This is a genomic window from Bdellovibrio sp. HM001 (assembly GCF_055397275.1).
This window is the reverse complement of sequence record NZ_AP029174.1, coordinates 740713-970832: the sequence shown is the minus strand read 5'-3', so window position 1 is coordinate 970832 and position 230120 is coordinate 740713. Positions and strand designations below refer to the sequence as shown.

225 protein-coding genes, 3 tRNA genes, 3 rRNA genes and 1 riboswitch (2 of these 232 only partly in view) are annotated in these 230120 nt (G+C 49.4%); of the genes, 74 read left to right on the top strand and 157 right to left on the bottom strand.

Annotation, left to right across the window (positions count from 1 at the left end):
• On the top strand, positions 1-474 hold the 3' end of the coding sequence (locus ACZ5ZZ_RS04780) for a CUB domain-containing protein (protein WP_464141506.1). 4347 nt of this gene lie to the left of the window's left edge; 474 of the gene's 4821 nt are visible here — the last part of the coding sequence; its start codon lies beyond the left edge, outside the window; its stop codon occupies positions 472-474.
• A gap of 5 nt (positions 475-479) precedes the next feature.
• Here ACZ5ZZ_RS04780 and ACZ5ZZ_RS04775 read toward each other — a convergent pair whose 3' ends face one another.
• On the bottom strand, positions 480-881 hold the full coding sequence (locus ACZ5ZZ_RS04775) for a hypothetical protein (RefSeq protein ID WP_464133857.1): 402 nt from the start codon (positions 879-881) through the stop codon (positions 480-482).
• 68 nt (positions 882-949) lie between these two features.
• On the opposite strand from ACZ5ZZ_RS04775, the gene ACZ5ZZ_RS04770 reads away from it, so the two are divergent.
• Complete coding sequence (locus tag ACZ5ZZ_RS04770) at positions 950-1750, top strand: Mrp/NBP35 family ATP-binding protein (protein ID WP_464117871.1); 801 nt, start codon at positions 950-952, stop codon at positions 1748-1750.
• A 431-nt stretch (positions 1751-2181) separates the two neighbouring features.
• Positions 2182-2265, top strand: a riboswitch (cyclic di-GMP riboswitch).
• A gap of 172 nt (positions 2266-2437) precedes the next feature.
• On the opposite strand, the gene ACZ5ZZ_RS04765 is transcribed toward ACZ5ZZ_RS04770, so the two are convergent.
• Complete coding sequence (locus ACZ5ZZ_RS04765; RefSeq protein WP_464117872.1) at positions 2438-3505, bottom strand: branched-chain amino acid aminotransferase; 1068 nt, start codon at positions 3503-3505, stop codon at positions 2438-2440.
• Positions 3506-3585: 80 nt separating this feature from the next.
• Positions 3586-4350, bottom strand: a complete 765-nt coding sequence (locus ACZ5ZZ_RS04760; RefSeq protein ID WP_464141504.1) for a M48 family metalloprotease — start codon at positions 4348-4350, stop codon at positions 3586-3588.
• Between the two features lie 214 nt (positions 4351-4564).
• On the opposite strand from ACZ5ZZ_RS04760, the gene ACZ5ZZ_RS04755 reads away from it, so the two are divergent.
• Positions 4565-6385 carry a hypothetical protein gene (locus ACZ5ZZ_RS04755; RefSeq protein ID WP_464141503.1) on the top strand — a complete coding sequence of 607 codons (1821 nt, stop codon included), beginning with the start codon at positions 4565-4567 and terminating at the stop codon, positions 6383-6385.
• Here ACZ5ZZ_RS04755 and ACZ5ZZ_RS04750 read toward each other — a convergent pair.
• Positions 6382-6720 carry a hypothetical protein gene (locus ACZ5ZZ_RS04750; protein WP_464141501.1) on the bottom strand — a complete coding sequence of 113 codons (339 nt, stop codon included), beginning with the start codon at positions 6718-6720 and terminating at the stop codon, positions 6382-6384. The genes ACZ5ZZ_RS04755 and ACZ5ZZ_RS04750 overlap by 4 nt on opposite strands.
• Positions 6721-6808: 88 nt before the next feature.
• On the opposite strand from ACZ5ZZ_RS04750, the gene ACZ5ZZ_RS04745 reads away from it, so the two are divergent.
• Positions 6809-7672, top strand: coding sequence for a LysR family transcriptional regulator (locus tag ACZ5ZZ_RS04745; protein WP_464141500.1), 864 nt, complete (start codon positions 6809-6811; stop codon positions 7670-7672).
• A gap of 52 nt (positions 7673-7724) precedes the next feature.
• On the opposite strand, the gene ACZ5ZZ_RS04740 is transcribed toward ACZ5ZZ_RS04745, so the two are convergent.
• The 3 genes from ACZ5ZZ_RS04740 to ACZ5ZZ_RS04730 form a co-directional block, all read right to left on the bottom strand.
• Positions 7725-9311: a LysM peptidoglycan-binding domain-containing protein gene (locus ACZ5ZZ_RS04740; RefSeq protein WP_464141499.1), complete on the bottom strand. Its 1587-nt coding sequence runs from the start codon at positions 9309-9311 to the stop codon at positions 7725-7727.
• 63 nt (positions 9312-9374) lie between these two features.
• Positions 9375-11600: a lytic transglycosylase domain-containing protein gene (locus tag ACZ5ZZ_RS04735; protein ID WP_464133845.1), complete on the bottom strand. Its 2226-nt coding sequence runs from the start codon at positions 11598-11600 to the stop codon at positions 9375-9377.
• The gene (locus ACZ5ZZ_RS04730) at positions 11597-13117 is read right to left on the bottom strand and encodes a flippase activity-associated protein Agl23 (RefSeq protein ID WP_464133844.1); all 1521 of its coding nucleotides are present in this window, start codon (positions 13115-13117) and stop codon (positions 11597-11599) included. The genes ACZ5ZZ_RS04735 and ACZ5ZZ_RS04730 overlap by 4 nt, the downstream gene beginning before the upstream one ends.
• Before the next feature lie 17 nt (positions 13118-13134).
• Here ACZ5ZZ_RS04730 and ACZ5ZZ_RS04725 point away from each other — a divergent pair, with 17 nt between their 5' ends.
• Entirely contained in the window at positions 13135-13833 is a 699-nt protein-coding gene (locus ACZ5ZZ_RS04725) for a hypothetical protein (protein WP_464141497.1), read from the top strand.
• Here the strand turns inward: ACZ5ZZ_RS04725 and ACZ5ZZ_RS04720 are convergent.
• The 4 genes from ACZ5ZZ_RS04720 to greB all read right to left on the bottom strand — a co-directional run bounded on the left by ACZ5ZZ_RS04720 (position 13789) and on the right by greB (position 16808).
• Entirely contained in the window at positions 13789-14790 is a 1002-nt protein-coding gene (locus ACZ5ZZ_RS04720; protein ID WP_464117887.1) for a YheT family hydrolase, read from the bottom strand. The two genes, ACZ5ZZ_RS04725 and ACZ5ZZ_RS04720, sit on opposite strands and share 45 nt — an antisense overlap.
• Before the next feature lie 2 nt (positions 14791-14792).
• Positions 14793-15251, bottom strand: coding sequence for a DUF3465 domain-containing protein (locus tag ACZ5ZZ_RS04715; protein WP_464117889.1), 459 nt, complete (start codon positions 15249-15251; stop codon positions 14793-14795).
• A 141-nt stretch (positions 15252-15392) separates the two neighbouring features.
• Positions 15393-16271, bottom strand: coding sequence for a substrate-binding periplasmic protein (locus ACZ5ZZ_RS04710; RefSeq protein WP_464141495.1), 879 nt, complete (start codon positions 16269-16271; stop codon positions 15393-15395).
• Between the two features lie 60 nt (positions 16272-16331).
• Positions 16332-16808 carry a transcription elongation factor GreB gene (gene greB, locus ACZ5ZZ_RS04705; RefSeq protein ID WP_464133836.1) on the bottom strand — a complete coding sequence of 159 codons (477 nt, stop codon included), beginning with the start codon at positions 16806-16808 and terminating at the stop codon, positions 16332-16334.
• Positions 16809-16953: 145 nt separating this feature from the next.
• On the opposite strand from greB, the gene ACZ5ZZ_RS04700 reads away from it, so the two are divergent.
• From ACZ5ZZ_RS04700 to ACZ5ZZ_RS04690, 3 genes are read left to right on the top strand one after another with little or no spacing between them, the layout of a single operon-like run.
• A complete protein-coding gene (locus tag ACZ5ZZ_RS04700; RefSeq protein ID WP_464117894.1) occupies positions 16954-18756 on the top strand; it encodes a FecR family protein in 1803 nt (600 codons plus the stop codon).
• Positions 18756-20369: a fibronectin type III domain-containing protein gene (locus tag ACZ5ZZ_RS04695; RefSeq protein WP_464133834.1), complete on the top strand. Its 1614-nt coding sequence runs from the start codon at positions 18756-18758 to the stop codon at positions 20367-20369. The genes ACZ5ZZ_RS04700 and ACZ5ZZ_RS04695 overlap by 1 nt, the downstream gene beginning before the upstream one ends.
• A gap of 16 nt (positions 20370-20385) precedes the next feature.
• Positions 20386-22215, top strand: a complete 1830-nt coding sequence (locus ACZ5ZZ_RS04690; protein WP_464141493.1) for an adenylate/guanylate cyclase domain-containing protein — start codon at positions 20386-20388, stop codon at positions 22213-22215.
• Here ACZ5ZZ_RS04690 and ACZ5ZZ_RS04685 read toward each other — a convergent pair.
• A complete protein-coding gene (locus ACZ5ZZ_RS04685) occupies positions 22212-22436 on the bottom strand; it encodes a hypothetical protein (protein WP_464141491.1) in 225 nt (74 codons plus the stop codon). The two genes, ACZ5ZZ_RS04690 and ACZ5ZZ_RS04685, sit on opposite strands and share 4 nt — an antisense overlap.
• 316 nt (positions 22437-22752) lie before the next feature.
• On the opposite strand from ACZ5ZZ_RS04685, the gene ACZ5ZZ_RS04680 reads away from it, so the two are divergent.
• Both ACZ5ZZ_RS04680 and ACZ5ZZ_RS04675 read left to right on the top strand, forming a co-directional pair.
• Positions 22753-23040: a hypothetical protein gene (locus ACZ5ZZ_RS04680; protein ID WP_464133828.1), complete on the top strand. Its 288-nt coding sequence runs from the start codon at positions 22753-22755 to the stop codon at positions 23038-23040.
• A 23-nt stretch (positions 23041-23063) separates the two neighbouring features.
• Positions 23064-25076 carry an iron-regulated protein frpA gene (locus ACZ5ZZ_RS04675; protein ID WP_464133826.1) on the top strand — a complete coding sequence of 671 codons (2013 nt, stop codon included), beginning with the start codon at positions 23064-23066 and terminating at the stop codon, positions 25074-25076.
• Positions 25077-25140: 64 nt separating this feature from the next.
• On the opposite strand, the gene ACZ5ZZ_RS04670 is transcribed toward ACZ5ZZ_RS04675, so the two are convergent.
• From ACZ5ZZ_RS04670 to ACZ5ZZ_RS04655, 4 genes are read right to left on the bottom strand one after another with little or no spacing between them, the layout of a single operon-like run.
• Positions 25141-26406, bottom strand: a complete 1266-nt coding sequence (locus tag ACZ5ZZ_RS04670; RefSeq protein ID WP_464121424.1) for an ABC transporter permease — start codon at positions 26404-26406, stop codon at positions 25141-25143.
• The gene (locus tag ACZ5ZZ_RS04665) at positions 26406-27098 is read right to left on the bottom strand and encodes an ABC transporter ATP-binding protein (RefSeq protein ID WP_464141489.1); all 693 of its coding nucleotides are present in this window, start codon (positions 27096-27098) and stop codon (positions 26406-26408) included. Before ACZ5ZZ_RS04665 ends, ACZ5ZZ_RS04670 begins: the two co-directional genes overlap by 1 nt.
• Positions 27085-27564, bottom strand: coding sequence for a ZrgA family zinc uptake protein (locus ACZ5ZZ_RS04660; RefSeq protein ID WP_464141487.1), 480 nt, complete (start codon positions 27562-27564; stop codon positions 27085-27087). The genes ACZ5ZZ_RS04665 and ACZ5ZZ_RS04660 overlap by 14 nt, the downstream gene beginning before the upstream one ends.
• 20 nt (positions 27565-27584) lie before the next feature.
• Entirely contained in the window at positions 27585-28034 is a 450-nt protein-coding gene (locus ACZ5ZZ_RS04655) for a DUF3299 domain-containing protein (RefSeq protein WP_464117908.1), read from the bottom strand.
• A gap of 101 nt (positions 28035-28135) precedes the next feature.
• Here ACZ5ZZ_RS04655 and hisS point away from each other — a divergent pair, with 101 nt between their 5' ends.
• The gene (gene hisS / locus ACZ5ZZ_RS04650) at positions 28136-29386 is read left to right on the top strand and encodes a histidine--tRNA ligase (protein WP_464133819.1); all 1251 of its coding nucleotides are present in this window, start codon (positions 28136-28138) and stop codon (positions 29384-29386) included.
• Positions 29387-29438: 52 nt separating this feature from the next.
• Here hisS and ACZ5ZZ_RS04645 read toward each other — a convergent pair whose 3' ends face one another.
• From ACZ5ZZ_RS04645 to lgt, 3 genes are all read right to left on the bottom strand, one after another.
• A complete protein-coding gene (locus ACZ5ZZ_RS04645; RefSeq protein ID WP_464141485.1) occupies positions 29439-30056 on the bottom strand; it encodes a hypothetical protein in 618 nt (205 codons plus the stop codon).
• 62 nt (positions 30057-30118) lie between these two features.
• Positions 30119-30601 carry a GyrI-like domain-containing protein gene (locus ACZ5ZZ_RS04640; RefSeq protein WP_464117913.1) on the bottom strand — a complete coding sequence of 161 codons (483 nt, stop codon included), beginning with the start codon at positions 30599-30601 and terminating at the stop codon, positions 30119-30121.
• A gap of 58 nt (positions 30602-30659) precedes the next feature.
• On the bottom strand, positions 30660-31718 hold the full coding sequence (lgt, locus tag ACZ5ZZ_RS04635; protein ID WP_464141483.1) for a prolipoprotein diacylglyceryl transferase: 1059 nt from the start codon (positions 31716-31718) through the stop codon (positions 30660-30662).
• Between the two features lie 128 nt (positions 31719-31846).
• Here lgt and ACZ5ZZ_RS04630 point away from each other — a divergent pair, with 128 nt between their 5' ends.
• On the top strand, positions 31847-32602 hold the full coding sequence (locus ACZ5ZZ_RS04630; protein ID WP_464133813.1) for a hypothetical protein: 756 nt from the start codon (positions 31847-31849) through the stop codon (positions 32600-32602).
• 147 nt (positions 32603-32749) lie between these two features.
• Here the strand turns inward: ACZ5ZZ_RS04630 and ACZ5ZZ_RS04625 are convergent, their stop codons facing one another.
• The 4 genes from ACZ5ZZ_RS04625 to ACZ5ZZ_RS04610 form a co-directional block, all read right to left on the bottom strand.
• Positions 32750-33490 carry a hypothetical protein gene (locus ACZ5ZZ_RS04625; protein ID WP_464117918.1) on the bottom strand — a complete coding sequence of 247 codons (741 nt, stop codon included), beginning with the start codon at positions 33488-33490 and terminating at the stop codon, positions 32750-32752.
• A 99-nt stretch (positions 33491-33589) separates the two neighbouring features.
• Positions 33590-34138, bottom strand: a complete 549-nt coding sequence (locus tag ACZ5ZZ_RS04620; protein ID WP_464141482.1) for a hypothetical protein — start codon at positions 34136-34138, stop codon at positions 33590-33592.
• Positions 34139-34200: 62 nt separating this feature from the next.
• On the bottom strand, positions 34201-35391 hold the full coding sequence (locus tag ACZ5ZZ_RS04615) for an RsmB/NOP family class I SAM-dependent RNA methyltransferase (RefSeq protein WP_464117920.1): 1191 nt from the start codon (positions 35389-35391) through the stop codon (positions 34201-34203).
• Complete coding sequence (locus ACZ5ZZ_RS04610) at positions 35388-36017, bottom strand: acyloxyacyl hydrolase (protein ID WP_464133807.1); 630 nt, start codon at positions 36015-36017, stop codon at positions 35388-35390. Before ACZ5ZZ_RS04610 ends, ACZ5ZZ_RS04615 begins: the two co-directional genes overlap by 4 nt.
• Positions 36018-36165: 148 nt before the next feature.
• On the opposite strand from ACZ5ZZ_RS04610, the gene nrdR reads away from it, so the two are divergent.
• The 6 genes from nrdR to ACZ5ZZ_RS04580 all read left to right on the top strand — a co-directional run bounded on the left by nrdR (position 36166) and on the right by ACZ5ZZ_RS04580 (position 39874).
• Positions 36166-36750, top strand: coding sequence for a transcriptional regulator NrdR (nrdR, locus tag ACZ5ZZ_RS04605; protein ID WP_011163623.1), 585 nt, complete (start codon positions 36166-36168; stop codon positions 36748-36750).
• Positions 36689-37096, top strand: a complete 408-nt coding sequence (gene nusB / locus ACZ5ZZ_RS04600) for a transcription antitermination factor NusB (RefSeq protein WP_464141480.1) — start codon at positions 36689-36691, stop codon at positions 37094-37096. Before nrdR ends, nusB begins: the two co-directional genes overlap by 62 nt.
• Positions 37096-37548 (top strand): hypothetical protein, encoded by a 453-nt coding sequence (locus ACZ5ZZ_RS04595; protein ID WP_464141478.1) that lies wholly within the window; start codon positions 37096-37098, stop codon positions 37546-37548. Before nusB ends, ACZ5ZZ_RS04595 begins: the two co-directional genes overlap by 1 nt.
• A gap of 46 nt (positions 37549-37594) precedes the next feature.
• Entirely contained in the window at positions 37595-38149 is a 555-nt protein-coding gene (locus ACZ5ZZ_RS04590) for a GTP cyclohydrolase (protein ID WP_464141476.1), read from the top strand.
• The gene (locus tag ACZ5ZZ_RS04585) at positions 38149-38991 is read left to right on the top strand and encodes a pyruvate, water dikinase regulatory protein (protein ID WP_347357236.1); all 843 of its coding nucleotides are present in this window, start codon (positions 38149-38151) and stop codon (positions 38989-38991) included. Before ACZ5ZZ_RS04590 ends, ACZ5ZZ_RS04585 begins: the two co-directional genes overlap by 1 nt.
• Before the next feature lie 70 nt (positions 38992-39061).
• Positions 39062-39874 (top strand): hypothetical protein, encoded by an 813-nt coding sequence (locus ACZ5ZZ_RS04580; protein WP_464141474.1) that lies wholly within the window; start codon positions 39062-39064, stop codon positions 39872-39874.
• A 12-nt stretch (positions 39875-39886) separates the two neighbouring features.
• Here the strand turns inward: ACZ5ZZ_RS04580 and ACZ5ZZ_RS04575 are convergent, their stop codons facing one another.
• From ACZ5ZZ_RS04575 to ACZ5ZZ_RS04565, 3 genes are all read right to left on the bottom strand, one after another.
• Positions 39887-40279, bottom strand: a complete 393-nt coding sequence (locus ACZ5ZZ_RS04575) for a hypothetical protein (protein WP_464141472.1) — start codon at positions 40277-40279, stop codon at positions 39887-39889.
• The gene (locus tag ACZ5ZZ_RS04570) at positions 40276-41265 is read right to left on the bottom strand and encodes a hypothetical protein (RefSeq protein WP_464141470.1); all 990 of its coding nucleotides are present in this window, start codon (positions 41263-41265) and stop codon (positions 40276-40278) included. Before ACZ5ZZ_RS04570 ends, ACZ5ZZ_RS04575 begins: the two co-directional genes overlap by 4 nt.
• Before the next feature lie 83 nt (positions 41266-41348).
• Positions 41349-41780: a hypothetical protein gene (locus tag ACZ5ZZ_RS04565; RefSeq protein ID WP_464141468.1), complete on the bottom strand. Its 432-nt coding sequence runs from the start codon at positions 41778-41780 to the stop codon at positions 41349-41351.
• Positions 41781-41952: 172 nt separating this feature from the next.
• On the opposite strand from ACZ5ZZ_RS04565, the gene ACZ5ZZ_RS04560 reads away from it, so the two are divergent.
• Together ACZ5ZZ_RS04560 and ACZ5ZZ_RS04555 are read left to right on the top strand one after the other, a co-directional pair.
• On the top strand, positions 41953-42219 hold the full coding sequence (locus ACZ5ZZ_RS04560; RefSeq protein WP_464117930.1) for a hypothetical protein: 267 nt from the start codon (positions 41953-41955) through the stop codon (positions 42217-42219).
• A 79-nt stretch (positions 42220-42298) separates the two neighbouring features.
• The gene (locus tag ACZ5ZZ_RS04555) at positions 42299-42760 is read left to right on the top strand and encodes a hypothetical protein (RefSeq protein ID WP_464141467.1); all 462 of its coding nucleotides are present in this window, start codon (positions 42299-42301) and stop codon (positions 42758-42760) included.
• A gap of 5 nt (positions 42761-42765) precedes the next feature.
• On the opposite strand, the gene ACZ5ZZ_RS04550 is transcribed toward ACZ5ZZ_RS04555, so the two are convergent.
• The 5 genes from ACZ5ZZ_RS04550 to ACZ5ZZ_RS04530 all read right to left on the bottom strand — a co-directional run bounded on the left by ACZ5ZZ_RS04550 (position 42766) and on the right by ACZ5ZZ_RS04530 (position 47976).
• Positions 42766-43134 carry a hypothetical protein gene (locus ACZ5ZZ_RS04550; protein ID WP_464141465.1) on the bottom strand — a complete coding sequence of 123 codons (369 nt, stop codon included), beginning with the start codon at positions 43132-43134 and terminating at the stop codon, positions 42766-42768.
• On the bottom strand, positions 43131-44486 hold the full coding sequence (locus tag ACZ5ZZ_RS04545) for a gluzincin family metallopeptidase (protein ID WP_464141464.1): 1356 nt from the start codon (positions 44484-44486) through the stop codon (positions 43131-43133). Before ACZ5ZZ_RS04545 ends, ACZ5ZZ_RS04550 begins: the two co-directional genes overlap by 4 nt.
• A gap of 59 nt (positions 44487-44545) precedes the next feature.
• Complete coding sequence (locus ACZ5ZZ_RS04540) at positions 44546-44938, bottom strand: hypothetical protein (protein WP_464117934.1); 393 nt, start codon at positions 44936-44938, stop codon at positions 44546-44548.
• 150 nt (positions 44939-45088) lie between these two features.
• On the bottom strand, positions 45089-46996 hold the full coding sequence (locus tag ACZ5ZZ_RS04535; RefSeq protein WP_464141462.1) for a methyl-accepting chemotaxis protein: 1908 nt from the start codon (positions 46994-46996) through the stop codon (positions 45089-45091).
• Positions 46997-47070: 74 nt separating this feature from the next.
• A complete protein-coding gene (locus ACZ5ZZ_RS04530; protein ID WP_464141460.1) occupies positions 47071-47976 on the bottom strand; it encodes a LysR family transcriptional regulator in 906 nt (301 codons plus the stop codon).
• 68 nt (positions 47977-48044) lie between these two features.
• Between ACZ5ZZ_RS04530 and ACZ5ZZ_RS04525 the strand changes: the two genes are divergently transcribed.
• Positions 48045-48833: a hypothetical protein gene (locus tag ACZ5ZZ_RS04525; protein WP_464141458.1), complete on the top strand. Its 789-nt coding sequence runs from the start codon at positions 48045-48047 to the stop codon at positions 48831-48833.
• Between the two features lie 79 nt (positions 48834-48912).
• On the opposite strand, the gene ACZ5ZZ_RS04520 is transcribed toward ACZ5ZZ_RS04525, so the two are convergent.
• From ACZ5ZZ_RS04520 to ACZ5ZZ_RS04510, 3 genes are all read right to left on the bottom strand, one after another.
• A complete protein-coding gene (locus ACZ5ZZ_RS04520; RefSeq protein ID WP_464141456.1) occupies positions 48913-50328 on the bottom strand; it encodes a M16 family metallopeptidase in 1416 nt (471 codons plus the stop codon).
• A gap of 2 nt (positions 50329-50330) precedes the next feature.
• Positions 50331-51737 carry a M16 family metallopeptidase gene (locus ACZ5ZZ_RS04515; RefSeq protein WP_464141454.1) on the bottom strand — a complete coding sequence of 469 codons (1407 nt, stop codon included), beginning with the start codon at positions 51735-51737 and terminating at the stop codon, positions 50331-50333.
• A 107-nt stretch (positions 51738-51844) separates the two neighbouring features.
• On the bottom strand, positions 51845-52354 hold the full coding sequence (locus tag ACZ5ZZ_RS04510) for a flagellar basal body-associated FliL family protein (protein ID WP_464117942.1): 510 nt from the start codon (positions 52352-52354) through the stop codon (positions 51845-51847).
• Between the two features lie 161 nt (positions 52355-52515).
• Here ACZ5ZZ_RS04510 and ACZ5ZZ_RS04505 point away from each other — a divergent pair, with 161 nt between their 5' ends.
• Entirely contained in the window at positions 52516-53514 is a 999-nt protein-coding gene (locus ACZ5ZZ_RS04505) for a L,D-transpeptidase family protein (protein ID WP_464133779.1), read from the top strand.
• A 127-nt stretch (positions 53515-53641) separates the two neighbouring features.
• Here ACZ5ZZ_RS04505 and ACZ5ZZ_RS04500 read toward each other — a convergent pair whose 3' ends face one another.
• From ACZ5ZZ_RS04500 to ACZ5ZZ_RS04470, 7 genes are all read right to left on the bottom strand, one after another.
• Complete coding sequence (locus ACZ5ZZ_RS04500) at positions 53642-53827, bottom strand: hypothetical protein (protein ID WP_464117944.1); 186 nt, start codon at positions 53825-53827, stop codon at positions 53642-53644.
• 113 nt (positions 53828-53940) lie between these two features.
• Complete coding sequence (locus ACZ5ZZ_RS04495; protein ID WP_464133778.1) at positions 53941-54696, bottom strand: rhomboid family intramembrane serine protease; 756 nt, start codon at positions 54694-54696, stop codon at positions 53941-53943.
• Positions 54689-55291: an HIT family protein gene (locus ACZ5ZZ_RS04490; RefSeq protein ID WP_464117946.1), complete on the bottom strand. Its 603-nt coding sequence runs from the start codon at positions 55289-55291 to the stop codon at positions 54689-54691. Before ACZ5ZZ_RS04490 ends, ACZ5ZZ_RS04495 begins: the two co-directional genes overlap by 8 nt.
• Positions 55292-55293: 2 nt before the next feature.
• On the bottom strand, positions 55294-55701 hold the full coding sequence (locus ACZ5ZZ_RS04485) for a hypothetical protein (RefSeq protein WP_464117947.1): 408 nt from the start codon (positions 55699-55701) through the stop codon (positions 55294-55296).
• A 3-nt stretch (positions 55702-55704) separates the two neighbouring features.
• On the bottom strand, positions 55705-56673 hold the full coding sequence (sppA, locus tag ACZ5ZZ_RS04480) for a signal peptide peptidase SppA (protein ID WP_464133776.1): 969 nt from the start codon (positions 56671-56673) through the stop codon (positions 55705-55707).
• A 141-nt stretch (positions 56674-56814) separates the two neighbouring features.
• Positions 56815-58611, bottom strand: coding sequence for a 30S ribosomal protein S1 (locus tag ACZ5ZZ_RS04475; RefSeq protein ID WP_262554135.1), 1797 nt, complete (start codon positions 58609-58611; stop codon positions 56815-56817).
• A gap of 227 nt (positions 58612-58838) precedes the next feature.
• On the bottom strand, positions 58839-59705 hold the full coding sequence (locus ACZ5ZZ_RS04470; RefSeq protein WP_464141453.1) for a TIGR02285 family protein: 867 nt from the start codon (positions 59703-59705) through the stop codon (positions 58839-58841).
• A 185-nt stretch (positions 59706-59890) separates the two neighbouring features.
• Here ACZ5ZZ_RS04470 and ACZ5ZZ_RS04465 point away from each other — a divergent pair, with 185 nt between their 5' ends.
• Complete coding sequence (locus ACZ5ZZ_RS04465) at positions 59891-61303, top strand: FlxA-like family protein (protein WP_464141451.1); 1413 nt, start codon at positions 59891-59893, stop codon at positions 61301-61303.
• 16 nt (positions 61304-61319) lie between these two features.
• Here the strand turns inward: ACZ5ZZ_RS04465 and cmk are convergent, their stop codons facing one another.
• Positions 61320-61973: a (d)CMP kinase gene (gene cmk / locus ACZ5ZZ_RS04460; RefSeq protein WP_464141449.1), complete on the bottom strand. Its 654-nt coding sequence runs from the start codon at positions 61971-61973 to the stop codon at positions 61320-61322.
• A 12-nt stretch (positions 61974-61985) separates the two neighbouring features.
• Positions 61986-63104 carry a histidinol-phosphate transaminase gene (gene hisC, locus ACZ5ZZ_RS04455; RefSeq protein ID WP_464133769.1) on the bottom strand — a complete coding sequence of 373 codons (1119 nt, stop codon included), beginning with the start codon at positions 63102-63104 and terminating at the stop codon, positions 61986-61988.
• Positions 63105-63192: 88 nt separating this feature from the next.
• Between hisC and ACZ5ZZ_RS04450 the strand changes: the two genes are divergently transcribed.
• From ACZ5ZZ_RS04450 to ACZ5ZZ_RS04435, 4 genes are all read left to right on the top strand, one after another.
• A complete protein-coding gene (locus ACZ5ZZ_RS04450) occupies positions 63193-64557 on the top strand; it encodes a hydantoinase/oxoprolinase N-terminal domain-containing protein (RefSeq protein ID WP_464117954.1) in 1365 nt (454 codons plus the stop codon).
• The gene (locus ACZ5ZZ_RS04445) at positions 64554-65954 is read left to right on the top strand and encodes a hydantoinase B/oxoprolinase family protein (protein ID WP_464141447.1); all 1401 of its coding nucleotides are present in this window, start codon (positions 64554-64556) and stop codon (positions 65952-65954) included. Before ACZ5ZZ_RS04450 ends, ACZ5ZZ_RS04445 begins: the two co-directional genes overlap by 4 nt.
• Before the next feature lie 107 nt (positions 65955-66061).
• On the top strand, positions 66062-66652 hold the full coding sequence (gene msrA, locus ACZ5ZZ_RS04440; RefSeq protein ID WP_464117956.1) for a peptide-methionine (S)-S-oxide reductase MsrA: 591 nt from the start codon (positions 66062-66064) through the stop codon (positions 66650-66652).
• A 91-nt stretch (positions 66653-66743) separates the two neighbouring features.
• Entirely contained in the window at positions 66744-67613 is an 870-nt protein-coding gene (locus tag ACZ5ZZ_RS04435; RefSeq protein ID WP_464141446.1) for a substrate-binding periplasmic protein, read from the top strand.
• A gap of 11 nt (positions 67614-67624) precedes the next feature.
• On the opposite strand, the gene ilvA is transcribed toward ACZ5ZZ_RS04435, so the two are convergent.
• A complete protein-coding gene (ilvA, locus tag ACZ5ZZ_RS04430) occupies positions 67625-68836 on the bottom strand; it encodes a threonine ammonia-lyase (RefSeq protein WP_464141444.1) in 1212 nt (403 codons plus the stop codon).
• 506 nt (positions 68837-69342) lie between these two features.
• On the opposite strand from ilvA, the gene asnS reads away from it, so the two are divergent.
• The 3 genes from asnS (at position 69343) to ACZ5ZZ_RS04415 (ending at position 72655) form a co-directional block, all read left to right on the top strand.
• Positions 69343-70734 carry an asparagine--tRNA ligase gene (gene asnS, locus ACZ5ZZ_RS04425; protein ID WP_464117960.1) on the top strand — a complete coding sequence of 464 codons (1392 nt, stop codon included), beginning with the start codon at positions 69343-69345 and terminating at the stop codon, positions 70732-70734.
• Positions 70735-71055: 321 nt separating this feature from the next.
• A complete protein-coding gene (locus ACZ5ZZ_RS04420) occupies positions 71056-72201 on the top strand; it encodes a hypothetical protein (protein WP_464141443.1) in 1146 nt (381 codons plus the stop codon).
• 13 nt (positions 72202-72214) lie between these two features.
• Positions 72215-72655, top strand: a complete 441-nt coding sequence (locus tag ACZ5ZZ_RS04415) for a phosphoenolpyruvate carboxylase (protein WP_464141441.1) — start codon at positions 72215-72217, stop codon at positions 72653-72655.
• Positions 72656-72671: 16 nt separating this feature from the next.
• Here ACZ5ZZ_RS04415 and tpiA read toward each other — a convergent pair whose 3' ends face one another.
• The 6 genes from tpiA to ACZ5ZZ_RS04385 all read right to left on the bottom strand — a co-directional run bounded on the left by tpiA (position 72672) and on the right by ACZ5ZZ_RS04385 (position 80040).
• Positions 72672-73397: a triose-phosphate isomerase gene (gene tpiA / locus ACZ5ZZ_RS04410; protein WP_464141439.1), complete on the bottom strand. Its 726-nt coding sequence runs from the start codon at positions 73395-73397 to the stop codon at positions 72672-72674.
• Between the two features lie 188 nt (positions 73398-73585).
• Positions 73586-74791 carry a phosphoglycerate kinase gene (locus ACZ5ZZ_RS04405; RefSeq protein WP_464141438.1) on the bottom strand — a complete coding sequence of 402 codons (1206 nt, stop codon included), beginning with the start codon at positions 74789-74791 and terminating at the stop codon, positions 73586-73588.
• A 3-nt stretch (positions 74792-74794) separates the two neighbouring features.
• On the bottom strand, positions 74795-75802 hold the full coding sequence (gene gap / locus ACZ5ZZ_RS04400; protein ID WP_464141436.1) for a type I glyceraldehyde-3-phosphate dehydrogenase: 1008 nt from the start codon (positions 75800-75802) through the stop codon (positions 74795-74797).
• A 146-nt stretch (positions 75803-75948) separates the two neighbouring features.
• Positions 75949-76923 carry a beta-sandwich domain-containing protein gene (locus ACZ5ZZ_RS04395; protein WP_464133744.1) on the bottom strand — a complete coding sequence of 325 codons (975 nt, stop codon included), beginning with the start codon at positions 76921-76923 and terminating at the stop codon, positions 75949-75951.
• Positions 76924-77026: 103 nt separating this feature from the next.
• The gene (locus ACZ5ZZ_RS04390; protein ID WP_464141434.1) at positions 77027-78406 is read right to left on the bottom strand and encodes a beta-sandwich domain-containing protein; all 1380 of its coding nucleotides are present in this window, start codon (positions 78404-78406) and stop codon (positions 77027-77029) included.
• A gap of 44 nt (positions 78407-78450) precedes the next feature.
• A complete protein-coding gene (locus ACZ5ZZ_RS04385; RefSeq protein WP_464141433.1) occupies positions 78451-80040 on the bottom strand; it encodes a beta-sandwich domain-containing protein in 1590 nt (529 codons plus the stop codon).
• A 218-nt stretch (positions 80041-80258) separates the two neighbouring features.
• Here ACZ5ZZ_RS04385 and ACZ5ZZ_RS04380 point away from each other — a divergent pair, with 218 nt between their 5' ends.
• The gene (locus tag ACZ5ZZ_RS04380; RefSeq protein ID WP_464133738.1) at positions 80259-81137 is read left to right on the top strand and encodes a S1 family peptidase; all 879 of its coding nucleotides are present in this window, start codon (positions 80259-80261) and stop codon (positions 81135-81137) included.
• 15 nt (positions 81138-81152) lie between these two features.
• Here ACZ5ZZ_RS04380 and ACZ5ZZ_RS04375 read toward each other — a convergent pair whose 3' ends face one another.
• Complete coding sequence (locus ACZ5ZZ_RS04375; RefSeq protein WP_464141431.1) at positions 81153-81923, bottom strand: TatD family hydrolase; 771 nt, start codon at positions 81921-81923, stop codon at positions 81153-81155.
• A gap of 163 nt (positions 81924-82086) precedes the next feature.
• On the opposite strand from ACZ5ZZ_RS04375, the gene ACZ5ZZ_RS04370 reads away from it, so the two are divergent.
• Complete coding sequence (locus tag ACZ5ZZ_RS04370; RefSeq protein WP_464141430.1) at positions 82087-84612, top strand: hypothetical protein; 2526 nt, start codon at positions 82087-82089, stop codon at positions 84610-84612.
• A gap of 134 nt (positions 84613-84746) precedes the next feature.
• Here ACZ5ZZ_RS04370 and ACZ5ZZ_RS04365 read toward each other — a convergent pair whose 3' ends face one another.
• The 3 genes from ACZ5ZZ_RS04365 to ACZ5ZZ_RS04355 are packed head-to-tail and all read right to left on the bottom strand — an operon-like array spanning position 84747 to position 87539.
• Entirely contained in the window at positions 84747-85682 is a 936-nt protein-coding gene (locus ACZ5ZZ_RS04365; protein WP_464135179.1) for a DNA polymerase III subunit delta' C-terminal domain-containing protein, read from the bottom strand.
• A 24-nt stretch (positions 85683-85706) separates the two neighbouring features.
• Positions 85707-86342 carry a dTMP kinase gene (gene tmk / locus ACZ5ZZ_RS04360; RefSeq protein ID WP_464141429.1) on the bottom strand — a complete coding sequence of 212 codons (636 nt, stop codon included), beginning with the start codon at positions 86340-86342 and terminating at the stop codon, positions 85707-85709.
• A gap of 15 nt (positions 86343-86357) precedes the next feature.
• Positions 86358-87539 carry a hypothetical protein gene (locus ACZ5ZZ_RS04355; RefSeq protein ID WP_464141427.1) on the bottom strand — a complete coding sequence of 394 codons (1182 nt, stop codon included), beginning with the start codon at positions 87537-87539 and terminating at the stop codon, positions 86358-86360.
• A 167-nt stretch (positions 87540-87706) separates the two neighbouring features.
• Between ACZ5ZZ_RS04355 and ACZ5ZZ_RS04350 the strand changes: the two genes are divergently transcribed.
• Positions 87707-87955, top strand: coding sequence for a hypothetical protein (locus ACZ5ZZ_RS04350; RefSeq protein WP_464133729.1), 249 nt, complete (start codon positions 87707-87709; stop codon positions 87953-87955).
• Positions 87956-87958: 3 nt separating this feature from the next.
• Here ACZ5ZZ_RS04350 and ACZ5ZZ_RS04345 read toward each other — a convergent pair whose 3' ends face one another.
• Positions 87959-88429 (bottom strand): hypothetical protein, encoded by a 471-nt coding sequence (locus tag ACZ5ZZ_RS04345; RefSeq protein WP_464141425.1) that lies wholly within the window; start codon positions 88427-88429, stop codon positions 87959-87961.
• 141 nt (positions 88430-88570) lie between these two features.
• Between ACZ5ZZ_RS04345 and secG the strand changes: the two genes are divergently transcribed.
• Together secG and ACZ5ZZ_RS04335 are read left to right on the top strand one after the other, a co-directional pair.
• Positions 88571-88975: a preprotein translocase subunit SecG gene (gene secG / locus ACZ5ZZ_RS04340; protein WP_464117977.1), complete on the top strand. Its 405-nt coding sequence runs from the start codon at positions 88571-88573 to the stop codon at positions 88973-88975.
• A 41-nt stretch (positions 88976-89016) separates the two neighbouring features.
• A complete protein-coding gene (locus ACZ5ZZ_RS04335; protein WP_464133725.1) occupies positions 89017-89823 on the top strand; it encodes a TonB family protein in 807 nt (268 codons plus the stop codon).
• A 31-nt stretch (positions 89824-89854) separates the two neighbouring features.
• On the opposite strand, the gene ACZ5ZZ_RS04330 is transcribed toward ACZ5ZZ_RS04335, so the two are convergent.
• The 3 genes from ACZ5ZZ_RS04330 to ACZ5ZZ_RS04320 all read right to left on the bottom strand — a co-directional run bounded on the left by ACZ5ZZ_RS04330 (position 89855) and on the right by ACZ5ZZ_RS04320 (position 93380).
• Positions 89855-90931, bottom strand: coding sequence for a phosphatase domain-containing protein (locus tag ACZ5ZZ_RS04330; protein ID WP_464141423.1), 1077 nt, complete (start codon positions 90929-90931; stop codon positions 89855-89857).
• Positions 90932-91007: 76 nt separating this feature from the next.
• Positions 91008-92546 (bottom strand): penicillin-insensitive murein endopeptidase, encoded by a 1539-nt coding sequence (locus ACZ5ZZ_RS04325; protein WP_464141421.1) that lies wholly within the window; start codon positions 92544-92546, stop codon positions 91008-91010.
• A 69-nt stretch (positions 92547-92615) separates the two neighbouring features.
• Positions 92616-93380 (bottom strand): alpha/beta hydrolase, encoded by a 765-nt coding sequence (locus tag ACZ5ZZ_RS04320; protein ID WP_464141420.1) that lies wholly within the window; start codon positions 93378-93380, stop codon positions 92616-92618.
• A 99-nt stretch (positions 93381-93479) separates the two neighbouring features.
• On the opposite strand from ACZ5ZZ_RS04320, the gene ACZ5ZZ_RS04315 reads away from it, so the two are divergent.
• Positions 93480-94406 (top strand): CorA family divalent cation transporter, encoded by a 927-nt coding sequence (locus ACZ5ZZ_RS04315; RefSeq protein WP_464117983.1) that lies wholly within the window; start codon positions 93480-93482, stop codon positions 94404-94406.
• 6 nt (positions 94407-94412) lie between these two features.
• On the opposite strand, the gene ACZ5ZZ_RS04310 is transcribed toward ACZ5ZZ_RS04315, so the two are convergent.
• The 11 genes from ACZ5ZZ_RS04310 to ACZ5ZZ_RS04260 all read right to left on the bottom strand — a co-directional run bounded on the left by ACZ5ZZ_RS04310 (position 94413) and on the right by ACZ5ZZ_RS04260 (position 106551).
• Entirely contained in the window at positions 94413-95225 is an 813-nt protein-coding gene (locus ACZ5ZZ_RS04310; RefSeq protein WP_464117984.1) for a methyltransferase domain-containing protein, read from the bottom strand.
• An 8-nt stretch (positions 95226-95233) separates the two neighbouring features.
• Positions 95234-97162 carry an Lnb N-terminal periplasmic domain-containing protein gene (locus ACZ5ZZ_RS04305; RefSeq protein WP_464141418.1) on the bottom strand — a complete coding sequence of 643 codons (1929 nt, stop codon included), beginning with the start codon at positions 97160-97162 and terminating at the stop codon, positions 95234-95236.
• A gap of 31 nt (positions 97163-97193) precedes the next feature.
• Entirely contained in the window at positions 97194-98270 is a 1077-nt protein-coding gene (locus ACZ5ZZ_RS04300) for a PepSY-associated TM helix domain-containing protein (protein ID WP_464141416.1), read from the bottom strand.
• A gap of 166 nt (positions 98271-98436) precedes the next feature.
• Positions 98437-98928 carry a DUF3015 family protein gene (locus tag ACZ5ZZ_RS04295; RefSeq protein WP_464133715.1) on the bottom strand — a complete coding sequence of 164 codons (492 nt, stop codon included), beginning with the start codon at positions 98926-98928 and terminating at the stop codon, positions 98437-98439.
• 138 nt (positions 98929-99066) lie between these two features.
• Complete coding sequence (locus tag ACZ5ZZ_RS04290; protein WP_464141414.1) at positions 99067-100011, bottom strand: DUF429 domain-containing protein; 945 nt, start codon at positions 100009-100011, stop codon at positions 99067-99069.
• Positions 99957-100949 carry a GHMP family kinase ATP-binding protein gene (locus ACZ5ZZ_RS04285; protein ID WP_464141412.1) on the bottom strand — a complete coding sequence of 331 codons (993 nt, stop codon included), beginning with the start codon at positions 100947-100949 and terminating at the stop codon, positions 99957-99959. The genes ACZ5ZZ_RS04290 and ACZ5ZZ_RS04285 overlap by 55 nt, the downstream gene beginning before the upstream one ends.
• On the bottom strand, positions 100949-101932 hold the full coding sequence (locus ACZ5ZZ_RS04280) for a DUF4340 domain-containing protein (RefSeq protein ID WP_464141410.1): 984 nt from the start codon (positions 101930-101932) through the stop codon (positions 100949-100951). Before ACZ5ZZ_RS04280 ends, ACZ5ZZ_RS04285 begins: the two co-directional genes overlap by 1 nt.
• Positions 101932-103467, bottom strand: coding sequence for a GldG family protein (locus tag ACZ5ZZ_RS04275; protein WP_464133705.1), 1536 nt, complete (start codon positions 103465-103467; stop codon positions 101932-101934). Before ACZ5ZZ_RS04275 ends, ACZ5ZZ_RS04280 begins: the two co-directional genes overlap by 1 nt.
• Before the next feature lie 2 nt (positions 103468-103469).
• On the bottom strand, positions 103470-104243 hold the full coding sequence (locus tag ACZ5ZZ_RS04270) for an ABC transporter permease (protein WP_464117992.1): 774 nt from the start codon (positions 104241-104243) through the stop codon (positions 103470-103472).
• The gene (locus ACZ5ZZ_RS04265; RefSeq protein WP_464133702.1) at positions 104240-105184 is read right to left on the bottom strand and encodes an ABC transporter ATP-binding protein; all 945 of its coding nucleotides are present in this window, start codon (positions 105182-105184) and stop codon (positions 104240-104242) included. Before ACZ5ZZ_RS04265 ends, ACZ5ZZ_RS04270 begins: the two co-directional genes overlap by 4 nt.
• 104 nt (positions 105185-105288) lie before the next feature.
• Positions 105289-106551 (bottom strand): DUF814 domain-containing protein, encoded by a 1263-nt coding sequence (locus ACZ5ZZ_RS04260; protein WP_464133701.1) that lies wholly within the window; start codon positions 106549-106551, stop codon positions 105289-105291.
• An 82-nt stretch (positions 106552-106633) separates the two neighbouring features.
• Between ACZ5ZZ_RS04260 and ACZ5ZZ_RS04255 the strand changes: the two genes are divergently transcribed.
• On the top strand, positions 106634-106903 hold the full coding sequence (locus ACZ5ZZ_RS04255; RefSeq protein ID WP_464141408.1) for a DNA-dependent DNA polymerase: 270 nt from the start codon (positions 106634-106636) through the stop codon (positions 106901-106903).
• Here the strand turns inward: ACZ5ZZ_RS04255 and ACZ5ZZ_RS04250 are convergent.
• The 6 genes from ACZ5ZZ_RS04250 to ACZ5ZZ_RS04225 form a co-directional block, all read right to left on the bottom strand.
• The gene (locus ACZ5ZZ_RS04250; protein WP_464117996.1) at positions 106900-107262 is read right to left on the bottom strand and encodes a hypothetical protein; all 363 of its coding nucleotides are present in this window, start codon (positions 107260-107262) and stop codon (positions 106900-106902) included. The two genes, ACZ5ZZ_RS04255 and ACZ5ZZ_RS04250, sit on opposite strands and share 4 nt — an antisense overlap.
• Before the next feature lie 108 nt (positions 107263-107370).
• Positions 107371-108261 (bottom strand): RsmB/NOP family class I SAM-dependent RNA methyltransferase, encoded by an 891-nt coding sequence (locus tag ACZ5ZZ_RS04245; protein WP_464141406.1) that lies wholly within the window; start codon positions 108259-108261, stop codon positions 107371-107373.
• Positions 108262-108271: 10 nt separating this feature from the next.
• Positions 108272-109705 carry a sensor histidine kinase gene (locus tag ACZ5ZZ_RS04240; protein WP_464117998.1) on the bottom strand — a complete coding sequence of 478 codons (1434 nt, stop codon included), beginning with the start codon at positions 109703-109705 and terminating at the stop codon, positions 108272-108274.
• Positions 109702-110403, bottom strand: coding sequence for a response regulator transcription factor (locus ACZ5ZZ_RS04235; RefSeq protein WP_464117999.1), 702 nt, complete (start codon positions 110401-110403; stop codon positions 109702-109704). The genes ACZ5ZZ_RS04240 and ACZ5ZZ_RS04235 overlap by 4 nt, the downstream gene beginning before the upstream one ends.
• Positions 110396-111061, bottom strand: a complete 666-nt coding sequence (phoU, locus tag ACZ5ZZ_RS04230; RefSeq protein ID WP_464118000.1) for a phosphate signaling complex protein PhoU — start codon at positions 111059-111061, stop codon at positions 110396-110398. The genes ACZ5ZZ_RS04235 and phoU overlap by 8 nt, the downstream gene beginning before the upstream one ends.
• Positions 111062-111165: 104 nt before the next feature.
• Entirely contained in the window at positions 111166-112221 is a 1056-nt protein-coding gene (locus tag ACZ5ZZ_RS04225; RefSeq protein ID WP_464141404.1) for a hypothetical protein, read from the bottom strand.
• Positions 112222-112273: 52 nt separating this feature from the next.
• Between ACZ5ZZ_RS04225 and ACZ5ZZ_RS04220 the strand changes: the two genes are divergently transcribed.
• Positions 112274-113191: a Ppx/GppA phosphatase family protein gene (locus ACZ5ZZ_RS04220; protein WP_464141402.1), complete on the top strand. Its 918-nt coding sequence runs from the start codon at positions 112274-112276 to the stop codon at positions 113189-113191.
• Here the strand turns inward: ACZ5ZZ_RS04220 and sixA are convergent.
• Entirely contained in the window at positions 113188-113694 is a 507-nt protein-coding gene (gene sixA, locus ACZ5ZZ_RS04215; protein WP_464118003.1) for a phosphohistidine phosphatase SixA, read from the bottom strand. The two genes, ACZ5ZZ_RS04220 and sixA, sit on opposite strands and share 4 nt — an antisense overlap.
• A 16-nt stretch (positions 113695-113710) precedes the next feature.
• On the bottom strand, positions 113711-115879 hold the full coding sequence (ppk1, locus tag ACZ5ZZ_RS04210) for a polyphosphate kinase 1 (protein WP_464141400.1): 2169 nt from the start codon (positions 115877-115879) through the stop codon (positions 113711-113713).
• Between the two features lie 78 nt (positions 115880-115957).
• On the opposite strand from ppk1, the gene thiL reads away from it, so the two are divergent.
• Together thiL and ACZ5ZZ_RS04200 are read left to right on the top strand one after the other, a co-directional pair.
• Positions 115958-116911 carry a thiamine-phosphate kinase gene (gene thiL / locus ACZ5ZZ_RS04205; RefSeq protein WP_464141397.1) on the top strand — a complete coding sequence of 318 codons (954 nt, stop codon included), beginning with the start codon at positions 115958-115960 and terminating at the stop codon, positions 116909-116911.
• A gap of 67 nt (positions 116912-116978) precedes the next feature.
• A complete protein-coding gene (locus ACZ5ZZ_RS04200; RefSeq protein ID WP_464118006.1) occupies positions 116979-117521 on the top strand; it encodes a PilZ domain-containing protein in 543 nt (180 codons plus the stop codon).
• 10 nt (positions 117522-117531) lie between these two features.
• On the opposite strand, the gene ACZ5ZZ_RS04195 is transcribed toward ACZ5ZZ_RS04200, so the two are convergent.
• Both ACZ5ZZ_RS04195 and ACZ5ZZ_RS04190 read right to left on the bottom strand, forming a co-directional pair.
• A complete protein-coding gene (locus tag ACZ5ZZ_RS04195) occupies positions 117532-117888 on the bottom strand; it encodes a hypothetical protein (RefSeq protein ID WP_464133686.1) in 357 nt (118 codons plus the stop codon).
• Between the two features lie 157 nt (positions 117889-118045).
• Positions 118046-118945 (bottom strand): LysR family transcriptional regulator, encoded by a 900-nt coding sequence (locus ACZ5ZZ_RS04190; protein WP_464141394.1) that lies wholly within the window; start codon positions 118943-118945, stop codon positions 118046-118048.
• 95 nt (positions 118946-119040) lie between these two features.
• On the opposite strand from ACZ5ZZ_RS04190, the gene ACZ5ZZ_RS04185 reads away from it, so the two are divergent.
• Positions 119041-119643 carry a YceI family protein gene (locus tag ACZ5ZZ_RS04185; RefSeq protein ID WP_464133681.1) on the top strand — a complete coding sequence of 201 codons (603 nt, stop codon included), beginning with the start codon at positions 119041-119043 and terminating at the stop codon, positions 119641-119643.
• A gap of 3 nt (positions 119644-119646) precedes the next feature.
• Positions 119647-120420, top strand: coding sequence for a 4,5-DOPA-extradiol-dioxygenase (gene ygiD / locus ACZ5ZZ_RS04180; protein WP_464141391.1), 774 nt, complete (start codon positions 119647-119649; stop codon positions 120418-120420).
• 151 nt (positions 120421-120571) lie between these two features.
• Here ygiD and ACZ5ZZ_RS04175 read toward each other — a convergent pair whose 3' ends face one another.
• The gene (locus ACZ5ZZ_RS04175) at positions 120572-123724 is read right to left on the bottom strand and encodes an efflux RND transporter permease subunit (protein ID WP_464133677.1); all 3153 of its coding nucleotides are present in this window, start codon (positions 123722-123724) and stop codon (positions 120572-120574) included.
• 192 nt (positions 123725-123916) lie between these two features.
• Between ACZ5ZZ_RS04175 and ACZ5ZZ_RS04170 the strand changes: the two genes are divergently transcribed.
• Genes ACZ5ZZ_RS04170 through ACZ5ZZ_RS04155 form a run of 4 tightly spaced genes read left to right on the top strand, consistent with a single transcriptional unit; the run spans position 123917 to position 127350 of the window.
• Positions 123917-124651, top strand: coding sequence for a hypothetical protein (locus ACZ5ZZ_RS04170; RefSeq protein WP_464141388.1), 735 nt, complete (start codon positions 123917-123919; stop codon positions 124649-124651).
• The gene (locus tag ACZ5ZZ_RS04165) at positions 124645-126108 is read left to right on the top strand and encodes a TolC family protein (protein WP_464118013.1); all 1464 of its coding nucleotides are present in this window, start codon (positions 124645-124647) and stop codon (positions 126106-126108) included. The genes ACZ5ZZ_RS04170 and ACZ5ZZ_RS04165 overlap by 7 nt, the downstream gene beginning before the upstream one ends.
• Before the next feature lie 26 nt (positions 126109-126134).
• Positions 126135-127052, top strand: coding sequence for a hypothetical protein (locus ACZ5ZZ_RS04160; RefSeq protein ID WP_464133670.1), 918 nt, complete (start codon positions 126135-126137; stop codon positions 127050-127052).
• Between the two features lie 10 nt (positions 127053-127062).
• Complete coding sequence (locus tag ACZ5ZZ_RS04155; protein ID WP_464133668.1) at positions 127063-127350, top strand: hypothetical protein; 288 nt, start codon at positions 127063-127065, stop codon at positions 127348-127350.
• Between the two features lie 37 nt (positions 127351-127387).
• Here the strand turns inward: ACZ5ZZ_RS04155 and ACZ5ZZ_RS04150 are convergent, their stop codons facing one another.
• From ACZ5ZZ_RS04150 to ACZ5ZZ_RS04130, 5 genes are all read right to left on the bottom strand, one after another.
• Complete coding sequence (locus ACZ5ZZ_RS04150) at positions 127388-129205, bottom strand: ABC-F family ATP-binding cassette domain-containing protein (RefSeq protein WP_464141387.1); 1818 nt, start codon at positions 129203-129205, stop codon at positions 127388-127390.
• 8 nt (positions 129206-129213) lie between these two features.
• Positions 129214-130059 carry a trypsin-like serine peptidase gene (locus ACZ5ZZ_RS04145; protein WP_464141385.1) on the bottom strand — a complete coding sequence of 282 codons (846 nt, stop codon included), beginning with the start codon at positions 130057-130059 and terminating at the stop codon, positions 129214-129216.
• A gap of 2 nt (positions 130060-130061) precedes the next feature.
• Entirely contained in the window at positions 130062-131594 is a 1533-nt protein-coding gene (locus ACZ5ZZ_RS04140) for a polysaccharide deacetylase family protein (protein ID WP_464141383.1), read from the bottom strand.
• Positions 131595-131759: 165 nt separating this feature from the next.
• Entirely contained in the window at positions 131760-132986 is a 1227-nt protein-coding gene (locus ACZ5ZZ_RS04135) for a hypothetical protein (protein WP_464141382.1), read from the bottom strand.
• Positions 132983-134227 carry a hypothetical protein gene (locus ACZ5ZZ_RS04130; RefSeq protein ID WP_464141379.1) on the bottom strand — a complete coding sequence of 415 codons (1245 nt, stop codon included), beginning with the start codon at positions 134225-134227 and terminating at the stop codon, positions 132983-132985. Before ACZ5ZZ_RS04130 ends, ACZ5ZZ_RS04135 begins: the two co-directional genes overlap by 4 nt.
• A 170-nt stretch (positions 134228-134397) precedes the next feature.
• Between ACZ5ZZ_RS04130 and ACZ5ZZ_RS04125 the strand changes: the two genes are divergently transcribed.
• Together ACZ5ZZ_RS04125 and ACZ5ZZ_RS04120 are read left to right on the top strand one after the other, a co-directional pair.
• On the top strand, positions 134398-134964 hold the full coding sequence (locus ACZ5ZZ_RS04125; protein WP_464141377.1) for a cell wall hydrolase: 567 nt from the start codon (positions 134398-134400) through the stop codon (positions 134962-134964).
• A complete protein-coding gene (locus ACZ5ZZ_RS04120) occupies positions 134964-135551 on the top strand; it encodes a hypothetical protein (RefSeq protein WP_464141376.1) in 588 nt (195 codons plus the stop codon). The genes ACZ5ZZ_RS04125 and ACZ5ZZ_RS04120 overlap by 1 nt, the downstream gene beginning before the upstream one ends.
• Before the next feature lie 33 nt (positions 135552-135584).
• Here the strand turns inward: ACZ5ZZ_RS04120 and aat are convergent, their stop codons facing one another.
• Genes aat through ACZ5ZZ_RS04105 form a run of 3 tightly spaced genes read right to left on the bottom strand, consistent with a single transcriptional unit; the run spans position 135585 to position 138832 of the window.
• Entirely contained in the window at positions 135585-136250 is a 666-nt protein-coding gene (gene aat / locus ACZ5ZZ_RS04115; RefSeq protein WP_464118022.1) for a leucyl/phenylalanyl-tRNA--protein transferase, read from the bottom strand.
• Entirely contained in the window at positions 136250-137326 is a 1077-nt protein-coding gene (locus tag ACZ5ZZ_RS04110) for a PQQ-dependent sugar dehydrogenase (RefSeq protein WP_464141373.1), read from the bottom strand. The genes aat and ACZ5ZZ_RS04110 overlap by 1 nt, the downstream gene beginning before the upstream one ends.
• A gap of 51 nt (positions 137327-137377) precedes the next feature.
• Entirely contained in the window at positions 137378-138832 is a 1455-nt protein-coding gene (locus ACZ5ZZ_RS04105) for a RecQ family ATP-dependent DNA helicase (RefSeq protein ID WP_464141371.1), read from the bottom strand.
• A 188-nt stretch (positions 138833-139020) separates the two neighbouring features.
• Here ACZ5ZZ_RS04105 and fusA point away from each other — a divergent pair, with 188 nt between their 5' ends.
• The 3 genes from fusA (at position 139021) to ACZ5ZZ_RS04090 (ending at position 142071) form a co-directional block, all read left to right on the top strand.
• Positions 139021-141129 carry an elongation factor G gene (gene fusA, locus ACZ5ZZ_RS04100; RefSeq protein WP_464118025.1) on the top strand — a complete coding sequence of 703 codons (2109 nt, stop codon included), beginning with the start codon at positions 139021-139023 and terminating at the stop codon, positions 141127-141129.
• 264 nt (positions 141130-141393) lie between these two features.
• Positions 141394-141624: a hypothetical protein gene (locus ACZ5ZZ_RS04095; protein WP_464118026.1), complete on the top strand. Its 231-nt coding sequence runs from the start codon at positions 141394-141396 to the stop codon at positions 141622-141624.
• Entirely contained in the window at positions 141625-142071 is a 447-nt protein-coding gene (locus ACZ5ZZ_RS04090) for a hypothetical protein (RefSeq protein ID WP_464141369.1), read from the top strand.
• Positions 142072-142158: 87 nt separating this feature from the next.
• Here the strand turns inward: ACZ5ZZ_RS04090 and ACZ5ZZ_RS04085 are convergent, their stop codons facing one another.
• Entirely contained in the window at positions 142159-142665 is a 507-nt protein-coding gene (locus ACZ5ZZ_RS04085; RefSeq protein WP_464133646.1) for a hypothetical protein, read from the bottom strand.
• A 121-nt stretch (positions 142666-142786) separates the two neighbouring features.
• A complete protein-coding gene (locus ACZ5ZZ_RS04080) occupies positions 142787-143584 on the bottom strand; it encodes a dienelactone hydrolase family protein (protein ID WP_464141367.1) in 798 nt (265 codons plus the stop codon).
• A gap of 232 nt (positions 143585-143816) precedes the next feature.
• Here ACZ5ZZ_RS04080 and ACZ5ZZ_RS04075 point away from each other — a divergent pair, with 232 nt between their 5' ends.
• From ACZ5ZZ_RS04075 to ACZ5ZZ_RS04060, 4 genes are all read left to right on the top strand, one after another.
• The gene (locus ACZ5ZZ_RS04075) at positions 143817-144857 is read left to right on the top strand and encodes a CNNM domain-containing protein (protein ID WP_464118030.1); all 1041 of its coding nucleotides are present in this window, start codon (positions 143817-143819) and stop codon (positions 144855-144857) included.
• Between the two features lie 3 nt (positions 144858-144860).
• The gene (gene cutA, locus ACZ5ZZ_RS04070; protein WP_464118031.1) at positions 144861-145169 is read left to right on the top strand and encodes a divalent-cation tolerance protein CutA; all 309 of its coding nucleotides are present in this window, start codon (positions 144861-144863) and stop codon (positions 145167-145169) included.
• Positions 145170-145249: 80 nt separating this feature from the next.
• The gene (pyrE, locus tag ACZ5ZZ_RS04065) at positions 145250-145765 is read left to right on the top strand and encodes an orotate phosphoribosyltransferase (RefSeq protein ID WP_464133641.1); all 516 of its coding nucleotides are present in this window, start codon (positions 145250-145252) and stop codon (positions 145763-145765) included.
• A gap of 218 nt (positions 145766-145983) precedes the next feature.
• Complete coding sequence (locus tag ACZ5ZZ_RS04060; protein WP_464141366.1) at positions 145984-146757, top strand: hypothetical protein; 774 nt, start codon at positions 145984-145986, stop codon at positions 146755-146757.
• Between the two features lie 33 nt (positions 146758-146790).
• Here ACZ5ZZ_RS04060 and ACZ5ZZ_RS04055 read toward each other — a convergent pair whose 3' ends face one another.
• The 7 genes from ACZ5ZZ_RS04055 to topA all read right to left on the bottom strand — a co-directional run bounded on the left by ACZ5ZZ_RS04055 (position 146791) and on the right by topA (position 157106).
• The gene (locus ACZ5ZZ_RS04055) at positions 146791-147579 is read right to left on the bottom strand and encodes a phosphatase domain-containing protein (RefSeq protein ID WP_464133637.1); all 789 of its coding nucleotides are present in this window, start codon (positions 147577-147579) and stop codon (positions 146791-146793) included.
• 213 nt (positions 147580-147792) lie between these two features.
• The gene (locus ACZ5ZZ_RS04050) at positions 147793-148635 is read right to left on the bottom strand and encodes a class I SAM-dependent methyltransferase (RefSeq protein WP_464141364.1); all 843 of its coding nucleotides are present in this window, start codon (positions 148633-148635) and stop codon (positions 147793-147795) included.
• Positions 148635-149690 (bottom strand): alpha-ketoacid dehydrogenase subunit beta, encoded by a 1056-nt coding sequence (locus tag ACZ5ZZ_RS04045; protein WP_464118037.1) that lies wholly within the window; start codon positions 149688-149690, stop codon positions 148635-148637. Before ACZ5ZZ_RS04045 ends, ACZ5ZZ_RS04050 begins: the two co-directional genes overlap by 1 nt.
• Entirely contained in the window at positions 149690-150817 is a 1128-nt protein-coding gene (locus tag ACZ5ZZ_RS04040) for a thiamine pyrophosphate-dependent dehydrogenase E1 component subunit alpha (protein ID WP_464141361.1), read from the bottom strand. Before ACZ5ZZ_RS04040 ends, ACZ5ZZ_RS04045 begins: the two co-directional genes overlap by 1 nt.
• 441 nt (positions 150818-151258) lie before the next feature.
• Positions 151259-153277, bottom strand: a complete 2019-nt coding sequence (locus ACZ5ZZ_RS04035; RefSeq protein WP_464118039.1) for a S41 family peptidase — start codon at positions 153275-153277, stop codon at positions 151259-151261.
• A 119-nt stretch (positions 153278-153396) separates the two neighbouring features.
• A complete protein-coding gene (locus tag ACZ5ZZ_RS04030; RefSeq protein ID WP_464133630.1) occupies positions 153397-154296 on the bottom strand; it encodes a hypothetical protein in 900 nt (299 codons plus the stop codon).
• Positions 154297-154382: 86 nt separating this feature from the next.
• Complete coding sequence (topA, locus tag ACZ5ZZ_RS04025; protein ID WP_464141358.1) at positions 154383-157106, bottom strand: type I DNA topoisomerase; 2724 nt, start codon at positions 157104-157106, stop codon at positions 154383-154385.
• A gap of 162 nt (positions 157107-157268) precedes the next feature.
• Between topA and ACZ5ZZ_RS04020 the strand changes: the two genes are divergently transcribed.
• Positions 157269-158054 carry an HAD family hydrolase gene (locus ACZ5ZZ_RS04020; protein ID WP_464141356.1) on the top strand — a complete coding sequence of 262 codons (786 nt, stop codon included), beginning with the start codon at positions 157269-157271 and terminating at the stop codon, positions 158052-158054.
• Here the strand turns inward: ACZ5ZZ_RS04020 and ACZ5ZZ_RS04015 are convergent.
• The 4 genes from ACZ5ZZ_RS04015 to ACZ5ZZ_RS04000 all read right to left on the bottom strand — a co-directional run bounded on the left by ACZ5ZZ_RS04015 (position 158031) and on the right by ACZ5ZZ_RS04000 (position 162118).
• Positions 158031-158822, bottom strand: coding sequence for a hypothetical protein (locus tag ACZ5ZZ_RS04015; protein WP_464141353.1), 792 nt, complete (start codon positions 158820-158822; stop codon positions 158031-158033). The two genes, ACZ5ZZ_RS04020 and ACZ5ZZ_RS04015, sit on opposite strands and share 24 nt — an antisense overlap.
• Positions 158823-158939: 117 nt before the next feature.
• A complete protein-coding gene (locus ACZ5ZZ_RS04010; protein ID WP_464133621.1) occupies positions 158940-159386 on the bottom strand; it encodes an LEA/WHy family protein in 447 nt (148 codons plus the stop codon).
• Positions 159387-160730 carry a TldD/PmbA family protein gene (locus tag ACZ5ZZ_RS04005; RefSeq protein ID WP_464133618.1) on the bottom strand — a complete coding sequence of 448 codons (1344 nt, stop codon included), beginning with the start codon at positions 160728-160730 and terminating at the stop codon, positions 159387-159389.
• Positions 160730-162118 (bottom strand): TldD/PmbA family protein, encoded by a 1389-nt coding sequence (locus tag ACZ5ZZ_RS04000; protein ID WP_464118045.1) that lies wholly within the window; start codon positions 162116-162118, stop codon positions 160730-160732. The genes ACZ5ZZ_RS04005 and ACZ5ZZ_RS04000 overlap by 1 nt, the downstream gene beginning before the upstream one ends.
• A 268-nt stretch (positions 162119-162386) precedes the next feature.
• Here ACZ5ZZ_RS04000 and ACZ5ZZ_RS03995 point away from each other — a divergent pair, with 268 nt between their 5' ends.
• Positions 162387-163757: a hypothetical protein gene (locus tag ACZ5ZZ_RS03995; protein ID WP_464141351.1), complete on the top strand. Its 1371-nt coding sequence runs from the start codon at positions 162387-162389 to the stop codon at positions 163755-163757.
• A gap of 175 nt (positions 163758-163932) precedes the next feature.
• Here the strand turns inward: ACZ5ZZ_RS03995 and ACZ5ZZ_RS03990 are convergent, their stop codons facing one another.
• The 3 genes from ACZ5ZZ_RS03990 to ACZ5ZZ_RS03980 all read right to left on the bottom strand — a co-directional run bounded on the left by ACZ5ZZ_RS03990 (position 163933) and on the right by ACZ5ZZ_RS03980 (position 167209).
• A complete protein-coding gene (locus tag ACZ5ZZ_RS03990; RefSeq protein ID WP_464141349.1) occupies positions 163933-166275 on the bottom strand; it encodes a helix-hairpin-helix domain-containing protein in 2343 nt (780 codons plus the stop codon).
• 47 nt (positions 166276-166322) lie between these two features.
• Complete coding sequence (gene infA, locus ACZ5ZZ_RS03985) at positions 166323-166541, bottom strand: translation initiation factor IF-1 (protein ID WP_011163494.1); 219 nt, start codon at positions 166539-166541, stop codon at positions 166323-166325.
• An 83-nt stretch (positions 166542-166624) separates the two neighbouring features.
• Complete coding sequence (locus tag ACZ5ZZ_RS03980; RefSeq protein WP_464133611.1) at positions 166625-167209, bottom strand: hypothetical protein; 585 nt, start codon at positions 167207-167209, stop codon at positions 166625-166627.
• Between the two features lie 126 nt (positions 167210-167335).
• On the opposite strand from ACZ5ZZ_RS03980, the gene lpxD reads away from it, so the two are divergent.
• Both lpxD and ACZ5ZZ_RS03970 read left to right on the top strand, forming a co-directional pair.
• Complete coding sequence (lpxD, locus tag ACZ5ZZ_RS03975) at positions 167336-168382, top strand: UDP-3-O-(3-hydroxymyristoyl)glucosamine N-acyltransferase (protein WP_464133608.1); 1047 nt, start codon at positions 167336-167338, stop codon at positions 168380-168382.
• 15 nt (positions 168383-168397) lie between these two features.
• Positions 168398-168763 (top strand): hypothetical protein, encoded by a 366-nt coding sequence (locus ACZ5ZZ_RS03970; RefSeq protein ID WP_464141347.1) that lies wholly within the window; start codon positions 168398-168400, stop codon positions 168761-168763.
• Between the two features lie 53 nt (positions 168764-168816).
• Here ACZ5ZZ_RS03970 and ACZ5ZZ_RS03965 read toward each other — a convergent pair whose 3' ends face one another.
• The 9 genes from ACZ5ZZ_RS03965 to rpmB form a co-directional block, all read right to left on the bottom strand.
• A complete protein-coding gene (locus ACZ5ZZ_RS03965) occupies positions 168817-169179 on the bottom strand; it encodes a polyketide synthase (RefSeq protein WP_464118051.1) in 363 nt (120 codons plus the stop codon).
• Positions 169180-169208: 29 nt separating this feature from the next.
• Positions 169209-169604 carry a branched-chain amino acid aminotransferase gene (locus tag ACZ5ZZ_RS03960; RefSeq protein ID WP_464118052.1) on the bottom strand — a complete coding sequence of 132 codons (396 nt, stop codon included), beginning with the start codon at positions 169602-169604 and terminating at the stop codon, positions 169209-169211.
• Positions 169605-169663: 59 nt separating this feature from the next.
• The gene (locus ACZ5ZZ_RS03955; protein ID WP_464118053.1) at positions 169664-170788 is read right to left on the bottom strand and encodes a THUMP domain-containing class I SAM-dependent RNA methyltransferase; all 1125 of its coding nucleotides are present in this window, start codon (positions 170786-170788) and stop codon (positions 169664-169666) included.
• Positions 170789-170874: 86 nt separating this feature from the next.
• On the bottom strand, positions 170875-172611 hold the full coding sequence (locus tag ACZ5ZZ_RS03950) for an electron transfer flavoprotein-ubiquinone oxidoreductase (RefSeq protein ID WP_464141345.1): 1737 nt from the start codon (positions 172609-172611) through the stop codon (positions 170875-170877).
• A 40-nt stretch (positions 172612-172651) separates the two neighbouring features.
• Positions 172652-172897 (bottom strand): hypothetical protein, encoded by a 246-nt coding sequence (locus ACZ5ZZ_RS03945; protein WP_464118055.1) that lies wholly within the window; start codon positions 172895-172897, stop codon positions 172652-172654.
• Between the two features lie 148 nt (positions 172898-173045).
• A complete protein-coding gene (locus ACZ5ZZ_RS03940; protein WP_464141343.1) occupies positions 173046-173876 on the bottom strand; it encodes a carbon-nitrogen hydrolase family protein in 831 nt (276 codons plus the stop codon).
• 12 nt (positions 173877-173888) lie between these two features.
• A complete protein-coding gene (locus ACZ5ZZ_RS03935; protein ID WP_464141342.1) occupies positions 173889-174239 on the bottom strand; it encodes a hypothetical protein in 351 nt (116 codons plus the stop codon).
• A gap of 172 nt (positions 174240-174411) precedes the next feature.
• A complete protein-coding gene (locus ACZ5ZZ_RS03930; protein ID WP_464118058.1) occupies positions 174412-174672 on the bottom strand; it encodes a KOW motif-containing protein in 261 nt (86 codons plus the stop codon).
• 14 nt (positions 174673-174686) lie between these two features.
• The gene (gene rpmB, locus ACZ5ZZ_RS03925) at positions 174687-174968 is read right to left on the bottom strand and encodes a 50S ribosomal protein L28 (RefSeq protein WP_262554330.1); all 282 of its coding nucleotides are present in this window, start codon (positions 174966-174968) and stop codon (positions 174687-174689) included.
• Between the two features lie 191 nt (positions 174969-175159).
• Between rpmB and rpsR the strand changes: the two genes are divergently transcribed.
• A complete protein-coding gene (gene rpsR, locus ACZ5ZZ_RS03920; protein WP_464118059.1) occupies positions 175160-175429 on the top strand; it encodes a 30S ribosomal protein S18 in 270 nt (89 codons plus the stop codon).
• Between the two features lie 95 nt (positions 175430-175524).
• Here rpsR and ACZ5ZZ_RS03915 read toward each other — a convergent pair whose 3' ends face one another.
• Positions 175525-175917: a hypothetical protein gene (locus ACZ5ZZ_RS03915; RefSeq protein WP_464141340.1), complete on the bottom strand. Its 393-nt coding sequence runs from the start codon at positions 175915-175917 to the stop codon at positions 175525-175527.
• 141 nt (positions 175918-176058) lie between these two features.
• On the opposite strand from ACZ5ZZ_RS03915, the gene ACZ5ZZ_RS03910 reads away from it, so the two are divergent.
• On the top strand, positions 176059-176262 hold the full coding sequence (locus tag ACZ5ZZ_RS03910) for a hypothetical protein (RefSeq protein ID WP_464141338.1): 204 nt from the start codon (positions 176059-176061) through the stop codon (positions 176260-176262).
• A gap of 4 nt (positions 176263-176266) precedes the next feature.
• Here ACZ5ZZ_RS03910 and ACZ5ZZ_RS03905 read toward each other — a convergent pair whose 3' ends face one another.
• Complete coding sequence (locus tag ACZ5ZZ_RS03905; RefSeq protein WP_464118062.1) at positions 176267-176929, bottom strand: hypothetical protein; 663 nt, start codon at positions 176927-176929, stop codon at positions 176267-176269.
• An 83-nt stretch (positions 176930-177012) separates the two neighbouring features.
• On the opposite strand from ACZ5ZZ_RS03905, the gene ACZ5ZZ_RS03900 reads away from it, so the two are divergent.
• From ACZ5ZZ_RS03900 to ACZ5ZZ_RS03890, 3 genes are all read left to right on the top strand, one after another.
• A tRNA-Pro gene (locus ACZ5ZZ_RS03900) sits at positions 177013-177089 on the top strand.
• A gap of 121 nt (positions 177090-177210) precedes the next feature.
• On the top strand, positions 177211-177405 hold the full coding sequence (locus ACZ5ZZ_RS03895; RefSeq protein WP_464141336.1) for a hypothetical protein: 195 nt from the start codon (positions 177211-177213) through the stop codon (positions 177403-177405).
• A 232-nt stretch (positions 177406-177637) separates the two neighbouring features.
• The gene (locus ACZ5ZZ_RS03890; RefSeq protein ID WP_464133597.1) at positions 177638-178378 is read left to right on the top strand and encodes an endonuclease I family protein; all 741 of its coding nucleotides are present in this window, start codon (positions 177638-177640) and stop codon (positions 178376-178378) included.
• Positions 178379-178504: 126 nt separating this feature from the next.
• Here ACZ5ZZ_RS03890 and ACZ5ZZ_RS03885 read toward each other — a convergent pair whose 3' ends face one another.
• Positions 178505-179950, bottom strand: coding sequence for a trypsin-like peptidase domain-containing protein (locus ACZ5ZZ_RS03885; protein WP_464141335.1), 1446 nt, complete (start codon positions 179948-179950; stop codon positions 178505-178507).
• A gap of 190 nt (positions 179951-180140) precedes the next feature.
• On the opposite strand from ACZ5ZZ_RS03885, the gene ACZ5ZZ_RS03880 reads away from it, so the two are divergent.
• Complete coding sequence (locus ACZ5ZZ_RS03880; protein WP_464133593.1) at positions 180141-181031, top strand: CBS domain-containing protein; 891 nt, start codon at positions 180141-180143, stop codon at positions 181029-181031.
• A 20-nt stretch (positions 181032-181051) separates the two neighbouring features.
• Positions 181052-181528, top strand: coding sequence for a hypothetical protein (locus tag ACZ5ZZ_RS03875; RefSeq protein WP_464133590.1), 477 nt, complete (start codon positions 181052-181054; stop codon positions 181526-181528).
• A 10-nt stretch (positions 181529-181538) separates the two neighbouring features.
• On the opposite strand, the gene ACZ5ZZ_RS03870 is transcribed toward ACZ5ZZ_RS03875, so the two are convergent.
• The 4 genes from ACZ5ZZ_RS03870 to ACZ5ZZ_RS03855 all read right to left on the bottom strand — a co-directional run bounded on the left by ACZ5ZZ_RS03870 (position 181539) and on the right by ACZ5ZZ_RS03855 (position 185756).
• Complete coding sequence (locus ACZ5ZZ_RS03870; protein ID WP_464141334.1) at positions 181539-181874, bottom strand: rhodanese-like domain-containing protein; 336 nt, start codon at positions 181872-181874, stop codon at positions 181539-181541.
• 51 nt (positions 181875-181925) lie between these two features.
• Complete coding sequence (locus ACZ5ZZ_RS03865; RefSeq protein WP_464141332.1) at positions 181926-182387, bottom strand: Hsp20/alpha crystallin family protein; 462 nt, start codon at positions 182385-182387, stop codon at positions 181926-181928.
• Between the two features lie 132 nt (positions 182388-182519).
• On the bottom strand, positions 182520-184985 hold the full coding sequence (locus ACZ5ZZ_RS03860; RefSeq protein WP_464141329.1) for a cation-translocating P-type ATPase: 2466 nt from the start codon (positions 184983-184985) through the stop codon (positions 182520-182522).
• Positions 184986-184997: 12 nt separating this feature from the next.
• Positions 184998-185756, bottom strand: coding sequence for an ABC transporter ATP-binding protein (locus ACZ5ZZ_RS03855; RefSeq protein ID WP_464141327.1), 759 nt, complete (start codon positions 185754-185756; stop codon positions 184998-185000).
• Positions 185757-185799: 43 nt separating this feature from the next.
• On the opposite strand from ACZ5ZZ_RS03855, the gene ACZ5ZZ_RS03850 reads away from it, so the two are divergent.
• Entirely contained in the window at positions 185800-186357 is a 558-nt protein-coding gene (locus ACZ5ZZ_RS03850) for a hypothetical protein (RefSeq protein ID WP_464141325.1), read from the top strand.
• Positions 186358-186367: 10 nt separating this feature from the next.
• Here the strand turns inward: ACZ5ZZ_RS03850 and ACZ5ZZ_RS03845 are convergent, their stop codons facing one another.
• Genes ACZ5ZZ_RS03845 through ACZ5ZZ_RS03835 form a run of 3 tightly spaced genes read right to left on the bottom strand, consistent with a single transcriptional unit; the run spans position 186368 to position 189771 of the window.
• On the bottom strand, positions 186368-188143 hold the full coding sequence (locus tag ACZ5ZZ_RS03845) for a pyridoxal phosphate-dependent decarboxylase family protein (protein WP_464133576.1): 1776 nt from the start codon (positions 188141-188143) through the stop codon (positions 186368-186370).
• Positions 188144-188167: 24 nt separating this feature from the next.
• A complete protein-coding gene (locus ACZ5ZZ_RS03840; protein ID WP_464141323.1) occupies positions 188168-188770 on the bottom strand; it encodes a hypothetical protein in 603 nt (200 codons plus the stop codon).
• Between the two features lie 26 nt (positions 188771-188796).
• Entirely contained in the window at positions 188797-189771 is a 975-nt protein-coding gene (locus ACZ5ZZ_RS03835) for a DUF438 domain-containing protein (protein WP_464142363.1), read from the bottom strand.
• Positions 189772-189993: 222 nt separating this feature from the next.
• Between ACZ5ZZ_RS03835 and ACZ5ZZ_RS03830 the strand changes: the two genes are divergently transcribed.
• The gene (locus ACZ5ZZ_RS03830) at positions 189994-190854 is read left to right on the top strand and encodes a S1 family peptidase (protein WP_464141320.1); all 861 of its coding nucleotides are present in this window, start codon (positions 189994-189996) and stop codon (positions 190852-190854) included.
• Between the two features lie 101 nt (positions 190855-190955).
• Here ACZ5ZZ_RS03830 and ACZ5ZZ_RS03825 read toward each other — a convergent pair whose 3' ends face one another.
• Positions 190956-191753, bottom strand: a complete 798-nt coding sequence (locus ACZ5ZZ_RS03825; protein ID WP_464141318.1) for a hypothetical protein — start codon at positions 191751-191753, stop codon at positions 190956-190958.
• A gap of 211 nt (positions 191754-191964) precedes the next feature.
• Here ACZ5ZZ_RS03825 and ACZ5ZZ_RS03820 point away from each other — a divergent pair, with 211 nt between their 5' ends.
• Positions 191965-192768 carry a protein-glutamine glutaminase family protein gene (locus tag ACZ5ZZ_RS03820; protein ID WP_464133567.1) on the top strand — a complete coding sequence of 268 codons (804 nt, stop codon included), beginning with the start codon at positions 191965-191967 and terminating at the stop codon, positions 192766-192768.
• Between the two features lie 12 nt (positions 192769-192780).
• On the opposite strand, the gene ACZ5ZZ_RS03815 is transcribed toward ACZ5ZZ_RS03820, so the two are convergent.
• The gene (locus ACZ5ZZ_RS03815; RefSeq protein ID WP_464118119.1) at positions 192781-193332 is read right to left on the bottom strand and encodes a hypothetical protein; all 552 of its coding nucleotides are present in this window, start codon (positions 193330-193332) and stop codon (positions 192781-192783) included.
• 163 nt (positions 193333-193495) lie between these two features.
• On the opposite strand from ACZ5ZZ_RS03815, the gene ACZ5ZZ_RS03810 reads away from it, so the two are divergent.
• Positions 193496-194365, top strand: coding sequence for a DUF72 domain-containing protein (locus ACZ5ZZ_RS03810; protein ID WP_464141316.1), 870 nt, complete (start codon positions 193496-193498; stop codon positions 194363-194365).
• Here the strand turns inward: ACZ5ZZ_RS03810 and ACZ5ZZ_RS03805 are convergent.
• From ACZ5ZZ_RS03805 to ACZ5ZZ_RS03795, 3 genes are all read right to left on the bottom strand, one after another.
• Positions 194362-194724, bottom strand: coding sequence for a 4a-hydroxytetrahydrobiopterin dehydratase (locus ACZ5ZZ_RS03805; RefSeq protein WP_464141314.1), 363 nt, complete (start codon positions 194722-194724; stop codon positions 194362-194364). The genes ACZ5ZZ_RS03810 and ACZ5ZZ_RS03805 overlap by 4 nt on opposite strands.
• Positions 194725-194902: 178 nt before the next feature.
• On the bottom strand, positions 194903-196333 hold the full coding sequence (locus ACZ5ZZ_RS03800; RefSeq protein ID WP_464133561.1) for a L,D-transpeptidase family protein: 1431 nt from the start codon (positions 196331-196333) through the stop codon (positions 194903-194905).
• Between the two features lie 184 nt (positions 196334-196517).
• Positions 196518-196847 carry a DUF1904 domain-containing protein gene (locus tag ACZ5ZZ_RS03795; protein ID WP_464133558.1) on the bottom strand — a complete coding sequence of 110 codons (330 nt, stop codon included), beginning with the start codon at positions 196845-196847 and terminating at the stop codon, positions 196518-196520.
• Between the two features lie 144 nt (positions 196848-196991).
• On the opposite strand from ACZ5ZZ_RS03795, the gene ACZ5ZZ_RS03790 reads away from it, so the two are divergent.
• Positions 196992-198083: an OmpA family protein gene (locus ACZ5ZZ_RS03790; RefSeq protein ID WP_464118124.1), complete on the top strand. Its 1092-nt coding sequence runs from the start codon at positions 196992-196994 to the stop codon at positions 198081-198083.
• 54 nt (positions 198084-198137) lie between these two features.
• Here the strand turns inward: ACZ5ZZ_RS03790 and ACZ5ZZ_RS03785 are convergent, their stop codons facing one another.
• From ACZ5ZZ_RS03785 to ACZ5ZZ_RS03755, 7 genes are all read right to left on the bottom strand, one after another.
• Positions 198138-198449 (bottom strand): hypothetical protein, encoded by a 312-nt coding sequence (locus ACZ5ZZ_RS03785; protein ID WP_464133556.1) that lies wholly within the window; start codon positions 198447-198449, stop codon positions 198138-198140.
• Positions 198446-198934: an RNA polymerase sigma factor gene (locus ACZ5ZZ_RS03780; RefSeq protein ID WP_464133553.1), complete on the bottom strand. Its 489-nt coding sequence runs from the start codon at positions 198932-198934 to the stop codon at positions 198446-198448. The genes ACZ5ZZ_RS03785 and ACZ5ZZ_RS03780 overlap by 4 nt, the downstream gene beginning before the upstream one ends.
• A gap of 7 nt (positions 198935-198941) precedes the next feature.
• Entirely contained in the window at positions 198942-199379 is a 438-nt protein-coding gene (locus ACZ5ZZ_RS03775; protein ID WP_464141312.1) for a Spy/CpxP family protein refolding chaperone, read from the bottom strand.
• Between the two features lie 66 nt (positions 199380-199445).
• Entirely contained in the window at positions 199446-200078 is a 633-nt protein-coding gene (locus ACZ5ZZ_RS03770) for a pyroglutamyl-peptidase I (RefSeq protein WP_464141310.1), read from the bottom strand.
• Complete coding sequence (locus ACZ5ZZ_RS03765) at positions 200078-201808, bottom strand: hypothetical protein (RefSeq protein WP_464141308.1); 1731 nt, start codon at positions 201806-201808, stop codon at positions 200078-200080. The genes ACZ5ZZ_RS03770 and ACZ5ZZ_RS03765 overlap by 1 nt, the downstream gene beginning before the upstream one ends.
• A 252-nt stretch (positions 201809-202060) precedes the next feature.
• A complete protein-coding gene (locus ACZ5ZZ_RS03760; RefSeq protein WP_464141306.1) occupies positions 202061-202750 on the bottom strand; it encodes a FliG C-terminal domain-containing protein in 690 nt (229 codons plus the stop codon).
• Positions 202751-203024: 274 nt separating this feature from the next.
• Positions 203025-204158 carry an MIDAS family adhesin gene (locus ACZ5ZZ_RS03755; RefSeq protein WP_464141304.1) on the bottom strand — a complete coding sequence of 378 codons (1134 nt, stop codon included), beginning with the start codon at positions 204156-204158 and terminating at the stop codon, positions 203025-203027.
• Positions 204159-204500: 342 nt separating this feature from the next.
• Here ACZ5ZZ_RS03755 and ACZ5ZZ_RS03750 point away from each other — a divergent pair, with 342 nt between their 5' ends.
• Together ACZ5ZZ_RS03750 and ACZ5ZZ_RS03745 are read left to right on the top strand one after the other, a co-directional pair.
• The gene (locus tag ACZ5ZZ_RS03750) at positions 204501-205112 is read left to right on the top strand and encodes a hypothetical protein (RefSeq protein WP_464141302.1); all 612 of its coding nucleotides are present in this window, start codon (positions 204501-204503) and stop codon (positions 205110-205112) included.
• Positions 205113-205190: 78 nt separating this feature from the next.
• Positions 205191-206216, top strand: coding sequence for an alpha/beta fold hydrolase (locus ACZ5ZZ_RS03745; RefSeq protein WP_464142361.1), 1026 nt, complete (start codon positions 205191-205193; stop codon positions 206214-206216).
• 124 nt (positions 206217-206340) lie between these two features.
• Here ACZ5ZZ_RS03745 and rrf read toward each other — a convergent pair.
• The 6 genes from rrf to ACZ5ZZ_RS03715 all read right to left on the bottom strand — a co-directional run bounded on the left by rrf (position 206341) and on the right by ACZ5ZZ_RS03715 (position 212540).
• Positions 206341-206457 (bottom strand): 5S ribosomal RNA (gene rrf, locus ACZ5ZZ_RS03740).
• A 252-nt stretch (positions 206458-206709) separates the two neighbouring features.
• Positions 206710-209650 (bottom strand): 23S ribosomal RNA (locus tag ACZ5ZZ_RS03735).
• Between the two features lie 114 nt (positions 209651-209764).
• Positions 209765-209841, bottom strand: a tRNA-Ile gene (locus ACZ5ZZ_RS03730).
• Positions 209842-209983: 142 nt separating this feature from the next.
• Positions 209984-211488: ribosomal RNA gene (locus ACZ5ZZ_RS03725) — 16S ribosomal RNA — on the bottom strand.
• Together the 16S, 23S and 5S rRNA genes with 2 tRNA genes alongside form the textbook arrangement of a ribosomal RNA operon.
• 305 nt (positions 211489-211793) lie before the next feature.
• Positions 211794-211869 (bottom strand) — tRNA-Ala (locus ACZ5ZZ_RS03720).
• 155 nt (positions 211870-212024) lie between these two features.
• A complete protein-coding gene (locus ACZ5ZZ_RS03715) occupies positions 212025-212540 on the bottom strand; it encodes a hypothetical protein (RefSeq protein ID WP_464118133.1) in 516 nt (171 codons plus the stop codon).
• A 221-nt stretch (positions 212541-212761) separates the two neighbouring features.
• Here ACZ5ZZ_RS03715 and ACZ5ZZ_RS03710 point away from each other — a divergent pair, with 221 nt between their 5' ends.
• On the top strand, positions 212762-213067 hold the full coding sequence (locus ACZ5ZZ_RS03710) for a cupin domain-containing protein (RefSeq protein ID WP_262552336.1): 306 nt from the start codon (positions 212762-212764) through the stop codon (positions 213065-213067).
• Between the two features lie 166 nt (positions 213068-213233).
• On the opposite strand, the gene ACZ5ZZ_RS03705 is transcribed toward ACZ5ZZ_RS03710, so the two are convergent.
• From ACZ5ZZ_RS03705 to lepB, 16 genes are all read right to left on the bottom strand, one after another.
• Positions 213234-214544, bottom strand: a complete 1311-nt coding sequence (locus ACZ5ZZ_RS03705) for a replication-associated recombination protein A (protein WP_464133536.1) — start codon at positions 214542-214544, stop codon at positions 213234-213236.
• Positions 214545-214674: 130 nt separating this feature from the next.
• Positions 214675-215283 (bottom strand): hypothetical protein, encoded by a 609-nt coding sequence (locus ACZ5ZZ_RS03700; RefSeq protein WP_464141299.1) that lies wholly within the window; start codon positions 215281-215283, stop codon positions 214675-214677.
• A gap of 12 nt (positions 215284-215295) precedes the next feature.
• Positions 215296-217488 (bottom strand): type IV pilus secretin PilQ, encoded by a 2193-nt coding sequence (locus ACZ5ZZ_RS03695; RefSeq protein ID WP_464141296.1) that lies wholly within the window; start codon positions 217486-217488, stop codon positions 215296-215298.
• Between the two features lie 24 nt (positions 217489-217512).
• Positions 217513-218178: a pilus assembly protein PilP gene (locus ACZ5ZZ_RS03690; RefSeq protein WP_464141294.1), complete on the bottom strand. Its 666-nt coding sequence runs from the start codon at positions 218176-218178 to the stop codon at positions 217513-217515.
• Positions 218175-218768, bottom strand: coding sequence for a type IV pilus inner membrane component PilO (locus ACZ5ZZ_RS03685; RefSeq protein WP_464133527.1), 594 nt, complete (start codon positions 218766-218768; stop codon positions 218175-218177). The genes ACZ5ZZ_RS03690 and ACZ5ZZ_RS03685 overlap by 4 nt, the downstream gene beginning before the upstream one ends.
• Positions 218761-219375 (bottom strand): PilN domain-containing protein, encoded by a 615-nt coding sequence (locus tag ACZ5ZZ_RS03680; protein WP_464133525.1) that lies wholly within the window; start codon positions 219373-219375, stop codon positions 218761-218763. The genes ACZ5ZZ_RS03685 and ACZ5ZZ_RS03680 overlap by 8 nt, the downstream gene beginning before the upstream one ends.
• Positions 219372-220427, bottom strand: a complete 1056-nt coding sequence (gene pilM, locus ACZ5ZZ_RS03675) for a type IV pilus assembly protein PilM (RefSeq protein WP_464120249.1) — start codon at positions 220425-220427, stop codon at positions 219372-219374. Before pilM ends, ACZ5ZZ_RS03680 begins: the two co-directional genes overlap by 4 nt.
• A gap of 155 nt (positions 220428-220582) precedes the next feature.
• Positions 220583-221374: a prepilin peptidase gene (locus ACZ5ZZ_RS03670; protein ID WP_464141292.1), complete on the bottom strand. Its 792-nt coding sequence runs from the start codon at positions 221372-221374 to the stop codon at positions 220583-220585.
• Entirely contained in the window at positions 221367-222137 is a 771-nt protein-coding gene (locus ACZ5ZZ_RS03665) for an ABC transporter permease (RefSeq protein WP_464141289.1), read from the bottom strand. Before ACZ5ZZ_RS03665 ends, ACZ5ZZ_RS03670 begins: the two co-directional genes overlap by 8 nt.
• Positions 222130-222873 carry an ABC transporter ATP-binding protein gene (locus ACZ5ZZ_RS03660; RefSeq protein ID WP_464133521.1) on the bottom strand — a complete coding sequence of 248 codons (744 nt, stop codon included), beginning with the start codon at positions 222871-222873 and terminating at the stop codon, positions 222130-222132. Before ACZ5ZZ_RS03660 ends, ACZ5ZZ_RS03665 begins: the two co-directional genes overlap by 8 nt.
• Before the next feature lie 7 nt (positions 222874-222880).
• Complete coding sequence (locus tag ACZ5ZZ_RS03655) at positions 222881-223771, bottom strand: substrate-binding domain-containing protein (RefSeq protein WP_464120245.1); 891 nt, start codon at positions 223769-223771, stop codon at positions 222881-222883.
• Complete coding sequence (carB, locus tag ACZ5ZZ_RS03650) at positions 223768-226962, bottom strand: carbamoyl-phosphate synthase large subunit (protein WP_464141287.1); 3195 nt, start codon at positions 226960-226962, stop codon at positions 223768-223770. Before carB ends, ACZ5ZZ_RS03655 begins: the two co-directional genes overlap by 4 nt.
• 23 nt (positions 226963-226985) lie before the next feature.
• Positions 226986-227654 carry a DUF7986 domain-containing protein gene (locus ACZ5ZZ_RS03645; protein ID WP_464120243.1) on the bottom strand — a complete coding sequence of 223 codons (669 nt, stop codon included), beginning with the start codon at positions 227652-227654 and terminating at the stop codon, positions 226986-226988.
• Positions 227651-228715: a glutamine-hydrolyzing carbamoyl-phosphate synthase small subunit gene (carA, locus tag ACZ5ZZ_RS03640; RefSeq protein ID WP_464141285.1), complete on the bottom strand. Its 1065-nt coding sequence runs from the start codon at positions 228713-228715 to the stop codon at positions 227651-227653. The genes ACZ5ZZ_RS03645 and carA overlap by 4 nt, the downstream gene beginning before the upstream one ends.
• A complete protein-coding gene (locus tag ACZ5ZZ_RS03635) occupies positions 228715-229617 on the bottom strand; it encodes an aspartate carbamoyltransferase catalytic subunit (RefSeq protein WP_464141284.1) in 903 nt (300 codons plus the stop codon). Before ACZ5ZZ_RS03635 ends, carA begins: the two co-directional genes overlap by 1 nt.
• Before the next feature lie 35 nt (positions 229618-229652).
• A protein-coding gene (lepB, locus tag ACZ5ZZ_RS03630) for a signal peptidase I (RefSeq protein ID WP_464133512.1) crosses the window boundary here: on the bottom strand, positions 229653-230120 show its 3' portion. It continues 210 nt past the right edge of the window; only the last 468 of its 678 coding nucleotides appear in the window; its start codon lies beyond the right edge, outside the window; the stop codon is at positions 229653-229655.

Sequence of the window (230120 nt, the reverse complement as noted above, 5' to 3'; positions counted from 1 at the left end):
GCAAACAGCACAGGTAAAGTGGGCAATGGTACCACCACCAACACCAGCGTTCCTTACACTGTGGACTCAACTGAAACCTTCACCAAGCTAAGTGTTGGCTCCAGCCCGGTCTGCGCGATCACCAGTGGACAAGTTTTGAAATGCTGGGGCTACTGGGGGGATTACACTGGGAATTTGACGGTCACTTCGCCCACTGTGGTCAACGCTGGAACATCCTATCTGGACATCAAGGTTGGAAGCAGCTCCGCCCTGGCGATGACCACGGACGGAAAACTGCACTACTGGCCAACCGCACGCTTTGACCAGGCACCCATAGCCATTCAGCCTGCGACGACTTTCACCAGCATCAAAGGTCATGGCGCAGGGTACACTTACTGCGCCATGGACACCTCTTCAAAACTGTGGTGTTCAAAAGCAAGATGGGATGGAACTTTCGTATCCACCCCACGCTATATGCCTTACCGAAGACAGTAAAAATTCTAAGCCGATTTATTAAGGATAGCCTTGTAAGCCGTCTCCAAAAACTCCAGCGATTCGCGGTCGCTGCGATGGATGGCGGCCTGATAGGCCTCGGTCACAATTTTGATGGAGGCCCCCGCTGGAACCCCTAAAACCTCATAGGCATCCCAGGAATGCCCATTGTAGTTAAACATCACATTCAGATTCTTGGATTGGCTCCCCGCAAGATCAGGGTGAACCTGAGGGGGTGCAACATTTCGACGCAAAGGCTCGACTGCCGGCGTCTGAGATGGCGCAGGATCGATTAAAGGCGGGGCACTGTCCTTTGCCTTCAGGTTCAGTTGCGTCGGACGACGGCTGCCGCCCCGAGAAACGAGATACCAGAATATGAAAGCCCCTGCTCCCACTAGATTCAATGTCAAAAAGTCTTGGCTATTCATCCAAGTTCTATTATTGGTGGTGTGGACCAATTTAGCAAGGAGTCACCTTCATGGCAGCCCCAAATCCCTTTGAAAAACAGGCAGGCATTCCCGGAGTGAAACACATTATCGCCGTCAGTTCCGGTAAGGGTGGCGTCGGCAAAAGTACCGTGGCCACAAACCTTGCTATGGCGTTAGGCAGAAAAAACAAGGTCGGCCTTTTGGATGCTGATATTTACGGCCCGAGCATTCCTCGTATGTTAGGTACTCTGGCACAAAAGCCCCATATCAACCCGGACACCAACCAACTGGAGCCGATCGTTCGTTATGGCATTAAACTGATGAGTATCGGTTTCCTGGTCGAAGAAGGTGCCGCCGTGGTTTGGCGTGGACCCATGCTATTTAAAGCGATGGATCAGTTCCTGCGCGATGTGAACTGGGGTGAGCTGGATTATCTGGTGGTGGATTTGCCTCCGGGGACTGGCGACATCCAACTGACTTTGGCGCAAAAAGTTCCGGTGTCCGGTGCCGTGATGGTTTCCACTCCGCAGAACGTGGCATTGGTGGATGTGAAAAAAGCTGTCGACATGTATGCGCGTGTGAACGTGCCTCTCTTGGGGCTTGTGGAAAACATGGCCTACATGATCAACCCTGCCAACGGTGAAAAGATGCAACTTTTCCCGAAGGGTGAAATCGATTCCTACGCAGAATCCAAGGGCATCAACAAGCTGGGTGAAATTCCCTTCAACCCGTCTGTGGGCATGGCGTGTGAAGCGGGTATTCCGATCGTGGAAGCCAACAGCAATGGCGCTGAAGCGCAGGCGTTTATGAAGATCGCCGAAGAAATTCGCGAACTGCTTCCAACCACCTAGTTCAAATTTTTGAAATTCTATTTTTTATTCTCAAAAAAGGCCGTCGTTCTGACGGCCTTTTTGTTTCAAGCCAAAACAAAAAACGACCTTGTTTCCCACCCTGATACGTAAATCTGACGTAATTTGAGAATCGACATCCGTGCTATTGAAATTAAAACTTTGGTCGGGCTATCCTGATTGTGTTGAAACCACAAGGCTCGTGAGACTTACCTCTGAGTAAGTGAATGCTAGTAGGGCCAGCTAAAGGAGGACACGGATGAATTTTCGTTTTTACGAACATCACGATGACGAACTGAAGTGAAGACGCGTCACCAGGATTATTACAAAGAGGTGCGGTTCATGCCTCTCTAAACAAGAATGGGCTGGTTGGATCTGATGAATAACTCAAAGGAGGTTCCTAGGGTTATACTCGTTAGGATTAAGATCCTTCCTTTGCCTCAAGGCAAACCGCTCGGAAACGGCGGGACGCAAAGCTAAAGGGGTGTCGGCGCAAGCCATGCCAGCCAGCTGCCAAAGGTCATGAGTCACCTGAGGAATCAGAGGTGTGCATATGGAAGGAACAAATACATACAAGGATTGGTTTCATTCCCCTTAGCTAGCGAGTTATCACTGACGATTCCTCGCTAGCACTTTTTTTGGGCCCTGCCTTTTCAAGACAACCCGGCCCGCACACAATCAATACAAAAACTATTTCTTAAGAGGCACCAGCCAGTTTAATTTATCCGGCTCAGTTCCACGCTGAATGGCCGTGATCTCTCGGTACAGTTCATTGCTCAGTGGACCATTTTCATTGTTATTGATGATCCAGTCTTTACCCTTGTAGTGCAACACACCCACAGGGGAAATAACCGCCGCTGTGCCAGTTCCAAAGACTTCTTTAAGCTCTCCCCGCCCCAGGCGCTCGATCACCTCTGTGATGGTAATACGACGTTCTACGACTGGCAGACCTTTGGAACGCAAAAGTTCCAAAATCGCATCACGGGTCCCACCCGGAAGTATGCTGCCGTTCAAGGCCGGTGTGACGATCTCGTTATCGAAAACAAAGAACACGTTCATGGTGCCGACTTCCTCGATCCCCTGGTGTTCCACATCCAACCACAGAACCTGGGAATAGCCCTGCTTTTTAGCCTCCAGGGCCGCCTTCAGACTGGAGGCATAGTTTGCTCCGGCCTTTACGGCACCCAATCCACCTGGCGCTGCACGAAGATACTTTTCTTCCGCCCAGATTTTTACCGGCTTGGTTCCTTCAGAATAATAAGAGCCCACCGGGGATAAAATAATAAAGAAGATCGTTTCACGCGACGGACGAACCCCCAGGAAAGGCTCTGAACCAATCAAGGTCGGACGAATGTACAAAGAAGTGTTGGGCTCTTTGGGAATCCAACGCTCATCAACCGCCACCAACTCCTGCAAAGCCTCCATGAAAAGCTCCAACGGGGGCGCTTCCAGACACAGGCGAGCCGCGCCATCTGCCATACGACGATGATTGAACTCCGGACGGAAGAACACCACTTTACCGTCCTCCTGACGAAAGACTTTCATCCCTTCAAACAGCGCCTGACCATAATGAAAAACAGAAGCCCCCGGATCCAGAGACAGAGGACCATAAGGCAGGATGGCAGCCTCGCTCCATCCTTTGCCTTCCGTGAACTTTGCCACGAACATGTGATCAGAAAAATGCTGTCCGAATCCAAGTTGATTGGACGGAGGAAGCGCCTTCGGCGACGTCGTCAGAGTTTTGGTAATTGTTGTCATACCAAGGACCTACCGAACATAGGCACTTTGGTCAAACTTCGATTGCGATTTTCACCTTTTAATAGACCCGAAGCCCCGTGTTAAAAGATATCACACGAACCTTGCTCATAAACTTTATTCACTAAAGCTTGAGCCCGCACAGCCGCAGGGTCTTCCGATGTGTCTGTGGTAATGTCAAAACCCATCAAGACACTGGTGGCACTGTTTAAATCTGCGGCAGAATGTGGAAGTCCCTGACGCTTCATATGCTCCAATTGCTGAGCCGCCACACAGTCCGCCTGAAGCTCCATTGCCAGCCCACTGGTGGCCAGCAATTCCTGTATCGAAGCTAAGAGGTCCCGGCCCGCCGGCCATTTGCCTGCTTTCACGGACTCATAGATAGTTTTCAGCTGATAAGCCACCGCCCCCAAAGGCAACGGTGTTTTTTGCATATTGTGAGCTTTTTCAGAATGCGCCAACTCATGGGCAATCACGGCCGTCAGCTGAGCCGGGGTCAACATCTCAACAATACTTTTGGTCAAGAACATGTTGTTACCAAAACTAAATCCGTTGGGCTCTCCGGGAAGACCCTGAATGATAACAATCGAAAGCTTGTCGTAACGATACTTGAACGCCGGATATTGATAGATTTTCTGAAGTGCCTGATCCGCCCTGCGCTTTATTTCGGGTGCCTCAATTTCCTTGAACTGTGGATGACTGATCTCGGCCGCCGCCATCAAAATACCGCGCACCAACTGCCCCAGATAGTAATCCGGAGACACGTACTGCGCAACCGAGGCCTGCACCTGAAAAGCCACCACAAAAGACAACACGAAATTGACAGCGAAAATATTCTTCCAACGCATAAGACCTCTTTCTTAGGTCTTAGCGATATTCGTACCCAGGCCATAAGCAACCTAAAGCCGAGAGAGGATCAAATAAACGCCTAAAATGATACCTCTGCCGCGAATGGGCCCTTGCCGCTGCGGGGCCCCTGTCTAACATATAAACAGCGTGGTGAACGCCACGAGGGCCTGACTTTCCCCTCAGTGTGGCTTCGGCTTTGCTGAAAAGCCAGACATGCGCATTCAAGCTTTTAAAGTCTTTATTTCAGCTCTCCTGATCTCTGGCACCGCCTGGGCCACCGAGGTTCCGGCTTACTGCAAAGAACCCATTGTCCGTCTGAAGGATTCCGAGCAAAAAATTCTGAATCCGTCCCTGACAGGACACCTTTATCAGCGGGCCTTCCTGAAGCTGGCGCAAAGACTGAGTCTTGAAAACCTCAATACGATTGAAGCCTATGCCGCCACACTGAGCACACGCCTGAATAAAGATCAGATTGAAAGTTTCAAATCTGTTTTCGTGAACTACGGACAGGCTTCAGATTATGAAAACTTCATTCAAACTTTGAAAAAAACCGATTACTGGAAACCTGCCACCCGCATGTCGAACTCTTATGTTGCAGTGCTGGCTGCGCTGGCCCGCCATCTGGGTGAAATCAATCTAAGCGACAGTGAAATAGAAAGCCTTTGGATCAGCCACAACTGGCCTCACATCGACGGAACTTCATTGTCCAAAAAACTGGCCTCTATTTCAGGGGCCACTGAAAAGAAACGTCACTTGACGGTTGTGGAGTTTAATTCCCTGCTTCGCAGTCTGGGCCGCGACTGTGGCACAATTACCGACGCTGAAATTCAAAAGAAAATGCGTCAGGATTATTGGCTGACTTTGCGTGAAAGTCAGACGTCCGACGTGGACGGCGCACGCATTATGGTGCTGGGACAAGTCTTTGTCGCAATTCCTTCTGTCAAACTTCCCGATCAGCGCCTGAATCAGGGCACAACCCAGATTGTAAATCTGAAAAAATATCCTGCGGAAAAATATGAAACGTACATTCAAAAACGTCACGCCGTGAATCAAAAGGCGGATCTGGATGTCATTCGATATTTCCACACCCACTATGGTGATTCAGCCTATGTCGTTATCGACAAAAAACAAAAGCAACTGCTTTACTTCCGCCAGGACGGAGTTGAACTTTCCAGAACCGGACTTGAAACATTCGCCGGTGACGAAATCAACTCTGGGGGCGCCGGGATTTATTTCTATGCCTCCCAGTCTGCCGGCTTCCATTTCCTTCAAGCGGAAAGAGACAACCTGACACGCGCTGTGTTTAAATCCAATGCTTCTGTCCCGGTTGGCACCCCTGTCTATGTGCTGCCGGCAACCACCGAGCATCGTTTCCGTATCCGCAATCACCGTCTGACCTTTGGTGCCAGCAAAGTCTTCCGCAACCGCGTGGCCTACAACTACACTCCACTGAATCGTGACTTCAAAAAGGTGTCTATTACCGTGAACCTGCAAGACAGCTTCACCAAAGCTTATGTCAAAGCCCTGCAGGACGAAAAAAGCACGCTGATGGCGTTGTTGCGAATTGAAGACGATGACTACAACATGCTGGCCCAGTTCGCCTTCGGAGTCTTGGCACCAGAAACAGACTACGGTCAGAACTGGAAATACAAAATCAAGGAATTGGCGCCGGTGCTGGTCTCTTTGGCCAAGGGAAACGGCTTTGATACGGACGCCAACAGTCGCGGCCCAACACAGATAAAACGCATTCCGGAAGTTATTATCGAGCACTATAAAATGGAAAAAAGTGATCTCAAAGACCCCAAATCAGCCGCCGTGGCAACACTGGCTTTCTGCGCGGACCTGATGAAGGATCTTAGAAACGTGGCCCATTACCATCCTGAGATCACAGAGGAAACTTTGCAGAACTATCTGTATTATCTCTATCAGGGACGTCGCTGGGAAATCCGTGAAGCCACCGCGACGCCGGATAAAAATGCTTCGATCCGCAAGATCAAGAGCGCCATTTCCCTGCTGTCAATTCAAGATATTTAGTAGCGAGCCGGGCAGGTCACAGTGACTTGCTCTGAGTTCTTCTTTAAAGACAACGACAGGTCACTGTCGGTCATTGTGTGTACGGAAACATCCGCGAAAGTCAGCGTCGCCATATAATGCCCGTCAACTTCCACCACACGCACCTTGAATCCCTCAACCCATTGATCTAGCACCCAACTGGCCAGATCGGTGTTTTCTTTTACTTCCACCGTCAATTCCACCGGAATCTCATACGCTTTGGAGGGGCTGCGATAGTCCACCCTACAAACTGGATTTGCAGCCAATGCGGCGGACGTTGTCAAAAATGTCAAAACAGAAACAACAAGATTTTTCATAGGACCTCCACAACGAAGGCCCTTATAACGCTGAAATGATATAATCAAAATTGAATTAATTTTAATTTAATAATAAAATTTTATTATTATGTCTGAACCTAATATTTACCATCTGAAGTACTTTATAAAAGCCGCTGAACTGGGCAGTCTGGCCGCGGCCGCCAAAGCGCTGAACATCAGTCAGCCAGCGATCAGCCAAGCCATCAGAAAGCTTGAAGAAAACCTGCAATGTGAACTTCTTCTGCACACTAAAAACCGCTTCAAGCTGACGGAAGAAGGGCGCCTGCTGCTGGAACGCTCCCGGGGCATCCTGACCCAACTTGAAGATTTGAAAAGCGAACTCAAAGGCCGCTCTGAAGTGATTTCGGGCCCCCTGACACTTGCCACTTCGAGCGCAGTGGCGCACTATCTGCTGCCGAAATTTCTAAAAAACTTTCTGAAAACCCATTCGGCCGTTTCTCCGGAAATTCAGTTTGGGTCAGTGCCTGAGATCCTGCAGATGGTACGTGCTGGAAAAGCTGAACTGGGGATTATCATCGACGAAAACCGGCCACCGGGATTTGAAGGACGACTCTTGGGGGAAGGTGGTTTTAGCTGCATTCACAAGTCCTCAACCTCCCCCGCCCAGCCACGCTTTATCAGCACCTGGGAAAGCCCCGGCAAACACGAGTTGGAGAAGGCCTACAAGCGGGCCACAGGAAAAAATGCACTGACGGCCTTAACAGTGGAAAGCTGGGAGGTCATTGCTCAAATGAGTCTGCTGGGCATGGGTGTGGGCCTTGTCCCGGACTTTGTCGCCAGCGTCCAGACGGGTCTGAAAACCGTCGAAGAGTTTTCCGTTTGGGCCGAACGGATCCGCTATAAGATCTATCTGATTCATCTGGGAGAGCATCAGCTTTCCAAACCCGCGCGTCTTTTTGCTCACGAATTGACCCAGGGAATTTTAGAATAAAAAAAGGGACTCTTTTCAGAGCCCCTTCTTAGTATCAACCGTTTTGGCTATTTTATTGATTCACTTCGTTGGGGATCACAATACGTGTTCCAACCATCAAAGATGCCGGATTGCGGATATTGTTTCTTTGTTTAATATCCGAAACAGCCACATTGTACTTCGCAGCGATCACGGAAAGGTTCTCACCACGGCGAACAACGTGAACTTTGGCTTTAGGTTTGCTGGACTTAGCCACATCCACAGAAGCCTTCGCAATGGAAGAACTGCCTGGGACTGGCACTTTCAATTTCATGCCCACCTTCAAAGTACGGCCACGTTTGATGTTGTTCATGCGCTGCAATTCAGAAACACTGGTGGAGTATTTGCGTGCAATCGTGAACAAAGAGTCACCGGACTGAACGATGTAGTAACGACCATCAGCGCTGACGGTCACTGAGTTCCTTGGCTCTTCAGAGGTGGATTTCTTTGCCACCATGGAGCGCGTTGCTGGACGATCCTTCACTGGAGTGCGGTCCGGAACCTGAATGCGCATACCCACTTTCAAAGGTTTGCGACGAGGCAGATCATTCAAATCACGCAGGTAAGCCACTGTTGTGCGATAGCGACGAGCCACTGTGCTCAGAGTGTCACCTCGACGAATGCGATAGGTCTGTGTATCACCAGAGTCTGCAACGAAACGAACACTGGTTACAAAGCTTTCGGTTGCAGCCACTTTTGCTTCATTAGATGTGCCCGGCGGCACACGCAGAACCAGGTCGCTGCCCTTAAGAATTGCCACTTCCCCTTTGAACTTCGGATTCAAAGCTTTGAAGTCCTCATAGTTCAGATTCAGCTTTTCAGCCATCATACGCAGATTCACCGGTTGATTGACTGTGATGTGATCGAACTCAATGGGTGGAAGATAATCGATATCGTCGAAACCATATTTCGCCGGGTCTTTGCCGATCATTTTCGCGGCAATGAACTTAGGCACGTAATTGATGGTTTCAGCTGGAAGTCTTTTCTTACGAGCCAGTTCCCAGAAATCGCGCGTATAGTGGTTCATCACTTCGCGTTTCACGCGGTTTTCACCCACGTTATAGGAAGCCATCGCCAGATACCAGGAGCCGAACACGCTATAAAGGCCTTTGAAATATTCAGCGGCCGCTTGGGTTGCGAATACCGGGTCACGGCGTTCATCCACAAAGGCGTTGATATCCAAGCCATAGCGCTTTCCTGTACCACGAATGAACTGCCAGTAGCCCACGGCAGACGCATGAGACGTCGCACGGGAACTGAATCCGGATTCAATCAGGGCAATGTAGAAAAGATCTTCAGGAAGTCCGTTGTCACGCAAAACTTTTTTCATCAGTTTTTCGTAACGGGTGGATCTGGCCAGATAACGTTCCATGTGCGGGCGACCGCGACCTTGGAAGTAGGCAATCCATTTTTCTACCAGGGGGTTAACTTCAGTAGGGATGGATTCCAATTCCTGATCCACCACCTTGGGGCCTTCGGGGTCAGACAAGCGGAACGAGCCAATGTCCTTCAAATCCCCTTCACTGTTGGTAGCTGGTCTGCCAGCTTTTGTGCCCAAATCCTTATGAGCACACCCTGCCAAAAAGGCCAGGACCAAACTCAATGTTAAAAGTCTCCTCATGAGTCCTCCGACGCAGGTTTCAGGCTACAAAAGTCAGAGGACTTTTTCAATAAAACATCGTCCTTATTTTGCCTTTTTAATCAGCAAATCCTGCCATAGGACGGGATTTGGGGCATAATTTCCCTTCTCCGAGAGACGATAGAGCAGGACGTTCCTTAAGATGGCCTTCACATAAAAGCTCGTCTCTGTCCACGGCAGCTCGTCAAACCACAGCTCATCAAGGGGTTCAGAGCTGGGCTTGGAAACTAATTCGCTCACCTCAGCTCTTGCTTCCATCCACAATTTTACGCGATAGGGTCCTGCGTTATAAGCCGCCAAAGCAAATGGCACACTTCCTTGGAACTGGTCCAACATCTGGGAAATATAGAACGACCCCATCGGAATATTCACCTCTGGGCGGAACATATCATCAGGAAGCTCCACCTTCATTCCCAGCTTGCGCGCCACTTCCTGCGCGGTGGGAGGGATCATCTGCATCAAACCCAAAGCATTGGACGTGGAAACAGCTTTCAAGTTAAAAGCACTTTCCTGCCGAGTCAGACTCTTAAACAACACCGCATCCACGCCATAACGTTCTGCCTCAGCCTGATACAAGCTCGAGAAAGCCTCCGGATAGCTGATCTTCACAAATTGCTCGCGACGCAGACGAGGATCTGCTTCCATCGCCTCATTGATCCAGCGAATGGCCGTGACGTACTGCTGGCGTTCCATCATTTTTTCCGCCAGATTCACTTTCAATGTCGCGTCTTTCATGAACGGCATAAAAGACAACTCTTCCTGCGCCTCGCCGACCCAACCAGCCTCTGACAGGGACTTAAAGCGCTGCCAAGCCGTCTTTTGCGAACCCACGACATAGAATTCATTCGTCAACGCCGGAACCTTGTCTTTGTTTTCAGGCCAGGTCAGTTTGCCCGCCTGAGACTCCGCCCGCAGGCGCAGCCCGTAATAGGAAAACGGATAACGCTCCATCAAATCCGCAGCCGCTTGTTGCGCCCGATCTGACTTGCTGCCTTGAAGTGAACGCACCAACCAGTACTGCCCGTTCAGTTCATAGCGTTCGCGCCCCTGCTGAAGAAGTCGTTCCAAAAGGGCTGACGCGTTGGTGAATTCCTTCTTTCTATAGTAAATCAAACCGGAACGGAATAAAGCCTCTGCAGCTTCGTCAGATCCCAGATGATGGGTGAAGAGTTTCTTGTAAAGATCCAATGCACGATCGTACTGCCCCAGAAAGTGCGCAGAACGCCCGGCAATCCACAACGCGGAGGTCGTGCTGGGTGCGGTGGGGCTTTTATCCAAAGCCTTCATCGCCAAAGACAGAGAGCCCGCATAATCCGCACGACGATGCAGACTCTGAGCCCAGTCCATCAGCCGTTGAGTGTCGGCCTCTTCCATTTCATTCAACGCTTTGACCTTCACCAACTGCTCTGACAATGAATTGTAGATCTCCAGTGGTTTGTCCTTCATGCGACGGGCGGCACGACTTCCGGGATATTCATTCAGAATTTGTATAGCGTCTTTCAGGGCCGAGATCGGATCATTCTGCTTCAGGGTTGAGGCCACACGTTCTTCCAGTTTGCCTTCCTCACCGCTGACCTCAGTGACGGTCGCCGCAGTCTTCACGGGTGTCACCACCGTGACTTTCGTGCGACTGATAAAATCCAGTTTATCCTGAAGATATTTTGAATCCCGCTGATCCTGCGCCTGCTCATAGAAAAACTGCGCTTCGGGATAATTATTATCCACAAGCGCCAGATCGCCCAACATCTGATACGCCCGGGACTTTTGCTCTTTGTTCAAAGAGTAGCTGCCCCCCAACAAAGCATCTATCCCAGCAGCCGCCGATTTAATTTTGCGATTGACCTGATCTTCCAGCGACATCAACTTCAGATTGACATAAGACTTCGCCAGATTGGCGGACCAAGGGCCTTCCTGCATCAAATCCTTGTGCGCTTCCAGAGTGCTTAGGGCCTTGTCGACAGACGCCGCATCCTTGCGCTTGCTCTGCGCCCCTTCCAGACAGTGCAACCAGGTCGTTGCCACCCAACCCCGCAGATCCTTGCGAGCATTGAACACTTGAGGCGCAAGCTTTGCACACTCCACCCACTTCAGATGAATTTCGTAATCCTTCAGTTGAGAAAGCGGCGACAATTTGACTTTCTTCTTTTCCGGCGTCACTCGATACAGATCCACCACTTTGCCAGAAAGTTCTTTTTTTACATCGACCTTATGTACTTGTGCTGAAACATTTAAGCCCGTCAAAAGACTTGCCAAGACCAAACTTTTTTTCACGGAGCATCCTCCTCTGAAGGGCCCACAACCTGCAGGCTTCCTTGGTAACCGCTCATATCAAAAGCGGACTTCTTCAAATACACGACACTGGCTTCCTTGCCCTGACGGAAAACTGTTTCAATCTTCCAGTAAGGTTCATTCAAAAGCAGTTCCAGTGGTTCGCTGTCGATTTTTTCGCAGAAATACACCAAGGCATCCGGCAAAACTCTTTTACTGCAAAGCTCAAAAGCGGCCCCTTTGGAGTCCCGCAGAATCCACGGCCACGGCCATTGTTCCTTGATTCCGAATTGCAAAGTTTCCTGACGCAATTCCGGATGATCCCGCAAGACGCCTGTGATTCGATCGGCCAACTCTGCCAGTTCGTAACTTGAATTCACATAAACATAGGGATGTGTCAAATCCATCGGCACCTGATAAACGGAAATATAAGTGCTTCGGAAACCTAGCAAAGCCAAGAGTCCCCCCACAGCCAGCAAAGGCCAACGCCCTTGGGATCGGGCTGAGAAAATCTGTTCCGCCGTGAATGCCAGAACAAAATAGAAACCCCACACCAGCGACAGCACGCACCATACGGTCTTATAGGGAATCAACGAATACACCAACAGTTGCACCAGCGAAAAAACACTGACAACTCGCAAGGCCTTCTGGCGGGAAAACACACCCCAGCACGAACAAGCCATCCCCAGCAAGACGAGCGGCTCTGCCGCATAAAGCACCTGGATCCAGTACCAGAAGCTTTTTTCGTGTCCCTGACCGTGCACTCCCGTTTTCAACCATGGCAAAATCGCCTTAAAGAAGTCCCCCAGTCCCGACGGATTCTTAAAAAAGCCGGTGAACAACTGCACGTACAGCAAAAGTAAAACCAAAAACAGCACAGTGACCGAACGAGTCCACGCCTGCGAAATGCGCCTGACTGAAAACAGTTCACGCAATGCCCGGGGCCCCAAAGCACCCAGCCCCACAACCCAGGCAAACAATGTGACAACGAAGGTTTCCTTCAAAGTCACCATCCCCCACAAACCCAGCAAGAAAAGCCCCAGGGCTTTGCCATCTTGCTGCTGCAACCAGCGCAAAAGCCCCAATGCAAAGATGAGCTGAAAGAACACGAAAGGCATTTCGTGAATACCGGATCGACCGAAGAAGATAAACGCAGGACTGATCAGCAGCAAAATAGCCATGCTTCGGTTCACAAATCGGGACGAAAGCGCCCCGTAAAAAAAGACCATCACACTTAAAACACTGAAAAATGCCGGAACAGCCCGAAGAACTTCCAGACTGCGCCCCCAAAGGGATTCGAACAACTGAAGAACATAGAAGTAAAGAGGTCCGTGATAATTATTGGGATCATATTTGTAAAACCCCAACTTGGACATCTGCATGACGAACCAGCCATTGATACCTTCATCAAAATGAATAGGCTTGTTTGTCAGCAACAGAAAGCGACTGAGAATTGCCAGCAGTAAAAGCCCCACCCACAGCGCCATTTCAGAGAAGTTCGTGACCTTCGATGATTTCATTGCTAACTATCGTAAAGATGGAATCTGCTGTGTCAACCCCGCTCTTGTCATTGGTGATATATTTGAATCAGGAAAACAAACACCTGACGGACTGTCTGCGTGATTTGCAGACCTTCTTTGCCAAGTTTCCACTTCCCTACGAAGTCATCCTGATGACAGAAAAAGGTGTCGTGGTTTCAGATCCACCCAAAGCTGTGAAGGTGATACGGAATGAAAAACATCTGGGCCGCGCTGCCAGCCTGTGGCAAGGACTGCAGGCTGCTCAAGGTCATTTCCTGACAATTTCATCCGTGGAAATGAGCACTCCCCTGGGTGATCTCTTCCGTTTGTTGCAACATTTGATGAGTGAAGAAAAAATAGACCTGTACTGGGGCAATCGCTACGCACAGAAGAACAGTTCTTTTTTAAAGACAGAAAATACCCGCCAGACGAATGAACATCTTTTCAACGGAATTCTAAAGGAAAAGTTCGGACCCGTGCCCGCGGACCCACTCAGTGATGTCCTCATGATCAAGCAGGACGCACTTAAAAAACTGACGGTGCATATGAAAAAGCAAAAGATACAAGGCTGGTATTTGGCACCGTCTGTCTTGCGAGCCCTGCGGCAGCAGCCTTTGCAGGTGGAACAACTGTCGGTCCTTGATTCTGGTCAGACAGCACCAGGTTATTCCCTATGGGGCACTCGCTGGAGTCTTTTCAAAGAGTGTTTGCTCTAGGCCACACAGGGCTTCGTAAAGATAATAGTCCAGCCAGCGATTTCCACCGACTGGCAATGCCCCCTGATGCAGATACCCCATGTGCCCGCCACGCTTTTCAATATGAAGCTGTACATACTTGGAAAAGGGCGCTTGAAAATAGTCATGAACGGAAACAAAGGGGTCGTCCCCCGCCGTCAATGAATACGTCGGGACGTCAATATTGCTGACATAATTGATTGATGAACAACGCTGATAATAGTCTTCACGACTGGAAAAACCCGATGCCGGAGCCGTGTAGATCTGATCCATGTCCCACAACGTGGCCCAAGGCGGAATTTCATAGCGCTCCGAGATCAGCCCCATCTTGTACTTTTCATCCACCAGTTTGCGCAAACGGGACACAAAACGCAGATCATAAAGCCTGTTCAGCCCTGACTTAAGCAGCAGAGATCCACTTTTAAGATTTAACGGCGCATTGACCGTGATCGCTCCATCGGGCTTTTCTCTTCCGGCGAATCCCCCCAACAAACACAACATGATATTGCCACTTAAGGAGTAGCCCACTGAAACATGCTTATGGTTCGGGAACATCCGACGCAAATGACTTAAGACGAGCGACACATCTTCAGCACTGCCGGAGTGATAAGGACGTCGCGCATAGGGTGCCCCTTCGCCGGCCCCTCGGTGATTGACCAGGACCACGGTATGTCCCAGCTTTTGGCAAATCAAAGCTGTTCTTTGCATGTAATCAGAGGAAATATCGCCAGACAAACCGTGAAAAAGACTGACCACGAGGGGTGATGAACCCGGCAGATAGGAACAAAAAAGCCGATCCCCGTCTGGAAGATCGACTTGAAACTTTTTACCAAAATCAGAAAGTTCTATGGATTTAAGGAAGTGCGCCCACAAAGTCTGACCATGACCGCTGTCGGCCCAAAAAGGCGCAGAGCATGGAATCAGATCAAGACGTCGCAAAGTTACTCCTTACAATAGAAGGTTCCGTTCACGTAAACATATCCGTCCGGTCTTCTGCCGCGCGGATCGTGATGCAGCCAGTGCAGCAGGCCGCCTTTGTTGGTCCAGATAAACTGACCACCCATCGCAACTCGATCACCCACTTTCAGCGGGACGCGAGGGCACATATCCAAATTATACACCGCCTGCATGGTCTCGCCATTAGAAAGACGCACAGTCCATTTTTGATGTTCAAGACCACTATTGTCGTCGGGCAGAATTTTGGTCACCACCATATCGGCGCCCTCAACAAAGTCCTCGCGGCGGCGGTTGTTGACAGCCTCCACCAAATCGCGATCGTCACTGATTAAATCATTTTCCTGATATTGCTTGAATCGAGCCGCCTCAGCAGACTCCATTTGAGAAAAGACAACAACCGCAAACGCACAAACATAGATCGCAACGCGAACCCAAGACTTCATCACATCCCCCTTCATGATTGAAGCACCCCACCACGGGGACGAAGTCTGCTTCAAAGGAGGACATCTGACAATCAAAAAGAGTCTTACATTCTCTGTAAAATTTACTGCTAACAGACCCCTAACACCATAAAAGAAAAAGGCTCACTTCTCTTTCTTTGGCACTCGAAGAGGGTCTTTGTTGGTCGCTGACATGTAGCGAATGTCGTTTAGAGAGAGTTTGAATTTCTCGCCCCACTTCTTCAGCAGGCCTTCGTACTCTCCAGAACGAATCAAACTGTCCATGCCGGCGTCAAATTTACGCGCCGTCTGCTCTCCCAGAGGATGCTGCTTACTGATCATCAGATAAAGGCCGCCGGTTCCTATCGGCCCCAGGACTTTTAAGTTCTTCTTCACTGTCTCGGTCTGTGTTCCCAGCAGATAGTAATAGGTCAAAAAACTCACCACGCCATGCGAAACTCGTTTGCCGGCCACAAGCTTTAAGACATTCGAGTCTGAACTGACAAACTGCTTTTCGATTTTAGGGTGATAGTCAAACTCGGGTCCGTAGGAAAAGCCATTGGTGACAGCCACCTTTTTCCCTTCCAGATCATTGACCTCATCCACCTTGCCTTCTGTACTGTCTTTATGAGCGATGGCAATGGCACTGGTAATGAGCAAGGGATAGTCGGGGAAAATCAGAACATTCAACATGGTCGGGTCATAAGTGGTGCTGAAACATCCCAGTTCCGTTCCAGCCTGCACCTTCGCCATACAGCGCGAAAATGGTACTGCCTCAAATTTAACTTCGATATGCTGAGTGCGAAACACACTGCGAACAATATCGACCGACAACCCTTCGACTTTATTGCCTTGTCCAGAGCTGTACGGAGGAAAGCCATCCTCCGCCAGAAGCTTCAGAACTTCTGCACGCGCAAAAGAAGCCAGAAATGTGAACCCTAGAAAAAGGACCTTCCACGCACATGGCACCCGCTCACCTCGCTGCAAACAAGATTCTTCGACCAGTACATCATGTCTGCCCACGGATGTAAAAACTTTGTAGCTCTCTCTGACAGCAAGAGCTGTCAGCTCGCAAACAAAAGGCTAACGAAACTCGACCTTGTCGATGGTGACAAACTCTTCCCCAGCCGGTTTGACAATGCGGACTTCGTCGCCCTCTTTCTTGCCCAACAATGCTCGCGCCACAGGTGATTTCCAGGAAATCTTGCCTTGTTTTGGATCAAACTCATCTTCACCGACGATCTGATAAACAACTTCGTCGCCATCTTCATTTACCAAAGTCACAGTTGCACTAAAAAGAACAGTGCTACCCTTCATCTGTTTTGGATCAACAAGTTCGGCATCTTCGATTCTTTTTGTCAGAAAGTGCACACGACGATCAATTTCGCGCAAGCGACGCTTGCCGTACTGATAGTCTGCGTTTTCAGAGCGGTCGCCATTGCTGGCGGCCCAGGCCACCACTTCCACCAACTTCGGACGCTCGACGTGCATCAGTTCGTGATATTCCGCTTTCAGCTTAGCCAGACCTTCAGGGGTGATATAATTCTTCTTGGTATCCATAAGCCAAGACTAGACCATCTGCCAGAGTCCTTACAAAGGTTTTTCCCTCGTATTCCATAATTTATCACCCGAACGGGGCGGACCTGGACTTAAGCGCCATTTAATAATGAGACTTTTTCTCCGAAAGAAGATTGAGGAGGAATCGATGAAAAAACAATGGAAACGTCTGCTTATCGCCGCTTTAAGCTCGTCTTCCGTGTTTGCAGGAACGTGGTTTTGGTATCAATCCACGGACAGCAATCGCGCCTCTCAATCCAATGAAAAACCGCTGGCTTACGTCGGAAAAATTGTTGAAGACATTCAGCGTCGCCCGGCATCGCGTCTGTTGTGGCAACTCGTCAACACAGGCGAGCCATTATATAACGGCGAAGCCATTCGCACCGGTGAACGTGGCGAAGTGCGTATTCAGTTTGTCGACTCGGATCGCTATTTGGATCTGGAGCCGGAATCTCTGATCGTCATTAAAAAATCCGAAGGCGAAATCGCTCTGGATCTGATGGAAGGTAGTTTGTTCGTTAATGCCAAAGCCGGTGCGGGCGACAGCAATGCCCCGGGACTGGTATTAAATTCCGCCAATGGCAAGGTCGATCTGTCCCAGGCATCCGCCTCCCTTTCAAAAGGCCGTGGTAACGCCGTGGATGTTCAGGTCCTCGAGGGTAAAGCGTCCATCAAAGACAGCAATGGTCAGACGCAGGATTTGACCACTCGTGAAGAAGTGCAGATCCTGTCTCCATCGCCGCAAAAACCTGTGGCGATGAATGCAGAAAGCCCTGATCCAGTCTCTTTCCAATGGCGCGGCTTCCCGCCTAACACGCAAGTATCCTTGTGGGTGGGCCCAAGTCGTAAGCAACTTAAAGAGATCAAAAAGGCCAGTTTGAATGCCAGTCAGCTCCAGGCCGCTTTGCCGTTTGGCCGTCACTACTGGAAACTTGTCGCCACCACACCTCAGGGCTCCGTCGCGGGTGAAAGCCCCGTTTACAAGACCGAGGTGTTGGCGCGCTATGCTCCGACAGTGACGTTCCCGACTGCAGATGCAGAAATTCAGGCTCCCCAAGTTCCTTATGATATGAATTTCAAATGGCAAAAAGGTGATGATACACGACAGGTGACTTTAGAAGTCTGGTCCGATGAACAAATGACCCGCAAAGTGGCAACCCGGACGCTTACCAAAGAAGATAACTTCACCCTGCCCGGCCTGAAAAGTGGGACCTACTTCTGGCGCATGACTTCATATTTTGTTGATACGGAAAAACCAGTTCTGGGCAAAGTGCAAAAATTCACAGTCGGTTCGTTGGCAGAGTTCAACGCCAAAAAAGCGCCGATCCCGGTGGTGGTGGATTTCACCATCCCAGAAAAGGATCTGGTGCAGTACTATGTTGAACAGCCTCAACTGGGTCTTTCTTGGAAAGGGGACCGGCCGGATCAGGTGGCATCCTGGAGAGTTAAATACCGTGGCGAAAATGACGCCCCCGAGTCCGCCCAGAGTATGAACGTCAAAGACACTAAGTTGACTGCTCCGGTGCACAAACCCGGCCGCTATATCGCTTCCATCGAAGCTCTTTCCGAGGACGGAAAAGTTCTGGGGGCGGCAAGCTCACAGGTCTTGACCGTCAGCCCATTGCCACTTTTACAAGCCCCTGTATTCACACCTGCCGAAGGTGTGCTGCAAGCCTCGAACGATGGTCGCAGTCAGTTGATCTGGAGCCAAGTGGAAGGTGCCAAGGAATATTGGCTGACCATCAGAAAAAACGGCAAGGAACTTAAGCGCAGTAAATATGCACAGAACTCCACTTCGCTAAAAAATCTTCTGCCGGGTGAATATGAGGTCGAAGTCTCTGCCGTGGACACTTATGGCCGAAGCAGCGAAGTTCTGCCTGCCCGCAAACTTTTGGTGCCGGATACTTCTAATATCAAGGCCCCTACTTTAAAGAAGATCAAGGTTAATTGATGAAGTTAACTAGTGCGTTCCTTCTTTTGCTAATCTCTTTCTGGACCTCACTGGTCTGGGCGGCGCCCTATCGCCGACTCGTGAACTTCGAGTGGGAAGCAATTGAAAACGCCAAGTCTTATGAGATCGAACTAAAACAGGTCAAAGCCAAAGGGGAAGAGGCCAAGACCTTCACCTTTAAAGTGACCGAAGCCGCCTGGAACGGCCGCCTGACCCCTGGCAAATACATGATGAAACTGCGTTCACGTGACTATCGCGGAGTTCCTGGGAAATGGAGCGAGGAAAGCGAATTCAATGTGGGCCTGGAAACCGCCGTGCTGAAATTCCCGGGCTCCCGCCTGCAACTGCCCACGCAGGAAAACGACAAGACCACTGTGAACTTCAAGTGGGAACCTGTTGGCGGGGCGGATCAGTATCAATTCACGCTGATCTCTGAAGACGGCAAAACTCAGATCTCGGAAACTTTGAAAGAACCTTCCTTTAAGGCAACGATTCCCGTGGCTTCCCACTATACCTGGAAGGTTTCCTCTTCCAATGCTGAAGGCATCGTCAGCGATGCCACTGCCGTGGGACAATTCACGGTCATGGGGAAACCTGTTGAAAACCCTCGTATTGATAAGCCCGAAACCGATTTCGTTCGCGAACTGAAATGGTCCAAGCCCGACTACGTCACCGGCTTTGATATCTATATTTTGAAATTCAACAAAACAGCCCGCAAATGGGAAAAGATGAAGGTCCTTGAAAACTATCAACAGGACACTCTGCCCTTTGATGAAAGCTGGCCTGGCGGACAATATCAAATTGGTATTCGCGCCAAATCAGATTTGCGACCTTCATCCAAACTGGCGAAACAGTCGTTCTCTGTGCGCCATGGAGATCGCTCTCCAGCCGCAGAATACACAACACTGGTCAGAAAATCCATTGAGCGGGTTACCGGATGGTATGCCGTGGCTAGCTATCTGATCACCGAAATGCAATACCAAGGGATCAATCCGGAAAAGAATTCTTCCGTGGCATACAAAGCTCTGGGCGGCACGGGACGCCTGGGAATTGGCTGGTTCAGCCCAACAACCCCTTGGGGGTTCCTGGGAATACTGGATTTAAGCGGATTCACCTTCAACGGCAAGACTCAAACCTTTGCTTCCGCCGAAGCCAATGCCGTCTATCGCAAGGCCGTGGGCGATCGCGGGGAAGTGCGCTTCCAAGCCGGGCCTTACTATAAAGAGCTGCCTGAAACTGTCGGTGATCCATTCTCGGGTCAATCGTCGGACTTAAAAATCAGCTCGGCCGGGCCGCATTTCGGAGCGGAATACTGGTACTCTTTGACGCCCAAATTGGGAGTTCAGGTCAATGCCCATCTTTATCTGTCACTGATGAAGATCAGCACCCCCAACGGCGAACCCATGGAACCGAAGATGTCCACACAGTTTGGATTCCTGGGAAGTTACCGCTTTACTCCGCGCTTTACGGGGTTGATCGGTTACGCCCGCCGTGAAGATAAAATGTCTTACAAGGCCGCCACAGGAACTGACAGCTTCGCCAGCGATGGGGACGTGAATGAATCCACCATCGTCGGAAATTATCTGAACGTTTTTGCCGAGTGGAGCTTCTAGTGATCAGGAGAGAATTATGAGAATACCCATTTCTACAAAACTCATCACGGTCACCATCCTGATTCTGGTGGCGGCCACAGGCACGATCACCTGGATCTCCTCTTCCTATTTCGAGAAGAAAGCCGCCGAACAGGTGGATATCGCCAACCTTGAATCCGCAGCCGCCAAAGCCAAGGAAATTGAAAATATCGTGGCAAGTCTGGTCGATAAGACCCGCACGACAGCTTCTTTGCTGACAAAGGGTGCCGCTTCGCAAACGGAGGCCGGTGATGATTTTGATTTCAACTTTACTAAAGATAAAAACTTTATTGCCCTGGAAGTCCTGAAACTTGATGGCCCGGCGGTGGAAACCGTAGCCCGTAAAGTCAAAGAGGATGTGCTTAAACCGTATGGTCTGACACCGGTTTATATCACTCACCTGCGCTCCTGGCAGAAGTTTCCGATTCGCTCGGTAGCTCAGGGAAGCATTGAAATCAAAAATGCCTCTTATCCCAAGGCCCCGGCGATGATCACCATCGGCATTCCCCTGATCCGCGATGAACAGGGGAAAATCACGCACATTGCCCTGGCGGATGTGACGCTGGCTCCGTTCGAAAAGCCGTTCACCGATCCGTCCGAGCGCACTCAGTACTTGATTGATCGCAACGGAGAGCTTCTGGCTCATAAAGATGAACAAAAAGCCATGGCCCGCCTGAACATGGGGAAATACCCTATTGTGCAAAAGGCTTTGACACAAAAATCCCCGCAGTTCCAGACTAAGTTTCTGAATCCTGACAATGACAAAGACTATTTCGGAGCTTCAGTTAAGACTTCCTACGGCGCAACCGTGATTTCACAAACTTCAGAAGAAACAATTCTTGAAGTTTCCAACGAAGTGAAACGCCGGGCGATCTTTGTGGCCGGTTCCGCCATTTCCATGGCGATCTTCTTTATCTTCCTGTTTTCGATGACACTGACCTCCCCTATTGAAAAGTTGGCGGAGATGATCAACCTGGTTTCAAAAGGAAACTTCAACGTCAAAGCCCGCGCGGCCGTCAGATCCCACGACGAAGTGGGCGATCTGGCAGAGGCCTTCGATCAAATGACCGAGGGATTAAAAGAGCGCGACAAAGTGAAAAGCCTTTTCTCGAAATTCCACGGATCTTCTGTCGCTGAAGACTTGATCAACAAGGACATCGGGGTTGGTGGCCAGACCAAAGAGGTCGTGGTCTTCTTCTCGGACATCCGGGGTTTCACGGCGTTTTCAGAAAAGCGTTCGCCTGAAGAAGTCGTTGAAATGCTGAACGAATACTTTGGTGTGATGGTTAAAATCATCAACAGCCACGGCGGAGTTGTCGACAAGTTCATCGGGGATGCGATCATGGCGGTCTGGGGGGCACCGAAGAGTTCTGACCGTGATGCCCATCAGGCGGTACGCGCCTGTCTTGAAATGAGACGTGCCCTGGAAGAACTCAATGAACGCCGCATTGCCCGCAACCAACCGCCAATCAACATCGGTATGGGCTTACACGCCGGGAAAGCAATTTCTGGAACCATCGGTTCAGACGAGCGTATGGAGTATACGGTCATTGGAAACACGGTCAACACCGCCTCCCGTATTGAGGCCTCGACAAAAGCCTTCGGGGCGGATCTGTTGATTTCAGACACCGTCATTGAAAGAATCGGTGAGGATTTCAAAACGGAACTAGCCGGAGCGGCCGAAGTCAAAGGGCGTTCCGAGGCCCTGAAGATGTTCAAAGTCCGTGGCTACAGAGCTGAAGACGGAAACATGGTTGAAGTTCGCACTCCTTATTCCGACTATGAAGCCGAGGCCGCAGACAAAGTGAAAATCAAAGACGCTGCCTAGCGTTCACTGGCTGGAGCGCGTGATCCTGACGTAACCACCGCACTTGCCGCAGTGGTTTGTTTTTCAACCATGGCGATCCGGCGAAACTCGGGATAGATAAAGGCCTCTGTCACATACATATTCTTTGTGGGATCTTTTTTGGAGGACACCAAAGAAGGTGTGCTGGCGCAAGATACAACATTGATTAGAAGCAGGCACAACCACACAAGTTTCAACTTCATACATCCCCCCGGATATCGTAGATAGAACCTTTTGCATTCTTCCTGCCACCCCTATTGCAATAGGTTGCTTATAAACGGAAAGTCCTTAATCACTGTCTAAAATATATTAGACAGTCGTTTTTCATCGCATCACAACTGTACAGACTTAGCACATGTTCAAACATTTTCCGATTTCTAAAAATCACACCTGAAAACAAGCACTCGCATCAAACTTGGAAAACTTTTGGCTGAATTTCGTCGACATGCAGATTTGTAAGATTTCAGCAGCTTAGATGCTGGCCCGACCGTTGCTTTGTGATTCCTTGCAGGGGGAACGATGAAAAAGATTTTGTGGGCCATTTTATTTGTCGCAGCAGCGGTTCCGGAATATGCCTTGGCTAAAGATGTGGTGTCCACAGGCACCTTCAATCAGATGATTGATGAAGGCAATGCCGCCGCCAAAGATCTCAACGCCACAATCGCACGTAATGTCAGCTCCACCGGTGGAGCCACCTTTAAAGGCGACGTGATCACCGTCGTGGACAGCAAACGCAATCCAGTCAAATACAACCCGTTCCTGATTGAGGACGAGGTTGAGGTCAAGTCCATTCGCGATTCTGAATAGCATTTACGATCCGGGGGGATTCTGTGAATAAGCTGACTCAATTTTCAAAATTAGTACTGTGTGGAGCTCTTGTAGAGGCTGTCGTAGGTTGCAGCCAACCCGTACGTTTCGCCCCCTCAGCCCTTGAACAAAGCTCTTTGTCTGACAATGCCTTTGGCCAGACTCCAGTGATTCCGGAAGTGGAAATCCCTGAAGTTCCCAAAGTTGATCCATTTAGTCCCTATAAGCACATGACGGACGTTGCCAATGGTGACGATTCGATGACACCGAATCTGGCCAGTGCTGATTCCATCAATGGCAAACCGGTTTCCAACTGTGAGCGCATTCGTCCTGACGGTTCGGACCGCTACGAAGAGGAACGCCAGGCCGCTTTGCTTGCCGCCAAAGAAGACACCTCTTTGATTCCCGTACGCTTCTCGGTTTCCGCCGGGAGCGCCGTGGACAACATTGCACACTGGTCCCATCAACGATCCATTCTAAGAAAAGACACTGAGGGTGTGACGCCTATCTATGTAGGCGCGGCCAAGAAGGATACTGATGCCTGCAAATGGTCAACGAATTGCACCCCCAAAGCGACAATCACCAATCACTTCCATTATCTGGCGGATCACATGACAGCTCGCAGTGAATTCATCAGTGGTAAGAAGTGTTTCTTCAGCACGGTCCGCGCTATTGCCAGTGTTGAAAACACCGGTGCTGTGACTGTTTTCGGCGACACAAATCAGGTCATTCCTGATGCGGTAGCCCTGCAAAACCACTCTTTGCGCAACCTGTACTATGGTGAGTCTTACGCTGATGATGTGAACTCCGGCAGTCCCCGTCTTTTTAAAAGACTGGGTGATGGGACGCCGAATATCGTGAATCTTTATCTGGCGGACTTGCGTGAAAACATCAACGACACCAATCAAAAAGCCTTTAATATCCTGACTCCGGAGTTCGTTAAACTCAGTAAAGGTCTGACTCGTGGTGATGAAGTGACTTTGACCTTCAAACAGATCTTTGACCTGCGCACCGTATGGTCGCAACGAGACTTCATCACCGAAGTTCTTTCCACCCAAAGATCCGTAAAAACAGGGACTGGCACCACAGTCACAATGGGCTCCTGCAATACCGGAGATCTGTGTTATTCCGCCTATGAGGCGGTCCCACAACTGATTCAATGGATGGTTCATTCCGGAGTGGACGGTACCGCCATGTCAACGAAGTACACCCCACTGGTTCTGGATCTGGGTGAGAAAAACGTACAAACCTCCAGTGTGGAGGGTGGCACCTTCTTCAATCTGGCAAACCTGAAAGTGGACGGCAGCGACAACGACTTGGATGGAGGTCAAAAAGTCAGCCACATGACCGCCTGGCTGGGTGGCAAATTGGTTACCAAAGAGTCTGAAAACTCAGTGAATAAAACCTTGTTCAAAAGAGAAATCGAAGATGGTTTCCTGGTTGTTCCCAATGCCGATGGCAGCATCACCAGTGCAAAAAATCTTTTTGGCTCGGAAATGAAAGTGAAGGTCGGAGATGAGGAAAAAACTTTTGCCAATGGCTTTGAAACCCTGATCGCCTTGGCTGGCAAGGACTGTCAATCTGAAGACCCCAAGAAACACTATCTGGGACCTTGGGATGGTGAACTGTACAGTCAAAAGATTAAAGTATGGGTGGATAAGAACCGCAACGGCATCGCCGATGATTCCGAAGTGATTGCTCTGGCTGACGCGCGTGTTGCTGCGATCAATGCCTGCCACGTGGTCTATGCAAACGAAAAGGACAAATACGGTAACAGCACCGAGTTGCGCGCTCCGTTCCTGATGCTCGAACCGGGTGAGGTTCTGGCTTCCGCGGAACAAACGGAAGGTGTTTCTGAAGATGAAATTCTGACTCGTCTGGCGACAGGAAAAAACAAAGACGGCCAAACGGCGCAGTTCCGCCTGATGGTGGACATCTTCTTCAAAGCTAAAACAGATGTGATTCTTGAAAACGTGGACCCTTCCCGAGTCCAATCGACAAAGGGAGGTGTCCAGCTAGCACAGATTGGTCAATAGTTTAGATGATTCCAAAACCTAAGAGACATAAAGCCACCGCGGTCAAACAAGGTGGCTTTTTTCTTTAGGTACGAACGCTGAGGCCGTCTTTCAAAGCCAGCTTCTGAGCGCGCAGGGCCGGAATCAGGCCAATCACCGTTCCACCCACCAAAGTAATCAACAGATAGACCAACTCAGAACGTGTAAACCACGGCCCCACCAGATAAAGACCAAATTCAGTCTCGATCCAAGGCTTCAAAGCCGCCACCAGACCAACTGACAAAACCACCCCAGAGAAAACACCCACGGCGGTCAAAAGAGCGGACTCAAACACCAGCAACCCGACAATCTGAGTGGACTTCGCACCAACAGCGCGCAAGATGGCCATCTCACGACGGCGTTCATTCAGGGTCGTCGTCAACGCAATCAACATCGCCATAAATCCGACAACGACCACCATCCAGGAAATCATGCGAAGTACGCCTTCAACATAGGACAGACCATTCCAAAGCTCACTCAAAGTCGCCCCGGGGATGATCGCCAGCAAGGGCTCTTCCTTGTAGGTGTTGATTTCCCGCTGCAACTTCAAAGTTTCAATGCGGGACTTCGCCCCGACAAAAAAGGCCGTGATTGTGTGCACAGGCAGGGTCTCTTTACTTAGCTGGTTGTGAGGCACGATTTTATCCGGAGAAGGGGCTGAGCCATCCTGCCAGTCAATATGCAAAGCCTCCATCCCCTGCAGGGACATATAAACCGCGCGGTCCAGTGGCGTTCCCGTAGCTTCTAAAATTCCGGAAATCTTAAACGGACGATCATCGTGCTGAAGAATGCCTTCACCCTTGGTCACCCCGTGAGTCACCACCACACGATCACCCAGCTTGTAACCCAGCTTGCGAGCCACCTCGGCACCGACAACCACATCCCAAAGGTCGTTGAACTCCTGTCCTTCAGCCAAAGTGACTTTGCGATCCCCACGATAGTGATAGTACTTAAAGAAATCCTGGGTGGTTCCGACAACGCGGAATCCACGATGCCCGTCCCCCAAAGAATACGGAATCGTCCATTCTATCGCCGGGTTGGCGCGGACTTTTTCGTAAGTCTCGTAGGAGATATTATGGGTCGCATTTCCCATATTAAACACAGTGTACAGAATCAACTGCAATGGACCACTGCGAGCCCCGACAATCAGATCTGTTTTACTGATTGTCTGTGTGAAACCTTCCTCCGCAGCCCGCTTGGCACGCTCGACGGTCAACAGCAAGGCCACACTTAAAGCAATGGAAATCACCGTAAGCGTTGTCGCAAACGCCCGATTCTGCAAAGACTTGATTGCCAACTTCAAAAAGACCATCACACAACCTTGTTAATGGATTCTAAAGAAAGAGAACGACTGAATAGTTTTTCAATGCTGCGGTCATGGGATACAAAAATCACCGTGGTGCCATACAGCTCGGAAAGTTCGAACATCAGTTTCAGGAATTTTTCGCGATGATCCGCATCCAGAGCCGAAGTCGGTTCATCCGCCAGAATCAGATCCGGTTTTCCTAACAAGGCTCGGGCCACAGCCACACGCTGCTGCTGCCCGACACTCAGCTCAGTGACCTTCTTGTCCAGAAGGTCCGCAATCCCCAGATTGCCGCACAACGCACGGATCACCATCTCGGTATCCACAGTGCCCAGACGAGCCTTGCGGGACGCACTTAAATGCAATGGAAGTTCGATGTTTTCCTGCACGGAAAGATAAGGGATCAAATTGAAGCTTTGAAAGACATAACCCATGTGCTCGGCACGGAAGGAATCACGCTGGGCATCGGACATTTTTGCCAGATCCTGTCCCAGAATCTCGACCGAACCCGAGGTCGGGCGCAGAACCCCGGCCAGAATTTCCAGCAAGGTGGTTTTCCCTGTTCCGCTGGGACCGTACAAAAACAGCTCTTCGCCTTTGTTCACCCGGAACTCAGGAACGTGCAACGTGGGAGTTGTCTGCCCACTGTATGTGTAGGTCAGATCTCTCAGGGTGATCAATTCACTACTTGAGCTCAAGACTTTCTCCGTTCTTTTTCACTTCCAGAGATTTTTGCACCTGGTCCACAAGAACTTCGACCTGCACCTTCTTCAGGCGAGGATAAAACTTCTGAAAGTTGAAGGTCACCGTGCTACCCGCCACCGGCGCCTCACAATTCACAGCAAACTCTGCTTCGACGTCGGAATGGCTTTTTTGTTCGATGACTTCAAAGATCTCCTTTTTCACTTCGCATTTTAGCGAAGGATCAAAGACCATCATCTCGGCCATGTTGTCGAGCTTGGCCAGACCTTCCTCTTTTTTCTGTTTGTCTTTTTTGCTTTTTGCGGAATGCTCGAAGCCGTAAATCGCTTCGGCTGGAGCATGGAACTCCACTTTGCCTTTTTTACCGTCAAAGGCGATACTGACTTTTCCCGCGCCATGAACATGAGCTCCATGTTCCGTGTGCGCCAATGCCATCAACGACAAGAGAAGAACTTTTAACACAAAGACCTCCTTGAGGGTTTTTATTTATACGGTTCGATGGCCTCTCCGATCAGCTCGAAGGACGCATCCCCATACATAGATTTCTTAGTGACTAGATTCAAAGTTCCGTGAACCCAAATCGGGCCAATGGCCGCGTCGGTTCCCTTTTTCATTTTCACATAGACCATTTGATTCGGAGGAGGTGGCGGCACGTGAATACAGGCTTGAGGACTTGGCACCAGCAGAAACTCCACCACTTCTTTTTGATTGTCCTCCAAAGGAACCATGAAACCCGGAATTTTCACCGTTTTCCCATCCAGAGCCTTCAGCTCTGAAGAAGAATTCCCGGTGATATAATCCATTTCACCGAGCAACCGCCAATCCACTTCGACACCGTTTAAAACAGCTCCACCAGAGCCCGCCAGCTGATAAACAACTGCGGCTGTCACGGCCACCAAAATGAAAATTCCTGCTAAAACCCACTTCTTCATATTTCCATTAAAGACTCTGCCCCCATTAAATGCAATAGCTTTGCGCAGCGCCCGAGCCTCTGCTATAACGAGTACTTGTTAGTCAAAAAAGGGCCAATTTTATGAGCAGCAAAATTCAAAGTGTCCGCGGCACTCGAGATCTTCTTCCTGAAGACAACCTTCTTTTCCGATTTGTCGAAGAATCCGCCTATAAAAAGGCACTTCTGTACGGCTACGGCGAGATCGAAACCCCAATTTTCGAGTTTTCTGACGTTTTTCACCGCACTTTGGGCGAAACCTCCGATGTTGTGAATAAAGAGACGTATGATTTTACAGATCGTGGTGGAGAGAAATTGACCCTGCGTCCCGAGGGCACTGCTGGTGTGGCTCGCTCTTTTATCTCTGAAGGCATGATGCAGAATCTTCCTTTGAAGTTCTATTATTCCGGCCCGATGTTTCGTTATGAGCGACCACAAAAAGGACGTTATCGCCAATTTTACCAATTGGGCGCGGAGTGTTTAGGTTACGAATCCCCATTGGCCGACGTGGAGTGCATTGCCCTGGCGTGGGATCTGCTGAAACAAATCGGCATTTCTGAGGACTGCACACTGGAAATCAATACGCTGGGTGACGCCGAAAGCCGCGCGGCTTACCGCGACACCCTTGTTCAATACTTTACAACTCACAAGGATCAACTTTCCGAGGATAGCAAAATGCGTCTGGAGAAAAATCCTCTGCGCATTTTGGACTCCAAAGACGAGGGCGATAAAAAACTAAACGCCAATGCCCCGAAACTTGAACAATCCTTGAATCAGACTTCTCAGGACTTCTTCAAAAAGGTTCTGGCAGGGATTGAAAAGCTCGGCATCCCTTACAAGGTGAACAATCACCTTGTGCGCGGCCTGGACTATTACTGCCACACCGTTTTTGAGTTCACCACGTCCAAACTGGGCGCGCAGGGGACTGTTTTGGCAGGGGGTCGTTACGATGGTTTGATTGAAACCATGGGTGGGCCGAAAACTCCGGGTGTGGGATGGGCTGCGGGCATCGACCGTTTGGCCGATCTAGTTCCTAAAGAGCTGGCGGTGAAGCCCGAAGTTCTGGTGGCTGTTATCGGCGCGGATGACCAGGGTGAGGATGAAAGCGTGAAAGTCGCCCATGAAATCCGCAGCCGCGGCCTGAAAGCTGAAAACTTCCTGTCCGGCAAAATGGGTAAGAAAATGCAAAAGGCCAACAAAGCCGGTGCCCACTATGCTTTGATTTTGGGAGGCAACGAAGTCACAAATAAAACTGTGACCGTGAAGAACTTCGCCACCGGGGAACAAAAAGAAATATCCCGAGAGGAACTGAAGACCTTTCCGTTTTCTATTTAAATCCTACGAAAGAAAAAACCCGCTTTGAAAAGCGGGTTTTTTTGATTCTTTCTTACTTGATATTTCGCAGCTTGAATTCCATTTTCGGGAAGACGATTCCCCCACCAAACCCCAGCTTCACGGCGACGTGAAATAAGTCATTCACCCTATTCTGAGCTGGCAACCAAGAACCCTCAAGCCCCAGAAAAGCTTCCGCGACGACGCCGACCCCCCGGCCATAAACCGCACCGTTGAGTTCGCTGATATTCACCCCACTGGGAATGAAGCTGAACATCCACTTGTACGCAATCTCAAACTTGAGTCCGCCGTTTTTGAAGTCACACAAATACATCTCAGGGATCCGCACCACTTCGTCAGTTCCTGGCACCAAAAACGCAGCATCAAAGGTCCACACGTCGTGATCCATCAAAAGAGCCCCGTTCATGCCATGCGCATAAAGATAACCTTTGATGGGAATCTTCTGATCCGAATCAACCTTGAATTGCTGTTGCAAGGTCAAAACCAACTGATCAATCTGTTCCTGATTCAGACGAGTGTTCTTTTTCAGAGAGGCCACCAGAGTTTCCCGGGACATCCCCTCGTCCTTGTCAAAATCCAAAGCCCAAGCCTTTGACGGACTCAACGAAAGCCATCCCAACAACAACACGGACATGACAAGTCTGATGATCATGGTGATTTCTCCTTCTCAAAAAGGCTACCGCGAAAGGTCGGTCGTGAAAAGACTCTGTTGAGCTATTTTACTGAAATAAAGATCTCTATCTGCGTGTTGCCCGGATCAGCACTTCTGTGATCGTACACTTCAAAGTCCGCACGATAAGCACGCTCGCCACCCAACTGCGTGGCTGACAAGCTCCAAATATGCTGCCAAGCCTCGATCACCACGTTCGGCATCGGACCTTTCGGGGTGGTGAACACGGAATACCTGGAAGCTGGCAGAACCTTTGACACCAATCCTGCAGGAACGTCCGCGAATGAGCCGACCTGCTTCCCAAGCACAAATGAGTATTCGCCATTCACATCACTTTCATAATCCGTATAAATCGCAAAGACGTCATCTGAAACGGCGTTAACAATCTGTCCCGCTACATTTTCCTGAAAAAACCTCTGCCAATGAGCACCAATCCTACCCGCACCGTTCATTTCCGCCTGGTTGCTGGTACGCACTTCAATGCCCACAATCATAATATCGTTCTTTTCCATCATGACAGATTTCACTGCATTACCTCGTTTATTTCAGAAACAAAAAAGCCACCGGGAGGTGGCTTTTATGCTTTTACTTGCGATTCAACTTAATCGAGTGTCCTTTGCTCCAGCCGGAGATCTTCAAAGAACTTGCTCGCGTCCAGACAAACATCATGATCAAACCAACGACAAACATGGCCACGCTCAACCACTGACCGCGGGTCAACCCCAAAGCCTGGAATCCGATATGCGCATCTGGCATGCGGAAGTGTTCATCCACCACACGCACCGTTGCGTAAATCAGGATAAAGCAAGCCGCAATGAAGCCGGGCTTGCGAGGCTTTCTCCACAAGAAGAACAAGAACAGGAAGATCACCAGCCCCTCGCCCACTGCGGCGAACAATTGCGATGGATAACGGGGGGTCAGCAACGGTGCAATCGCCTCTTTGGCCGCCGTGTTGCCATCCTGAATGGACTCGATCACCTTATTCAAAATGGAATAAAGCTGATCACGCGCGCCCATGTCGAAGCGGAATTTATCGACGAGTTCCAACCACTGCTCGCGGCCCACGCCGATTTTCTCAACAACCGGAACCAGCTCGGACAACTTGCCGGCTTCCTGAGAGGGCCAGCTTGTGATGTCCTGCGGGAACTTCACTGCCAAAGGATAAGTCGGATCGCAAGGACGACCCACCAGCTCACCGTTGATGAAATTCGCGATACGACCGAAGAACACACCGACCGGACCGCTGACAGCCACTAGGTCAAAGAGATAAAGAGTGTTCACGGAATACTTGCGTGCATACAACCAACAAGCGATCACGATACCGATTATACCACCGTGGCTGGCCATCCCACCTTCATTCACCGCCAGGACACCCCAGTACGGGAAGGTTGCTTTGAATTTCAAAAACAGATCCGGGCCATAGAACAAGACATAACCCAAACGACCGCCCACCAGGGTTCCGATGGCGGCGTAGGTGATAAAATCGCCCACCATTTGCGCTGTCATACCTGCACGCTGTCTGCGCACCAACCAGGTGATAAGCAGATAGGCGCAGATAAAACCCATCATGTACGACAGACCATACCAGCGAACGCCAAAGTCTCCGGAAATTCTTAATGCAAAGGGATCGAAATCATGAACCACAGGATATCCTTCTTTTTGTAAAACTAATTCTTAGCCCACGTCGCAAAGTGATGCACTCACGACATCGTGATCTACCTGATTTGAGACGCTCTATGGACCTGGGACCATAAAAGCGAGAAAATAGGGGTATGTCTAGGTTTTCATCTGTGCTTCTACTCTGCATTATTTTGACCGTGTCTCTGGCCGAGGCACAAAGTGCCAGCCGCTGGGGCAGCGGGATTGATTTCACCAAGAGAGCCGCCGCCCGGGAAAAGGGCCGCTGGTCCCTGTCTGAGTGGATGGAGACCAAAAACCGCAACCGCATGATGGACATGTGGCTGTCGGTCAACTCGCCCTCCCCCTATGAGTTCGCTCTGGGCGGCACCTACAACTCTTTCAAAACGGAAGTGGAAGGTTCAGGCACGAGCGAATCTCACGTCTCGTACAGCGGTGAGGTTTCCGCCTATGCCCAGTTTGTCGGCCTGACCGGCGAATATGAAAACAACACGGAAGAAAACTTCAGCGACCTCGGTGGAATGCTCAACATCCGCCTGCTGGGGAACTCGATCCAAAACACCGCTTTTACTATCCATTACGGTCTGCGCACACGCGAAGGCACCGGAGACCGCCTGTCCCAGCAGTTTGGGCAGGTTTCACTGCAGGTGTATCTAACCAAGTATTTCGGAATCGACGGAAAATATCGATATTTCCTTCCCACCTCCACGGATGATTTGGGGGATGTCGAAGGAAATCGGGCCGAAGCCGGGCTTTTTATAGACTTTAAAGCCGTCCGGATCTTCGGAAGCTGGTTTAAGGAGAGCCAGAAAACAAAAATCCCTGCCGCGACGGATGACACAGTCACCGATCGCACAGGGATCAGGTCAGGAATCAAGATCTTCTTCTAAGAAGACGAAACCCTCCCCAAGCAGAAAACCGTCAAAAAGGTTCGTATGCAAGGCGGAGGGTTTTTTGCGTATCGGAGGCGTACTCAAAGTACGCCGGAGTGAAGCAAAAGGCCCGACAACGAAGTCAGACGGGCCTTTTTCACGGTTTTAATCCAACTGGATCAATTTGTTTTCGCCGCTTACGAAGTACGACTCAGTCGCTTGCTCGTAGGCCATTGGAGAAGTGGCTTTCCACTCCATGTTCATTTGCATACCAGCTACAGGATCACGTTTTGTACCTGTGTTGAATACAGAAGGGATCACGGCTGTTGCGTCGAAGTTGAAGCCCCAAGCAACAGAAAGGTTTGCAGGCATGAATGTCGCGTTTGTGATGTATTTACCAACGCCATCAGCAGAACCACCGGCAGTGTAAGTTACACGGTAAGAGAAATCGACAACAGCCATGCCGAAGCCGTTTTCATAAACTACATTGTAAACTTTGGACTGAGGAACATTCCAGCCATGAAGGTCAGACCAGCAAGTCAAACCAGCAGGAAGAGCATTGGCAGTGTCCATTTTCAAGTTAACAACAGATTTACCGGCGTTGATAACTGCGAAGATTTTTTTACCGATGTTGATGATTTGATCCACGATCAACTCAATTGCATTCAATGGATTCACTTCGTTCGCGATATCGCTTTCGCCAGTGAATTTCACGCGCAATGGACGTTGAGAGTTGCAATCCTGAGACAAACCGTTTGCACCTTTGGCAAACGTATCCATCTGCGGATACTGCTCAGTCACGTCACGAACTGTGACTTTTTTGATTTCGAAGTAAGCTTTATCAGTAGCAAAAGCGGAAGACGCCATACCCAGTGTCAACGCCGCTGCGATTAGAGAACGAATCATTTGGACCCCCTTGTTTCGTTGGCAGGGGTCATATCAAGGCAAATACGAGCTTTCAAACGAAAAAGCCCAACTGCTAACTATTTAATCTTCTGCATCGCGTTACCACTGCTTAGTGAGCGTAAGCATAGGGAAAATCCAGGATTTCGAGTTCGAATCGTTCGATTCCACTCCAGAAACAGTCTTCTTCGAGTAAGTGGCTAAATAGTAATTCAGTGATGCCCCCAAATGGAAGCCTTCGCGCACTTCTGGCATGACACCGAACTGAAACCACATGCTGGTCCCCGTCCACTCTTCTGTGGTAGTCCCATCGGAAAACTTGCCCTTGCTCAGAATATTGTAGGCCATGCTCAGGCTGTAAAGCTGATTGCGCCCGAACTGCCACTTCAGATAAGGTCCCGTGTCAGTAGAACTGTAGGTCGTGGTCGCCGTGTCCTTGTCCGTATGAGAAATGCCCGAGTAGTTCCACCCACCCCAGATATTCTTTTTCAGACTGAAAAGCGCCCCGAGATTATAAAAATACTTCGTTGAGGTTTGAGTTTCAGAGGTGGAAAGGGTGTCCCCCATATAGGTCCCCCCCACTTCCAGCAAAAAGCCGGCATGGGCGGTGCTTGATACGATCAAAAAAAGCAGCGGTAACAATAGTCTCACAGCTTTTCTATCGGAAGAATTGATTAGGACCCCAAGGCCAGTCAGGGTCCAGGAGGGTCCGGTTATTTGTTACGCTGAAGAAGGGCGGCATAGAAGCCGTCATAACCCTCTTTATCCGGGCGCACATGAATCTGCTTGAGCAAAGTCCAGTCAGACCCGTGCTCGCTCATGAACTTTTCAATCTGCTTTTCATTTTCGCTCGGGAACAGACTGCAGGTCGCGTAAACCATCTGCCCGCCTTTTTTGGTCATCTTGCAATAACCTGTCAGGATCTCGTACTGCAAACCGTGCAGGCGGTCGATCTCTTCATTGCTTAGCTTCCACTTGCTGTCAGGGTTGCGGCGCAAAACACCCATCCCTGAACAAGGCACATCCAAAAGCAGGCGATCGGCAGTATCGTACAGTCGTTTGATCACCTTGTTGGAATCAATCAAACGCGTTTCGATGATGTCCACCCCGTCACGGCGTGCGCGGACTTTGAGTTCTTGCAGCTTCCACTCATGAATATCCAGAGAGATGATCTTGCCCTTGTTCTTCATCATCGAAGCCAGATGCAGGCTTTTTCCACCCGCACCCGCACACGCATCAATCACACGGTGGCCGGGTTCAACTCCCAACAAAGGCGCCACCATCTGCGAAGCCGCATCCTGAACCTCAAACAAACCCTTCTTAAATGGCTCGGTGATGAATACGTTTTTACGTTCCACCAATCGCAAAGCATTCGGCAGATCCGGAGAAACTTTCGTGGCGTTGATACCAGCGGTCTCTAGCGTTTTGATCAGTTCATCCGGAGTCGTTTTCAAGGTGTTGGTGCGCAAATAAACTTCAGCGGGCTTATTCAGAGCGCGCATGGCGTCTTTCCACTCGTCGCCCAACTCCTGCTGTCCACGTGCGTGCATCCAGTCCGGGATCGACTGAGCCACGGCAAAAGAAGACACATTCTTTTCACGCGCAATCACTTCGGCCGGGTTCAACCCCTGCAGCTCTTCCCAGTCAGGAAGCTCATTTCCCTGACGAATCCAGTAAGCGCCCCAGACCTTCCAAAGATCATTGTCATCAGCCATGTGACTGAGCAGACGTTCCCAGCGCACGATTTCGTAGACGGATTCGGCAAAGAAACGACGGTCGCGGGAACCCCAGCGCGTGTTCGCCTTCAGGTGACGCTGAATAACTTTGTCTGCATAGAAGCCCTGTTCAAAGACTTCATCAAGGGCAGTAACGATTTCGGATACGAGGTGCTTATGAATTTTCAAAATGTAAATACCAGGCCAGTGGCCAAAAAGGTTCCGTTGAACTGCCCCGAGGACAGAATAAGAAGGTGGTTTTTTAAACCAGCTTCGATGAAGAATCCAGTATTTTCAAAGATATCAAAGAAACGAGCGCCTGCGATCAACTGATAGTCCAAAGACAGTGCAGATTTTCCAGAGGCCTGTTTAAAGAACACACCCAGCCCCAGCCCCGCACCGAAATAAAGCGGAAAACGTGAGGACGCATCAGGGAAGGTGATCAAAGGCAGGAAGGATAATTTCGTCGGATTTTCGTCGGCCAGCTCAAATTCTGAATAATCCAGGCGCAGTGCCAAATCCATGGAGTTGTACCACTCACCCACTCGGTAAGTGACGCCAAACTGATTTTTCCCCGCATCGTCCTCCTGACCATTTTTACCCCAGTCATAGGATTGCGATGCCATATAGCGGCCGAAGTGCAAAGCCAGGTAATGATCAGAAGCCGCTCGCACCGAGTCTCCATAGGACTCAGCCGGATCACGGGGCTGGAAGTACTTGGCCGCCGCCTCACGTCCAACGACAGGCTGGGAATTTTGAGCTGTGGCCACAGAAGCGACAAACAAGGGCAAAATCAACGATAGAAAAGTCTTCACACGCACCTCAATTCTGCCCTCTATTCTATCCAGCTTTTAGCCTGCCACGGAAGGTCTATAACGCACATAGGCAAAGCCACTGGACCCGTTGACTCAAGACGGTCGGCTCCCTAATCTCCGGCTAGCTTTTGAGACGGGACTAAAGACTATGAAATGCCCATTTTGCGGACATGCTGATGACAGAGTTTTGGATACCCGAGTGCAGAAAGATGGCAGCATTCGCCGCCGTCGCGAATGCCTCGAGTGCAAGGCTCGTTTTTCAACAGTAGAAACCATCATGCTGGCTTTCCCGTTCATCATCAAAAAAGATGGACGCCGTGAACCGTTCAGCAAAGAAAAGATCCTGAAAGGCCTGCAAGCCTCCTGTCAAAAGCGCCCGGTCAGTCTGGCGCAGATTGATGCCGTGGTGGAAAAGATCTCTGCCTGGGTGATCAACCGCGGTGAATCCGAGATCTCTTCCCGTCTGATCGGGAAAAAAGTCATGGCGGAACTAAAACAACTGGATGACGTTGCCTATATTCGCTTTGCAAGTGTATACAGAACTTTCAAAGACGTTCAGGAATTTGTGGAGACTCTGGAAGACGCCGAGCTTCTTGATTTTGTCGACGCAAGTAATCCACAATTAAGCCTCACCGCTATGACATTTGTTGAAAGCGAGAAAAGTACGAACCATGAAACTGACAGCAAGACGCCAAGCCCGCGAACTCGCCCTCCAGGTCCTCTTTCAAACTGAGTTTGCTCCGCAGATCAGCTACCAAACCTTCCTTGAAGTGTTTGAGCAGAGTCTTGACCCCGAAGTGATTTCCTACGCCGATCAACTCGTGACCGGTGTGCAGTCGCAGAAAGCCGCCATTGATTCCAAAATTCAAGCCTCCAGTGCCCACTGGAAAGTGGAGCGCATGGCCACGATTGATCGCAACATTCTGCGCATCGCGGTTTATGAAATGCGATTCGCCGCGGATCCGATCAAAGAAAACATCGCCATCAATGAAGCCGTTGAAATTGCCAAGAAGTACGGAACTTCGGATTCCGGCAGCTTCGTCAACGGTCTTCTGGATCAAGTCGGTAAGGCTCGCTAATGGCACTCAGCGTACTTTCCCAGGCCAGCGCACTGAACCCAGGTTCCGACCTGTGGATTGTGCCTGATCTGGAAAAGTCACCGTGGACCGCCAAGCTGGACTGGTACCTGAATTTTCAAGTCTGCAAGTCCTCGCGCCATCACAGCCCGGCCATTCCCGCGTTTGTGGAAACTGTTGTGCAGGAAGCAGAACTGGAGTCCCCGTTTCAACCTGCCACATCTTCGGCCCCTTTGATGATCGCCTCTGAAAAACTGCTGCCCAATAAGTGGGTCGTGGTTCTTCCGTGGAACGGGGATCTTGCTGCCTGGACGGCGGAAGTGTTTAGCATCTGGAAAAATCTGAAAGAGCCGACCTTGCGCATTTTCCTGCCACCTGGACAAAGTACCGGGAACCTTCAGATTGCCTGGCAGGCCCACCACCCTGCGCAGGATTTCACTGTCGTACTTGATTAAGTGCGTGTTTCTCCCCAGAATAAAATGATCAGCGTGGGAGAACGTCATGGAAAAACTGTCGCAAACAATCGTGTCAAAAATCACAAACCTGCAGAAGCGTTTGGAATCCGTTCTGGATAATGATTTTGAGGCGAAGGTTGAAGCCAGCGAGCGTACGGCCCACTTCGAACCATCGCGCGATCTGTCCTTGGTGCGCGGCCTTTCTTTGGGGCTGCCTGAAGATCATATCGACCGTGCGATTGTGGTATTTTCCCGACTGGCACTGCTGTTTGATGCCGGAGTTCTTCTGGAAAACAACGATGCTCAATGGAAGGCTCAAGCTTATTTCCATAAAGGGGCCACTCAGCTTTTGAAAAACAACTCCAAAGCCGTTCTGCGCCTGCCACCGATGAATATGCTTTCGGTTTTGACCACCAACTCCGAACAAATGCTCAGCAAACTGCAACTGCAGCACCTGGATCCGGAAAACAAAACGTCCTGCCTGCTGATCAAGGCCAGCCCTGACTTTGCGTTTTTACTGTTTTCGGGAATGGCCGATCTTTGGCTGAAAGAGCATATCGAAAATGTTCGCACGGCTTTGATCAATGGACTTGCTGACTAATGACGGACTCTCAAACCTACACGATCTATATTCTTTCAGACAGTACCGGTGAAACTGCCGCCACCATGATCCGCGCGGCCTTGGTTCAATACACCACCAAAGACGTCAATATCATCCGCTGTAAAAATGTGCGCACCGAAGCCCAGGCCGAAGCCGTGATCGAAGAATGCTTCGAGCGCCGCGGGATGCTGGCCTACACCGTGGCCAGCCAAGGTCTGCGCGCCAAAATTCGCGAAATGGCTTCCGGCAAAGGCATTCCTTACTTTGACCTTTTGGGACCTTTACTTTCCACCCTGGACACGTTCTTTGGACAACATTCCGAAGACGCCGTGGGCGCTTTACGCGCAGTGGATGAAAGATACTTCAAACGCATTGAAGCCATTGAATACACCGTGAAACACGATGACGGAAAAACGTTTGCAGAGCTGGACAAGGCCGACATCGTGCTGGTCGGAATTTCCCGCACCAGTAAAACACCGCTGTCGATCTTCCTCAGCCACAAAGGCTGGAAGGTCGCCAACGTGCCCTTGGTGCTGGATACGCCGCTGCCGGAAGAGCTTTTCAAAATTGATCAGCGCCGGATCGTGGGATTGATCATCGATATGGATTCCCTGCAAAGAATCCGCAAAAGTCGATTGGAAAAGTTCGGCCAAGATCCCGGCGGGTCTTACGCTTCAATGTCTCATATCGCCAAAGAAATCGAATACGCCGAGAAGATCTTCAAGGTGAATCGGCGCTGGCCGGTGTTTAACGTCACCGAACGCGCCTTGGAAGAAACGGCCAGCGAGATCGTGCGCATCATCGCCGCCCGTCTGGGACTTCCCGACAGCGTGATTTTCTAAAAGTGGCGTACTTCTTGCTGCCAATAAGTTGACCTGCGGAGAGATTCCTCCAGCAAGGCAGGAGGATGAAGTGAAAAAGCTGATCTCATTAGTAGTTCTGTCTCTTTTTGGGACACTTCAGGCTCCGGCACAGAGTGCAGAGCTCAATACTCGGGCCGCAATCGCCGCTCGTTGTACCCCCAGTGTCAACCCCCTTTACACCAAAGACTTCAAGTGGGGCTATGAGCTGCCGGAAATGCTGCTCAAATTTACAGAAATGTATGAGTCTCCGAAAAGACTTTCCAAGAACGCCTATTTCGATTCAGCGACACAAACAATCCGCCTGCCCTACTATAGCGACCGGGGCGGAGATGTCGTGGTGGACAAATCCTTTGTGCAAACAGTGGCTCGCCATGTAGAAAAAGGTCTTCAGCTGGATGTGGTTGATGCTGTCTTCTTCCCGGACATGGGACACTCCCATCTTTTGATTCCCGAGAAGTTAATGCAGGAAAAGTACGATCGATTCCCTGTGCAGGCGATGTCCCGGTTCTATGAAGAGGTTTTCCGCGACGGTCAGATCAAGTTCCTGTATCACACGGCAGAACAGCTCAAGATGCTCGATGAAAATAATCAGGTTCTTCCTGATCCAAGAATCCGACACCGCCATAGAACACGAAACCTGGTGGGTGAAAATCACACCCAAGCGGAAATGTCTCTTGTGCAAAATCCTGCCAGCGCCGCCAATACGGCCAGTGAGGTGAAGGGATATTTCTGGTGGGGGGCTGGCTTTAATCTGAGCGCGAATAAAAAAGGTTGTTTTGCCTATCGCGCCCACGACCGAGTCTATTACTTTGATATCAGCCTGTACGATCTGGAGCATGATCCTGCCGACGGCGGATGGTAGTCTCTGATTCCCCTAGTATTTGAATTTGATTGTTTTAATTTTCAGGCCTTCGGATTCTTTGACGAAGGCCACATAACCTTCCCCATTCTTCGTTTTTCCTTTTAGCTCCATGCAGTAAAACTCAGAGGTCCTTTGATTCGGTTGGACTTTGTTTTTATCGGTGCAGTCCTGCAATCCTGTGAACTCATAGCCGACGTCCAAAAATTGTATCATTTTGTTTTGCTCTGGCATCACCAGCGTGGAAGCCAAATATCCACGAGCGCAGGACACAAATACATCCTGCGGCGTTCGTTTGGCGCAAGCCCGGAAATCCTTCCAGACTTTGTTGGCGTCATCCAGAGAGCCTTGTGCTGAAAGCACGAAAAAACTTGCAGCGACGGCAGCACATTTTGGAAGAATCCTCATCGCACACCTTGCCCTTTCTTTTCGCCGAACAACTTAAAGAGCAGATAGTTGGCGCCTCCGCCCATCACCGCCTGAGCGGTGTCGAGCACATCCTTCGTGGTCATGGCCGAGGCCTTTTCCACTTGCGATGTCCCTGTGCCCAGACAGCGCGGATGCAACAGCAAAGAGGCGAATTCGCCGTTTTTGGATTTCATTTCCTCGCAAAGACCTTCCACCGCAGGGCACTTCTGTCCCCACTTCTTGGTGACCGTGGTTATCGCCTGATACATCTCCTGATCGGCGTAGCTGTTGCAATTGATGGTTTCATCCATCGATGGCACGAAGTAGTCCTCAATCTTAAATTCCCGGTTCTTTACAAAACGACCGTTCTGACAAAGGGCAATGGCGGGCTTGCCATCAAAAAGATCCCGCCAGAAATAAAGCCCCTGATAGTTGGCTGACAGATCCGCATAGGACTTCACACCCGGACGCTGCAATCCCCACGTGGCTTGTTCCTGCAGGACTCCGACCTCCAGGGCTTTTTTGACCTTGTCCTTGGGCAGGGCCGGATCCTGCCCGACCATGTCCCAATAAGTCGCCCCATGCGCGAAAAAGTGATCGATCTTATCCAGACCGATATAGAATGCCTGACCCTTAATGTTCACCTTATAGGATTGAGAGAAGTAAAGATCCGTGTAAGGGCGGCCGGCCCGATAAGGCACTTCGCGGGCGAAGCGAGGCCCCGCAACAGGCGCATTCACATAGACGGCCTTATACACTTGCGGTAAATTGCGATCCAGATCGTCCTGCACAAAGTCCAAAAACTTCTTTCGATCACACCCGAACTTCGCGGGGAACTCCTGCAGATTCATGTCCAGAACACCATTGATGGCTTTATTGATTTCCGCGTTAGCGACCACGGCTCTGGAATCCCGGCGCGCAGAAAAATTATCGGGCTCTCCGGCACTGACGTTCCACGATAAGAGAAGGAAAAATAAAAAGGCCATGGAATCATTATCCAATGGCCTTTTGTTTTTGCCCAGACCCATCGCCGGGCCTTCTTTATATTCAGACCTAAGCCGCGCGCGCCTTAAGGAGCTTCGCCGCGTTTCCCTGCCCAGAGCCACAGCCCTTGCGGTCCCATCTGCAGGATAAAGCGATCCTCCATGGAGCTTTCGAAGGTCATTTCAAAAGACTGGGGGAAGTCTTGAGTTGCCACAAATGCCTTCACACTGCGCCCCTGGATCGCCACACTTTCAGACGGCAGGAAGCGAATGGTGCAAGTCGCTCTGACATCTTCACGGGCACATTCAATTTTCACACTTTCATCCACCGACAACCAACGGAAACGACTGTCGGCCCCGACGGCGTCCATGAATTGCTGAATACGCCCCACTGCGGCTCGTTCATTCAACAGAACACCCACTTTTTCCGCGCGATGAAAGACTGCGACTGAATCAGCTGCTGCAAAAACTTGCGCCGAGCCCAAGAAGCTCACTAAGAATAAAAAAACCTTCTTCATAAAATCTCCTGTTTGTCAGATTGCGTTCGCGTTTGAAAAATTACCCGCTATTTCTGGAATGGTGTAATGCCCCTGCAACGCTTTGTTTGTAATCCCGCACCCAACCACAAAAGCGATGGATTGGAATCTGTAACCCCCGATACTCTTTCACAAAATCACCAAGGAGACACCCATGAAAAAAATGTTTTTACTGATTCTTACTTCGTTTGCATTTGCCGGCACGGCAGGCGCGATAGAAACCTATAGCTCAGCGCAGGATATCCCAGAGATGGCGGCTGTGGAGCCTATCTGGACAGCCGACTTCGAACGTCCCTCGTGCCCCAAGGGATACTTGGTTGCCAAGAAATACTGCTGGAGCAAATCGTCCCACTGCTTTGAGCATTGTGGCTATATCTGCAGCAAAGTGCCTAAGCCAAATGATCCAAGCGAGCGTCACTGATTTAGACACCCCTGCAAGTTTTGCCCGTGGGCAGGAAGGGGCTGGACACCGGCCCCTTCTGCTTTTAGCTTCGTTTTCTATGTCTCGTTTATTTCTCGCTTTTATTACTGTTTTGGCGTCTTTTGCAGCGACGGCCTCATCCTGCCTTCCCAGCGACCAATCCTGCGACTTCTACGCCTGTAAAGAGCGCGAACAAGCCTGCGGCAAAAGAGGTTATTGGCAAAATTTCGGATATCCCTATTGTCAAAAATTCCTGAAAGATGAGGCCCGGTTTTCACCACGGTCACAGATCTGGCTTCAGGATGTTCGATATTGCCTGCAGGAACGTATTCAGGAAGTGGCCGAAGGCACAAGCTGCAAAGACCTGCACACCATGGCCATGGACAGCCACGTCAGCTGTTACGTGGACACCGGATTCTGCGATCTAAAGTACATGGAACAAATGCGCATCTACTGGTACTTAAAGGGAGCCCTGCGAAGCGCCGACACCTGGCGCGAGGCGTATCTTTTGAAACAAGCTTGCGCCCAACGTTTTAAGTAAAGAGCTCAATCGGTCTGCTTTTCCCAGATAAATTCCAGATCCTCTTCGCCCATAAGAACTTTCAAATAAAGACGCTGGTCTTTCAGACGAAGAGTCGTCCAGCTCTCAAAGCCCAGGCGCATGTCAGGATCCTGGGAACACCAGGACGCATTGTCAGGATGAACTTCGACAACCTTTTGATAGAGTTGTTCGCCCCGCCAGCTGTAACGAGCCCGTCTTTCACAGAAGCCGTGTTCTCCGTCTCGCCAATAGCGCAGGATATTTTCGCTTTCAGAGCCAAACTGATAAACGATGTGCAGTGCCGGGTTCGGCGGTGGCAGCTCGCGATCCTGATACCACAGACCCACAAAAATCCAGATCCCCAGCAAACTCATAGCAACCCCCGCTTGGAAAGTATCGCCAAGGCCGCTCCGGCATCCTGAGCTGACAATTTTTCCAGACACACATCCTTCAAAGTTTTTCCAAAGTCGGCAAAATCGCTGCCTGGAACCAGTCGATTCAGAACGCTCATGGCGATTTCCAGGCCCTTGCTTGCACCCAACTGTTCAGACAACTCCCACAAGGTTCCGCTGACAATCCCAGAGTCATGATACAGACCTCCGGTGCGATCCCCCAAAGACAGGCTGTTCAAAACAGTTCTGCGAAAAGGTGCTTTCTTATAAGAGACTTCTCCCATCCGCGGACTGCCCAACTGCATGGCCGTGAAATAGTCGGCAAAGCCCTCATTCAAAGATCCGCCCTCTCCTTCAAAAGGAAGCTTGGCCAGCACATCAATCACCGCATGAGCACTTTCATGAATGACAATGGACGGATCCCGGGGAATATGTTGATAGTACTCATCATCCCCCTGCCCCAAACGGATTTTTCCCTGATAATAAAAAGCTGAATTGGTCTTTTCGGGATAACCGACAAACACTTCCGCCTGCACTTGAAAAGGCAAAGTGAAGCCCAGACGACTTTGGAACCAACTAAAGGATTCGTTTAAGTAGACAAATGCCTGCGTCTGATCAAAGCGATGATCCTCCATTGAAAACTTCAAAGGCCCCGCAATTTTACTAATTTTATTTTCAGCCTGGGAACTGACATAAACCCAATGATTGGCCAACGCTGGCTCCAAATAGAGCCCCTTCAAGGGAACCTCCTGAACACCACCCCACAAAGGCCCGCGAGGAAACACCCAGGCACTGGTATCGATAAACTGCGAACCTGCGGGGCGAAGAGAGCGAACCTCCAGATTCTTATTCAGCTTCAGAGTCCACATACGACCTTTTTCATCGGCATAATCAACCTGCCAGACGATCTCGTAAAAGCCCTCGCGCTGAGTGATCACCGGAGTCACACTTTGTGGAGGTCTTTTGCGGAAAACAGGAAAGGCCGATTGCAGCTTTTGACGAATCCTCTGCGCATCCTGGTTGACCGCGTTCGTATCCAGATGGGCCAAGGCAATTTCGGGTTTCACCACGCCAGCTCTTAGCTGCTTGAGCGCGCCCTTGTCAGAATGAATTTCTTTTCGATAAGAGGATTCAACCACAAAACCGCGATAGGTCTGAGGCTGAAGTCGAACCCACTCGCCCTGGGACAGATTTTTAGGGGCGGCGGCGAAGTCATAGACCGCAAGTTCTTGGGTGATGGGGCTCTCGTCTCCGGCTTTCCAGTCATACACGTGAAAAGATGATTTCGTGCAGGAAGCGAACAAGAGAAAAAACAGAGGCAGGATCTTATTCATGACAGCATCCCTTCAAAAACAAAGAGGGCTCGTTGAAGCCCTCTTTTGGGTGCAATTTCTTACTCGATCATCACAGATTTTTCGATATAAGTGCCATCCCCATTTTCAAAGTGCAAAGTGTGTTTTCCCGGTGCAAAGCGGCCCAGACGAACTTCTTTCTGGAAGGGAATAAGTACCATCAGACACATGCCGGGGCTGACGGTCGCGATGGACTTGATATTGTGATAATAAGTGTCCTTGTGCTCGATCTCAGCATTCTTCCACTTGTAACAACCATTCTGGAAGATCCCGTTCACAACAACATAAACGTCAGAGGCAGAATCAAAACCGCCCGGAACATAAACTCCACTGATACCAATTTGGACATCTTTGGCCACACCTTGTTCTTGGGATGCCAAAGCCACTGAACCTAAACTGACCAACGCTGCCATAATCAAAGAAACGATTTTCATAGTGACTCCTTGAACTCTGTCGTCCATCGACAGGGACCCTTGCTTGGGGTTGATTGCACTCTATCCCCTTCACAAAAAAATTAAGCATGACCTTGGTCATGCTTAATTCTGCGAGTCATGAAAATACAACCTCCCGGTGGAGGCGCTGACTTAGGCCGCTTTCCAGCCCTCTTCGTCCATTTCCGGATGCTCTGGTGGGGCCTTCGCCGTCAAAGTTGTCGCTGGAGCCGGCTGCTTGCCGTCCCCATAAACAACTGTGTTCAGTTCATCCACCACATTCTTCATGATCGCCGCCTGAGAGTTGATCTCTTGCGCTGTACCGGCGATTTCCTCAGAAGACGCGGCATTAGACTGAACTGACTGATCCAGCTGATTCATTGCCTTGGAGATCTGTTGAATACCCGTGGACTGCTCTTCGCTGGCCATGGAAATTTCGTTGTTGAGATCCGCCACTTTCTTAACCGAAGTCACAATGTTTTTCAGCATTTCGCCGGATTTGTCTGCCTTGTGCGTTCCACGATCAATTTTCTCAACAGATTCTTTGATCAGACCTGTGATGTCTTTGGCTGCACTGGCAGAACGCTGAGCCAATGTGCGCACGGCTTCGGCCACAACCGCAAAGCCTTTACCGTGTTCCCCGGCACGAGCCGCTTCCACGGATGCATTCAAGGCCAGAAGATTTGTCTGGAAGGCAATATCATCAATCACGTTGATGATCTCTTCGATCTGTTTGGATGAAGAGGAAATCTCATTCATGGAAGCCAACAACTCGCCCATCTCTTTTTCACCCTGAACGGCTGTTTCAGAGGACTGCGCCGACAAAGCCGCCGCCTGTTTCGCGTTGTCAGAATTCATTTTTACCATGGAAGTCATTTCTTCCAAAGCCGCCACAGTTTCTTCCAAAGAGGCCGCAGAAGAACTGGAGGATTCAGACAGGGACTGCCCCGCAATGGACAACTGGTGAATTGCAGAAGACACCAGGTCACCAGAACTTTGCAGCTTGTTGGCCAGGCCACTGACAGATTTGGAAATCATTCGGGCAATTGCCATCACCGCCACCAGCAACACAAAGATGCCGGAAAGGGCGATAATAATCTGAGTCCAAACCATCGTGTTAGCTTCAGCCAACACCGTGCTGGTTGGAGTTCTGACGATCAAAGCCCATGGCTCTTGTGTGTGACCCAAATTCATCGGAGAGACCACATACAGGTATTCCTTTTGATCCTTCGGATCCACACCCGTGATCGTCAGCTCTTCACCCTTGCTGATCGCCGCTTTGAATTTTTCAGCTTCAAACGGATATTCAGCTGGTTTGGTGATCATCTTTTCATCGGGATGTGAAACATAGTTCCCGTTTGCAGTGACCAAATAAGCTTCGGAAGTTTCAAATGGCTTTACACCGTTGGCTTTGGCTTGGATCTCTTTCAAAGGCAGATCCACACCCGAGTTTCCAACGAACTTGCCATCAATAAAGATAGGTACCACCGCCGAGGTCATCAACACCTGTACACCGTCAATCGGATAGAGATAAGGCTCGATCATGGTTTCTTTACCACGGGCTTGAGGCACCAGATAGTAGTCTCCTTCACCCGGCTTGCTGTAACCGATCAAAGGAGTCAAAGAAGACTTGCCGCCTTCCCAGTTCAAATATGGAACAAAGCGACCTGTCGCATCGTGCCCCTGAACTGAAACATAGTCAGCGTCCTTGCCATCCCAGGCATTAGGCTCCCAACCTGTCCAGGCACCAATCAGAAACTTGTTCTTTTCCAGAATTTCACGCAAAGCCTCGGCCACTTGAGAACGGCCCGTGGTGTTGCGCTTCTTAAATGATTCTAAAACATGCGCCATGCTTCGGGCGATATCCAACCCGCGCTCAACTTCCAGGCGCATTTCTGACGCGTAGGCTCTTGCCGTGGCGACGGTTTTATCGGTCGCTCCCTTTTTGGCTGTTTCGTGGCCATTGCGTGCCATCAAAAAGGTCATTGTTCCCAATACAAGCAATGCAATCAAAATAATAGGGACTGCCAACTTGACCTGAATAGAATACTGTTTCTTCATTTAAGACTTCTCCCGAAATAGAATCTGAATAATTCTTTCGGAAAAACTTGTTCATAAATGAATACTACAAAAGTCTAACCTTTTTCCTGTTGAGCCAGAGTTTGATAGAAGACCTCGACCAAGGACTTGCTTTCTGAATTCTTTTTATAATAGAACATCAGATCAATTTCGTAGTGCATGTCTTTTACGTACACCCGATTCAAACGACCTGAACGCACTTGCTTTTTAATCGAATGCGCGGGCAGGAATCCCCAACCCAACCCGGCTTCGATCACACGTTTTAAAGTCCCCACATTGGAAGACTCAAAAATTGCGCTGACCATCGCTCCTTGTGACTGAATCTTGCCGTGCAGTTCACTGTAAAAAGCCGGGAACTCTTCGGTGAAGTCCACCAAAGGGAAGGCTCCCATATCCTTCACCATAATCTGCTGAGGCATCTTTTCGTCTTTGCTGGAGCCCACCAGCCACATTTCCTCTTTCAACAAAAAGCGCTGTTCGCTGCCGTCAAGTTCAGAGTCGAACTCTGTCTTGGTGTCAGGCAGAATCAGCACATCGTAGTGACCTTTTTTATAGCCCTTGATCAACTCTTCACCGCGATCGTACTCGATCTTCAGAGTCAGTTCCGGATTATGCCGCATCAGACGCCCCACAATGGGACTCATCACGTGCAATCCCAAGGAGTTCAGTGTCCCAATTCGCAACTGCCCCTTCATCTGATTGCCAATGGATTTGATGGCTATTTCCGCCTGCTGGGTCAGATGAATAATCTTTTTGGCATACTCGTAAAGAACCTCCCCTTGAGGAGTGGCCTTAATGGAACGCACCCCCCTGACCAGCAGCTCAACCCCTAGATCTTCCTCCAGATTACGAATCTGCTGAGAGACTGCGGGCTGGGTCAGATAGAGCTTGTCCGCTGCCGCAGTCATGCTGCCCTCGCTGATGACGGTCACAAATGTGGTCAGCTGATAAAGGTTCTTCACAGGAAATCTCCCTTTTTGCTCTTTGATCCCAGAGGAAATTGTTATTATACTTACTGCAGCCTACTTCGGTGAACCCGAAGTGTAAACCCATCCGGCGCCGCCGGATTGTAAACCAGTACAGCACAGCCGAGGTCTGCATGAAGTATCGTTTGTTAGCATCACTCGCCGTTATTCTACTCAGTTTTAGCGCCCATGCAAAAGTCTTTCGTAACGCTTACATCGCATTTGAAATGCCAGAGTCCTGGAAGTGCAATCTGGAGCAAACCGAATGGGTCTGCCGAAGTGAACAAACCAAGGAAGCCAAAGAAGCCATTATCATTCTGACCGCCAAAGAAGTCGGTCCGACGGACACCTTTGCTCTTTATGAATCGCACCTGAACACACCTATTTCTGTGGCCTTGAAGGGTGGCGGCTCTGCCGAATCCAAAATCGTCTATAAATCCAAAAGTGTGCAGATCAACGACCAGACATGGGTGGATTCACTGCACCTGGGCTCTGAAGTTCCCAACTATTTCACTCGCTATTTGGCGACCATTAAAGACAAAATTGCCATCCTGATCACCTTCAGCGCCCACAAGCAGTACTACACCAAATACAGCCAGGATTTCTTCAAGGCGGTGATGAGCTTGCGCGTGATTGCCTCTAAGAACCTTTTGGCCAAACCGGAACTGGGCCCCATCCGGCCAGGCTCGGAAACATTGGGAGCCCCGATCAGTTCCGCCATGCCTGCGGATATGCTGCAAGGTGAAGAAGAAGGCGGCAAAGGCAACAATAAGACCCTGCTTCTGGCCGGAGCGATCCTGTTAGCTGCTTTGGGTGCCTTCATCTTCTTGAAGGCCCGCAAAAAACGCAGATAAGATCCAGATCAAAAGTTAAAAATAAAAACCCCACAACCTGGAAAGTTGTGGGGTTTTTATTTTGTCTTTATGTCATCTTTTACTTCAGGCGCTCAATGACCGGCTTGTACTTTTCAAACTGAGGAATGATCTTTTCATCCCCGTAAACCAGAACCTTGAACTTAGCCGGGTTTACGACTTTCCTGAAGGCCGCATTGGCCTCTTTCGGCTTGATGGCTCCGACATTCTTGTTGAAATCCGTCAGATAATTGACCGGGATACCATAAAACTCCAAAGCCAGAAGATTGTAAGCCAGGCGATCTGCAGTCTCAATAGCTCTCGGGAACTGACCAATCAACTGGTTGCGTCCCGCACTGACCTCAGCTTCGGTCGCCCCGTTATTGACAAAATCTGTCAGTACCTTCAAGGCCTCCTCCAAGGTCTTTCCAGCAGTTTCGTTCTTCGTAAAGGTCACGATGTCATAGCTTCCACGTTCTTTACGAACATCGAAGTACGAATAGATGGAATATGTCAGTCCCAGATCATCACGTACTTTCTGGTTCAGACGACTGGCAAAACTGCCACCCACGGTTTCATTTGCCAGACGCAGGCGCAAGTAATCAGGATCCGCGCGATCGATTCCCACCTGTCCGATGCGAATTTGAGTCTGCTGCAGCCCCTTTTTCACTATCAGCTTCACCTGAAGGCTCTCACTGACTGGGGGAGCCTCGACCTGAACCTCTGGAGTGGTGCGCTTTGTCCATTTTCCAAAGACCTCTTTTACACGGTTTTCATAGGCTGCATCGTAGCTTCCCACCACCGCCAGCAACGAGTTGTTCGGACGGAAGAATGTCAGATAGTGCTTGATCACATCCTGCTTGCCGATGGACTTCAACCCCTCCGGAGTGCCATTGGTGTCACGTCCATAAGGATGATTGCCAAAGATAAACTGATCCATTTTTTCGTCAGCAAAAGAGGACGGATTGTCGATCTTCTTTTGCAAACCCGCCAGCATCTGGGAACGAATGCGGGCGATTTCCGCATCTTTAAAGGCCGGGTTCATTGTCACATCCGCGAAAAGATCCAGTAACGTCTGGGCTCCGGTTGTCAAAGCATCAGCATACACCGTTGTGGCGTCTGCACTGGGGCTGATATCCACGCTGGAACCCAATTGCCCAAACTCATCCGCCAGTTTCAAAGCGTCCCGTGATTGAGTGCCCTGCTCCAGAAGATAGGACGTCAAGGCATTCAGGCCGGCCTTGGAGCCTTCCTGCATGCTGCCAGTCTTGATCATCAAAGTCAGACTGACCCGCGGAAGACTGGCATCATGAATGAAATAAACTTTCAAACCATTTTCCAAAGTGACTTCTTTATATGGCTGCAAAGTGAAGGACCCATTGCCCTTTGTGACATACCCCTCTGTCGGAGGCTTCACTGTTTTTTTGGTCGAGCTGGAACAAGCCACCAGCGCAGAACATACAAGAGGAAGTGTCAAAGCTGCTGTAAATATTCTCATGGCTATTGTTCCTTTTGCACTTTGGGTTCAAGAGTGATAATGGATCGCTGAGTCTGCTGCGTGAATTTGTCGGCCACACGTTTGATATCATCCGCTGTGACCGCCTGATACTTTTCAAGGTCGGTGAAAAGGCTTTCATAGGTGCCATTCACGATTTCATTCACTGCCAATGCGCGAGCCTTGCCATCCATCGTTTTCAGACTGTCCACCAGATCCTTCATGACCTGAGTTTTGGCTTTTTCAAGTTCCTGAGGCGTCACCTTTTGATTACGCAACTTCCAGATCTCGTTGTAAACAGTCTCCAAAGCCTCAGCAGACCCCAGCCCCGGCTTCATGTTCACTCCCACTGCGAACATCCCATGATCTTTCATGGAGTAGTTGTAGGCATAAGCGGATGTTGCTACCTGTTTTTGATACACCAGGCGCTTGTACAAACGGCTGGAGCTGCCGTTACCCAGAATATTGGCCGCCAGATCCAGAGCGTACATGTCAGGGTCGCCTTGTTTCGGGCTCTGATAAGCCACTACGAACGAGGTATTCTGAACATCTTTGCGCAAGGTCGCATTCTGCTGCGCTTTCTGCAGAGGCTCTGTCGCATACTTTCTTTCCGGCAAAGGACGGGACGGCAGTTTTCCGTAATACTTTTCAATCAGGCTTTTCACTGTTGATGTCTTGAAGTCCCCGACAACAACCAGAACGGCATTGTTCGGCACATAGAAGGTATTATAGAAATAGCGAAGCTTGTCCGAATCATAGGCTTCAATATCTTTCATATACCCAATGACAGGCCATTTGTACGGGTGAACTTTGAACAAGGTTCCCATCATCAGCTCACGCAACAATCCCATCGGATTGTTATCCACGCGCCAGCGACGCTCTTCCTTGACAACTTCTTTTTCACTTTTCAGATCCTCAGGACTGATCAGAAGTGAACTCATGCGATCCACCTCCATGTCCATGACCAGTTCCAGCTTCGAGCTGGGCAGGTTTTCATAGAAGCCTGTGTAATCATTCGTTGTGAAGGCATTATTGGTGATGCCATTTTCGTGGAAGATGCGATCGAAGGATTTGCCGTCGTATTTCTTAGCACCCTTAAACATCATATGCTCCAGCATATGAGCGGCCCCCGTCACACCCGGGGACTCATCCCGGGAACCCACGCGATACCAGGTATGATAACTGATCATCGGCACCGCATGATCTTCCAACAGAAGTACGGTCAATCCATTATCCAGAACAAATTTTGTGACAGGAAGAGACAGCTTCAAATCTGGGCGACTGTTTTCAGTCCATCCTTTGATAGCGCCAATCACCTCCTGCCCTTTCGGGGATGGTGCAGGTGACGGTTCGACGGCGTAGGCAGAGACAGCAAGCCCCAGCCCCAAGAGCAAAGTTGAAATCCGTTTCATAGGTGCTTCTTTCGTTAGTTAATACAGAACGACTCTGCACCTAGTTTGAAACCGCAGGGCTGTGATGACAATGACCTTAAGGACTTTTAAGACTTTTGGCAGATATCCTATTGAACAACGAAGTCAGAGAAGAAAACATCCTTCACAATGCCACGACGAAGGATGCCGTTCACTTCCCCGGCGATTTTGTCCTTCAAGAAAAGTTTCCCCTGAATACTGTCCAGGTCTGCAAAGGGTTTATCATTTAGCAGACGGACTATGCGATCGCGGGCTTTGGCGCGGTTTTCAGGTTCCATGACCTCTTCAAAACCTTCTTTACCCAGCATTTGCAGATTGATTTCAAGACGGATGGTGCGTTTGGGCTCACCACCCAAATTCACCGTGAATTTATCCATGGTATAGATCAGCGGCGCCGTGTCCGCTTCACTGGCTGTGGAGGCCAATTCCCGCTCGGCCTCTTCTTCTGTCACCTTGGGGCTTTCCCATCCAATAGTCGAGGCATAAACCATGTAAGCCCCGCCCCCCATGACACCCAGATTCAGCACCGCGAAGGCCACTTGAAAGATCATTGCCATATTGCGCGGTTTCGCGGTCGATTGCTCTTTTTGTTCAGCCATGTATAAACCTCTTGTCATAGATTTTATCGGTGAGACAGGCTTAGGTCTTAAGATCTTAGACCTCATTATTTACAACTAAATTACGCGAAAAATGTCCAACCTCTGGACACCTGAGGACAGCCACTTGACAAGAACAAGACCTTTTCGGGCATAATAAGAATATGAGATGTTTCCTCACGGGCTGTGCTTTACTTTTCCTGAGTCTGCCGACCATGGCGGATCCTGTTGTCGCGCCCAAATCCCAAAACGAGAAAGAGCTGCTGCCCGCTTCTTTGCTGCAGATTTCAGAAACCGAAGCCTTTTCCCGCTATGTTTTTCTGGTCGATAAAGAACAGCGCAAACTTTCTGTCTTTGAACGCAATGGGGAACTGATTCAAAAGATCACCGAATACCCAGCCGACATCGGCAAAATGGGTGGCAACAAAACCAAGCGAGATGACCATAAAACTCCGGAAGGTATTTACTTCCTGCAAGAACGCCTAAGTCAGCCCAAGATTCCTTTCAGTCTTTACGGGGCACTGGCCTTTACCACGAACTATCCTAATCTTTTCGACAAACGCGAAAACAAAACGGGTTCTGGTATCTGGCTGCATGCTATTCCGGACTCAGTTCCCTTGACTCGTGGTTCCCGCGGCTGTGTTGTGGTTCGCAATGATGTAATCAAAAAGCTGGCGGACTACATCAAGCTGGGTGAAACACCAATTTTGATCTTTGATCATGTGGACTATGTCAGCAAAGACGAACACGACAAGCGCCGCCTGGCCCTGAGCAACTTCATTGAAAGCTGGAGACAGGCTTGGGAAACCCAGGACATCGAAAAGTACATGTCCTACTACGATGCGGGCTTTAAAGCTCCGGGTTTTAATTATAACTCCTGGAAGAATCACAAGAAGAGCCTGAAATCCAAGTACGAATACATCAAGGTTCACCTGTCCCAACCTTATATCGTTCAGCACAACGATCAGCTGTTGGTAAAAACGCTTCAACGTTATGAATCCGACAAGCACATCGACTACGGCGTTAAAACCATCTATGCGCTGAAATCCGGTGACTCTTTCAAAATCATCCGTGAAGAGTGGGCCCCCTTCAATCAAAACGAAGTCGCGGCAGCCATTGCTCGCGAAAACTCCATGACCGCCTCTTCAAACAAAACACAGTAACTCTGCAGCCCGACCCACCCCTTCACGGGCGTGGTCTTTTGGCCATAAAAAAAGCACAACCACTTTTGATGGTTGTGCTTCTTAGTCCCCAAAAGTTTTCAGCTGGGGCGGATCAGATCACCGGGAATTAGTGAGAGTCTTCATCCTTCGTATTTTTACCGTCCATAGTGAACGTTTCTACGTTGTGAGAAAGATCAGGAAGTTGCTCTAGGTGCTTCTGCCATTCTTCTTTGGACAACTCACCTGCGTTGATTTTGTTTTCAGTCATACGCTTATCATATTTCAAATTCTTATTAGCCTGAGCCAAAGACATAAAAACTCCCTTTTGCGATCGAGCCCTTTTTTATAGCGCAAAATCCCCGCCCCGTCCAGCGGAGGATGCCACATAAAACACCAGAAGCCTTGATTTTCACAAGGCTTCTGAAGTTAGTTCCAATATTTGGGGGGACGGTCGTTTTTATCGTTCTTTTCGTTATTAACGACCAGACGCAGGTTGCGCCCCTTGTTTTTAGACTTCTTCCGAAGGTCATTGCGATCCAGCCAGCCCTTGGTTTTCAGGCAGATAAAGCCCGAAACAATGCCCCCCAGATGGGCCAAATAAGCCACTTCCCCGCCACTGACGCTAGAGGTCATCAAAGAGGCCAACTGCACCAACCCCATTAAAGCCACGAAGAACTTGGTCTTCATCGGGAAAAGCATAAAGAAGTAAACAATACGCTCACCAAAGATCAACCCTTGAGCTAACAACAGACCAAACACAGCCCCGGAAGCCCCCACCACCGGCACAATCAATCCGGTCTGAGAACCCGTGGTCAAGGCATAGATCCAAACCCCCAGGCAGTATAAAATCGCCGCGCCAATGCCGGATACGAAATAATAGACCAGGAAGAACTTCGAACCCCAGCGCTGCTCCAGCTCGGCCCCGAAGAACCATAACATCAGCATGTTAAACAAGATATGTGTGACCTGCATTGAGTGCAGGAACATGTAGGTGCCCAACTGCCAGATCTGGAAATCAAACAGAACCTTCCCCGGGAACAAACCGAAGATCGACGTGAAAGGAACACGCAGAAAACCTTCCATGATCACTTGGAAGACAAACCAGATAGCCACATTGATGATCAGCAACCACTTCACCGCCGGTGTCAGTGGAGCTGTTTGGAAAGTCACGCCTCTATTCATATTTTCTTAAAATACTCCAAACCTTCTCGTAGGTCTGCTCAAGACTTTCAACCAAGACCTTGGTCTCAGCAATTAAAGGGAAGAAATTAAGGTCTCCGGTCCAGCGTGGAATGACATGGTAATGCAAATGTTCCGGGATTCCCGCCCCGGCCACCGCCCCATGATTCAAACCCACGTTGATGCCACCTGGCTGATAAAGCTCGTTCAAAGCTTTCATCACCAAACGGATGGTGTTCTGCAGATCCATGTATTCTTCATCAGAAAGTTTTAAAAGATCGCCACAGTGGCGCTTTGGCAATACGAGCAGGTGTCCACTGTTGTAGGGGAACTTGTTCAGCACCACCATGGAATGTTTGCTTTTAAACGCACAAAGAGTGTCAAAGCTGACTTTTTCTTCCGAGGCCCGACAGAACACGCAGCCTTCAGGTTTGATCAGCTTGCGCACATACTTCATGCGGTCAGGACGAAAAAGAACATCGCGCTCCATCGGCCACACATCTTTGCCGATCTGAATTTTCCCGTGGGTCGCTGCCGGTCGTTTGATCGGCGCTTTCTTGGTGGAGGGTGTCTTTTTACGAGCCTTTTTGGCTGCCATGATTACTCCGTGCTGTCAGTGAAATAGCTGGAGGTGCCAACAAGACGATTTTCCACAAAGAAAACCATCACGCAGTTCTTGCGCATCTCAAAGCCAATTTCCGTTTTGTTTCCACCCGCAGGATTCAACAAAACCAATTCTGTTTCAAGCTGCGGCGTCTCGCACACCAAAGGTTTCAGCTCAAATACAGTGACAGGCACATAACCACCACCCCCGGTGATTCCGACAAATTCAAACTTCTGCCCGGTCTTAAAAATCACACCCGGCGCAGGCTCAATATCCGCCGTCAGATAGTAATATCCCTTCCAACGAATATCGAACCATGACTGGGGCTGACGAGGATCCTGAGGGTTGGCCTGGGCCCATCCTGCACAAAACAATGTCAGCAAAAAGAAACCTAGAGCTTTCATGACCTACTCCCAGTAACCCGGCATCAACATCAGCGGCTGATTCAAATACTTCGCGCGCAGGATGTACTTCATCGCACCTTCCATGTCCGCACCGAAAGATTTGCCTTTCAGAACATCGGCGAATTCCGCCAGGCTGTTGAGATCGTCTTCAGTTTCACCGCCCCCCAGGTCAAAGATGCTGACTTTCTTTTTGGGGATCTCGAAGACTTCATAGTGTTCACCCAGCTTCGCCGTTTCCGCCGCTAATTTCACCGCATCTTCGAAGTACCCTTCTTGATCGGCAAAGCCCATTTTCACGGCTGTGGCGCCCGTGAAGACACGTCCATCCGCGTACTCAGCAACAACATCTTCCTGAAGCTTGCGCTCTTTTGCCACGGTCCCTTTGAACTGGGCATAGACTTCATCAATCATGCTTTGGAACAAAGTTCTTTCATCTTCACGCATCGGACGGTACTCAGCACCCGAGTCCTTGAACTTGCCGGAAGTGATGGAATAGCGAGAGATCTTTGCCCAGTCGTAGAGCTTTTCCAGATTGGCGAACTCCATGATCACACCAATTGAACCCACCAAAGAGCCCGGAGCCACGACGATCTTGTCACAAGCCACCGCCGCATAATAAGCCCCGCTGGCCATCACGCCCGTACTGACACAGATCACAGGTTTTTTGATTTCATCACGCACGCGCTTGATCTCAGCAAAGATTTCCTGGGAAGGCCCGACAGAGCCGCCTGGTGAGTTGATGCTGATCAGGATCGCTTTCACCTTGTCATCATCACGATATTTTTTAAGATTCTTGATGAACTTTTTGCCGTTAAGAATAACGCCGTTCATTTCCAGATGCAGAATGGTGTTCTTGGCCGTGACCTTTTTGTCAGGGCTTCCGAAGAAATCACCGCCCATTTTCAGCAAAGCGCCCAAACCCACAAACACTAAAAAGATAATTACCAGTTTTTTGAAAAAGCTGCCCTTCATATCGGCCCCCGAACGGATGGATGAAAAAGGTCCCTTTTCAAATAAAAAAAGGGACCCTACTAGGGTCCCCTTTTAAGACTTGTCAGTCAATCGTCCTCGACCGGCTGAACCCTTGCGGGTCAGCCTTTGGTCTTGATCGAATTACTGCTTGTCAGTTTTTACGTTTTTCAACTGGTCAGCGAACAAGTCACCGAAAGTGGACTTGGAAGTCGCAGTTGCTTTTTTAACGTAATCGTCAACGTCCGCTTTTGCTTCGCGAAGTTTAACAAGTTTTGCAGACAAACCGATCTTACGAGCGTCTTTGTCGATAGAGATAACTTCTGCTTTTACAGATTGACCTGGCTTAATGAATTCTTCAACAGAGTTGATTTTGTCTGTTGTTAGTTCAGAAATGTGGATCAAACCTTCGATATCAGACTCAAGCTCTACGAAAGCACCGAAATCAGCTGTTTTCGTTACTTTAACATCGTGCTGAGTGCCGATAGCGTATTTGTTCTCGATGTTTGACCAAGGGTCAGACTCAAGTTGTTTGATACCCAAAGAGAATCTTTCGTTCTCGATGTCTACGCCCAATACAACCGCGCGAACTTTTTGGCCTTTAGTGTAAAGCTCATTTGGATGATTTACACGCTTAGTCCAAGAGAAGTCAGAGATGTGAACCAAACCGTCGATGCCTTCTTCGATGCCGATGAAGATACCGAAGTCAGTTACAGACTTCACTTCGCCTTCGATGATCGTACCTGGAGCATAAGATTCTTTCAATTCAACCCATGGGTTGGCTTGAAGTTGCTTCATGCCCAAGCTGATGCGGCGGTTTTCAGTGTCAACTTCCAGAACCACAACTTCAACTTCTTGATCAACAGCTACGATTTGAGAAGGGTGTTTTACACGTTTAGTCCAGGACATTTCAGAAACGTGGATCAGACCTTCAATGCCTTCACCAAGTTCAACGAATGCACCGTACTCAGCCAAGGAAACAACTTTTCCTTTAAGCTTAGTGCCTGGAGGATAAGAAGCCTTAACAGATTCCCAAGGATCTGCATGAAGCTGTTTCATACCCAAAGATACGCGTTCTTTTTCTTTGTCATACTTAAGAACTTTAACTTGGATTTCGTCACCAACGTTCAACATCTCAGAAGGATGTTTTACGCGGCCCCAAGACATATCAGTGATGTGCAACAATCCGTCCATACCACCAAGGTCGATGAACGCACCGTAGTCAGTGATGTTCTTAACAACACCAGTAACCACAGAACCTTCTGCCATAGTGTCCAAAGTTTGAGAACGCAAACTGTCGCGTTCTTCTTCAAGAAGCGCACGGCGGGAAAGAACGATGTTGCCACGCTTTTTGTTGAATTTGATAACTTTGAATTTGAACTTTTTGCCCAAGTATACGTCCATGTTGCGAACCGGACGCAAATCGATTTGAGAACCAGGCAAGAATGCTTTAACGCCGATATCAACGCTCAAGCCACCTTTAACTTTAGCAACAACAGTACCTTCGATAACTTCTTCGTTCTCTGCTGCTTTAGAGATATCAGTCCATGCACGAAGCATGTCTGCTTTATCTTTAGAAAGAACGATCATGCCGTTTTCGTTTTCGATACGGTCGATCAAAACTTCTACTTTGTCTCCAGCTTTAACTTCGCGAACACCGTCAACGATACGGAATTCATTGATCGCGATCAAGCCTTCAGACTTGTAGTTGATATCAACAAGAACGTAGTCAGACTGAACTTCAACTACAGTACCTGTTACAACGTCGCCGACTTTGAAGTCTTGCTCTTTCATGGATGCTTCGAATAGAGAGTCGAAGTCACCTTTCTCAGATTTTGCATTCAAAATGCCAGGATTTGCTGGGACTTTGGAGTCCTCTGCATCCAAGAAAGCTAGAACTTTCTGTTTTTCCAATTCGGCTTTGTTCAATTGTTTTGTCATATCGTGTTTTGTAAACCTCCCACGTAGTAAGATCTCATGGACCCTACCCGTAACCTTTCTTCGCGCTTATGGCGAATCACTGGTTTAGCGACCTAAGGGGCTGGAAGTCAAAGGTTTTACGCGGTTTGGCAGAGATTTAAGAGTTCCAGGATTATGCGAACGCACATCCTCTGGGGGAATCCTAGACCAGCACTCCTTCAGATCAAACCTATTGGACCTGAGCACCTTCAAGGCACAAGCCCCCGATAGATCTCGCGGACTTTGCCTCTCATCTCTTTCGGCAAAGATTTCTGAAAATAATCAAAAATTCGGCCCCGGACGTTCTTTTCCACCACAACTTTTGAGATCTCTTTGATCGTGACCTCACCCCAAGGGGTCTTTTCGCAAGAGGCCCTGACCGAAATATAGGGGGGAGCCTCTTTCACCGGAAGATACTTCAGCAAATTTGATCCCTGTCCTTTGCGATGATTCCATTCTTCAAGGTAATACGACAGCACCCCGTCCAGCCGGTTCTTTTCCAGCATGGTGAATAGACCACCCACCGCCTGATCGCTGACGTGGCGGTAAGAGTCTTTCGCTTTCAAAATCACTTCATCTATTTTGTTGGAATAGGAACGCCCCTGCACAACCCCCAGCCGGAACTCCCCCCTCTGTACCAGCTTGGCCAGCTCCATGCCTTCGGAGGTTTCATACTGCTGAAACCTATTGTACGAGGTGGAGGACATCACAAGACCGATAGGCAAGGCTCTGGCCACCTCCGCTCCAAAAATCAAATAGCGGGCACGTTCGGGCGTGTCCTGCAAAAGCAATGTGCAAAAATGTCGTCCTGATAAAAACAATCTTTCCGCACGCAAAAAAGAAGCCCTGACAAATGTGTGCTTGTACTGCGGCAGGGATCTTTCCAGTTCACGATAAATCTCAGCAAACGGTCCTTGAGATTTTTGAATATCGACCTTAGCGCCATCGGAAGAAAGCAAAATAAACGGCGGGAAATCCGTCATCGCCCATTGAATGGTCTCTGCGCCCGGCCTTTCGGCAGCAAAAATCGAACAGTTCACAAGAAGTATGAAAATAGCAAACCCCAGAGCTTTCATTGCTTCATGATAACAAAGCCCCAGGTCGCATCCCTATGTGATTTCCAACACTGGCCCGAAAGAGCCCTGACGTTTTTCCGCATTGATTGGCTAGTTATTTGACGAAAACACCCCTGAAAGGAGCTGGCATGGGCTTGCATGTAAATAAACACTCTTGAACTTAAAAACGCACGAGGTGGTACGTGGTGAGATGGCGTTACTTTTTATTAACCAGCATCCTGGCTTTCACCAGCTCTTCCGGAGCTGAAACCTATCATTCCTTTATCTACAGGGACTCCTCCCTCTACAATCGCGCGGACATCGTGGAGGTATTTCCAAAGCTTCCGCTGGAGGTTTCTCGTCAGCACAATGACTCCGTGTCTCTCGTGACACTGGCTGATGTGGACCTCTATTTCTTCAATGAGCTGACTGAACTGCTGAATACGGTCAACAATCCCAGCAACACCCGCTGGCGCCCTTTGCCGGCCACGAACCTCTGCGAAAGCCACAAGGGTCTTAAAACAGAACACCTGCAGAAAATTAAAAACCATTGCGTGTTCCCGCGCGTGACCTTCGCCAAAGTTTTTTCGGCGGAAAACCTGCGCGCCTCCTGTGAAGAGGCCTATCAGCCGGAACTTTACGTGAACGATCTGGGACCGGGCGAAATTCACTACTCAAAAATGGACGAGATAAGCGGACTGGCCCAGGCGATCGCCGCCCCGCTAAGATACGTGGACTTTGCTGCGAATCTGGTGACGCCGGAACTTCTGGAAAAAATGCGCCTGATGCTGAGCAAAGTTCGCATGACCGAGTTGCTGGATAAAGTGCAAAAACAGAAAAAGGACTATCAGCAGATCCTGAGTTTGCTGGATTCGAAGAACTGCCTGACTCTGTCCCCGCAAGAACGCGCTGAGCTGGCAAAGACCCTCGAAACTTTACAACAGGAGATCCAACAAGCCGAAGCACACCTGATCGACATTGATCAAAAAGGCCGTCAGCAGGCAGAAGCAGACCGGCAGGCCATCACAAAACAGGGACTGCACCGCCCGCGTCTGCCTTATCCCAATTTAAGCGACGCCGATCGTGAGTTTATCACCATGTACATCAGCTCCATCATGTGGAGATTCCGTGGTGGGGGCATCGTGGAAAAAAGCGACAGCACACAGATGAGACGCATTTTTTACACCTGGGCCCCCGTCAAAGCTTTGGGAAAGCTCAATGGCGGCAACGATGGCGATCAGTTAGGGCGTCAGATTTTCATGGGCCTGATGAAGGGCTGGGGCGAATACTTTGACATGGGCACTTGGCCGGCAGGTAAGGATAAATACTATGACTTCACGAAAATGACAGAACGAGGCATCTTCCAGGTAAAAAGAGCCGCAGCCACGTTACAAAACAAAGGCTACGACGTGACACCGCTAAAAATGGCAGGCCTGCAAATGGGACCTTGTTATTACTATTCGTATGATCAGAATTTGCCGCGCTTGAAATACGTGGGCAGAAAAGATTCAGGCTTTTTAGCCTTTGTGGAAGGTGGAACCGACTGGGGTGAAGTGTGCTTTGGCGCCGCGCTGGGGCTGGGAATTTCCAAGACACTATTGCAGGGATCTAAGAAATAGATCCCTCGGGTTCTGATTAGATTTTTCCTTTAACGTAATCGACGACTTTATCAACGACCTGTTCCAGGTTCAAAGTCGTCGTGTCCACGACCAGAGCATCCTCAGGAATCGCCATCGGCGCCACTTTACGTGTGGAGTCCTGCAAATCACGCTGTTGCTGTGCTTTCACCATATCACCATGATCCAGCCCCAGCTCCGCTGCCCGACGAGCGGCGCGGTGTTCAGAGTTGGCTGTCAGGTAAACCTTCGCTTCCGCCTTTGGGAAGACCACGGTGCCGCAATCACGGCCCTCAGCCACCAAACCATGGGGGCCTTCAGAGCAACCACGCTGGGCATCCAGAAGGGCTTTACGCACTTCTGGATAATGACTGACCTTACTGGCAAAATTACCCACATCTTCATGAGCGATCAGATCTGTCACGTCCTGATCCTGGAAGAACACGCGGGTGCGGTCTTGGTCCATTCTCACACTCCACACGGGATTGTGAGTCAACTCAGCCAGATTTTTGACGTCATCAAGATCAATTTGCAGTTGAAGAGCGGCAAACGCCAAACCACGATAGAAAGCACCTGTGGAAACCCACTGCCAGCCCAAACGGCGAGCCAGCTCACGACTTACTGAAGATTTACCAGAGGCCGCAGGGCCATCAATCGTAATAACCATTCCCATAATTCTCCAAAACTACAGCGGCGGAATTTCTTTTAGAACTTCTGCCAAGGCCTTCAAAGCGGCCTCATTTTCATGCTCCAACCCTACACTCAAACGCAAATGCGTCTTGAACCCGTAGTTCAATAGCGGTCTCATAATAATTCCACGACGTAACAAGGCTTCGTTCACCTTGGCGGCGTCGCGGAGGGTGTCAAACATGACAAAATTTCCCTGAGATGGAATGTAAGGCAGGCCTAATTCTTCTAACTTCTTGTAGAAGTAATCAAGCCCTTTCCAGCAAATCTGCTGCGATCGCTCAATAAATTCTTTATCTTGCAGAGCCGCATTTGCAGCCACTTGCGCTAAATCGTTGACATTAAATGGTTTGCGCACCCGGTTAAAGACTTCAATCGTCTCTGCCGGCGCAATCATCGCCCCGATGCGGAAACCCGCCAGGCCATAGATTTTAGAGAAAGTGCGAAGAACAATCAGGTTCTTATACTGCCCCATATAACTTTGTGCAGACGCATAGTCTTTAGCACGCACAAACTCATTGTAGGCCTCGTCAAAAATCACCATCACGTCGTCACGATTTCCGACCTTTTCCAAGAAGGCTTCGATCTCAGCCTTGGTGGCATAGGTGCCCGTCGGATTGTTGGGATTAGAAACAAAAATCAAACGGATGTTTTTTTCCGGATGAGACAGGAAATAATCCGCCACCGCCGGAAGATCAAAACGATAGCCTGCTGCCATGGGCACTTTGTGAATAACCGCTCGATTGGCCGGTGCGCTGACTTCATACGCATTAAAAGCCGCCACGGATGTCAAAACACCGTCTTTGGGTTCGCAATAAATGCGCGTTAAAAGGTCAATCAGCTCGTCGCTGCCATTGCCAATAGCAAGTTGTTTTGTCGGGAAGCCCCATTCTTTTGACAGAGTTTGCAAAAGCTCATAATGCGAAGGATCTGGATACAGATTTTGATGCTCCAGGGCCGCTTTCACCGCCACCATGGCTTTGGGGCTAGTACCCAAAGGATTCTCGTTACTTGCAAGCTTATACACTGTCGTGAGCCCGTACTCACGTTGTGTCTCGGAAATCGGTTTACCAGGTTTATACGGCACCAGATTCAAAATTTCGGGAGAAATCTTCACTTTAGAATCCTTTTCTTAGAGAGAATATTTTGCTATACCTGATCGCCTAACTTAATTCCAGTGTAAATTCAATAGAGAGCGTTCTAAAATGCATAACAGCCTTTTGCTGGGAGTGAGTGTCGGTGATTCTTTCGCCGAATTCTCTCTCCTGTCAGATTCCACTTCCCTTGCGCAGAAAAGAGTCTATCTTTCGCGTGAGAACCTTAAGACGTCGCTGACCCAGTTCGTCGCCCCCTACAAAGAGCAACAAATTGCCAAGGCATTTATCAGCCTGCGCGTGCCTAAAAAACTTCTGGACCACCGCCTGAGCGGCGCTGTGGCCCACGTCAGCACGGAAGGTGTTGAGCACTGGCTCAATATCTGTGGATCCCCGGAACACACATTGACCAGCAAAGACCTGCAATTCTCTGTGCGCGAGCGCATTTTGGCCGACGGTCAGGTTGAACTGCCTTTACAAGTTGAAGAGGTTGAAGCCATCGCTGCCAAGGTGCAATTGATGGACTGCAAGAAAGTATGTCTGAACTTCCTGCACTCTGCGACGAATCCGGTTCACCTGGAGCAAGCTAAAAAAATCTTCCAGGAGAAAGGCCTGGAGGTCTTTGTCCCGGAAAAATCTGACAATCCACACGAAGTCAGTCGCTGGACCAAAAATGCCCTGAACGCCACACTTTCCGGCGTCTTTGCGGAAATCAAAAGCGAGCTGTATGCCGGCTTGGAAGCCGCCATCGACAGAAAGAACATCCACTTCCTGGACAGTGCCGGGGATCTTTTCCAGGAAGAAAGCCAGCGCGAAGTGGGAAGCCTGTTTGCGTCGCTGTCTGCTCTGGGGTTGGCCGACGCGTCCAACACCGCTGATATTCTTTATCTGGGACTTGAGCAGTTCGCCCTGATCTCCCCTTCACAGTGGGAATCTGCATGGCAAAGTCCATGGGGACCAGTCGAAGTGCGACGTTTGAAAACCCACAACCTGGGCATTCAACCAACACTTGGCATTCAGCTCAACAGCTTTGGCCGTTTTGATTTTTCCAATCAACAGGAAGCGTGGGAACCAGGCCCGATGTTCCTGGGGCGTGGTCAGAAGATGAGTTTGCTGGATGTATGGTCTGACAACTCGAAGCTGGCAAAAATCGCAGGCCTTGAAGACCGTGTTTCCGCACAAGGCATTCAGCGCTTTAAAAACGCACTTTTGACTCTTTCGAAAATCAGCTCTTTGCGCGACACGGACTTGCATCACCTGACCAAGGAACTGCAAAGCCTGAGCGTACAGCGACTGGCGATGGAAAGCCGTCTGCGCCGTCAGACCAAGAAATTGAAAGTCACCGGCCCGCTGGCGCCTTTGTTTGCGAACATCTTCAAAAAAGATCCGCACACCACCATCATCGAGCAAGAATTCTGCGAATCTGAATCCACAGCATTGTGGGGCGCTCAAGCCCTGAAGGCGGCCTTGTCATGAACTATCAAATTGAACTTTTGCATTCCCTGCTGAATGACTTTTTGGTGGGTGAATCCGCACTGATGACTTTGGACGGCGATGTTCTGGCTGTGCGCGGGCAAATGCCCGTGACTTACGGAACCCTGACCACAGCCGCCACCACGGCTGCGAAATATTTAAATCTGCAGGAAGGCGACATCGCTCTTCTGAATGACCCTTACAGCGGCGGCAGCCTGCTTTCAGAGATGACTTTTGTCATGGCCGTGTCTGAAGATCTGTTGTGGGTCACTCGTCGTGCACTGGACACCAAAATCACTCTGGTAAAATCCGTGGAAGAAGAAGGCTTGCGAATTCCGCCCATGCCTTTACGCCAGAAAAATCAGGTCAACGAAATGATCCTGACGGCCATGCAGGCCCACCCGGCCTGCCCCGCACATTTTGTGGATTGGCTGAAAGAGCAAGTTCAGGATCTGAGCTTGCGTGCACAAAAACTGATCGAAGCCATCGAGTTCACCGGTTTCACCATCACGGGTGAACTGATCGAAGACTATTTGCAACTTTGCAAGCAGGCCGCTTCTCAGAAAATTTCTGAAAGCGCTTCGGGTGAAGCACGTGTGGACGTGGTGCTGGACAGCGGTGAGCTTCTGCGTCTGACATTGGAGATTCAGGATGGAAAAGTGTCCATGGATTTCAGCGGCACCAGTGCTGCAAAAACTGTTTCTTTGACCGAGTCTGCGACTTACGGCGCCTGCTTCCATGCGATCAGCCGTCATTATGGTTTCACAGATTTGGCCAACAGCGGGTCCTTCGCCGTTTTACAAATCACCAAACCCACTGGTTGTTGGCTGGTTGGAAAATATCCTGCCCCCACCTTCAAGGGCATGACGTGCGGGGTGGCGGCTTTACAGTCTGCAATCGAACTGGCCTTAGCACAGATTCATCACAAACAAGAAACCTCTTTAAGCAGCCACTGTGCCTTGCACTTTGATCTGCGCTCCGGCGACAAGCACCAATTGTTGCGTCTTCCTGGGGGCGAATCCGCCCGGGCTGACCGTGATGGTTCTTGCGCCACCCTGACTCCCTTTTCCCTGGAGCAGCTGGAGCGAGACTTCCCAGTCAAAGTTTTGCGCGTGGATCAACGCCAATCCAATGGCGGCAAAGGCAAGTTCAACGGCGGTCGTGGCTTGATTCTCAAGCTGCAAATGCGTGAAGAGGCGGAGGCCACCTGGCTGACCGACTTGACTCTGCACCGTCCCCGCCTTTTGAAAAACTGTTCCCACGGTGACCCGTGCGAGGTGGTGGTTGAAACTGGTGAGACCGCCAAACATCTGCCAGTTCTGGGACAGCAGAAATTCGCAAAACAAGACATCCTGACTCTGTGCTCGGGTTCGGGTGGCGGATACGGTCGATCTGAATAGCAAATCTTCCTCACAAAGACCGACACCTTGTCGGTCTTTGTTTTTTGACATACTCAAATCCATTCAGATGCTGGCTTGTCAAATATGTCGGTGCTAAACTCATTGCCATGAAAGCACTGATCACTTTAATTATTGCATTGGGTGTCAGCTTGAGTTGCCTTGCACAGACAACCAAGCCCAAGAAAGGAAACAACGTGAGTTCATCAGAAGTGGCTTACCTTGCCGGCGGATGTTTTTGGGGTATGGAAGATTTATTGCGCAAACTACCTGGTGTGCTTCAGACCGAGGTGGGTTACATGGGTGGGGAAACCAAAAATGCCACTTACAACATTGTCAAAACCGGCACAACAAATCACGCTGAAACCGTGAAGATCACTTTTGATCCGACAAAGTTGAAGTATCAGGATTTGTTGCTTTACTTCTTTAAGATCCACGATCCAACCACAAGCAACCGTCAAGGCAACGATATCGGCACTCAGTATCGCAGCGCTATTTTCTACACCTCTGACAAACAAAAAGATGAAGCGGAAATTGTGCGCGCACGTGTGGAAAAATCAGGCGCGTGGAAAAATCCCGTCGTCACCCAGATCGTCAAAGCTGCGGACTTCTGGAGCGCTGAAGAATATCATCAGGATTATTTACAGAAGAATCCGGGTGGATACACCTGCCATTTCGAAAGAAAGATTGAGTTCAAGTAATATAGGTTACATTTAAGAAAGGTCCTTTTTTATCCGTGCAACTTGCTGGACAGCACAGTATTGCATAGGAGTAAGTAATGAGAGGGGCCCTATGAACTCGGTCATTCTAACAGTCCTCATTCTGTTATTTGCCTCCGGTGCGAAAGCGGATGTGATTGTCCTGCGCTCGGACTACTGGTGCCCTTACGTCTGCAACCCCGAATCCTCCACACCTGGCTATATGGTGGAAATCGCCAAAGCCGTCTTTGAGCCCCAAGGCCATCACATTCAAATTGTCACGACGAACTGGGCTCGTTCTGTGAAAGACGCGCGCGCCAACAAGGCCCAGGGCATCTTGGGGGCCTGCGTGGCAGATGCGCCCGACTTCATCTTTCCGAAAAACTCTTTGGGCTTGATGAAGAATGCCTTCTTTGTCCCCAAGGATTCACAGTGGGAATACACCGGTCGCAGCTCTTTGCAAGGAAAGCGCATTGGGGTCATCAACGGCTATGCCTATGGTGGCAGTGTGGATCCGTTGATTCGTCACCGCCATCGCACGTTCATTCCTTTTTCTGGGGACCGTCCACTAGAACAGATGATTCGCATGCTCAATGCCCGGCGTCTGGATGGATTTATCGAAAACCCTTTGGTACTTCAGTACCTGACCCACACAAACCACCATAAATTCGAAAACTACAAGATCGCTGGCTGGGTCGAAGACGAGGCTGTGGACCTTTTTATCGCCTTTTCACCCAACAATCCCCATTCGGAAACCTATGCTGACATCCTCAGTAGAGGTGTGGAAGAACTTCGTCGCAACGGAGAATTGCAGCGCATTCTGAATAAGTACAATCTGCACGATTGGAAAGAATCCCCACAAAAGTACCTGTCGCTGGATTCGGGGGAGAAAAATGCTTCTGAGAAAAGCACTGCAAAGCCCAGGGCCTCACACAATTTGATGACCCTGTATCCGGAGGCCTAAGATAGCAGGCCCTACGAGCCTGCCACCACTTTGGCACCTGTTTGCTCCAAGGCCACTTTAATTTTTTCAGCATGATCAATGCTTGAAGTTTCCAGAACGAAGTCGATGCGGGTTTCACGCAAAGACAATCCCTTGGAAACACGGTCGTGACGTACTTCCAGGATGTTGGCTTTCTGAGCGGCAATGGCCTGAGTCAAACGACTCAAGTTGCCTGGAAGGTCGTCCACGATCACAGACAACTCACACAGGCGCCCACGCAGAATCTGACCACGATCTATGATCTTGGAAACGATATTCAAGTCAATGTTTCCACCACTGATAATCACGCAGGTCTTTTTACCCAGATTCAAATTGCGCGACATGGCTGCGGCCATGGCAGCCGCTCCCGAGCCCTCGGCCACGGTTTTGGCTCTTTCCATAAGGAACACAATCGCCTCTGCGATTTCGTCATCACTGACGGTCACAACTTCATCCACGTACTTGGAAATAAAACTATCCAGCATCACCTGAGACGGATTCTTAATCGCAATACCATCGGCAATCGTTGCGGCTCTTTTGGCCTGGGACAGAGGCTGTTTGTTAAATAGATGCGCCATTCCCGGTGAACGATCACTTTGCACACCGATCACACGTACATTCGGGTTGATGGACTTAACTGCCAACCCCACACCACTGACCAAACCGCCACCACCGATCGGCACGATGATGGATTCCAGATCAGGCACCTTCTCCAGAACTTCGATTCCGATAGTCCCCTGGCCCGCTATCACATACGGATCCTGATACGGATGCACGAAGGTATAGCCATGTTCTTTTTCAAGCTTCTGGGCATACTCGAAGGCCTCGTCATAGATCTCGCCTTTCAGAACAACATTGGCTCCATAGTCGCGAGTTGCCGAGGCTTTGCTGATGGACGCCGTTTCCGGCATCACGATGGTGGACTTTACCCCCGCAAGTTTCGCCGACAACGCCACCCCTTGGGCGTGATTTCCGGCAGAACTGGCCACCACGCCGCGGGCTTTTTCTTCCGCTGTCAGATTAGAGATCTTGTTATACGCACCACGGAACTTGAAGCTTCCGGTGCGCTGGGTGTTTTCAAATTTAAAATAGACTTCGCTCTTCAGAAGATTACTGGCACTGATGGAGTGGCTCAGCTCGGTGGGGCAAATGATGTCTTTTAATAACTCTCGGGCTTTCTGGATGTCTGCAAAGCTGACTTTCATTTTGGATCAGGGCTCCCAATACACAGTTAACCCCAATATCGGAGGATACTCCTTATGGGGAAGGACAGACGCCGTGCCTTTCACCCCGCTGATACTGGAGTAAAAATTCGATTCCGTCATGCCCATGGCCTTACTCTCGTCGAAAAAGTAAAAGGGTGCAAGGTGCTTTCCACAGCACTCACAGGCCGTCACAAGCTCGGCTTCCGCCGAGTTCACCGTATCGCAAATATGACACAATCGAAAATGAGTTCGGGTTGCCATAAGGACTCCTTCCTGAAGCCATCCTTATTCTAGGCCTCCCCAAGACCCCCAGCAAGACGCGGTCTCAATTTAAGTTATTGATATCAGGAAACTAGCTGCTCAATGACTTTTCGCGTTATGCGCATTTTGAGTCCCCCCATAAGCTTCCCGAAAAGATCTCGTGCAATCGCCTCGAAGCGAGACCGCAGGTTCTTGCGCACCAGCCCGAAGAGAGATAGGTTATTTGGATTGCTGAAAGGGCCTTTATGGAAACAACATTGGTAAAATCACTATTTAGAGAAACCGAAAAACACCTGGACAAGGAAGTCTTTCTGTCCGGCTGGGTTCGCAAAATTCGCGATCAAAAGAATTTCGGATTCATTGAATTGAATGACGGAACCTTCTTCAAAGGGGTTCAAGTGGTCTTTGACACCAATCTTTCCAACTTTGAGGAAGTGGCAAAGCTTTCCATTTCAAGTTCCATCTACGTGACCGGCAAAGTGGTGAAATCCCAGGGCGCTGGCCAAAGCTTTGAAGTGATGGCTTCCAAAATCGAAATCGTACAGAAAGCCGACCTGGAATATCCTCTGCAAAACAAACGTCACAGCATGGAATTCCTGCGTGAGATCGCCCATCTTCGTCCACGCACCAACACCTTCTCGGCCGTCTTCCGCGTGCGCTCTGTGCTGGCTTTTGCTATTCACAAGTTCTTCCATGATCAAAACTTCGTGTACGTAAACACCCCGATCATCACCGGTTCTGACGCTGAGGGCGCTGGTGAGATGTTCCGTGTGACCACCTTGAAGCTGGATAAACCTCCACGCAAAGAAGATGGCAGCATCGATGCCAGCCAGGACTTCTTCGGCAAAGAAACCAACCTGACTGTGAGCGGTCAGCTAAACGGCGAAACGTTCTGTGCGGCCTTCCGTAACATTTATACTTTCGGTCCGACGTTCCGTGCGGAAAACTCCAACACCTCCCGCCACGCGGCGGAGTTCTGGATGATTGAACCCGAAATTGCATTTGCGGATCTAACCGCCAACATGGAACTGGCTGAAGACATGATCAAGTACATCATCCGCTATGTGATGCAGGAATGTCCGGAAGAGATGGAGTTCTTCAATCAGTTCGTGGAAAAAGGTCTGTTCGACAAACTGAACAATGTTCTGAACAACCAGTTTGCCCGCGTGACTTACACGGAAGCCATCGAGATTCTGCAAAAATCCGGCAAGAAGTTCGAGTACCCAGTACAGTGGGGCATCGACATGCAATCTGAACATGAACGCTTCCTGGCTGAAGAGCACTTCAAGAAGCCGGTGTTCGTGACGGACTATCCAAAAGAAATCAAGGCCTTCTACATGAAGTTGAATGCGGATGGAAAAACCGTGCGTGCGATGGACTTGTTAGCACCGGGAATCGGCGAGATCATCGGCGGATCTCAGCGTGAAGACAATCTGGAACTTCTGGAGGCGCGCATGAAACAAGTGGGTCTGCATCCGGAAGAATATTCCTTCTATACGGATCTGCGCCGCTATGGCACCTTCCCGCATGCGGGTTATGGTTTGGGCTTTGAACGCATGATGATGTACATCACCGGCATGGGTAACATCCGCGATGTAATCCCGTTCCCACGAACACCAAAGAACGCTTTATTCTAAAAAACAAAAAGGAGGCGCAAGCCTCCTTTTTACTTTCTCTTTGCTTCATTCCAAGACTCCCTCCTGCTGAGAAACCCTGTTCATCTCCTGTACGAATTCACGCCCCCTGACAACGAAAGCATCTCCAACTGCGTTTTAGTGTCCTCCGCCCGGGTACAGATATTGAATCAACTTTTTGAATACTTCGTTCACTGCCAGGAATCGATCTCAGACCGAGACACCTTGAAGACACCACGAAGTCAGCAGGACCTTCGACTTGTTTAAAGATGATCAGCTTCATATTTTAAACAAAAGTCCGAAGAGCACTTTAGGAGTATTAATTTGAGTTTATTGAATCGCGTTCTTCGCATCTTTGTCGCGCTGACCCTGCTGGGAAGCTCAGCCTTGGCTGAAATCCCCCAGGAGCTTCAAGACGTGGTTTTCTCCGGAGACCTGAACGGCCGCTCCTCCGTCGACTTCCGCTCCAATGCTCGCAATATCACATCCCTTGTCCCCAAGGACTCGGAAGCCACCATTCTTGAGACCCGGCAGCTAAAACGCACCGGCTCGTATGGTCTGAAAGTGCGCCTTACAAAAGTGGGCGCCGCCAAGGGAACAAACTCCGCTAAAGTGGGTGATGAAGTCTGGGTGTACTTCTCTCAAAAAGATCCCTGGCTGGAGTTCAAAGACAACGAAGGATCTGAAGTGCAAGACCCGGAAGTGGCCCTGACTTCGCGCGCACGCCGTGATGGGGAAGGTCTTCCCATTGAAGGAACTGTCGCCAATCCGACTTTGCCAACAAAAGAACTGGTCAAAGCCAATCAAAAGCCCTTGCCGTCCGTTGATCCCAATTTAGCTAAAAATACAGACCCCAAAAAAACAGAGGGTGACATCTGTATCAATTGCTCCGTGTCGCAAACCACGGATCCCGCTGAGCGCAATATTCAGAACATCAAAGACGTCGGCACTGAAATCAAACGTTCTTCCGATGAGTCCATCCCCCGCAATGCGGCGGCTGGGAAGTGGGCCGATGATCCAATGATCATGCGCTATTCTGAAGGAAAAGAAGTTAAAAACTCCATCAGCTATGGGATGAGGAACAAACGTCCCCGATCGACGAAATACTGCTATCGCTTTGTCAAACGTGCTTTGATGGGTGGTGACATGATTGACCGCTATCCTCCGGGGGGTCATGCTCGCGAGGCCGTGCGTGATTTGAAAGCTCAGGGCATGATCAATCTGCTGGACAATCCCAAATACCGCGACATGATCAAAAGTCCTGCGGACGTTCCCAAAGGAGCCGTCATCGTCTATCATAACAATACCAAGGAATCCGGCGACGTTCAGATCAAAACAGACTGGGGTAACAACGGCGGATTCCTTAGTGACTTCTATTCCGGCAATTCGTTCTTAAGCTCTCCGAAGGCCCGCAGATATGCCGCCCAAGGAAAGCCTTACCGAATGATCGGCGTGATGATTAAACCATAGGAAGGAGAGCCCAATGAAAACAAAACTGATGACTCTGATTCTTTGTTCTTTCTTTGCCTACCCTGCAACAGCAGCGTTCTATGACGTGCGCGAAGCCATCGAAAAGCTTCAAGCTGCCAAAGTGGATTCTTTAGTCACAGTCACAGAAGAAACCAAGCTCTCTGAAGATGACATGAAAGCCCAGGATAAAGCCTTTGCGGCTTTGGAGGCAGCTGTTGCCACAGCCATTAAAGAATCCGGTACCGATGAACTGCAAGACGAGATCATTAAAGCGGCCGTTGTGCTTCTGAAAAAAGATCCGACCCAGTATGCGGGTGAAGTGATTCTGCCCTTGTACGAGAAAAACAAAAAAAGCTTCCTGAACAATCTCAAGAAGCTTTCCACATCAGACGCCAAGCTGGTTGAAGGCGCCGTCAAAGATGCCGCTCGCCAGAAAAAAATTGGCGACGGCTGAAGGAAATCAAATCCCGTTAAACGGAAGCAATCTCGCTGAAGGATTTTGCTTCCAAAGAAGCTCCTCCAACAAGGAAACCATTCACGTGTGGCTGCTTGATCAGTCCCGCAGCATTGTCCGGCTTGACACTGCCTCCGTAAAGAATCGGCGCAGATTCAAAGCCTAAAGCTTTCAAAATTGAATACACGTCAGTGTGCGTTTCTGCCACTTGTTCCGGTGTTGCAACCTTCCCCGTCCCGATGGCCCAGACTGGCTCATAGGCAATCACCACCGGTTTTGTTTTGTCGGCTTTGGCCAAACCCAAGTTCAATTGGGTTTCCAAAACACGGAAGGTTTTTGCGGACTCACGTTCTGGCAGGGTTTCACCAATGCACAACATGGGGGTCAGTCCCAAGCCCTGCACGAAGGCCACCTTCTCAGCGACCAAAGCATCCCCTTCACCGAACAGACTGCGTCTTTCACTGTGGCCAATCAGGATATAGCTGCCACCCAGTTCTTTCACCACCTGTGCTGAGTTTTCACCCGTGAAAGCCCCTTGCGCCTGGAAGTAAGCGTTCTGCGCGCCCCACTTTATGGCGGTGCCTTTTAAGGATTCACTGGCTGCTTCCAGGGAAATCGCGGAGGGGAAAAAGACCACTTCGCCGGTAGCTTTGCCCGCCAGCTCTTTGAACTGAGCAAAGAACTCACGCGTTTCTTTGGGAGATTTAAAAAGCTTCCAGTTAGCAGCAAAAATCTTTTTCATTAATTTCATCCTTTGAAAATTGAGAGGAAGACAGACCAAACCAAGGCTGGTCAAAAGGGTCCAGATGCTTAGGGTGACGGTCCGCTGACAAGAATAGCAGGATGCTATTCGTGAGCGCTAGCCCGAAGGGCCAAGGGCAGAAGCCCTTGGTACAACGAAGTCAGATGGACCCTTTTCACCCGCCGCCCTTAGCGGATGCGGGTTCTTAGTATTTCCAAACCTGGCAATTTATCGCCCTGAAGGTATTCCAAAGAAGCACCACCGCCCGTAGAGATATGAGTCATCTTATCTGCAAAGCCGGAAGCTTCCGCCGCCGCCGCAGAATCACCACCACCCACGATTTTGACCGCGTTGCTTTCAGCGATGGCTGCCGCCACACCGAAAGTTCCTTTGGCAAAAGCCGGATTTTCGAAGATGCCCATAGGACCATTCCAGAAAATAGTGCCCGCTTCACGCAAAGCTGCCGAGAAGTTCTTGATGGATTTAGGACCGATGTCCACACCCAGTTCGTCTTCCGCAATCGCCACGTCATTGGTCACATGCGCGTGCGCTGTGTCCGTGATGCCTTTGGTAGCCACGTGATCCACGGGCAACAAAATAGTTTTGTTGCGGGCTTCAATACGTTCGATCATTTCTTTGGCATATTTAAGTTTATCATTTTCAACCAAAGATTTCCCGACTGGCAGACCTTGTGCTTTCAGGAACGTGTACGCCATCGCGCCACCCACGATAAAGCCATCCACAACGTCCATCAGGCGTTCGATCACTGCAATCTTGTCAGAAACCTTCGCACCACCCATCACCGCGATGTACGGGCGTTTTGGATTTTGCAGCAAAGAATCCAGCATGGTGATTTCTTTTTCGATCAGGAAGCCGATACCCTTGTCCTTCATCACTGAAGGCAAAGCATGAATGGTTGCGTGAGCACGGTGAGAAGCACCGAAGGCGTCGTTAATGTAAACGTCGCAGTAGTTGGCAATCTTTTGCGCGAACTCCACAGAGTCCTTGGTCTCCCCTTCTTCAAAACGAACGTTTTCAAGAAGGATCAGCTGATTTGGCTTCAAAGATGGCAGCAGATGCTTTGGAGCATCTGAATCCGGCTCTTCCACCAGAATCACTTCAGCATTCAAAAGATCCTGCAGGCGCTTGGCTACGGGCTCCAAAGAAAACTCAGTGTCGTCTTTTGTTTTAGGACGACCTAGGTGGGAAGCCATAACCAGCTTCGCCCCTTTTTCCATGCAGTACTTGATTGTCGGCAAAGAAGCCGTGATGCGGTTTTCATCTGTGATCTTGCCGTTTTCCATTGGAACGTTCAAATCCAGGCGCAGGAAAACGACTTTTCCCGCCAACTCAAAATCACGAACTGTCTTGATACCTTTAAGACCGTTAGCCATGGATTAAAGACCTTTCTGCTGCATGTACAAAGCAACATCCACCATACGGTTAGAGAAGCCTGTTTCGTTATCGTACCAGGAAAGAACTTTCACCATGCGAGGACCCACAACCATTGTGGAAGCCAGATCCACGATAGAAGAGTGCGGATTGCCGTTGAAATCAACGCTGACAAGCTCATTGTGCTCAACAGCCAGGATGCCCTTCAAAGCGCCTTTGGAAGCTGCGATCAAGGCTTCGTTCACAGATTCTTTCGTCACGTCTTTTTTCGCCGTGAATGTGAAATCCACCAAAGACACGTTCGGAGTCGGAACACGTACGGAGATACCGTCGATTTTGCCTTTAAGCTCTGGCAACACCAAGCCCACATTTTTCGCAGCACCCGTCGTTGTCGGGATCATGCTGACCGCAGCCGCTCGTGCACGACGCAAATCTTTGTGAGGAGCATCCAGGATTTTTTGATCGTTCGTGTAAGAGTGAACTGTCATCATGGTTCCGTGTTCAACACCAAAGGTGTCGTTCAGAACTTTTGCCAAAGGAGCCAGGCAGTTTGTCGTGCAGGAGGCGTTGGAGACAACCATGTGCTTGGAGGGATCATAGGATTCATGGTTGATACCGTAAACCATCGTGATATCCGCACCTTTTTCCGCAGGGCCGGAAACCAGAACACGCTTTGCACCACCCGCGATATGTTGCATGAATTCTGCTTTGTCTTTGAAAGCGCCGGTGCACTCTAGAACCAAATCAACGCCCCAGTCCTTCCAAGGAACTTCAGCCGGGTTGCGAGTTTTGGAAACGTGAATCTTTTTGCCATTCACAACAAGGTTATGGCCTTCGGTGGAAACATCCGCACCGAAAACACCGTGAGCAGAGTCATACTTCAGCAAGTGAGCATCACCTTCGATGCTGTCCAAAGAATTGATTCCGACGATATCGAATTTTTCAAAACCCGCGCGGAAAAGAACACGACCAATACGACCAAAACCGTTGATACCAACACGCAACTTAGACATGAGTGAGCTCCTTGTTTTAAACCCACTCAATATCTGCTTTTGAACGCTAAAAAGCCAGTCTAGACACTGTTTGTCATAGACTGGCTTTTAGTGAAATTTCCTTAAAATTTCAGGCCCCTAGGCCGTTTTCAGGCCTCCCGAGCTTTCTAGCGACCTACAGACAAGGACGGGCGGTCCTGATTAGAAATCGCGTTCACCAAGATATCGGCATTTCCACCCATGGATTCCGCACGAAGGTCGATGACCTGGATGCGTTCACGGATGTTCAGATTCTCGGAAACTTCGGATTGACCCGCATAAATTGTGCGAGTGTTGGACAGGTAGTTGATGCGAACTGGCTGGTTGGAGGCTGTGTAAACCATCGCTTCATGGATTTTCACGCCTGCAGACAGCGCACGAACTTCAATACGCTCCAAAGTCACTGGATAACGAAGAGTCACACGGATCCACTCCCCGCCCGAACGACGAGTGATCTGGCTGATTTGCACAGAACCTTCGTAGCCACGACCATGCTGGCCTGGAGGAGGTGGAGGTGTCGGGCGAGTTGGCTGGGATGGGTACGTCGGTCTTACCGGTCCATCATTGTGACGTCCACCGCCACCGTAGCCACCGCGATTGTCAAAACGAACTTCGGTTTCACGCACTTCATACCAAGAACCGTCTCGGCGAGAGCACGCAATACCGCGAGTTTCTTCAGTGCGGTCACGAAGGTAGATCACGCTTGTGTATTCACGGCAGTATTCACCAGTGCGGTTATTGTAACCTTCACGAGTAGAAGTGAAGCTTCCGCGAGCACCTGTGCGGGAACCGTAGTCACGACCATCCCAGTCACGACGACTGCCCAGGCGGTCTTCCAATGAGCGTCTTTGCGCTTCCGCCAAGGCACGGCGATCAGCCTCATCCAGGTCCCTGCCGACTTTAGAGCCAATCATCGTCCCGGCAATGGCACCAATGATAATTGCTGCTTTATTGCCGTTCCCTTTACCGATCTGAGTACCAATACCACCACCGATGATACCACCGATAATACCACCGATGGTTTCCTTATCCGCGAACGCCGGGCTTGTATATTGTACAAGGGAGGCGACAATAACTGATCCAAGAATGAGGTTCTTTTTCATAAACGTCTCCTTAAAGACTGAATAGTGAATCCGTTGAGCCTATATCCAAACTTTGTGCCAAGAAAAACAGTGTCAAAAGGGGACCGGACCAGTCCCCTCCTTATTATCTGTTAACAACCGCCAAAACATCCCGGGCAAAACCTTCGGCGATGCTGCCGGATGGAGCTCGGCGGTATTTGCCTTCAAATTCCTCTATCAAAGAATACTTTTGCTCTGCATTCATGGAAGACACCTGATTTTTCAGGATATCCAAGGCACGATGACGCGCTTTCAAAATCATCTGACGATACACGTCCTCGGAAATACTTCCAGAAGGTGCTGCGTTGTATTTCGCCACGAAATTTTCCAGCTCTGCCACGACCTGACGGAAGTTGTATTTTCTTTCCAGCTCTTTTTCGTATGCCGGAATGACTTTAGCCTTCGCCGCCACGATCAGTTTACGATAGTTGTCTTCTTCACGACTGCCCGAAGGAGCTCTGTTATAGGCTGCGATGTAGCCTGTCAGCATATTCAGAATCTGCTCGGAGGAACCATTCATTCTCGCGATCGTGCAGTCCATTTCGCGATTCATGACCTTCACACTGGCATCACTGAAGCCGCGAGCGAGCTTCGCATACACAGCCTCGGGACGACTGCCTGATGGAGCGGAATTGTACTTCTGATTATAGAACTTAAACAATTCCTGCATGTAAGCCAAAGACAACTGGTTGTGATTGTTTTGCAGAATGGACAAAACATCATTTACATATCTATCCAGCTCTTTGGCGGCAAAACTTTCCTGGGTACTTCCACCAGGTGCGGCATCCATTCGGCGACTCCACAACGCGATTGCATCCAGACGCTCTTTAATCAAATTATCACCGCGCGTGCTGGCAGAACAAACCTCGGCGGAACCGGAGCCAGAGTGCCCCCCATTGCCGTTTTCCACAAACACTGGACGGTATGTCATTTGAGGACTGGAATACATACTAAAGGCAATCAAACGGATATCAGCTTCTGCGGAATAGGACTCGCCCACAATTTCAATAGCTGTGATTCTATCTGACAGATTCAGGTTTTCCGATGATGTAACAGTACCGGAGTTCAGCACGCCTGTGTTCGTCAGCTCCCGCACAGACAGCGCCTGACCACGCTCAGTGATCACCTTCACAGAGTGAACCTTCAGACGGCTTTTAAGAACCTGCAGCTCAAGGCGACTCAACACAGTCGCTTGTGACAATGAAATTCGATAAGTCGTTCCATTGGATTTGCGGGATAAACTGTTAATGACAACAGCACCAGAGCGTTCCTGCTGCTGATTGGACACCGGCGGCGGAAGCGGCGGTGGAGTTCTTGGTCCGGATGAAATTGTTGTCACAGTTGTGGATACAACCTGACTGTCAGAGCCCCCAGGCACCGGGAGATCTGAAATGACTTCGGCGTGAGTTGTAGATTGCATCATTGTCAGTGCCAGCAAAACTGCCGTTACAAGCTTACGTTCCATATTTTTATCTCCCTATCAAATCGTTTCAATGTTTATTTAAAAAACTACTTCACCAGATTGCGAATCGCGACATGGTCCACGGAACTGTATCCGTCGAACTTCACAGAGGCATATCCATTGCTGAAGACTTCTCTGACCGTGCCTGTGTACTGATTGTTGTAGATCACGCGATTTCCAACACAGATCCCACCGGAGCAATTCATGGCGTGCCCCAAACGTTTGGTCTCGATGTAATCACTGCCAGAGTAACCATCAAAGCGCACCGCCGCTGTGCCATTGGCAAAAATCTCTCGGATAGTACCAACGTACACACTGCTGCCCGCGAATAGAACTCTTGTTCCCACAGAGAAGCTACCAACAGAAGAAACCGGCTTCGTCAAACGGTCGGCTTTGATGTAGTCATAACCACCGTAGCCATCAAAACGAACTTTGGCTGAACCATCACCGAAGATCTCGGCCACGCGCCCCAAATAGTGGTTGCTGCCGTTGTAATAAAGTACGCGATCATCCACACAGATGCCCGAAGCGCAGGATTTATTCTTGTTCAATCTCTGGGTGGTGACGTAATCATTGCCGGAATACCCATCAAAGCGAACTGAAGCCTGACCACCGGCAAACACTTCCTGAACTGTGCCCGCATAATGATTGGAACCACTTTTGTAGACCACGCGATCTCCGCTGCAGATCTCGTCTGCACATTTCACAGACTTTTTGAGGCTTGCTGATCTGATATAAGACGGAGAACCGTAACCCGGGAAGCGCACCTGATGTTTGCCATCAGCAAACGACATCGTGATCACACCAACATAGCTATTTGAGGAACTCTGGAACAGAACCCGGTCCCCGACGCAAAGACCATTTTTACAATTCACGGAACGCCCCAGGTTCTTGACATCTATTATGGATGGCTCAGAATAGCCCTCAAATTTTACACGCGCCTTGCCGGATTCAAAGATCTCAACCACCTGACCAACATAGTCATTGCCGTTGTCAAAATGAACTTTGTCACCGACGCGGATCACAGCCAGCTCTTCCGTGTGGTTACCCGGGGCCGGCAGTGGTGCCGGTGTGGATGATTTCACAGCCGGCCCTTGCGCCGTCATATTCAGCGCCCCAGCATAAGACATTGCTGTCAGCAACAGATCACTTTCCACACCATAGGACTCTGCACGGATTTCGATCGCCGTGACTCTTTCACTGACATTGAGGTTCCCGGAAGAAAGCGTGGTGCCCGTGTTGGCGACAGCAGAATTGCGTAGTTCTCGCACGTCCACTCGCTGTCCACCGGCCAGAAGCAAGGTCACTTCATGAACTTTCAAACGGCTCTTCAAAATTTTAATTTCAAGATTCTGCAAAGTGATAGGTTCACGCAAAGTAACCTTACGAATTTCTCCGTCTTTTCTGCGGGACAGCTCATTGACCTGAACCTGTCCCGTGTACTGACGACTTACATCTTCCGTCACAGGAGGTGGTGGAGTTTTTGGACCGGGTTGTTGAGTTGTGGTCACGGTTTCAGTGACTGCCATCTCGCCGGACTCTCCGGGCACAGGCAAATCAGAAATCACTTCTGCATAGGCAGATGCCTGCATCATTGTCAGCGCCAAAAGCACCGTCGCCACTAACCTACGTTCCATAGCAAGGACTCCCATCAAGTAACTCATTTTTTGAACAACCTCCCTAAAGCAAGGTACATACCAAAATGAGTTCCACTTAATTCCGCGTTCGAAAAAAGAAGTTGATCAGAAGTTTGTCAGCTTGCCCCTTTTTGTCTTTTTGCAGTTTACATAACCGCAACGGGCAAACAGACTATTCTCAAGATAGCAATTGGAGATTCATCAAGGAGCCACATTATATGAAAGCACTTCCACTGCTTGCCGCCGTCATCTTGTCCCTTGTTCTGGGCGCAACAGCCTGCAGCCCGAACTCTGCGTCGTTATCGAGTTCCAACGAAAGTTCTTCATTTGATATTATAGGTGGTACACCTATATATGAGCGCGCCAGCCAGGCGGCTCGCAGTGTGGTTTTACTTGATATCAAAAATCGTTTTGGCCAATCCTTGGGTTTCTGCACGGCCACCCTGATCGGGCCTCAGACGATTCTTTCTGCAGCCCACTGCTTTGATGAAAGTCGTATCAAGGGTTTTGCAGGCTTTGATGTGCGCTTTACGAATAACTACGATATCTCCAACTCGGTCGCCCGCAAAGGTTTGAATTACCAGCGTCATGGCACTTACAACTCCACCCTACGCTATGACCATGACATTGCAGTGGCCACCTTCCAGGGGGGCATCCCCGAAGGCTATGGCTATGTGGATATCGACATGGACACCAAGGCCAACTATGCGAACAAAACGGTCTATGTCTATGGATATGGGCGTTCGAAAGACTACACCGGGCGTCCGGGGGAGGATTCGTGGGCCTCGATCGGTCAGCTCCACAAAGGAATCATGAAGGTTGAAAGCACCTACAGCCGCTTTGCCGATCGCTACTGGCTGAACTCGGAAGTGCCGTCCTTTATATGCCAGGGCGATTCTGGGGGACCACAGTTCTTTCATGAAGGGGGAACCCTGAAGGTGATCGGCGTGAATTCGGCCGTCTTGGGTAAAAAACTTCCTAACGGCTTCAGCAGCTGCAAAGGCATTGGTCAGGCCACGAAGGTCGCACCATTTGCCGGATGGATTGCAAAAACACGCACCAAACTGCTGAGCATGTCCCAAGAGTTTGTCGAGTAAACTCTTGGTGTTTTACTACCACTGAATTTTTGGAAACATCTTTAGCGCATTGATTTTGGTCTGCTCACACAGTTGCTCAAGGCTGATCCCCTTGAGATCCGCTACGAACTTGGCGGTGTGAAGCACATAAGCCGGCGTGTTCTTTCTTCCGCGCATTGGAATCGGCGCCAGGAAGGGAGAATCCGTCTCCACATGAATGCGATCCAGCGGCAGCATTTTGACGGTTTCACGCAGACTGTCGGCACTTTTGAAAGTCACAACGCCACTGATAGAGATATTAAATCCGACGTCCAAAGCCTGACGCGCCAGCCACTCCGTCCCCGTAAAGCAGTGGATCAGACCATTCACTTCACCTTTGAACTCTTTTAGAATCTCAATCGTGTCTTCTTCCGCATCCCGCGTATGGATTTCTACAGGCATCTTGGTGCGTTTGGCGATCTCTAGCTGAGCCCGGAAGGCTTCTTTCTGCAGATCCCGCGGGGAATTGTCATAATAATAGTCCAGTCCGATTTCACCGACAGCCACCACACAAGGCTCGCTGACGTGCTCTTCAATAAACTTCCCTGCCGCTTCGGTGTAGGTGCCTCCGTCATGCGGATGAACCCCAAGGGTACAGTACACTTCGGGATAGTATTTGCGGGCGATGTCCAGGACGATAGGATGATCCTCGGGCTGGGTCCCAATGGTGATGATCTTCTTCACGCCCACGGCTTTGGCGTTTTGAATAGCGGCGTCAACACCCTCTTCGAGCATGTTCAAATGTGCGTGAATATCAATCCATTCCATGGGGCGCAGTATATTCAACACCTCTAACAACTGTCTAGCCTGTTTTGTCACCAGGCCTGCTTAGATCCCCTATATTACAGACAAACAGGCCCAGCCTTTGCTTTTAAGGACTCTGAGTGAATTTTTATTTATTGAGTCTCATTCTGAGACATCAGGGAGCATTATGAAAAAGGCCTTTATAAGCGCTATTCTCGTTTCCTCCAGCCTCGCGGCCCAAGCCCAGGAAGCCAGCGGACTGAGTTCTGCCTATGCGTTCGGTGGAGCTTGTGCCTCCCAAGGGGTTTGGACTCAGAATGCTCTTTCCGCCACACAGAATTTACGCAAAATCACTTTGCAGTTAAAAGATGATCCAAACTGTCAGGCTCTGGGAAATGCCACCCGAGCGGCTATCGACGAACTTCAAGGACAGGTTAAAAACGTCTCTGACAGCCCCAAGCGCTCGGCCCGTCTGTCACAGATCCCGGCCGAAATCGAAGCTCTGCGCACTTTTGCCACCAGCAGTCCTGAGATGAAAAATCAGGTCATGAAACTGATGATGAATCGATCGATTGAAGGCGCAACCCTTTCCGCCCAAGTGGGCGCTGACAACGCCAGCACTGCCATGGCGCAAAACATGTCCAGTCGCCTGGAAGATTTTGGAGAAAGAATTCAACGAAGCACCAAAGCTGGTATCGGCATCCTCAATAAAGTCGTCGACAGCCTTCCCCAACTGGATCAGTGTTTGATGGGCGATAGCCAGCAAGTGATGGGTAACTTCCTGGCCTCCACGATTCAGGTGGCGACAGCCTTTGCGGATTCTGGACAGGATTCCACAGGCAGTCAGATGGCCACCCTAGTGTCCAAACTTTCCAGCGTCGTGCGCGAACGCAAATTTTCAAAAGTTCTAAGAAAACTCAACGAACAGGAATTCCTGGCTTCCATGTCCTGTTTGATGGAAGTCACCAGTGAATCCTACTGTCAGGCCCGCGATGCCATGAGTTTATTCAAAGATGGCATGAACAATATCGAATGGCGCCAGGAAAAAGGCAGCAAAGTGGATGCAAAAAATCCGTTCCTGGGTCATTACGTTCTAAATACCCACATTCCGAACATCACCAAATGGATGCAAAAGATCCAGATCGGGGTAGACCCGAAACTTCCGACCGATGCAGACTTCCAAAACCGCATCCAGCAGGAAGTAGCAGACTTCTATAAAGGTCTAAAGACTTTGCTGGGAACATATAACTCCACTTTGATGACCATCAAACAGCTTCCGTCTTTGGAAGCCAAACAAAATGCCGTGGTGAAATTGGTTAAAACAATTTCCGAAGCCATGATCAACGGTGAAGGCTTCCGCGGTGAAGGCCGTACGAACTTCTTCACCATGAATAAGACTCCGCTGAAAATTCCGTTCTTCCTGATCGGAATGGATGAGGTCCCTGACCAGGTGGCTGGTAAAGCCGTGGGTATGATGCCGATTTCAGCCGACGCCTGGTTACAAGCCCACTATACAGAGCTTAAACAATTCCAAGACCCGGTGACCTTGGCTGAAACGATCGGTCGCAACATGCAGGATCTGGGGCGCGAAGCCAACATCTCGGTTATTTCCTACTTCAGCAACTGGTACATCGTTGATAAGCAGGCTTTGGTGAACGAAGCCCTGACGGATGTAAACTACACCGTGAAGGACAGCTTGCGTGTGATCCATGACTATCTGGATATCGTGAAGGTGCGCGTGGAAAAATCCGGCGATGCCTCTGTGGTATCCACAATCATGGACACCCAGTCCCGTATCAGCCGTATTTTGAACAGTTTTGATGAAGTCGAGCGTATCGGTAAAACCTTTGCATCGAAAGTGAATGCTCGTAACTTGACGGAAGAGGACATCAAGTCAGCAGCGACAGCAGCAGAAAAGCTGATCAACACGGTCTTTGATGAATTCATGGTGATGCAGGCTCGCTCTGGCTTCCTGGCAAACCGCCTGGTGAACTTCGTTTATCAGGACTATATCCAGCTCTTGAAGTCAGAGGAAAACTTCACAGAGAAGCAAAAAGAGATCTTCATCCAGGCCGGCATGGCGGCTTTGGACCGTATGCTGCAAATGTATAACGGGAATCCAGCCAACATTCAGTCTGACTTGAACATGGCTTTGAAGATCAACAAAGGAAATCTGGAAGCTCTGGAAGAACTTTTAAAGGACAACATCATTGCCAACATCGCAACGCTAAAACGCGTCAGCGACGGTCGCACGGGCCGCATGAGCACGATGGTGGACTCAACTCACCGTCTGATGCTGGACTTTATGAAGGATGACTGGGATCTTATCACGAATCCGACGTCTGCTTTGGGCATTTACATGTACTACTTCAAACATGCGGACCGCTATCCGTTGAAAAGCACTGGTACGACGTCACCGCAGAGTGAGTTCGATGAGTCCTCTTACCTGCAAGCGCAACTGTGTGTACAGGCTTTGGCCTTTAACGATCAAAGAGCTTTGAAAACGATCTGTAACGGCACCGTCCTGAAGTCCCCGTTCAAAGGCGTCACAGGCTACGATATGTCCTACGATCAGCGACTGAACAGCCACTTGAACGACAAAGGAGTGAGCAAACAAATGCAACAGGCTTTGAACCACTCTGAACGCATCTGCGCCTTCCGCGACTTCAACCGTAAGAACATGGTGCTGTTCATGTCGATTAATAAGAAATAAGCTTTCGCAAAGCCCTTGATAGAATCGCGGGCGTCGCAAAGTTCACGAAAAACAAAAAGGACTGCCGCAGGGCGGTCCTTTTTGTTTTACAACCGCATCAATGTCGGTGAGCTTGTTTTTTCCAATTAAAATAACTAAGGACGCGTGGAAATATAAAACTCTTCCACAACCAATTGCGGGTCACGGTTGGCGCCGAAGGCTTGTTCTACTTGCAAAGCTTTTTGGACAAGTCTTAGCAGATACTGACGATCGAGTTCTGCCAGGGATTTAATCAACGGAGCCTGATCCAGATTCACGATCTGGGTCTTTGCACCCTCTTGCAGACAGATGGCGTCTTTCACAAAGCCGATCCAGTAAGAAATCATGCGCTGACCTTGGGCGCGGTCTTTGAATTCTGTACGCCATAGTTCATTGAGCAGAAAATCACTGTCCTGAATAAACAACGTCAGAATCTCAACCGCTTTTTCGCGCACTTCCTGTTCGGGACCTTCCTGCAATTGCGCCAGCTTTTCAAAGCTGCCACCGGCGGCCTTCAAAGCCCAGGTCGGAGCTTTCACTTTTTTGCCCAGATCTTCCTGAGTCAATGGACGGAACTGCACAATGCGGGAACGCGAACGGATCGTTGGCAAAATCCCCGCCACACTTGGCGCAATCAAAAAGAAGAAGGTGCCTTCCGGCGGTTCTTCCAAAGTTTTCAGCAAAGAGTTGGCGGCTTGCGGATTCAGGGTCTGCGCCTGATCAATGATGATCACACGATTGCCCGTCAGACTTTTCAAGCTTAGGAATTCCAGAACCTCTTTGGCCTGTTCCATCTTAATGTTCGCCCCGGACGGAGCAATGACTTTCAAACCCTCGTGACTGCCTTGAGACATACGGAAACAGGACGGGCACTTGCCACAGCCCCGCTTGCTGGAAGGACAAAGCAGAGCCTGTGCAAACCCCATGGCAGTCAGTTTTTTGCCGATACCTCCGGGACCGACAAACAAAAACGTCTGGCCCGGTCTTCCGTTTTCGAAAGACTCTACCATTTTTTTGATTGTCTCCTGATGTCCCAGGACGAAATCGAGCATACGTGCCACAGGTTGCAATTCCTTTTAGTTCAAAATTTTTCTGTCTGCCAAAGCCTGAAGAAGTTGCTTGAAAAGAACTTCCGGAGTTTCACGCGCATCCAGAACCAACCACGCGGCCTCATCAGCGCGAGCTTGTTGCAGGAAGGACTGACGTACTTTTTCATGGAAAGTGTCGGCCTCAGACTCGATACGGTCTTCGCTTTCACCCGTCTGAGCCCCGCGGCCCTGACGACGGCGACGGCTTTCTTCCACAGGAAGATCCAAAAGCACTGTCACATCGGGCTTCAATCCACTGGTGGCAAAGTTGTTCAGCATGACCACATCAGCTTCAGAAATTTCACGCCCACCACTTTGGAAAGCGACAGAGCTTGCAGCAAAGCGGTCACACAAGACCCACAATCCTTGAGCCAGCTTCGGACGGATCACCTGATCGACGTGCTGGGAACGGCTGGCTTCATACAGCAGCAATTCCGTGCGCGGCGTGGGGGCCGGGCCTTCTTTGCGTAAAATCATGTGGCGGATTTCATCACCCAGCGGGGTCCCACCAGGTTCACGCGTGCGATGAAACTCAATGGAGCGTTTTTGCAGCTCTTTTTCCAAAGCTGCCATCAAAGAACTTTTGCCGGAGCCATCAAGCCCCTCGAATACCAGAAATTTCATTTCGCACCGCAATATCTAGTTAAATACGGGGCCGCACGCGCGGCGTCCGCCCAAGTGGACTTTTTCAGATATTGCACGATAGACGTCAACAAATCGCATCGCAACAAGCTGCATTCCGCCGCGAACATCGGCGATTTGGATACGAATAAAGCCAGGAACCACCGGGGACACCGTAATGCGGATCAAAGAATGTCGTTCAAAGCGGTTAGTAAAGGTCAAAAGATCTGCGAAAGGCGGAGGCGGAAACCCCAGGCTGGAGCTTAATCCAGACGCGAAAAACTCTGGCGAAGAAGTGCTGTAACCCGGAATCGCGGGAGGATAAAATGAACTGCCCTTCAGGGTTTCAGCCCCTTGCCTGCGTCCCATGCTCACACCCATTTTGCCGACGATCCCGGCCACCGTCACCGCCGCTTTCGAGTTATCAAAGCGTTCTGAATTATGAAACAGTTCAAACACAAAGGCCTTCTGGGCTTTATTGTATGCCAAGCTAAAACCCACTTCCTGGGCGCCACCGCCGCCTTTATGAAGGACACCGGCTTCGGCGACAATACCCGCAGAAATACTCAGACCAAATTCATTGGAATCAATCACCAGTGGAGCTTGTGACCACAGCTTATAATCCAAACCACGCAAGATCGCCTGAGCGGCCTCGTGACTGCGAACCTGGAACGAACGCTGAACACGAGTTTCAGCTTCCACTTCTTTACCGATAGCTTGTTTGGCTTTTACTTTAACGAAATTCAGACCGTCACCGACAACACTGCCCGCCCCATAGACAAACTTGGTGGCGTTCAAAATACGAGCAGCATTGGTCAGGAAGAGAACACGCATTTCCTGAAACTTCCTCTGGCGATCCGCCGGCAGACTTTCAAATGCTTTCATCGGATCGGCTTCTTCAATCGAACCACCACGGGCCAGGATCTCGGCTTTGACTTTCTCTGGAAGTTTCAGTCCCAGGGCCTCTTTCATCGCCTCGCGGTCCGGTGTTGTTTCGAACTCGAAAACCCGCTCCCGCTCGCCCTGACCGATCTGAATACGCAGGCGTTCGGCTTGCTCTGAAGCCTGCACCTTTTCCAGGGTTGTTTCGATGACCTCGGTTTCGACTGTCTCAATTGAAGACGACAGACCAGCCCACGCCGGGAGGGAAGGAGCTAACAAAGCGGACGCCAACAAAAGGGAACCAAGTAGAGTTTTCATCTTAAGGGCGGCAGTTGCAAACCCAAGACCCGGTGTTTTACATTGCTAACTATTTGATTCCTCTATTTTTCTCTGTTTAGGGCTTAGACAGCGAGCCCAAGCCTGCTCTGTCCTTGGTTCAGCCGACCCTTGACGGTCCCCGAAGCTTCTGGAAGTCTCCTCCCACTATGAAAGAATTTATGAAAGCCTTGATGATTCTTGGGACTCTATGGATGTTGGCTGCCTGCTCTGCGGAAAGCAAAGACGAAAGCTTCAGTTATCAGTTCAGCTATAACGGCTGCGACACCGGGAAACAGACTTTCAACTCGTTGAATGCTTACTGTGATGGTTTGCGTGATGAGGCTCGCAACAAGAGCTGCGCCTACACACTTCGCTATGACACTTTCACTGCAAAATGCCCCGGTAGAATCTGGTAAGGATTAAAACTCCACCACCCAAGTTCCGGCGGATGTTTTATTGAACTTGTAGGTGATCAAAGGCTGCTCGACAGTTTCTGCCGTGCCGCCGGTTTGCTGGCCCACCAGACTTAAAGCCTCGCTAAAATTAAAGCGACGACTGCGTGAGTTTTCAATGCCCCCGGCGATCTTCGCCAAAGTCCGGCGCAGGGAAACCGGATAACTTTTCACGATCACAGCCGCCGTGGCCCGGGTTTGGCTTTGCAATTTCACTTCACTGACCATAACTTCGGATCGTTCCGTCATAAACTCTAAATAAGCTTTGTTCAGCCAATCGGATTGTTTGATATTTTCATCGGCTTCCTGCTGCAGAAGCTCCTGAAACTTTCTTTCTCCCAGCTCCTGAGCTTTCTTTTCAATTTTTCCCTCTTGAGAAGTGCATCCCCCAAGAAGCCCAAAAAACAGGCATAAAATCACAAAGCTGATCTTTTTCATAGACTCTATGGTGACCGGGAAGGCCGCGAGACTCAACACACCCATGACTATGCGCATCAAGTCGCTAGGATTGGGTCACTTTGGGGTGGACGAAAACCTTCAATATCCATATATTTGGGGGTCTTTGGGAGATTACAGAAAATGACTACATTTATCGGCGTTTTGCATATCATCGTTGCTCTCGTTTTGATCGTTTTGGTTTTGATCCAAGACTCAAAAAGCGACGGAGCTTTGGGCATGGGTGGTTCCAGCGGTTCTAACTCTTTGTTGGGTGCAACTGGCGCACAATCTTTGGCTGGCAAAATGACAGTATGGGCAGCCATCATCTTCGCAGTGACTTGCTTGGCTTTGGCGACAATGACTTCTTCCAAAACTAAATCTGTTGTTGATAGCCTTCCGCTGCCAACAGCCCCTTCTCAAGAGCATTTCCCAACTGAAGGAACTGACGCTGCTGCGGGTGCGGCCGCTGTTCCTGCTGCGACTCCTGCTGAAGCGGCAACTCCAGCCGCTTCCCCTGCTGCGACTGCAGCTCCTGCTCAGAAGTAATTTTAGTACATTCCTTACAGGTTCTTCGCTATAGTTTCTCTATGGCGAAGAACAACTGGCTGATCCCATCTCTGATTATCATTGGCGTTATAAGCGTCGCACTTTCTCTCTTCATCGCTTCACAAACTGAAAAAAGCAAACCTGGCGCACGCCCTTTGGCCCGTCTTGAATTGAATCTGGGAAAAGTCTTTGTTCTTCGCAACAACATGACTTCCAAGGAAACCCTGACTCGCAAATCCACCCTGTTCGCCCTGGATTCGGTTGAAACCAGTGTGGATGGCGATGCCACGATGGAATTTGATTCGGCCTATCGTATCCGCATTCTGGAAAACTCGCTCATCACTTTGGATGAAGAAAACGAACGCATTGTTCTGGTGATCAAGCGCGGCGATGTTCAGGTTGAAAACTACGGGCGCGAAGGCAGTGTTTATATTTCCAAAGACGGCGTTCGCTGGACCGCCACCGATTATGAAATGAACTACAAAAAACAAGCTCCGACGGAAACTTTGCCAGACCTGGCCCCGGCAGAGACTGAAGTTGCGGGTTCCCCGGCGGTGAAAGCCGAAGGCCTGACCTCGGAGTTTATTCAGGACACCTTGCGCACACATCGCAATTCGTTCTTTAAGTGTTACACCCAGTTGCTACAAAAAACACCGGGCGTGGTCGGACAGGTTTCCATCAGCTTTACAATTGAAAAAACCGGCAAGGTTCATCAGGCCGATATTGCCAGCAGCAATCTGAACGACCCGGCCTTTAAAAAATGTCTGCTGGAAGCGATTCGCCGTGTGGAGTTTAAAACCTTCGGTGGCGATCCGATTTCAACCGTCTTCCCGCTGCGCTTCGAATAGCGCTATTGTTTAGCAACCTCACGCCATACCTCTAGCGGTAGTCATGGATGTAATCAATGCGATCAGGAATCCAGGGTTCATGCACGCCCTCCATCTCATAGACGTGCCCTTCATCCACCAGCTTTTCTTTCAGTGGCGCGACGCTGGGCTCGTAAGAAGAATGCAGCAGACCTTTTTCGATAAAGAACGGACGAATCTCCAGGTAAGCTCTTTCGCCCAGAACCCCACGACGAATGAATTCGTCGAAGCTTTTCATCAATTCTTCCGGAGTATAGCCGTAGTTATAGACCATATCCTGAACCACGCTGTAGATGGCTTCCAAATTCAAACGATGATCCTGATAAAGATCCAAAGCCACCTGGAAAGTGTTGTAAGTCGCCAAGGTACGGCGGCCAAATTTAAGATAATAATCAGGATCCGTGTCTGTCGCCAGATTGATATAGATCTTTTCAACCGGATCGTTTTCCGGAATCTGCGCCTGCAGCTCCAGAATCGTATTGACCTGCTCGCCTGTGACGTTGAGCTTTTCCAAGATCGAACGGATATCACTGGGCCCCAATCGGCGCGAACAAATATCCGAATACAAATTATAGATGATGGCATCGGTTTCGCTGTCATCACCCCAGCAAATCTGACGGACATTTTCAGCCAGACGAGTGCGCAACTGCAAAAGGGCTTGCAGCTTATAACCCACTTGCTTGGTCAGGCGCCAGAACCGCCCCGGGCGAAGATTTGCCAGATTGTCTTTATAGAAGCAGCCAAACGGCCGGATGTTGTCGAGTGCGAACTTTTCAGAGATCCGCTCTTCCATCTGCGGAGGTGACGCCGTGATGAAATAGATCGGGAAATACATGTAACCTTTTTGCTGCTTGCGGAATTGGGAAAGAGACTGCAGCAAAACATTGGTCCCAGGAATGTTCTTTTTATTGAGAGCCCGCTCCAGAATGGTTGTCATCAACCCGGACAAAGAATCGATGGTCGTATCCAGATAAGTCTTATCGAGATCCCACAAAAAGACCTCTTCGTGACTTTTCTCCATCCCTTCGGAAACATACCGAAAGAACACCACATCCCCATTCATCTCACTTCGATCACGCCAATCCGCCATACCAAGATTCTGAAGCAGCCAAGCCAATAGAGCAAGCAAACACGGCTAGTCAAAAAGGTCCAGATGAAAAGCCGCGCTAACAACCCGTTGTATTTACCGGCTCCGCCATCTGACGGCAGCGGACTTGAGCTTTCGAACACTTCACACGCAGGTGGAAGTGATTGTGGTGGTCTTTTTCAGAGATCAGACGACGCAGGGTTTGCGCCGCCAGGCTTTGCATATCGCCTTTTTTAAGCTCTCCCGTGGCAATCGCATGTTCACACAGGGCCTTCTTCAAAGTCCCGTGAATAAAGATACGATCGATCAACTGAGTATTAACAACTTCCTTAAAGAGCTTCCATTGCTGCTTCATCATCCAGTTCGGATGAGGTTTATTAATGGTCACAGCAGATGTGAACGCGCCTTGCAAATTCTTATTGTCGAAATAAAAAGCCACGTCCGCATCCAGACCGTTGGTGTGGGACTTATGACGTCCCAGCTTCCCACCCTTTTCTCGGGACAAGTCGCCGATGGGCAGCTCATAGCCAGGCATATCCTTTTTCGTAAGATTTGCCATTTGGACGATGATGTAAGCCAGCTCATTGGTCGCAAAGTGAGCCTTACGTTCCGGACGGATCACGTGGAAACCTGCCGGTTGATGATTCTTTTCATACACCAGCATATTAGCCGCATTTTCCAAGCGACCAGCATTCACAGCTCCGATGGCCTGACTGACCTTGTTGATGACGGGTCCCACCGCAGGGGTTTCTTTTTTAGGCTCTTCCTTGGGCTCCTGCTTTGGTTCCTCTTTTTTGGGTTCTTCCTTCTTAGGCTCGTCCTTTTTGGGAGGAGCTGTTTTAGGTTCCTCTTTTTTAGGAGGAGCTTCCGTCTTAGGTGGCACTTTTTTAGGTTCTTCTTTGCGCGGCGGAGTCTCTGGCTTTGGCAGATCTTTTTTGGGCTCCTGCTGCTTTGGCTCTTCCTTCTTAGGCTCTTCTTTTTTCACTTCCGGCTTTTTGACTTCCAGAATTTTTTCGATATCATCCACAACGTCACCGACGTAACGGCCTGGCTCACCTTCCACATCATCAGAACCGCCTTCGGTTTCCAAGTCTTCCTCTGGAAGCTGCTCTTCCTCTGGATCAGCGGCTGTCAGATCATCCTGAATGGACTCGACCTGATGATGATAAACGATGTCATTGTGGTACACATAGATATCAATGAAAGACGAACGGCAGTCACCGGATTCACTTAAACAAGTGGCTTTGGCGGCCACTTTCAAGGACTCGGACTGCGCCTGTGCAAGGTTCATCGGTTTTAACACGATAAAGCCATTTGCATCCAGGACACCCGCCAGATTCAGATCCACAGTCTGCACGGTCTTGCTTCGTACGGGAAGAAACTCCACACGCCCCTTCAAGGTCATGCCTTTGGTGGTGGAATCGAAGTTCACACTCACATCCTGAACACGGGTTGAGCCACGAACGACTTTGTATCCTTCTTCATCTTGAATATTCGGCTGGGCGGGTTCGTAGGTGGTTTTCACCTCAGAACCCTGCTCACGGGAATCCGGCGCACAACCGGTGGTCATCATAACAAAGGAAACTAAAATGGTGAGTGTCTTGGTAAAGTACTTCATCCTGCCGAATACGTTGCAAAAACGTGTCCCAAAGGAGACGCACTTTGTATTGAAATTAAACAGTACCCGCTACTTCAGGACTGTCGAAGTTTTAGATAGATAGGACGTGAATTGTTCCCGCAGCTCCCTGTTGCCCAGCTCGTAAAGGTCGCCATGATGTCCCCCGGGGATCACCCAGATCTCTTTGGGGGCCGCCGCTTCTGCAAACATCCTGTGGGTGTTTTCCGGCTCAACAGCCTTGTCATCGGACCCTGTTATAAACAGCATCGGAATCGGTGAAAACTGGCTTAGCGAGGCCGGGGCATACTCATCACTTAAAGCGAGATAAGTCATTGGCTGCAACGGCCATGTCCACCAACGACGACTTAAGACATCACGGCCCATACCCTTATAAGAGCGGAAACTGGCTTCGATCACAATGTTGCGCACGGGAATGCGGTCTTTGATTTCTTCAGCGGTCTTCAATGCCACAATCCCCCCAAGACTGTGGCCATAAATAATCAAAGGACGAGAATCTTTTTTCTGATGCAACCATTCCGCAGCGGCTATCCCCGCTTCGACGGTGCTTTCCGGACTGGGTTTGCCATCAGAAAGACCATAACCGGGGTAATCAAAGATGAAGTAGTTGTAGCCTTGGGCTGGCAACCAATGAAACATCAAAAAATGTGATGTGATGTTTTCCGCATTGCCATGAAAGAATAGCATCGTGCCACGACTGTCTTTTTGTGCAGAGGCAAAATACCAACCATGGACCGTGTTGCCCGATTGGGTTTTTAGGAAGACATCCTCTGGCTGCATTTTGACCTTGGCCGGATCAAAAAGCTTTTCTTTCATTGGATAATAAAAAAACGACTGACATCCCGTCAGAGATATCGTCGCAATGCATCCGAAAAAGAAACGGCGAAGCCTGGAAAACTTTGTCATACTGAAATCATGAAACGATTTGAACATCAATGGCAAGACTATAAGTGGGTAGACTGCGAAGCTCCTTCGCAAGAGGAACTTTTAAAGCTGGCCGAAGAGTTTCCAATCCCTTTAAATGCCCTGATGAGTTGTCTGGATCCGGAACATCTCCCCTCTTGCACGTTCTTTGAAAAGTCCTGCTTTTTCATTCTGCGCCACCACGATGCTACGGCAAAACCCAAGGCCGGAACCATTCAATCTTTAACCACCAAAATCGCGTTCTTCGTCGGACGAGACTTTGTCCTGACCATTCATCGCGCCCCCCTAGAATGCATTAACATCAAAAAAGACAAAGTGGCTTTTGAACAGATCCCCTTGCTGGCCCTGGTCAAATCCCTTTGCCTGCAAACGGTGAAAAGCTTTGATGCCCCTTTGGATGAACTCGATGCTAAAACAGATGTTATCGAAGAGCGCGTTTTCACCCTGAAACGCCGAAGCATTCTGCGGGAAGGCTATCAGATCAAACGCAAAGCCGCTTCGTACCGTAAGATTTTTAAGTTCACCCTGGATGTCTTTAACAAAATTCATCAGCACGAAGAACTGCCCCTGCGAGATCTTCAACAGGTGCGCGAGCCCCTGGAAAAGCTCAGCTTCTATGCCGATGACATCTATGAAGAGATCACCGGACTCTTAAGCCTGCATCTTTCCCTGATGTCACAAAAGACGAACGAGGCTTCGTACCGCACCAATGAAGTGATGCGGGTGTTGACCGTGTTCTCGATCTTCTTCCTGCCACTGAACTTCATTGCCGGAGTCTATGGAATGAACTTCGAAAACATGCCCGAGCTGCATCAGCCCAACGGTTACTATGTCACGCTCAGCTTTATGCTGTTCGTGGTGATCGGAATCACTTACTGGATCTACAAAAAGGGCTGGTTGAAGAAAGACGAGCTCTGACCGAAATTAGGTCCGAGCCCGTGCCTGAACAAACGAATAGAAAAAGACTGCATTCGGGTCATTGGCCACCCGGGCCATTTCATCTTTCATCCCCTGCACGACTTCTTCAGAAATACATTTAGCTTCGATCAACTGTTCACTGGCACTCAGAAGAAGTTCCGTCCAATACTCGATGCAATCCTTGCGCGCCTGGGGATAGCGGTTGTCCAGGAACCAGGTTTTGATCTCGGTGTGAATATCATGGTATCCCAGCTGCATCAGGAAGTTCCCAAGCTTCGCACCGACAAAGGGATCACCACGCTGCTCGAGCTGGTATTCATTAAAGGCCATCCAGTATTTCCAGACATTCGGAGAATAAGGATCCAGGAAGAAAGACGCATTCATCACTTCTGTCACGTACACGACGGACCCTGGGCGCAGGACACGGCGAACCTCTGACAAAACACGAATCGGATCCGGAACGTGCTCCAAAATCCAACACAAGAAAGCGCCATCAAAAGAGTTCGACTGGAACTTCATGGAGGTGGCATCCATCTCCTGTAAGTGAAAACGCCCTTGTGCAAAAGGCAGACTGGAAAGTCTTTGCTGAGCTGCCGCCAGTTGTTTGGTGCTGCGGTCTATACCGGTTAATTGCAGATCGGGGAAACGGCGCAAAAGGATTTCACTTTGGGCCCCGACTCCACAGCCGACCTCGAGCAAATCCTTTACATTGGACAAATTGATATTCTGGTAAACCGTATGCTCGCCGAAGCGCGCCTGTTTGCGCAGGCGATCTTGTTCTTCCGCGGTGAAACCATGCAGGTAAGGAAAATCAGCCATTAAACACCTCAATAGTAATTTAATAGCTGCAGACTGCTTTCCTCAAGGAATCTCTGGTTACGGTACACAGCGCGAAGTCCCCAAGTCTTGCTGAAACTCCATTGCGTCTGAATCTGGGTTTTTAGATAGTCCTGTCGGTCCCATGATGAGTCGCGGCGGTACTGCGCCAAAGCCTCTACAGACCAATATAAGTTCACCTGATAATGCAAATCCACCAACGGACCGGCACCGCCCCATAAATTGTTTTCTGACAACGTCGCGCCGTAATGCACTTCGCCCTGCAACTGGGCTGTTAAATCAAACTTTCCAAGACCATAAGTCCAGCCATAACCCAGACGAACCACGGCCTCATGGACGGGGTTGAAGTTTTCATTTTGAGTGCGCTCCACCCCCAACTTGAATCTCCAGGAGTTTTCCGGCAACAAGGAAGTCCACTCACTGGCAGAGATCAACTCAAAGGCCGAGAAGTTTTCCAGATCAAACTTCTTTCGACCGGGTTCGGAATAGGATTCTCCATAGGAAAAATCCAAATCAAAAAAGGAAATCTGGGAATAGCGAGGATAGCCCCACGCCGGATCCAGACGATCATGTAATGCGAAACGATGGGACAACAACAGATAATCGCGGTCCGCCGTATCGTGCTTGACACCCAGGCCCCAACGGCCTGAAGGATGCGCCAGGTGAGGTTGATCTTGCGGCATTGGATTTATCGCCACAGCTTCCGGAGCCAGCTCAATTTCACTGCGCTTACCAAGCACCCGCATTTTCAACTGACCTTCGCGACTCGCCTCTTGCACTTCTTTGGAGTATCGAAAATCAATGAAGTCAATAAAAGTGTCCAAAACACGCGCCTGCGAAGCTGCGGGACTTTTCAAAAACTCCTGCGAATAGACGATTTCATCCTGCACCGTGATTTGATGAGCCAACCAAGACAACTGATCTTTTTCACTGTCTGTCAGCCGATTCCAGCGCACAAAGAAAACTTCCCGCACAGAGGGACGATAAGCGAAGGACTTCACCAGATCTGTTTTCGTCCAGAGAACACGCACGGTGTCTGCCGGTATCACATACTGATCCAGTTTGCTTAGTACGTCCACACTCGGATCTGCGGCTTCCAGAATGCTCAGCATGTGATAGGAGCAGTTTTCAGTCAGATACCAGTAATCAATCCGGGCCGGTCCCAGTTCCCACACATGCGCCACCAGCATCGCGACGGCTTCAGGTCCCAGGCGCAGTTCGTACTCCCACAAGTCGCGCGACTCTGCATTGTTGTATTCACGAACTTTGTAATAGTAAGGAATCGCGCGGAAGGTGCCTGGGAACATTCCAAACAAGCCTTTAAATCCGTATAGGAAAGCGTTGTTGGTGTCTGTGTCCGCTGCGTAGTTCAGGCCATAGTCCAAAAGCTCGTGGCGCTGACCATCTTTTGCGGAGGGCTTTTTATTAATGCGCAAAAACGTATGACCAAAAGCCGAAGAGGGATTGTTCATGTAATAACTTGAGAACACCAAAGAGACGGACTCGCCTTGCAGACCTTTGGCAAAAGCCTCGTAGCGTTCGCAGGAAAGGTCCGGCCACTGAATCTTGAGATCTTTCAGTTGTCCCTTCAACCAGCGATAGCGCGCCGGAAAGCGGCATTGTGCGCGATCGTTGACATCAGTGGCCTCTCCTTGAAAGAAATTCTGTGCCGTGGCTTCAAGTTCGGCCACAGGATTCTTTTTCCCGACGGGTGAATAGAAGAAAGAATCACTGTCGATCTGACTTTCCTGAATACGGAAAAAATCTTTTTCAAAGTGCAAAAGCTTATGCCACTGCCGCTGGTTGCCAAGTCGGCGATCACGAATGGATTTTAGTACTAAATCCCAGTCGGCAGAGGCAGAAAAGGCCTCTTGCGAGGCCCCAAAAATCAAAACAAAAGCTAAGAAAATCCAACGCATAAACCCATCTTTGTGGGTTCATGCATTTTTATCAAGCCTTCTTTTTCTTCTTCCACCAGTAATAGGTGCCGGTGAAGTAAAACACCAGCGGCAGAATTCCTGATACAAACACCAGGAATCTTCCCAGTTCGCCCCAGAAATCACCGACGTGCCAGGCTCGCTGCAAGTCGCCGAACTTTTTCCTGAAGTCACGGTCCTTGACCAGCTTGGTATTCAAAAGCTCCCCCGTGGCCAGATCCCACTCCCAGCCGCTGATACCATGCTCCGGATCACGCGCCAAACCCATCAGCTTATTGTCCTTCATATCAATACGGAACTGCGCAATTTGATCTTCTTCCAGCAAAGAAGACAACACCGGCTGCACGACAGAGAAAGACAAGAGCGCTGAAGTCGCAGGCCCCCCATCCCCGGGACCGCCTCCCTCACCGGGACCACGCGGGAAGAACCAATCCGGCCTTGCCAGATAAATCCCCGAGAACGTCACAATACACATCAGAATCAAGGAATAAAAACCCAAAAACTTATGCAGCTCCAGATTGAATCCCAGAAAAGATCTTTGTTTGTTATAGCGAAGACTGCGCTTCCAACTTTTTCCCTGACCAGGCCACCACAAGTACAATCCCCCCAAAAGAAGAATCATGCTTAAAACCCCTGTCACCGCCACGATCGTGCGACCGGTCCCACCCGAGAATAAATCATGGTGGAACACAAAAAAGAATCCCCCCAGTGTTTCCTTGAACACCTCGGAGCCTTTGAATTCAAAGGTTGCGGCATCCACATAAGCCGTTACAAAACGGCGATTTTGTTCCCCTTTGGGAACGTTGAACATGATGCGGTGATTGTAGCGAGAATCTTCAGAGGCAATAGTCATGCGCATTGGGTTGGAATCCACGCCCAACCCCTGACGGGCATTTTGAACAATCTGATCCAGATCCGGCACCACCGGCGCTGCGGAAGCCACTTTTAGATCAGGCTTCATCAAGGCATCAATTTCTTCGGTATAAACCAGATAACTTCCCGTCAATCCTAGAAGAACAAAGTGAATCCCAATGACAATCCCCAACCAGCGGTGGGCCCATAACATGAATTTGTGAACGACTCTTTTCATGGCCACTGGATAACGGTTTCAAAGTGAATATACAACTTAGTGACCTTATTAGTTCTTCATTGATGAGATTTTGAAAATCTAATGAAAACCAATTATCAGGAAAATAAAAAACGCAGTGGGGTGACCACTGCGTTTTGATAGATTCTCAACTATTGAGATCTAGATATTAAGCACCACAAACATTGTTTTGGGAAACAACTGCATTGATGTTTGCTTCGATAGAAGCAGGTTGCATGTTTGTTTCAACAAAGATTTTGTTGTAGTTCTTTTTCAAAGTTGTGCCCATAGCTTTGGAATCACAACCCATCAAGTTTGCAAGACCCGCCAAAGTCTCACCTTCACCACGAGCAGCATCGTTAGCCAAAGCCACTTTGTTCACTTCGATGAAAGCTGGAACTTCTTTACCGGATTTGAAGATACCATCTTGCTGGCAGTTCAAAGTCCCTGTGGAGATACCGAAAGTTTGGTTACCAGAAGTGCCGTTTGTAGTTGCAGCAAGAATCTGATTACCACCAGAACCCATGACGATAGAACCCAAGCCACAACCTGCAGAACCATAACCTTGGCCGGACGCTTCTTCCAAAAGACCTTTTTTCTTTTGAGCGTGAGCCACACCAGAAACCAACATTGCTACAACAACAAATTTAACCAACTTCATTTCAACCTCCGAAGTATATTGGATTTGCCTGAAAAAATTGTGTCCTCGAATCACACAAACGGCAAATAGTTTTGTTATCGTTGGGCACAAGGACCTGTACGCAGATGGACACTGGGAGCTAGACCTAAGTCCAAAGATCTAGAACCCATCCCAACGCACGTTGATCTTCGGGAACTCAATCCAGTCTTCTGAAGAAGGGAAGCCCTCCGGACGAGGCTCGGTGCTGCCTTTGAAACTTAGGAACGCAGTCAAGGCACAGATAAAGGCCTCGAAGGCGTGATTGTTTTCGATCATCAACTTCACGTCCTGATCATAGACGAAGGCGACATTGTGAGCACTTAACGCGTGTAAGATCTCCCGTCGGCTTTCATCACCGCCAATGGCATGCTTATGGAAACGCAGGTGGCTTTTCATTACATTTAACGAGCGCCCGATGCGCCAGACGGAAAGCTTTGGAAAGACTTCCACACACTTCATTTTCAAATGACGGCGCAAGAACATGGCACGCGCCAACAACGGGGCACTGTTTGCGCCCATCGCGTGTTGCAAGATAAATGGCTCTTCCAGCTCAGAAGACAGGTACATCTCAACGCATCTTTGTGTGTACGGCGTGAAGAGCTTACGTGGTTTCTTCTTCTTGTGCAGCTTGCGAGTGTATTCCCACATCCACTGTACATGGGGCTTCTTGCAGGTCTCTATACTTCCACAACAGTCCTTGGACTCCAGACAGACCGGAAAACGGAAGGGCACGTCAAAGGCCACCATATCGACTTCACTGTGATACTGATCGATAACTTGCTGAACTTTGAAGTCCGCAGAATGGACTTCATCACTTTTAATTTTTTCAACCAGACGGGAAAGAAAGATTTTCTTGTGCTTGGGATAGTATTCCAGGACAGCAACGCAGGCTTTATCGGATTTGCCGCCCCCCAGGGACAAGCCGATAAAACGATGCACCTCTCCGGCATGTGACGACGACTCGGCCGCAGCTTTTTTGGGAGCTGCGGTCTTCTTCTTCGTCGTTTTCTTTACAGGGGATCGACGGGCTTTGCGTCCATCACCTGGAAGCCGGCTTTTTGGCATGCGTTGGCTACTCCCTCACGTTTATCCGGAGGACACCAGACCAGAACACATCCGCCGCCCCCAGCTCCACAAATTTTAACAGCCTCAGCCCCATTCTGCAAAGAGACTTCGGCAAGCTTGTAGATCTCAGGACTTGAAAATTCCGGGGCCAAACGAACTCGGGCATCGAACTCACGTTTAAACAAGGGTCCCAGCTCTTTCCAGTTTCCTGACCGGACCGCGTGCTCCGTTTCTATGGCAATGCTTTTTAAATCACGCAAGGCCTGAAGAGTCCGGGCATCCTTCACCACAGAGTCTTTCATCACCTCAAAGTTATTCAATCCCGAGTGATGAGCCTTCCCCGTGTAAACCAGCATGAACTTTTCAGCCAATGGAGACTGGGATACCGGCAATACACTTTGCTGGATTCCATCATAGCCATAATGAAGGACATTCAGCCCCCCGGAAGCCGCTGGATAGTAGTCCTGTGTTCCGGTCGGCGTATTCAGAATCTCCGCTTCGATATTATGAGCCACCTGCACCATATGATGAACATCACGGAACGGTTTCCCACAGAATTGCGAAAAGGCTTTCATCAAGCTGATTGTCAGACTTGAGCTGCCACCAAGGCCGCCTCCCACCGGGCTTTGCGAGGAGGTCTTCAGGGTGAAACCTCGCTCAGGCTTCCAATACCGAAGCTGAGTCTGCAACAGAACCATCTTAGGATCCGGATCAGACAACGCATCCACCAGATTGTTATAGGCTTTGCGAATCTTCAGATCAGCGGATTCCAGCACGATAGTCGCATCGTCGTGAGGGGTCAGCTCTGCCACGGTATAAATATCGATGGCCACATTCACGGTGGAAGCTCCATTGATAAACAAATAAAGGGGCCACAAATCCAGTGTGCCCCCTGCCAAATCCACGCGTGTGGGAGATTTAACGACAATCTTCTGCATTACTTTTCTTTCTGCTCGGCCATCATGGCCTGCTGCTCATCCGTCGTGCTTTTCTTATTATCCTTCGGAGCTTCCTCTTCGCGCAAGTCCGCCAGGACAATTTTGATAAAACGATCCAAAGCCCCCGCTTCCATTTTCATCTGCTGGGTCGGTTCGGAAACCTTGGCATAAATTCCCAGATCCTGCGCCTGCCCGACCTCGGCTTTCCATTTCAAATCCTTCATCACCAATTCCATGGTGAAAAGGTTTTTCAATGCGGGAAGATTGCCTTCCACAATTTCAGAGGCTTTGGCATCTGCGATCTGACTTAGAAGTTCACGCACTTTGTTTTGATCCAGTGTCAGATCTTTCTTGTCCGGCGCCAGCCACTTGCCATCTTCACGGCGGATCAGTAAACGACCCTTGTCGTTTTTGATACTGATCTCATCGACACTGGCAATTTTATGACGTAGGAAGCGGCGTTCACGAAAGTCCATCACGGTCTTATTCACACGGTTCTGCCAGACAGAGTTGACCAGCAGAACACGGTTTTCACCATTGCGACGGGCAAAAGTGTTATCCTCGAAGTTGCGTTTCTCTGAAATTTCAAAAACATCCTGAGTGCCAGCCGTGCTTTTGAAAGTGACTTTTCCCAAAGGCTTATCCAGCCCATAGAGGGCCCATTGTATTCCCTCACCCTCTTTGGCCACTTCGATGATACGCTCGGGGAAAGCCCCTTTGACAAAGTCATCCGCTGCGGTATTGTCTGCCGCGTCCTTCAACGGCTCCAGCATGGACCATCCGTCCACGCTGCGCTTCAGAACGATTTTCTGATTACCTTTTTCAACTTCGATCTGATCCACCTGATCGAACTCCACAGTCATCAGACGGGCGTCCATGGCGCGCTTTTCTTCAGCCTTCTTTTCACTGAAGAAGTCATACACGGCATAACCGCCAAAAATCAGAAGACAAATGACAAGTATTGTACGCCCTTTGAGTTTCATTACGCATTTCTCCTTCTAAGCCACAGCCCAATGCTGGTTCCCAGCAAAAGAATAGGCAGTGGGATGATGAAAGCAAACAAGAAAACACCGAACTTGGTTTCTGTCATAAGCATTTGTGTCGCCATAGGTTCTTTCGGCGTGATGCTGATCAGGTTTTCCTCTTTAGCCAGAGCCGCTATCGAATTCAGAACAAGATCCCGGTTCAAATTCTGATAAAGCATCTGATTGGTCAGGAAGTCCACATCTCCGGCGACAATGGCCGTGAAGTCTTTGGCGTTTTCATCGCCACCCCACTTGCCGCTGACTTCATCCACCAGTGCATAGGCATCCTCAACACCTTCTCCTTTGATCTGCAAAGAAGGGAATGCCATCGCGTTCGGCGCTGTAGAAACAAGTTCATCCACCACGATGCCTTTCACGCTTTCCACTTTCTTCAAAGACTGCGGGAAACGGAACAAGGTTGCTTCGCTGCGACCAAATGGTTTGGTGATCTTGTTGTTCATCGAGAAAATCACACCCAAGGTCGGACCCTGGTTGATCCCGCGGCCCATCACTGTTTCCACCTGATTCAGGATGTAGTTGTTCCCCAACTGCAATCCCATCTTGGAGGTCAATTTTTCAAGACCCGCAGAATTCTGAGACTCCAGGGCCAGCAAAAGGCTGCCGCCGCCCTTCAGGTAATTCTCCAGCGCTTCAATTTCAAAACTCTGGAACCCCTGAACCGGCCCCGCGATCACGATCACATCCGCATCTTCAGGAATCTTCGGATTCTGAATCAACGGCAGCTCCTTGACCAGATAGCGATTGTTTTCCAGCAGGGACTTCAAGGAACCCAGCCCCAGGCCTTCTTTGTTGTCATTGAGGCTCTTTTCACCGTGACCGACCGTGAAATAAACTGTCTTGTTTTTTTCACGCGTCACTTTGACCAGAGCACTTGTGAAGTCCTGCTCATCGATTTTTTCGATGCGATTGCGGCGCCCCTTGTAATCCAGGAACACCACACCACTGCCTTTATCCACGCCAAATTCCTGAGACAGATCCGGACGTTCATTCACTTCCACAAAGTCCAGCTGGATTTTTGAGCTTTGATCCTGATACTTCTTAATCAGTTCCCGGAAAAGACGACGATTTTCCTCGTTGCCCTCAACACCCTTCTTATAGAAGAAGTACACTTTCAGATCGGAATCCAAAGACCTGACCAGCTTGATCGACTGATCCGACAAAGTATTGGTCTGGGCTAAAGAAAAGTCCCAGGTTTTGGTATGACGAACCCCGATGTAGTTCACCACAATCAACAGAGCCAGAGTCAGAAGGATCAAAACCCCCATGCTCATGCCTTCTTTGGTGGTCTTCATGGTGAAGAATTCCTTGAAAAAGCCGCGGTCTTTAACCAGACCCACAATCAGGAACAACACCGCCATCCCCAAAGACAGCCAGCAGAAAGGCACCCATTCACCTAAAAGGTAACGGGTGATGATCATCGCCACCAATGAGATACCAGCAAACAAAAATGAAATTTTACCTAATTTGCTCATTATTATCTCCAACGTGAGGATTCAACAACACGCTCTGCCAGGAAGCAGAACAACACAATAATACTCAGGAAGAAAACCAGACCATTGGTTCGCACGGTGCCTTCCACCAAACCCGACAAATGACTGCTCAGGGACACGTGCTCAAAGATCTTCCGTGCACGTTCCCCGTCCACCACTTCGGTGCCGATTCCAATGAACCAGACAGAAATGTTAAAGATCACCGACGCCACATAAGCCACGATGCTGTTTTCCGTCAGCGAAGACGCAAACAGGTTCATCGCCGCATAAACCCCACCCACCAGGAAAATACCCAGGAAGGCAATAAACAACGGGCCCCAGTTCACAGTTGCCAACAGCGAAGTTGCCAGCGGATACAGCAGTGCCAAAAACACGATGCCCGCGACAGCACCTAAAGCCGCCATATACTTACCCATCACGATCTGGAACGACGTCACCGGCGAGGTCAAAAGCAGATCAAAGGTGCGAAGCTTCTTTTCTTCCGCAAAAAGTTTCATGGTCAACGCCGGCACCACGAAAATCAAAAGCAGATTCAGATAAGAAAGCTGACGCAGGAACACACCATAGTGAATGTTCAACTGATTCTGCGGAACTCCCTGCTGCATCACATAGTTCATCAACAACTGCGAAAACAGATTCAGCTGAATCGGATACACCCAGCTAAACACCAGGCTGACCAAAAAACAAATCATCCAGAAAGTCGAATTCAGATAAAAACCTTTTAGTTCTTTTTTGAAAATCACGAGAGTGCCGCTCATGCCGGGCCTCCTTTTTCCTGTTGTCCATAAGTCAGTTTCAAGAACACATCTTCCAGATCACGCTTGGCGGGGGTGAGTTCCAAAAGACCATAGCCTTTGCCCACCAGAAGAGCAGAGATATTGTCCACCGCTTCTTCGCTGCCCTTGATATCAATGTCCCATTCTTTCGCCGAAGCTCCGGAATGAACCCCGATCACTGAACCCATGTCGGACAAAACACTTTGCATGTCTTCTACGCCTTTGCGCAAACGAACATGCAGGCGGATCTGTCCTTGCTCCATGGTCGCCAGATTGTGAATACTGTCTTCCGCGACAATGCGGCCTTTGTTGATGATGATGACTTTTTCGCAAGTTGCTTCCACCTCGGGAAGAATATGCGTGGAAAGAATAATCGTGTGCTGCCCCTTCAGGGCTTTGATCAGCTCGCGGATCTCAGCCACTTGTTTGGGGTCCAGCCCCACCGTCGGTTCATCCAGAATCAGAACCTCAGGATCCGACACAATGGCCTGCGCGATCCCCACACGCTGTTTGAAACCTTTGGACAAGTGATGAATCAAGCGCTTCTGCACATCGCCCAGATTGGTTTTTTCGATGGCATTTTTAACTGCGCTTTCGATTCTTTCTTTCGGCACTTGTTTCAAGGCTGCCACATAGCGCAGATAATCCTGCACATACATGTCGGCATAGACTGGCGGGATCTCCGGCAGATAGCCGATTCGTTTTTTAACTTCCAAAGGATTTTCAAAAACATCAAATCCTGCTACTGAAGCACTGCCCTGGCTGGGAGCCATAAAGCCGGTGATGATTTTCATAGTCGTGGATTTGCCTGCGCCGTTGGGGCCGAGGAAGCCCACAACATCACCTTTGGAAATAGAAAAGTTTAACTTATCAATGGCCCGTCTTGGACCATAATCCTTCGTGAGATCTTTGACTTGAATCATGGTGCAATCTCCTCTGTAGTCTAAATGAAAATTTTAGGCTGAGCCTGTCACCAGTCAATCCAAAAGGTACCTGCTTACTTTTGCAGAAGCGATGCGCCGTAGCGTCAGGAGAGTGCAAAATTTAATGTGCGTTCGGAATGATACGTCACGCGCCCCAGCTTGTCGCCTTTGATCGGACGAACGAAGCGGCATTCCACGATGACCACGGCCACCTTTTGACCGACCATCAGGGATTTTGCCGATAACGACTCTCGGGCCACCCAGGCGGAGACCTCTTGAATTTCTGCCGGCGTGATTTCCTGATCACGTTGTCTGTGAATAATAGCGTGCGCCCCCGGATAGTCGCGCAAATGCAGCCAGTAATCCCAAGCTTTGGCCTGACGAAGCAGCGCTAAATTGTCTGCCGCGGACTTCCCACAATAGGCTAAAGCGCCTGAATCCAGATGCAACTTGCGACCTCTGGCATCGGCCTTTTTCATCAAGTCTACCAAGGCGGGTTTTTTCTGCTTTTCAGAATAACGACTGTCTTCCAGCTTCTGGATTTCACGAACCAGCTCATCCAGGCGTTCGCGAGCTCCTTCTTTCTTTCCGACCAACTGCTTGGCTTTGGCAAAGCAGTTTTCGATATTCCAACTCAGACTCTGCTTGGTATCAACACAGGACTGTAGATTCTCCGGAACCTCCAGCGTACCATGGGTCTTCAAGAACTGACCCGCTTCATACCACACCTGTTCGCGATCGCTTTCGATTTGTTTTTGAATCTCAGCAAGCGCCCGGCGTTTTTTCTCCAGATCCTTTTGTTTTTGCCGCTCCCACTGCTCGGCCGGATCCAAGATCGTTTTCTTGGATCCAGCCCCCTGCTCAGCCAGCCATTCTTCGTGGATAGCCACCAAGTCCCGGGGCTGCGGAGGATTTTCCACATGCGGAGCCGGAGTCAGCTCCAGGGGGCGGTCCCAGGAAATCTGCTTACCCTGAGACTTCACGATAAGGTTGCTTTGTTTGGGAATCAGGCGAATCTCCAGATCACAATCCGACGAGGAGTTTCTAAGATGAAGTTCGACCACACGACCGAACTCCTCTCGCACCGTCATGCCGGCAAAGAAGAGATTGCGTCCATGGGAATTCAAAAAAAGACTGACAGGCTTGCCCTTGGGGGCCTTTTTAAAAGGGCACTGGTTTTCAAAACACAGCATCATCGGAGTGTTTGGCACAAGGTCCAGTATCAGCCAGAACATACTGCCGCGCAGATGGAACCCCAGGGCCAGACCTCGGTCGTTGGCCTGCACCTCTTGCAATTGAGCACCGTCCAAAATTGGTGCGAAGTAACGGACAAAATGCTGCAGTTCTTGCTGAGTCAGGGCTTTCATCCTTCCAAGTCTCTCATTCTTTGGACCAATTTTCCATCACTGATGCTCAGGTTCGTAAAAGGAAAGCCGATATTTCTAGGGTATGAATACAGACATGCTAATCAAGATCGTTGAGACCCAGCTGCAAGAGACCGCCAACCTGCGTGAAAAAAGCCATGACTTTATCCGCCGCGTGGTTCACCTCTACACCCTGCAACTAATGAAGACCGGTACCATTCCCTTGGAGTTTATGGACGATGTCCTGACCGACATTGAGGCCGAAGCCGTGGAAATCTATCGCAAGAAAACCTACGGCTTCCTGACCTTGGAAGAATACCGTCGCCACAAATTCCGTCAGAAAGACGACAACTAGTACAAACGACTTTGCGCCGATAAAATTCGGCGCGGACTGACGGAAGTGTCAAACTTCATGCACACTTCCTCCACCCCCAGCACCTTCATGGCATTCAAAGAGGCCAATAGCAAAGTGTCCGAAGTGACTCCACAAGCAACCCCTCCCGACGCCAAATCCAGACACAACTCCACTTCTGAAACTGTTTGTTTTTCAGGCAAGGCCGCAGTGTATTTCAGATCCTTACGAACCTGACCGCACAGCTTTTCCACCGGATTGCGGCCACCACAGGAACCGCACGACACTTCCGCCCGCGCCTGTGAAAAAACGACCAAACAAGACGCAGCAATAAACACCAAGACCGCGAAAAAAGATCTCATCCATGACTCCTTTTAATTTTTGTTGGAGGCACTAGTGTAGGGATCTTTTTGCGCCAGAGATAATTTCAAGTTTGTTATCTGCTTCTTATCAGAAGCCCTTTTGGTGAACTACTCTTCGAACTTCTCAATCACGGCAAAGTACAATGGACCAAAGCCGCATTGATCCGGCATATAGGCCACTCCCAACTCCGTCCGCTCGCCACCAACCCCCAGGGGGGCCTCCAGCAATTTGACCGCCGACTTCTTCTTTTTTAGAAGCTTGCGAACGACGTCATCATTTTCCGCCGGACTGATGGAGCAGGTTGAATAGACAATGCGCCCGCCGGGCTTTACTGCCAGGAAGGCCGCCGCCAACAAAGAGTACTGTCTGGCAGCAAGATGTTCGGTGCGGCGTGGACTCCATTCATCCTGTGCCGCTTGATTTTCCAGAATATGTCTTTCACCAGAGCACGGAGCATCCAACAACACACGATCAAAGCTGGAGGGTTCTTTCAAACCAAACTGAACACCGTCCTTGCCTGTCACCCACACCCGGTTGCGCACCTCGCGAGGCACATACTGTTGAATGACTTTCTTCAAACGCTCGCGACGCTCCGGGGAAAGATCGTTGCAGAAGATCTCACCGTCTTCACCGAAGGATTCAATCAGCACCAGACTTTTCCCGCCCGGAGCCGCGCACATATCCAACAATCGATCCCCCGGCTGAACATCCAAGGCTTTCGCCACCATCACACTGGCCGGGTCCATGATATAAATATCCAAAAGTTCATCCGCATTGCGTTCGGGCTGGCAGCCATGCGCCGGTGTCAGCCAATGACAACCCGGAAGCTCGGCTTTTTCAGGAAAGGTCGCCCAGGATTTTGTTTTTAAGTCAGAAGGGCTCCAGGCGTTAACACGAGCCACTTGTTGCTCACGCGTTTGCAGGGCCGCAAAAAGCGCGGGCCAGCGGGAACCATAGACTTTTTCAAAATGACGATAAAAGGGATGATCGGCGTTCATCCCCCGGATTTTACTTTCGGATTGGGAAAGAGCAAATAAATTCAGAGCCCTGGTCGATAATACTCTTCACAGCGACGGTCCCGCCATGACTTTGCATAATATGCTTCACAATAGCCAGCCCCAGGCCGGTGCCGCCCGCATCACGGGTGCGCCCCCGGTCAATGCGATAGAAACGTTCAAACAGCCGATCCAGATGCTGCTCCGGGATCCCCTGGCCGTCATCAATCACACGCAAAATGATATATTCCTTGATATCGCGCTCCCAACGGATGCGAATTGTTTTTCCCGCAGGAATGTATTTTACGGCGTTGGACACCAGATTGCGCAAAACCTGCTCAACCTTCCGCGCATCTGCCATAAACGGAGGCACATCCCCGTTCACGTGAATTGAAATATTCTTTTCCGCAGCCATCACCGCCAGCTCAGAAACCACGTGTTCTGAAATGGACAGCGGGTGAATCATTTCCAGCTTCAGCTCGGAATTGGAGGCCTCTAAAGAGTTGATACTCAGCATATCATTCACAAGGTCCATCAACCGATCAATGTTGCGGGAAACAATATCCAGGAACTTTCCGGCCTGCTGGATCTGGCCGGTCTTCACGTCCTCTTTCAGCGTATCCACATAACCCTTGATGGACGTCAAAGGAGTGCGCAGTTCATGAGAGGCATTGCCAACAAAATCCATACGGATCTGCTCGGCCCGCTTCATATCCGTGATGTCGTGGAAGATCCCCACAACGCCATAGATTTCGCGCGTCTTTTCATTGCGAATAGGATTCACCGACACGGCAAAGTAACGCGGCTGATTGTCAATCAAGGTCGGAAGCTTCACGGTGAAACGTTGAACCTTGCCCACTTGGATTGTCTTGGCAAAACCTTCCAGAACATCGGAAGAACGAATAGCATCTTTCAGACGCAAGACCTGCCCATCCATCAGGTTGGAAGACAGGAACTGCGCTGCAAACTGAGAGTTAAAATAAAGAATCTTTTCATCCAGACTGACGCTGACCAAGCCTTCGGCCACGGCACTCATAAAGGCCTGGGATTCCTCTTGCGCCTGCAGATAACGAGCCTTACGACGTTTCATTTTACGGTGGATGTGATCTAAAGCCACTTCCAATTCAGAGATGTCAGCGGTTTCATCATCGAGAAGATCATCATCCTGGCCTTCCACCAAATTCCCAAACGTGCGCTTGCTGGAAATGCGCAGGGCCTTCAAAATCACCCGATGAATGGGCTTGGCAAAACGGTACGAGGTCAAAGCCGCGACCAAAATGCTGAAAACAAAGAAATTCAAAAGGGCTTCGTTATAAACGAACGGACGCACGCCATAGCGAACATCGATGACAGATATCACGGCCAGAAAAAGACCGTTAAAAGCTACAACCTGCCAGGAAAAGTAGCGCCAATAGACTTGCCAAGGAAAACGGATAAATCGCTTCATGCGATATCTACTTTAACCCTATATCCGACGCCACGGATAGTCTCAATACGGTCGCCCCACTCGCCTAACTTCTTGCGCAATCCGAAGACATGGGTGTCAATAGTGCGTCCAACGACATTGATGCCCTCGCCCTGAATATTCTCAATAAGCTGTTCGCGAGTCAGAACACAACCATGATTCTGCACCAGAGCCCCCAGCAGCTTGAACTCAGAAGGCGTCAGGTGCAACGGCTCGTTATTATAAGAAATTTCATAGGATTTAAAGTTGATCTTAAGCCCCAACAGGGACACTTCCCCATCATCACTTGCCGGAGCCGCCTGCACCTGAGACCGGCGCAGAAGAGCTTTCACCCGCGCGATAAACACGGAAGGGTTAAAGGGCTTGGTCATATAATCGTCAGCACCCTTTTCAAGGCCCGAGACGATGTCCTGAGGTTCGGTCTTGGCAGTCACCATCAAAACCGAAGCTCCAGGATTTTTTGATTTAATTTTATCAACGATTTCAACGCCGCTCAGACCCGGCAGCATCCAATCAAGTACGAACAAAGAAAAACTCTGGCGATTCAATTCCTGCAAAGCCTCTTCGGCGGAAGCACATTCGGTCACTCGGTAACCCTGCCGCAAAAGGTGCAGAGCCATCAGCTCTCGGATCTCTTGCTCATCTTCCACCACTAACACTTGCACTGAGTTGTCAGCCAAACTTTCCCCCGTGTCGAACATCTTTGCCGGTGAAGGCAAAGATCACGTCTTCGGCGATATTCGTCGCATGATCCCCTAGACGTTCCAAATTTCTTGCAATCAAAATCAAATCCATGCCGGCTTCCACATCTTCCGAGTGGGCCTTCATGTGCGCCATCGCTTCGTTGAACACCTTGTTCTTCAACGCATCGATTTCATCGTCCATCAGAAGAATTTTTTTGGACTGCTCAACGTCACCACGAACAAAGCAATCCAAAGACTCTTTCACCATGCGACCGGCGATCTCAGACATTTTCTGGATATCACCCAGCTGCGACTGGATCGGCTTGCGCCCCAGATAGTCCTTGCCGGAATAAGAGATATTCACGGCCTGATCCCCCATGCGCTCCAAATCGTTGTTGATCTTCAAAACAGAAATGATCAAACGAAGATCCTTGGCCACCGGTCCTTGTTTGGCCAGCAGGTGCATGCAGGCATTGTCCACCCGGATATGGTCTTCGTTGATTTGTCTTTCGATCGCATGCACGCCATCGAACATTTCCAGATCCCGAGACAACAATGCTGCTGTCACCAAAGACAGCGACTTTTCAACATGGCCACCCATCAAAAGAATCATTTTTTTGAGGTCTTCCAGTTGAATGTCTATCGCTCTTTCCATGGCATCCACCTTATTAGCGCTTGGCTTGATTTATAATGATTTGAGAAATAAAGACACCGCTTAACACGGCATCTCTATGGATTCTAACAGAAACTTAACACACTTTAAAAGAGGACCTGGGCCGCAAATTCGACTCGGGAACGGTCCCGCACTCCGGGGGCAAATTCCTCGGCATAACGAGTATAATCCACAGCAACAGCCGCTTTAACATCCTCAGTCACCTGATATCCCAGGGCCAGGAGGCCCGTTTGCAGATCTTTGCCTTTTTCACCGACAGCCGCGTTTAAATAGTCATAACGAAGCATCACCTCCGCTTTGGGGCCCGTATGCACCACCGCGTAAAGACTCCCCCCCTGTCCGTGCACAGACTCCCCACTCAAGGAAGTCACATCCACACCATCGGCCATCTTAAAGTCGCTAATAGCATCGGCTGGATCTTTGGAATTCAAAAACTCCAAAGCCACCGACCAGCTGTCTTGTTCCTCATAACTGATAAGAGCCTGTACACGCTCTTTCAACCCCACGCTTCCGCCATAGACCTCATAATTTCCACGCACATAGTTGAAACTCAGGGACCAAGGGGACCAGCGGAAGAACCGAACAAACAAGGCCGCCTCTTTATGCGGACCTTTTTCTTCCTCCTCAGCGCCTTCCCCGTTAGACAGGCTTACGGCCCATTCGCCGTAGTCATGCGGCAGTTCGGACATGAAGGACACCCCCAAATCCGAATAAGAAAGATACTTCCATTTTTCAGTGATGGCCCACGCCGTCCGCCCCAGGAAACGATAGTTGCTGGACTGATACTGAGCCTCCTGCCAGGTTTGAGGAATCAAACCTAAGCGCAAAGCCTTCATCCCGCTAAAGGTGCTGACTACATCCAAATAGGCTTCACGAAGTCCCACATCGAAACGGTTCGGACTGGTTTCCTTTTCTTCAGAGCCTTCAAAAGACAGCACCAGAAGATTGTCGTCTTTCAGCGGCACATTGATATCCATAAACATGGAGGGCACATTAAAGGATGAGTTTCCACGCTCTCCGGTGGGCAGAGTCCACACCGATGCCGTCACATCCAGTTCGCCGGAAATCTCGATCTCAGAAAGAGCCAAAGCCTGCGAGCAAACAAAAACAGAAAATAAAGAGCCCAGAACGATTTTTTTCATGCTCTCATGCTGCCATCTTTATATACTGTTGCCAAGGAAAGGGAAGTTTATCGTGTCACGTCGAGTATCCGCCATCGACATCGGTTCCAACGCCATCCGTATGATGGTCGCCGATGTTCATCCGCAAGCCCCCCACCTGCACATTGTTAAAAAATTCCGGGCAGCGGTTCGACTGGGGCATGATGTCTTCACCCAAGGACTGATCACCCCGGCCTCTCTGGAAATCGCCAAAGCCACCTTTCACCGCTATGCCCTGACCAATCAGGAGCTCGGCGTGCAACAGTGCCGGGCCGTGGCCACCTCGGCCAGCCGTGAAGCCAAAAACCAGAAGGAATTTGTCGATCTCATTTATAAAACTTCCGGCATTCAAATCGAAGTGATTAATGGCACTGAAGAAGGGCGACTGATCCATCTGGCCGTCCGCCGCGAACTGGATCTGGACAATCGCAAAACCATGTTGATCGATATCGGAGGCGGCAGCGTTGAAGTCACCTTTTCTCAAGGCGCCACCATGCTGGCCACAAAATCGTTTCCGATGGGCACAGTCCGCGTGCTGGAAAACTTAGCCAAAAGAAATCTGACAGAAAACCATCTGAATATTATCATGGGAGAGTTCATCACCGCCCTGGGCGAACACATTTACAAGAACTGCGATCTGGACCCGGTGGACTTCGCCATCGGAACAGGTGGAAACCTGGAATGTCTGGGGCAGCTGAAGGTCCAGCTTCTAAAAAAGTCCCCGCACACCTTCCTGACGCTGCCCGAGCTTTCGGAAATCATCGTGCGACTGCGCGCTTTGAAGATCAAAGAACGCATTGAAAAACTGAATCTGCGCCCGGATCGTGCCGACGTCATCGTCCCTGCCGCCATGCTGGTAGAGACCATCATGCGCCAGGCAGAAACGCATAAAATCCTTATTCCGTCTGTGGGGCTGCGGGATGGCCTGATCTGGTCGATGTTGCAGAACTAATCCGCCAGAAACTTCGGTGGAATTGCAAATAACAACTGCGCCCGCCCTGCCTCGGCCGTGGCAAAGGATTCAAGCTCCAGACCGATGATGCCACTTTTTTTCAGGTCAATGAAACTTTCAGATCTCAGTGACAGCATGTAACTGGCAAAAGTGCTTAAGTGTGGTTCATGGCCGACAACGGCAATTCGCTTGTGATTCTTGCCTTGCACGCGCAACCACTTTAAAAATGCCTGCGGCGGACTGTGAGGCACCAGCTCCGGCGCCTCCACAACTTTGGTTTCATAGTAAATCTGGGACACGATTTCTGCCGTCTGGCGTGCCCGGGTCAAAGGGCTTGAGACAATCAGGTCAAATTCCTTGATATAGTCGCGCAGATTCACGCAGACCTTCTGCATCCGCTTACGCCCCTTCAAAGTCAAAGGACGCAGATAGTCCTCCTGTCCCTTTTTAGCAAACTCTTCTTTGTCTTCGGCGACTGCGTGCCGGATGATGATCAACTCCACTGCTTTAACTCCGACCCTAATCTGAGGATGTGTTGGTGCTGTCCTCAACAAATGTAACCCGGGCTTTTGCAATTTGCATCAGAGTTTGATGAATTCCCACATCCGTGGAGTTCTGACGCACATAAGTTCCGTCAGCCTTCATCTCCCAGGACTGTCGCTGCTCTCTCACGCACAGATTCAGGATCTCCCAGCACTTTTCTTTTAAAGTACGATCCAGAATCGGCACGATGGCTTCCACCCGGGCATGCAGATTGCGATACATCCAGTCGGCAGATCCCAGGAAGAACTCACCATCCACCGGGTCCTTTTCCCCGTTTCGGAAATAGAAAATGCGGGAATGCTCCAGGAAGCGACCAATGATCGAAGTCACGCGAATGCGCTCACTCATGCCCGGAACCCCGGGACGCAAGCAGCAGAACCCACGCACAATCATGTCGATGTCCACGCCTTTTTGTGAAGCCGCGTACAAAGCCACAGCGATATCATTTTCTTCAAAGTTGTTAAATTTTGCGATGATCCGTGCCGGACGCCCTGCCTTGGCGTGCTCTGCTTCCCGCTCAATCATAGCTTTAAATTTGGTAAACATATTCACCGGAGCAATCAACAGATTCTGATAATTGCTCTTCAAAGATCTTCCCGTCAGGTAATGAAAGAACTCCACAACATCGGAAGTGATTTCCTCGCGGGCGGTCAACAGCCCCAGATCTGTGTAAAAGCGCGAGGTCGCCACATTATAATTGCCTGTTCCAATGTGACAGTAACAGCGCAATCCCTCTTGCTCCTGCCGCACAACCAGAGCGGTTTTGGCGTGGGTTTTCAATCCCACCACCCCATAGACCACATGGACACCGGCATTTTCAAGCTCAGTTGCCCAGTAAATATTGCGTTCTTCATCAAAGCGGGCTTTCAGCTCGACCAGACACACCACTTGCTTGCCTTGTTCTGCTGCACGAATCATGGACCTGATAAACGGACTGTTGTCCCCGGTGCGGTACAACGTCATCTTGATGGCAAGGACCTTGGGGTCTTCGCTGGCGACACGAATGAACTTTTCCACCGATCCCGCAAAGCTTTCGTAAGGATGATGCACCAACTGATCGTTCATCTTAATGGCATTGAACATGCCCGCTCCGTCTTCAGCAAAGGCAGGCAGAATCACCGGGTTGTAAGGTTCAAACTTCAACTTTGGCAGATTCACATCAGAGATGGACGACAAATCGGTGAAATCCAAAAGACCCGGGGTTTCATAAATGTCCTCTTCAATCAACTCCAACTCTTCCATCAAAAACTTCAACATCCACGGATCAGGATTTGGCCCGTGCTCCAGGCGCACGACTTCGGCAAAACGGCGCTGGCGCAGCTCTTCCTCGATCGCCTCCAGAAGATCTTCCGCATCCTCCTGATCCTGGTCAGAGTCCGCATTTCGAGTCAGACGAAACGGCATCACCCCCAGCACCTGCATGGACGGAAACAGATCAGCCAGATTTTCCTTGATCACATCGAGCAAACTGATGAATCGATAAGATCCGCTTTCAGGATCGGTGCGCACCCATTGTGGTAACACTTTGGGAATCTTCACCCGGGCAAAAAGTTTTTCATCCACATGGGGATGCTTCAAAGTCACACCCAAAGAAATGGAAAGATTTGAAATAAATGGAAAAGGATGCCCCGGATCCACCGACAACGGAGTCAAAACCGGAAAGACGTTTTTGTTGTAATATTTTTTTACGTTCTCTTTTTCTTTGTCGCTGAGATCCTTCCAACCCAGTAAAAAGATATTCTCTTTTTCAAGGGCGGGCTTCAGAACTTTATTAAAGACCTGCGCCTGATCCTGAATCATCGGAATCACGAACTGCCGGATTTCCTGCAACTGATGCATCGGGGTTTTTCCGTCCGCCGATTTTGGTGACACTCCGTAAGCCACATGGCGCTTCAGCCCGCCAACCCGCTTCATAAAAAACTCATCCAGATTGGAGCCCGAGATACTGAGAAACTTCACACGCTCCAAAAGTGGATTGCGCGCATCCTCGGCTTCAGCAAGAACGCGTCTGTTAAAATTCAGCCATCCGATCTCACGGCTGGAAAAAAGACTTTCAGATGACAGAGGATGTTCGACAACCTTTGGTTTCCGTGTTGATTTCTTCTTAGATGTTCGCTTTGGCGATGTCGCCTTCGGTGTGTTCAAAGAATCCTCCTTGACTCCTGAAGCTTCTATTTCACAATAAAGTGACATCTTAAGCAATGTCTTCCCAAGGACAACGACATGCAAAACACTCCCAAAGAATGGTCCATGATTGAAAAGATCCGTTTTCGGGTCCAGCGTCAAAACAAACACAACATCGTCCCGTTGGGCGATGATGCCTTTGTTTTTAAGAACTATCCCGGATACTCCGTGATCTGCCAGGACATGATGGTTGAAAACGTTCATTTTAATTTAAAGTACACCAGCGCCTTTGATCTGGGCTTTAAAGCCTTGGCGGTCAACTTGAGTGACATTGCCGCAATGGGAGCCCAACCACACTATGCTCAGGTATCCCTGGCCCTGCCACCGAATCTGAACGAATCCTGGCTTGACGATTTCTATCAAGGTATGGCTCAGCTGGCGGACGACTGGCGGACTGAGGTTGTCGGAGGAGATCTTGCCGCGTCCCCCGACAAAGTGGTTGTCGACGTCAGCGTCCACGGCTCTTGCGAATATCCCATCACCCGCAAAGGAGCTCGTCCCGGCGATCTGCTGATGTCCAGCGGCCCGCTAGGGCTGTCGTTCACCGGACTGACTGCTTTGCAAAAGAATCTGCCCGGGTTTGAAAGCGCGAAAGAAAAACATTTGCGCCCCCGCCCGCGCCTGGATTTAGTCAAGGGCCTGCAAACACATCACGCCCGAGTGCACGCCCTGATGGATTGCAGTGATGGCCTGATCAACGATGCCATGCAACTGACACCCCCAGGGGGAGGCTTTCATATTTTTGCTGAAAATCTTCCCGTGCACACAGAAAGCCAGCAAATGGCTTTGGAGCTGGGTATGCCTGTCTCTGATTTTGCTCTGTGGGGAGGCGAGGATTATGAACTCCTCATGGCGATTTCCCCTGATGATTATGACCATTTTTCAGGATGGCATATGGTCGGACAGTTCACAGAGAAGCCCGGTGTTTTTTTGACTTTCGCCAAGGGCCAGGAGGAAATCACCGACTTCAAAGGATGGCGGCATTTCAAGTAACCTAAAATCTCAATTCAAGACACTTGTTTGACTTCAGAGAAGGTCTGGTTGAACCGATAAGGTTTGCATGACAAGTCTTGCCCGCTATCATGGTCGATCACCTCGCTACATTCTCAACACTGAGGATGAAAGCTTGGTTCGTGTCGCGGGCCCCAAACAAATCCCCTGGGAGGAAGGCACCGAGATCAAAAATGTCTCGTTGACCGGACTGGCCTTCACGGCACCGGATGACCTTTGCCCTCTGCTGGGAGAAGTCGTTAAAATTCAATTCACACCGCCGGGCTCCCGACAGATGGCCTGCTACGGTATCGTGACTCGCCTGGAGAACATTTCAGATTCTCAAATGCTTGTGGGAATTCATTTCTACAAACTCGAAATGCAACAAAGAATTGTATTGGCGCAGGGCCTGGCCCGTCGGTTCAAGGAAAGTCAGGAGCGCGGTCAGATTGACGATCTTCTGAATCGCCCCCGCAGCAATCTAAGTCTGGCCAGTCTGCCTCAGCTTGTGGTGATGGGAATGCTGGCAACACTTTGGTGCGCCAGCATCTGGATGCTTCTGCGATATGAATACGTCGGACTTTATAAAATGATTCTTGGCTGGTTTTCCTAAAAAACCGCTTCTATTTCACTTCACAAGTAACAGCATACTCTGTGGCCGCGTTACCAGGAGCTCCCATATCCGTCAAAGTCCCGGCAAGCTTTTGATTCTCGCCAGCAACATTCAACTCAAGGCCCTTAGCATTGGTGAGATCAAGCATCATCACTTTCAAAGACGCATCGGTTCTTACCGTTTCCATCACCATGATATCCGCATTTTCACTCTCAGTTCCCGTCACAAGAGCCCCACGGATGTCTCCATCGATGACCCCAAGTTCAATAGTGACCTTTTCATCCCTGCTCTGACAGATAATGGACTCGGCCATCGCCATCTGTGAGCCCAACACACCAAGAGCCAAAACCAGCAGTGCCTTCTTCATAGAAACTCCTTTACTTAGACATGAGCCCAATAAAGCAATTTCTTTACCACCCAAAAGCAAAGCAGGATCCCCTTAGTGAGATCTGAGAGTCCCTCTCCTGTTTAAACTCTGCACACCAGGCAAGAACCGTCACCGCCAGAGCCTGTTTCGCGCGAAACTAACCAAAATACTCCTCTTTAAGGCGCTTATAGGCGAAGTCCATAAAGCGCTTCACTTTCTGGGAGGTTTCTTTCGTGTCCGGCGAAACCAGACTGACGGGCACCTCTTCGCTGCGCAGATTCTTATGAATATGAATCAAACGTCCGTCGCGCAGTTCTTCTTTGCACAGGAATTCAGGGATGTAGGCATAACCCTTCCCCAGCACGGCCATCTTCAGCAACAAGGCCGGATTGTTGGCGCTGAGAACGGGATTGGTTTTTAAACTCAGTCGTTTTCCATCCGAGGTCCGCACCACCTCCAGCTTAGGATTCTGGGTCATCGCCAGAAACGGAGCTGCACTGAGTTTGTCCAAATCCTCTGACACCCGATAGCGCTCCAAAAAACCCGGTGAAGCCACCAGCACACTGCGAACTGTTCCGATCTTTCGCGCCTTCAAGGAGCTGTCCTTCAGATTCCCGATGCGAATTCCCACATCCACGGATTCCTTCACCAGATCCACATAGGCCTGGGTCAGGTACAGATCAAAACGCACCCGGGGATACTGACGGGTGAATTCATCCAAAATCAAAGGCAACTGCTTGACGCCCATATCATCCGAGGCTGTGACTTTGATCACTCCGGAAATTTCCGTGGTGGATTCACTGACTTCGCCACTTAATGTTTCCAGACCTTCAATCAACCCCCGGGCCCGCTCGTAATAAACCCGCCCCATTTCCGTCAGCTGAAACTGACGCGTGGTTCGATAAATCAACTGAACCCCAAGGTCCTTCTCCAACGCCGACAGCCTTCTACTGACGCGGGATTTGGGTTGTTTGAGAACTTCGGCCGCCTTGGTAAAGCTTCCAGCCTGCACGAGTTTTACAAATGTCCGTATCTGATTGAGATCAAATTGTTCCATATACGCAACAGTTTATCTCGAATGTGTCACCTTACGCAATAATCAAAATCGCTCGATACTAAACGGGTCGAACAAACAAAAAAAGGAGACCTTACATGAAATCACTTATTCTTTCTTCCCTGGTAACACTGGCAAGTCTTTCTGCATTTGCAGGTCAAAGCATTCCCGCGGGCAGCTACAATATTGACCCCGCTCACTCCAAAATCGGATTTGAGATTCCTCACTTGGTGATCTCGACCGTGGAGGGTCGCTTTTCAAAGTTTGATGGTTCTTTGGTTGTCGATTCAAAGCTTGAAAAATCCAAAGCCAGCCTGAATGTGGATGTGGCAAGCATCAGTACCGAAAACAAAGACCGCGATGATCACTTGAAAAGTGCGGACTTCTTCGATGTGGCAAAAAACCCTAAGATGACATTCGTCACTAAAAAAGTGATTGGCACTCCAGAGGCGCTAAAAATCGTTGGCGATTTGACAATCAAAGGTAAAACTAAAGAAGTGACCTTGGATGTTAAATATCTGGGCGACGTGAACGACGCTTACGGTAACAACAAGGTGGCCTTCTCTGCGACAGGCAAAATCAACCGTAAAGATTTCGGTTTGAACTGGAGCAGTGTTGTTGAGGCAGGTCCGGTTGTAGGTGACGAAGTGACTTTGATTCTAAAGATCCAAGCTGCGAAACCTGCTGCCAAGAAAGGTTAATATATGCCTTCCCTGATGCCTGTGCTGTTTTTTGGCCACGGCTCTCCGATGAATGCGCTCGACAAGAATCCCTTCACGGAAAGCTTAAACCAATTGGGCAGATCCCTGCCCAGGCCACAGGCGGTTCTTTCTGTCTCTGCCCACTGGGAGACAGAAGGAACCAAGGTTCTGTATCACCCCGACCCTCCCACGATTCACGATTTCTATGGTTTTCCCAAGGCCCTCTTTGATGTGCAGTATCCTGCGCGAGGCCCCCTAAGCATCGCACATGAAACACAAAGACTTCTGCCGAAGTCAGAGCTTTATGACAAATGGGGCCTGGATCACGGCACCTGGTCTGTTCTGACTCACCTGTACCCGCATGCGGATATCCCCGTCTTTCAAGTCAGTCTGGATGTCACCAAGACGCCAGAACAACACATCGAGATGGGAAAAAAACTTCGTCCCCTGCGCGAACAGGGTGTGCTGATCATCGGCAGTGGCAATATCGTCCACAACCTGCGCCTGGTGCAGTGGAGAAATCCCACAGCGCGATTGCCCTGGGCGGAAGAGTTTGATGCCAAAATCAAAGACGCTTTGGAAAAACGCGATGACAAAATCCTGACGGACTATGAAGATCTGGGCGAAAGCGCCACGCTGAGCGTTCCAACCCCCGAGCACTATCTGCCGCTTCTGTATGCTTACGGAGCCTCCACAGAAAGTGACTCGATCAGCTATCCGTATGAAGGATTCGAGATGGGAGCGCTGTCCATGCGCTCCGTAATGTGGAGTCGCTAGAACACAGGCTTGGCGACAGCCAGCCAGATAGCGGCAACCTGCCCTTTGCGCAATCCTCAGGACAAGTACGGGAAAAAAGGCACCGGAGGCCGGATTCTTCTGGAAAAGATTGGGAAGTAAAAAAGCCCGGGATGTCCCGGGCTTTTCAGCTTTAAGCATCAAGGGCTTCGTTACCCACGGCCGCGAAAGCCTGCTTGGTTTTTTCACGAACTTCGTCGCGAGTCTTGAACTTATCCATCAGCAGGTAAACCGCCGGAACAACGAACAAGGTCAGTGCTGTAGAGACCACAACCCCACCAATCAGACAGATCGCCATCGGACGCATGGTTTCAGAACCGGCTCCGCGCGCTGTCGCCGAAGGGATGGCCGCTGCAATTGTCGCCACCGACGTCATTAGAATCGGACGAAGACGTGTCGGACACGCCTCAATCAGCGCATCCATCGCCGCACTGGTGCCGCGATCACGAACGGTGTTGGTGAATTCAATCAACAGGATCGAGTTCTTTTTCACGATACCCATCAACAACAACAAACCAATCATCGAGAACATATTCAACGACTGACCCGTAATCAGCAGGGCGAAGAACGCTCCACTGAAACTGAATGGCAAAGCCATCAGGATCGTCACAGGATCAATGAACGAGTTGAACTGGCTGGCCAGAACCATGTAGGCAATCACCAGACCCATGACCAAAGCAAAGATCAAGCTCTGGAAGGATTCTTTGAAGGTCTTGGAGCTTCCGCCCTGATCAATCATATAACCCGGCTCCAGGATCTTTCGGGCTGTTTCCTCAACATAGGCCATGGCCGCCTGCTGGGACACACCCGGCTTCATATTGGCGGTCACAGTGATCGCTCTTTGACGGTTGGATCGCGAAATAGATTGAAGGCTTGAACCCACTTCTTCTTTGGTGACTCTTGGCAGAGGAATCAGATTTCCGACCGTGTTACCAACGAACAAAGTTTTGATCTCATCCAGAGGATTGCCCTGATCGACCAGTTTCACCTTGATGTCATAGCGATGCCCACCTTGCGGATATTCTCCGACCTTCACCCCGCCGATCAACGCACTGACCGTGGAGCCAATAGAAGCAATGCTGACCCCGTGATGAGCCGCCGAGATACGATCCGGCTTCACCTGAATTTCCGGCATACCCAACAGATAGTTGGAATCCACGTCGACCATCAGACCGCTGTCGGACATCGCCTTCATCATCTGTTCTGTGTACTTCGCCAGCTTATCCCAGTCCGATCCCAGGATCGTGAACTCGATAGGATAACCGCGTCCACCCGAGAAACCTTGCTGTGACAAGTCCATCAGGACCGGACGCATGTCTTCGATTTTTGCCAGGTTGGTACGGGCCACCTGCATGAATTCCTGCTGCGACAGAACCTTGCCTGTTTCCGGATCCGCCCCACGTTCTTTCTTTTCCTTCAGGGTGATAAACATCATCGTGACGTTGGCATCCGAAGCACCACCACCGAAGCCCCCCAAGGCCGCGTAGACCTGCTTCACTTCCGGACGAGACAACAGCCATTTTTCCGCTTTTTGTGTCTGCTGATCCGTGTACGCCAAAGAAGTTCCCACCGGCATGATCAGGCGGGCCATGAAGATGCTTTGATCCTGCGCCGGACTCATCTCCTTATTCAGGAATTTGATCGAGATAAAGGACACAGCAACAAACACCAAAGATCCGATCAAAACTTTCCACGGATGCTGCAAGGTCACGCGCAACCAGCGATCATAACCCAGGCGCGTGGCTTCCATGAAGGCCTCAAAGCCCTTACCCAATTTCGTTTTTCTTTCACCATGGTGAACAAACCCTGCACAACGCATCGGCGTGATCGTCAGGGACTCCACCAAAGACAAGAAGACCGCGATGGAAATCGTCACCCCGAACTGCATGAAGAACTTCCCGATGATCCCCTTCATGAAGGCTACCGGAAGGAAGATCGCAATAACGGCGGCCGTTGCTGCCATCGCAGCAAAGGAAATTTCGCGCGCACCCAGAATAGCGGATTCAATGCGCCCCCGCCCATTTTCATTGTACCGGAAGATATTTTCCAGAACCATGATGGCATCATCCACGACGATACCGATCGCCAATGTCAGACCCAACAAGGTGAATGTATTTAGCGTGTAACCCAGGAAATAAAGACCGATGAACGCCCCTAAAAGCGAGGTCGGAATCGACAATAGCACGTTAAAGGTGGCCGACCAGCTTCCCAGGAACATCCAGCACACGATGGACGTGAAGATCACCGCCAGCACCAAGTGTTTGTTCAGCTCGCCCACGGATTGTTCGATGAACTTTGTACTGTCAAAGTTCACTTGAATGTTCATGCCTTCGGGCAATTGCTTTTGAATCTCGACAATTTTTTCTTTTACCGCGCGGGCCACAGAAACAGCGTTCGTTCCACGCTGTTTACGAATTCCTAGGCCCAGTGCCGTCTTGCCGTTAAAGCGGGACATCTTTTCAATTTTGTCCAAACCCATGCTGGCATCGGCCACCTGGGAGATGCGCACCATATTCGTGGGATCGGCCACCGCACGACCACCACGCTTGCTGACGACGATGTTGCGGAACTCCTCTTCCGTTTTCGCCTCACCCATCGTGCGAACGTTGAAGGTCTTTTTTTCAGTCTGGATATAGCCGCCCGGTACTTCCGAGTGCTCGCTGCGGATGGCATCCATCACGTCGTTCACAGAAATATTATAACGAAGAAGATCTTTCGGGCGCACATGCACGCGCATCACCGGATCGGTGTAGCCCCCCAGGAAGATGTCACCGACACCTTCGACTGTGGTGAAGCGGTCTTTCAGATAATCACGCGCATAACGCATCATGAATTCGGGATCGTTTTTATCGTAAGTCAGAGCCAACCACAGGATTGGCTGATCATCCGGATTGGTTTTGGAGATTGTCGGAGGATCCACATCATCCGGCAACAAGCGCTGAATACCGGAAATCTTTGCCTGCACATCCTGAACAGCCAGATCGATGTTGCGATCCAGATCGAATTCCACCGTAATGCTGGCGGTCCCCGTTTTACTGTTGGATTTGATGGATTCAATCCCCTCCACCGTCATCAGGGCACTTTCAATGGGATCCACCACCTGGGTTTCCATCACCTCAGGAGCAGCACCGCTCAGCGTGACGCTGACAGTCACGGTAGGGAAATCCACATCCGGCATCTGGCTGACACCCATGCGTGAGAATGAGATCAATCCGAATATCATCAGACCGAACATTAACATCCACGCAAATACAGGATTCTTAATAGAAATATCGGATAACCTCATGCTCACCCCTTAAAAATTCCTAGCCACTGTAGGTAAAGCGTTGAAATTAGTCATCTGGTTTTCTTTCAACACAACGCTCTCAAAGCCTTGAAATGATAGGATTTATAAAGGACGCCAAAGCAAGTCAATGGAGGGTTGACAGCCCCCTACCCGCAGTCTATTTCTGACGCACATTTATTCAGGGGTGACAGTATGAAATGGGGTCTTTTTCTATCCGTTCTTTTCTCTTCCGTTGTTTGCAGCGCACTCAGCCTGAAACAGCAAGCCGTTGCCGAAGCGAAGTTTGAAGGACTGGAAAAAGCCACAGCCACCGATGCGCAAGTTCCAGGAATGCTGACACTGAAAGATCCGCGCCCGGAAATCATCACGCGCAGCTGGAAGTATTCCGCAGCCCTGTCTCTTCAAAACTTCCAGCCCGAGGGTTTCGCCACCAAAGAGGGTTCAGGCACATTTGATCTTGGTCAAAATGGCACAACCGTGATGCCAGGTCTGGAGCTGGGTGTTCTAAGTCCCGCTTTCGCAACCAAGCAGGTTTTGTGGAAAGTCGGCTTGCGCGCCAAAGGCCATCTGGCGTCCCAAGAAACGTCTGTCACTCTGAATTCTGGATTTGAAATCAACGATGCTCGCTTGAACACAACTTTGTTCAGCGGTGGCCCGGTCCTGAATGTTTCCTGGGATCGCCTGCGCTGGTTGTCTCTGAATGTTTCTCCACAGATTGGCAGCCTGAGCTACACACAGACCAGCTCCAACGACTTTGCGACTTTCTCCAAGACAGGATCCTTCAATGCCATGACCTATGGGTTTGATTTCCTGATCGGGAGCAAATGGTCGGTCTTCACTGAATGGACACAACGATCTCTTAAAGACAGCTCTGAAATCGCACTTCAAAAAGACAACTTTGAATTAGGGACAAAAGTAACATGGTAAAAGTTTTTCTCGCCCTCCTCAGTACGACTGCAATGTCGGGAGCTTATGCCCAAGCTCCCAAAGAAATGACTTTGAATCAAAGAACGGTGGCAGAACTGGTTCTGAAGCAGGGACTTCAAACCAAGGAAGTCAATCTGAAGTACCAGCAGTTCCGTCTGGCTCCGGCCGAGGCCTTGTCCAAGTATGACTGGACCTTGAAAGCGGAAAGCGGATTTGAATATGACAAGTCGGCCTCTTTGCTGACTTCTTCCGATATCAAAGAAGACAAATTTGAACGCTATAAAACCACCGTCAGTCTGAACAAACCTTTCACCACCGGAACGACGCTGGGTCTGGAGCTAAGTCGCTTGTCACAAAAGGCTGACTATGACGGCTCTCCCACCAACCCACCGCCTAGCGAGCAGACTTTGGACAGTGCCGGTTTGTTGCTGGAACAGGCTCTATTGGGTAACTTCTTCGGGGTTGCCGACCGTGGCAACGTGAACGCGGCGGAGCTGACTTACGAAGCGCAGACCATCACCCGCGCCAATGATCTGGAAGACGTTGTACTCAATGCAATCCGCCAGTTCTGGAACACTTATGTTGCGCAGGAGAACTTCAAAGAATCTGTTGCCTCCCGTGATCGCACAAAAAAGCTGGTTGATGCCGTCAAACGCAAAACCTCTTTGGGCTACTCAAACCCAGGCGATCTGCCGCAAATTCAGGCCGAATTTGAAACTCGCGAACAAAGAGTTAAAACCTCTTCCACTGAATACCTGAACAACCTGGAAAATCTGATCACCCTGCTTTCCCTGGAGCCAGGCACAGAGATCAAATTCCAGATCCCGGAAGGCATTCCCCCGGTACCGAAGCTTCCAACCAAAAAGGTGGAAGACTTGCGTTCCGTTCGTTCACAGAAACTCAAGGTGGAAGCTGCAGCTGAATCCCTTTCTGCTGCTGAATCTGAAAGCTATCCGACTTTGAACTTTGTCGGAAAAGTATATACCACAGGTGTGGATGAGAACTCCGAAGGTTCCTATTCTGATGTCGTATCGGGCTCCCGTCCGAAATATTATATGGGATTGCGTTTTGAGTACAAATTCGGTTCTGATGTTCAGAATGAAAAGATCATCAACCGTAAGCTGACCAAAGATCTTGAGGCGACTCGCTTGAGCCGTCAGCTGCTGGAAGCTGAAGACACCGAATTGCAGGCGCAACGCAAAGTTCAATCAACTTATGCCGTTGTTCAAAGTGCCCTGAAACAAAAAGGTTACCGTGAAAAGGCTTCGCAAGAGCTGAATCGATCCTACAACCAGGGCCGTACTGATATTTCCATTCTGATCACTGCGATGAACAATTACTTCGACTCGGAAGTACAATACATCCGTGCGCTGGGTGATTACGCCATCGCATTGAATGAGTGGGCCGCCAGCCGGGACGAACTGATCCCGGATGATGCTCCGGCCACTGACAAATAGTTTTTAATTTTTAAAGAGGGGTTACCATGTTAAAAAATCTTATCCTTGCCATGACAGTTCTTAGCTTGTCCGCTTGCGCTTTTGACCAGGACAAAAACGCTGACAAACAACGCGAGAACGAAAGAAATCAAGCTTTGCAAAAAAGCTATAAGCCTGTGATCGGGACTTACAAAGGCACCCTGACCACAGCGGATGGCGCTCAGGAAGTGGATCTGGTTTTCTTCGACCTCAAAGTGGCTAATGGCAAAAACTCTGATGGCTCGACTCGTTTGGTTTCCCAGCTTCACGCGACTTTGAAAAAAGCTGGCGGCAACTTCGACTTTATCGTGGCGTTGACCGAAGAAACGGGTGCAATCTCAATGGTAAATCTAAAAGATCTATCCGGCTTGGGTCGCGATGACATTCAAACCATCGATGCTCGCGTGAATGGCGATAAAATCGTGGGTGAAGCCAAAGGCATCGCTGGTTCCATTGGAATTCTGGACGTGGTCTTGAAAACTCGTGAAAATTCCGGCAACAACTCCGGTCGCGAAGAAGTCGCTTACTACGAGCGTATTCGTGCAAAGCTGAACACGATCGTGGGCACTTACACAGGCTCCCTGAAACAGGTCGGTGGCACCTTTGACGGTAAATCAGTGGGTATCACCGTGAAACTTTACATTCAGGAAGTTCCAAACGGTGCGATCACTGTTCCGACACTGATCGGTGACTTCAACCGTGCTGATGACGCCAGCGGAACCGTGGCTTTGAACCTGAAGGGCGAATACGACTTTGAATCAAACCCTCCGCGTTTGACACTGGAAGGTACTCCGCGCTTCAACCCTGGCTCCAACTACAAAGCCAGTATTTATGGCACAGTTGTAAATGGCGCTTTTGTCGGTGATATGACAACAAGTGTTGGTTTCGGTGGTGGTAAGTTCACCCTGGAAAAACAATCAAACTAAGGAGCTGACAATGAAAAAGATTTTGGTGTTTGCACTTGGAATTTTGGCACAACCGGCGTTGGCATCGGACGTGCCTTCGGTGGTCAGAACCATTGAGCACTCTTACAATGTGCAATGCTCTTACACTCGTACTTCCAAAATGGAACTCTGCTTTGGCTATATCTGTAAGTATAAGAAATATTATTCTTGTGAAGGTCAGCAGAATGCACTGGATCTGGTTTTGAATATCAAAACCATCCGCTATCCGGGCGAAGTTGCTGAAGAGCAAGTGACCGACTACTTAGTTGAGTATAAATAGAAAAAAAGGGGCATCGCTGCCCCTTTTCTTTTTCAATCTAACCTTGACCTTGAGACTTCTTTTCTAGCTCAGCCCAACGAGCATACAAAGCTTCAATCTTCGCCTGCAACTCTGAAATCTGCGCATACAGTTCTTGAACCTTACTGGCCTGACTAACAACTTCCGGCTTGCCCGCTTCCGCTTGCAGGTCGGATAGCTTGGCTTCCAGATCAAAGATCGTGGTTTCCATGTTCTCCAGTTCGAACTTTTCTTTGAAAGAAAGTTTCACCGGCTTGCTTGCGGCTGCCGCCTTTTCCACTTTCTTTTCCTTCTTCAGTTCCTGCGCCTGAAGTTCTTTTTGCTCCTCAAACCACTCTTCCCACTGCAGATAACCCGCGAAGCGCTCCATGATGGTTTCGCCGTCAGGCTGCTTATGGAAGGCCAGGATGTCAGTTGCCACCTGGTCCATAAAGAAACGATCGTGCGTGACTAAAATCACGGCCCCGTTAAATTCCTTCAAGGACTCTTCCAACACGGTCAGTGTTGCCACATCCAGATCGTTGGTCGGCTCGTCCAGAATAAGAACCTGGGCTTCGTTGAGCATCAACTGGGCGATACGCAGGCGGCTTTGTTCACCACCAGAAAGCTTTTCGACCGGAAGATCCATCTGCTGACGATTAAACAGGAATCTTTCCAAATAGCTGCGCGCAAAGACGTACTGCCCCTGATAATGAACATAGTCCCCGTCAGGGCAGATGTTTTTAAGAACTGATTCCTTGGGCTTCAAGGTTTCACGGTTTTGTTCGAAATAGGAAATCTTCAACTTGTCGGCCTGAACCACACGCCCCGAAGTCGGCTGCTCCTGCTGCAACAAAATACGAATCAAGGTGGACTTTCCTGAACCGTTGTCCCCCAACAAAGCCAAACGAGTCTTCGGCGTCACCAAATAGCTGAAGTCTTTAAACAGCACGCGACCATCGTAAGACTTCGTGACATGATCCACCTCGATCAACTTTTGCGGATTGCGATCGGTTTCCTTAAATTCAATTTTTACTTTGCGAGCGGCATTCTTGGCAGAAAGCTCTTCGACATCTTCCTTCAAGGTTCCGGCCCGTTCAATGCGTGCTTTTTGTTTTGTCAGACGCGCTTTGGCCCCGCGACGAAGCCACTCAGTTTCACGGCGAAGAGTGTTCTTCATCGCCAGCTCTTTTTGCTCCTGTCCTGCCAACAAAATCTCTTTTGCTTCCAAGAATTCCAGATATCCACCATTTGTGGAAATCAGATAGTTGGGGTTCTTTGGATCCAGATCAAAGATCTTGGTCACCGTTCGCTGCAAGAACAAACGGTCGTGCGTGATCGTCAATGTCGCAAACGGAGCGCGGCTTAGGAACTCCTCCAGCCACATGATACTAGAAACATCCAGATGATTCGTCGGCTCATCCAGCAGCAGCAATTCAGGGCCCAGCACCAGTTCGCGAGCCAAGGCCACACGCTTCTTCCAACCACCAGACAGATCCTGAACCAGGAAGTTCTCGCCAAACTGGGAAAGTTCCAAGCGGGCAATCCACTCATAAGCGGACCCGATGGATTCGTGCTCGTCCTGACATTTACTCAGAATGGCTTCCAGGATGGTTTCGCCGGGGTTGAAAACAGGAGTCTGCTCTAGATATCCCAGGCGCAGACCTTTTTTTGCCGTCACTTCCCCAGCATCGGGACTCATTCGTCCGGCAAGAATCTTCAGCAGCGTGGATTTACCGGCGCCATTGGGGCCGACCAGACCAACACGCTCACCTTCTTCAATTCCAAGGCTGACGTTCTTAAACAGGACCTTGCCTGCAAAGGATTTCTCTAATTTATGGGTATTAATAAGAAGCATGACCCAACTTACAGTTGATTCTTGATATCGGCCAGAATTTTCTTAATAGGAGTAACAATCTCGCCACCACAATCGCTATCAGAACAGCGTTTCATGACTTCTTGACCAGACTTTTGATCCATTTCGAAGTCAGACTCACCACCAATCAATATTCCCACAAGATGACCTGATTTCTTATCAAAAACCGGAGATCCTGAGCTTCCTGAAAAAACGTCTAGATTTGAATTGAGATTTCCATTGTTCTCTACTGTCCTTACGACGCCATTTGATAGCTTTTGCAAAGCACCTAATGGAAAACCAACCACCAGAAGCTCAGTACCGACTTTAATGCTCTCGGTTTGAATCTTGACGGGTTTAACCTCAATTTCTTCGTCCAATTTAAGGATCGCGTAGTCAAGACCCGCCTGCACATCTGTTCTGTGGATGCCCAACTTTGCACAAGACCGCGCTTCAATTTTCTTAGAATTTCTGCGATATCCGAAAACAACCACTGTGTCTTCACAAGAAATTTCTGACAGACAATGGTTCGCGGTTATGATTCTATCTTTAGTAATCACAACTCCTGTACAGTGAGAGTAGCTTGGCTGATCTTTCCAAACCATATCTGAGTCCACCGAATACGCTTCTTCGATGGTTAAACTAGGTGAGTTTCTTTGAAGCAGCTCCCAATTCTTTTTACTCATTAGAGCCACACTCGCCTGACTTTGAAGGTCCAAACCAGTATCTGTTTCCCTGATTGAATCTTCACCATAAATTATCTGGTTCGAAGTTTCTCCTAAAGCCAACGGGGTTGTGGAGACACTATCTCCACAACCCGCCAGCAGTAAAAAGAATAACCAAGGTTTTAACTTCACAACTAATCCTTATTTAGAAAGCTTCTTTCATCAGCATGAGCTCCATCCATATGACCGACTAAAGCTCTGTCTTCAATATTCTCAGTGCCGATATGCTCTGCACCTGTCCCGATCCCTTTAACTTCAATTACCGCACTGGAAATCTCCTGACCCAGTCTGTTTTCCAAGCTAAATCGGACGACATCATCTTGTTTCGCCAACTTTCTTAAATCAGCCAAAGCAAAATCCTTCTCCACGGATTTTCTGTGTCCATTCACCGTAACGAACTTTTTCAATCCTTTGATAGAGGCATCTTTACCCGCAAGACCCAAAGAGATCTTTGACTCATCCACACTTACTGTCATTTGAATATCTAAACTTCTCGCCATGGCGACAGATTTAGGGCGTGTCAATTTCGCAAATTGACCTCGCTCAAAAGCGTCAATTTTGGATGAAGGTTGTTCCTCCATATATTCCATAAGTTCTTTATAAGTTACACACTTGACCTCTGGCTTGGAACACACTTCGTTAGCAAATTCAAAGAAAGCTTCAAAGTAAGCACCCGACATCCACTGAGAAAAGTGATGTCCAATATGCAGAGGTGCACGATTTCCATAGTAGTTCTTAGCAAAATAAGATCTATATAAGTTCATCATATTCGCTTTTACAGCTTTTTTCTGACGCTCAGGAATAGATCTCAGACAGTTCTTATCCCCATTTCCCTTAACAACACCCAACATAGGGTCGCTGGCTTTAAAGGACATGACCGAAGGCTCTTCCGTACGAATTCTCAAACTGTCACGATAGCAGAAATTATAGTCCATAGAGACCCACTTACGATCTGACCCTGGCTCTTGAATCAGCGCCAGTGGGAAGTTCCACAAACCATTTACCTTCCGCGGCCAATACGTTTCTGCTGCTTTTTGAGACGTATCGTATTTGATACCTACATTTTTTAGAGCTGGCCATAACCCGTTTGAAAAGCCTAATAGCGGCGCTCTAAAACCGACAACATCACGCCGATAGTCAAATTTAAGGTCGGTATATCCTTTTTTCGTGCGAGTAATCCCATTGATATTAAAAACATTATCTAAAATATAGTTGAACTGTTTTAGTTCTAAATCCCAATCATCTTTGGACCATTTACTGCCATCATGATGCCCAACCGCATGATTCGCAATCTCATGTCCTTCTAAAAATGCCTCATTCATTTCATCGATTCGCGCCGCAACGTCTTGTTTGTCATCTCCCCAACCAATAGCAGAACCGTTATATCCTGTTGGAGCTTTATAAATAGACTTCTTTTCAGGAGCGACTAGATACACAGGATTTATGAAAAATGTAAAACGATTGTCGACGCCATATTGTTTCTGGCGCTTGGTGAAATCACGAGAATATTTCCATACTTCATTAGTATAAGAACCATCAAATGCAAAGATCACAAACTGAGGAGGCCTTTCCACTGATTTGGCCTGAGCCTTGCCTGCAAAGGTGAAATTTTGCGCTACTAAAGACAACGCCAACAAACCTTTTGTCAAAAACTGCTTTCTCTTCATAAGTCCTCCCGATCAATTTAAAAAAACTAATTCAGGATTCTTAAGAGCAACCTTTGTACCCAGCCCAACTACAGCTTTTCAGCTTTAACGCTGTTTACAGTTTTATCAACTAACAATTATTGGCAGCTTAGTGTCTCAAACTGAGACGATGTAATGAATTTGCATCTAGTGCCCCCACCGTTCATCACCCTGGTCATCTCGACCATCTTCTACAGGCTCTGACGGCACATCAAGGCCTTCCGGGGGAACGCTTATTTGCGAACTGCCAAAAGAAGGTTTTTTTGATGACCATACCAGAGATACCTTATTTGATAACCCGAACAACAAATTTACCAAACTTGCCGGAAAGCCATATTCATCAAGGTTCATATACTCGCTAGGAAATTCAGAATATGATATCGGACCGGTCATATCGATGAACTGATAGCGAGAATCTTTGATTTTAAATTTATGAAAGAAGTCGAAACGTGAGTCTTTCATTAGCCCATCTTTCACACAGTCTTTACCCATCTGCTTCCACAACGTGCAAAATTTTTCATCTTTTGATGCCATCTTTGCAATATCATAGACAAGCGAAGGAGAGACCAAAAAACTAGAGCCTTCAATTTTCCACATCGGCATCGACAACATCTCGTTTCGACTCAAGTACGACAGTATTTCGGGTGCGGAGAAACCCTCTCTAAACTGACGCACAAGCTCATCAGAAAAAAGGTGCTCAACATCAGTCACTTTCATCTTCTCTACACATGAATATTGGTTAACAAAAAAATCGACGATGGGCCCACTAGATATTGAATGAATTTGAACATGCCTCAACATCAAGGTTTGAATCAATGAACAAGAAAGACCACTGCTTCCAATCTGACTGACCGCTTCTCTAATACTTCCGTTATTAACAGCATTTACCATCGTCTCAATGCGCCCCAAAATACTCTGAGATAAATACGTCAAAGCAGAACTTGAAAGACTTTGAGCCTCAACACTCATACTTTCTAAGCTACCTATTTGGCTCAACTTTTTGTGAAGGCGTATCCGACTTTCAAGGCGCACAAAAGATTCTACTGCTGTGGCACTACTTCCAAGAGCTAATGGGTAGCCTAACCCTTCAACTACAGCTTGCGCCAGTTCACCGCTGCCATTATTAATAGCCCACGACAAGGGTGTTTCAATACTGCCTGAGAAATCCTGCTCGGCCGGCGACAAGTCCTTCAAACTGTACTTCACATAGTTAATGTCAGACTTTTTTGCAGCAGCAATTATATTCTTTTGAAGAACAGATAGAGCGACTGGACTCTCAACTGCACGAGTAGTCACTTGATTGGAATTAGTGTCCTTCGAAAAGGCACAACCTTGCAGAAACAAAAGTATTGGGATCAGCCTGAGATACTTCATCTTCTTTTTTCCTTTGGAATATCAAGACAAAGATGATCGAGACCTTTTACAAAATCAAATTTCTCCCAAACGCTCCGAGGTTGCCCCATCAAGCGATGGTAGGCACCAAGATATGCAATCTCAAATTGCCAGAGCTCTACATCTCTTTTTGGATAAAAGTAGTTATAAATTTCAAAAAGATCTTCTGTGCTAACGACTCCTGCTTCACAGCCTTCATCTGAACATTCCGACGGCGAAAAGACTTGCTCCTCATCTATAGAGCTATCATCTTCCTCTCTTCCTTTTATAATATTAATCCAACGGGTGAACTTTTGATGTTCCAAGCAGTTTCTCTTTAATAGAAGAAATGGAATGGGACCGACTTCCTTCGGGAGGGCACGGAAAGCACCACTGCTATCATTTGATCTCTCAAATGCCATTGATATTTTAACATCGCCTCCACCTCTTATGTCGCGAAGATATTTAAAGAAGTCATAACTTTGAAAAGACACAAGGAACTGTTCATAAAACTCATAGCGCATCCATTTACTAACAAGCTCTCGGGACAAAGAAGATTTGTAAGAACGGCATTCGGTTTTTTCAAGCATTGTCCTAAAAACAAGTCTCGCATCCGGAACTTCGACCTGATGATGTCTGCCTTGGGTTCCGACAAACTCATATTCCATCAAATAGTCCAAGACATCCTCACAACCAGCTTTTCTCAACTTATATTGGTCGACCTTATTGCGTATAGCCTCAACATAGAAACTATCTAATGTGAATTCATCAACTGCATGATATCCCCTGAGAATATCAACTCTAGCAGCAGCTCGCGCATTATTCAGGAGTCGATCTATCGCATCATCTTTCGCCAGAATATCCCGGCTGTGCTGATTGATTGCAAAAGGACTATGCCCATAGACAAGCAAATGGGAGATCACACTGTGTTTTTCATGCTTAATAGCCAAATCCAAAGGAGACTGTTGCTCGTCATTCGCCATCATATCAACTTCAGTCTTGCGCTCCTTGAGAAGCTCAATCGCTCGCTCCTCATCCTCCCCCGCAATGATCTCCTCGATAGTCAGCCCTACAACAGGACTCACCTTCTCCTCAACAATAATCACTTGTGGCCGATTAGCATCCGGATTCTTCTTAAAAGAACACCCCGCCATTGCCAGCAGCAACAACGCAAAGAATCCAGACATGACAAAACGACCTGACATTTCCATCGCTGCGCTTAGCTGCAAGGCCTGTTCCCACATTCCCGTGGGTCCAGGTGCAAATCAGTGTAAATCCTCTAACCACGGTGACATTTCACGTTCCGCCAGATGCCAGGACTAAAGCCCAAAGTTTGGAACAGTAAAGCAGTCAAGATCCTGCTAAAGATCAAAAAAATGTTCCGATTCAACTTTTCACAGTTAATATGAGGTTAATGAGAATACAGATCGTTGCCTTACTGACTTCAATAATTGGCGTGTCCTTTTTAAACTCCGAGGCCTTGGCCGGCTCCATGACCTGCAACAGAAAGCAGTCAGCCACCAATTGCATGGTCTGCAATTGCTATCACGAATCCCGTGGTGAATCCTTCGACGGCATGGTGGCCGTTACAAAGGTGGTCCTGTCCCGTATGGAGGCCGATTCTCACCCCGACAGCGCATGCGGCGTGGTTTATGAAGACTCCCAATTCAGCTGGACCCAGGACAAATACTCCAACAACATCAATCCCAGCCGGGAAGAAGATATCGAAGGCCTGGAGCAATGCAAGAAGGCCGTCAGCCTTGCCGTCAGCGAAGGGCCCAATGATATTATCTACTATTATAATCCCGACGTAGCCCGGCCTTACTGGGCTCGGCACATGACCAGTTGCGGGACGATCGGAAATCACAGATTCCTGGTTCCCCGTGGCGAATCCTGTCCTAAAAAGCTTGGAGCCAACGGAAAAACATCACAGAAAAAATCAAGTGGTGGCAGCAGCAAAACAAGCACAGGAGTCCGCTAATGATAAAACCGTTTATTGCAACCCTACTGATTGGCGCCTTCTGTTATGCCGCCCCCGTGGAAGTTTCCAAAACCGGCATGGTTGAAGTCATCGTCAATGACGGAAACGCAAAGATCTCTTTGCCAGCAGAAGCAAAAAAAGCTCTGATCTCCTGGAATCCGGAGTTTCTTGTTTTCGATCTGAAAGACTACAGTGAATCTGTTTTGAGTCTGGTCAAAGAAGTTGAACCTCAGGGTGTACCTATGGCCTTTATAGCAGACCTGGATAATAACGGCGAAAAAGATATCGTCCTTCTTGGCAGCGATCTGCATCGCCAATATGCCGTCGCGTTGACTAAAAAGGATAACAAATGGCAAGCCGTGGAAATTCAATCCTGGAATATTGCCAATATCAAGTCCACCACTTTGCCAAAAATTGATAAATCAAAACCGGCTGAATCCGGCATTCCTTTGTATGTTCTGCCCGCGGATGGCGAGCACGCAAAAAAACTGGGAAAGAAGATCGGCATTCAGGTTGAAAGATATATGGGTACAGCTTCGGTCTATGAAATCAAAGACGGAAAAGCGGCCCAGGTTCTTCTTAAATAAGTCCTTTCGAACTAAAATTCAGTACGAAACCTATCATGTGGTTTCGTACTGAAAATGTCTCTGTTCCAACATTTCCAGATATTGTTCACGATCCACAAGCTTGCCACCCATGCTGGCCACAACTGGCGTGACCATCTGCACATCCATCCACTGATGTCCCATCTCTGAAAGCACTTCGACCAGCCGCCACAGAGCCAGCTTCGAGGCGTTGGGCTTTTTATAAAACATGCTTTCCCCACTGAAGACACCTTCCACCAGAACACCATAGATCCCACCGATTAGAATGTTGTTCTCGCGAACCTCGACTGACATGCAATAACCCGCTTTGAAAAACTCCAGGTACGCCCGCTTCATCTGCGCCGTGATCCAGGTTCCTTCCTGACCCGGACGCGGCTGCTTGGAGCATTCCTCCAACACCTGGTGAAAGTCCTTGTTCACTGTGAAAGTTATTTCAGAATGACGCCGACGAAAGCGTTTTAAACTTTCCGGCACGTGAAAGTCCTGAAAATCCAAAATACCCCGCTGCTCGGGGGAAAACCACAGCATGGGAAGCCCCGGCTGTGGCCACGGAAAGATGCCTTTGCTGTAAGCGGTGTAAAGGGTGCCGACATCGAGAACTCCCCCGATGGCGATAATCCCCTCTGCCAAAGTGTCGCGGGCATCTGGAAAATCAACCGAAGAACGAAACTTCCCCTGCATTATTTCTGAGCCTTGTAAGTAAGTCGATAAATCACCCCGGCCTTGTCGTCGGAAATCAGGAGGGAACCATCTGGCAAAACCTCAACGTCCACAGGACGCCCCCAGGCCGAGTCGCCCTGCAACCAGCCTTCAATAAAGCCTTCCGTTTTTTCAACCTGAGACCCATTGAGTTTTACAAAGGTCAGACGATACCCCTGCGGAGTCGAACGGTTCCAGGAGCCATGTTCTGCCAGAAGAATGCTGTTGTGGTATTCTGCCGGGAACATATTACCAGTGTAAAATCGCATTCCCAACGGGGCCACGTGGGCCCGCAACTCTACCACCGGAGACACATATTCGGAGCACTTTTTACCTTTGCCGAACTCGGGGTCCACGATGTTTTTGCCATGACAATGAGGGAAACCAAAGTTCTGCCCTTGCACCGTCAGCCGATTGACCTCACAAGGGGGACGATCATCCCCCATCCAGTCACGGCCGTTGTCTGTAAACCACAGTTCTTTGCTGACCGGATGAAAATCAAATCCCACCGTGTTGCGCACTCCCGAAGCGACCTCTTCCTTGGAGGTCCCGTTCACATCAATACGATAGATGCGTGCATAGTCCTTCCCAGGATCACAGATATTACAATTGGCACCAACAGGAACGTAGAGTTTGCCATCCGGTCCAAAACGAATAAACTTCCAACCATGATGCGTATCGGACGGAAACTTCTGTGGCAAAGTTCGCAAAGGTTTTAACGGCAGCTTGGCCTTCGGACTGCCGTCATACTCATGAATACTTGAAATTTCGGCGATATACACTTTGCCATCTTTAAACGCAACCCCGTTAGGGCTCTCTAATCCTTGCGCAAAGACCTGGGCTTTTCCGTCTTTAACGACATACACTTTATCGCCCGAGCGAGACCCCACAAACACACGGCCATCTGGCGCCTGCGTCAGGGACCTGGCCCCCGGAACCCGAGCCCAGACAGAAATGGCAAAGCCTGGTGGCAATTTTAATTTATCCAAAGGCAACGACGCTGCCTCCAGAGAAAGCGAACTAAAAAGCAATCCCAACAAAAGTAAAACCACCCTCACGCGCCCTCCCAAGTCCAATCTCAAGTTTCAAATTTCGAATCTCTATTTTTTCTATTCCCTATTTTCCATTTTCACCAAGCAGACATCACACTTACCACAAGGTGTTTCGTGCTCATGCCCGAAATAACTGTAGATGCGATTCATCCGGCATTCGCTGTCCTGATTCGCCCATTGCACCATTTGTAAAAGCTTGGTGTTCTGAGCACGCAAAATGGCCTCGCCATTTTCCGCCAGGAACTGTTCATCCGTCGGCGCTTGTATACAAGCATATGGGAACGGATCGTCGGATTTTTGCAGACAGCCCCAGCGCTCTAAAATACTGACCGCCGCTTCAGAACGGAAATCCCGGCGATTTCTAAAATTCATTTGTTCACGAAGGAAGTCAAATCCCCCCTGATCCACCTGCATTCTTTTGTCTTCTATCAATTGATAGATTTTTCGAATGAACTCAGGCTCGGGATGAGACCATTTCAAAAATTCCATCTGAATGCTGACATCGTCCTGATCGTACAACAAGTGACAGAAGGACTCCTGTCCGTCACGACCGGCACGCCCCACCTCTTGAAAATAGGATTCCAATGAGTTCGGAGTTTCCGCATGAATCAAAAGACGAACATTGCTTTTATCAATCCCCAGTCCGAAGGCAGGCGTCGCAATCATCAACGGAGCTTGTTCACTTTGGAAGGCTTTCTGATTGCGCTTGCGATCCTGAGGAGGCAAGTCGCCGTGATAAACCAGGTGCTTGATTCCCATACGACTTAATGAAGACGAGATTTTTTTTAACGTCTGAATCAGAGAGCAATAAATAATGGCGGCGCCATCAACCTGATGACGAAGGCCCACGATGGCCCGAATTTTTTCATCCAGTCCGTAGATATCATGCACATTCAAAGCCAGGTTGGGGCGTTCGATCCCGGCCGAAACAATCGGCGCCTCTTCGATGTTTAGCTTTTTAAGAATGTCCTTTTGGACCTCGGGGGTTGCTGTCGCCGTCAAAGCCAGGGTCGGAGGATTCCCCAGCATGGCCCGAAACTCCCCCACCCGCGAATAGTCCGGGCGGAAGTCATGGCCCCATTGAGAGATACAATGAGCCTCGTCCACGGCCAAAAGCTGGATTTTACGCTTTTCGATGGCGCGCAGGAACTCTGATTTACGAAAACGCTCGGGGGTCACATAGATCAGTTTATAAGAACCTTGGGCCAAGCGCTCCTGCCGCGACTCACGTTCCTCGCGGCTTAAGGTGGAGCTTAGAAATGTGGCAGAGATCCCCAACTCCTGGGCTTTCTGAGCCTGATCCTGCATCAGAGCGATCAGGGGCGAGATCACAACCACCAGCCCGTCTCGTGTCTTGGCTGGGAACTGAAAACAGAGGCTTTTTCCCATTCCCGTGGGCATCAAAGCCAGCAGGTTTTCATTTGCCCAAACTTTGCGCAGAATGGACTCCTGTTCGCCCCGAAAGGAAGTAAAAGGAAAGTTCGCTTTTAATAGGTGAAGAAGATCGGTCATAGTGCCGATCAGTTTACGCTACGAAGAAGGCGCTCGGAAGGCTTCCCATCCCAGATAGTTGCGGCGCGTCGTGAATCTGGGCTAGAATCTTTTTTTGCACTTAGTAGTATTTGATGATAATTCGATTGCTTTCATAAATTTTGCTAATGAAAACAGCGGTTAAAACCATATAAACGAAGGGTAAAGATATGTCCAAAAATTGGAATATTGATATGGTCAGAAACATCGGTATCTCGGCGCACATCGACTCCGGGAAAACGACCACTTCTGAGCGTATTTTGTTCTATGGAGGTAAGATCCACGCTATCCACGAAGTTCGTGGTAAAGATGGCGTCGGCGCGACAATGGACTCCATGGATCTAGAGAGAGAAAAAGGTATCACGATCGCTTCTGCTGCGACTCAAGTTCAGTGGAAAGACTATACCATCAACTTGATCGACACACCGGGGCACGTGGACTTCACAGTTGAAGTTGAGCGTTCTCTTCGCGTTCTTGACGGTGCGATCCTTTTGCTTTGCGGTGTTGCGGGCGTTCAGTCCCAGTCCATCACTGTTGACCGTCAGATGAAACGTTACAACGTACCTCGTTTGGCTTTCGTAAATAAATTGGACCGTCAAGGTGCCAACCCTTACCGTGTAACTGACGCTTTGATCGAAAAGCTTCGTTTGAATGCTGTTATGATCACTATTCCAATTGGTCTAGAAGACCAACACAGAGGTCACGTTGACCTTGTGGAAATGTGCTCTTACATCAACGAAGGTAAAGACGGTGAAAACGTTATCCGCGGTGAGATCCCACCAGACATGGTTGATCAAGCTAAGAAATACCGTCAGATCATGATCGGCAAACTTGCTGATATCGATCCTACCATCGAAGAGAAATTCTTGATGGAAGAAGAACCAACTCTTGAAGAGCTTCGCGCTGCTATCCGTAAAGGCACTATCGGCTTGAAACTTGTTCCGGTTCTTTGCGGTTCTGCGTTCAAAAACAAAGGTGTTCAACGTCTTATCGACGCTGTTACTTACTATCTTCCGTCCCCTGCTGAGAAAAAAGAGCAAGCTCTTGATCTTACTAAGAACGAAGAGAAGTTCGACCTTACACCAGACAACAACAAACCATTGGTTTCCTTGGCGTTCAAACTTCAAGAGACTCCATTTGGTCAGTTGACTTACATGCGTATTTACCAAGGTAAGATGTCCAAAGGTGACTTCGTTATCAATCAGTCAAACAAGAAATCTGTTAAGATTCCTCGTTTGGTGCGTATGCACTCTGATAAGATGGAAGATATCGACACAGCTTACGCTGGTGACATCGTTGCATTGTTCGGTATCGACTGTGCTTCCGGTGACACTTTCTGTGATGACAAGATCCAGGCGTCCATGCAATCCATGCACGTTCCTGAACCAGTTATCAGCTTGGCAGTTGCGCCGAAAGACAAAGCTGCAGCGAACAACTTCTCCAAAGCTCTTCAAAAATTCCGTAAGGAAGACCCTACTTTCCGCGTTCACCGTGACGAGGAATCCAACGAGACTATCATCTCTGGTATGGGTGAGCTTCACTTGGAGATCTATGTTGAGCGTATGAAGCGTGAATTCAACTGTGAAGTTATCGTGGGTGCACCTCAGGTTGCTTACCGTGAGACTATCTCCGTTGAAGCTCCGTTCGACTACACTCACAAAAAACAAACTGGTGGTTCCGGTCAATACGCGAAAATCGTTGGTAAGATCGTTCCACTTCCACCACAAGAAGACGGCTCTGTATTCAAATTTGAAAACAAAGTTGTCGGTGGTCGTATTCCTAAAGAATTCATCCCTGCGGTTGAAGAAGGCTTCAAAGAGCAAACTGTTAAAGGTCCTCTTATCGGCTTCCCAATTGTTGGTGTTGAAGTTGTTCTGGAAGACGGCGCGTACCACGATGTCGACTCCTCATACATGGCGTTTAAAATCGCTGGTATGGCGGCTCTTCGTGAAGTTTACACGAACGCAAAACCAACTGTTCTTGAGCCAATCATGAAGCTTGAGACAACAGTTCCAGACGAATACCAAGGTGCAGCTGTTGGTCAAATCAACCAACGCCGTGGTTCTATCGTGGGCACTACTGCCTTCGAAGGAAACGCAGTTATCGAAGCGGAAGTACCACTGACAGAAATGTTCGGTTACTCCACAGATCTTCGTTCTGCGACCAAAGGTAAAGGTGAGTTCTCTATGGAATTCGCGAAGTACGCTCCAGTACCTCGCAACATCCAGGAAGAACTTGCGAAGAAATACCAAGCGAAGCGCGCAGCTGAGCAGAAGTAATCCGCAAGGATTATCCCGCCTTCAGCGAAGGCGGATGGTATTTTCAAAGTTTTTTCCGCCTTTGCCCAGGCTTCGGCGGACAAGCAAACTTCAAAGCCCGGTGGAAACACCGGGCTTTTTTTATATCCAAAAAGACTCTGGACCTTGGTTCATCATCCCCCGACCTAAGCCTTCATCTGCCTTGCACGCCCTAAACAATCCCTACAAGCATGCCGAAAAGTCCTGCGTATTAATCCGAAGCAACTTCTTGAAGGGACAGCCAGCATGGATCGCGATCAGCTTATCGCCGAAATCAAAAAGCAACTGCAAGAGGAAATGAAGCAGTACACTCAAACCCTGAAGGACAAGGTCCCGGCCGAACACCGTGAACAGATGAAAGATCTTAAGGACACTTTAACTGTAAAGGTGAAAGACAATCCGTGGGTGTCCGTCGGCATCGCTGCCTTAGCGGGCTTTGTGATTGCTCGCATGCTTTACAAAAGAAAGGACGACTAAATGAACTTTCTTTTGCCGATTCTTTCATTCTTTATTGGTAACGCCAGAAGCCTTTTTAAAGAGCCTGGAACCGCAATCACTCAACAACTTGTTTTGCATCTGCGGGCCATCACGTTTGTTCTGGTCTCCACCATAGGATCGCTGGCTCTGAGCTGCGTGGGGCTGTCACTGTTCATCGCAAGCATCGCCGGTCAATTGGATAAAGGCGAAGAGTTTCAAATCTCCGGAGGGATGATTGTCTATCTTTGTATGACTGTGGTCTCTGCCGGTGTGCTGGCCTACAGCTTAAACCGCAAGACCTGGTTAAAAGCACTGGGTTTTGAAGAACGTCCCGCCCCACCCAAGCAAAGTGGTGCCCTGGAAAATGCCGTGGCCCTGCTAGTGATGGACTACATTGAAGAACGCCAGAACAAAAGAAACGAAAAACAAGAACAGCAAGCGGGTTAAGGACCCGCTTCTTTTTTACTGTGTTCAGAAATGAAAAAGGGCTGGCGATACCAGCCCTTTTCAATGCGAACTCTTACAGATAAGCTTTTACATCGGCCAGCGATTACAGAACTCCTGGCTTTCAGAAGAGATCACTTTGCCTGTAGCTTTAGCCACAACAAGCACAGAGATGGTCGTGCAAGTTTCATCATAGCTGATATCTTCTTGAGTGTGGGTTGTGTAAACTAGAACATCACCACGATCTTCTACTTTTGTAGAGGATGTCACAGGATATGTTTTGGAGTTTGGCACAGAGAAGATCTCACCGATCATTCCGCCTCCGCCGCCATCGCCACCACCATAGCCGCCTCCATCGAAGCCGCCACTGCCGTAGCCACCGCCATCAAAGGAACCACCACCACGGTCATTGCCTTCGTAAGTTTCTTCGCGAGGATCTTTTTCCTCACCACGCTCTTCACCGTCTTTAGGAGCTGGCTCACTTTTACCTTTTCCTTTTTTTGCAGAAACAACGTTCTGATCACCAGAAGTGATATTGGCGAAAGTAGGGGCCGCAAAGGCTACGGAAAGCAGGGCTGCCAACAAGATAGTTTTCATTCTTAGACTCCTTTTGTCTTCAAAACGAGTCTTTAGCACAAGGTGGTCCCGAGAGCCATTCCACGACACCACCCTTGCCATATTTTCATGCTTGTCCAGTTTCTGGACAGCTTAAAGACGCTTATTTTTTAACTGACACTGGCGCCACTTCGTCCAGGAAAGTTAACAAAGCCTGCCAGGACCTGCGAGCCGCAGCTTCATTGTAGGCAGCACCTTTGCTCGGATCATTGCCAGCCTCTTTCTGAGTAAAGGCATGAACGGCGCCCGAGTAAGCAATAAACTGATAGTCCACTTTGGCATCGTTCATCTCTTTCATGAATCCCTCCACCTCGGTGGTGGGGACATAGGGATCAATGGCTCCATGAAGAACCAAAACCTTGCCTTTGATATTCTTTGCCTCTTCAGGTTTTCCCGAAGCCAATCCCCCATGCACACTCACCGCCCCCACAACAGGAAGACCCGAGCGAGCGGCTTCCAAAGCCCCGGTCCCGCCGAAGCAATAGCCCATGATCACAATGTGCTTGGCATCGACGTTTTTGTTTTTCTTCAAGAACTCAAACGCGGCCTTTTCACGCTCCCGGAAAAGCTTGGTGTTCCCCTTGTATTCACCCGCCAGTTTTCCGGCCTCTGTCTGATTTCCGGGACGCTTGCCCTTGCCATAGATATCAGCCGCTAAAACGACATATCCTTTTTCTGCCAACATGCGCGCACTGTTTTTTTCATGATCCGTAAGCCCCATCCACTGATGCACGATAATGACGGCCGGACGTGGACCCTTGATCGCTTCGTCATAGGCCAAAAACCCTTCCAGGATGGTTTTGCCGTCTTTGTATTCCACAGTTTCGGCCTTCACCTCAGCTCTTGCAAACGCGCCGGACAAAATGACTGCGCCCATCACCATTAAATTTCGTAGATTCATCTGAACTCCCTCTTACTTTACCAAAGTCTATGAAGGGGTCTTAGAAAGGTCAAAAACACCCATTTAAGGAGTGCTGAGTCACAAAAAGCTCAATTAAATCAAATATAACAGGACTTCTTGCAAGTTGCGTTATAGACAGGGGCCTTCCCCATCGTGGTACACTAGGACCTCATATGGAATATCACAGGCCTAGGCCCGTCACATTTAACTTCTCTGAATTAAGCATCACTCTATGACAATTATTATTGTTCTGTTCATCAGTACCATCGGTATCTCGTTTTTGTGTTCAATGCTGGAAGCTGTTCTTCTGACCTCGACCTCTGCGTACATCGGGGTGCTGGTCAAAGAGAATAAAAGAAGCGGAAAGCTTCTTGAACACCTGAAAGAAAACATCGACCGCCCCATCTCTGCCATCCTGACCCTGAACACCCTGTCCCACACCTTGGGTTCCGCTGCCATCGCCTACCAGATTCAGATTCAATACGGACAAGAAGCCGTCACGGTGGCCTCTTTTGCCCTGACTTTCATGATCCTGATTCTGTCTGAGATCATTCCCAAGTCTGTCGGCGCCGCCCACTGGAAAGCCCTGGTTCCCTTTGCCGCCTACACCATCCAGTTCATGATCCTGATATTGTATCCATTGGTGATCATGTCGGAATGGCTGGGACGTTTCTTTGCAAAGACCTCTGAAGACCCGGAAGTGACCCGTGAAGAGATCCTGATGACCGCCGAAATCGGCGTGGAAGAAGGAACTTTAAAAGGCAAAGAATCCAACATCATCAAGAACCTGCTGATGCTGGATAAGATCTATGTGTCTGATATCATGACCCCAAGATCCGTGTTCTTTGCTTTGGACAAGGATCAAACCGTGGAAGAGGTGTTTAACAAATACCGTCCGCTGCGTTTCTCACGCATTCCGGTTTACGATGGCAGCCTGGATAACATCATCGGCATGACCTATCGCTACAAGATCCACGAAGCCCTGTCGAATGATCAGCACGACAAAGTGATCGGTGATATCGTAACCCCGATCTCCAGCATCCCGGAACGCATGACCGTGTCCCAGGTTTTGGACTTCTTCATCAAAGAAAAAGAACACGTGGCTTTGGCCGTGGATGAATATGGCATCGTCGCCGGCCTGGTCAGTCTGGAAGACGCGGTTGAAACTCTGTTGGGTGTTGAAATCGTCGACGAACTGGACAGCGTGGAAGACATGCGCAAGTTCGCTTTGGAACAATGGCAACTGCGCAAACAAAAACTGCGCCGGAGCTAGGCTGTGATCCTGTTCTATATCCCCTGCCCTGACAAAACGTGCGCCGAAAAGATCGCCAGAACTCTTTTGGAAGAAAAACTGATCGGCTGCGCCAACATCATTCCGGGAATGGAATCGATGTACTGGTGGGAAGGAAAAATAGAGACAAGCTCTGAGCATATCTTGATCCTGAAAGTCTTGAAAACCTCTGACGCACAGGACTTAGTCACAAAAAGAGTCAAAGAGCTTCATCCCTACGATGTCCCTTGCATCATGACTCTCCCCGTCCTTGGAATTAATCCCGAATACAAGAAGTGGCTTGAAGAAACCTAGGTACAGACTTACTTTTGGGAGTGCGGGCGCAATAGAGACTTTTCGCGCCGGCACCAACCCTTAGCAAAAGGCTTATCTCGATGACTCGACAAGAACTTGCCAAGAAGATCTATGACATTGCCCATCTGACGGGAGAATTTAAATTGCGCTCCGGACAAATCTCCAACGAATACTTCGACAAGTATCGTTTTGAGGCACAACCCACTTTGCTTCGCGAGATCGCAAAACAGATGGCCCCTCTGATTCCCGCCGGCACCGAAGTTCTGGCCGGACTTGAAATGGGCGGCATCCCGATCGCCACGGCCCTGTCCTTGGAAACTGGCATCCCTTGTGTTTTCGTTCGTAAAGAAGCCAAAGAATACGGCACCTGTAAGTTCGCAGAGGGGCTTGAGATCTCTGGTAAAAACGTCTGCGTGATCGAAGACGTTGTGACCACCGGCGGCCAGGTGGTTCTATCCACGGCGGATTTGCGCTCGATCGGCGCGAAGGTTTCCACAGTTCTGTGCGTGATCCACCGGGGTCCGTCATTCCCTGAGCCGAAGCTGACTGAGATAGGGCTAGACCTTCGTCCACTCTTCAAGAAATCCGATTTTTAGCCGATACAGAGAACTGGTTTATCTTATCAGGAGAAGACAAGATGAAACAGTTCTCTAAGGCACTTTTAGGCACAGCTATTGTTTTCGCCACATCGACAGCCGTTGCGGGGTATGACGACTTTGATTGTCGTTCTAATGGCACTATGGAGATGACCGGGTTGAAGTGCGTTTCTTGCGGAATTCAAAAGTACTATCAAGATCAAGGCCAGGAAGTTGAAGTGTCTGACAAGTGGCTGGCTCTTATGGGGCTTCTGGTACAAAAAAGATTTGATGGCGATACGGTCAGGTCACCACAAAATCGTGAAGTCTTTCAAACTGCTGTCATCAAGCTCGTGCAAGCCTATGGTGCTTGCTCAGAGTATCTTGGAAAAGACACTGTAAAAAATGGTCGCAGCAGGCAATATCACGACATGAGTGTGGAAGAATGGAATGTCATTAAAAAATATCTAACGGGCACCTCTCCCGTTTCAGACAAGGAACTCAATAAAATCGCAAGTATGTTTGGCTTTGATTCATTTTTCTGGCGCCAGCAGGATAACAAAGACAGTTTGGATTACCTGTTCGATGGAGCCTTCGATGGACAAACCACGCTGGAATATAAACGCGACATCTTCAAGGAAAAGTTAAACCAAGCAACTATTCCTGATTACAATGTTTCTGGAGAAAAAATTGAGCGCCCCAAAGACTACATCAAAAAAGGCGAAAAGGACCAGGGACTGCGCAAATGTCTTGCAGACATAAAAGAGCGCTACTTTAGAAAGCAAATGGGCGACAAAGCATCTCATAAGTTCTGCGCAACTATCGCAGATGCCTGCGACATTCCAAGAAAAAACCTTGCTTCCACTACAGAAGACTTCTGTCTTCGCCAAGGCATGGCACTTCGCCCTGTCTCACAATCTCAGCCAAAACCATTTGGCAATGGTGGCGGGTCAAATGGCGGTAAAGGCCCAACACCTCCGGGACTTAGTCGTCCAGCTGGCGGCACAAGATAAAAAAAAGGGGCTTTCAAAGCCCCTTTTGCATTTCTAAACTCCGCACTTCTTGTCGATAGCGTTTTGAATGATTTGCAGTTTCTTGGATGGGTTGGAAACATTCCACTGCCATTTGAAATCACGACAGTCCTGCCACCATGGGAACACCATTTCACCGAATCTTTCGTGACCGTCATCACGCAGCAAGCGCTTGTAAACGATTCCTTCAATAGGCAAATAGGCTTTCTTGGACAGAAGACCTCTGGAAATCAGATCTATTGTCACTTCCACACTGGTTACAAAACCAATCTGACCTTCCATCGTTGGATATTTCGAGCGATCCATTCGGGAATACGCTTCGCGGATGTAGCTCACCGCCGGAATCTGCGGGAACTCTTTCACCATTTGATCATAGACAATGGCATCAAACTGCCCGTTATCACCAAAGTAAATCACCAGCTCCGGCTTCTTCGTGGCCAAGAGTTTGCGAATGACTTTTTGCTTTAATTCTGGGTCTTGTTTCACGCCTGAGTTCATGTGTAATTGAGTGATCGGGAAACCATTTTCTTCCAGGAAGTCCGAGTGCTGATCATTCATCAGAACCTTGGGCGCCAGACTGACATAGTGGAATTCGATATCCTCGTGCTGATAGTTTAACAACTGGAAGATTTCCGGCATTCCCACAAACAGACTGTCGTCGTCCAAAAACGAAGTCGCTGCCCCTTTTTTGGAAAGGACATGGGACACCTTCAGGGTGTCATCGATATCGGAAACCACTAAAACCTTGGCTTCGGCAAAGACAGAAACCAACATTCCCGCCAAGAGTACTGCAAGCTTTTTCATCCGGTGCTCCTATCTGGAATCAATTTAAAGGCCCCCGGCGGAAGTGACAAAGTTCTAGACAGCCAGAGCCGTCCAGCGTCTTTCGATGCCACCACCTGCGGTTAAACCTGTTATCAATCTACATATCCCCGAGAAAGCAAGAAGAGCGCCAAAAGAAAAGGCGCTGAGGGTTCCCCATCAGCGCCTTATTAGATTTCATTTCAGATCAATTTTTTATTTCTCACCCACTACATAGGCAATCCAGCTTTCACAAGCCTCGCCGTGATCCACCCGAGTGAAGTTGCCATCCCCGGAGCCATCTGCCGCCGTGCCTTCCCAGAACACATGCACCTTGCGGAAACCCACTTCCTGCATCAGGTCCTTGATCTCCGGGATCGTCCACAAGCGCCAGTCATAGGTGAACACCTGCTCAAGCTTCTTCCCACCCACTTTGAAGTGGATATGGAAAAGGGCTTCATTGGTCACAGGATCAAAGTTCGTCTGATCCCAATAGTAGGTGAACCCTTCATGCTTGATCGTGTCTTCGATGGCGTCGTGGCACTGGCTGCCACCAAAAATGTCCACCAGGAACATGCCGTCTTTATTCAGTGTCTTGAAAACGTTGGTAAAGTACTTCTTCATCAACTCCCGCTGTTTAAAACAGAAGTATGAAAAATTCATCGCCGCTACGATATCCGCCTTCGGCAGGTTCGGATCCAGAACATTGCCTTCGATCAAACGCATTCGGCGCTGCTGTTCGGGCTTGAGCTTGGTCAGATAGTTGTTTTTTCCGTAAGCCATTGGCTCCGGATCAAGATCAATCCCAATCGCTTCATGACGTGGATTAAGCTTAATCCATTCAGTCGACAACGCAAAGGTCCCGCAGAAGTCCTCACGGAATAGACGAGGGGCTTTCCCCTTCAGTTCCCGGTATGTATTCTGGATGAACTGCACGTCATTTTCCGCCGACTGCACGGCCTTGCGATACAGCTCGTATTTATCAAACTGCATCTTGGAGGTTTTCTTGGCAACCCGGCGACGAACCTTCTTGCGATGGGAAAGATCTTTTTTACTCATTAAGGCACTTCCGCAACGACTTCACGAATTGCAGTTTCAATATCCTGCAACTGTGGCACAGAGTTCTTTTCAAGATTCGGATGCAAACCAATACCCGGCAGGTTTTTACCCGCCAGCACTCGTGGACGCGCCATCAGATGATAGAAGCACTCTTGAGTCGCACGATAAGCCAAGTGCTCTCCGAAGTTGGTCACTTCAGTGTCCTCGTTCACGAACAACACGCGACCGGTTTTTTCGATGGATTCTTTGATCATCGGCCAGTCATACGGATAGATCGAGCGAAGATCGATCACCTCAACTGAGATACCTTCTTGCGCCAGCTTTACCGCCACCTCGTCACACAAGTGCACCATGCGGCTGTAAGTGACAACCGTGATGTGTTCACCCGCGTGAGTGATCTTACCTTTGCCGATTGGAACCATGTATTTTTCAAGTTCCGGCCAGCGAGGCTTCCAGCCTTCAGAATTCTGAACTGGTTTGTCGATCATGGCTTTGAGCTCTTTTTCATCCGCAGGTTCACCTGGGATCAGCTCATCGCCCTTATGGCGCATCAACGCCTTGGATTTCAAATAAAGAACCGGATTTGGATCTTCGATAGCAGAAAGCATCAAACCGTAGGCATCCAACGGGTTGGACGGCATTACGATCTTCCAGCCTTGCAGACGGGAAGCCCATGCATCGAAGGAATGAGAGTGGTAAACGGAACCAAAGATCCCCGCGCCCACCGGAGTCATCACCACCATTGGCAGTTGAATCTGACCATTCGTGCACCACAAAGTGTTGCCGGCGATTTTCAAAAGATCGATGGTGTTGAAGATATAATCCGCGAACTGGATTTCAGCCACGCAGCGGTCGCCAGCCATCGCGATACCCATCGCCATGCTGATGATCCCACGTTCATCCAGTGTGGAGTTCCACGCAGTTTCCAAACCTTGAGTCGCCGTGAACACACCGCCCAATGGAGCGCCCACGTCTTGACCGAAGATGTCTTTAACTCCCATGTTGGCTTCACCATAGTGAAGGGCCATTCTGATGGCCTGAGCAATACTTGCCATTAGAATTTTCTCCAATCTGCATTTTCGTTGTTAACAAAGACATGATCCCAAACAGACTCCGGAGTCGGTACCGGTTCCTGACGGGCTTGTTCCTGGGCGCTGACGCCTTCGGCTTCATAATTTTCCCAGATCTTCTTCGCCGTCTTTGGATCAAGAATACCAGCGTCGATCAGGTTTTTCTCGAAAGTCAGAACCGGATCAAACAAGTGTGGCTTTTTATTGGCACCGTCAGCAGAAGAGTGACCGTACAAACGAGTCACCTTCGCTTCAATGAAGGATGGTTTGCCGGTTTTACGGATGTATTCCATCTCTTCTTTCAGAGCCAGATAAGTTTCAATCGGGTCATTGCCATTGATCACGCGGGAACGAATGTTGAACGCAGCAGCGCGGTCGGCGATGTTCGTTTCACCGTGCTGACCTTCGTACGGAGTCGAAATGCCGTAACCGTTGTTCTGCACGGTGATCAACATCGGAAGCTCCTGCCCTTTGCGGGACGCAAGAATCAAACAGGACGCGAAGTCACCTTCGGCAGTCCCAGCGTCACCGCCAGTCACGATGGAAATAGCACCCTTACCCACACGCTTTTGCACGTGAGCCGTACCGCAAGCGATCGGATATTGAACCTCCAACGGAGAAGTCACCGGAGCCACATTCCACTTCGGGAAACAGTAGTGACTGGAGAAGTTACGACCACCTGTGGATGGATCCGTCGCACGATTCATCATCAAACGAATGGAGTCGATCATGTCCATGCCCAATGCGACCATCGTTGGCGTACAACGATAGTGCAAGTGGAACCAGTCGTTCTCGGGACCAGAGCCTTTGCGCGCGAGCATTCCGAGTGGAACACCCCAAGCTTCCTCACCAGGACCACCGATCCAGAAGTAAGCCTCACCAGCTTTGTAGATTTTGATTAAACGCTCTTCCAGAACGCGCGACTTGACCATCAGGTCATGCATACGCAAAAGAATTTCTTCAGACAATCCACCAAAGCTCTGCTTCTTTTTCGCAGGAGCAGCATTCTTAGAAGCTTTCACAGTGGACTTCGCAGCAGGTTTCGCAGCTTTCTTGGTTGTCTTACCAACAACTGCCTTACCCCCTGTTTTCACAGTGGTCTTTTTAGACATCTCTAGGGCCTCCATTAATCGCGTCTATCTAAGCGAAAACACAACCCTTTGTCACGCCCAATCAACCCTCAAAAACCACCCCCGCCCCAAAGCCAATAAACAAGCCCCACCCCCTATAAAACCCATAAAAAATGCCCAAAAAATAAGCTAACTCACGTCCCCCAACCACCACCGCCCCCTCTGCCTCCCCCAAAGGCGGCGGCAAGGCCCGAAGGGCCGCCCAGCTAGTCCCCCGAAACCGGGAAAGAGCGAGTGGTCAAAAGGGTCCATATCCAAGGCGGAGGGGCGCCCTCGCAGCGCAGGCGTGCTCCCTGCACGTCGGAGCGAGAAGGCGCCCCGACAACGCAGGAGATGGGCCCTTTTCACCACTCGCGGATAAAAAAAGCCCGGGTTTTTGCCCGGGCTTTTCAACAACAACGTATCGCTCTCTATTAAGTCACACTATTTGGCATTGGCCTGCTTCTGCGGGACAAGGGCTTTCCCCTCTTCCAACTGAATCAGATCCAGAAGAACATTCTCCGCTTCCTGAATATCAGGACGCTTCAAGTACTCTTCATTTTTCTTCGCCTTACTAGCGGTCTTTTTAGCTTTTTCTTTCTTTTCTTTTTCGTTCTTATCTTTAAGAACTTCGCTGACGCGGATGACTTTACCGCGGGATTTTGCCTTATTCAGCTCATCAACAATCTTTTTGAATTCATCGTTCTTCGCGACGCGCTCAGAAGATCTTTCACGCAAAGACTTCAGCCACTCCGGCTTGATCTCTTTCCAAGCCCCTGGGCCTTCTTTCACGTAAGCATCCGGAGACAGGAAGGACTCGATTGTTTTTGGCGGCAAAGAGTAGTCCATGTACTTTTCACCGATATCATCCGTGCTGAACGGACCAGGCAGAACCACGTCGGCATCCACACCACGGTGTTGAGTGGATTTACCACCCGGGATGAAGAACATGCCCACTGTTACTTTGATCGCCCCCAGATTGTTCGGGATTGGAAGAACAGATTGAACGCTGCCTTTACCATAAGTGTGGTCACCACCAACGATCACCGCACGCTTGTAATCCTGCAAAGTACCGGACACGATCTCAGAGGCTGAAGCTGATATACGGCTGGTCAGTACAACCAGTGGGCCTGCCCAATCCACCATGGGATCTGTATCACGCAAAGCCGATTCGGCGCGGCCTTCGTTTTTAGAAGACTGCTTCACCACGTTACCAGTCTGGAAGAACAAACCGGCGATTTTCACCGCGTCTTCAAGAGAACCACCACCGTTATTGGAAAGATCCAACACCAGGCCGTCCACTTTCTTTTCGTTGGCTTCCTTGATCAGTTTCTTCATGTCAGCCGCGGAAGATCTGCCACCACGGCGGGAGTCAGCATAGAAAGATGGGAAGTTGATGATACCCACTTTCTTCTTCTGACCGTTGATTTCACGATCCTGATAAATGATGGAAGCTGCTTCGTCTTCCAAGTTCACTTTTTCACGAGTCAAAGTAACGTCGAAACGCTTCTTCCCCTCGCCGGATTTTCTCAAGATGGTCAGGCGAACCTTTGTGCCTTTGTTCCCGCGGATTTTTTTAACAACGTCTTTCAAATCCTGATCGATCACGTTTTCCATAGGTCCTTTTTCCTGACCTACAGCAATGATCTTGTCTTGTGGCTCAATCAAACCGGATTTCGCTGCAGCTCCACCTGGAACCAGTTGTTCCACCACTGTGAAACCATCCTGAGAGGAAAGAGTCGCCCCGATACCTTCCAAGGACAAACGCATCTGGATTTCAAAGTCTTCCAAAACGTCACGCGAGAAGAAGCTGGAGTGCGGATCCAAAGCACGAGCGAAAGAGTCCAGATAACCAGAGTACAGGTCATCCTGGGTTGTCTCTTGCGTTCTCTTCACCGCGCGTTCGTAGTTTTTGATCACATTCTTTTTGGCTTCATCCATTTTCATGTCTGTTGCCATGTAGTTCCCGATCTGGAACTGAATGTATTTTTTCAGGTATTCGTTGGCTTCGTTGGCGTCTTTCGGCCAGGCCTTTTTTTCCGGATCAAAAACAAATTCTGTTTTTTCATCAAACTTGAAGTCTTTGCCCAGATACTTTTTTGCAAACTCAGCACGGTCTTTCACTCGCTCCAGAACGATCTTTTGTGCTTGATCAAGGAAAGAACAGTCACGATTCTTTGTTTTTTCAAAAACATTCCCGGCCGCTTTTCGAATTGCATCCACATCAGCCTGGGTCATATAGATTTTTGAAGGATCAAGTCTTTTCAGGTATTGCTCAACAACGCGATTCTGAAGATCTGTATCTCGATTCGTGTACTTAACGTGATTCGCCAAAAAGCCTTGTTCAATGACTGTCAGATAGCGGCACTCTAGGCCCTCTTTAAGTTGTGCGGAGGCCAGTGAAGACACTGCCAATGAACCAGCAACAACCAAACCTCTAATGCCTTTCGAGAATGAACTCATGATGATCCTTCCGTGACTCCCCGAACGGGAGCAATCCTAATTGCATTAGATTATCAAAGATTTAGCAGAGAGCATTCAATTTATGAAGCTCGTCATAAATTAGGACGTAGAAAGGATTCTTAAGACTTTCGTCGATCTTCTTCAAAGAAAGACAGTTGTGAGAGGTTGTCCACTTTGTCACCACGAAGCCCGCTCAATTTGACTTCGTGCTTAATAAAGCTTCCGTGTTGAGTCTCGATCATGAAGAAGGACATCTCCGGATACCTAGCCTTTAGTCGGGTCATTTCCTCGACGATCAGCTGGATATTCTTGGGATCGTCATCAGACATCCCGAATCGATGGTGGGCATTGTAACCATAAGTTTCAATGGCCTGCTCAACACTGGCGCGAATAGCCCGTTGCTTCAACTCCGCTGTACCTGCTTTGAAGTCCGAATCACCCAGCAAGACCCGCGTTTCTTTGTGGCTCACCGGATAAACGCTGAGATAGTTGGGCTCTAGCGGCAAAACTTTATTCTGCACAAAGACGCGGATGCCATCCTTGAGGGTTTCCGGGTGATGACCACGGGCTGTGATCACGGAAAGTGGACGCTGATTGAAGGCGGCGTGGTAAAAACATTCCCAGGAAGGTCCCTTCCACTGGAAGTCCGGAAAACCCAAGGCCGCAGCAACGTCTTGAACAAAAATCTGCTTCCTGCCGTTCATTTTTTCCAGCTCATCCAAGTGGACATCGCGGAAATTTCTAAAGGTGCCAGTCGCATCACAGAAATCAATTTCGTAATCGGCAAAAGGACCGGATTCACCAATGGATTGGTGATACTGGGCAAAGTCCCCACTGGAGATTTGCACTTCAGAACGATCTTTCTTATGGAATAAAATCAAAGGCGTGGTCAGGAACGCAATATTGTCGTCGAAATCGAAGAAATAGAAACTGCGGCCTCCAAGATGGAAGTTTCTATCCTTCTCTTTGGGGCGATTAATCCCCAGTTCCAATTGTCCCTTCAGGGGACTGTCACTCATACCGACCGTTCCTTCCAAGTTTTTCAAGCTAAACAGTGGGTTGAATTTACCAAATAAAAAAGGCCCCGAAAAGGGGCCTGAACAAATTACTTCTTCGCCTTGCGAGTGACTACTTTTTTGACACCCAAGGCTTCGGCTTTCTCTTTCGCCGTGGCCGCTTTCTTCAAAGCCGGCTTTTTAGGAGCCGCTTTTTCACCAGCCGCCTTGGCAACCTTGGCTTTCGGGGCGGCTTTTGCCTTCCCTTTACCTTTGCCCTTTGCCGGGCCCTTTTCATTAATCAAGGCCACGGCCTGTTCCAAAGTGACCGTGTCGGGAGTTGACCCTTCCGGCAATGAAACATTGACCTTACCAGATTTGATGTACGGACCATAAGGACCGTTGAAGACCTGAATCGCATCACCCGTTTCCGGATGCGCACCCAGCTCTTTCAGTGGAGCCGCACGGCCACGTCCTTTTTTCGGTTGCGCCAGCATCTCCAGAGCTTTTTCCAAAGTGATGTTGAAGATGCTTTCACCCTTAGGAATCGAACGATAATCCCCGTCATGAACCACGAATGGACCAAAACGACCCAAGCCTGCTTTGATTTCTTTGCCTGTGCCTGGATGAGTTCCCAAGGTCTTTGGCAATGAAAGAAGGCTTAATGCCATCGCCAGATCCACTTGTTCTGGCTGAGTGCCCGGAGGCAATGACGCACGTTTAGGTTTGTCATCTTCCGGAGTCACATCCCCCAATTGCACATAAGGTCCATAGCGGCCATTTAAGACATACACCGGCAAGTCAGTCTCTGGATCATTGCCCAATGAATCTGCGCCGTTAATTTTTTGATCAATCAGTTTTTCTGCGATTTCCGGAGTGATATCCGCCGGAGACTCATTATCCGGCAAAGATGCGCTCACATCTTCGCCATCACGCTGAGTTGTCACATAAGCACCGTAACGACCCACGTGGAACTTGTATTTGTCCATGCCTTCCAGGGTCATGGTACGAGCTTCATTCGGATCAATCTTGTCACCCTGACTGTCCACCAAGGCACGAAGACCTTTCGGCCCTTTGTAAATGGAGGCCAAGTAGCTTTCCCAGTCCAATTCGCCATCAGCGATGTTATCCAGGCTTTGTTCCATTTCAGAAGTGAAGCCCAGATCCACGTACTGAGACAGATACTGACTGAGCAACTTGGAAACAATCATCGCCGTGAATGTCGGCACCAGCGCCGTTCCGTTCTTACGAACATAGCCACGATCAATGATGGTCCCGATGACAGACGCGTACGTGGAAGGACGGCCGATGCCTTCTTTTTCCATTGTCTGAACAAGACTGGCCTCGGTGTATCGAGCCGGTGGTTTGGTTTCGTGGGATGTTGGGTCGAGTTTCGCACATTTCACAGCGTCTTTAACTTTCAACGCTGGTAAACGAACTTCGCGTTCTGCCAAATCCGCTTCTGGATCATCACTGCCTTCCACGTAAGCTCGCAAGAAGCCCGGGAATTCAATCGTCATACCGGAAGCCCCAAACAGCGCATCACCCACAGTGATCTTCGCGCTGACTTGTTTCTGACGAGCATCCACCATCTGAGAAGCGATAGTGCGCTTCCAGATCAAATCATACAAACGGAACTGAGTGCCAGTCAGACCTGTTTCATCCGGATCCATAAACTGGTTGCCGGCAGGACGGATCGCTTCGTGGGCCTCTTGGGCACCTTTGACTTTTTTGGCTGCGTAATTGCGCGGCTGCGGAGTCAGATACTCTTTCCCGTATTTGCTTTGGATGCACTCGCGGGACGCAGTAATAGCCTCGTTGGACAGGAAGGTGGAGTCCGTACGCATATAGGTGATGAAACCTTGTTCGTACAATTTCTGCGCAACCTGCATGGTTTCGCGGGAACTCAATCCCAGCTTTCTATTGGCTTCCTGTTGCAAAGTAGAAGTGATAAACGGAGGTGCGGGTTTACGGAAGGTCGGTTTTTCTTCGACATCTGTCACCTGCCAGTTGCCGGATTTCAAATCCATGGACAACTTGCCAGCCGTTTTTTCATCCAGCACCAGAACGTCTTTACCCGCGGTCAACTGACCAGTCAGACCGTCAAAATCCTTCCCTGTCGCCACACGCTGATTTTTGTATTGTTGCAGGCGGGATTCGAAGTTCACCCCGTCTTTGCTGAGTTCCGCCAGCACGCCCCAGTAAGAGGACTTTTTAAAGCGCACACGCTCTAGTTCCCTTTCCACAATCAGGCGAACCGCCACGGACTGAACACGGCCGGCGGAAAGACCGTAAGCTACTTTTTTCCAAAGCAGCGGAGAAATCGTATAACCCACCAAACGATCCAGCACACGACGAGCCTCTTGGGCGCGCACCAGGTTGAAGTCGATTTCGCGGGTGTCTTTCAAAGCTTTTTGAATCGCGTCCTTGGTGATCTCATGGAACACCATGCGTTTGGTTGGAACTTTCGGTTTTAGCACTTCCAACAAGTGCCAGCTGATGGATTCCCCTTCACGGTCTTCATCCGTTGCCAGATACAGCTCTGAGGCTTCTTCAAGTTTGTCTTTGAGATTCTTGACGACTTTGGTTTTGTCCTTGGGGACGCAGTACAGCGGCTCGAAGTTCTTATCGACGTTCACACCCAACTGAGCCCATTTTTCTTTTTTGACCTTCTCAGGGATGTCTTTGGCAGATTGAGGCAAATCGCGGATGTGTCCCATGCAGGATTCCACGACATAATCTTTACCCAAGAACTTACGGATGGTCTTAGCCTTCGTGGGAGACTCCACGATGACTAATTTGATTCCGTCTGATGCGTCGCTTTTTTTTGCCATGACTTTAAGCCCTTCGTCTAGGGGCCGTCATCAAGATGAGAAGCTGTAGCGGCCCCTATATAATAGACAAAACATGAAGGTGAAAGCGTCCTGGCGCAAGTCTAAACTTTGACGAGCCATATCAACTTAGACCTTGGCTCGATGTCCGGCTATACTGCAAGGATGAAAAATGCCTCTGAATTTTCCAGCCCTTTGCGCTTTCTGCTGACTGATATCGATGACACTCTGACTGACGAAGGACAGTTAGGTCCAGAGGCTTACGAAGCCCTGTGGGCTCTTCATCGTGCCGGCATTCACGTCATCCCCGTCACCGGACGGCCTGCCGGATGGTGTGAAATGATCGCCCGCGTCTGGCCGGTCAGTGGTATTGTCGGTGAAAACGGTGGCTTTTATTTCCGCTATCACAACAAAACCATGCATCGCCATTTCTTCTTTGATGAAAAAACTCAAAAAGAAAATCGCACAAAACTTCAGCAACTTGAAAAAGAAATTCTGCGGAAGGTTCCCGGCTGCGATCTGGCCAGCGATCAGTTCTGCCGATTGATGGATTTGGCCATCGACTTCTGCGAAGACGTCCCTGCCCTGCCGAAATCCGAGGTGCAAAAGATCGTGGACATCTTCCATCAGCATGGAGCCCAAGCCAAAGTCAGCTCCATTCACGTCAACGGCTGGTTCGGAAGCTATGACAAACTGACCATGTCTTTAAGATTTCTGGAAAAAGAATTCGGCGTGACGGCGGAAGACGCTAAAAGAGTTTGCGGCTTCTCGGGCGATTCCCCGAATGATGAACCGATGTTCACTTATTTCCCGCACAGCTTCGCCGTGGCCAACATTCAAAACTTCATCGATCAGATAAAAAACAAACCCACCTATGTCTCTAAGCGACGAGGTGGGTTGGGTTTCACTGAAATTGCCAAAGCAATTTTAGAAAGTCATACGCAGGCCTAAGACGCCTCCGTCTGCCAAAGGCATAAAGCCAGGCTCAAAGGTGATTTCACCTTCACTGGCCGGCAGGCGGGATTTCAGTTCACGATAACGGCGGTTCAACTCCGGTGGAGCCGCCCACACATCGACGATCTCCCAGATACGGAAGCCGATAAAAGAAAAGGCCCCGATCCAGATCAAGCCCCCATTGCCATTGCAGTTGTCAGAGTGCCATGAGCTCATGCAGCTGCCCAAACCAGCAATAAGAACTGCCAAAGAACCCGCCTCACCCACCGTGAAGATCCAGCCTTTTTCTGTGTAACGCCCCTGAATGGCATGTCCAATACCAAAACCCAAAGGATAAGTGCCCAGAATTCCGCCAACCACATAACGAGTTTTAGAAATCTCACCGCGCGCCAGAATCTCGCGATCGCGCTCGCTCAACGATGCATAGGAAATTCCATCGGACTTGCTGACATCCAGAGAAGACTCCGCCGCCCCGGCCGCCATCACTGCCTCTTTGGTGGCTTTCTTTTCAAATGTCATCCCGGCCTGAACCTTGCCCGCCACAACTTTCACCAGGGCCTTCTTGCCTCCGCTGGAAATCTTGGTGATTTCCCCCTCCCCCGCCGTATCCAGCTTGGAATTTAGAAAATGAACCCGGTCCCCCACCTGCAAGGCGTCCTCTGCACTCAGATGAACGGTGGCCTCTGTGCCTTGAATTTTGATAACGGATTGTGCGAACGAATAAATGGAAGAGAAAAGCAGAGATAAAAATAAAACGAACTTCATAGCCCCTCTAAAAACTTTAAATAAGCATAGGGGGCAAAAGAATAAGCCGCAAATAATTACCCACAGGTACGGACTTACTTCTGGTAGCAACAGCGCGCAAGTCCGTCCCTTTGGGGTTTAGCGAAGCTCCACTTTACCCTCTTTAGAAAAGGGAATTCTAAAGAACGAGAGCTTAGCGTCGCCTTCGATGCGATAGCTCACTTCACGAGCCATCAGGATGCTGCCGATATTGCCAAGAACCGCTGAATACTTCACAGGCAACGGAACCTCGACCTTCGCCGATTGCTTCGCTGGAACTGTGACAGGTTTTTCAGTCTTTGCTTCCGTCAGCTCTTTACCGGACAAGAAGACCTTGTAGGTGATCTCATCAACGTTAATGTCGCGTTCGTTGGGATTCTCAACGTCGATCACAAACACCAACGTCGTCCCCACCAAATCCGCGTCTTTGACATAGACCTCGTGCAGTTGGACTTTGGGTTCTTCTTTATAACCCAGCAGGCTGGCACATCCCAGCCCACTGACCAACATCCACACAGACAATACAACCGCAATAACGGACTTCATCTAGGCACCCGCAAAGCTCAGGGACTTCACCAACACATCCGGGCAGATAAAGGAGCTGCCTGGTTTGTTGTATTCATTCCCCAAAGCTTCGATATCACGAAGCAGGTCCAAGACATTTCCGGACATGACAAACTGATCTATTGGTCCCACCTTCTGTCCGTTTTCATACAAGAAACCTTCCGCTGGCATCGAGAAATCCCCGGTGGATTCTTTAAAGCCCGCATGCAGTCCGCCGGAAAACTCCGTCAGATAGACAACCTTGTCATGAGAAGACAACAGCTGTTGCAGGGATTTTTCGCCTTTTGCCACCACCAAATTCGTCGGCCCAATCGCCTGCTGAGAAGCCGGACTGCGACGAGCATGCGCTGTGTGCGGAATATTCATCTTCTTCGCGTATTCCAAATTAGACAGGAAGTTTTTCAAAACCCCTTTTTCAAACAAAACCGTTTTCTGTGAAGCAGCCCCTTCATCATCAAACGGACGCACGGCTGTACCACGAGTTTCAAAAGGATCATCCACAAGCTCAAATTTTTCGCTGGCAATTTTCTGACCCAGTTTCCCCTTGAACAAGGACTTCCCTTCATGAACTTCCTTTGCAGAGAAGTACTGATAAATCATCTGCAAGACCATCGGGAACTCATCCCGGCTGATCACAACCGCATAGTTGCCGGTCGCCAGCTTTTGCGCGCCCAAACGTGAAACCGCCTTATCGACGCCTTCATGCGCCACTTTCTCGGCATTGATGTCCTCAAAGCTGCGGGCAAAGAAACCTTCGCCGCCCATTTTTGAGCTTTCGCCCTCTTTCGCCAATGGATAAGCATAGCCGGAATAATAACTTTGCTTGAATTCCTGATCCAGGCCTTCCGAATTCAGAATCCGCTTGAAGCTGATGTTTTCACTGAAACCAGAATAAGGAACTGCTGTGATACGCGCATCTTTTTCCAGACATTTTTCTTCCAACAAGCGCGCAACTTCCAATTTTTTGTCCATCGCCACTTGTTCTGTCTTAAACAGATCATTCATCGCTTTCACAGTCTGAGGCTTCACCAGCTCGACCACCGCCGTGTCACCACTTTGCACGGTCTTGGCATTATTTAAAGCCTCCACATAGGTTCGCAACAAAGAGTCCTCGGAAAGGTTCTCGGTGTAGGCATAACCCTGACTGGCCCCCAGGACCACACGCAAACCCGCCATCTGGGATTGCGTGGACTCGAAAGATTCCAGTTTCTTTTTAGAATAACCAATACTCAGACTTTCACCGCCAGAGATCAGCATTTCAACTTTCGCGCCGTCTTGGCGGGCCTTTTCAACGATTGTCTGGAAGGTTGATTTAACTGTATCCATTACTTTGCTCTCCCCCCAACCATCAGGCTGGAAACAAGAATTTGCGGCTGACCCACGGCTGCCGGGATAGAACCACTAACTGATCCGCACATTCCGCGCGCCAGCTTCAAGTCATCAGACACTTTGGTGATTTTTCCCAAAGTATCAATTCCACGACCAATCAGGCAGGCGCCCTTCACAGGCTCCTCAATACGGCCATTGCGAATGATGTAGGCTTCACCGACCTGGAAGTTGTAATCTCCCGTTCCCGGATTCACAGAGCCACCACCCATCTTTTTGGCATAAAGGCCATAATCCACATCGCGGATCATGTCCTCGAACTTATCCTTGCCGGCGGCAATATAGGTGTTACGCATACGGGACGCCGGAGCATACTTGTAAGACTGGCGACGACCACTGCCCGTGATATCGTAACCGGTCTGGCGCGCACCCATCTCATCGACGATGTAGGACTTCAAAACGCCGTTTTCAATCAGCGTCGTCTTTTTGGTCTTATTGCCCTCGTCATCCATGTTCAAAGAGCCCCAACCATTTTCAATCGTTCCATCATCAATCGCCGTCACGCTTTCATGCGCAATTTTCTGCCCCAGCTTTCCGCAGAACACAGAAGCATCCTTGGCAACAGAAGTCGTTTCAAGACCATGGCCGCAGGCTTCATGGAAGATCACCCCACCAAAGGCATTGTCAATCACCACCGGCATTTCACCCGCAGGCGCATAAGCCGCAGTCGTCAACATCATGGCGCGATCCACGGACTGCTCGGCCAAAGATTTCAGATCCACCTGATCATAGATCTCCGAAGTTCCCATGTGGCCTTCGTCTTCAGAAGCGCTTTCTTTCACGCCATTATTTTCAACAAAGGTCTGCATGCGAATGCGGGTGTAAGCGCGTTCATCATAAGCCATCAATCCGCGCGAGTTGGCGATTTGCACGCGCTGGAATTTTTCGTTCAGCCCCGCTTCGACCTGAGTCACTGCCGAGTTGCGCGCCCGAGACACCTGGTCGATCGTGTTCAACCAGCGGAACTTGCGGTCACGGTTCATCTCCCACGGTTTTTCACCATAGGTGTGGATCGTATCAAAAGGCACCTGCATCAAAGGCATCGATTTGGATGCAGCTCCCGAACCGCGGCTTTGAGCCGCATTCAACGCCGCCTTCACCAGGCCTGTTTCAGAAAGATCATTGGTCGTCACATAGACGATCTCATGACCAAAGAACAGACGAATGCCCGCCCCATAAAGCTGACCTACGATGGCCTGCTCGGGCTTGGAATTCAGAACACTCAATTGAGAGGAATAAGTATCTTCCAAAAAGATATCAGCGAAATCAGCCCCTGTACTCAAAGCTGCATCCAGAGCTTTTGTCAGGATATGAGGTTGAACGATCATGAGGACCTCCTTAAGAACCTCAAGAGTATCCTACCTGAGTTCTCCTCCAAAGCGAAAAACCCCACAGGTCGTGCCGACACGCCCCAGAGTATCGCCAGATGGATCTTTTCATTTGGGAACTTATGGAACAGGGTTTGAAGACTCCCTGCGCAGGAGTAACGAATGAACTCTCAACTCAAATTAAACCCCTTCCAATGTCGAGCCCTTTGACAAGGTGACGACTATTGCCGGCAAGGCTCGAGAATTTGAGGAATTGTAAGGAATTTGTATGAACGTGATAACATTGATTCTGTCCGCCGTGATGCTGTCAACTTCCGCCACTGCCAGCACTCAACCATCTTTAAGCGAACCTCAAGAAGCACTTCTTGTAGAGATCAAAGCAAAAACCATCGACCTGGTGGAAAAACAAAAAAGCGAGGCCGAGAAGCTGCGCCGATGTTTTGCATTCCCTAACTTGTGCGACGAAAAGATTAAAGCCAAGCTTCCTCTGATTCGCGCCGCCATTAAACAGAAGTCCGAGGAATATCGCCTGCTGGTGGGGCTTGCGAATGGCCAAAGCATCGCAGGACAGGGCATTTACTCCACCAACACCTCGGCCAGACTGGGCATGACTTTGCCCTATGTTCACTACGAAAAAAGATTCGATCAGGACCAGACCGAGCTGAAGTTACTGCGTAGCCTTTATAAGGAAGACTATCAGGCTATCGCTGACAAGGCCGCCTTAAAATATCAGGACGTTCCAAAAAGCCCTCGCTTTGATCCGACAGGATACGCCATTGAAAACGAGCTGAAACAAGCGGCGGAGTTTTATCGCATGCAGGCTCTGCTGATCATCCACCAGGTGCCGTTTGTGATTTATCTTCCCAATGACAAACCGACGGATCAGCAAGTCGCAACAGCCTTGGGAAAATATATCGAACGGGTGCAAAAAACCCTGGGCGAGCTTTACGACACAGAGAAAAATCCTCTGATAAGCTTCCTGGTCTATGAACCCATTGTTGCCAGTGTTGTGGCCGGAAATCCGGTCAAACAACGTATGGTTCAACTGATGCTGGTAGATCAGAAACACTCCGTGGGTCTGAAAGCCTGGATCGAAAGAAATTCTCCAAGCATCAAATTGGCGGCGTTTTCAACTTGCTCTTTGGTCGCTGCGGTCTTGCAGGCATGGCCGGTGTCCTTGGCCTGTGGTGGAACCGTCACTGCGATCACAGGAAAACAGCTTTACGATGACTATCATAAAATGAAAGACAATTTTGCCTTGTGGCTGACAGGGGCGCAAAGCCATGCGGCAGTGAAAAACGCCGAAGCACGCGTGCTGTACTCTACCCTGGCCTTGTTCTTTGCCGGACAATCCGTGGGTAACACCATCGTGGCCATTGAAACCAGTCTGGTGACGACTCTCAGCACGCTGCCGTCTGTGGCCGCCGCTCGCTTCACCAGCTTGACGGCTTTACGTGAAGGAGGCATCCGCTTTGCCTCAAGAACCATTGAGATGAAAGGAAAAGACCTGGGTGCCAGTTTGTTTGCCGCGTCCTATTCGAATGTGACTGACAAGGATCTGCACACATCTCGAGAAGACCGCATCTTTACTTACAAGGATCTTCTCCTGTTGCAACAAACTGCCCAGCAGCAGCCGTAGTCTTTTCTGAATCGATTTGAAAACAAAAAAAGCGCCCTTTCGGGGCGCTTTTTTCTTGGCAAAAACTACTTACGGATTTTTGCTTTGTACATACGTTTCTTGGTCAAGATACGTTTTTTTCTGTGACGGATACCTTTTCTGGATTTTCCTTTAGCTGCCATTTTAGTTCTCCTTATTATTTTTTATTAGTCGGAACGTTCATCAAAGCTGCAAACGGATTGTTGAACGGATTTGCAGGCTTCATCGGCGCCTGAGCAGGTTTTCCTGCCGGAGGACGCTGACCCTGACCCATTGGGCGGGAAGCCCCACGGTTTTCAGGACGACGTTCCCCACGTGGCGCAGTCGCCTCTGGTGCATCATCCATTTTCATGGTCAATGAAATCTGGTTCTTAACAACATCCACCTTCAAAACCTTCACTGTCACATGGTCACCCGGATTCACCACCTTACGAGGATCATCCACGAATTTGTGCGACAATGCAGAGATATGCACCAGACCATCCTGGTGAACACCGATATCCACAAACGCACCGAAGTTGGTTACGTTCGTCACGATACCCGGGCAGATCATGCCCTCTTTCAGGTCTTTTACTTCCATGATGTCATCACGGAACTGGAACACTTTGAACGGATCACGCGGATCGCGGCCTGGTTTTTCCAATTCTTTGACGATGTCGTCAAATGTGAACTCACCGACCAGTTGTGCCCATTTGGTTCTTTGCGCCATCAACTTCTTCGCGCCTTCGCCGATGATTTCAGACAAAGAAACACCAAGGTCCTTCGCCATATCTGTCACGGCCTGATAGCGCTCAGGGTGAATACCTGTGGAATCCAAAACCTGTTTGCTTTGTGGGATTCTCAAGAACCCTGCAGCTTGTTCGAAAACTTTTGCAGAGAACTTAGGAACTTTCAAAAGATCAGAACGGTCGTTGAACAAGGCCTTCTTACGAGCCTCAACAATACCTTTCGCCAAAGCAGGACCAATACCCGCCACGTGCGACAGCAACGCCGCCGAAGCTGTGTTCACGTCAACACCCACGTTATTCACGCAGGACTCAACCACTGCTTCCAGGGATTTTTTCAACTGGGACTGATTCACATCGTGCTGGTACTGACCCACACCGATGGATTTCGGATCGACTTTAACAAGTTCAGCCAATGGGTCCTGCAAACGGCGCGCGATAGAGATCGCCCCTTTGACAGTCACATCCAGATCCGGGAACTCTTCACGAGCCACTTCAGACGCTGAGTACACAGAAGCTCCGGACTCAGACACCATCACTACCGGGATGTTTTTGCCCAGGTCTTTCAAAACTTTGCGCAGGAAGGCTTCAGTTTCACGACCGGCAGTTCCGTTACCGACAGCAATCGCTTCGATCTGGATCTGTTTCATCACGTCGCCGAACAAAACTTTCGCTTTACGTTCAGCATCGTCACCCAAAGTGTATAGAACGGTGTGAGAAATGAACGCACCAGATTTATCGATCAGGGCCACTTTACAGCCTGTTCTCAAACCAGGGTCCACGCCCAGAACACACTTCGGTCCGTACGGGGAAGCCAACAAAAGCTTACGCACGTTTTCTGCAAAGACCGTGATCGCATCCTGGTCCGCTTTTTCTTTCAACTGACGGTGAACTTCATTCACAACAGAAGGAAGAACGTAAACATTCAAAGCCAGACGAGCACACTGTTTCAGGTAATCGCCGATCGCATTATCCGGAGTGGATGTCGCGAAGTTTTCGTAAGATTTCAAGATGGCTTCATCGTCGCCTTTAACGTCAACGGTCAGCTCTTCTTCCTGCCAGCCACGTCTCATCGCCAGATAGCGGTGATTGTTTTTCGCATCCATCAGGTTTTTAACCGGCTCTTCAAATTCCTTGTACATTTCGTACTTGGAGTTTGCTTTGTAGCCCTTGGCTGCCTTGGCAATCACACGACCGCTGTCGTTATAGTTTTTCGCAACCATCGCACGAAGATCCGCATCATTGGCAATTTTCTCGACAATGATATCCTGCGCGCCTTTAAGCGCCTCTTCGTAGGTGTTGATTTTTGCAGTTGGATTGAGGAAGTTTTTCGCCTTCATTTCCATCGTCTGATCGTCTTTGATCAGGCCGTGGCCCATTTCCCAGATCCAGTTTGCCAAAGGTTCCAAGCCCGCTTCGCGCGCGATGGTCGCTTTGGTTTTCTTTTTCTTTTTGAATGGTTTGTAGATTTCTTCCAACTCCCCCAGATCCCAGGAAAGCTCGATGCGCTTCTGGATTTCCGCCGTCAGGTTGTTTTGTTCGCCGATTTCTTTAATCAGGAACGCCTTACGCTTGACGATTTCGTTGTAAGTTTCGTGACCTTCGATCACAGCGCGGATCTGAACCTCGTCCAGATTGCCTGTTTTCTCTTTACGGTAACGCGCGATAAACGGAACGGTCGCTCCTTCTGCCGCTAGTTCGATCACAGCCTGTGCTGACTTAACGGGAACGGTTGGAGCAATGCGAGCCAAATAACTCTGAAGAGCCTGATCCATAGAACCTCTAGATTTAATTGGAAATGTTAGAAGATATTAAATCGGTATTATTTATGACGGAATTGGATCAAGCCATGAGATGGGTCGTAAGGAGAAACCCCTACGCTCACACGGTCGCCCACAACCACACGGATATTAAAGCGTCTCATTTTTCCGCAAAGCTTTGCGTTAATGATAACTTTATTATCAAGTTCAATTTTGTATAGACCACCCGCCAGGGCGTCGATCACTTTTCCGTCAATTTGTACCAAATCGTCTTTTGCCATGCAGATAAATTTCTAGGTCAGTTTCCGGGGCCTTGCAATACTTTTCTGCCCGTCGCACCCCGAAACATGAGTTTTGGACTTACTTAAGACAGTTTTCTATTGCTGATCAGCATGCGTTTTCCATCCTCAAAAAGGACTTCCAAACGGTCATATTCATTGGAAAGGATAAAGCCCCAACCAAAGATTTTATGCTGAATCGGAGTCTTTGCCTCAAATTGACCCGAAATGCTGTAGGAAGGGGCTTTCATGGCCTTGTACTTCTCGTGAAGCTCATGCCATTTCACCTGGTCTTCAGACAGGCCGGTCTTATCAATTTTGACTTTCTTTTCTTTTTTAGGAGCTTCGACAACCTCTTCAACCGGAGCTTCTTCAACCAACTTCAACTTTCTCTCAGGTTTTTCAGCCTTCGGAGCCTTGGCAGCAGGAGTCTTTTCAACCGGTTTTGCAGCTTTCGGAGCAGGCTTGGCTGGAGCAGCGGGCTTGGCCTCTTTTTTTGCCGGTGCCTTCGTTGCTTTCACTTCCTTCACAGGTTTAGCAGGTTTCGCAGCAGGCTTGGCAGGTTTAGCCGCCTTTGCAGGGGCCTTTGCCGGAGCTTTCTTCGCTACAGGCTTCGCTGTCTTCTTTGCCTTTGCCGCAGGTGCTTCCTTTTTCGCAGCCTTTTTCGCCATCTCGTTTCCTCTCCAAAATTAAAGGTGAGAAAGAATCAAAAAGTGTCTATATAAGCAGCTTTATACTATCACCCAGTGTCTTGACATCAAAAAAATAATAGTAAAGTGTTAGCGCGAGGCATCACTATGATTACAGCACAAGTTATTACTGAGCTAAATTCTTCTGACATCAACTTCGTTTCCGGCTCCCTCGATGCCGTGGCATCCAAGGTTCTTCCGCCAGAAAACTGCGACTCTGAAAGCCTGGTTTTTGTTTCAAAACCAGAGCAATTGGCAGCCGCTCTTGCGGCTCGAGCACCGGTCGTCGTGGCTCACAAGTCCCTGGCGCTTCCGCCTGACAGCACATCGACGCTGTTTTCTGCGAACTCTGTCCAACTTGCCATGGCAGCCATCCTGCCTCTGTTTGATGGGAAAATGAATCGCTTCAATCAGACAGAAAAAATCCACCCTACAGCGATCGTTCATCCGACAGCCCACTTAGGGAAGAATGTCTGCCTGGGTCCTTATGTGGTCATTGGCGAGCAGGCCAAGATTGGCGATGGCACAACCATTGGAGCTCACACTGTTGTTGAATCCTTCGCCGAAGTGGGCGACCACAGCCTGCTGCATCCCCACGTGTTTGTCGGCTCACACTGCACCCTGGGCGCCCGCTGCGAGATTCACCCCCACACCACCATCGGTTCCGACGGTTTTTCGTTTGTGATGACCAAAGAAGGACATCAGAAGAAGATCCCACAAATCGGTCGGGTTGTGATCGGGAACGATGTCGAAATGGGCGCTAACTGCGCCGTTGATCGCGCCGCTTTGACGGAAACCCGTATTGGCAATGGCACCAAGATGGACAACTTCTGCCATATCGCCCATAACGTGACCATCGGCGAGAACTGCGTGATTGCCGCCAAGTTCAGCGTGGCTGGCTCTAGCAAAATTGGAAACAACTGCATGTTCGGTGGCGAAGTGGCTGTTTCAGACCATGTGACCATCACGGATCGCGTGATCATCGCTGGACGGGGCGCTGTGACCTTCAATATCACAGAACCCGGCCAATACGGCGGCTATCCATTGGAACCCCTGCGTGATGCTCTTAAAACATTAACCAACAAAACCCACATCACACGCATCCGCAAAGACCTTGCCCGTGTGATCAAACATCTTGGCCTTAAAGAAGATTAACAAGGAGATTCCTCAATGACGTATCAATTCTATAAAATCATGCACTTCATCGGTCTTATGACCTTGTTCTTTGGCCTTGGGGGTCTTCTGGTGGCGAACTATGCTCGCGTGCAGCTGAACAAACAAGCTCGCATCATGTGCTTTGCAACCCACGGTTTGGGTTTGATGCTTTTGCTGGTGGGTGGCTTTGGTATGATGGCCAAACTTGGCATCATGGGCGGCATGCCAGGCTGGCTGTACGGCAAACTTCTGATCTGGGTCCTTTTGGGCGTGGCTGTTTCTTTGATCAAAAGAAAAGGCTACATCGGCTGGCCGATTGCGATTTTGCTTTTGGTTCTGGGAACCACGGCAGCGATCTTCGCAATCAACAAGCCTTTCTAAAGATATCACAACCGACAAAAAACAAAAAACCGAGGTCATAGCCTCGGTTTTTTTTATTTGCAGACCACTTTTGCTTCCACGAAGTATTCCCAGCCGGAATCATCTTCTTCATAAACCAGGCTGGCCGTGCCGTCGTCAGATACCTCCAAAGAAACGAAATACTCTGTACGACTGCCGTAGGCCGAAGTGATTTTAGTGCGACCACCGATGGTGCGATAGACTCGGGTGTTTTCACCCACCCATTCATTTTCGTGGTCGGCACCGGCAAACTTCACAATCGCATAATCGTTATTATCAACCGAAATCTCCAAACGAACCGGAGCCTGTTCTGCCGTCCTGCCTTCACAGACATATGATTTCGCGGCAAAGCTTTCTGCGGAAAACATCAAAACAACTGCACTCACCCAACGTTTCATTTCTATCCCCATAAAAACCGGTTGAAGTCTTACTGAATTGGCTCTGGAAGGTTGCACTGAACCATGTAACCTTCGTTTGTTGTACGCACCCAGTTCACCTGCTGCGCTGAAAACTCCTGAGACGACTCACGCTCGCCGACCTTCAGGTTTTGCAGGAAGATCATGGAACCAGGAACAGAAGCCTCCGGATCGTTTTCGATCAAAAGCTGATACTGAATCAGAGTACTTTCATCACCGAACTGGATCTGGATGAACTTCCCGTATTCCTGATCAATGACGATATTCATCATGTACGCTTCTTTTTCTTTCAACACCACGCCATCGTTTAACAGACGGCATTCCACCTTCTGAACCACTTCATTAGAGGTCAATCCCGCCCAGGCCACACCCGGCAACAAACTCATCAACAGCAAAAAAATCTTCACAAAAATCCCCCTCAGGATTCGGCGGGCGGCCACTTCAAAGCGCCCCCCGGAGAAAATAACTAGAACATTGAGTACTTCAGGAATCGGCATTCAATATTGCCGTTGAACACAAAGTGCTTACGCGTGGATTTCAGCTTCAAATCAGCAATCAGCTCTTTGTTACCGGAAAGAATCCAGGCATCCCAGCCTTTGAATCTATGCTTCAGTGTGAAACCCAGGTCGCGATACACGTCGCGCAGATTATCTTCATCCCCGATACGCGCACCGTATGGAGGATTCACGATGATCAGACCTTTTTCAACCGGTGGCTCCACCGTCGCAACAGATTCTTTCTTGAACTCGATCACTTCATCAACACCCGCACGCTTGGCGTTGTCTTTGGCGTTCATCAAAACGCGCTTGTCGATATCAAAGCCATAGAACTTAAACGGAAGCTCTTCTTTCTCCGCATCCATAGCCTCCTGAACAACCTTTTCCCAGGTGTCTTCTTCATAGTTCAGCCAGTTCTGGAAACCAAAGCGTTTGCGGTTCACACCCGGCGCGATATTCATCGCCATCATCGCAGCTTCAATCAGGAAAGTTCCGGAGCCGCACATGAAATCCACCAGCGGAGTTTGTTTGTCCCATTCGGACAAACACAAAAGACCCGCCGCCAGATTTTCCTTCAAAGGAGCATCGCCCACTTCCTTGCGGTAACCGCGCTTAAACAAGCTGTCACCCGAAGTGTCGATCGCCACATTGAATTGGTTTTTGATCGCGCGAACATGAATGCGCAAAGACGGGTTTTCGTTATCAACATCAGGACGGACACCGAATTTTTCACGGAACTGATCCACGATAGCGTCTTTGACTTTCATCGCAACAAAGCGCTGATCGCGCATTTTGGAATCAGACACGCTGGCATCAATCGAAATTGTCTGTGTCGGCTTAATGTACTTGGTAAAGTCGTGACGAAGAATTTGATTGTACAACTCTTCTGGCTGATAAGCCGTGAAATCCAAAACGGGCTTCAGGATACGGCTGGCAAGGCGGGAGTGAAGGTTGGCTTTGTAGCAGCCTTCCCAATTGCTCTCAAAGAACACTCCACCGATATAACGGTTGGTGACTTTAAGTCCTAGATCTTTCAATTCTTGTTCTAGTGGTTCTACAAGTCCACGGGCTGTGGAGGCAAAAAACTCTGGCATGGGGCAGTCCTTTCTGTTGGTTAAGAAAGCCCAGTCCCTATGCGCTGGGCTTTCCTTACCGCCAGTCAGGACCCCCTGAGGGAATCCTAGACTTCGCGGTACTGTGGTCCACCGCCCCCTTCAGGAACGGTCCACTCGATGTTTTCGAATGGGCACTTAATATCACAAGTCTTGCAATGAATACAGTTCGTATAATTGATTTGTAAGTCCTTCTTACCTGCTTCTTTTGTGGACGGAACCATCTCATATACAGAGGCCGGGCAGAAATGATTACATGGTGATTTGTACTGTGGCTCACATACGGTGCGGCAGATATCCCCGTCCTTCAAAATAAGGTGGTTTGGGGAGTCCTCGTCGTGCATGGTGCCCGTCAAATAAACACTGGAAAGCTTATCAAAGAACAGTTCGCCATCCGGTTTCGGAAGCTTGTTGTCCTCGTGATCCAAACCATAAGGACCCCAGATATCCACAACCTTTTCGGTCGTTTCCGCATCTGTGTGTTCAATAGGCATTGGGTCCTGAAGACCACGGCCACCCGTCAGCTCCTGAAGAGCCAACAAAGGCATGCTTTCCACGAAGCCTTTGCTGAGCGCCTGGTGGAAGTTACGAACGCGATAAAGCTCGGATTTCACATAACCGGCTTCAATACGGTCGGAATAGCCCTTGGTCACAGATTCAGAGAAATCAGCGCCCTTAGCCAAACCATCCACGATGGTTTCAGCGGCCTGCATACCAGACTTCATCGCCAAATGGATACCTTTTAGCTTCTGCACATCCACCATGCTGGCAGAGTCGCCGCACACCATAAAGCCATCGCCATAAAGCTTCGGCATAGAGTACCAGCCACCCGCCGGTAAAGTCTTACCGCCGTAAGCGATCACTTTACCGCCTTTCAGCATGCTCTTCAGGAACGGATGAGTTTTCAATTTTTGCAGTTCGCGGTGTGGATCCAGCAAAGGATCGTTCGTGTCCAAATAAGCCACCAAGCCCACGATGATCTTATCACCCGGCAAAGTGTAGATGAACGTGCCACCGATGGATTTGGACAGCGGGAAGCCCATAGTGTGGATCACCTGACCAGCTTCCACAGTGCCCGGAGGCATCTGGATGATTTCTTTCACGCCCTCTTCAAAAACTTCTTTGTTTTTGCCAGCGCGAAGATCCAGTTTCTTTTCAACTTGTTTGAACAAAGATCCGCGCGTACCTTCCGCGAAGATCACCACTTTCGATTTCAGGATCAAACCTGGTTCAAAGTTGGCTTTTGGATTGCCGTTTTTATCGCGACCCTTGTCGCCCGTGCGAACACCGACGATTTTGTTGCCTTCATACAACGCTTCCACGGCGGCAAAGCCCGGGAAGATGTTGATGCCTTTTTCCTCACACTTAGCGCCCAACCAGCGGTTGAACTTACTCAAGGAAACGATGTAGTTGCCTTCGTTGTGGAACGGCGGCGGAGTGATTGGCAGTTTGAAAGAGAAATCGGAGCCCAGATAATAAACGGCGTCTTTCTTAACTTCAGAATCCAGAGGGCAGCCCTCTTCTTTGAAGTTCGGAACCAGCTCTTGCAAAGCTTTTGGATTCAGAACCGCACCCGAGAAGCTGTGCGCTCCGATCTCAGAGGCCTTTTCCAGGACCACGATCATTTGTTCAGGGATTTGTTCACCTTGTTTGCGACCCGCAGAAACATCTTCGTTGTGTTTCTGAATTTGATTTTGCAAGTGAAGGGCGCAAGACAATCCAGCGGCACCACCACCGACGATCAGGACATCGACGTCCATCGTTTCGCGTGTAACACCTTCAGGTAGTTGATCGTTTACAGACATATTCTCTCCATTCAATTCAAAACAACTTCTAGCAAAAGGCCTATTCTTCCATCGGCTCGTCTTTGACTTCCGCCTGTGGGGCCAGCTTTCTTGGCGGCGTCGACAGCTGAGATTGCACCTTCAAGTCCTCTTCATCGCGACCACCAGGGTAAAGGCGTTTTTTGGCCTTCGTGGCGATCTCTGCTTCGCGAGCCTCATCGTACTGGGGCTCTGTGGCATCCTGAGCCAGGGCCGATTGAACACCTACTGAGGATAGCAGAAACAAACATAAGAAAACTCGGATCATATCCAGCTCCATCTTCTGCGCTCGGGGCGCATATTAAAAGCTAACTGAGAAAGTTGTCATTGAAATATTGCAGGAAATCCCGGACTCCGTCCAGTTTTCAAGTGCACTTTAGGACTTAGTTTTTACAAAGCGCGCGAAGGAGCCGCACCTAGCCCACGGGCAGGCGGCGGTGAAACTTCATAGGTATTTGGCGGCGCACAGAATCGATGCGCTCTCGGTTCAGTTTGGAGATAGTGACCCCCGGAACCCGCTTTTCGACCTGGCCGACCACCGTCCCCCAAGGGTCAATGATCAAGCTGTGCCCATAGGTCTCGCGAGTGCCACCACGAAGACCCAGATGAGTCCCCCCTTGAGCGGCCGCGATCACATAAGATTGATTCTCAATCGCACGGGCGCGCAGCAGGATTTCCCAATGCGCCTCCCCGGTTTTTACCAAAAATGCCGCCGGCAGCAGGATCGCATCGACCTCCTGACGGGCGTACTGGGAAAAGAGCTCCGCAAAGCGCACATCGTAACAGATGGCCTCACCGATCTTAAATTCATCCACCTCAATCACACTGGGAGCCTGCCCGTGACGGAAAACATCCGACTCGCGAAGCGGCGCCTGGCCATCAAGCTGAATATCGAACAAGTGCATTTTTTGATACGTGGGACGAATCTCCCCTTCGGGAGTAATTAACATTGAGGAGTTGTAGAGATGCCCCTCCAAATACAAAGGCACCGACCCCAGATGCAGATAGGTATTATATTTTTTTGCAAGATCCGCGAGCTGCACAAAGGCTGGATGACTGACCGTCAGCCCTTCGATTTTTTCACCCTCTTTCAGGCGCAGATAAAGACAATTTTCCGGAAAACTCACGAATCGCGGTGATGCGCTCTGAAAGGCCTCTTGCAGAAGATTTTCCATCTGAGTGAGGTTGGTTGCGACATCATCCACAGATGTCATTTGAATAGCAGCAACAACCAGTTCAGAACTCATGAAAATCCTCTCTTACTCTGCATTAAGCAGAACATTGGAAGTGCGGGCCTCTTTGACCTCGCGACAGCTCCATTTGGCATCTTCAAGATTTTTTCTGACATTCGTGACGAATTCGCTGCACGACTGATGATTTTGGCCTGAGCCAATCACTTCATCCACACCTTGTTTGGTGTAAATCGTACGGCAAACTTGATCTTTGTCGATCTCAACACGCAGGGTGCGCACTGTTTTATTGTGTTTGCATAAAACCAAGGACTCGCCCAGCTCAGCGGCCTGACCTAAGGACGAAAAAAAAAGCACCGTCATCGTCGCCGAGAACAGTGCTTTTAGTTTATTTGCTTTAAAGATTTGGTCCTGTTTCAAGCTGCTCTCCTCTTTTAACAAGTTGGCCGAAATTAACATTTCTAAACTCAACTTAGATTTTACGCAGCTATGTAAGAGACTAAAACGAAGAGATCGCTTTAAGGACCAAATTTAGACTTTGTCTTAGGCAAACTTTGCCCGGTTGATCTCGTCAGAACAACCGGATGAAAGACTATGCAGATTTAGACTTAGTCGCTTTTTTAGAAGTCTTCTTTTCTTTAGAAGCGCCTTCAACCAACTTCACATTGGAGTAGTCGATGAAGCCTTCTTTTTTCAAAAGACCGTCTTTTTTGTCGTAGTGTGTTTGTACTTTCACACCTTGAACTTGGATTTTCATAGCTTTTGCGTCAACAGCAAGAACAGAACCCTTCTTACCTTTGTCAGAGCCTGTGATAACTTGAACTGTCGCGCCTTTTTTGATTTTCAATTTCATGTCGGCCAGCCTTATTAGTTCTTAATTTTCTTCTTAATTCTCATTTTAACTGCCAAAGCTCTTTTAGAAAGCTTGGAGTCATCTTGATTAAGAATGAAGTTGTCGAAACCGCCAACGTGTTCCATGTCACGGATAGCGCTTGCTGCGATTTGCAATCTAACCATTTGGTTCAGAACGCGGCTAAAGATGCGTTTTTTCTGAACATTTGGTAGAGCAGTTGACTTCGTTTTAATGTTGGAGTGGCTCACCAAGTTCTTAACAATGGGGCCTTTTCCCGTTACTTCACATTTGCTCATTCTAAGCTCCTCTGGCTCATCTCTTACAGGCAGGCCTCAGGCCCGCTAACTGGCTACAAGTCTGGATTGGCGCCTATTGGCGCGGCAAAACAAGAAACAACCATATAAAGTAAAAAGACACTTGATGGCAACTGTTTTTTCTCGTATACACAAGAACTCGCTAACCAATAGGAAATCGAAAGAGGATAGTAATGAAAAAGACAACTCGTAGCAAATACCGTCAGGAATTCTCTGGTGACCACGTATTCGATTACAAAGATCCAGCATCTTTGACTCGTTTCATCGGTGACGGTGGTAAAATCACTCCATCCAGAATCTCTAAACTTTCCGTTGCTCAACAGAAAAAAGTTGCTGCAGCTGTAAAGAAGTCCCGTAACTTGGGTCTATTGCCTTCTGGCTCTGACTCTTACGATACATTCCACAGAGCAGAAGCAATTTCTCCAGTTCCTTTCGAGATCTAATCCGATCTGAACTTGTAGATAGGTTTCCTGATTGGGAAGACAAAAAAGCCGGTGATGAACCGGCTTTTTTGCGTTTTGAACCTGATTTTAAGCCCTTAGGACTTTTTTCGGGATAATTTCCACCAGCACCAGGCCGTCACCGCCATCATCGCCATGTAACTTTTACTGGACCATTGATGCAGCACAGGACCCGGAATTCCAATAAATGAGAGTTGCTCAAAAGGCACCCCCCAGTTCGCCAGCCGAATCCCCAAAATAGGCAACGCAAACAGCGTCCAAAATTGCATAACCACGACAAACCACAGCATTTGACTGAGTTCAGCCCGGCGGTACTCCCAAGTCATCAAAACAACCGGAAGCGCCACGAACAAGACCCCAGCCAGAGTGGCCGCAACCTGACGGTCTTCAACACCCCGGAACAGGGCCATCACAGAGATGATAACAATGAACTGGGCGATCAAATATCCAAGAAAGGCATTTCGTCTCATATCCAAGAAGCTAGACCAGCCTCGAAGACAACTCAAGACCCAGGGCAGCCGAACCCCCTTTAATTTGCAGCAGACATCCGGCTCCGCCCGGCCCCCGCCTTGCACTAAGGGTCTTTCAACAACTTAAACAATGGGGGAACCATGAAACTCTATGCACTCAATCTTTTGCTTCTACAAAACCAACTTAAAAACTTTGGCCTGAACCCTGCCGAATGGAGCCTGCTCAAGATCCAAAACTTCGGCTTCCGCATCCAACATCGCGAGGACCACGATCTGGTGCTGTTTGGGCAGATAGAATATCGCAACCAAAGCCCTCGCTGGAAGTCTTTGGAAATTTCATTCTAAAGACCTAGTAAACCTCACAGCGCACAGAGAACAGACTGCGATTCCAGATATCCTGCTCGGACAGGACCAGAGTGGCCTTACGAGGCTCTGCCGCCACGTAGTTTGGATCCGAAGATGGCGGGATTTCTTCACCAGGAAGCTTTTCGTAAACTTTTCTACGGAAGCTGACCCAGGACTCTTCGCCATTGGCGCGCGTGTAGATACTCTTCAAACGGCAAAAAATCGCGATTTCTGCGTCTTGCATCCATCCGAATCTCTCCAACCCCGGCTCTGGGGGCTTTGTCCCCCACGCCAGCCGCGCCATCAACTCCAAACCATCATTCAGGGCCGAGCGAACCTCGGCCAGACCATAAAGCTGAGGCGTGCACTCCGCCGACGCCTTCCCAACACCTTCAGCCACTTGACGCAGAATCGTGAAGTACTCATAACAAGACCCCGCACTGTTCCCGAGCTGACATGCCTCTTTTGCACGCACAATCGTCGGTGGGATTTTGTTTTTCTTGTAAAGGGTTGGGAAGATGTTGCCTTTTTGCAACTCCTTAAAGGTTTCCGCCTGCGTATCGCACACAGAGTGAGGCGGGCTCATGACCATAAACACAACAATAGCGACTGCCAGGACCAGGATGGCAAGGACAGGCTTCGGCAACGAGTTCAAAAAGTTTTCCATGGAAAAAAGGATAGCTTATATTGTGCGTTAGAATCTAGTAGTTTGACAACTGGCCCCACCATTATGTAGTTTCCTTTCTCTGTCGGGGAGTAGCGCAGTCTGGTAGCGCATCTGGTTTGGGACCAGAGGGTCGTAGGTTCGAATCCTATCTCCCCGACCATTTTAGCCTTTTAAAAGTGATCGCAAAGCGATTAGTTTTAAAAGGCTTTTTTCGTTTCAGGGCCACGACGACCCGAGTTCCATCCTCGCGCAACACCAAAATCAAAGTTAAGGAGTTTTTTATGTCTCATTCTTCGGATCCAAAAAATGATGCTTTGTTGGTGGACTCTTCTGCGCAGCTGACTGCGGAGGCTGAGTTGCTTGAAGAAAATTTTGAATCCGCTGACACCCTTGAGGATTTCACAAAAGCTCTGATGGAAAGTCTCACTTCAAAACTTCATGCAAATATCGACGAGATTTTAAAACAGAACAAATAGCTCGCTGAAAAACGCACTGACGTTCGGTGCGTTTTCCATCTATCAAAACAATTCTTTTAGTTAGCCTAGCCTGTTTGAAATCTCGATAATCCCCCAGTGGCTGTTTTCAATTCGAACAAACGCTTTGTCAGGATTTCATTTTGATAGTCCGCCGCACCAAGACATCCCGTATTTCATGATTGAAACGCAAAAACCCGCTTGATAATCGTGAAATGTCTACAAGGGGGGAACTGTGGGCCGTTCGTTATTTTTGTCAATTGCGCTAGTTTTAACATCTTTTGCCGCCAAAGCTGACCTTCGCGGTGATCTAAAGAAACAAATCACTTCAGAACACCGTCCAATCTCTTACGATAAGGCACAAGTCGAACTCCTCGGGAACGTCTCGCTGATCCGACTGTCTGACGGCTCTTATGCTATTGACGAAGTGTATTGCTCGACTCCCTATGGCCGAACCCACTTGGGAAGCGGCGTAGGTCCTGGCAAAGAACCTTCCTCAACGATCGTTAACGTTGAGCACACCGTCGCACAATCTTGGTTTAAAGGACGCCATTACTTCAATGTTGGGAAGGCTGACTTGCACCATCTTTATCCTTCTGACTCCAGAGCCAACTCAATGCGCGGCAACTTTGCCTTTGGTGAAGTGAATACGGTTAAAAACACACCAAGATGTTTTGACGAACAAAGACAGGATATTTCCACCGAATCAAAGCTGGGCAGTGGCAGCGGCAGTGAGCTGGTTTTTGAGCCACCCACAAAGCACAAGGGCAATGTGGCTAGAGCCGTATTTTATTTTGCAGTTCGCTATGACTTCCCGATCCCAGCCAACTTGGAAAAAACTCTTCGCCGCTGGAACAAGCTTGATCCCGTAGATCAGGCAGAACTTGAACGCAATGACGCTATTGAAAGAATTCAAGGAAACCGCAATCCATTCATTGATCATCCGGAATACGCTGATCAAATCTCTAAATTCTAGTCTTGAAGAGTCTTCTTCAAGACTACTTCTAACTTGAAGCTAAAGACTGCCGAAGAGCTTGGCTTGATATATCAAGGCAATTTTGTCCGATTGTGAACCAAGCTCAAAAAAGAAAAACTGAAATAGTTAAACCTTAAATGCTTCAGGACTCATCCTGCGAACTTGAAACTCTTCGGACGCCAAATGAGGCAACAAAAAGTTCCCGAAGGCCCCGGAAACAAACTCAACCAAAATTCCCGAGCCTTTTGTTCTTTTCGCCAAAGCCAGTGCCTCGGCAAAAGACTGCACGTCACTTGCGGGCTGCCCTTGAACGGCTTTCACAAAGTCTGAAACCGAAATACCCATCTCGTCCGCCAGACTGCCGGGCACCACATGAGACACCACCAGCTTGGATCCCCCCAGATAAAAATCCCGAAGAATCTGATCGCGACTGTAACCAAAGGCAATCAATGCCGAAACAACATCAGTACAAATATCCTGCAGGATCAATTCGCCGAAAGACAAATAGGGCCTATCGACCAAAACAGGTCTTCGCGAAATCTCTCCGGACTCCCAAGAAAAGATTCGGCCTTTTAACACCCGCTTCTTTTTTTTCCTCAGAATCGTGACAGACACTTCTCTTCCTTCAGGCACACCGTGAATGACATCGTAGATGTTTCTTTTCCTATCACTGGCCATAGGCAACACATTGCCATGCCGATCCAATGACTCTCCGGCCATGGCCAGAATCACATCCCTGCTTTGCAAACCCATGGCCTCTGCCGGACTTCCGGGAAGGACTTTACGAATGATAACCCCCGTGTCGGCAGGGACTCCCAGCAGCCGGTAATTCCATTCTGAATTTTTCTGAATCAACGGCCCCAGACGGGACAACGATGCCTTGTCTTTTTTTAAAAAGGTTTCCAAAACGTTTTTGGCCAGATGAATCGGCGTGATAAAACTAAAATTCTCTGCACCTTCTATCACGGCCGTATTGATCCCGACCACCCAGCCTCCTGCAACAAGCGCCGGGCCTCCGCTGTTTCCAAAGTTGATGGCAGCATCAGTGACCAGACGCTCAGTGGTGTCACCCGTGCCTGCAATAAAGTTTGAAATTTCGCCTCCGGAAAAATGTGGCTCATCCACCCCCAAGGGAAAACCGATGGTCTTCACCTCCGCACCGCGATGCAATTTCACATCAAAACCCAACTTCAAGGCCGGGATCTTCTTCAACCCGGTCAGTTTCAGGAATCGTTTGATGTCATTTGCCCCCAGACGGAGCAGGGCCACATCCGGTTCCAGGTCCTCGACCATCCCCAGAATTTCCGCGCGAAAGGATTCGTCACTTGTCAGGGTCGATCGCACTTCAATACGCACCGAATTTCGAACGACATGGCTGTTGGTCAGGATGTATCCCCCCTCCCCATGAAGTTGAATAAAAAAACCGGAAGCACTCCACTGCTCAGGCGCGACAAAGCGCGGATCCAAAATTGAACGTGGATCCGTCTCGCTAAATCCCTGGACAAAGATGCGAACGACCGCTCGGGTGGCTTCGTGAGCCTGCCTGGCCATGCTGGAAATTTTTGGAGACATACTCCCGAAGTTTAGTGGACGGATAGCGTGAAAACCATCGACGGGCTCAGCTGGTGTTAAGACTCAAACTATAACTTAGCCATGACAGCGGACCGTTGCCAAAGCGCAGATCTTTCTTTCATGTCCCGCACGTAACTCGCCTGATCGTTCTTTGAATGACATCATTTAAAAATTAAAAGGAGTCGGCACTATGAAATCTCTTCGGGTTCAATCCCTTCCCCTGCACAAACCCATCATTCTCAAAAAAGACAAATCTCTGCGCCAGGCAGCTCTTGCAATGAACCGCAACCATGTCGGAAGTGTTATTGTCTCTGACGGCCATGGAGTTCTGCGGGGTCTGTTTACGGACCGCGATCTGGCTTTGGCTCTGGCCCTGAAGAACATGCGAACTTCCGTTCCTGTAGGAGAAATCACTCAGCAGTCACTTATTTATGTCGACGAAAACGCGACCCTGGAAAACGTTATTGATCTGATGAAAAAATTTGCCATCCGCCGGGTGCCCGTCGTGCGCAGTCGGCACAATGGGAAGCAAACCTGCCTGGGCATTATCACCCTGGATGATCTGATCAAAGAAGGACTTATCGACAAAAAAGATGAAATCCAGATTCTGCGTTCGCAGTTAAACTTGCCGAGCGAAAGACGCACCCGTAGCCGGTTAAAAAATATCTTCCGCGCACAAGAGCACAAAGAGCATGCAATGGCCATCTTCCTGAAATCCATTTCAGAGTACACCAATCTGAACCGGGCCAGCGCCAAGACACTGACCCTGGAAACACTGACATTGGTTTTAAGAAGAATTTCAGAAAATTCGGGGTCTAATTTCTTGTCGCAACTTCCCCACGAGCTTCAGATGCAATTGCTTTCAGAAGTCTCCCCAGCAGATCGATCCATCAATGCTTCCCTGATCTCAGAGCATATTCAAAGGAAGTTTAAAGTCCCTCCTAAGCAGGCCGAGGCTTTGCTTCAAAGTTTCTGGAGAGCCCTGGCCCGGTCCGTCTCCATCACCGAGCTCCGCAAAGTGGAGCGGGATTTACCACGGGAGATCACGCAAATGCTCTCCCCTCGGGCCTCGATGATCTGAAACAATCTATGGAGTCGAACATGAAAAAAATGAACACCTTGATTGCCACACTGGTCCTGATCACTGCTGGTTGTGCGACCATCTCAAAAGACAGTGCAGATCTGGATCGACGTATCCAATCAGAAGCCCCAGCGAACACTCCTGAAGAAATCGCACAGCGGGCTGCGGATGTCTTTTCATCCGCCCCCGGTCTGAGCCAGGACCAACGAGCCAAGCTCAATGCCTTGTACTTAAGAACCTATGCTGACTCAAGACAGATCCGCAAAGAGATCGGCCAGATGAAGTCTCTTTTATTTAAAGAAGCTGCCATCAAGAAATTCAAATCCAAAGACATCAACGATCTCACCCGAAGAATCATGGACGCCGATCAAAGAAGGTTGAATATCATGTTCGCCGCCCTGGAAGAAATGCAGACCATTGTGGGGCATGGGGATGACAAAAAGGAACTTTACGAATACTTGCGCAAGTACGACTATCCCGGAAGCACTTTACGATAGGACTCCGGGATCAAGGTGAAAGGGCGGGATTCATCTGAAGGGCTTTTCGGGCCTCTTCGTACCCGCCCAGATTGGTCAGGTTCTTAAAGCCGAGCTCTTTCATGATCGTCACCGCCTGGGTCGCTCGCTTCCCACCTTTGCAATAAACTTTATAACTGTCCTCACGATTTAGTTTTGAAACCCGGTGACGAAAGCTCTTGTTTAACACATCGATATTGATGGCTCCGGGCAAGTACCCTTGGGAATATTCTTCCGGGGTGCGCACATCAAGCAAAACTTCTTTGGCCGAAGCAAAAGAGAAGTTAAAAACAACGAGACAAAAAAACACGCCCCAAAGTCGTTTCATACGCCCCCCGGGCGCGAGGCCGGACATGCAATCCATATCCGGCCGGTCTAATCAATGAATGGAAATCTGCTTGCTTTTGGACTCTGCCGTTTTAGGAATTGTCACGGACAACACTCCGTTTTCAAATTTAGCATCCACTTTCTTCTCATCGATCGCCTGAGGCAAAGTGAAACTTCTCATGCAGGAACCGTAAGAAATCTCGGAGAAATATCTCTTTTTGCTTTTTTCTTCCTTCTCCGACCTTCTTTCTGCCCGAATGGTAAGTCGATCACCCTCGACCTCCACCTTCACATCTTCTTTTTTTATGCCAGGAAGATCCACCTTCAAAAGGTAATTCTTATCCTCCTCAATAAGCTCGCTGGAGGGCATCAGACTCAACTCTTCGCCCAATTCCCCACTTCTCAGCTCCATCAGTTCGTTCAACAGACGATCAATCCGACTTTGTTGCCGACTCATCTCTCTAAATGGGTTCGCTAAAGATCTTTCGCGCCATAAACTTGGTAGATTCACCATAGTAACTCCTTGGTTAGACAGTAGACTAAAACAAGACACCTGGAGTTCTTTATAGAATTCCTCAGCATTTGCATAGAAACAACCAACCATAAAAAACGACTGACCTGTATCAAATGCGGCCTGTTTGCCAGCTTACAGACGCGACTTTCTTACCCACATTAAACCACTTAAAAGAAGCAGCACCAGCGTGCTGGTCACAACCCAATCCTCCGGTCGCAAAGGAGACAGCCGGAGGAAGCTAAGGGAATCCGAAAAGTGAATAAGCCCCACCGATGAAAGGAATGTTGTGAGCGCCAGAGCGGTGGCAACCTTGGACTTAAAACGAGTGAGATACAAAGCCGCTCCGCCACTCCAGAAAGTCAAAAGCGCCATCGCCATTGCGCGAGCCCGCTCGGGATCACCGGACTCTTCCAGAGTATGCGTGAATCCCCATCCCATTGCTCCGGCCAAAAGCACCCCAGCAAGACAGATGCTGATCATTTGTTGAGAAGAAAAGATCTTTGGATTGTTCGGCTCTTCTGGCGCTGCGGTCGCTGCGGCTTGGAAAGCCAAAAGTGCCGTCGGGTGAATCAATAGTTCCAGCCACACTATATGAACAGGAAGATAGACCAAGGGATACCCAGCCAAAGGTAAAATAGCCGCAGTTAAGACAAGCGGAACATGAAGAAGCAGAAGATATTCAAAACTCATTTTCAGATTTAAAAAAAGCTGTCGGCCTTCCCGAATTGCATTGATGATCGTGCTAAAATTGTCGTCCGCCAGAATAATTGACGAAACTTCTTTTGCACTTCGCGAACCTCTTTCGCCCATGGCAATTCCGATATCAGCCGCCTTCAAGGCTGGAACATCGTTCACGCCATCCCCTGTAACAGCGACAAGCTCACCCAAACGCTTAAGTGCCATGACGATCCTCAACTTCTGCATCGGAGTACAACGAGCCACTACATCCACGGTCTTCAAATAGCCCGCATTGTGATTCAGCCACTCCTCCTGAAACTTTTCAGACTCCTCTTCCGCGGAAACGACAACCGGCTCGGTCAAGGTTAGGCCTGCATCCTTAGCGATCGCAGCCGACGTCTCAGGATGGTCCCCGGTAATCATTAACACTCGTATGCCATTGCTGCGGCAGTATGCCATGGCGTCTGCAACCTCCGGGCGCGCCGGATCCTCAAAAGCCAGTAAGCCGCAAAACTCCAGACCTCCCTCCGGTTCGTTTTCAAAGAGCGCAGCAGACCTCTTCTTGGCAACCCCAATGACCTTGTGCCCAGTTCTCGCCCACTGAGAGACTCGCTCCCCCCACAAGGCTCTTTCATTCACAGCAAGGCCGGACATTGCAAGAATCCTCTCAGGGGAGCCCTTTACATGCGCCATAAAATCGCCACCGGATTCCTGAGTCAGCACGGTTTCTCGTTTTCTGTCCTCTGTAAATGGGAAGACTCGCAACCTCAATGGACTGTCCAAGTTCATTTGTTGCGCGACCTGCCTGATGGCAGTATCAACAGGATCCGAATCCGAGCTTGATGCAGCCAACGCAGTCCTTAACAGGGACAAGACATCCCCCTTGTTCGGCTCCCAATGTGTCAAAGTCAAACGGCCATGCGTGATTGTACCCGTCTTATCCGTGCAAATATGAGTTATCCGACCAATATTCTCAACGCTGACAGCTCGCCGAACAAGCGCACGCTTTTTTGCCAGGCGATAGACCCCGACTCCCAGGAAGAATGTAAATACGACAGGAAACTCTTCTGGCATCGCCGCCACTGCCATCGTTGCGGCACTTAACAGAGCATCCAGCCAGCCATGCCCTTGATAGATCCGGACCGCAGCCAGAACTAGACAAAGCAGGACCGACCCCAGAACCAGAATCTGTACCAACCGCCCGATCGAAGCCTGCAGCGGTGTGCGCTCATGCGGCATGCGGGCCACAGAGCGCACAATTTCACCGTAAGACGTGCTGGAACCGGTGAGCAAGACTCTCAAAGCACCACTGCCTGTCAGTACTCTTGTACCCGCATAACCCAAGGTCTCAGAAGGAACTCGGACCTCTTCCAGAGCAGACATCGCAAAGAGATCCAGAGTGCTTGGCATTTTCTTGACCGGCTGCGACTCTCCCGTCAGAACTGATTCATCCAACTGAATATCCTGGGTCCTTTCAAAAACTCCGTCAGCGGGAACAACCACCCCGTGTACTAATAGCACCAAATCGCCTGGCACCAAATCCCGGGCATCAATCTCAATTTCCCTGGATTCACGATAGACTTGAACACGGCTGGACAACTGCCCCCTCAATGACGACGTCGAGGCTTGAGTTCTCCAGTGTAAAAAGGCATCCATAAATAAGAGTGGAAAAATAGCAACATACAGAGTTATGCCGTCCGTCGGCTCCCCAACCAAAAAGAAGGCCGAGCCGACCGCTAGCAGAAACCAAATCATTGGATCTTTCAATGTATCAGTCAGGAGATCGATCCAAGGGCTCCCGGAAACTTCGACAATGTTATTGGGTCCGAAGCGCTCCCTTTGTTCGGCCACATCCGCTAGAGTCAAGCCACCATCCCGACGTCGAAGTCTTTTGATGTTTTCTAAAGAGATGGTCTTCATCTTAACTCCGATTCAATCCCACTTCAAAGGCCCCTCCATTATCCCCTCAACAAACTGATGCACCAGCGGATGTGATGATTGTCGGGTCTGCTCAGGAGTCCCCGCCATGATGACCTGTTTATTGCCAACAAGTACAATCCGGTCCGCCATTTTATAAGCACACACCAGGCTGTGAGTAACCATGATGATAGTCGAACCATGCTCTCGTTTCAGATTCAGGATCAGATCCAGAAGAATATCTGTGTTGATCGGATCCAGTCCGGCAGTGGGATCATCATAGAATATAATTTCAGGATGAAGCGCCAAAGACCGGGCGATCCCCAAGCGTTGCTTCATGCCACCAGACAGCTCATGGGGCATCATATTCTGTGCCTGGGACAGTCCCACATCAGCAAGACATTCACGAACTCGCACCTCAATTTCATCCTCGGTCATGGAAGTGTGCTCCCGCAAGGGAAATGCCACATTTTCATAGGCGTTCATCGAATCAAAAAGAGCACTTTTTTGAAACTGCATTCCTATTTTACGGGCCAATCGTATTTTCTCTTCGGACTGCAGATCCTGCCAATCTTCTCCCTCGCAGTAGACATGACCATGCTGGGGCTTGTAAATTCCGGCCATGGTCTTTAGCAAGACCGTTTTCCCAGCGCCACTGGGCCCAATAATCACCAGGGTTTCCCCTCGCTCAACCTCCAGAGAAACGTCACTTAATACAACTTCTCCGCCCAAAACAATTGTGACATGATCAAGCTTGATTGCAGGGTGATTCATGGTTTCATTCTATTTTCTCCTCAGGGATACATAAAGAAGGGAAATGGAAATGTGTCATCTGACTTACAGTTACACTTTTACCCCGAGAGCCTATCAGGTGATGGCAGCCTGTGGCTTAGATTTGACTCAAGGACCCGACGACAATGGATTGCTGGTTTGTGATCTGTGGCTCAACTCTCAAACGGGCCTTTTTTGTTCACGCTTTATCGAGATCATCGATGAACGACATCTTCCGCAGCATGAACCTCGCAAAGAATTTCCACTTTGGCCTGACTTTGCGCAAAACCTGCCCCAGCCCGTGCCGAAGCATTCCCCTCATTTTACCCTTGAAGGTTTTTTAGTTGAGGATCAGGTTGCTGCAAAAGAACGGATTTCCCGTCTTGACCTACCCGCCTCCGTCTATTTTCGGAATCGGGAAACAGCACTGGAACAGCAACTAAGTTATAAAAAAATATCCCCTTACTGGGCGCTGTTGATCCGTCCCCTGACAACCCACGCCCGGCCCCCTCTATCCAACGACATAAGCGCCATTCGATGGGACGGCCAGGAGGCTCTGTGGCTTCAGCTGGAAACAACATGTTGGGATATCATTATTACTTGAACTAAGGGCCTTAACTCCGGTCGAGCGCTTTCAGGCGTTCTCGCAAAGAACTGACGAAAAGATTTTGAAAATCCACGTTCATCTCTTTGGTCTTAAAGAACGGATTCATAATACAGATTCGAGCCAGAACCAGCTCCTCCGAATCCATTTTCCCCTGCCACGAACTGACAAAACTTTCAAAGTACTTCGCATAACATTTTTTATAGATTTTCGTCTTCGAGATGAAAAAGTCACTTTCTTTGTCAGCGGCGAAAGATTCAAAAAGGCGCAGGGTTCTTTTGTTCACCTCTTGCAAAGAGTCTCCAGGCTTTGCCACACAGAACCCCAGTAGATTGGCATCCCCGCTGGGAGCCACGCGAAGATTCGGAACTTCAGAGCGCAGCCGATCCTCCAGCTCTTTTCGCAGGCGAATGGTGCGTGCGATCAGACGCCCATAGCCTTCCTGGGAAAAACCTACACATTGGGCCGTCATCCAGGTCGCCACCGCTCCGGCGGCGGACCGAGATCCTTCTAAAGTAAAAGGTCCTTTGTCTTTGTTGACAGCAAAGTTCACATACGGCGCACCGAAGGATCGTTGGAAGTAGTCCCTTTCATCCGCGGCAATAAAGGCCCCCGAAGAATAGGGCACATACCCCAGCTTGTGAGGATCAATGGTCACCGAAGTCACGCGTCCCATGGCCTCAACCGCTTTTAAACTCTGTGATGACAACACACTGCTGACTTCTGAGTTCTTTCCCCGTAAAGAACACAGGAAGCCGCCATAGGCCGCATCCACGTGATGCCATATGTGCCAGCCTTCCACCTGACGATACATGTCCAGAAGCTCTTGAATTTCGTGGATGGGGTCGACCATCCCCAGTTCCGTCGTTCCCAGGACGGAAACCACCATCAAGATCGGCCGGTCCTCGCGCTGAGCGCGCTGAATTTGTGCCGTTAAACTTCGCAAATCCAGATGCCCGCGAGAATCCAACTGAACAGGCCAAAGAGCCTCGGCCCCCAGGCCAAAAATATTGGCTGATTTGGTCCAGGAATAATGTTTGTGCTCAGGAATTAAAAGAACAGGACCAAGGAAATCGCGCCCGATTTTTTGGGAAATTGCACGAGCTGCAACAAAGGGATTGCCCTCAAAAGGGTTCAGTCTTTCCGCAGAAACTTTGACGGCCTCCGAGATCTCTTTATAACTTCGATACCCCATCGAGGCACTGGCAAAAGCGGAACAGCAGCCCTGCTCCAGCCCCGCGACCATCCAGCTGTAACAGCGAGTCCGGGCGCGATAGACGGCCTCAAAATTTGCGATGGTTCCCCCGGAAGTGAAGTGACCAACTGCTTTTTCCAGACCCATCATCTGGGACAAGGCCGCAATCGCCTCCTCTTCAATCGAAACACCGACCCAAGAGGATTCACCTGAGATGTTATTTGGATTATGCAACAATGTCAGGATATGACCAAACAATGCCGGCAAAGAGGTCTCGGAAAACATGTGCCCAATGTAGCGCGGGGAAAATTTGGGAATCTCTCGTTCAAAGCGTGATGCCAGTTCTTGCAGGACATCGGCTGTGTGCTGGCGACGTTTTATGTAATCGGCGGACTCCATGTCACTGCGGGAAACCGCCTGACCGTCCCCAGGTCGAAATCGGCGACGCCAGTCAAACCAGGAATTTAGAAGTGTGTTTATCTGCGTGGCAACCCACTGACTGTTTTCTGCCTGTGGCCCCAGAAAAAGCCCCTTTAAGGCGGCTTCCTCGGACAGGCATAACGGCACGATTTCTTCGAGTTGGTGTTTCATAGATGCCCACCTTAGCAAAATCCCTTACTTCTGGAATCCAACGCCCGGGTGGATTATTCGAACACTCAAGACCTTGTCAGCCTCCAGCACAATTCTTCGAATCTTCATTCGCCAGATCTCTTGAAAGGACAGATCTGACAGATCCCCCTTCAGATCAACGGTGGAGGAATCATAAAAGATCTCTACCTTTTTCCCGGTACCCAAATGTGTGAATCGGTATGTGCCCGGAGAAGGATCCGGAACCTGATAGGAAAGAAGTCCCCGACGTACAAAGTTCCCCTGAATGCCACCAAAACCACTTTTTTCCCAGGCGCCGAAAATCATTGAAAACACATTCGATATAGGTCCGGTCGCCCCCCGGTCCACGGAAGAACCCAGCTCCACGGACACCTGACCGCGAACCAACACCCCTGTTTCAGGAAAAAGCTCGCGGACCGCACGCTGAGAAATTACAAAGGCCCCGACCATCGAAGGACAGGCATGTCCGGCAAACCGCACCACATCCAAGAGTGAAATTGGAAAAGCGTGCTCCTCTGGATCCGCCTTAAGAAAGTGAGCAAAGGGCTCATGCACCGGAATTTTCAGCTGCTTCATGTCCTCTGCTGTCATCATGATTCTGTCTTCCATATGGCCCCCTGCTTAAAACGACAATGCTATTGGTCCCAGCTCAACAGTCTTTTTTCGCCCTGAATTTTCTGAATGTCCGTGATGTCCTGGGACATCTCCAAAACACCTTTATATTTCTTTTCTTTATCGCGAACCGCAAAGTATCTGATATGAATGGTGCGGCCCTTAAACTGAATCCAAAACTCCGCTTCATCCTTACGACCGGCTTTGAACTCTTCCAGAATACGCAAAACCGTATCCACACTTTTCGGAGGATGACAGAAACGCACTTCACGACCGATCACCCCGGCACTGCGCGGAAAGACCCGCTCCTCTCCCCGATTGTAAAAGGCCACTTTGTCGTTTTCATCGACAAAGGTCACATCCACAGGAAGGAACTTTAAAATCAGATTGATCTGCTCTAAGTTCAACACTCCTTCATCCATTTTAAGTTTGGAGACATCCGGAAATTCTACGGCCGCCGTCCGGGATCTTTCTGCAATTGAATCTGTTGCTGGTGCCGTCGTCGCACGGCGATCCCGATCCACCCAGCCGATTTCTTCATCCCCGGTGGTCATCGCTGCCCAGTCTTCCGGTTGCAAAAGCTGAAGAGCATTCGGAAACAGTCGGTTTTCCTCGACATGGATCATGTGATGCATATTCTCAATCAGAAGACGAACGCTTTCGCTCAGGCTTTTGATTTCTTGGTTGTCTATCTGCCCGCGGATTGTACGAAGGATATCACGAATGCTGTCATGGAAAGACCACATCCCCTGACTGGGGCCAAACCATCCCCGCTTTTCCAGATATGGAAATAACTGGTTTTCTTTACGTGCATAGCGCTTTTCAATTTCACATACATGATTAAAGACATTCACGAATTTTTGAAAGTCCTGATGTGGTGGAGACATTTGCAGCTCCACCAGAAGTCTTTTGATAAACTCATTTTCTTCGAAGTAAACCCGTAAAGAGTGGCTTTCTGGAAGTCCTGTAATGTAATCGGGAAGTTTTGGATAATGCATCGGACGAACCTCTATTTCTGCGGATAGATTAGCTCTAATGATCACCTGTCTCATTGATTCAGATCATTTTTCTAACACTTCTGCCTGCAGAAGGCGGTCCGTACCGGACTATTCAAACACAGGGCCCAAAGACCTCGTAAAAGTCTGGAAAAATATTCAGAACCCTGCTCGGTCCTGAACATTTCGTGTGAAGTCTTTGCCGGATTCGAATAAGACGATGTCATGTCACGTCGCGGTTTTTATCTTATTTTGATCCCTATCCTTGCCTTAACCGCCTGCCAACCAGCGAAGCAACCGCTAACCACAGAGGCAGCCCTCCCCCAAGCCATCATTGGGGGAACCTCCGCAGCTTTGGGGGAATTCCCTTTTACGGTGAATATCTGGTTTAATGATCCCAAAGAAAACTATGTCTCCCATCACTGCGGTGGCAGTTTGATTGATTCCCGTTGGGTGCTAACAGCCGCTCACTGCGTTTTAGAAGATGAATCTGAAACCCGTCAGCGTCTAGTTGCACCAGGAAAACTAAGACTGTTTATCGGTGGTATCGAACAATCCGGACGTGACGGTCGCGAACTGAAGGTCCGCTCCATTCAAACCCACCCTGAATTTGTCTGGCCTCGGGTTGATATTGCCCTGATCGAATTGGCGGAAGCGGTGACCGACATCACTCCGATCGCCTTAAACGAAGAGGATCTGGGAAACTCCACTGCCAACGTCTTTCTGGCTGGCTGGGGTCTGACGGACAGTGAGGGCCACAAAGACAGTGCCTGGTTGCAAAAGCTTAAAGCGCCGCTATTACCTCGCTCACAGTGTGCTCTGGATGACTTCCCCAAAAAACGAGGTTATGAGCTGGGTCCAGAAACACTCTGCATTGAAACCCACCAACATCAAAAGTCCACCTGTCCAGGCGACAGTGGCGGGCCCATGTTCCTTGAACAGAACGGCCGGTATGTGCAGGTCGGCGTGGTCAGTTGGGGTTCCGCGTGCTCTGGTTTCCGGGCCCAGGGGTCTTCAGTGGCTGGTTATGCTGCTGTTTCCTATGCCCTGCCTTGGATCAAGAGGGTTCTTGCTCGCAGCAAATAATGCACAAAAAAGTTCACAGCTTAAACTGCGTCGTTGATCGAGAAGATCCCCGAAAAGAAAAAAGCCCTCTTCTCTAAGAGGGCTTGGAATTTACCGTAAGACTATGGGGCTTCTTCAGCTTTTTGATTCACAAACCACGTGGCGAAGCCATCCAATGACTCCACAACCTTGGCAAGAACACTGTAGGTCTCTTGATCCTCGCGCAAAAGCTTTTCAATCAGCTCTTTCATCCCTGTCTGATCAGATTCAAATCCTTTGTATTTGGGATTAATTGCAACTTGAATCGAGCCCCGCGCACCACCGGTGGAAATGCGCAAAGCTGCCTGAATAGAACGAACCTCCACGTCCTCCACTTTCATGTCTGCTGGCAGTTTTTCCATGTCGATGGTCGCATTCATGCGCATGCTGACTGATTTCAAATGGCCCTGCTGGTCCTTCTGGACATCTTCCATGGCGATATCCAACACCGCCGCTTCGCCATACTTTTTGATATAGTCGGCGGCAAGTTCTTCGGCCAGTTGATCAAGCTCTTCACCAAACTGATCCAGAGTCTCTTGACCGAAGGCTTTTTTCAGATCTGTTTGCATTAACAGATCCGCCGTTGCCATCGGGGCGGTACCATCACCATACTGGTACTTCGCATTTTCAATGGTCAACGCCAGGTTGTTCTCCGGACCTTTCTTCGTGATGGCAACTTTCACACCAAAATCCAAAGCACGCACATCATCCACCAAAAGATCCGTGAACTGCAGATCCATCGAGGTGGTTTGATTGTTGTAGGGCGCAGTAATGGCGGAAACTCGTTTATTAACTTCTTCCTTTGTAATAAGGCCAGCGGCAACCGCCAGGGAAGATCCGACCAACAAGAAAGACAAAGTTTTTTGAATCAATGGTTTCACTGCATATCTCCTTTTTTAGGAAATCAGCTTTAGGGAAGACCCACCCCAGAGTCAAAGACCCAAGAATTAAATAAATTCAATCTGCCGCAGTTGAGACCTTGCCTTCCCGTCAAGGGGAGAGCCTTTTTGTTTCCCCTGTCAAAAGCTTTAACACCTCAGAAGCCTTAAGGTGCATCCCCGTCGGGCATGGCTCTTGGATACAAAGATTCTTATGCCTCAAAAACCAACTCAAAGCAGTTTTCTTACAAAGCGGCAAAGTCGTCGGGGAAAGTTCCTTGTCGTCGTCGCATTGCTTCTGGGGACCCACTTTGCCCAGGCAAAAAATGAACACTCCTGGGATAAGATCGATTATCGGGAAAATCTTTACTTTACACGAGACCAAGAAATCGCCCGCGGCGAGAACGTGGCCCAAAAGAATGCCGACCTGCTTGAGGAAATTAAGAACTTCCGTCCCACTTCCAACGGCCGCGCAGAAGGTGTCACCTTCGCACAGGCACAAAAGATTTTATCTATGATCAGTAAGAATGAAATCACCGGTTCTCGCGGTGACAGGAAATATGATCCTGATGGTTCTCGAGGATTCTGCTTCGGACGGGCTTTGTATGCCCATCTGGAGCTTCTTCGTCATGGAGTCGACGCCGCCTCAATCAAAAAAGTCTTCATCGTGGGACCGATGAAGGCCGGTGGTATTAATTGGCAGTTTCATGTCGCCACGATCGTCAGAGCCAAAGACAAAGATGGCTGGTATGCACTGGATACGGTCGTGGGTGAACCCGTTCTTTTGGATCAATGGCTGGCCCGGTTCTTAGGCTTTTCCTCGGACAAAAAGCTTCGCATGTACATCACCCGGGCTGCCAAGATTGGCCCCAGCTCATGGGAATACAACAAGCTCCCTGGCGGGCTCTTTGACCCGTTCTATAATGAATACTTCAAAGACATGTTTGAAATGTTCCGCAAACAGCCGGTTAAGGCCGAGGACAAGTTCGTCCTTCGCTGCTCCAGGATTTTCTCCTAAAAAAAGGCCCCGCTATTGCGAGGCTTTTTGTTTTTGGGCCGTCAACTCCATCTGGCAGACTTTCACTTTGGTCTCGTACTCATCCTGGCGCTTTTCCAGCGTGGCCTTGTAGCCGCGGAAACGGTTCATACGATCTTTCAGGAACTCCTCTGAAACCCCGACGATGCGCTTTTTATCCTCAACACCAATAGAGGAAAAATCCTCATCCGGAGTCACGTATTCCCGAGATTCGGTCCAGCGAACCTTGCCATCTCCACCATTCTTAATGTCTCCGAGTTGAACCCGGCAGTCGCGCAAAACTCCGTACAAACCGCGGTTGTCCAGATAACGGGGACCACCAAAAACATTGGCCTCCAGATTATACACATCCAGTTCCAAACGACGCAGTTCTTCATTCATGGCGACTTTGCGCTGATAAACCATATCACCATCTTTGACGCCGACAACAGAGTCCCCACGGACTGGAGCTGACATATCCACCTTCGTATCAACATCTTTGGCCTTATGTTGAGACGCACATCCAACAAGAGACAGGGCAACAAAAGCAAAAACTATAGACCGCATATTTTCCTCCACATGGGTTTGGAAAGCTTAGAATCCTCATTTTAAAACGTCAAATTTTTGCGTTTAATGCAGTACTGCAAGACCCATTTCAGACGGATTGTTTCTTACTTCGAAATGCTCATTGAAATTATCATCCATCATGCGATGAGCTATTACTTGAAGAATGGAAATTCGTATAGGTACGTCCGGCTGGGTTTATCCGCCCTGGCGAAAAACTTTCTACCCTGAGGACCTTCCGCAAAAGAAGGAGCTCTTCCATGCCAGTCGTCACCTGACCTCGCTGGAAATCAATGGATCCTTTTACTCCTATCAAAAGCCGTCAACCTATCAGCACTGGTATGAGGAAACTCCGCCGAATTTTATCTTCTCGGTGAAGGGGCCTCAGTATATCACCCACATCAACCGACTAAAGAATGTCGAAGACTCTCTATGTAACTTTATGGCCTCGGGTGTCTTGCTTTTAAAAGAAAAGCTGGGCTGCATTCTTTGGCAGCTGCCCCCCAATTTTGTTTTTAACGAGGAAAAAAGCCAACGTCTGGAATCCTTCTTCCGCGGACTGCCAAAAACTTTCTCTGAGGCCGCAAGACTTGCGAAAAGGTCCAAACGTTTCACCGCGACTTATCCCCAAGAGATCGTCGAGTCCACCCAACCCTTACGTCATGCCCTGGAGGTCCGTCACCACAGTTTTGAAAACCCGGCCTTCATCGAGCTTCTGCGCAAGTACCAAGTGGCCCTGGTCTTTGCAGACACGGCGGGCAAGTGGCCTTACATGGAAGACATCACTAGTGATTTTTTGTACTTGCGTCTGCATGGGGATGAAACATTCTATCAGAACGGCTACGACTCAGAGGCTTTGAAGTTCTGGGCCCAAAGACTGAATACATGGGCGCATCACCAACGGCCCCGTCATTGGCAAAATGTGGCCGACGGCACGTCTTTCCCGGACGTAAAAATCGCCTTCGTTTATTTCGATAACGATCTGAAGATCAAAGCTCCTCGGGATGCCCTGCAGTTGCAGAAAATACTGCGCTAATGCGACACCGGCGCGTATTGACTTGCCGCCACGGCATCCACCTTGGCGGCACAAATAAAATCATTTTCAGAAAGGCCACCAAAACCCTCGTTGACTGAGTGAGTGTTAAACTTTACCAGACAGCGATTGTAGGATACCTCCATCTCGGGATGGTGGTCCTCCGTGTGCGCTACATAGGCAATCGCATTCACAAAGGCCATTGTTTGATAGAAATTGCTAAAGTGGAAGGTCTTGGCAATGTGCGGGCCCATTAAAACCCATCCATCCAGAACCGCCAGATACTGATCGATCTCTTCAGGAACCAGGGCTTGGTCCACAGGATGACTGCGCTTTCTCAGTAAATCGATTTGACTGATCATGAGGTCTCTCCTTCCAGAATCCTGATTGTCCCTCAGCTCGGAAAGGGTCTCAATTTGTTATTTCCCAAAGGTACTCTTTTGCGGCAACTGTGTTTATGGGATTTAACAACTCTTCGGACAAATAAGAAAGGCCAAGGATATCATCCTTGGCCTTCAGCAGTCATCTGTAAGTGAAATCTTAGCGAACAACCTCAGGGATCACGATATTGCCACGTGCCGCCTGCAGGATTTCCGGAACAGAATTCGTGAAGTCAGGCAGACCACCGATACGAACCGCACCGCCAGTCGCTTTGTAATTCGGATGAGCGTAGTCCACGAAACGACCTTCATCGATCAGGAAGTAGCCACGGAAGTTTGTTTGGCCGTTCTTCGCTTTTTCGTCGATCTCATAGCGGTCACCTGACAAGCCAGAAGAAGCGGACTTCTTATAGTTCAGACCAGCCACTGTCGGATAACGATCCACACGGTATGTCCCTTTTTCAATCAAGTTACCACTGTGAACCGAGATACCCTGCGCACGAATCGTCGCCGCATCCGCCGTCAAACCATTGGACTGAGCCGCGCCGTTCGTCAACAACATCCAATCCCAAGGAAGTGGGATCTGAGCATCACGGTATCTGGACAAGGATGCATCACGAGTCGCCTCACGCGCATAAACACGGTAGATGTCTGTGCCCGGACCCAACAGGTGTCTCATGTAGGCCACGGCCTGATTTTCCAAACGTGTGCAACCGTGAGAACCCGGGTTGCTGAAGAAGTTGATCATCTTCATTCGAGTGATTTCAATGGGCTTGGCACCATCTTTACCCCAGCCAATGGTACCGTGGATCCACTGATAGTTAACTCCACCGTTTTCACCCGCCGGTGTCAACTTGGCAGCATACCAACCAAACGCACCGTGGATGGAGGATTTGCCCTGATCATTTCTCACAGACCACTTTCTTGCACCCATGTACAAACTCATGCTGTCTGTCACTGGACCTGGGATGTCTTTCAAGGACTGCCCTGGAGTATACCAACGCGGATAGAAACCTTTGCCATCCTGATAGAACTTCACCCATTCAGAAATACGAGAATGTCCCACCCAGGTTTTGTAGGCGTTTGGATCATTTTTATCACCCTCTTCAGGACGACCGACCACGGTGTCTGTTTCCATAACCATTTTGTGTGGGCAGCCAGGAGAGGTTGTGCAACGCTCATAGATACGAGTCTTTTCCGTCGCAATATTCTGAATCACGAAATAGCGCGATGTCGGCAAAGTGATTTGCTTATCGCTCAGATAGTCCTTGGACACGTAGAATTCAGATGCCAGATAAGGGGACACGGTCGAGGAGCTGATGATTTTCACCTGAACCAGAGGAGAGGCCTCATTTAAAAGATCATAGATCTCCACCACGTCGTTGCGATTTAGTTTTCCAACGATATTGCTGGCCGTTGTGGAGTTGCTGGATCTAACATTCAACATGTCAGTAGAAATGTAGTACTGCTTTCCAACGATCAACTGGCTCTTGCTCACCACCTGCGCCACAGAGTCCTGGGCTCCAGCAAAGCTGCCAGTTAAAACACTCATAAGTACGGCCGCTGCGGCCCCAACTAAAGAAGCTTTCATGTCATCTCCATTCGTTTGCACCTGCCAGTAGAGCAAGAAGCATGTTACAGAGATGGCATCTTGAAAACGAATTTAGAGGGCCTCCGCCCCACTCCCCATGAAAGAAATACCTGACGAAGCTCAATGAAGGCACCTTCAGCCTTCTGAAGAACTGTCCAATCTTTTGACACTTCCTACGGGAGACCTAGAAATGACGGCCGTTTTCGTAATAGGCCTCTTTTGCCAGCACGTGGAAAACTACCACAACATCCTCATAGGGTCCCAGCTGCTTCAGTTGTCGGGTGATGATCCCGGCACATTCATTTTGCACTTCCTGGGGGCGTGCAAACCACAGCACCTCAATAAAAGGATAGGATGCTGTCTCAGCTCCCCCACTGAAAAACTGTGTTTGCACCAGTTCAAAGGTAAAATTGTCCTGAGGTGTGTTCATTGAACGCGCCAATTCGGCGGGCAGGGATTGACTGAGTTTTTGGACGTCTTCTTTCTTAACAGCACGAAATCTTACATGTGGCATTCAACAATTATAGGCTCAACGCCCCTACTTTGGATATATCCAATTCTATTTATCTCGACAAAATAACCTCAATCTTCCTTCAAAAAATTGACCCATAAAACCCAAGATCAATACTGAAGGCGTTCCATAAAAAAGGAGAAGACTATGAAAACGATCATTCTAACAGCTTTGCTTAGTGTCGGCCTGACGGCACAGGCCAACCAAGACTCAGCAACAACGAGTGCATTGGAATTCTCCAAAGAGGAGGCTGAAGTCGCACCTCGCGGAGTTCTTCCGTTCATTGGCCTTGGCGGTGGTTATACGGGCTATGACACCAACGGTGCCGCAGAGGGGACACCATCGACAATTAAACTCTTGGGTTCATGGTATCTGGAAAGTCCCTGGGTCATGGATCTGGGGTATGGTGTGAACAACCAGCAGTTCTCTCAAGCCGGCGACGGCCAGGAAACGGCCATCACCGATGGCGCCCTGGAGTTCGCGGCCCGCTACAGATTTGACAACCGCTGGCAACTGGGTGTGGTTGCTAACCAGCTGTACAATCAAGGGGAAAACTATCTGGCAGACCAGGCCGATGCTCACTTCGTCGGGCTGCAACTGCTCCGAGAGTTCAATATGACGCCAAGCTGGCTGGCCCGCCTGGGTCTGCGTGCCGAGTCCCTGACCAACAATACTGATGGTCTGGTGAATATGTACCTGATCGATTTGCAAATCGGTTGGAACCCCGGCGCTTACAAAACCTCCGTTCGCTCCACTGCGGCAACAGAGCCGGCAGAACCTGCTGAACCTACATACCAGCGAACCGAGCCTGCGCGTCCTGTGGCCGCCATGGAGGCTCCAGAATCCGCCCTTAAAGACGTGAACATGAACATGATTGCCGGTGCTGGCAGTGCGATTCAGTTCCGTTCTTCTCAGTACGCGATCTCTGGCGCCGACCGACGTAAGCTGTCCCAGGTGGCCAAGGTACTGAATGAAAATCCTGACCTGGTTGAAAGAGTGGAGGTTCACGGCTTTGCCGACGCTTCAGGCTCTGAAGAAACCAACCAAAGAATTTCCCAAGCCCGCGCTGATTCCGTGAAAGCTATCATTGAGCGAAATGGTTTCACCAACGTTGAAGCCGTGGGTAAAGGGGCCACCGATTCCACCGGAATCAAGTCCCGTGACCGCAGAGCTGAATTGATATTTGTCGGAGTTAAAGATGAAGAGGCTCTAAGAAGAGCTCTTTCAGAAATTCGTTAAAGTCACCTAGGTCTAAGAATACAAGACGCGGCTTCCTTCGTTGAAGTCGCGTCTTTATTTTTCAGCAAACATTATGACCATCTCTGGATCATAATCCGAATCCACCTCTTTGGCGAAATCCTGCCACTCCTGATACAGATAATCCTCCTCCCCTGAAACCTCAGGAACCGTTACCGGTCGAGGATTTCCAACCATCACCACGACAGCCATGGAGGCCGTCAAAAGAGGTACCAGAACCAGCCAAGCCCCCCTGCGCTTGCGTTTTTTATCTTCAATCTTGCGCCATATGGCTCTGTCCTCTCCCAGAGGACTAGGTGGCACGGGCGAGGCATTTTCTTTCAAAAATATCTTAAGATCGTCGCTCATAGTTTGACTCCTTTCTTTTGCAAAAGGTCATTCATTCTTTGTCGGGCCGTGTTCAGCCGCGACTTCACTGTGCCCTCTGGAATATCCAGGATCGTCGAGATATCCCGCAGCGATTGTTCCTCCAGATAAAATAATACAACCACGACGCGCAGATCAGTTTCCAGGGATCTCAGGACCAGATCCACAATTTCGCGATTAGAAAAGTCCTGCTCCAAGCGCTCTTCAAGATTGTCAGTCTCGACCTCCGCGCTTTTCCTGTTTTTGCGAAGATAATCAACTGCACAATTATAGGTGATTCGGTACAACCAGGTGGAAGCCTCACTGTCCCCGCGAAAGCGATGACGGTTTTCCCAGGCCTTCAGAAAGGCCTCCTGAGTCAGATCATTCAGCACGCCCTCTCCGACCAGACGGAAAAGAAGACCCCGCACTTTTGTTGCATGGGCCTTATAAAACTCGGAAAACTGTTCAGCCTCGTGCAAACTCACAAAAGACCTAATCCTCTTTTGCAGTCTTGCCGAAAAGCTTGGCTTTTTGATCGTCCGTCAGAATATCCCGAGCGTTCAACAATGAATCCAGACGGCTCTTGGACAACTGATTCTTCTTATCCAACATCAACTGATAGGCCTTCGTCACATCCTCTTTTGTTGCACTGGTGCGTAGGGACTCCTTGAACGCCTTGCGGGCCGCCTTCATTTCCTCTCGGATCTTCTCGGACTCCACACGATTTGCCTGTCGAATGGCTTTTAATTTTTCTTTTTGTTCGTCAGTCAGCCCCAGATCCTTCATGTTCTTAGGACTGAAATGCTTTTCCAAGGGAGAAATCTCATCCCCTTTGTGATGACCCCCGCCGTGCCCCTCGCCGCGAGCCCAGGCTGTTCCCGCACTCAAGGTCATGGCCATTGCGACTGCTATTATGAGGTTTTGCATCATGTCTATCCTCCTATTGAAACTTTAGACGAAGCATCTTCAGTAAAGGTTCAGGAAATTCGGTGGCGTTTATTTTGAGATAGGCTTCTCTATAAGAGCTTTGAGGATTAAATGAATCGCTTTCTCCATTTGGTCCAGCTCCATAAATGGCGTCCCGGGAGCCTTGTCTGCTGTCTGCTCGGGCAAATAAGGGACATGGATAAAACAAGCCTGGACGGACAAACCCCGGTCGCGGATGGTCTTTAAGGTCTGGTAGTACAGGTGATTGCAAACATACCCCCCGGCACTAAGGGAGATCTCTGCGGGGATTTGATTTGCTTCAAGCAGCAGTTTCCACAAAGGCAATGGCAGGTCAGTGAAATAGGCGCCTTCGGATTGAGGTTCAATGACTCCCCTATGGGGAACAAACCCGTCTTCATCAGGGTGTTCGGTTTCAATCCAATTCAGAGCCACCTGCTCTAAAGATATTTTTTTGCGCCCACCAGCTTGCCCCAGCATCAGAACAGCTTCATACCCTTGAAGCCCCAGCTGCCGCACTAACAACGGACTAGCCTGTTGAAAAGACACCGGCAACAGCAAGGTGTCGACCCGATCCTGAAAAGCCAAATCCCTCTTGATTCTTTCAAGAAGGACTTGGCTGGGATTCATGCTTTCTCCCAGAAAGGGCAAAAAGCCGGTGATAAGAATTCTTTTTTCTTTCATTACTCGAAGTGACTTCTCCATGTCATATAGAAGTCGTTACTGTATGTACCATTCAAAGGATGACCTTTGATACGGAATTCCACTTTCGTGTTAAACTCACGGGTCAAGGCCTGTGCTTCAGCATCTGTTCGAGGCACACGAGCCCCCATCTGTTTAAGCTGGGAAATCGGAATCCAATATTCACGAGTGCTGACGCAAGTGCCATTGCCGGACCACGGGCCATTTTCCGCACAGTCACGACCCCCGTTCCAATTGAACAAACGGAAGACAACCTTGGCCTGATTTGAGTTAGAGAAGAAATGCCAGTTCTGACCAATATGCTCGTACTGGGAACTCAGCTTCTTGAAACCCCAGCTCCATGGAAGCTGTTGTTTGGTATCATAGCTATCCACAAACTCAGGACTGTGGGTCAGAACAAAGGTGCGTAGCACGGCCGCTGAAGCCTGTGCACCATAAGAGGAAGAGAAGCCACAGTGATTGCCGTATTTAAGATTCAGGACACCCACTTGTGCGGACTTTTCGTAGACATCATCATGCTCCATCACTTCGGCGTTGATGCCATTATTTACAACCATATCGTCTTTGGAAGCCCAGATCATCAGAGGTGTTTTAACCTCATCCTTCCAGTTCCAGAAGTTGTTGCTTTTCATAAAGGCCGATGGCGTGCTGGCAATCCCACGACGCTGCAATGAAGTGGAGGCCAGTGTTGCAATATAGTCCGGCATGTCTCTGCGATTTGAGGGAATTTTACTGTCGCTGATAAGATCCGGTACATCAGTGATGTAGTTACGGGCCTCTTTGAAATGCTCTTTGGTCATTTTCGCAAAAGCTCGGCCGACGATCTGGGTCCCGTACAGATGATCCAACGTCGGACGCAAACTGATCACCGGGCAAATCGCCGTCACCGAATTATAGACCTTGCCACCATTTGGCAACAGATACTTGTCATTGTAAGCAGCCCCCAGAACAGCGGCATTGCCGCCCAGGCTGATTCCCATAAAGTGCAGACTGGAAATGCGGTCCTTATGCTCCCACTTCTGAAGCATCCATTTACCCACCTCGATGGCCTCGAAGCCTTCAGACCATCCGCCCAAGGTGACACGTTTGTTCAAATAGATATAGTCCATACCCGTTTGATTCGCCAACAACAGAACATTGAAAGGAGACTGGTCAAACAAGTGCATCAGATAGCTTTTCATGGAGGCTGTCTGAGCCGCAGAACAGAAGACCCCGCACTTCACGATCACCAAAGGACGTGGGCGAGTATCCTGCTTCAGCGCCAGAATTCCTGGAACTCTTGTTCCATCCGAAAGTTTCACAGTGAATTCTTTCACCTGTGGGTGAGACAGGAAGGGATACTGATACTTGGAAAACTTCAGCAAGCCCAACATTCCGGTCCAAGAACGTTGAGTCAATTCACCTGAACATTTTTTGAAATACGCCCGCGCCACATTGTAGTATTGAGCAGTGGTCAGTTTGCGACCCACCACACTGTCTTCAAAGCGACGAGGATCACAGCCTGGGGAGATCTCTTTCGTACTCAGACCATCGGGCACTTCCTCAAAGAGGCCTTTGGCAGAAGGGACATCCTGACCGGACTCTTTTGCCAGCTCCTGATAGAACTGAGTTTCAAGATCGACTGTTGGAACCTGGGCTTGAGCCAAAGATGCCGCACAAATTGATAACACCGCCATCGTACCGATAAACACGCTGCTAAACTGCGTTGCCATTTTTCTACCTCACGTACTTCGAAAGGCTTATCGGGGGCGGTTTTTAGCTGGTTTAGAAAAAACTCAGATTGTCTAAAGTCTCGACATTTTCCCAAACAATTCCAGAAAGGGGGCAATAATGAAAGGACAGGATTTGAGTAATAAACTCGTTGGCCCTGTGCCAGCCGTGCTCGGGAATTGCTCCATCCTGAAACAAAAAACCGCTCGTTAAAGAGCGGTTTTTGTGTTTTATGTTCATCTTTAGAAAGTGCTCTATGCAATTTTCTTAATTTGCGAAAGCTTGTCTTTAAGAACCGAATTTTCATGCTTCAGGGCATTTATTTCCGAGGAAAGCTGATTCACTTTGCGTTTCAGGAACTCATTTTCCTGCTGGGCCGCAGGATCTGACTCGCCCACGATATTGGGTTTAGAGTCAGACTTGACCGGTGTTGGCGCAGACGCATCAAATGTCGGTGTGGCAAAGGCATTCACACTCAGAAGCTCTTCGATGTTTTCAGGAATGTGCAGTTCAGGATCCACTTTCTCCAGGCGAATAATACCTTGAGAAACAAAGCCACGAACTTCCGACAGCATTTTTGAAATACAAGTCGACTTTTCCGCCGGCGTTGGCGATGACTCGGCCATCATATCAGTGATTTTTCTTTTTGAAATGGGCGGCAGGCAGCTTAAAAGACTGTCCACCTGCTCCTGAGGATTTCCATGCAGAGCATTGGCCAACGTCAGGGGCTGAACGCGAGAGAAAATCTCCACCAGGTATTGACCGTCCCAGCTGTAAACGCGTGTGATCGTCAGGATGCGCTTGCGAAGTGCCTCTTCCCATGCTGGGCTTTCCCCGCCAATCAACCCCAGGAACTGCTCTCGCTTCGCCGTTGGAGAAGTTTCCAGAAGTTGCAATAGTTGATAAAAGCCGCCCTTTTTCTTGTATCTGTCTAACATACCCATATCTAGTTTATCGGAAACGTAATACAGGACTAAAGCACCTGGATCGCCAAAATGTCTGATCAAAAAAGTTTGATCCAGTTTGAAACCAACTCGCATTTACAAAGTTTTGAATTTCATCACTTTTACACAACTTCACTGTAAAACGTCTCATTTTATACAAATCCTGCTGTCTTTAAACGAAGCAGCTTGGTTTTTGCGGACCAGAGTCTCAAAATGAAAAAAGGCAAAGCCGATTTGCAGCTTTGCCTTTTGGTGATTTTAATTCGTTCTCTTCTTACTGAAGGGCATCGCACTTATAGGACAAGTTCACACTGGTACCCGGCGACAGATACTGATTAAAGCGCAGTGTTTTACCATCCAGGTAGTAACCCACAGGTGTCCCTGAAACCGTCACAATCAGATCACTCGGATTTGCACAGTTCAGCATAATATCCTTGATACGATCCGTGATTTTAGATCGGATCTGACCCAACTGGGAAGTATAGTCAGAAGAACAAATGTCTGCTGCCACACCCCAACCGGCTGTTGCGAAGGACAGGTAGACATTGCCAATACTGCCAGTCACAAGGCCTGTGGTTGGAGCATATCCATCCAGCGCCTGGCTGTTTTGCTGAGTCAAACAAGCATTATCTTTAACAACAATAGAGTGCACACTCAAAGAGTTGAACTTGTCAGCTCCCAGGCTGTTTTTAACATTCGTGATCAGATAGTTCGGCTGATCCATTTGATCCAGAACATATCCGTTTTCACCGTAAAGGCCGCTTCTTTCATCTTCATCCGAAAGGAAAATCACCGCCAAGTGAGCATCGTTGCGGATAAAGCTTGATGGATTGTTCTTCACAACCATATTTGCAGCATAAACACCGCGTTCGTCCCCGGAAGGACAGTTCTGAGAGTACTTCGTGGAGTACTCTGAGGAGTTTATGGAGTTCACATCACCACCACGATCCCGAATCCACTTTGCAATAAACTTTTCACACGCCAAAGTCTCCGGGCGCTGAATTGTATTGTCGAACAGGGACATACGATCGGTGTGAGCCGGAGTGATATAAGGAGTCCCTTCTTTATAATAAATCAAATTTCCACCGCGGGAACCGCTCACATCCGTTGTCGTCATCGCGATACGATAGTCAATTTTTTGATTGTCGAGTTCCGCAATAAAGTTTCTAAATCGTGGCGCCAGGCGTGCCTGCTCAAAAGACATCGAAGCGGAGTTGTCGTTGACGATCAAAATATCGACCTTTCCACGACCCGCCGTTTGCGTGTAATTAAAGGCGTATTTGCCGTTTTCCACCACGCACCCGGAGTCTTTACATTTGCTGTCGTCCAAAGAGAACTTCACAGGGGAACATCCCACGTAAAGTCCTACGAAGAAGGAAATGGCAGCCATCTTAGTGAGTGTTTTCATAGACACACCTCTCTCACCCCTTTACTTCCAATCTCAGTGCCAAGATCGGGTGTTTTTTACAAACCACTGAAATCACTGGAATTTTTATGTTTCATTTCAAGACCCCTGCACCTCCAGGTTTGTCGATATCTTTGACAGAAGCCCGCGAAGGACACTTTTTTGACTGCAATTTCAAGGGGTTAGTTTTTTCTGGAGGCCTAGGCCGAAGGAGCGATTTTCGTCTGTCTGGGGTAAAGGCTTTGTCGCGCCTTTCGTTCTTTCACATAATAAATGAGCAGCTATATTCTCTGCCCCTACACAAAGCTCATTGGTAGAGGGCTCTTACATACAGGAGTCGGCATCATGGTCGCAAAGCTTCTTGGCACACTCATCATTCTGGCAGCCCTTACGATTGGATATACCATCTTGAAAGAGGACCTGGATCTTCCAAAAAAATCCGAAAAGAAAGAGTCTGCAGCATGTGTACAACTGACTCCAGCCCAGCAGCTGGCAAAAATGATCAACGATGATTTTCAGAATCTTGAAGCCGAAGGCCAGCTCCCAGCGGAGTGGAAGGACATCGCCACCGTGGAAATCCGCATGAACTCCACCCTCGCCCGAACAATTCTTGGAAAAGAACGCCCGAACATCCAGCGAGTAAAACAAGGTGCCAACTATCTGGAGCTGGAAATCGTGGATCTGCCTGACGACGAGAATCCCGGCGTGATCATTCAAGCCAGTCTGTTCAATATCAAATCAAAAAACAAAATCTTTGAGATCGGTCGCACTTACACGATGAATGATCTTAACAAGATCATTCCGGAAAAAACCACTGAAGGTCCGGCAAAAAAAGACGCCACAACTTCTCTACAAGATGTCCCTGGAACAGATGCATCTCCAACTGCAACAGCCGCCCCTGTTGAAGAAACCACGGCTCCGCCAACACCCCAAAGTCCGCAGCAACCACGGAAATAGTTTTTCAGTCAGTGCTATTAAAAGAACGAGTCCTTCTCAGTGACTCGTTAAAAAAATCAACAAGGAGAACCTTTTATGATGAAAAAGCGCCTCTTCCTTCTGCCCGCTTTGATGCTGCTTTCGGCCTGCGCATCTCAGCCAAGAAAAATAGAATCTATAACTCAGCAAGAGACTTCCCCAACGAAGGGCTTCGATGCCGTATTGTCGCAGTACAACTATCCATTCCCGGTGCGCTACTACAACTTCAAGTCGCAAGGTCAAGAGCTGAAGATGGCCTATATGGACATCAAGCCGGAAAAAGAAAGCAAAGGTGTTATTGTTCTTCTTCATGGAAAGAACTTTCCCGGAGCCTATTTTGAACAGCTCATTAATTCTTTAAAGGCCGAAGGCTTCCGCATCATCGTGCCTGATCAAATCGGCTTCGGAAAATCCACCAAACCCAGCTACTACCAATACAGTTTCCATACATTGGGACAAAATACACAGAGTCTTCTAAAGTATCTGGAAATCGACAGATACAAACTTCTCGGACACTCGATGGGCGGCATGGTGGCCACCCGAATGGCGTTAATGTTCCCGGAATCTGTCAGCCAACTTTTCCTAGTCAATCCAATCGGTCTTGAGGATTGGAAGACCATGACAGCTTACCGGCCAGTGGAGGACATCTATCGCTCGGAACTTGCCAGCTCTGCTGAGAAAATTAAACAGTACCAGTTAGATAGTTACTACGATGGAAAATGGAAGTCAGAATATGACAAGTGGTTGGAGATTCCCACGGGATGGATTCAGGGGCCAGACTATCCGGTGATTGCCTGGAATTCTGCCTTAACCGCTGACATGATTTTCACACAGCCGGTTTTTTATGAATTTAAAAATGTAAAAGTGCCAACTGTTCTGATTATCGGCCAACGCGATAGAACGGCGATAGGAAAAGCCTGGGCACCAGAGAAGATGAAAAAGAAAATGGGAAACTATCCCACCCTAGGAAAACAAGTCGCTCGCCTCATTCCGCAGGCAAAGCTGGAAGAACTTAACGGCCTTGGGCATATGCCTTTCATCGAAGACTATTCAACCTTCTGGAAAGCCTTCAAAAGACATCTTTGATAGACAAACACCTATTCAAAAACAGAAAAAGCCCGGAAGTGTCCGGGCTTCTTTTTATCTAGATCCAACTTTCAGGCAAAAAAAAACCCGGCTTACTTTCGTAAGTCGGGTTCGAGTAAAAAAGAGCTGGCATCGTGCTACTCTCCCACATGGTCGCCCATGCAATACCATCGCCGCAAGAGGACTTAACTTCTGAGTTCGGAATGGGATCAGGTGTGGCCCCTCTGCTATAAACACCAGCAAAGCGTTTATTAAGTCAAAGTGGTTAGCTTCTTACACTAACCTTTCTGTTCTTTGCAACTTGCTTCCAACACAAATGGAGAAGTTACTTCTTTTAGTTACAATCGAATGATTGATTTAATTGATTTTTAGCGATTAACGGTTAGTCCCATCAATCACTCTCTTACTTATTCAGAGAGCTAGTCTCTCGTTCCTTTAAAAGGAAGTCTTTGAGACGAAATCTTCGTCAAGCCGAAGCCTGAGAAGAAAAATTTTAAAAAAGCCTCACGACCTATTAGTACTGATCAGCTCAATGTGTTACCACACTTACACCTTCAGCCTATCAACCTCGTAGTCTCCAAGGAGTCTTTAGGGGGCCGAAGCCCCAGTGAGATCTAATCTTGTAGTTTGCTTCCCGCTTAGATGCTTTCAGCGGTTATCAATTCCGAACATAGCTACTCTGCATTGCCGCTGGCGCGACAACAGAAACACCAGAGGTTCGTCCATCCCGGTCCTCTCGTACTAAGGACAGGTCTACTCAAATCTCATACGCCCACAGAAGATAAGGACCAAACTGTCTCACGACGTTCTGAACCCAGCTCGCGTACCACTTTAATTAGCGAACAGCTAAACCCTTGGGACCTGCTCCAGCCCCAGGATGTGATGAGCCGACATCGAGGTGCCAAACTCCATCGTCGATATGGACTCTTGGATGGAATAAGCCTGTTATCCCCGGAGTACCTTTTATCCGTTGAGCGATGGCCCTTCCACGCGGGACCACCGGATCACTTTGGCCTGCTTTCGCACCTGCTCGACTTGTAGGTCTCGCAGTCAAGCCCCCTTATGCCAATGCACTCGACGCCTGGTTTCCAATCAGGCTGAGGGGACCATCGCGCGCCTCCGTTACTTTTTGGGAGGCGACCGCCCCAGTCAAACTGCCCACCAGACAGTGTCCCTCTGCTCGTAAAGAGCAGCAGGTTAGATTTCAAAGGTGCCAAGGGTGGTATTTCAAGGTTGACTCCACAATGGCTAGCGCCACTGCTTCAAAGTCTCCCACCTATCCTACACATGCCAACTCTAAAATCACTGCCAAGCTACAGTAAAGGTTCACGGGGTCTTTCCGTCTTTCTGCGGGTACTCGGCATTTTCACCGAGAATTCAATTTCGCGAGGCATTTGGTCGAGACACCGGAGAAGTCGTTACGCCATTCGTGCAGGTCGGAACTTACCCGACAAGGAATTTCGCTACCTTAGGACCGTTATAGTTACGGCCGCCGTTTACTGGGGCTTCGATTCTCTGCTTCGCTTGCGCTAACAAATCCTCTTAACCTTCCAGCACCGGGCAGGCGTCAGTATGTATACTTCGTCTTGAGACTTTGCACATACCTGTGTTTTTGATAAACAGTCGCTACTCCCATTTCTCTGCGACCCGAAAAAGCTTGGGGAGTAAATCCTTACACTCTCGCGGGCACACCTTTTCCCGAAGTTACGGTGTTAAGTTGCCGAGTTCCTTGACCAAAATTCACCCCATCGCCTTAGGATATTCACCCCACTCACCTGAGTCGGTTTACGGTACGAGCTAATAAAACTAAACTTACGAAACTTTTCTTGGATGCATGGCTTTTCACACTTCCGGGACAAGTCCCTCGCATTCACACCTCAGAGTTACGACCAGCGGATTTGCCTACTGATCCTCCTACATGCTTACACCTCAATCCAATAAGAGGCTGTGATATCCTACACCGTCATTCCTTAAGCGCGATTTATTAGGTAACGGAATATTAACCGTTTTGCCATCGACTACGCCATTTGGCCTCGTCTTAGGGCTCGACTAACCCTGGGAAGATTATCTTTACCCAGGAATCCTTGAGTTTTCGGCGCCCGGGTTTTTCACCCGAGTTCAACGCTACTTATGTCAGCATGATCACTTCTAGTTCGTCCAACTGTCCTACCGGTCAATCTTCATCCTACACTAGAACGCTCCCCTACCACTAAAATATAAAATATCTTAATCCAAAGCTTCGGTAACACGCTTAGCCCCGTTGTATCTTCCGCGCAGAGTCACTAGACTAGTGAGCTATTACGCTTTCTTTAAAGGATTGCTGCTTCTAAGCCAACCTCCTAGTTGTCAAAGTAACTCCACAACGTTCTCCACTGAGCGTGCATTTAGGGACCTTAGCTGTTGGTCTGGGCTCTTTCCCTCTCGACTCATGACCTTATCACCCTGAGTCTGCCTGCCAGGGAACATATCTATGGCATTCGGAGTTTATTTGGGTTTGGTAATCCGGTAAAGACCCCTAGCCCATTCAGTGCTCTACCTCCATGATATTTTTTACCTGACGCTATACCTAAATATATTTCGGGGAGAACCAGCTATCACCCAGTTTGATTGGCCTTTCACCCCTAATCACAGATCATCAAAAGAGTTTTCAACCTCAACTTGTTCGGTCCTCCACGAGGTGTTACCCTCGCTTCAACCTGTCCATGATTAGATCACCGGGTTTCGGGTCTATGCCTGCATACTAAATCGCCCTATTCAGACTCGCTTTCGCTACGGCTCCACCTGCAACGGCTTAACCTCGCATGCAAACATAACTCGCTGACTCATTATGCAAAAGGTACGCTATCGCCCACTTAAGGGGCTCTAACTGCTTGTAGACTTACGGTTTCAGGTTCTATTTCACTCCCCTCTCGGGGTTCTTTTCACCTTTCCCTCACGGTACTTGTTCACTATCGGTCACTAAGGAATATTTAGCCTTATGAGGTGGTCCTCACAGATTCCCACAGGATTTCACGTGTCCTGTGGTACTCGGGATGCCGCTAGGGCCTTCGAAGTTTTCGAGTACGGGGCTATCACCCTATCTTGCCAGACTTTCCAGACTGTTACTCTAACTTCTCCGGTCCCACATCGCGGTCCCACGACCCCTCCTTCAAATTAATGAAGAAGGTTTAGGCTGTTCCCCGTTCGCTCGCCACTACTGGGGGAATCTCGGAATTGATTTCTCTTCCTGAGGGTACTGAGATGTTTCACTTCCCCTCGTTCGCTTCAAACAACTATGTATTCATTGAGTGATACCATAAATGGTGGGTTTCCCCATTCGGAAATCTCCGGATCAAAGTGTGTGTGCCACTCCCCGAAGCTTATCGCAGCTTACCACGTCCTTCATCGCTTCTTAGTGCCAAAGGCATCCACCGTAAGCCCTTTGTAGCTTAAAAAAATGGAACTAACCTCGCTAAAAATCAACTAAATCAATCTATTCAATTGTCAAAGAACAAAAACTTGTTCACGTAAAACTCTAACTTACACCGCATTCAACCGTCAGTAGAACTTGGTGGGCCTGGGAAGACTCGAACTTCCGACCCCACGCTTATCAAGCGTGTGCTCTAACCAACTGAGCTACAGGCCCGTTAGGCTTCACTCTCTCAAAACTAAACAGCTAGATAGATTTTTGGGACTCACTTACTCGGGAAGAGTAAGTTGACCTAAGATTGGGTCATTTTAACTTATCAAGAACAAGTCTTGATGAAGATTGACCGGATAATCCTTAGAAAGGAGGTGATCCAGCCGCAGGTTCCCCTACGGCTACCTTGTTACGACTTCACCCCAATCATCGACCATACCTTGGGCGCCTGCCTCCTTGCGGTTAGCGCAGCGACTTCTGGTACAGCCGACTTTCATGGTGTGACGGGCGGTGTGTACAAGGCCCGGGAACGTATTCACCGCGGCATTCTGATCCGCGATTACTAGCGATTCCAACTTCATGATCTCGAGTTGCAGAGATCAATCTGAACTTAGATAGCTTTTAAGCGATTTGCTCTACCTCGCGGCTTAGCTTCGCTCTGTGACTACCATTGTAGCACGTGTGTAGCCCTAGGCATAAGGGCCATGAGGACTTGACGTCATCCCCACCTTCCTCCGGTTTAACACCGGCAGTCCATCTAGAGTGCCCAACTGAATGCTGGCAACTAAATGCAGGGGTTGCGCTCGTTGCGGGACTTAACCCAACATCTCACGACACGAGCTGACGACAGCCATGCAGCACCTGTGTACCGACCCTTGCGGGCGACGACATTTCTGCCAATCTTCCAGTACATGTCAAGCCTAGGTAAGGTTCTTCGCGTTGCATCGAATTAAACCACATGCTCCACCGCTTGTGCGGGCCCCCGTCAATTTCTTTGAGTTTTAATCTTGCGACCGTACTCCCCAGGCGGGATACTTAACGCGTTAGCTTCGTCACTGAAGGGGTCAATACCTCCAACAACAAGTATCCATCGTTTACGGCGTGGACTACCAGGGTATCTAATCCTGTTTGATCCCCACGCTTTCGGATCTCAGTGTCAGTGTTCGGCCAGTTACCCGCCTTCGCCTCCGGTATTCCTGTTGATATCTACGTATTTCACCACTACACCAACAATTCTAGTAACCTCTCCGACACTCAAGCTTCGCAGTATCAAATGCACTTCTGGGGTTGAGCCCCAGGCTTTCACACCTGACTTACAAAGCCACCTACATCCGCTTTACGCCCAATGATTCCGAACAACGCTAGGATCCCTCGTCTTACCGCGGCTGCTGGCACGAAGTTAGCCGATCCTTTCTTACAGGGTACATTCATTGTGTTATTCCCCTGCGACAGAGCTTTACGACCCGAAGGCCTTCATCACTCACGCGGCGTCGCTGCATCAGAGTTTCCTCCATTGTGCAATATTCCCTACTGCTGCCTCCCGTAGGAGTCTGGACCGTGTCTCAGTTCCAGTGTGACTGATCATCCTCTCAGACCAGTTAAAGATCGTCGCCTTGGTGAGCCATTACCTCACCAACTAGCTAATCTTACGCGGACTCATCTTAGAGCGAAAAACCTTTGACCCCTTGAGCCGCAGCTCTTGTGGTCTTATGCGGTATTAGCTAATCTTTCGACTAGTTATCCCCCACTCTAAGGCAGATTATCCACGCGTTACTCACCCGTGCGCCACTAGGTATTGCTACCCCGTTCGACTTGCATGTATTAGGCACGCCGCCAGCGTTTGTTCTGAGCCAGAATCAAACTCTCCAGTTTAAATTCTGTTAGAAGCAAACAGCTAGCTTTTACGCTATTGTTTGTTCGAATATTTTTTGAAATTGTGAATACTAATTACTCAGTATTCAAAGAGCCCAAAAATCTATTTTATCTAGCTATTCAGTTTTCAAAGAGCGAAAATTTCTTTTCATTCACTTCGCTATCGAAGCGAGAGGAACCAATCTTATCGATTTCTTGTTTCTCGTCAACAATCTTTTTTATTTTTTCTTCATCGAGACAAAAGTCTTAAAGAAGAAAAGAATCTCGATACAGCGGAACTTCGAAAAGTTCTTATATGAGAAATTTGGTGGAGGCAACAGGGATCGAACCTGCGACCTTCTGAATGCAAATCAGATGCTCTCCCAGCTGAGCTATGCCCCCAAACGAAGTGGAGCTGTTTTCTCGTAAGGGCCGAAAAAGGTCAATAGCTTTTTTTCGAAATTTTAATAACCCACCAGAAGTTGCTCAATAAATAACCGAGGCAGGGGCCTCGGTTATGGCAAAATACATTACTAAACTACTGAATTTACGTGTATTTAAGCGCTTGCTTTGAATTTTGACGCTAGAAGTCTATTTAGCCAGGCTCTTTCAAAACTAAGGTCGAACCCTACCTTCTCACCACCAGAAACAATCGCCGTATAGACCTTTTTTAGGATTTCGACCTCATGATCCAGGCCATTATCAGCTCCCATGGACTCTTCAATGGCTTCATAGACACTTAAAAGATCCGGGGTTGTGACCACTTTCGGAATGCGGGACATATCCAATCCCAAGGTCTCTAGCGGCTTAAAGCCCACCAGTGTTTCCGTCAGTAGCACCTTCGTTCCATTCTTAAAGTTCACCTGAATAAACGGCTTCCCTTCAGAGTCCGCGCGATGCAAAACCTCACTGACTTCCTGGGTATTGAAGGAGAATACTTTACCATCGAGGTCCTGGCGGATTTGTACTTTGCCAGACTCGTGAATCTTCGCTCTAAGACCCTTAGAGGAATCGACAAAATTCAGAATGTTGTCTAGCTCAGCGTGTGTCGACTTAGTTTTAGAACTGCTCAAATTACCCTCCCCTATAAATAGGGTCCTTCCAACAATAGAGATATCGACAATCCACAAAAGGACTTAACGAGAAAACAAAAAAAGTTGAGAATCAGGCCTCTTATCCTGTCGCATTTCGGATATTTTTTCGTGATACTGTTTCAAGGCGAGATTCATCGGCACCGTGACTTGTAAAGCCTGTGCCGATTTGAGATAACGAGGGCCGAAAGAGGCGCACTATTATGATCATCACACGTTGGCAAGCACCCATTGTTCCGAACAAACAGCAGGTAAATCTGATCCTGGAATCCGAAGGCATGGAGCCCTATGAGCAGGTTCTGGAGCCCCACAAAAAGGTCGCCGACCATCGCAAACCTTTCGCAGAAGTGCGGGTTATCATCAGCGGTGAAATGATTTTCAATGTTGCTGGTAATCAGTTTGTTTTGCGCCCCGGGGACCGCGTGGAAATCCCCGGCAATACGCGCTTTTCATACGTGGCACAAGGAACTGAGCCTTGCGTGAGTGTCTGCGCCCAGAGAGCCATCTAAGGTTTAACCATCTTAAAATAAAAAAAGCCTGCTTCGTGCAGGCTTTTTTTTCACTCAAGGTCTTCAGAGATTTATTTCACTATATATGTCTTCATCCGGACGACTACTAATAAGAATACCGCTATAAGCACCCGAACCTCCTGCGCTTATAGAGGTGCTCCGCACCTCAATCCTTCTTTAGCTTCATCCAGTTCAAATAGTCTTTGATGTTCTTTTCAAATCCGCGAGAAGTGGGCTCATACAACGAAGGTTTCTCTTCGATTTCGTCTGGCAGGTAGCTTTGCTCCACCCAGCCGGTGGGATAATTGTGGGGATATTTATAGTCGCGACCGTATCCCAAATCTTTAGCCAAGGCTGTTTTGGCCGAGCGCAAGTGCAATGGGATCGGCAGCGTGCGTGTCTTTTCCACCAACTCACGGGCTTTATGCAAAGCCATGTAAGATGCATTGGATTTGGGGCACGAGGCCAAATAGGTCGTCACCTGAGAAAGTGTGATCGCACCCTCCGGCAGACCAATGGCTTCCACAGCCTGCAAACCGGCAATGGCCACAGAGATGGCACGTGGATCCGCATTGCCAACATCTTCACTGGCCAAAACAATCAGACGGCGAGCGATAAAAATCGGATCCTCCCCGCCATCCAGCATGCGCGCCAGATAGTACATGGCCGCGTCCGGATCACTGCCCCGAATGCTTTTGATAAAGGCCGAAATCGTATCGTAGTGCATTTCAGAATTCTTGTCGTAACCCAGCGGATTCTGCTGAAGCAGTTCACGCATATCGTTCACATCAAGAGGTTCGGCCTGATCTTCGTCCTTGGTAAAGGTGTATAAAATCTCGAGACTGTTTATCAGTCGGCGCGCATCCCCGTCTGAGTACTCAATCAGATTCTGTCGTGCCGCCGAGGTCAGTATCTTATCCAGGGACTTCGCATAGTGGGCCTCAGCCCGTGCGATAATCTTATTAAGATCCTGATCGGACAAGCGTTCAAAGATGACCACGCGACAGCGACTCAGCAGAGCGCGATTGAGCTCATAAGAAGGATTTTCCGTCGTCGCCCCCACAAGCACCACATCGCCTTTTTCCACAAAGGGCAATAACACATCCTGCTGGGCCTTATTGAAACGATGAATTTCGTCCACGAAAAGAATCGTCTTTTGCTGGAACTGGATACGACGGTCTTTCCCCGCCTCCCCCACTTCACGCAGGGCTTTAGCACCTGAGTCCACAGCATTAAGATGGACATAGTGAGCGTTGAAGTGCTGAGACAAAGCCAGAGCAAAGGTCGTTTTCCCGGTTCCCGGAGGGCCCCAGATGATCAGGCTGGGCAAATAACCTTTGCGTAACATTTGGCCCAGTTTGGACTTGGGTCCCAAAGTCTTTTCCTGACCAAAGATTTCATCCAGATTCTTTGGACGAAGAATCTCGGATAAGGGGGATGTTCCGGTAGAGGACTGCGCAGCTGAAAAAAGATCCATGAAAGGGTCATAAACCATCCCCCCGACGGAATCACCTAAAAAGGCCGCTGACCGCGCGCAGAGAAATAAAAAAGGGCTCATTGCTGAGCCCTTTTCCTGTTTCTTGTAATACGTCACTAAGGACTCTGCCCTAGTCCCCTAAACTTTCAATGGAGATGAACCCTGTGGTCCTTTCCGGAGTCAGCTCGCCTTTAGAGTCACGAGAAAAACCAATGATATCCACAGTCCCGGAAGACTGGAAGGACGCCGAAGAATTCAAACCACCGCAGACAATGGGGCATGTCGTGGAAACCACTTGAGCAGGGGTGTATCTTTGAGCCGCGTTAGTTGGTTGTTTATAACTTGGAATTTCCGGCCCGCCGACCGCAGCCTCCCCTTTCGCATACCAGATTTCGTTGAGAGCCAGAAGATTATCCCCCGCGAACTCACAAAGATAGGTTCCCCCAGAGAACTGAGGCCCCTGGAACTTCAGGCGGATCGCCGCAATAATCAAAGTCTTTTCAGTGTTTGGCCAAGCGATATTCAAATACTGAATCTGGAAGAAGGCCGCTCCCACATCATTAGGCGAAGGATTGGACGGGTCTTCTGTTTCCTTGGTCAGACAGCTTTTCGCAGTGGCATTGATGACATACGTGCGAGTTGTTCCCAACTGCACGGCCAACTGGCTGGTGTTCTCGGAACAGCTGGGCAGGAAGACCGCAACAGTAGAAACCAAAAGCAGAACTTTTAAAAATTTCATACGTCGTCTCCTCTAGAGATCTGTTGCATTCGTATTCATGGAACCCGAACCCACCTGACCCAGAATTCTTGGCGTCAGGAAGATCAACAGTTCAGATTTTTCTTTCGTGATATTTTTGGTCTTGAACAAGTGGCCCAGAACCGGGATTTCGCGGAACCAAGGCACCCCAGTTTCCCCGTCAGTCGCGTCACTTTGATAGATACCACCGATAACGGCAGTCTGTCCGTTCTTAACCAAAATACGGGTATTGGCTTCACGACTGTTCACCGCAAAGGCCCCTTGACCCGCACTACTCACGTCAGCTCCACGGAACTGTCTGTTCACAAGCACTTTCATTATAACAGATCCGTCCGCCGTTACTTGCGGAGTCACATCCAGCTTCAGAGTCAATGGCTTGAACTGGAACGTTTCCTGAGTCGCCGTCCCGTTTTGAGTCACCTGACGAACCGGAACTTCCGTCGTTTGACTGATTTCAGCTTTCTCGTTGGACATGGTCGAAATTCTTGGAGCCGAGATGATTTTCACCTGGTCGTTGATTTCGTTCAAAGACAACGCAGCTGAAAGAGTCCCGAAGATATCCAAAGTCCCCACGTTCAAACCGAAATTCAAAGCCCCGTTTTGGCCGGCGGCTGAGGAGTTCACATTAAAGCTTGGATTCATATTCACAGGACCACGAGCCGTGCTGCCCAGTTTGATCGGTGCACCGGAAGCACTCCAGTTGATCCCGATATTTCTGGTGAAGTTTTCCGAAGCTTCCACGATTTTACCCTCGATGGAAACCTGTGGTGGCTGCGTATCCAGGCTTTGAATCAATTTCGCCGCACGCTCCAGGTTTTCCTCGATGTCTGTCACAACCAGGGCATTGGTACGAACATCGCCCACAACTTTGCCGCGATCACCCAGGAAGTCTTTGATTTTCTTTTCCAGCTCGTCCACTTTTGCGTAGCTGACCGGGAACATGCGAACCTTCAGCGGCTCCAGATTTCGGCGCGCTTGAGCCAGCTTGGTGGCATCATCCTCTTCCGCCTTCAAATCCTGAACCGGAGCAATTCGCAGGACGTTGCCCTGACGAGTGTAACCCAGCTTTTTGGCTTGCATCAGAACCACCAAAGCCTGGTCCCAAGGAACCTGGCGCAGTTTCAAACTGACGGCGCCCTTCACATCCTCGGAAATCACCATGTTTACGCCAGATTCTTCCGTGATGAAGTTCAAAGCGTCACGGATGTCCATGTTATTGGTCTCGATGGAAATCTTTTTGCCGTAGAATTTGGTGTTGCCTGCCAGGAACTCTGTCAGATTCTGACTTGGAAGGATTTTGTTATCCCCCATCGCGTTGCTGACATCAGTCACTTCCACTGACTCTGCCGGAGCGGCACCAGTACCACTGGCCACGATCAGCAGGCTGTTTCCTTCCTGCTGAACAGTGGGTTCACCCACACCGTCACGCAGTTGGATCACAAAACGTGCTGTTGAAGAGCCCGGATTCTGATAAGCATCAATAGCGCCTACGCTGCCTTTGATGTCTTTGGTGTTCAAAGAACGCTTCAGACGATCCGGCAGATTGGCGTTGTCCACTTCAATAATGTACTGGTTCAAATCGGGATTCGTGCGCGTTGTATACGTCAACGGGCGATCCCCTTGCACGATCACCGTTCCGCCTGTTTCGTTGGCGCGGAACTTAAGATCCGTGATATTCGCCGGAGATGCAGAGGGCGCTGTTGCAAACGAATCCTGCGCCGGAGGCGCCGTTTCCGTCACCGTCGGCTGTTCAGCAAATGGATCCGGAGTGGTTTCGACCACTGTTGGTTCTGGTGCGGCCGGCTCTTCCGTTGCAGGAGCCGGGACATCCGCCACAGAACTGTCCGCGAACGGATCTTCTGTCGGATTGGATTCTTCTGTCGCAGCAGGAGCATCCTGAGCCACCTGTTGATCCTCGGATCCGCCAGCCTGATTCACTTCCTCTTCAATCGCCAGATCCTGGTCACCCGCAGGAGCGGACTCCGCCTGAGCCGGTTGATTGTCAATTTCATCGAATTCAGCAAAATCACTGTCGGCACTGGACGGTGCCGCTTCTTCAGCAGGCGCAACCTCTGCAGAGGAATCAAATCCATCCAGGGACAAATCGTCTTCCACCGGCTGACTTGCACAAGAGGTCAAAGAGGCAATCATTGCACTCAGGATTAACAATCTAATGAATCCGTTCATTAGTTCCTCCTAAAACTTAGAATACTATTTTTTCAATTCCATCACGCGGGGCTCTTTAAAGGCTTTGCCATCTTCGTACTTGGTTTCCATCACGACGACTTCACCCTCGCGAATGGTCGCCACGAATCCTTCGCTACGACCCACTTTGGAATTTTTAGTCACTACAAATACAGCCCCATCGGGATCTCTGATCATCGCACGAGGCGTCTTCACATCCCACAAAATACCCACAACCTGCAAACGATCAATTTCCCAACGCTGCAAAGGCTCAAGCACTTCGTTTTGCTTGGCAGTCTCTGGCAAAATAGGACGGACTGTCTTAAACACCTTAAACGGATCACGCTTGCCCGTAGGATCGTAAACATAACCATCGCGAGGCACAATTTCCTGCACCGGAGGAGGTGCCGTCACCGCATCACCCACCGGAATATCCTGCGCAGGCGGAGCCGGTACTTGCGTAGGCTCTGCCGGCGGCGGCGGAACTTCCTTCGCTGCCGCAGGAGGAGCGGCCCCTGCTGGAGGCACTTGTGTGGACTCGACCTCTTTTAGGAACTCAGCAGGTAAATCTCCGTTCGACGGAGCGTCCTGAGAATGAGCCGGCGCCATGAACTTCATGCTGACCGCAAAGGCCAGCCAAAGCCCCAAGGATGCCACTAAAATGTAAGATACAATCCATCTTACAGATTTCACTGCTGATTCTCCGTCGCTGCCGGTTTCTTTTCTTCCGGAGCCAGTTTATAACCCACTACCTGTCCTTCAAACTTCAATTTCTTTGAACCCGGCTCGGCTTCGCTTAGAACAATGTTCTGCACACGGGCCATACGCTCGGCTGTGGAAACCAGGAAAGTGAACTGAGCCAGTTCGGCATAACTTCCCTCCAGAGTCACTTCCACCGGAACCTCTTCCACAACTTCTTTTTTGATGTTCTCACCCGGTTTTTTCGATTTCACACTGACACCAGCATTCCGGGCAAAGTCATCGATCGCCTTGTTGATATCAATTGAGAACAACACCGCCGGCAATCGACGGGAGATCTCCTGATACTTCTGGCTGAGCTGACCGACTTTTTCCTGCATTTCCTGCACTTGTTTCAAAGTCGCATCCGTGTCTTTTTTCTTGTTTTCCTCTTCCTGCAGCTGCTGATTCACAGTTGCAATCTGAGCGTCGACGGCGGAACCATCATCATAGATGAAGTTCCAGTACAACCCCGTCAGGGCCAACCCGATCACCAGAATTTTTCCAATCGTTTGAACCGCGAGAGTGTCAAATAACTTATTCATTTGGTCTCTCCAGCAAACAACTGATCTCAAACTTCTTCAAACTTACCCCGTCCTGCACGGACTCGCTGGAGCTGACCAAGTTCACGTCCATTAAGAACACACTTTTTGTCAGAGCCTCCAGGAACTGAGATACTTCAAAGTCACTCAAAGCCAGCCCCTGAATGTTCACGCGGCCCGGATTGATCTGCACCCGGGTCAACCAGGCTTTTTCCGGAATCACGGTTTGCAAAAGATCCAGAACGCGGATTTCGCGCTGACGATCTTTGGAGATCTTTTCCAAAGCGGAAATACGAGCCTCCATTAAAGCCTCGTCTTCCTTAAATTTCTTAATTTCAGCCACGGAATCTGCAGCCTTGGCGTTATAAGACTGTAGTTCGGCCAAAATCTGATTCTTAGAATTCAGTTCAGCCACTTTGGTCGGCACATTCTGATTCTCATAGATATACAGAGCCAAAGGTCCCACAACCAAAAGCACAAGGCGCTTTAGTGCCTCTTTGCGAATTTCCTCGGCCCCCATGAAGGATTCGGTGGAAATTCCCAGCGAAGACCCCAGTGAGGCTCCCGCAACTCCTGAGCCTGATCCATTGGCAAGATTAATCTTAATCATGTGGAGTCCCCCTGCTGGCGCAAAGCCAGTCCGGTGACAACACCTGCAAAAGCGCTGATCTGATCAAGATACTCAGGTGAGAATTTTTTAGGATTGGCCTTCACGCGCAGGAATGGATTGAACTGTTCCATCATAATGCCCGTAACCCGCGACACCGTCTCAACCAGACCGGAGGTTGCCGAGCTCCCCCCGGTGTAGAAACAACGGTTCAAGACAAGGCCATTGGTGGTCGCACTGAGGAAGTCCAAACTGCTGCGAATCTCTTCCGTCACGGCTTCGTTCGTCGCACTGATAATGCTGTGAACCTCATCCGGAACCTCACGACGGGATATGGCACTGAGCTTTAAAGCCTCGGCTTCCGCCACGGTCACACCCATAGCTTTATGAATTTCGTTGGTGTAGTTGGCGCCGCCAACTGGGATATCACGGCAGAAGATGACCTCGCCGTTTTGCAGAACCACGAAATTGGTGATGGAAGCGCCGAAGTTCAGGATGCCGACGACTTCACCAGGAATCTTGCCATAGTTCAGTTCAAAGGCATTGGCCAGGGCAAAACCACTGACGTCCAAAACGCTGCAGTTCAGACCGCTCACTTCAATGACCTGAGTGTACTGGCTGACAAGTTCGTTTTGTGCGGCAATCAACAAGATATCCATCGCATCAGGCGAAGAACTGGTGTTCAGAATATGGTGCGCCAGACTGATGTTGTTGATATCAAAAGGAATATACTGCTCGGCCTCAAAGCGGATCTGATCCTTGATCAGCTTGCGATCCATCTTCGGGATCGTGATCTTTTTCACGATCACGGCGGTTCCCCACATGGCTGTGGCGATGCCCTTGCGTTTGGTTTTCACTTCAGCAATCAGTTGCTGAATCGCGATTCCCACCGAACCGATATCCACAATTTCCCCGCCAGACACGGCGTTGGGAGGCGTTGGTGCAAAACCAAAAGAGAGAAGCTGGGCGCCTTTGCCACTGACGTCCATTTCAGCAAGTTTGATGGAGCTCGATCCGATGTCGAGTCCGATGACTTTTTTCGATTTAAAAAACATGCTTTCGCTGCTTCCCCAGTTGTACCACTCAGATGTCTTTTCAAAGACTTACGTCTTTAGACACAAGTCTAACATACTAAAATTATTTCTGCTTGGGTGGGGAATGTCAAACAAGGGTCGAGGCCATACCCAAAGGTCCAGCCTCGGTCGAACCACTAACTCAGACCCGGAAGGAACAAGTCGAGGTACCAAAGCGCGATGGTCTCGCCTCCGAACAGATAGAGAACCGCACCTAAGGCCAGGTAAGGGCCAAATGGAATCACCGTCTTTAGTCCTGCTTTCTGCTTTCTGGCAGCGATTAAACCAATCACGCTGCCAATGACTGCTGAAGACATAATCACAAAAGGAATTGCCTTCCACCCCAGGATCGCACCGATCCAGGCCAGAAGCTTGATGTCACCACCGCCCATGCCTTCGTTTTTGGTCAACAAATAATAGACGTAGGCCATTCCCCACAGGAATCCGCCCCCCATCAGCATCCCAAAAAGCGCATCCAAAAACTCGCGCTGCGGATTCAAGGCCGCCCCAACCAGTCCTATGACAATGCCGGAAAGAGTGAATTCATCAGGCAGAATCATGTGGTCCAGATCAATAAATGTGCAAACCACCAAACCGAACACGAAAATCAGATACTCAAGCAGCGTCCAGGAGAGGCCTGCGTAATGGTAGCTCAGTGCGAACAACACCGCCGTGATCAGTTCAACCAAAGGGTAACGGAAAGAGAACTTTGCATGGCACTTGCGACAACGCCCGCGAAGGATAAACCAGCTGAAAATAGGGATGTTGTCGTACCACTTTACCGGGGTCTTGCAGCTGTAACAATAGCTGCGTGGCTTGACGATGCTTTCCTCCCTGGGAAGACGATAGATGATGACGTTCCCGAAACTGCCAAAGATCGCACCCAAAATAAAGAAAAGGACATAAAAGCCCGTATCCAAATCAAACAATGTCTTTTCTCCTGAAGAAGAAGTTGGTCAACAAAATGGCCAGCAAAGCCCAGCCTGTCATGTGCGCCAGCATCCATAGAATGTTGTCAAACGGAATGCCATTTTCAAGGAAGTAAGCTGATTTCCAGTTCATGCGGTAGAAGTTGGGTGTCACCCAGTGCAGAACCTTCACAGCCTGCACAAAGACCTCTTCCTTACTTTTTTCAGCGAAAAAGGTCAGGTCCCCCAGCCAGTGCCCCAGCAGGAAAACCATAACCCCGGCCCCCAGGGCCAGAACAGGTCGCACCACCAGACTGAAGAAGATCACCAGACACAGAATGACAGCACTTTCACACCACAGACTTAGACCGATCTCCAAAAATGCCGGGAGAAGTTGGGACTCTTTCCACAGACCCAACAGCAGAAAAAGCACCACACCCAAGGCACTCATCAGAAGAGTGTTCAATGCCAGGACCCCAAACAGCTTCCCCAGAATAAACTGAGCGCGACTGACGGGTCGGGAAAGAATCAACAGACAAGTCTGCTTTTCAATCTCCTTGGCCAACAGATAAGCTCCGGCAAACAAAGAAATCCCCAAACCGGAAATTTGAATCGCCATAAAGCCAAAGTCTGCCAGAATTTTTCTTTGTTCCGCAAAAGACAATGCCCCCAAAAGGAAACTCAGGGCCAACAGGGCCACGGCAATCAGGACCGCCACCATAAAGATCTTTTCTCTTAGCATTTCACGCAAAGTGGTGCGCGCTAAAGTCCATACCTTATACACGGCCTTCCTCCTTGCCCTTCAGCACTGAGAACGCTTTTTCCAGGCTTTGATATTCTGCCATGAACGAGCTTAAAACTCCGTCATAAAGAATCTGCCCCCGATTGATCACCACAAGATGTGAACACAACTCCTCCATATCCTGAAGAAGATGGCTGCTAAAGAATAAACTGACTCCGCGTTTTTGTTCTTCCCGCAGAATATCTTTCACCATGGCCCGGCCGTCCGGGTCCAAACCGGACATGGGCTCATCCAGAATCAGCAGATCCGGACGCGTCAGAATCGCCTGAGCAATCCCAATTCTTTGCAGCATACCTTTGGAATAAGTACGCAAGCGACGGTCTTTGGCCTCAAAAAGATCCACCTTTTTCAGGGCCTCATGAGCCCGCTCGTGGAAGTCCTTTAGAGACGCTCCATAACAAAGATTCCAGTGCAAACGCAGAAATTCCATCCCCGTCAGAAATTCGTAGAGATAAGGGCGTTCGGGCAAATACCCCACGCGGGTTTTGCTTTCACTGGTCAGCGGCTTTCCGAAAAAGTGAATCTGTCCGCTGTCGGGACGGATAAAATCAAATATACATTTAATGGTGGTCGTCTTGCCAGCACCATTGCTGCCGACAAAGCCGGAGGTTTGCCCCTCTGGAAGCGCGAAACTGACATCACGCAGGACATGACGGTCTTTTTCAAAAAGACCGCCCTTGAATGTCTTATTCAGCTTTTCAATAGATAATACAGACATTATGTGCTTAAGGCTTCAGCTCAATATTCAGAGCCTTCACCATCTCCCTCACAGGATCATACTGTTTAGAAGTGGCTGGCATCAAGTCACGAGAACCCAAAATTTCAGAGTAAGTGTTCTTATTACGGGTTTGCTCCAGAATATCGATCAAAGTGAACATCAAAGTGTGCGTGATTTTCGGATAAGTGTCGTAAAATTCCTGACGAACACAGAAAGGATCATTGGGGATCGGCGCACTCTTCCATAAAATTCGGTATTGGGCCTTTTTATCTGTCCCAAACTTTTCCCAAGCTCCCTCAAGCCCCTTTTCATCATCGCTAAAAACAGCGGCTGCATCCACCTTCTTTGCTTCCAGAAACTGAATGGACGCCTGATGATTTCCAGTGAAAGCTACTTCCTTGAAGTCCTTGTCCTGCAGACCAATTTTGCGCAAAGCCACCTGAGGATACAGGTAACCGGACGAGGACTTGTCATCCACAAAAGCAATACGCTTGCCCTTGAGATCTTTCAACTTTTTGATCCCAGAATTCTTCGGGGTCACAATCACTGAGTAATAGTACGGATGATTCCACACTTTTTTCAGCAAAACCTTGGCTTGGGCCTGTTGTTCCGCAAAAACATAAGTTGAAGAGGAGAAAAACGCAAAATCCACTTTTTTGGTTTTCATCGCTTCAACAAGGCCCGCATAGTTCTTGGAAATATAGATATTCACCGGAATGTTGAGCTTGGCCTGAAGTTCTTTTGCCAGGGCCAACCCCTGCTCGCGCAAATTCTCGGGATTACCACCCGGAATCACCCCCAGAGTGATCGACGGCGGGACTGCTTCCGCAGTGACTTCCGCCGCATGTGCTGTGGAAAGTGAGAGAATTGCCAGCAAACCGAGAATGAGTCGTTTCAAAATGCCTCCATAGCCCCCAGGGCCTCGACTGATGATGACTCATTTCTTTCGTTTTTCAAAGCAAGAACAAAGGCCTCGGCCGCATCACTTTCGGTGATACACGGGATGTTGTAGTCTGTACAAGCTCGACGAATGTCGAAGCTGGCCTCGATTGCACGACGGCCCGAGGTGGTATTGATCACAAACGCCACTTCGCCTGATCGAATCTTGTCCACGCAGTGAGGACGACCCTCATCGACCTTCCGCAAAGACAGACAGTTCACACCTTTTTCATTAAAGAATGACGCCGTTCCCGTCGTGGCCGAAACCCCATAACCCATGCGTTGCAGTTCGCGCGCCAAAGGCAGCATGATTTCCTTGTCCTTGTCGCGCAACGAGAAGAACACCTGCCCGATCTTTGGAAGTCTTATGTTACTTGAAAGGAAGGCCTTTGCCAGTGCTTCGGAATAGTTCTTTCCGCGCCCCATACTTTCCCCTGTGGATTTCATTTCGGGGCCCAGAATCGAATCAGATTCCGGGAACTTTTTAAACGGGAAGACCACACCTTTGACAGAAACTGTCTGAGTGTTTCTCCAGTTTAAGGTATCCAGCTTCAGATCTTTCTTTTTCTTCCCCAGCATCGCGGCAACACCTAGATCAATCAGCGGAATCCCCGTGGCTTTGGCCACAAAAGGAACCGAGCGGGAGCTGCGCGGATTGGCTTCGAGCATGTAAACCACATCGTCTTTCACAGCCAGCTGCAGATTCAAATGCCCGATCACCCCAATACGATGGGCAAGCTGTTTGCTCAGATCCTCAATACGCGCACAGGTTTCATCTTTCAGACGGTGCGGAGGCAAAACCCCCATCGAGTCCCCTGAGTGAACTCCCGCGGCTTCGATGTGCTCCACGACTCCACCGACGACCACCCAGTCCTCGCCCCGAACCAGATCCACATCCACTTCCAACGCACCGGCCAGGAACTGGTCCATCAGGCAGGGCTTGTCTTCCGAGATATAGTCCTTGTGACGTTGGAAGTATGACAGAAGCTCTTCGGTGTTTTCGATAACTTCCATACGGCGTCCACCCAAAACATAACTTGGGCGGCAGATCATCGGATATCCCACTGTTTTTTCAAGTTTCAGGGCTTCTTCCAAAGACCCTGCCATACCGGAATTGGGAATGGCAAAGTTCAATTCGCGGCAGATCTTCGAAAACAGCCCACGGTCTTCCGCAAGATCTATTGTCTCCAACGAAGACCCCAGAAGACGATAGCCGGCCTTCACCAACTCCGGAGCCACCCCGATCGGCGTCTGTCCGCCCAGCTGTGCGACAAAGCCCATCGGCTTGATAAAGCGCATGATTTCACAAAGACTTTCTGCGGTCAGAGGCTCAAAGAACAAAACGTCAGAAGTGTCGTAATCAGTTGAAACCGTTTCTGGGTTGGAGTTCACCATGACGACTTTTTTGCCGTTCTTCTGGAACCCCTTCACCCCGCGCACGCAACTGTAATCAAACTCAATGCCCTGCCCGATACGATTCGGACCGCTGCCAATAATAACCACGGCATCCGGTGCATTCACCGTCGCCGACATCATAGGCCAGTAGGAAGAGTAAAAGTACGGCGTGGAGGATTCAAATTCGCCCGCGCAGGTGTCCACTTGAGAATAGCGCGGAAGGATTCCGTGCTTTTCACGCAAGGCGCGAATATCGGTTTCTTTCTTACCCACCAACGCCGCCAGTCTGGCATCGGTGAATCCTTTCCTTTTGGCCTTCAAAAGCAGTTCCGCGTTGCTGTCCGTAAAATCAGCCTTGAAAGTTCTTTCAAACTTGATCAAAGCTTCGATGTGCTCCAGGAAGTAGGGATTAATGCGGGTTAGCTCTTCGATTTCAGCCACGGTCTTGCCTTCACGGAAGGCTTGGAAAAGATGATAGATCCGCCGACTGTTCGGGTACGAGATCTTACCCGTTTCCAACATCACTTCCGGGATGGCTTGCGGATCTTTTTCCAGACTGGCCAGAGCTTTCATCAGGGATTCCTGCAAAGTTCGGCCGATTCCCATGACCTCGCCCACGCTCTTCATCTGCGTGGTTAAAGTGTCTTTGGAACCCACAAACTTTTCAAAAGCAAAGCGCGGGATTTTCGTGACGACATAATCCAAAGCTGGCTCATAACAAGAAGGTGTCACCTTGGTGATATCATTCTGCAGCTCATCCAAACTGTAGCCGATCGCCAGCAAGGCCGCGATTTTGGCAATGGGGAATCCGGTGGCTTTACTTGCCAAGGCCGAAGATCGGCTGACTCGAGGATTCATTTCAATCACCACGCGCTCGCGAGTTGTGGGATGAACCGCAAACTGAATGTTTGCCCCACCTGTCTGGATTCCGACTTCGTTGATGATCTTGCAAGCCTCATCACGCATGGCCTGATATTCTCGATCGCTCAAAGTCTGCTGAGGCGCCACTGTGATACTGTCACCGGTGTGAACGCCACAAGGGTCGAGATTTTCGATACTGCACACAACCACGAAAGTGCCCTTGTAGTCGCGCATGACTTCAAGTTCATACTCTTTCCACCCCAGGATGCTTTCTTCCACCAAAACTTCGGAAGTGGGGCTTTCATGCAGGGCGGTCACCAGCATTTTTTTGTATTCTTCCGGGGAATAGGCGATTCCCCCCCCGCCGCCGCCCAGAGTGTAGTTTGGGCGAAGAATCATCGGATATCCCAGCTCTTCTGCGATCTGCAGGCCGTGTTCGTAAGTGCGGATCAAATGACTTTTAGGGTACTTTGCACCGATTTTATCCAGCAGACCGCGGAAAATTTCACGATCCTCTCCGGCCTTGATCACTTGCGGAGTCGCACCCAGTAACTGCACTTTATGCTTTTGCAGAATACCCTTGGCATGAAGATCCAAGGCAAGGTTCAGGGCGGTTTGACCTCCTAAAGTGGGGATCACCGCATCAGGCTTTTCTTTTTCGATGATTTTTTCAAGATAGTCCACTTTCAGTGGCTCAACATAAACCCGGGTGGCGATTTCCGGGTCGGTCATGATGGTGGCGGGATTGGAGTTCACCAGGATAACTTCCAATCCTTCCTTCATGAGTGCCTTACAGGCTTGAGTGCCGGAGTAATCAAACTCACAGGCTTGTCCAATAACGATGGGTCCAGATCCGATAATAAGAACTCTCTTAATACTGGACTTGCGCGACACTCTTTCCTCCTAGGTCACGGCCATCAGATCCCCAATTTCCCCTCATTGGAGTAAATCATTTCGGGTCTGACGTGTTTGTACTGTTCAAATTTATAACGCATCTTAATCAGGCGAAGCATCAGCAGATCCGGATCCAGATCCGGATCTTTGCGGTGACGTTTCACCTCGGCCAGAATGAACTTCTTCGCACTTTCAGGGTGGAAGCAGAAGCCGCGGGTAAAGACATAAGAATCCCCTTGGGGGATCAGGCGGACTTCGAAAAGCTCATCTGGATCAAAACCAAAGACGAAAGGAGAAGCCTTCACTACCAGAGTTTCAGCTCCAAAAAGGCCTTTCTTCCCGTACAGAAGATCTTTGATATAGACGTCCCCGTCTTTGATTTTAACAAACTCAAAAATGGAATGGCGGTGCTGCTTTAGCACTTCCAGTGTTTGCAGTTCTTCTTCAGAGAAACGCAATTCCCGCACCAGCAGGCAGGCCTCCAAAGGGGTCTGACCGAATCCTTTTAGTTCTCTGGTGAAAAAATACCAGTCATAGAACTGAGCCATGCGCGATTCATAGTGCTCGGAGTTTTCATCCAAGGTCCCGGCATTTTCAAAGAACTCTTTTTTGGCCATGGCCAATTCGTCTTTGAAGGCATCGCTGACAAAGTGATTAAGGATTTTTTCGATCAGTTTTTCGTATTCGTTCATATCATCCGCTCTACAAAGTAGCTAAACAGCCCGGAGGCCTCATGCGGCCCCGGACAACTTTCCGGGTGATATTGTATTCCTAAACACTTGCGTTTTTCACTATAAAATCCTGCCACAGTGCCATCATTGAGATTCACGTGAGTCACTTTCACGTCAGGAGGCAATGTAGACTCTTCCACGGCGTATCCATGGTTCTGACTGGTCACATAAATCTGATTAAGCACAGTGTCGCGAATAGGATGATTGCTGCCTCGATGACCAAATTTCAGCTTGTAGGTCTTAGCTCCCAAAGCCAGGCCCAGAATTTGGTGGCCCATGCAGATCCCAAAAATGGGTTTTACACCCAATAGTTCACGGACAGTCCCGATAGCCACTTTCACGTCAGCCGGATCACCGGGGCCATTGGTCAGCATAATTCCATCAGGATTATAGGCCAAAATGTCCTGCACCGACGTGCGGCTGTTGAAAATCTTGAGTTCTGAACAGCGATGTTGAAGCTCTCTTAAGATATTTTCCTTGCTGCCAAAATCCAAAACAGCAATACGAGGCCCCACCATATTATCCCCACGACGCACTTCTGGCTCTTTGCGGGAGGCAAGGTAAACCCAGTCCTTATCCATGTTCTTTTTCTGAGCAATCAAGGCTTGAGCTTTAGCAACAGCTGTCGTTTGATCCTGCGCCTGAATCAGGGCCCCCCAGGGAGTGCCCCCTTGACGAAGACGCAATGCCAGCATTCGCGTGTCAATTTCAGTCAAAAGAGGAATTCCATTTTCTGTCAGACGCTGCTTCCAAGCCCGATCACGCTCGGAATCTTGAACCTCTAGACAGATAAAGCCATCGATCCACAACTGACGCGACTCCCAGACAGCATCCTCGACACCGTAGTTGCCCTGCATCGGCGCGGTCATCACCACAATCTGAGAAAAGTATGAAGGATCCGTCGCAATTTCCTCGTAACCGGAATGAGACGTGTTGAACACCACCTCGCCCGCGCGATCCGTGCCACCCTGCCATTCGCCCGTGTAGACTTCCCCAGTTTCAAGCACCAGATAGCCGCGCATTACTGTACCTCTTTCATTGTCATATGAATCAGACTTTGACGAACCAGAACACCGTTGTGAACCTGATCCAGCACTTTGCAGCGTGGATCCTGCAGAACATCCGCATCCATCTCGGTCCCCTGATTGATCGGCCCAGGATGCATAATCAGGGCTTTTGCCGACAGAGCTTTCAGGTTCTTTTGCGTGAACCCGAACTGCTCGCGATAGTCCGTCAAAGAATACTTATGATCGTGACGTTCCATTTGAACCCGCAAAGCCATCGCCGCTGTCGCCCATTGAAGTCCTTGCGAAAGATCGCTGAAGACCTGACATGGCGGCAGCTGCGGGAGGAATTCTTTCGGGCCACACAAAGCCACTTCATAACCAAGCTTTTCCGCCAACTCGAAGTGTGACGCTGCCACTCGGCTGTGACGAACATCACCGACAATCAGCAGTTTTTGTCCTGCGCAGGACCCCAGATGCTTGCGAATGGTGTAGGCATCCAACAAAGCCTGTGTTGGATGACCTTTCTTACCCCAGCCCGCATTCAGGATCGGAGTGGAGATTTTTTCAGAAAGTGCGCGCAAATCCAGATCATCGCCCGTGCGAATCACCAAGAAGGACGGCTGCATCGCCTCGACATTTAAGACGGTATCTTCCAGAGATTCGCCTTTTTCCAGACTGCTGCCAGCCGCGCCGTCCAAACGCAAAGGATGAATCCCCAGACGTGCGCAGGCCGTTTCAAAGCTCATGCGTGTGCGTGTGCTGGCCTCAAAAAACAAAAGGGCTCCGGTTTTTCCGAAGCCCTCAATAGCAGACGATTTTCCCGCCGCAATTTGATCGGCGAAAGAGAATAGGATATCGATTTTTGTTTTTTCAAGAGAACGAAGATCAATAAGAGAGAAATTTTTCCTAGACGACATCTAGAACCCAAGCCTAGGTTCCAAGGGTAGACTTGTCAATGGACCGTGGAAAAAACTCGGTCCCAACGCACTGAAGGATAACGGTCCCCGCCCCATTTCTGCTGCCAATCCAGCGAAAGCCAAATTAAAGCCACCCGACCCACCACCTGGGCCATAGGAACCGTGCCCCAATAGCGCGAGTCGTCACTGGCGTCACGATTATCTCCCAGCAAGAACACTTCTCCAGGAGGCACCACCAGGGGACCAAAATCCTTATCATCCGGATTTTTTTGGAAAATCACACGCCACGAGGACGCACCCACTTTTTCAGAGTAAATATCGAAAAGTTCAGGATTGGGATTGTCACCCGCCACAGCTTCCAACTTGTCGTAATTCACCGGCTCCTCATTTAGAACAAGTCGCCCTTTGATAATCTGCACACGATCCCCGGGCAGACCAATCACACGTTTTACGTAAGTCACGGAAGGTTGATTCGGATAGGTGAAGACTACGACATCGCCTCT

Coding starts and splice junctions, on each gene's coding strand:
- ACZ5ZZ_RS03760 (WP_464141306.1), bottom strand. CDS start 202,750: ATGGGTATGTTAGACAGATACAAGAAAAAGGGCGGCTTTTATCAACTA.
- ACZ5ZZ_RS04015 (WP_464141353.1), bottom strand. CDS start 158,822: ATGAAGTTCGTTTTATTTTTATCTCTGCTTTTCTCTTCCATTTATTCG.
- ACZ5ZZ_RS04355 (WP_464141427.1), bottom strand. CDS start 87,539: ATGAAAACTCTACTTGGTTCCCTTTTGTTGGCGTCCGCTTTGTTAGCT.
- ACZ5ZZ_RS03680 (WP_464133525.1), bottom strand. CDS start 219,375: ATGATTAAGATTAATCTTGCCAATGGATCAGGCTCAGGAGTTGCGGGA.
- tpiA (WP_464141439.1), bottom strand. CDS start 73,397: ATGAAAAAGATTTTTGCTGCTAACTGGAAGCTTTTTAAATCTCCCAAA.
- ACZ5ZZ_RS04175 (WP_464133677.1), bottom strand. CDS start 123,724: ATGAGGTTATCCGATATTTCTATTAAGAATCCTGTATTTGCGTGGATG.
- ACZ5ZZ_RS04120 (WP_464141376.1), top strand. CDS start 134,964: ATGATAAAACCGTTTATTGCAACCCTACTGATTGGCGCCTTCTGTTAT.
- ACZ5ZZ_RS03765 (WP_464141308.1), bottom strand. CDS start 201,808: ATGGCAACGCAGTTTAGCAGCGTGTTTATCGGTACGATGGCGGTGTTA.
- ACZ5ZZ_RS04745 (WP_464141500.1), top strand. CDS start 6,809: ATGTCTGAACCTAATATTTACCATCTGAAGTACTTTATAAAAGCCGCT.
- ACZ5ZZ_RS04255 (WP_464141408.1), top strand. CDS start 106,634: ATGAATACAGACATGCTAATCAAGATCGTTGAGACCCAGCTGCAAGAG.
- ACZ5ZZ_RS04040 (WP_464141361.1), bottom strand. CDS start 150,817: ATGTCTAAAAAGACCACTGTGAAAACAGGGGGTAAGGCAGTTGTTGGT.
- ACZ5ZZ_RS04075 (WP_464118030.1), top strand. CDS start 143,817: ATGACAATTATTATTGTTCTGTTCATCAGTACCATCGGTATCTCGTTT.
- ACZ5ZZ_RS04195 (WP_464133686.1), bottom strand. CDS start 117,888: ATGAAGAAGGCACTGCTGGTTTTGGCTCTTGGTGTGTTGGGCTCACAG.
- ACZ5ZZ_RS04090 (WP_464141369.1), top strand. CDS start 141,625: ATGAACTTTCTTTTGCCGATTCTTTCATTCTTTATTGGTAACGCCAGA.
- pilM (WP_464120249.1), bottom strand. CDS start 220,427: ATGTTTTTTAAATCGAAAAAAGTCATCGGACTCGACATCGGATCGAGC.
- ACZ5ZZ_RS04450 (WP_464117954.1), top strand. CDS start 63,193: ATGCATAACAGCCTTTTGCTGGGAGTGAGTGTCGGTGATTCTTTCGCC.
- ACZ5ZZ_RS03635 (WP_464141284.1), bottom strand. CDS start 229,617: ATGTCGTCTAGGAAAAATTTCTCTCTTATTGATCTTCGTTCTCTTGAA.
- rpmB (WP_262554330.1), bottom strand. CDS start 174,968: ATGAGCAAATGTGAAGTAACGGGAAAAGGCCCCATTGTTAAGAACTTG.
- ACZ5ZZ_RS04250 (WP_464117996.1), bottom strand. CDS start 107,262: ATGAGATCTTTTTTCGCGGTCTTGGTGTTTATTGCTGCGTCTTGTTTG.
- ACZ5ZZ_RS04125 (WP_464141377.1), top strand. CDS start 134,398: ATGAGAATACAGATCGTTGCCTTACTGACTTCAATAATTGGCGTGTCC.
- ACZ5ZZ_RS03905 (WP_464118062.1), bottom strand. CDS start 176,929: ATGGAAAACTTTTTGAACTCGTTGCCGAAGCCTGTCCTTGCCATCCTG.
- ACZ5ZZ_RS04295 (WP_464133715.1), bottom strand. CDS start 98,928: ATGAAGTTGGTTAAATTTGTTGTTGTAGCAATGTTGGTTTCTGGTGTG.
- ACZ5ZZ_RS03810 (WP_464141316.1), top strand. CDS start 193,496: ATGGAAATTCGTATAGGTACGTCCGGCTGGGTTTATCCGCCCTGGCGA.
- ACZ5ZZ_RS04135 (WP_464141382.1), bottom strand. CDS start 132,986: ATGAAGTATCTCAGGCTGATCCCAATACTTTTGTTTCTGCAAGGTTGT.
- ACZ5ZZ_RS04140 (WP_464141383.1), bottom strand. CDS start 131,594: ATGAAGAGAAAGCAGTTTTTGACAAAAGGTTTGTTGGCGTTGTCTTTA.
- ACZ5ZZ_RS04030 (WP_464133630.1), bottom strand. CDS start 154,296: ATGAGTGACAGTCCCCTGAAGGGACAATTGGAACTGGGGATTAATCGC.
- ACZ5ZZ_RS04095 (WP_464118026.1), top strand. CDS start 141,394: ATGGATCGCGATCAGCTTATCGCCGAAATCAAAAAGCAACTGCAAGAG.
- ACZ5ZZ_RS03785 (WP_464133556.1), bottom strand. CDS start 198,449: ATGAGCGACGATCTTAAGATATTTTTGAAAGAAAATGCCTCGCCCGTG.
- ACZ5ZZ_RS03950 (WP_464141345.1), bottom strand. CDS start 172,611: ATGTCTGTAAACGATCAACTACCTGAAGGTGTTACACGCGAAACGATG.
- ACZ5ZZ_RS04740 (WP_464141499.1), bottom strand. CDS start 9,311: ATGAGGAGACTTTTAACATTGAGTTTGGTCCTGGCCTTTTTGGCAGGG.
- ACZ5ZZ_RS03815 (WP_464118119.1), bottom strand. CDS start 193,332: ATGCGGTCTATAGTTTTTGCTTTTGTTGCCCTGTCTCTTGTTGGATGT.
- ACZ5ZZ_RS03945 (WP_464118055.1), bottom strand. CDS start 172,897: ATGATCCGAGTTTTCTTATGTTTGTTTCTGCTATCCTCAGTAGGTGTT.
- ACZ5ZZ_RS04760 (WP_464141504.1), bottom strand. CDS start 4,350: ATGCGTTGGAAGAATATTTTCGCTGTCAATTTCGTGTTGTCTTTTGTG.
- aat (WP_464118022.1), bottom strand. CDS start 136,250: ATGCAGGGGAAGTTTCGTTCTTCGGTTGATTTTCCAGATGCCCGCGAC.
- ACZ5ZZ_RS03955 (WP_464118053.1), bottom strand. CDS start 170,788: ATGCCAGAGTTTTTTGCCTCCACAGCCCGTGGACTTGTAGAACCACTA.
- ACZ5ZZ_RS03995 (WP_464141351.1), top strand. CDS start 162,387: ATGAACGTGATAACATTGATTCTGTCCGCCGTGATGCTGTCAACTTCC.
- ACZ5ZZ_RS03695 (WP_464141296.1), bottom strand. CDS start 217,488: ATGAACGGATTCATTAGATTGTTAATCCTGAGTGCAATGATTGCCTCT.
- ACZ5ZZ_RS04490 (WP_464117946.1), bottom strand. CDS start 55,291: ATGGCAGCCAAAAAGGCTCGTAAAAAGACACCCTCCACCAAGAAAGCG.
- tmk (WP_464141429.1), bottom strand. CDS start 86,342: ATGAAATTTCTGGTATTCGAGGGGCTTGATGGCTCCGGCAAAAGTTCT.
- ACZ5ZZ_RS04185 (WP_464133681.1), top strand. CDS start 119,041: ATGAAATCACTTATTCTTTCTTCCCTGGTAACACTGGCAAGTCTTTCT.
- ACZ5ZZ_RS04155 (WP_464133668.1), top strand. CDS start 127,063: ATGAAAAAGATTTTGGTGTTTGCACTTGGAATTTTGGCACAACCGGCG.
- ACZ5ZZ_RS03645 (WP_464120243.1), bottom strand. CDS start 227,654: ATGAACGAATACGAAAAACTGATCGAAAAAATCCTTAATCACTTTGTC.
- secG (WP_464117977.1), top strand. CDS start 88,571: ATGACTACATTTATCGGCGTTTTGCATATCATCGTTGCTCTCGTTTTG.
- ACZ5ZZ_RS04050 (WP_464141364.1), bottom strand. CDS start 148,635: ATGAGTAAAAAAGATCTTTCCCATCGCAAGAAGGTTCGTCGCCGGGTT.
- thiL (WP_464141397.1), top strand. CDS start 115,958: ATGCAAAACACTCCCAAAGAATGGTCCATGATTGAAAAGATCCGTTTT.
- ygiD (WP_464141391.1), top strand. CDS start 119,647: ATGCCTTCCCTGATGCCTGTGCTGTTTTTTGGCCACGGCTCTCCGATG.
- ACZ5ZZ_RS04545 (WP_464141464.1), bottom strand. CDS start 44,486: ATGAATAAGATCCTGCCTCTGTTTTTTCTCTTGTTCGCTTCCTGCACG.
- ACZ5ZZ_RS04755 (WP_464141503.1), top strand. CDS start 4,565: ATGCGCATTCAAGCTTTTAAAGTCTTTATTTCAGCTCTCCTGATCTCT.
- ACZ5ZZ_RS04485 (WP_464117947.1), bottom strand. CDS start 55,701: ATGAAAGCTCTAGGTTTCTTTTTGCTGACATTGTTTTGTGCAGGATGG.
- ACZ5ZZ_RS04695 (WP_464133834.1), top strand. CDS start 18,756: ATGAAGTTAACTAGTGCGTTCCTTCTTTTGCTAATCTCTTTCTGGACC.
- ACZ5ZZ_RS04225 (WP_464141404.1), bottom strand. CDS start 112,221: ATGAAAAAAATCGTTCTGGGCTCTTTATTTTCTGTTTTTGTTTGCTCG.
- ACZ5ZZ_RS04575 (WP_464141472.1), bottom strand. CDS start 40,279: ATGAGGATTCTTCCAAAATGTGCTGCCGTCGCTGCAAGTTTTTTCGTG.
- ACZ5ZZ_RS03865 (WP_464141332.1), bottom strand. CDS start 182,387: ATGGTGAATCTACCAAGTTTATGGCGCGAAAGATCTTTAGCGAACCCA.
- ACZ5ZZ_RS03860 (WP_464141329.1), bottom strand. CDS start 184,985: ATGAAGACCATCTCTTTAGAAAACATCAAAAGACTTCGACGTCGGGAT.
- ACZ5ZZ_RS04130 (WP_464141379.1), bottom strand. CDS start 134,227: ATGTGGGAACAGGCCTTGCAGCTAAGCGCAGCGATGGAAATGTCAGGT.
- ACZ5ZZ_RS03970 (WP_464141347.1), top strand. CDS start 168,398: ATGACGTATCAATTCTATAAAATCATGCACTTCATCGGTCTTATGACC.
- ACZ5ZZ_RS04265 (WP_464133702.1), bottom strand. CDS start 105,184: ATGATTCAAGTCAAAGATCTCACGAAGGATTATGGTCCAAGACGGGCC.
- ACZ5ZZ_RS04560 (WP_464117930.1), top strand. CDS start 41,953: ATGAAAAAAATGTTTTTACTGATTCTTACTTCGTTTGCATTTGCCGGC.
- ACZ5ZZ_RS04305 (WP_464141418.1), bottom strand. CDS start 97,162: ATGCGTTGGATTTTCTTAGCTTTTGTTTTGATTTTTGGGGCCTCGCAA.
- ACZ5ZZ_RS04165 (WP_464118013.1), top strand. CDS start 124,645: ATGGTAAAAGTTTTTCTCGCCCTCCTCAGTACGACTGCAATGTCGGGA.
- ACZ5ZZ_RS03790 (WP_464118124.1), top strand. CDS start 196,992: ATGAAAACGATCATTCTAACAGCTTTGCTTAGTGTCGGCCTGACGGCA.
- fusA (WP_464118025.1), top strand. CDS start 139,021: ATGTCCAAAAATTGGAATATTGATATGGTCAGAAACATCGGTATCTCG.
- ACZ5ZZ_RS04520 (WP_464141456.1), bottom strand. CDS start 50,328: ATGAGAATATTTACAGCAGCTTTGACACTTCCTCTTGTATGTTCTGCG.
- ACZ5ZZ_RS04085 (WP_464133646.1), bottom strand. CDS start 142,665: ATGAAAACTATCTTGTTGGCAGCCCTGCTTTCCGTAGCCTTTGCGGCC.
- ACZ5ZZ_RS03795 (WP_464133558.1), bottom strand. CDS start 196,847: ATGCCACATGTAAGATTTCGTGCTGTTAAGAAAGAAGACGTCCAAAAA.
- ACZ5ZZ_RS03840 (WP_464141323.1), bottom strand. CDS start 188,770: ATGGAAGACAGAATCATGATGACAGCAGAGGACATGAAGCAGCTGAAA.
- ACZ5ZZ_RS04750 (WP_464141501.1), bottom strand. CDS start 6,720: ATGAAAAATCTTGTTGTTTCTGTTTTGACATTTTTGACAACGTCCGCC.
- ACZ5ZZ_RS04555 (WP_464141467.1), top strand. CDS start 42,299: ATGTCTCGTTTATTTCTCGCTTTTATTACTGTTTTGGCGTCTTTTGCA.
- ACZ5ZZ_RS04630 (WP_464133813.1), top strand. CDS start 31,847: ATGTCTAGGTTTTCATCTGTGCTTCTACTCTGCATTATTTTGACCGTG.
- ACZ5ZZ_RS04700 (WP_464117894.1), top strand. CDS start 16,954: ATGAAAAAACAATGGAAACGTCTGCTTATCGCCGCTTTAAGCTCGTCT.
- ACZ5ZZ_RS03875 (WP_464133590.1), top strand. CDS start 181,052: ATGAAAAAAATGAACACCTTGATTGCCACACTGGTCCTGATCACTGCT.
- ACZ5ZZ_RS04045 (WP_464118037.1), bottom strand. CDS start 149,690: ATGGCAAGTATTGCTCAGGCCATCAGAATGGCCCTTCACTATGGTGAA.
- ACZ5ZZ_RS03880 (WP_464133593.1), top strand. CDS start 180,141: ATGAAATCTCTTCGGGTTCAATCCCTTCCCCTGCACAAACCCATCATT.
- ACZ5ZZ_RS04240 (WP_464117998.1), bottom strand. CDS start 109,705: ATGAAGCGATTTATCCGTTTTCCTTGGCAAGTCTATTGGCGCTACTTT.
- ACZ5ZZ_RS04475 (WP_262554135.1), bottom strand. CDS start 58,611: ATGACAAAACAATTGAACAAAGCCGAATTGGAAAAACAGAAAGTTCTA.
- ACZ5ZZ_RS03770 (WP_464141310.1), bottom strand. CDS start 200,078: ATGAAAGAAAAAAGAATTCTTATCACCGGCTTTTTGCCCTTTCTGGGA.
- ACZ5ZZ_RS04370 (WP_464141430.1), top strand. CDS start 82,087: ATGAAAAAGGCCTTTATAAGCGCTATTCTCGTTTCCTCCAGCCTCGCG.
- ACZ5ZZ_RS03850 (WP_464141325.1), top strand. CDS start 185,800: ATGGAAATGTGTCATCTGACTTACAGTTACACTTTTACCCCGAGAGCC.
- ACZ5ZZ_RS03775 (WP_464141312.1), bottom strand. CDS start 199,379: ATGATGCAAAACCTCATAATAGCAGTCGCAATGGCCATGACCTTGAGT.
- ACZ5ZZ_RS04365 (WP_464135179.1), bottom strand. CDS start 85,682: ATGCTCGATTTCGTCCTGGGACATCAGGAGACAATCAAAAAAATGGTA.
- topA (WP_464141358.1), bottom strand. CDS start 157,106: ATGGCAAAAAAAAGCGACGCATCAGACGGAATCAAATTAGTCATCGTG.
- ACZ5ZZ_RS04680 (WP_464133828.1), top strand. CDS start 22,753: ATGAAAAAGATTTTGTGGGCCATTTTATTTGTCGCAGCAGCGGTTCCG.
- ACZ5ZZ_RS04670 (WP_464121424.1), bottom strand. CDS start 26,406: ATGGTCTTTTTGAAGTTGGCAATCAAGTCTTTGCAGAATCGGGCGTTT.
- ACZ5ZZ_RS03870 (WP_464141334.1), bottom strand. CDS start 181,874: ATGAAACGACTTTGGGGCGTGTTTTTTTGTCTCGTTGTTTTTAACTTC.
- asnS (WP_464117960.1), top strand. CDS start 69,343: ATGGAAACAACATTGGTAAAATCACTATTTAGAGAAACCGAAAAACAC.
- ACZ5ZZ_RS04505 (WP_464133779.1), top strand. CDS start 52,516: ATGAGATGTTTCCTCACGGGCTGTGCTTTACTTTTCCTGAGTCTGCCG.
- ilvA (WP_464141444.1), bottom strand. CDS start 68,836: ATGAAAGTCAGCTTTGCAGACATCCAGAAAGCCCGAGAGTTATTAAAA.
- ACZ5ZZ_RS04010 (WP_464133621.1), bottom strand. CDS start 159,386: ATGAAGTCCGTTATTGCGGTTGTATTGTCTGTGTGGATGTTGGTCAGT.
- ACZ5ZZ_RS04500 (WP_464117944.1), bottom strand. CDS start 53,827: ATGTCTTTGGCTCAGGCTAATAAGAATTTGAAATATGATAAGCGTATG.
- ACZ5ZZ_RS04445 (WP_464141447.1), top strand. CDS start 64,554: ATGAACTATCAAATTGAACTTTTGCATTCCCTGCTGAATGACTTTTTG.
- ACZ5ZZ_RS03940 (WP_464141343.1), bottom strand. CDS start 173,876: ATGAGTTCTGAACTGGTTGTTGCTGCTATTCAAATGACATCTGTGGAT.
- ACZ5ZZ_RS04020 (WP_464141356.1), top strand. CDS start 157,269: ATGAAAAATGCCTCTGAATTTTCCAGCCCTTTGCGCTTTCTGCTGACT.
- ACZ5ZZ_RS03885 (WP_464141335.1), bottom strand. CDS start 179,950: ATGTCTCCAAAAATTTCCAGCATGGCCAGGCAGGCTCACGAAGCCACC.
- pyrE (WP_464133641.1), top strand. CDS start 145,250: ATGACTCGACAAGAACTTGCCAAGAAGATCTATGACATTGCCCATCTG.
- ACZ5ZZ_RS03845 (WP_464133576.1), bottom strand. CDS start 188,143: ATGAAACACCAACTCGAAGAAATCGTGCCGTTATGCCTGTCCGAGGAA.
- ACZ5ZZ_RS04315 (WP_464117983.1), top strand. CDS start 93,480: ATGAAACGATTTGAACATCAATGGCAAGACTATAAGTGGGTAGACTGC.
- ACZ5ZZ_RS03930 (WP_464118058.1), bottom strand. CDS start 174,672: ATGAAATTGAAAATCAAAAAAGGCGCGACAGTTCAAGTTATCACAGGC.
- ACZ5ZZ_RS04345 (WP_464141425.1), bottom strand. CDS start 88,429: ATGAAAAAGATCAGCTTTGTGATTTTATGCCTGTTTTTTGGGCTTCTT.
- greB (WP_464133836.1), bottom strand. CDS start 16,808: ATGGATACCAAGAAGAATTATATCACCCCTGAAGGTCTGGCTAAGCTG.
- ACZ5ZZ_RS03830 (WP_464141320.1), top strand. CDS start 189,994: ATGTCACGTCGCGGTTTTTATCTTATTTTGATCCCTATCCTTGCCTTA.
- ACZ5ZZ_RS04725 (WP_464141497.1), top strand. CDS start 13,135: ATGGAATCTGCTGTGTCAACCCCGCTCTTGTCATTGGTGATATATTTG.
- ACZ5ZZ_RS04535 (WP_464141462.1), bottom strand. CDS start 46,996: ATGAAGAAACAGTATTCTATTCAGGTCAAGTTGGCAGTCCCTATTATT.
- infA (WP_011163494.1), bottom strand. CDS start 166,541: ATGGCAAAAGACGATTTGGTACAAATTGACGGAAAAGTGATCGACGCC.
- ACZ5ZZ_RS04325 (WP_464141421.1), bottom strand. CDS start 92,546: ATGAAGTACTTTACCAAGACACTCACCATTTTAGTTTCCTTTGTTATG.
- ACZ5ZZ_RS03755 (WP_464141304.1), bottom strand. CDS start 204,158: ATGAAAACACTCACTAAGATGGCTGCCATTTCCTTCTTCGTAGGACTT.
- ACZ5ZZ_RS04435 (WP_464141446.1), top strand. CDS start 66,744: ATGAACTCGGTCATTCTAACAGTCCTCATTCTGTTATTTGCCTCCGGT.
- ACZ5ZZ_RS04585 (WP_347357236.1), top strand. CDS start 38,149: ATGACGGACTCTCAAACCTACACGATCTATATTCTTTCAGACAGTACC.
- cmk (WP_464141449.1), bottom strand. CDS start 61,973: ATGGGAATGGTTATTACGATTGATGGCCCTGCGGCCTCTGGTAAATCT.
- ACZ5ZZ_RS04495 (WP_464133778.1), bottom strand. CDS start 54,696: ATGAATAGAGGCGTGACTTTCCAAACAGCTCCACTGACACCGGCGGTG.
- ACZ5ZZ_RS04390 (WP_464141434.1), bottom strand. CDS start 78,406: ATGGAACGTAAGCTTGTAACGGCAGTTTTGCTGGCACTGACAATGATG.
- ACZ5ZZ_RS04595 (WP_464141478.1), top strand. CDS start 37,096: ATGGCACTCAGCGTACTTTCCCAGGCCAGCGCACTGAACCCAGGTTCC.
- ACZ5ZZ_RS04405 (WP_464141438.1), bottom strand. CDS start 74,791: ATGGCTAACGGTCTTAAAGGTATCAAGACAGTTCGTGATTTTGAGTTG.
- ACZ5ZZ_RS04080 (WP_464141367.1), bottom strand. CDS start 143,584: ATGAATCTACGAAATTTAATGGTGATGGGCGCAGTCATTTTGTCCGGC.
- ACZ5ZZ_RS03660 (WP_464133521.1), bottom strand. CDS start 222,873: ATGTCTGTATTATCTATTGAAAAGCTGAATAAGACATTCAAGGGCGGT.
- hisS (WP_464133819.1), top strand. CDS start 28,136: ATGAGCAGCAAAATTCAAAGTGTCCGCGGCACTCGAGATCTTCTTCCT.
- ACZ5ZZ_RS04645 (WP_464141485.1), bottom strand. CDS start 30,056: ATGATCATCAGACTTGTCATGTCCGTGTTGTTGTTGGGATGGCTTTCG.
- ACZ5ZZ_RS04565 (WP_464141468.1), bottom strand. CDS start 41,780: ATGAAGAAGGTTTTTTTATTCTTAGTGAGCTTCTTGGGCTCGGCGCAA.
- ACZ5ZZ_RS04395 (WP_464133744.1), bottom strand. CDS start 76,923: ATGAAAAAGAACCTCATTCTTGGATCAGTTATTGTCGCCTCCCTTGTA.
- ACZ5ZZ_RS04335 (WP_464133725.1), top strand. CDS start 89,017: ATGGCGAAGAACAACTGGCTGATCCCATCTCTGATTATCATTGGCGTT.
- ACZ5ZZ_RS04375 (WP_464141431.1), bottom strand. CDS start 81,923: ATGGAATGGATTGATATTCACGCACATTTGAACATGCTCGAAGAGGGT.
- ACZ5ZZ_RS04005 (WP_464133618.1), bottom strand. CDS start 160,730: ATGGATACAGTTAAATCAACCTTCCAGACAATCGTTGAAAAGGCCCGC.
- ACZ5ZZ_RS04685 (WP_464141491.1), bottom strand. CDS start 22,436: ATGAAGTTGAAACTTGTGTGGTTGTGCCTGCTTCTAATCAATGTTGTA.
- carA (WP_464141285.1), bottom strand. CDS start 228,715: ATGCGCGGCTATCTGGTGCTTGAAACTGGGGAAGTCTACACGGGCGAA.
- ACZ5ZZ_RS03705 (WP_464133536.1), bottom strand. CDS start 214,544: ATGGATCTTTTTTCAGCTGCGCAGTCCTCTACCGGAACATCCCCCTTA.
- ACZ5ZZ_RS04150 (WP_464141387.1), bottom strand. CDS start 129,205: ATGCTTCTTATTAATACCCATAAATTAGAGAAATCCTTTGCAGGCAAG.
- ACZ5ZZ_RS04200 (WP_464118006.1), top strand. CDS start 116,979: ATGACAAGTCTTGCCCGCTATCATGGTCGATCACCTCGCTACATTCTC.
- ACZ5ZZ_RS04105 (WP_464141371.1), bottom strand. CDS start 138,832: ATGACCGATCTTCTTCACCTATTAAAAGCGAACTTTCCTTTTACTTCC.
- ACZ5ZZ_RS04310 (WP_464117984.1), bottom strand. CDS start 95,225: ATGGCTGATTTTCCTTACCTGCATGGTTTCACCGCGGAAGAACAAGAT.
- ACZ5ZZ_RS04160 (WP_464133670.1), top strand. CDS start 126,135: ATGTTAAAAAATCTTATCCTTGCCATGACAGTTCTTAGCTTGTCCGCT.
- ACZ5ZZ_RS04770 (WP_464117871.1), top strand. CDS start 950: ATGGCAGCCCCAAATCCCTTTGAAAAACAGGCAGGCATTCCCGGAGTG.
- ACZ5ZZ_RS04540 (WP_464117934.1), bottom strand. CDS start 44,938: ATGAAAATCGTTTCTTTGATTATGGCAGCGTTGGTCAGTTTAGGTTCA.
- ACZ5ZZ_RS04275 (WP_464133705.1), bottom strand. CDS start 103,467: ATGAGCAAATTAGGTAAAATTTCATTTTTGTTTGCTGGTATCTCATTG.
- ACZ5ZZ_RS04415 (WP_464141441.1), top strand. CDS start 72,215: ATGAAAACAAAACTGATGACTCTGATTCTTTGTTCTTTCTTTGCCTAC.
- ACZ5ZZ_RS03710 (WP_262552336.1), top strand. CDS start 212,762: ATGATCATCACACGTTGGCAAGCACCCATTGTTCCGAACAAACAGCAG.
- ACZ5ZZ_RS03750 (WP_464141302.1), top strand. CDS start 204,501: ATGGTCGCAAAGCTTCTTGGCACACTCATCATTCTGGCAGCCCTTACG.
- ACZ5ZZ_RS04385 (WP_464141433.1), bottom strand. CDS start 80,040: ATGGAACGTAGGTTAGTGGCGACGGTGCTTTTGGCGCTGACAATGATG.
- ACZ5ZZ_RS04380 (WP_464133738.1), top strand. CDS start 80,259: ATGAAAGCACTTCCACTGCTTGCCGCCGTCATCTTGTCCCTTGTTCTG.
- ACZ5ZZ_RS04285 (WP_464141412.1), bottom strand. CDS start 100,949: ATGCAGAAGATTGTCGTTAAATCTCCCACACGCGTGGATTTGGCAGGG.
- ACZ5ZZ_RS04570 (WP_464141470.1), bottom strand. CDS start 41,265: ATGGCCTTTTTATTTTTCCTTCTCTTATCGTGGAACGTCAGTGCCGGA.
- ACZ5ZZ_RS04470 (WP_464141453.1), bottom strand. CDS start 59,705: ATGAAAGCTCTGGGGTTTGCTATTTTCATACTTCTTGTGAACTGTTCG.
- ACZ5ZZ_RS03835 (WP_464142363.1), bottom strand. CDS start 189,771: ATGCATTATCCAAAACTTCCCGATTACATTACAGGACTTCCAGAAAGC.
- ACZ5ZZ_RS03990 (WP_464141349.1), bottom strand. CDS start 166,275: ATGGATCAGGCTCTTCAGAGTTATTTGGCTCGCATTGCTCCAACCGTT.
- lpxD (WP_464133608.1), top strand. CDS start 167,336: ATGATTACAGCACAAGTTATTACTGAGCTAAATTCTTCTGACATCAAC.
- ACZ5ZZ_RS03915 (WP_464141340.1), bottom strand. CDS start 175,917: ATGAGACGAAATGCCTTTCTTGGATATTTGATCGCCCAGTTCATTGTT.
- ACZ5ZZ_RS04715 (WP_464117889.1), bottom strand. CDS start 15,251: ATGAAGTCTTGGGTTCGCGTTGCGATCTATGTTTGTGCGTTTGCGGTT.
- gap (WP_464141436.1), bottom strand. CDS start 75,802: ATGTCTAAGTTGCGTGTTGGTATCAACGGTTTTGGTCGTATTGGTCGT.
- ACZ5ZZ_RS03965 (WP_464118051.1), bottom strand. CDS start 169,179: ATGAAACGTTGGGTGAGTGCAGTTGTTTTGATGTTTTCCGCAGAAAGC.
- ACZ5ZZ_RS04270 (WP_464117992.1), bottom strand. CDS start 104,243: ATGAGCGGCACTCTCGTGATTTTCAAAAAAGAACTAAAAGGTTTTTAT.
- ACZ5ZZ_RS04300 (WP_464141416.1), bottom strand. CDS start 98,270: ATGAAAAGAGTCGTTCACAAATTCATGTTATGGGCCCACCGCTGGTTG.
- ACZ5ZZ_RS04350 (WP_464133729.1), top strand. CDS start 87,707: ATGAAAGAATTTATGAAAGCCTTGATGATTCTTGGGACTCTATGGATG.
- phoU (WP_464118000.1), bottom strand. CDS start 111,061: ATGGAAAGAGCGATAGACATTCAACTGGAAGACCTCAAAAAAATGATT.
- ACZ5ZZ_RS04730 (WP_464133844.1), bottom strand. CDS start 13,117: ATGAAATCATCGAAGGTCACGAACTTCTCTGAAATGGCGCTGTGGGTG.
- nusB (WP_464141480.1), top strand. CDS start 36,689: ATGAAACTGACAGCAAGACGCCAAGCCCGCGAACTCGCCCTCCAGGTC.
- ACZ5ZZ_RS03745 (WP_464142361.1), top strand. CDS start 205,191: ATGAAAAAGCGCCTCTTCCTTCTGCCCGCTTTGATGCTGCTTTCGGCC.
- ACZ5ZZ_RS04690 (WP_464141493.1), top strand. CDS start 20,386: ATGAGAATACCCATTTCTACAAAACTCATCACGGTCACCATCCTGATT.
- ACZ5ZZ_RS04320 (WP_464141420.1), bottom strand. CDS start 93,380: ATGAAAGAAAAGCTTTTTGATCCGGCCAAGGTCAAAATGCAGCCAGAG.
- ACZ5ZZ_RS04170 (WP_464141388.1), top strand. CDS start 123,917: ATGAAATGGGGTCTTTTTCTATCCGTTCTTTTCTCTTCCGTTGTTTGC.
- ACZ5ZZ_RS03805 (WP_464141314.1), bottom strand. CDS start 194,724: ATGATCAGTCAAATCGATTTACTGAGAAAGCGCAGTCATCCTGTGGAC.
- ACZ5ZZ_RS03685 (WP_464133527.1), bottom strand. CDS start 218,768: ATGAATAAGTTATTTGACACTCTCGCGGTTCAAACGATTGGAAAAATT.
- sppA (WP_464133776.1), bottom strand. CDS start 56,673: ATGAAGGGCAGCTTTTTCAAAAAACTGGTAATTATCTTTTTAGTGTTT.
- ACZ5ZZ_RS03895 (WP_464141336.1), top strand. CDS start 177,211: ATGTCTCATTCTTCGGATCCAAAAAATGATGCTTTGTTGGTGGACTCT.
- ACZ5ZZ_RS04590 (WP_464141476.1), top strand. CDS start 37,595: ATGGAAAAACTGTCGCAAACAATCGTGTCAAAAATCACAAACCTGCAG.
- ACZ5ZZ_RS03800 (WP_464133561.1), bottom strand. CDS start 196,333: ATGAAAGCTTCTTTAGTTGGGGCCGCAGCGGCCGTACTTATGAGTGTT.
- ACZ5ZZ_RS03980 (WP_464133611.1), bottom strand. CDS start 167,209: ATGGCGAAAAAGGCTGCGAAAAAGGAAGCACCTGCGGCAAAGGCAAAG.
- ACZ5ZZ_RS04515 (WP_464141454.1), bottom strand. CDS start 51,737: ATGAAACGGATTTCAACTTTGCTCTTGGGGCTGGGGCTTGCTGTCTCT.
- ACZ5ZZ_RS04000 (WP_464118045.1), bottom strand. CDS start 162,118: ATGATCGTTCAACCTCATATCCTGACAAAAGCTCTGGATGCAGCTTTG.
- ACZ5ZZ_RS04765 (WP_464117872.1), bottom strand. CDS start 3,505: ATGACAACAATTACCAAAACTCTGACGACGTCGCCGAAGGCGCTTCCT.
- ACZ5ZZ_RS03700 (WP_464141299.1), bottom strand. CDS start 215,283: ATGAAATTTTTAAAAGTTCTGCTTTTGGTTTCTACTGTTGCGGTCTTC.
- ACZ5ZZ_RS04510 (WP_464117942.1), bottom strand. CDS start 52,354: ATGGCTGAACAAAAAGAGCAATCGACCGCGAAACCGCGCAATATGGCA.
- ACZ5ZZ_RS04260 (WP_464133701.1), bottom strand. CDS start 106,551: ATGAAAGCCCTGACTCAGCAAGAACTGCAGCATTTTGTCCGTTACTTC.
- ACZ5ZZ_RS03820 (WP_464133567.1), top strand. CDS start 191,965: ATGCCTCAAAAACCAACTCAAAGCAGTTTTCTTACAAAGCGGCAAAGT.
- ACZ5ZZ_RS04245 (WP_464141406.1), bottom strand. CDS start 108,261: ATGAACGCCGATCATCCCTTTTATCGTCATTTTGAAAAAGTCTATGGT.
- ACZ5ZZ_RS04190 (WP_464141394.1), bottom strand. CDS start 118,945: ATGGAACAATTTGATCTCAATCAGATACGGACATTTGTAAAACTCGTG.
- ACZ5ZZ_RS04655 (WP_464117908.1), bottom strand. CDS start 28,034: ATGAAGAAGTGGGTTTTAGCAGGAATTTTCATTTTGGTGGCCGTGACA.
- ACZ5ZZ_RS04290 (WP_464141414.1), bottom strand. CDS start 100,011: ATGCCAAAAAGCCGGCTTCCAGGTGATGGACGCAAAGCCCGTCGATCC.
- ACZ5ZZ_RS04625 (WP_464117918.1), bottom strand. CDS start 33,490: ATGATTCGTTCTCTAATCGCAGCGGCGTTGACACTGGGTATGGCGTCT.
- rpsR (WP_464118059.1), top strand. CDS start 175,160: ATGAAAAAGACAACTCGTAGCAAATACCGTCAGGAATTCTCTGGTGAC.
- ACZ5ZZ_RS03855 (WP_464141327.1), bottom strand. CDS start 185,756: ATGAATCACCCTGCAATCAAGCTTGATCATGTCACAATTGTTTTGGGC.
- ACZ5ZZ_RS04035 (WP_464118039.1), bottom strand. CDS start 153,277: ATGAGTTCATTCTCGAAAGGCATTAGAGGTTTGGTTGTTGCTGGTTCA.
- nrdR (WP_011163623.1), top strand. CDS start 36,166: ATGAAATGCCCATTTTGCGGACATGCTGATGACAGAGTTTTGGATACC.
- ACZ5ZZ_RS03910 (WP_464141338.1), top strand. CDS start 176,059: ATGAAACTCTATGCACTCAATCTTTTGCTTCTACAAAACCAACTTAAA.
- ACZ5ZZ_RS04330 (WP_464141423.1), bottom strand. CDS start 90,931: ATGGCGGATTGGCGTGATCGAAGTGAGATGAATGGGGATGTGGTGTTC.
- ACZ5ZZ_RS04280 (WP_464141410.1), bottom strand. CDS start 101,932: ATGAAACTCAAAGGGCGTACAATACTTGTCATTTGTCTTCTGATTTTT.
- ACZ5ZZ_RS04055 (WP_464133637.1), bottom strand. CDS start 147,579: ATGAAAAAGCTTGCAGTACTCTTGGCGGGAATGTTGGTTTCTGTCTTT.
- ACZ5ZZ_RS04550 (WP_464141465.1), bottom strand. CDS start 43,134: ATGAGTTTGCTGGGGATCTGGATTTTTGTGGGTCTGTGGTATCAGGAT.
- msrA (WP_464117956.1), top strand. CDS start 66,062: ATGAAAGCACTGATCACTTTAATTATTGCATTGGGTGTCAGCTTGAGT.